Below are 230,686 nucleotides of genomic sequence, written 5' to 3'. Positions count from 1 at the left end.
TGTAGAATACTTTTGAGTCATTTGCTGAGCTTTCGAAATCGAAATTGATTTGTTGAGCTGCGCCAACTGAATTATTTGCAATTCTCATTAATTGTCTGTGATTTCTTGGTGCATAAAAATAGACAGGTGATAAAGTATCTGCTAAATGTTCAGCAGGAATTGCAGCATAAATTTTTGCATACTCAGCTGCTATGTTTGCGCTTGTGATTGTTGTTCCAGCTACTTTGATGTATTTACCAACTGCTGATTGGTCATAAAGAACTCTTGAAATTACGCCATCAATAGGTGTTGCAGTCATTGCGGCAACAGCAGTCTGTGTTGCGGCAGTCATTGACCCCTGACCTGCGCCAGCTGTTAATCCAGCAATTGCAGTTTTAGTAGCTGCAGAAATACCCGACCAGAACATATTTTCAGCATCTTGTGAAATAGCTGGACCAAATTGAGCTAAAACGGCAGATCCGAATTCTGAGCTTTCAATTTCCCAAGCACCACCCTTCATTGTGGTATTAAAGCGTGAATTTCTTAATGCTTCCTGTAAAAAAGTTTGTTTATACTCCAATTTAATTGGCGTAATCATTCTATCAGTAACATCGATAGAACCTTGACTTGTAAGTGCCTGCCCCGTGTAAAGTTGAGCTGTAACAGTAACACCAGCTTCTGTAAAAATAGTACCCGCTTTGATGTTATCATTAAAAGTTACATAGTCATTTTTAATTGTGTTGTTCGAAAAGTAGATTTGTTCCAAAATTGGTTCAACTGCTTTCCCTCTAATGTCTAATGCTGCATAGTTTAATGCCATTTTTTAATTAATAATTTTTATTGGTAAACTAATACCGAGTGTTTTTACAGATTTTTTTGGTATCTGTATTTTTCAAGTGGTGTCATTTTTTCAATGTCCTCCTTTGTAATTTTTGTTTGAATCGTTTTTGCTTTTGATTCTTTAGCAAGATTTACCGCTTCTTCTTTAACCGCATCTAAATCTGCTTTCAATTTTTCAATCTCAGCTTTTAGATTCTCATTTTCAGCCTTTAATTCATCATTTTCAGCTTTCAAATCCCCAGCTTCATCTGCCTGTTCAACTTCTTCTTGCTTAACTTCTTGAATGTCGATGATAACACCATTTTCATCTGTTGAATATGATTTTCCCTCATAGACGAACGTTGCAGAAACTAATGGTGCGTCGTTGGCATCAAAAACAACCTGATCCTTTTCTAATGAACCGGCTTTAACGCTCAGATCATCCGAAATTTTGAACTCCTTTAAATCAGATTCCAAAAGAATCTTCTTCATAATTTGCTCTTTTACAGAACTGTAATTCATTTTCTCTTTTTTATTTTTTGCGATTCCCAATTTTGAATCGATTGAAAAGCCTTTCACTTTTCCAGTTTTTATGTACTCATTCCAGGTGCTTTCTGATAGCTTGGCACTCATCATTAAAGTCCCTTTTGGCAGATTCTTGAATCCTAACGCAACAGCTTTATCGTTCTTTTCATCCGCTATCGTCCAACTTTCGAAAAAAGTAATATCTTCTATTTTTTTATCATCGTCATGTTCAATTGTTGAATTTGACTGATATTTATTTTTAAAGAAATGTATTTGTAAATTTTCAATAGTTTCTGCCGAAGCTCTTACATAACACCCTCCTTCAAAATTTCGATATATCAATTGATTTGGAATCAAAACGGGGGCAGTAATTATTCTCTTTTCCTTGTCATTTGTTGAAAAATTCATTTCTTCTGTTGACAGTCGCCAATAATTATTTGATGCATTTGCGGTTTGGCTAACTTTCGGGTCGAGAGGTGTTAATTTTGCCTTTTTTTGGTCTTCCTTATTTAGATTTCCAATCCTTTTCAAGGCTTCAAATGTTGTAACACCTTCCTTATTTCCCTTATTGAAGAATATCTGTCTTGTGAAAAAATGCTTGCAGTTCACACCTCCCTTGTAAAATAAGACGTTGTAACTGCTTGCTCCTTTTTTACCAAAGCCAGGGTTTGAATCTGACCAGACTAAATCATCATACTTAAACACCTTGTTAGAAGCAACCATTTTACGGCAGAATTCACGGGAATTGGATGATGTAGATGATGGCGAATATTTGTATCGCACTTTGAAAATCTCGTTATCTTCAACACTTCCGCCCTCAGAAGTTGGAACTGCATAAGCAAAATCAATGTTTAATACATCATCTTCATTTTCAACTTTTTTCTCATCCAAAAGTTCCCATTCATCGGTTATCTCTTCGCCAAGCTGAATTAATTGGTCAATTCGTTCACTTGAAAAATCTTCTTCTTCTTTTGAACAGTTGCATTCAATTATTTCCTTTGAAAATTTTACAAATTCAACGTTGTAATTCTCATCCGAAATAGCAGGATCAGCAACAAGTGAAACACCATACACACCTTCTGTTCGATTTTCTTCAAATATTAAATCATAGATTGGCAAGTTTTCATTCATATACTATATATAATTGTTTTTTTCTGAAATGATTTTTTTAGAATTTAGCATTTGTGTTTATCTGATTATCTAAGTTTTGACGATCTGTCATTTCTGAGCTTACCACGTAAGCTTTAATAGTATTTTGACGTGTTGCATTAGCATTGTTTATAGAATCGGCTAATTGCGTCTGTGGTGTATTTTGATATTCCACTTTGGGTGCAGCTGCAGCAATTGTAGTTCCGCCTGCACTTGCAGATCCGCCACCGCTTTCACCTCCTGCACCACCGCCTGAAAGTGTCTGTTTAGCCTTGGCAACATTTTTTGCAACCATTGTAATTGAACCTATTAATGAAGCAGCAGTAACAACAGGGCCAACAACAGCAGCAGCCGGTCCAGCTACTTTAGCACTTTCTTCACCTGCTTTTAAAGCCATCGGAATTGCAGTACTTATAGCGGAAGCAGAATCTGCTGCCAATTGAGCCAAAACAAGACCCTTTTGTATATTTCGGGCAGCTTTCGATTTGGCAATACCCGCAGTTTCAAGCGCACTCATAAAATCCTGGCTTTTTTGAGCTAGTCCACTTACAGCTTCATATTTTCTTTTGGTAAAATCAATTTCAGTATCTGCCTTTTCTTTTTCAATAACTTCTGCCTGATTTTTGTAATGCGTACTCATGTTATTTAACTGTTCTTCGGTAGCACCTGCCGCTTTTAATTTCGCTTCATCCGCAATTCTTTGTGCATCCAATTTTGCCAATGCTGCATTTTTTAATTGGTTCAGTTCTTCCAAATTTTTCGCTTCATCAAATTTTTTGGTAAAATCATAGCTGTCCATCATCTGCTTTATTAAATCTTCATTAGCTTTTTTTAACGCATCAGCTTTTTCCTTTTCGGCTTTTATCCTGTCATCATCTAGTTTTTGGTATTTTAAATTGATGTCATTTTTATCATTTAAATATTTTATATCAATTTCATTGGTGTCTTTTCCGTATTTCTCAAATAGTGCTTTCTGCTCGTCGTATTTTGATTTAAGAATTGACAGTTCCTGTTCTTTTTCAGTTTGCAACATTAGTTTATTAGCAATGGAAGCTTCTTCATTTGCTTTTCTGATAGCTTCTAAATCAGCTTTTCTTTTTGCTTTCAATTCATTTGCATTCTTTTCACTTTCTTTTTTTGCATCATCCTTTGCCTTATTCGCTGCCGCTGTATTTTCCTTTGTAATGGCAACTTCATTATCACGTCGAATCTGCGCACGTTCCTTATAACTTTTATCCAGATTTTGATTTTGTTCTTGAAATTCTTTCCAAGTGGCTTGTGTCAATTTTTCCTGTGCTTCAATCACTTCATCTGATGCATCCGCAGCTTTTAAAGTAGCTAATGTGTTTCTTTCTCTTAAAAAAGTGTCACGTGCGATGGTTGCCGATTTCTTGTTTAAAGCTATTTCTTCATTTATATGTCGAATTGCAAGCTGTCTTAATGCTTCTGAAGATGCACCTGCGGCTTCACGCATTTTATATTGATGATCGTTGTGAATCTGTAAAGCATTTTTTGCCCTCTCAGCAGCAATTGACTGATCTTGCAAAGCTTTTGTGTTTTTCTTTGCGGCTTCTGCAGCCTTTTCATTTGCTTCGGCTGAATCAATTAAATGCTTTGTAAATAAAACTATTGCTGTTACAGCTGCCGTAATTAATACAACCAAAGCAACCAAAGGATTTGCCATAATTGCCGTATTCCACAGCCATTGTGCAGCAGTTGCAACATAAGTAACTGCCGTTAATGCACCCGTTGCGATTGCATTACCAACCTTTGCAGCAGTATCTTTTATAACATTTAAAACTGCTGCCTGTCTTGAAGTAGATGAAGCCACGGTTGCGGTAGTGTTTGCGGTAGTTGAAACAGTATTTACATCTTCTGCAACAGTAAATAATTCCAACGCTTCAATGGAATCTTTAATTAACATAACGACAGGGCCAAAAACTTCACCCAAGACCCCGACAGCACCGCCATTCTCTAGAACTGCCAACGAATTGTTTTTCAGCTTTTTTGTATGGTCGTCAATTGCTGCACGTGTTCGGTCGTTTGCAGTGGTCTGCCTGTTAGTGCTGTTTGTCAATCCATCGACAGCACTATTTAAATTATTTATTTCATTTTCTGCTTGTTGAGCATTAGTGCTGATCTGTATTTCAGCCGTTTTCTTTATCATCTACAATTGGATACATTTTTCTTTTCAGTTGGCTAAATAATTCGCCAGCTGATTCAGGAAATTTATATTTCCCTTTTGCAATTTCGATTTCTTCGCTTTCACCATTGAAATCATTCAACTTCAGCATTTCATAAACTAGTTTGAACATATTTATATAATTGTGTTTACTTAATCAGATTGTTAATTTTGAGCTTTGATTTTCCAGTTAAAAGGTCAATTGATATCTCGCTTATTGAGAATATTTCATTGCCTATTATCAGCCTGTTATTTAATGATACCGTTGTAAAAATGTGTCTTGGCAGATAAGCTTCAATTTCAAATTCTCTCGCATAAGGCGATGAAACTGATATCATTAAATTTTGGTAATTATTGGTGTATAAATTTTTATCATACAAATAACCAAACATTGATTCATTGGAAAAGCATAATGAAGTTGTGTAATTAAACGCATCATCGATGTTGGAAAAAAGAGTGTAGGTATTTAAGGCAACATTAGTGGTATCATCTAAAACATATGCCGCTCTTTTATTATCTAAAATCTCAGCTTTTCCATTACAGAAAAATATTGTCGGCTTATTGGTTACAATTGAATTATCCGAGCCTGCTCCCGCACCAATTATGTAATGATTTTTAAAAGTGGTTTCGACGGTGTAATTCATGCCTTCGAGCTGTTTAAAAATCATTATTCCAAATTTGCTTTCAACTTTAAAACTGTCAATATCACCGTCAGTAAATTTTTGGGTAACAGATCCGAATTCCCTTATCGGATTTTGGTAGGATTTATAAAGCTTATTTTCGTTATATTCCGAATCTTCATGCTTAAAAACTATTTCTTTATAAGTCTTTACCCTGTTTATTTTTTTAGTCGGTGTGCAGTATTTTGTAATATCAATTTTCTTCCCATTCGCATAATAATTGGTATAAAAATCAATTACATAACTGTTATTTCCATTTGGAATAATCACAAGATTGAACATCTTAATAAGTGATGTCAAGAAATCCTGCAGTTTCAATTCAGGTAGATTTGCGGAAATTAATGCTTCATTTTTAACTATTTTTCCTGATGTTGGATTAAAAACACGTGTTCCAGGCAAACCACCACCCCCGCCTGCTTGAACCAAAATCCTGTAAGATGTTATCACAACTGTATTGCTGCCCTCAGTTTCGGCTATGAATCTGAATGATCTTTTATAGCCGATTGGTAGTGTTGGTGTGTTTTCATAGTTAATTATTAATTGAACACTTCGCCCGCCCGTCCCAAATTCAGCCGTGGAAACAATACCAAAATTTGGTTGTTCAGCAGTTAAAGTCTCATCGATTGTACCATCGGGTTTTAAAACAACTTCCTGAATTTTACCGCGGTATGGAACAGTATTATTGCTGACACCTGTAACTTCATAAGTAAGTGCTAATTTTTTATAGGTTGTAGGTTTCTTTAATGTTACGTAACCAAGATTTTTAACGGTTATGTTTGGATTTGGGTGATATTCAAACGTGTTCGCAATTACAGGCGGTGAATCAAACAAATCAACAATTACCCCACCGCTGTTGAATAAAGTTTCATTTTTATTGAGCCAGATGTATAAACGGTCTAGTAAATTTGATGCGACAAATGGCCCAGAAAAATTAACGCTAAATTTATTTTCAATTGCCTGAAAAATGGTTTTAAATTTTAAAGCGGGCCTTAATTCTGATCTTTTAAAACCGTTCGGATTTTTTACTGTTGATGAATATTTTATGGTATCATAATTTGCAATCGAACGGTTAATTGGAATCAATGGAATTTCAAGCGGTCTGTAAGCTGTCGTGTTATTTATTGAAGCAACAACGTTTATATCTTCAAAAGAGATTACATCACTTCCTACTATATTGGCAATTGGAAGATCAGATAACTGCAAATCGCCAAACTGTGTTTTTAAATTTGAAAGAGAGCCTGTAAAAGTTACTGAGTATGTTTTTGGCGAACCTGTTTCATCAGTTGAAAAAGTGATAATCTTTAAATTACCTAGAGAGAAAAAAGCACCGCCAATGTCAATGCGGGCAGGGATAGGTTCTGATGTTTTAAACTGGTTGTCGTTTTTAATATCGAACCAATATTTTAAAATGATATTATTTCTTGAAGATGCAGGAATAATGAAGTCTTTAGTAAAATTAGCGTAATTGCTGCCGATGTCCTGCAGATCTGTAACTTTCATGGTGTATGGGATTTGTTCAGTTTCAAACAAATCCAATGCATCGCCATTAATCAGCAGATTATTAATATTATTTTGGTCTTTCGCTACGTGTATTTTTACGGAATTCATTCATTATCTTATATTTTGGATAAAGTCATTGGCTTCAATGAATTTTATTGTATAATTCATTTTTGCCCGATCCTTTATTGCTGTCTTTTTCTCGAAATTATCATCTACCAAATGAATCGGGATAAAAGAATTTCTTTGATAGTCAACAAGCCAATGGCGGTCACTTGTAAAAAGCTGTTGGATAAGATTTACATTATATTCATCAAGATTATCGGTGTTGAAAGTCCATTCAATCTGACCATTCTTATTATATATTTTATTGTAAATTCCTGATGTCGAATAACTGCCTGCCGTGTTGGTTATGTTGTATTTTTCAGCAGTGTATTTTGCTTTTTTGGAAGAAACACGTGGAAAAGTGAAAGAATTTATCAGTCCATTTTTATCGAGAAACAAAACCTGCCTTGATGTATAATCTTTGGCGCATATTTTTCTGAAAATAGATGTGAATTCTCTATTTATTATTTCATCTGAATCGACAGAAGATTTCAAAACAACGTTATGATGTATAACTTCATCAGTTGATATTTTCTTTGTGTTATCAATTAGTTTTCCATCTTCCAATTTCAATTTGGGATGAACCAATTCATTAACATACCCATAGCCAAGACAGGCAAATAAATGCCCCGAATTATAAACCCGTACCAAGTCCATATTTCCGCTATCATCTAGAAAATACCCTTCAATAAAATATTCAACATTCACGAATTCGCCAAAACCGGACGGATTCAATGAAAAAAAAGTTGAATTTGGCTTTGGTTCCAGAAATGGTGTAATGTAATCTGATATTTCGATTGCGATTTTACTATTATCGGCATTTGCCTGAATTCCCGCAAGTTTAAAGGTCGAATCAACAGGTTTATCTTCAATTTTTCCGTTCCAGGCCCAAAGCTGGACATAGATGTAGTTGTAATCGGTGAAATCACCAACTATTGAAGCATAGATTGGCGAATTGGCTAATAAAATTTTATTTATGTCGATTGGAATCAATTAATTTATCTTATTTTTTGTACAAATTCATTCGATTCAATGAATTTGAAAGTATACTGCTGTTTTGCACGGTCTACAGCATCAGTTTTTGGCGAAAAGTCAGTATCCTGCAGATGCAATGGTATGAAAGTCTTATTTTCAGCATCAATCAGGAAATAGCAGTCTGAATAGAACAATTCGGTCAGCACTTCACCGCTGTACTCGTTAAGATTATCTGTATTTAGTGTATAAATCTTGTTTCCTGTCTTTGAAACGACTGAATTATGATCGGAAATATGGTAAGAATAGGGTGTTTTATTCAATCTTGGTGTTGTATTTTGGGTAAATTTCACCGATTCTGATGATGCCCTAGTGAATGAAAAAGTGTCAAAAAAGCCTGATTTATTGCGGAAAAGCACTTCTTTACCCTCATATTTTCGTGTACAGCTTAATTTAAAGTCATCTGTAAGCTGTCTTGTGAAGATTTCAGCCGTATTTCCAGATGTCAAGTCAATATACCCTGAAAAAACGTGCGTATTTGGCTTATGGTATTTGCTTTTTTGGTCAAAAAGAAGACCATCACCCACTTCATCAATGGTGAACAGGGTTGAATCTATAGAAATAAGGGTTGAATCTATAGAAATACCGCCACCATCAGCCAAAATCAAAACAGGATTGGCAAAATCCTGAAAATTGCCATAACCAAGCGAAGCCAGCATAACATCACTATTCATTTGGTCGACTATAAATTCTGAATTATGAGCAAAAAGTGTGTATTTTAAATTAATGAGTTCGCCAAAATCAGATGGTGCGTCATCAAAGTATGTTTCATTTGGCTTCGAGTCAAAAAAGTCCTGCAGATATTGGGAAATGTTTAAATAACTGACATCTGAAATCTTATCCACTTTAAAAGAATAATTTGGCATTAAAGGCGGGTCATCAAAATCGCCCTGCCACATGTAAAGAGAGATTGTAATATAATTATAGTCGATTTGCTTATCGTAAATGATAAACTGAGGTGATTTTGAAAGCAATATTTTTGTTGGCTTAACATTTGGCGTTACAGGCGGATAGTAAATATAGATTCCGCTGTAAATGGCGGGATTATCAAGTGACTGCAATTGAAAATAAGTCGTTTGTGTTAGTCCAGATATGCCGCAGTAAGGCGAAGAAACTGATGTATAATCTTCTGAAACAGAATCCAAGATTTTAATCTTAACGCCTTTTCTCACATCGCCCGATGTTGTGTAATACAGGCAGTTGCCATCAAAATTATCAATGGTTAAAACAATATCTGTGGGCGGAATCAATGTTTCTTCTTCGGTGCAGGCTTCAAATATTCCAGTTGTTGATATTATTTCTTCATAAATAATATATGTGCAGGTGAAAGGAAGATTTAATTTAAAAATGCTTCCACCCTCTGCCCTGTATGTAATTGAAGGCTGTTCCAGCGAAATACTTACGCCTTTAAATGATCTTCTGTATAGTGCCATTTTTATAATTAATTTTCATCATCGCCAAAACCATTTAGTATATTATCAGCTTGGATTTCCGCAATGTAATCTGTAAAATTTTCCATTTCCTTATCCAAAACTTCATTGAAAAATTTAATCGGCTTGATACCTCTTCTATATACCGAATTCTGAACTGCCCAAACTGAAATACCTTTTGAATTTGCCCAAGGTGCAAGCGCATCAACAGGCGGTTTCAATGCCCTAAACGAATATGGCGAACCCGTCACCACCGATCGGTTAGCTTTAAATCTTTTATCAAGTTTTCCCGATTTTGTCTTGTTGAATCCGACACCATTTACACCTTCATCTAAATAATCTTGGTAGTGTTCACCCAAAACTTCAATCGCTAAATCACCTTCAGAATCTTGAAAGATTTCCATGTCGATTGCTTCAAGCATTCTGCCTGTCCATATTCCTCTGCCCGCAGCTTTTAAACGCTGCTTGGCTTTTAATTTTACATTTCTAATTAAAAGCTCATAAGCCTGTCTTAATTCGCCATCTGTTAACATCTTGTATAGTTATTTGGAATATTCAATGTCAAATCAATCATCCACCCATCGAGAAGCTGGGTATCTTGAAAGATAATCGGCTGTGCATCTGTTACGCTTTCAAAAAAGATTTCATCCTGATTATAATCTGATCTTATAACTGATAAAGCATTGACCATAATCTGATTTGCCAAGTTTAGATTATCGATTAGATTGTCTTTATAAAACTCATCTTTGCCAAACTGGATACCCTTCTGGCGAATCTCTATAACAGCAATTTCAAATGAAAATGAGATGAAATTAAAGGTATCATCACCGCTGGAATAGCTTGTGTTTAAGGGCGTAATGTGAACAAGCGGATAAATATTATTACTTGCCAGATTTCTATCATCCAATGGGCCAAAAATGACTTCATTTACAAGTTTATCTGACTTGAATGTATCTCTAATATAATTTACAACTGATGCATAATTTGACATTTAAATATTATTATTTTTTTCTTTCTCTACCTGTAATTTATCTATAAGGTAGTTGGATGAACTTAGAAAAGATACCGCCTGCATTTCATATACTTTTGGAATATCTACCAATTGGGTAACCGACATGTGAACCAGATGCTGATAACCGTGATATCTCGATTGGAACTGCCCTTCTAGACTAAAATCATTAGCTTCTGAATTTCCTGATCTGTATATCTTTGGGTAAGCTGTGCGAGTTGATTTAACAAAGTCAAAAAAAAAGCTGCAACACCAATAAAATATGTAAATGGCAAATCCTTGAAATCAGTATGGCTTGACATATATGGCTCAATCTGATATTGGCCCTTTCTTTCAAATGTTATTGGTCGGTATAAAATTGACATCACTTCCAGCCATTTTTTATTTTCGGTGTATATATCCAAATCAATGAATTCACCTGTTTTTAAATCACGTGAGAAATTTGGAATCAGACCATACTTAATGCCTTTGTATTTAAAAGTTTTATTCAACTGAACAGATGGATTCAAAAGCGGTTTTAAATGATTTAGAATACTGTCTAGTTCACTCTGCTTTAAATGCTTAATATGGTCATATTGAATGCCTGTAAAAAGCTCAACCGTGCGGTATATTTTAAATGTATCATCAAAATTTTCGTCAGTAATTATCTGCTCATATTTAATATACTGCTGTAAAGTGATTTCTTCTGAATTTGATGGCAGGGTATATTTTAACTTCATTTATCCTTTCTCTTTTCTCTATATATTAAATTGATATTTCGAGAATAGATTTAATAAAAGTGCCTGCCTGCCCCTTTTGGGTGGGGCGGCGAAATGATCTTTAAATGGAATAAAATGTTTTATTACTTATAAAGGTAATTCAAGAATGTTCCGCGCGGAACAATTAAAGCAGGATATCTACTGCTAAATTTATTTACTCAATTAGCTAATAGATAACTATACATCAATCAATCAATCAATCAATCAATCAATCATATTTTATATTATTGAGTATATATAAGTCTTTAGTGTCGCTTTTTTTTACAAAACACCTCTTCACACCCCGCCAGCATTAGATTCACAAAATATTTCACCCCTGAATTTGTATAAAAAATCCATCTATCAAAAATCCATTTGAAAAAATAATATATAGAATACACAACAAATCATAACTATTATGATATAAGTGTAGAGGGTGCAGGGAAGTAATTAGCCCTGCTTCTGGACCTCTTTAAAATCCAGACTTAAAAATAAGCCAGAATAAAAATGAAAACCATTCAATTCAACAACAGAAAAGCGTTGTTTACCCAGCTATCCACCAAAGATTTAGACTTCATTAAAAAAGCATCATTATCTTACATTACAACAGAAAATTTGATGAGCCAACTTGAAATAGTTGATTTACCAATCAAGCGAGAAACCGCAATAAAACGAATCTTAACGTTCTTAGAATATCTAGACCAAAAAATAAAAGAAGTTGGAACTGAAATTGGAATTGATAAATCAATCTGGGTTATGTTTTTCACTTTAAATAATTACAAGCAATTTCAGGAAATACTTTCGCAATTAAATATCCTGACAACTGTAATGTACAAAAAAGGATCATACCAAGATAAAAATGGATTCACCCATATTAAAGAATGCGACTTCGCTTATGATAAAGAACTAGGGTTAAGTAAAATATTTCAAGTACATACGACCTATTTAAAGGACGAAAATTACGTGATGGTAATGTTTGACGATAAACAGAAAAAAGCAACTGTAAACGTTGATATTAGGCTAAATAAACTATCACCAAAGTTCATAAACTCTATTAAAAACGTGAAGATTGATGTTCCTGGTGCAATACAGGCTGAAATCAATGAATACCATAAGCAGAAAATATCTTTTATCCAGCTAAAACACAGAATTAGCCGAGTTTTTGCCGTTAGAAATTCCAGAAAAATAACAACAGGAAATAAAGTAAACAGGATATACCATTCATTTACAAATTTATCCAAAGTATCTAGACAGTTTTTCAACTATAAATTCTATGAAATAGATGTTGTAAACTGCCAACCGAGCCTTCTAATTGCATACCTGAACCAAAATAATCTTGGAATAGATGAAAACTATAAACGTGATTGCGAATCCGGCACATTTTATGAAAGATTCATCGACTTAATTGATGAAAAATACAGGTTTGGCGATGATATAATTGAATTCGAACAGGCAAGAAAAGAAACAAAAGTAAGCATATACAGGAACATATTTTTTGGATTCAAAAAAGCAGATAAAATCAACCAAAGATTCAAAGAGTTATACCCATTAACCTGGACCGAATTGGATAAAATAAAGAAAAGTGATGTGTCACTTGCATCTATTTTGCAGAACACAGAAGCAGAACTGTTCAACTCATTGTTTCCAAAAAAATCAAAGATGTATTTCACATTGTTTGATGCGGTATATTATACCAACAATGAAGATTCTGAAGAACTAAAAAATAAAATTGAACAATTCTTTAGTCAAAGAAACGTGAAAGTAAAAATTGATAAAAAATAAACAACGAAAATGAAACTAATTAAAAAATCAAACTGCTTCGGCTACGATTTAACAACAGGAAAAATTTACAATGTTACAAAAGGAATTGAAGTCAAAAAGATAATTGAAAATAAGGTGATAGTGATGGATAACAAGATCCTGAAAGAATTTGAAATCATTTATGATCCGCACAAACAGAAATACAAAGTGAAAAGTAAAACTGTAATTCTATGTAATGGGAATTTATATTAAATTCCAAGATGCACCGAACTTTGTATCATTGAAAATCTGTTCAGATGAAGTTGGTAAGGTAAATAATTTATATGGCTATAATTTTATTGACATGGTAGACCTGCCATCATCATATGATAGTTTGATTGTTGATTCATACGATTTTTTGGGATTGGATTTCCTTAAAAATAAGAGAATAGAAACGCTTCAACTCTACTCTTTCTTTGACCGAACAGATAAAAACTTTGAAGTGCTAAATGAATTGGATGAAGCTGGAACAGAAATTTTCTTTCACAAAGACACAGAAGAAAATAATAAATGGTTTTTGAAGATGAAAAGAATAACTACTATTAATAATATACTAGATTAAGGTAATAGTACTAGACATAGAAAAGAGAGAAATAGTAATAGAGAACCAATAAGAAAAAGTTTAAAATGTAGAAATAATAGCACTAGACATAGAAAAACTAGAAATAGAAAGAGAGATACAAAATGTAAAAGAAGTAGAAATTGTAATAAATGTGACAGTAATGTGTTTGATATTGATAGAAAATATGTAATTTTGTAACGTAAGAAAAAAAACACTGCCCACATAATGAGGACAGTGATAAAAGTTTTACTTTTTCTTACATGCCAAGACGAACTTTCTTAGTTCCTTGACAAGGGGTGGCAGCAAATATATCATCAGCGATATCACCAACATATTTTGTATTTCCATAGATAGAAATAAATATTGGGTTGTTAAACAATCCAGCTTAAAACCAAAAGGTACGAACTTTTGGTTTTTTTTTGGCCCAAATGAAATTTCATTTGCTCGTGCTACAAAGATAATTCATAGCTTTTGAATTTTCTAAAAAACTGTAAGAAATTTAAAAATCACGAAATAGACTGCAAAACGATATAGTCCAACTACACTTTCGCTACTTTTTCGACTTTTGGCCCTTCAAAAAGTTATTAACAATTCAAAGTTCAGAAGTAGAATTCCTAAATTTGATAGAATTCTAAACTTGAGCTATTATGCAGGAAAGTTACAGATCTTATAAGTGATTTGAAAAGAAATTATGACACTCACTTTAAACAAGTAGATAAATTGGTAGATGAACAGAATAAAAAAGAAGTCCTATATGTAAAAATTTTTAATGCTGACTTTGACGATGTGTTTGTCTCTCACAATAGAGAAGTAAATAAAAAAAATGACCATTTTTTAAATGCTGTAAACCCTGGAAGTCAATTAAGAAATGACTTGAAAAAAACACGCACAGACAGTTGCGACAAGTTTAAAGAAGAAGCAAATAAGAAATTAAATGCGGTATTCAATGATTTTAATGATAGAGGCAAGACACAATATTAAAATCTAATTGTACCTTTTATAAATGAGACGTTAGTAAAAATAATTAAGATTTTTTTTAAAAAGGTGTATTTTTACAATCCAAAAATAAACTTCAAAATATGTTTAAATGGTCAGAAATTGCAGAAAATGCTTCTTCGCAGGGGCATAAAGCCAACGTTGTAAAACCTCTCAGTGGAATGGCTATAATATTACTATTGGGGTCAGGTGGTTTATACTATGTCGGCAGTTATCTTTTCGCTAATATTATTGGTGGATTAGCAGTATTAATAATAATTGCATTTTTAGTTAGTTACTTTTTTTGCTTATTTAAAAATCCTGATCTGTTAAGATCAGAAAAATATAATCTAGAAAAAACAGCAATTGAAAAAATCGCATTAGTTGGTGATAGCAGAACTAGTACTTCGATTAATGCACCTGAAATGGACTATGTAACAGTTGAAACAACAATTGTTAGTAACAATGAACAAGAATAAAAAATGAACACATATATCATAATACTAGGCGAGATAACTAATAAAATTGGTGATGAAAAATTTGCAAATTTTGTCGATACTAATAATTTTGAATTTTGGCGACATACTCCTCTAAATTGGATTTTATTAACACCTAAAAACGTCAAGTTGGACACTATTAATAGGGAATTAAAAAAAGCTTATGGACAAGTTTTTATTTGCGTTTTAAAAGTAGCAATAGAGGGTTTTGCAGGTCATTATTTAGCGAAAAGAAGAGAGGACAATCCTTTTAATTGGTTTAAAGATATATATATTAAAGAAGGTTTTGTACCAAAATGGGAAAATGTCCAAGAGAATGAAATAGATTTGGATGATGACGGACAAATTGGTTTAACCTTAGAATAGATTGCCCAATGCAGAAATCTGACGAGGCGATAATGGTATAACAGTTTATTTATAAATTAATCGGTTTGATTTTAATGATTGTAAGATATTCATTGATGATATTTTCAAGATCATCCTGAATTCCCTGCCAGATTTTTTCACGCATTTTTAAAGCATCCTTTTCTTTTATTTCAAAATCTTTTACCCACCCTGCCTCAAAGACTGATTCCAAAATAAAGTTGTATAATATCTTTTTGCAATGCTCTAAATGGAAATCTAAAACATCAAATTCGTGATAAATTTCATGTGGGTAAAAGTATTGGTCTAATTCTGTTCTGCTAAACAAATCAACTCGAAAGAAATCTAAAAAAACTTTATCCGATAAACCTTTATAATCATCCATAGCATTCATTTTAAAAATATTAAATATAAGAAAAAAGCCAATCAATTTATGCGACCTTGCATCAGGGACAGGCTATTGAAAAATTTTAAAATTATTTTTCTTCTTTATCCTTATTCAATAAAATCTGCTGGGCCCAACCTATTCTGCCATTGTCATATGTGTCGGTTTTTCCGATGCTCATTTGTTTTTTTTCATAGACCGGCTGTATAAAAGGCTTAGCAATCATTTTATTGTCACGATATTGAACTTTTGAATCTTCACTTAGTCTTAAACCCATTGCGATGTGTTTAAATGGTAAGCCAATAAAAGTTAAGATTCTTGTAAGTCCTGACATATCTTTATCATCATTAATCTCATAAGTGACATCACCACCGTTTAAAAGTATATTCAAAGATTCTCTGTAAAATGATTTATCTTTTTCTAACTCAGACCATAGTGTAATGAATGCGGATTGCAATGAATTCCAGATGCGATTGTTAATTTGAGTTTCTTCTGCAGGTGTCATGATCATAAAATTTAGATAGACAAAATTAATACAGATTGTAACAACAACAATTACCTCACATGTTCTACGTTGTAACAATTTATAATGAATGGTATAAATTGTACTAATGGAATAATATTATTTTAAAAAAAGTAAAATTAATTTGCACTTATTTTTTACATTAAAATCACTTGCTACCAAAGGAATTACTGAGTTATTAAGCGTATTTGTTGATAAAGTAGACGTATAAATTATACATTTGTAAAGTTTTTATTTTACTTTTGTAAAAGCAAAACCCGCCTTATTAGACGGGTTTCTGAAAATGATTTTCACGATATTATTTTTTCATAGTTTGTACAATCAAGCATATTGTACTGATAACATTAAAAATAATTTGAGAAATCGAAAACCAATTTTCTGGATTCTGTATATCCATTTGAAAAAAGATTAAAAAAAGCTACAGCGGGAACTGTGGCTTTTTTGATTTATAGTACTACAAATTTCGACCTTTTAGGTTAAATTAAAAAGTCAAACTTATTCACAATCCATAGCAGTTTTTAACAAAGGCAAAAAAAAGACATATTTCACCTACATGCATTAAAAACCTGATTATCAGTTATTTAAATTCAGTTTTTATAGTATTAACCCCCGTAAAATATAGAACTATTTATATAAAAAACAAGGAATGTTTTGATATTTTAAAAAGTATTTTTAGACACAAAAATAGCCAATCATCTATTTTTGATTGGCTACTTAAAAAAAAACAATGTTACAATTAGATTAAATACTGTTTATAAAAAAAAGAAATATAACAATTCGATTTCTATAAAAGTATTGAGCTAACAATGTCCTACATGAATTGGCTAATATTTACAAAGCTTTTCCAAATCCATACATTTTTTTTAGAAGATTTTCTCTTAAAAAAATATTACGAAATTGACTATAACCAACTATAGTAGTTGCAAGTATACTAGTATTCCCATAAATGGTATAGCTATTTCTAACACTAAATTGTGTTAGTTTTCTACTAAAAGATGGCAACAACCTATTATTTACAATAGGATTAGGCGAGCATTGACCATCTATTAACAACTTTAAAACTACCGTATCTTCTAGCATACCAAAATTAAATCCCTTATATCTTAGGAAGTCTACAATTTTTGTTGCTTCTCTTATGTCCATATTTATAATAATTATTTGACAAATATAATTAAAGTTCCTCATCAAACTTTCAGCTACATTTTATAATCAGTTTTACAACAACCTGCTGACAGTTTTCAGATGGAACTTCCCGCCCCTGGCTGCCCTAAATCCATTATCATTTAACATTGCCGTTATCTGCGTCAGATTGTGACCTGACTTTGATAATGCGTTTGCGAATGCTTTGGCTTTAATATTATTTTCATTTGCTGATGCTTTAGTTTTAATTGCATCAACTGCAAGTTTTCTTTTATCCGCAGTAATATTATTATTACCCAATTTGCAGATCCTGTTACCTGCCTTTGAAATATGGAATCCATCACGCTCAATGTTGGCTTTAATAATATTCAATGCATCTTTGGTTCGATTCTTTATTTTGTCAGCTTCAAGTTCAGCGAATGCTGCGTACAGGTGTATGGTGAACTTGTCAACGATCGGGATGTCGCAAGCAACGAAATCAAGCTTTGATTCCATTAAAGCCGAAATAAAGGCAACATTTCTTGAAAGCCTGTCCAATTTAGCAATCAAAAGAACAGCATTGTTATCTTTACAATAATCGATTGCCTTATTCAATGCTACCCTGTTATTATTTCGCCCAGATTCTTTTTCAACAAAAGTTTCCAAAATAATATCCTTTTCATTAATATAATTATCGATGATCTTCTTTTGGGCATCCAATCCAATCGACTGTTTTGATGTCGACACCCTTAAATAAGCCACATAATTTTTCATAGTATTACAATGTTTAAAAGGCGGCAAAGCCGCCTGAATTATGTTTTGATTCTTTTGATTAATTTTGATTTTTTAGCAGTTTTCCATACAAATAAATGGTAGCACCTGCCTTCGAAATCTCTATATTTTCAATAAGAAATTTTTCATTTCCATCAAAATCTAATCTTACCGTCATACCCACTTGATAGTTCACATGCAGTGTTTCGGTGTTGGCAACTGTGTTATTACCCACTTTAAAAATGACGATTTTCTTAAATTCATCAATTATGATTTCTTCAATAATTCTAGCTAAAATCTTTCTCATGTCGCTGTTTTAATTCTTACAAATCAATATATGCAAATATAAGAATTTACTGGCTAATTTACAACGACCGTTGTTGATTTGTCATAAATTAAAATGATCTTATTTTTCTATATAAATCAATGCTTAAGAAGCCTTTATCTATATAAAAACGATTTGGATTTTGCAGGAAAATTTAGAAAATTACAAGACTAAAAGAGGACTTAAAATCTTACATAGTAATGGTCAATTTGGCTTCGCTTCGCTCAGCCAAATTATCTTGAAATATTCTCAATTATTCCAAGTTAGCTCGAATTATTCCTAAGGAATTTTAATAATACCAGCAATATGATAATATAACAAAATTGGATTTGCTTAAAGAAATGCAAGCACTCAAATTGATTTTTAATGGTTGGCCCGCGGAACGAAGTGTAGCGGTATTATGTTAAAGTTTTGTTAAACTTTAGAACTGTTTTATTGATAGAAAAAATCTATAGTGTAAATTTACAAAATAATCAAAAACTATACATTTATTATAAATTAACAAAATATTGCACTTTTTGTGCAAGTTATTTTCGTATTGTAAAATAACTTGTAAAAACCGAGGCATTTTTACTTATACTATTAAAAAGTATATAAAAAGGGTTGTTTTTACCATAGTGCTGATTTTCAGACAATTGAAGAAACAGTTCCTAAATCAGGTAACTTAGGTAGCTTTTTTGTTCGTGGAAATATTTTTATATTTGTATATGTTCTGTGAAAACAGAAAAAGGCTAAAGTCTTTGGTCGGAAATTTAGCCTTTTCTAGTGCGATATCAAAATTTACGTCGATTGGTAAATTTTGAATGTTTTTAAGTTCTTTTAGAATTCTGTTGTTCCTGATTAATTAGGAAAAAAGTGTTTAACTCATAATTTCATCTTGCCATGAAACATGAAAATGCACCAATTGGTTATAAATACGTATACCCACGTTACATTACTGTAAATGGGACTCGTAGATATCCTAAAAACGGTCGTTGCTTTAAATTCCTTGTAAAAATTTAAATTAGCTTCCGAAATAACAGGTATACAGATCTTCAAAGATGCTGTTTGATGGATAAAAAAGTTCTACTTAATCGGGTGGAACTTTTTTTTTTGCTTGTCAAATTCTAACTGTTGATAACTGCTTGAATTTTTAACATTTTTCCATATACAAAAATATAACAAATTAGTATACGCCGCAAGCGTACGCGCGAGGGATAAACAACCATGGCGGTTTCGTAGAGTTGCAAAAAAATCGAAATATAACGGAAAACCGTAATGTTTTCAATGCTTTAGCGACTATTGATTTTAGATTCATGTTATCAGAACACCGATGAAATACACAAAACTTTAAGAAAAAATGTTATAAAAATATTTTTTATACAGAGATTAGTGCACTCTAAAGATGGGATAATTCGATAAAAAGATGTTGAAAACTGTTGCCAAAACGTCGAGAAACGATACATTTTCACTATAAAATAATCCATTCAGAATTGCGATTTCGTAATTCGTTTAACACTACATAACGTATCGAATCTATCAAGTGATTGAATTTATCAATTGGTTTTTCACCATTTTCCGCCCAACTGTAGTTATTAAATTCTTTCATAATATCTTTACTTCGATAATCAATAATAATTTGATAGTTTTTCATCAACATTACACCCTCATTAATAGACCCTGCACCTTTTTTAACTGGAATTATATTAACACCGTTTAATTTCATTTCATCGATTAATCGAGCTTCTGCAGAATCACCAACAACAAGACTATTTCCACAAACTTTTTTAAATATTTCGCTTAATTGATTAGTATTTAAACCTCTTTGATAAAGATGCTGTTTTACATAAATTCTTTTATTCAATTCGTCTATATGAACAGCCACAAGGGTTGACGGGTCGATACTATAACCCCAGTCTGCTCCAAAAACCAATTCAACATCTTTCGGAAAAGTTCCAAATTCATAATTGGAAAAGATGACTCCCTCCGCTTTTTCAAGCCAAGCCCCTTGGACAATATGCTTATACTTTTCGGGATTTGTAAGCTTTAAAGCCTGGACATCATTGATGAATTCATCACTTAAATTCTTTTTATTATCCAAATATGTAGTGTGAATATAACAAGTATCACCAACTATACCGTTAAAACCGGCTTTGACTGATTTGGACAGAAAAAATTTGCTGTAAATCCAATGATTTTTAGTTGTTGGATTTAAGATTAAAATCACCCTATTCTGTGAATCAGATTTACGGATAGAAAGATTGACTTTATCAAATAAAGATTCATCAACAAGTTCTTCCGCTTCATCAAGTACCCATGTTGTAATTCCAGCAATCGATTTTAGTCTAGCAGTATTATCGCCCCGAGAGTGGCGAAGTCCCATAAACAAAATTTCAGATCCTGACTGCTTATTAATGATTTTAGTTTTTAAAATATCAAACTGATCTGCAAGCCCCATTGCCTGAATGACACCAACCATTTCAGGTATGATTGATATATGGGCAGATACCATTGTAAGACGGGTAAACAGTATCTTATGTCCAGTCTCAAAACTCAATAAAATAAGATATACAGCGATTGAAAATGATTTTCCACTTCCACGACCCCCAGTCGCCAGAAAATATTTTCCTGTATGTTCTACTAAATTTTTATACTTATGGTGTAATGTGATTGGCAATCATTGGCAATTATTTTTAAGATTCTACATCATCAGAATCATCTTCACTTTCAGGCTCAGAAAAAGTGATTATTTCACGCAAATCGATGCTTGTAACATTTGCCGTTACAGTTGAATTTGTTGTAGTTGTGGGATTTCCATTTAAATAAGCCAAATAAAGTTTTACCGCCTGGACATCTTTTTTACGACATAACTCTAAAAGCACTTCAATAACTTCATCCTGATATGGCGATAGTTTTGCTATTAAAGATTCTGTTTCTCTTTGGGTTCTTCTTCCTGCCCCAACTCGTTTACCACCACTGCCCGGCTTGCGAGGTTTTTTTATATTTTCTTCAAGCGGATTTTTATTCTCTTCTTCCATTATTTCTTTTTTATAATTTCAACAACATCATCAATCATCGATTTATAGGTTTGAATCACCATCCTCAATGTTATACTATCATTTAAAATAAAGTCATCAGAAGATTTCAGATAATTACCGAATGTTATAAAATGAAACACGTCAACATATAAATGAATCTCATTGTTCAATACTGACTTCCTGTAAAAGATGAATGCGCCTTTATAGTAAATGACCGATGTCGTTATATATTTAATTGGCTTAAATGTCATTGATTGTATTTCTTTTTTACAATTCGGGCGATGATGTCAAGAATCATTGAGATAATGACAGCAGTTAAAAAACTCACGGACCAGCTGAAGAAATATGAAGCGATTAGTATCATAGCCATTGCGGGAATTATTGCGATGGTATAATTGAATATTAAAATCGAAATAGCCAGAAATAGTTTCTGTTTGAATGTTCCGTTTTTTACTATGTTATTATACCACCTTTTAAATCTGTTCATTTGAATTCAATAGTTTTTCAATCATTGATGTCATTATATCTTGACAGAAGCAAGGCTTCACTTTTTCAGGAAAAACAAGGTTGTAAATCTGAAATAAATAATCGCGGTCAACACTTGATGTGATTAGCTTATTCTCAATTCTTTTCAGGAATAATTTATCATCATCAGTCAATTCATATTTGCCAAATGGAATTAATTTATTTAACTGATCCTGTCTTTTTATACACCCTTCACATTGCTCTATTCCTAGAGTATTGGTCACGACTTTAACCAAATCGCCCGCGCCTTTAATTTTTCTATTCTTTGTCATATCCTATATATTTATTTTTCAGATACACTTTTGTTTCTCTTATCGATTGTTGGATGGTTGAATAGCTTAAACCTGTTTCTTTCTGAATCTGCCTGATGCTTTTTCGGTCAACCATATTCATTTTGAAAAGTGTTTTTGGAAGAAATTCCAAAGAATCGACATCTGATAAGATCTGATTGTACAGCTTTTGGTTTTGATGATCCTTATCGCAGTCATACGATTCATCATTTGAATGCAGATCATCCTGCAGTTCTAAATGCTTCGATGAATTGGCTAAGAAAAGAAGATTGTAATTGTTTCTTAAAGCCTGATAAATGTAGGTGTAGTTAATTACAGGTTGCGGTGACATTTCCGAATAAAGAAGATAAAAGTGCTGCAGGACTTCATCACCTGCATTCTTTGAGCCTGTTATTTTGTACGCTAGTTTTCGCCAGCGTGAATCTTCATTGACGACTTCTTGTAAATTGTGGTATAGTTTAATTGTAAAAAAGTTTGTTTTTACTATATATAAAAAATAAATGATGTTATATTTGCAGTATAATGAAGCAAAAGCCTGCGGCTGAGGAGTGGGAATGTGTAAATAAATGTAAAATAATTTGCACAATGTAAAAATAGTTGTAGCTTTGCACTGTGTTTGATACTAATCAAAGTACGGAAAACCGTAATAGTATTAAAAAAAGAAACCCGATAGCGCCAACTATCGAGTCCTTTAAAAACTAAGTTCCTATCCAAAATATTTTTGATACAATTCTAGTAATTTGACAACTGTTAATGCCCAAGTTGCCCAGCTTACTGATTGTTTATTATTTTGAATTTGTTGCTGTTCTAGGTGAAGCATACCTTTCTTTGTTTTTTTTCTTTTCGCCATTTCTGTTGCGGTATTAAGAAGTTAATAATGATTGTTTTGCAAATCCGAAATTTGCGGTTTAAATAGTGTCTCATGACATTTAATTTAAATTGTTAATTGTTTTAAATATTAAATATAAAAAAATAGCCCGCTTACATCAGATAAAGCACGGGCTATGTGTATTTTTATTATTTCTGTGCAAATGTATGAATAAACCTTAACATTTGCAAGGTATTTTTTATATTTTATTTAGCATATTTGTAAATATTTTTTATTAAAGTTTTTACACATCTGATTATCAAAACAATACTACTTTTTTCCAGATAAAGATATTTCACAACAAAATTAAAAAACCGACATCAATTTGATATCGGTTTTATTTTTTGTTAGTGGATGATGAAGCTTATTATAGTCAAGATTGCAGCAATAAACTCGACAATCTCAACAAGCACACCAAACCAATTACAATGAGATTTTTTATTATCCATTACGTAACATGTTTAATCTATGTTATGTCTTAAAGACGACGGATAAGCTTTTCAGTTTTAAGTGACTTCTAAAACCCGCGCAGCCATTCGCTGCTTATCTTAATTCAATAATAATGACAGATTGAAAAAACTAAAGTCTATTCGTGTGTTTTTTTTCATTATTTTCATTATTTCCTTTTAGGACCAGATAATTTTCTCCTAAAACTTCCCATTTATACTTACCTATGCCTGTACCAAAATATTCATAAATATCCTTCTCGCTAGATTTTAAAACACCTTTTTCATCATATGATAATTGCAAGTCTTTACCAATTACCCTATAATTGTAATTGGGCTTTTTGTATTTCATAACATTCAAATCGAGCATCAATTTAAAACTTCCCTCACCATAATTCATATGAACATCAATTAAAATTTCCTTATCTATTGAAGTTTTGAAAATATAAATCTGTTTGATAAACTGTTTGAAAACTTTAGCAATATCACCTCGGTTCTGAGATAAATTTTTAATCAATCTATTAAGTTCATCTTTATTTCCAAGCTTTTCAAACAACACTTTTTGCTCAACAATTCTTCTATTCAACAAATTCAATTTAGAAGCAATAGTGGTCGACTCATTTTTAATTTCTCCTAAATGTAAATCATATTTATCAATAGATACACTTCCGTTTAAATATAAATCTAACAATCTGCTTTCTTTCTTATTTTGGTCTTTAAGATTCTTTTCTAATAATAAACGATCATTTTTTAACAGTTTTATGTCTGCAGAAATTTTTTCTTTCATTTCACCACTATCATCAATCATTGACATTAATTGGTCGCTTTGTTTTAACATATCAAAAAGAGAACTTTCTAGATAATCAATATTAACACCGACATTACCGCAGTTTCCCCCACGATTCAAACGGCTGGAACAGATATACACCTTATCTCCGCGCGGGACAGGCTTAAACTTTGCAAAATAATTTCGCCCGCAAATTGCGCATGTACACAAATCTTTCAGCAAGTAATCATATGTGGTCAGATAATTTCTATGTGTTTTCGTAGTTAAAAGATCATTACACTCATCAAATAACTCAGATGATATTATCGCAGGTGCATCGTATAAATTACCTTTGAATCTTCTCTTCCCTTTGTACAAAGGATTCTTAACAATATCCAATATTGTTTTATCCGACCATAAAATGTCTGAGCCATTTTTCTCAGTTTTAAATTTTATAATCTGATTACCAAACGCTTTATTTGCACGGGTCATTACTTTGCGTTCATTCAAAATAGTGGCAATTTTTTTAACACCATTACCTTCTTTGTACAATTGGAATATCTCTTTTATTATTTCGCTTTCCTCAAAATCGACAACCAATTTTTTAGATTCATCTTTAGTATAACCAAATGGAAGGTTTTTTGAACCACCCGCCCCTCCGTTTACAACACTTTGCAGAATTCCAGATTTTGAACGACGTTTCATTGTACGTGACTCAGAATCTGAAAACTCAATTAGAACCTGTAGAATTATATTCATGATGCTATCTCGCTCTAAATTATCATCTAGTGTAGAACGATTGATTGAAGTGATGAAAATTGGTATTTTCTTTTCAGTTAAATCATCGATTAAAAGCCTGGTCGATTTTGGGTCACGTCCTAAACGTGAAATCTCAGTAATATAAATCGAATCAAAATATTTAGGATCTGAATTAATTATATTTAGCAACCTTTGTAATTCAGGTCGTTTTTCGTTTTCCTTATAACCAGAAATCCTTTCAGCGAAAATTTCAATATCATTCTCATTATATTTACCACCAATTGCAGCTTTACAGTCAGAAATCTGGCGGGTATAATCCTGCTTATCTACTGTGCTAACACGCGCATATACACATACTTTTGCCATAAACTATTGTTTTACAGCACAAATATACACCGCATATTTTACTTATACAACATTAGAAATAGTATGATGCGGACTCCTAAAAGGTCTCTGATTCATCAATCCGACTTCTTTTAATTTTCCCGCAACGCTATGAATTTTGGTAGTTTCTAAAGCCTCGCGCAAAGTCATTGGCGGTAAAATACTCGGAACACGTTTGGCCAGCATTGTTTTTCCTGCTCCTGGCGGGCCAATCAAAATGATGTTATGTCCACCAGCCGCTGCAATTTCCATACAGCGTTTAATACTTTCTTGTCCGCGAACGTCTGAAAAATCATGTTCAGGAAAATCGAGTGTTTTATAAAATTCCGCTCTTGTATCGATAACTGTGGGTTCAAGTGTGCCTTTACCAGCAAAAAAATCAATTATTTCTTTTAGATTTTCAACACCATAAACATCTAAACCTGCTACAATAGCAGCTTCTTTAACATTCTGAATTGGAAGAAAAAATCCTTTATAACCTTCCTCTTTTGCTTTAATTGCAATGGGTAACGCTCCGCGAATAGGCTGTAAACTTCCGTCTAGAGAAAGTTCGCCCATAATAATATAGCGTTCTATTTCTGGCGCTTTTATCTGATCTGAGCCGACTAAAATTCCCATTGCCAATGTCAAATCGTATGAAGAACCTTCTTTTCGAAGGTCGGCAGGCGCCATATTGACTGTAATTTTCTTTCCCGGAAAACTAAATCCGTTATTCTTTAAAGCAGCGGCAATTCTAAAACTGCTTTCTTTTATAGCATTATCTGGAAGTCCAACTAAATGATAACCTATTCCTTTATCCATATGAACCTCAACTGTAATCGTTGTAGCCTCAACTCCAAAAACGGCACTTCCGTAAACTTTTACTAACATAAATAAATTCTTATAAAAAAGTAAAAGTATTTAATTAAATGCGAGTAAAAAATATAATTTGTAAATATTTTATTACTATTTTTAATGATAAAAAATTAAACTCTCAATTTTATATTCTTATTTTTGAATCAATAATTTTTTAAGTAATGAACGAAATAGAAAAATTAAAAAAAGCTTTATCAAAAAAGGCAACCACTTTCCAATCAGGTGGTTTTAAACCAACAAACTCCATTTCTGAAAGTTGGATTGGACGAGTTTATTTATATCTTGAAAATGAAGAAATTCCATTAGATAATAATGGAGAAGAAATGTTTCCTTTATTCCAGCTCTGTTTTGATCATTTACCTTTTGTCCCTGACATTTTAAAAGCCACCAAAATTATTACTATTTTTATTTCGAAGGATTTTCCAATGGATTTAACTTCTAATGGAAACAATTGGATTTTACGCGAATACAAGGACACAAGTGAAATTATAATTAAGGATTTAAAAAACGAAAAATCACATATAAAACCTTTTCCTTTATCTCAAAATCTACTTGAAGAAGATTATCCTGTTTGGGAAGATCCCGAAATACCAGATGACATATCAGACAAGATACTTGAACTCGAGGATTCTGGGATTATTGACTCTTATTATGAAATGGTTGAAAACAATACCTGTCACAAAATTGGAGGTTATGCAAACTACCGCCAATCAGGAATATACTTTGGAGAAGATTTTGAATTTGTTCTTCAAATTGCTTCCGATGAAAAAGCGCATTTAAATATCGTCGATAGTGGTAATTTTTATTTTGCAAAAAATAGAAAAACCGGTGAATGGATGTATTATATAGATTTTTACTGATTATGATTTATTCTTAACTTTCTCCACTATCTCGCTCAAATCCAAACTATTCTGATGCGACCAAAGTTTACTCTCAATTTCATTATTCAGAATGCAATTTTGACATTCAATAATCTCATGAGAATATCCTTTTCCTAAAGCTGGTAAAGTAAAGGTTGCTTCTTTTTCTTCATTTATATATAAAGAATAACCATCGGCAATAAACCACGGAGCATTTAATTCTATTCTCCCTTTTGTTCCCGAAATAATGGCTTTCATATCAGATTCAGAAACTATTGAAGCATGCAAAACCGATTGAGCTGTTTCATATTGCAGAATCATCGAAATCTGTAGATCAATATCACTTTTATTCTTGATTGCTTTTGCCACAATCTCTTTTGGTTTTCCCAATAGTATATAAGACAGGAATAAAGGATAAACACCAATATCAAATAACGCTCCTCCTCCCAGTTCTTTATCAAAAAGTCTTTTATTTTCTGTTTCACTTCCGTGAAAGGCAAAATCGGCTTTTATATAATTTATGTCTCCAATTATTCCGTTGTCTATTTTCTGAAGAACATCTTGAACGGAGGGAATAAATCTTGTCCAGAATGCTTCCATAAAAAACCTATTGTATTTTTTAGAAGCATCTATTATTCTTTGCGTGTCTTTAAAAGATAAAGACATTGGCTTTTCGCAAAGCACATGTTTACCACTTTCTAAAGCTTTAATAGATAATTCGGCGTGCGAATTATGAGGAGTTGCAATGTAGACAATATCGACTTCTGAATCTTCAAAAAGTAAATCATAAGAATTGTACATTCTTAAAGCATTAAATTTTCCTCCAAATTCCTCTGCTTTAGCTAAATCTCTTGAAGCAACTGCCGTAAGCTCAGCATTTTCAATCAATAAAAGATCCGACGCAAATTGGCTTGCAATGTTTCCTAATCCTACTATTCCCCATTTAATACTTCTATTTCCCATCCTTATATTATAATCATCAAAATTGTTAAAAAGATTAAAAAATATCCATTACAACATGCAAGAGACGTTTTTTAAACAACAAATATCTATTATCCTACAAAAAATAGCAATCAATTACCCCAAAAATTATCAAAAATGGTGGTAAGTGAAAAAAAAATGTTGCCAAATTGTAAATTTTAAGTTTGTTTTAAGAAATTCACGCAAAATCAAAGGGGTTAAATTTTAAATTTAACAAAAATAAAGCATAGTACCCTATTTTTTTATGGGGTATCAAATCATTTTATACTTTTATAAAAAATTTAAAACTAAATAACTATGCGAAAAATTATTTTAAGTGTGATTCTTATCACGATTTTGGTACTAACCTTTATTTCAAACTTTATTATTGCAGACAACCCAATTCCTGCAGAAGCTGTAAAATTTGATACTGGAGATACTGCCTGGATGATCGTTGCAACTGCTTTTGTATTGTTAATGACACCTGGATTAGGATTTTTCTACGGAGGTATGGTAGGTAAGAAAAACGTAATCAGTACTATGCTTCAAAGTTTTATGGCAATGGTAATTGTTACTATTCTATGGACAGTTGTTGCTTTTGGATTGGCTTTCGGACCAACAATTGGAGGAATTATCGGAAACCCGTCTGAGAATTTGTTCTTTGCTGGAGTTGGAACTAATACAGCATGGAGCCTTGCACCAACGATTCCATTTATATTATTCGCATTATTTCAGGCAAAATTCGCTATCATTACTCCTGCCTTAATTACAGGTGCTTTTGCAGAACGTGTACGTTTCTGGGCTTATTTGCTATTCATGGTTTTATTCATATTATTAATTTATACTCCACTTGCTCATATGACTTGGCATCCTGATGGAGTTTTCTTCAAAATGGGAGTTCTTGACTTCGCTGGAGGAACTGTAGTACACATGAGTGCTGGATGGGCTGCATTGGCTGGAGCTATGTTCTTAGGAAAAAGAAAAGTTCAAAAAGTTAATCCTGCTAGAATTACTTATGTACTATTAGGAACAGGGTTACTTTGGTTCGGATGGTTTGGTTTCAACGCTGGATCTGCTTTAGGAGCTAATGGTCTTGCTGCTCAAGCTCTAGGAACTACTACTGTTGCCGCTGCTGCCGCTGCAATGGCTTGGGTTTTCCTTGATAAAATTTTAGGACACAAATTATCGGCTCTTGGCGCTTGTATCGGAGCTGTTGTAGGTCTAGTTGCTATTACACCTGCTGCTGGATTTGTTAGCATCCCTCACGCAATCTTCATCGGATTATTCTCTGCAATTGTGAGTAACATTGTAGTAAGTAAATTCCCTAAAGGAAAAATCGACGATGCTTTAGATGTATTTGCTTGTCATGGTGTTGGTGGTATGGTAGGAATGCTTTTAACTGGTGTTTTCGCTTCAAAAACAATCAACCCTGCAGTTGGAGATAATCAAGGTTTAATCTTCGGAACTCCAACTTTATTCATCAATCAATTGACTGCTTTAGTTATTGTTTCAATCTTTGCTTTTGTAGCTTCTTATGCTTTATTCTTCATTGTAAATAAAATTACTCCTCTAAGAGTTACTGAAGAAAAAGAAGAATTAGGATTAGACATCTCTCAACACGGAGAATTTTTATAAGAATAAATTCCCTTCTCACATTACTTGATAAATAAAAAAGCACTCTAAATTTGACTTAGAGTGCTTTTTGTTTTTGAATTAAATACCTTTTATATTTTAGATTTTAGATTGCAGATTTTAGAATATAGATTATAGAATATAGATTATAGAATATAGATTATAGAATATAGATCATAGAATATAGATTTTTGATTTCTCTCAGTTCTAACCTCTATTCTCTATTCTCTATTCTCTATTCTCTCAAGATTTACTTAAAATTCGAAATCCCTTCTTTCAACCAATTTAAATATTCATCTGCATTTACATAACTTATTGTTGGTTTAGAAGTATTCATATTTTTTCCTTCCAAATCGGTAATAACATATAAAGGCTGTGTATTGGTTTTATACTTTGAGATCATAAAATCAGTCCACTTATCGCCAACTGTAATAATTTTATCTCCTGCAGCAGTTGTAAATTGCTCTTCTTTTGGCAATTCGCGCTTATCATCAACATAAAGAGAAATTAAAACCACATCATTTTTAAGAATTGGTAAAATCGCTGGTTCTGACCACACATTATTTTCCATTTTTCTGCAATTTACACAAGCATAACCTGTAAAATCAAGCATAATTGGCTTATTGATTTCTTTTGCGTAAGCTAAACCATCTTCATAATCATGGAAAACCATAATTCCGTGTGGCCCTAATTCAGCTCCCTCTGGAAGTCCTTTAATAGATTCTGAAGAAACAGCTCCGTTTCCTGAACCTCCAACTCCAAACGGACTTTCACTATATTGCGGCGGCGGCGGGAATGCGCTGATTAATTTTAAAGGTGCTCCCCAAAGTCCAGGAATTAAATACATGGTAAACACAAATGTCAGTAATCCTAAATACAATCTTCCAACAGAAATATGATTCGTAGGACTATCGTGAGGCAAGGTAATTTTTCCGAATAAATACAATGTCATCGCTCCGAAAATAGCAATCCAGATTGCAATAAACACTTCTCTCTCTAAGAAATGCAATTGTAAAACTAAATCGGCATTTGATAAAAATTTGAATGCCAAAGCCAGCTCTAAAAACCCTAAAACTACTTTTACAGTATTTAACCATCCTCCAGATTTAGGTAAAGAATTTAACCATCCTGGGAACATCGCAAACAACATAAACGGAAGCGCTAATGCTAAAGAGAATCCAAGCATTCCGACAATTGGCGCAATTCCTCCATTTGAAGCTGCTTCAACTAATAAAGTTCCAACAATTGGCCCTGTACAAGAAAATGATACAATCGCCAAAGCCAAAGCCATGAATAATATTCCGATTAAACCGCCTTTATCTGCTTGCTGATCTGCTTTATTTGCCCATGAATTTGGAAGCATGATTTCGAAAGCACCCAAAAACGAAGTAGCAAAAACAACTAAGATCACAAAGAAAATCAAGTTAAACCAAACATCTGTAGACAAAGCGTTTAAGGCATCAGCACCAAATATTTTAGTTACAATAAGACCTAAAATTACGTAAATAGCAATGATTGAAAATCCGTAGATAATTGCATTTCTAATTCCTTTTGCACGACTTTTACTTTGTTTGGTAAAGAAACTTACCGTCATCGGGATCATTGGAAAAACACATGGTGTTAACAATGCTGCAAATCCTGATAAAAAGGCAATAAAAAAGATCGACCACAAACTTCTTGAAGGCGCTGGTGCAGGAATTTCTTCTTTTTCAGCTTCAGCTGTTTTCTCTACTTTTGGCTGTGCCGCTTCTTCTTTTTTAACGGTATCAACCGCTAATCCTACTACTTTTGTTTCATCAGCTTTAGCTTCTGTTACAGCTGGAACTTCATCCATTTTAAAAGTTGAAGGAACAGCAATCGAGAATTTCTTGCTCGAATTGATACAAACTTCTTTACAAACCTGAAAATCAAAATCTACATCAACCGTTTTTAAATTCGGGTTTATTATTTTTATTTCTTGTTCAATGTGTGCTTTTCCCTCAAAAAAAGTTTCATCTACGCCAAAAACATCGTTAAAAGCTGTTCTAGTTTTACCTTCTTTTGCTTTTCCAACTAATTCGTAGTTTCCTTTTTGATTTTTAAAAGTTATTTCTAACGCCAAAGGTCCGCCGTCTGGAGTAAACTGCGAATACATATGCCAGTCTTTTTCGATTGTTCCATCAAAAATCAAAACGGCATTGTTTCCTTTTTTCTCAATTTTAGAAGTCCATTTTACCGGCTCTAATATTTGCGCATTCCCTTTTGCAAAAGCAAAGAAAAATACGAAAAGTAAAATGGTTTTAGTCCAAACATTTTTTGACAAATTTGTCTGAAGATTTCGAGTAAAGTTCATTATTGTAATTCTATTTTTAGTATTTGATTTGTGGTTTTCTCTATTTTAAAACGCTCGTCCTGTCTTATTCCAACAACCCAGACTATTTCATTTTCAGAACATAAAATCCAAGTTTTTTCTTTTTCGATCAATGATAACTTTTCATCTTTAAAAAGCTTGCTCACTTTTTTAGATTTTCCTCTCATTCCGAAAGGCTGAAAAACATCTCCTTCTTTCCATTTACGCAAAACTAATGGGAAACGGATTTTATTGGAATCGACAAATATAACCTTATTTGAACCGAATGTTGTGTGACCTACGTTACAAAGACTCATTTTTAAGGGAAAATTAACTTCTGTATCGTTTTCACCAATTTCATATTCTTCGCTTTCTGGCATTTCAGAAAACGGACTTAAAATAAGTGTTTCTCTGTTTTTTAGCAATCTAAATTCCTCCGAAAGAACTTGTTTCCCTGATTGTCCTTCAACCAAATCATAAATATCATTCCAAGCAGAAAAACCAAATTCATTTAGCCATTGATATAGATATGATTTATAATTGGGAAGTTTTTTTAACTGATTTAAATCAAAATGAATATCGTCGCCTGCTTCCTTTGCCACTTGCTGATAAATCATGATTGATGCATCTTCAACCATTTCTTTTGATTCTTGAAGAAAAGACTGCGTCTTCTGAAAAGCATCTAGAAAATTAGGATTGATTTCTTTTAAAACCGGAACTAAATTATGACGAATCTTATTTCTGAGATATTTTGTCGAAGCATTACTGCTGTCTTCACGCCATTCTATTTTATTCTCTTCTGCATACCTCAAAATTTCTTCTCTAGAAAAAGGCAAAAGCGGACGAATGATTTTATCGTTTTGTTCTGGAATTCCAGTTAAACCTTCTAAACCAGTTCCGCGAGTTAAGTTGATAATAAAAGTTTCAAGATTATCGTCGGCGTGATGTGCTGTCAGGATATAATCGAAGTTTTCTTCTTCCAAAAGTTCATAAAACCAGCTGTAACGAAGTTCTCTCGCTGCAACTTGTGTCGAAAGTTTATAATCTTTAGCGAAAGCTTCAGTGTCAAAATGAGTAGTAAAAATCGGAATATTGTTCTGATCGCAATAGTTCTGAATAAATTCCTGATCTCCAAAACTTTCCAATCCGCGAAGTTGAAAATTGCAATGCAAAACTGCAATTTTATAAGGAAGTCTGTGCAATAAATGAAGCAAAACCATACTGTCTAATCCGCCACTTACAGCCAGAAAAAGCTTTTTTTCGGCTAAAAAAGGAAATCTTGAAATGATATGATTTTGAAATTTTGAAAACATCTGATAAAAGTAAAGAATTAAATTTGATCTATTTTTAAACGAAATGTTAAGCGTTGTTTTTTTCTGCCACGACTCGAGCGACAGCGAACAGGCGAAGCAATTCACAAATTATTTTTGACACAGATTGAGCAGATATTTTTTTCCCACAGATTAAAAGATTTTCACAGATTTTATGTATCTAATTTTCAAAATTAAGTCTGCCTAAATCTGCAAAATCTGCGTGAAAGAAAAAATCATTTTTAATCCTTTAATCTGTGGCAAAAAAAATTACTGCAAAACTTCGTGCATTGCCTTGGCCTTCAGTAAACATTCTTCATATTCTTTTTCTGGAATTGAAAGCGATGTTATGGCGCTTCCAACCGAAAAAGAAACATATTTATTCTCTTGATTATACAAAATACTTCTGATTACGACATTAAAATCAAAATCGCCTTCAGGCGTAAAATAACCAACCGCACCGCTGTACAATCCTCTTTTGGTTTCTTCAAGATTTTCAATAATTTCCATGACCGAAATTTTTGGAGCGCCCGTCATACTTCCCATCGGGAAAGTCGTCTTCAAAACATCTACTGCCGAATACTGAGGATCTAATCTGGAAGTGATCGTAGAAATCATCTGATGCACTTGCAAAAACGAGTAAATACCGCAAAGCTCCTCAACTTCAACTGAACCTTTTTGCGAGGTATGCGACAAATCATTTCGCACTAAATCGGTTATCATGATATTTTCAGCTCGCTCTTTGGCGTCTGAAACTAAAACACTCTTTGATTTTTCGTCTTCAATTGGATCTGCAAAACGCTTAGATGTTCCTTTTATGGGTTGAGAAATGATCTTATCTCCTTCTTTTTTTAAGTAACGTTCTGGTGAAGCAGAAAGCAAATAGTGTTTGTAATTTTTAAAGAAAACTGAAAAAGGAGCTTGTGAAATCTCATTCAACTTCTTAAATTTTTCTAACGGATTTATAACAGCTTTTTCAGCATAAAATTCCATACAGAAATTGGCTTCGTACATATCACCAACATGAATATGTTCCAGCATTTTATTTACTTTCTGAACATATAATTCTTTAGAAATACGTTGCTTCACTTCAACTCCGCTCAGTGTGACAAATGTTTCGGTCTGAACTTTTATTATTTCCTCAAAATCCTCTTCTACCTCATCATCGCAAAGCATTAAATATTGAATTTCAAGTTCATTTCCTTTCAGAATATAAACTTTTTTAGGCTGAAAGAAAAACAAGTCGGAAAAGTTCAAACCATCAAAATTATTGGAATGAAGATTTTCAATGCCATTCTTTAAATCATAAGAAAGATATCCAAAAAGCCAGTCTTTTGTATTTTGCTGATATTGTTTTAGATCTTCAAAAGCATTGTAATAATCTGTTTTTAAAGAAGTAAAAGCATCTACTGCCAATATGCAGTCAAAATTAGAATACTGCTGCGGATAAGAATTGCTGTCTAAAAAAACGACTTCGCGAAATTGCTGCGCCCAACTTAAAATCTGTTCTTTAAACAGTTTCGGATTGGCAATATTTTTACGGATGGAAACTCTCAAAAATGGTAATTTTAAAGGTCAAAATTACGACAAAATTCTTTCATTAGCGGAAAGCAAAAAAAATAATGAAATGATTTGAATTACACTGTAAAACTGTTAAAAATACATTCTTTTTATAAGAAAAAATTCGTTATATTTGATATACAATTAGAATAATCCTAAAACAGCATTGATTTGATTGTAAAATCCTTAAAAAAGAACCTCAAAAAAAATAATTTGTGATTCTCATTTGAGCTTTTAGATTGCATCTTTTCCAATAACTTAATTATATTTTTTAACCTTAAAAAATCCTAAGTATTATGAAAATTGCCACTATTATTGTCCGCGTTTTAATTGGCCTTTTGCTACTTTTTGCCTCTATCAGTTATTTTTTCCATCTAATGCCAGAGCCTGAAACTACAGGAAACTTCAAAGCATTTAATGTCGGTTTAATGGCTTCGACGTATTTAATGCCACTAGCAAAATCTATCGAATTACTTTGTGGAATTGCATTTGTAACTGGACGTTACGTAACTTTAGCAAACATCTTGATCTTACCAATTACGGTAAATATTTTGTTTATCAATTATTTTTTAACTCCCGATGGTCTGCCAATTGCAGTGCTTCTATTTATAGGAAATTTATTTTTGATTTACAGATACTGGGATAATTATAAAAGTGTTTTTACTGCGTAAATCATTTTTCAACCTAAAACAAAAAGCCCGTCAAGTTTATACCTGACGGGCTTTTGTTTAATTCGCTTTATCCTGTTTTACCCAAACCAAATCGGTTACATTATATCCAATTTCCTGAGCTTTGATAAGATAATCTGCTTTTACACTTTCCGGAATTGTTTTTTCTCTAGAAAGTATCCACATGTATTTTAAACTTTCTCCAGCCACAAGTGCGTATTTATAATCTGGATCGATTGCTACGACGTTATAACCAGAATAAAAAGGACCAAAAAATGAGACTTTCAGCATACCAATATTGTCTTTTTTGACAAATCTAGCTTTCCCGACACTTTGTTCCCATTTGTCTTTTTTGACATTATAGCCCTTATTATCGACTTTTATAGTTTTATCTTCGTTTAAAGAATATTCGGCAGTTACGTTATCCAAATCCCTCTCCCATTTGTAATCTAATCTGGCAATTTCGTACCATTTTCCGAGATATTTATTGCTGTCAAAGTTTGTTACAGCCTGTGCATTTTTTGGAATTCCGCTTCCACAAGAGTACAATGCGATTCCAATTCCTGCTCCAATTAGAATCGGAGCGATATATTTACTTTTCATAATACTATCTTTTTAATAATCATAAAGATAACACCTGAAATACACATCTAATTTACAAAATTATTCTCCAAGTTTATATTTTTAGGCCACAAAAAATAAGAGATGTTTAAAATTTTGATAAAGATTTCACAACTTGGGTTACAAACCATTAAATTTGGCACACAATCAATAACTCAAAAATGAGAATTCATCTACTACTATTTTTTATTTTATTTTCTTTTACTAGCCAATCTCAAACGATACAAACAGTAGATTCTTTAAATAACGAAATATGCCAGTCATTGGCTGAAAACAAAATTTTAAATGATGAAATAAGACTGCATAGCATTAATAAATCTCATGTCATACCTTTTTTGGCAAAATTTAAAGATACGATCGCACAGCGAAAGGCTTTTGAAAAAATGATTTATCGTCTTCAAAAAAACTGTAACGAATTTAATGCGCTTTTCCCTAAAGATTCTATACACAATGACTGGGGAATGCAAAACGAAAAGCCTATAGGTCATGTATCTAAGGAGCAATGCAATACTTTTGACGAAAGCAAAAAATTTCACTACTGGGAAGAAAGAGGAAAAAAAGTCGAGGTAACTATAAATGGAAATCTTTGGATAGAAAAATTCGGTGATAATACTTTCTCAAAGTTGTTGTATAAAAAAAGAAGCAATTGCGAATTTGAACTTGAGTTTATTGAAAGTAATAATCTGTCACGAAAAAACCTAAGTGTGAAAGGTGACAAATATCGATACAAGATTTATGATGAAGAAGAAAACATTTATAGCGTTTATTCCAAAAACAAAGAAACCTATTATACTTTCAAATTAATAAAAGAATAAAAAAAACCGTCAGAATCCATTTGGAACTGACGGTTTTTCTTTTATGATTAACGTAAAAATTATACGTGTAACGCTCTATTTTCAGTAGCTGCCAAAGCTGCTTCTTTTACCGCTTCCGCGAAAGTCGGGTGTGCGTGGCTCATTCTAGAAATATCTTCAGCAGAAGCTTTGAATTCCATTGCAGTAACTGCTTCAGCAATTAAATCTGCTGTACGAGCACCAATCATGTGAACTCCTAAAACCTCATCTGTTTTCTCATCAGCAAGAATTTTTACGAATCCGTCTAAGTCAGCACTTGCTCTTGCACGTCCTAACGCTTTGAATGGGAAACTTCCCGATTTGTATTTTACTCCAGCAGCTTTCAATTGCTCTTCAGTTTGTCCAACCGCAGCAACTTCTGGCCAAGTGTAAACTACACCAGGAATTAAGTTATAATCGATATGTGGTTTTTGACCTGCTAAAATTTCAGCAACCATTACTCCTTCTTCTTCCGCTTTGTGCGCTAACATTGCTCCACGAACAACGTCACCAATTGCGTAGATATTTGGAACGCTAGTTTGCAAATGATCGTTTACTTCAACTTGTCCTCTGTCTGAAATTTTCACTCCAGCTTTGTCTGCGTTTAGTCCGTCTGTGTAAGGACGACGACCAACAGAAACTAATGAATAATCTCCTTCAAGAGTGATTGTTTCTCCTTTTGCATTTTCAGCTTGAACTACAACAGCATCGCCGTTTCTTTCTACTGATTTTACTTTGTGAGAAACGTAGAATTTCATTCCTTGTTTTTTCAATACTTTAGTCAATTCTTTAGATAAAGAACTATCCATTCCTGGAATGATTCTATCCATGAATTCTACTACAGAAACCTGAGCTCCTAAACGAAGGTAAACTTGTCCAAGCTCGATTCCGATAACTCCACCACCGATGATTACTAAGTGTTTTGGAACTTCTTTTAAAGCTAAAGCTTCAGTAGAAGTAATGATTCTTTCTTTATCAATTTTAATGAATGGTAAAGAAGATGGTTTTGATCCTGTAGCAATTACAGTATATTTTGCTTCGATAGTTTCTGAAGTTCCGTCAGCTTTTGCAACTGCAATATGCGTTGCATCTACAAAAGAACCTAAACCATTGAAAACAGTAATTTTATTTTTATCCATTAAGTAGTTAATACCACCTACAGTTTGATCTACAACGGCTTGTTTGCGCGCGATCATTTTCTCTAAATTGATTTTTACATCTCCAGAAACTTCGATTCCGTGATCTGCGAAATGAGCAATTTCAGCATAATGATGAGAAGAAGATAATAATGCTTTTGAAGGAATACAACCTACGTTAAGGCAAGTTCCGCCTAATGAATTATATTTTTCTACAATTGCAGTTTTAAAACCTAATTGTGCGCAACGAATTGCTGATACATATCCTCCAGGACCTGAACCTATAATGACTACGTCAAATGAACTCATAGTATTTTGTTTTTATTTTAGCGGTTACAAAATTAAGGAATAAAGTTCTGTTTGAGGTTTAATTTTCAATGTTTTTTGTGTGAAATTTTGGAGGAAGGTTTTACCGCAAAGGGCGCTAAGAATTACGCAAAGGTCGCTAAGTTTTTTGTTTTTTTAATCTCGCAAAGACGCAGAGTCGCAAAGTTTATGCCCATGCTTGTCATCCTGAGGAACGAAGGATCACACTAGAAGCTCCGCATGCAAAATCGCAAATCTTTGTAGAGTTTCGCGTGTGATCCTTCGTTCCTCAGGATGACAAACAGGACGTTAGACTCACTGCTGTGCGTCTCTACAGAAAACCTTTGAAACTTTGTCTCTCTGTAACTTTGTCCCTCTTTACTAAGGTTTTCTTTCTGGATTTCTTGAAGTATGAAATATTGAATAAATAATTATTTCACTTCCAATGATCTCATAAATAATAACAAATGGAAATTTAACCAAAGTCATTTCTCTATAACTTGGTTGCTTTCTAATTTCAAATAATTCTGGATTTGTTTTTAAAACTTTGAGATAAGATTTTAAATAAGTTAGAAATTGCTTTCCTAAACCTCTGCTTCTGCTTTCGTAAAATTCAATAGACTCTTCAATTTCTTTTTCTGCTAATGGTAAAATTGTAATTTTAAAAACCATATTTTGCATTCAAACGTTTCTCTGTTTCTTCCCACGAGCTTGCCTCTATTTCACCTGAAAGATATTTTTCTCTTTGTTCGGCAACTAAATTGTAATGCGAACCGGGAATAACTGACTCTTTCTCCTCATCACTTAAGGCATCAAAAACGCTCTCTAAAATTTCTAATTTTGAATCGTCGTCTATGAACTTTCCAAAATCTTTGATAAGCTTACGTCTTAATTCTTTCGTTTCCATTTCGTTTGTATTTAAACTCAAATTTAAGTTTTTTTAGCTTTGAATTTTGTTAATGTTTTACGTTTGTGCATTTAACGTAATGTTAGACGCACTGCAGTGCGTCTCTACGAAAAATCTTAGAATCTTAGTATCTCAAAAAGAAATTACCGTTGAGTTCTTCACTTCGCTAATCATAAACATACTTTGGGTGCTTCCAATATGCTGTAAACTTGTGAGTTTTGTAACCAAAAATTCCCTGTAGGCTTCCATATCCTTCACTAGAACTTTCAAAATATAATCGTAATCTCCGCTTACGTGATGGCATTCTAAAACTTCGTTGAGTTTAATTACTTCACTTTCAAATTTGGTTAGGAATTCTTTGGTATGCTGAATGAGTTTTAGATGGCAAAAAACCACAAACCCTTTCTCAATTTTGGATTTATCGACTAAGGCGACGTAGTTTTTAATTACCCCTTCGCGTTCTAATTTTTTAATTCTTTCATATACCGCTGTAACAGAAAGATCAAGTTTTAAGGATAATTCTTTGGTTGTTTTTTTACTGTCGGTTTGAAGCAAAACCAGAAGTTTTTTATCTGTAGCGTCTAAAGTCATTTTTGTTCGTTTTTAGAAGATGAAAGAAAATCTATTGATTGGGTTTTATTAATTCAAATTTAGATTAAAAATCATTAAAAAACACTTTTTATAGTTTTAAAATCTAATTATTCATTTTATGATTGATTAATTTTCTTATTAGATCTTATTTTGGATAGAATTTCTTTTGAAAACAAGAGTCCTAGCCCTGATAGAAGTGGAAATCCTTTTGTGCCGGGGTTCGGCACAAAAGATTGGAACGGATAGCAGGAAATAGCTTCTAAAAATCAACACAAGGCTCAAACAACCTGAAACTTGACCCGAGGCTGAAAGCCGAACGGGCGAAGCAAACAAATAAAAACTTGAAACTAACTAAAAATGAAAAACTTCAACCCAGCAGATAAAATTCAGGATTTGCAATATTTTGGCGAATTCGGCGGTGTAAATCCGTCGATTTCGGATTCTTCTACTTATACTTTTCTTTCGGCTAAAACTATGTTTGACACTTTTGAAGGAAATATGGAAGGCTGTTATTTGTATTCGCGCCATTCCTCGCCAAGTAATTTGTATTTGGATCAGGCTTTGGCAGCGATGGAAGGAACAGAAACAGCAAATGTTTCGGCTTCGGGAATGGGAGCGATTACGCCTACTCTTTTGCAATTGTGCGGGGCAGGTGACCATATTGTTTCGAGCCGAACTATTTATGGCGGAACTTACGCTTTCTTAAAAAACTTTACGCCAAGATTCGGGATAGAAACAAGCTTTGTTGATATTACAAAACTGGATGTTGTAGAAGCTACAATTACATCGAAAACGAAGGTTTTGTATTGCGAAACGGTTAGTAATCCACTTCTGGAAGTTGCTGATATTGCTGGATTGGCTAAAATTGCCAAAAAGCACAATTTGAAATTGGTTGTAGATAATACATTTTCGCCATTATCGGTTTCTCCTGCAAAATTGGGCGCTGATATTGTAATTCATAGTTTGACGAAATACATTAACGGAAGCAGTGATACCGTTGGCGGTGTTACTTGTGCGTCTAAAGAATTTATTAATTCGCTGAAGAATGTAAATTCTGGCGCAAGTATGCTTTTAGGTCCTACAATGGATAGTTTGCGTTCTGCAAGTGTGATGAAAAATTTGAGAACGCTTCATATTAGAATTAAACAGCATAGTCATAATGCACATTATTTGGCTGATCAGTTTGAAAAAGACGGCTTAAAAACGGTTTATCCTGGATTGAAAAGTCACCCGAGTCATGAATTGTATAAAACGATGATTAATCCTGAATATGGTTTTGGCGGAATGCTAACGATTGATGTTGGAACTTTGGAAAAAGCCAATGAATTAATGGAATTGATGCAAGAACGAAACCTTGGGTATTTGGCAGTAAGTTTAGGTTTTTATAAAACGTTATTCAGCGCACCGGGAACTTCAACTTCTAGTGAAATTCCGTTAGAAGAGCAAAAAGAAATGGGATTAACAGATGGTTTGATTCGCTTTTCTATTGGATTGGATAACGATATTGATCGTACTTACGAAATGATGAAACAATGTATGGTTGATGTTGGAGTTTTACATTCCGCAGAGATTCACAAAGAAGTTTTCACAGAGATTCGCTAAGCTTTTTCTCTCGCAGATTTGGCTGATTATGCCGATTTATTAATAGGGTTATAAAAAGGAGCTGTTAATCTGCAAAATCTGCGCGAGAAAATCACTCGCAATAAAGGCAAACATTACTCTATAAATAAATTTGCACATTTTTTATTAGATTGTTTGAATCCGCTGGAGATTTTCTCTAAGCGGATTTTTTTATCGAAAAAAAGCCGTTTTGAATAGTCTCAAAACGGCTTTTTGTACTTTATCTTGGCTCGTAATGTCTAAACGTTTGCCAGTATTTGTCTTTGTAGATTTCGTAACTTATTTCGAATGAACCAGCGTGTTTTTTAATTAATTCATCTGCCACTTTTGTTGGCTTTCTAAAGTCTTTGCAGGCAAAAAAGATTTCCCTCCTGTTTGCCAGTGTTTCCCTTCCTACATTTAAATAACCTTCCATGTCTTTAAGGTCTACTACAACTTCATCTTCTATTTCGTTTAATAACTCATAAGTTTCTTTATCTGGCATTCCGTTATTATTGCTTCCATCAAAAAGAATGGTAATAATAAATACCCACGGATGAGATGCTTTTTTATCCCATTGCAAAAGATCTGTGTTCATTAATCCGATGATGCCACTTCCATCTTTTGCAGTTGCTTCAAAACCTGAATAGTTATCATTTTCTGTATTATGTCTTGTCCCTTCGTATTTTTCGACGAATTCTTTTTCTCTCCAAATTAAATAATCTTTTAATTTTTCAATCGGAATTAATTCTTCTGAAATAGCATCTGGACCAACTACTTTCATATTATCAATTAAAGTAACCGAATGCAATTCGCCTAAATAATTATCTAAGAAAATATAAACTCCATTGGTTACCGCCGCTCTTTTTTCTTCTACAAAATCATCATAGACAATTATTAAATCTATTTCGTCTGGATAATCTTCATGAACATTCGGATAAAACTTTAAATTATCTTTATCGAAATTAAAGTTTTCATAATCGATACCAATATTTTGAATATCTGATGAAGGTTTTAATGCCGTAATTTTCCAGCCATCAATTTGTGGTGCTGCATTTACTAATTCTTCAATGGCGTAAATATTTCTGATTGCACCATCTGGTGTTAAGATTAATTCAACTGTATTGTCGTCAAACATGCCAGTTAAGAAATAAATTCCGAAGTGAATCTCGTCTAATTTTGGAGCTAATTTTTCAAAAAAACCTTGGTGAATATTTTCTCTGTTTTTAACGATTTTAAAAAACTCTTTTTCCTGTTTTAAAAACCAATTCCAGAAGTCATTATTAGATTGTATTGGAGCATCATTTTTGCCCAATATTTTATCAAGAAAACTCATTTATTACAAATTATATTTTAAAATTTTACTGAAACAAACTTAAGGAAAAGCCAATTTAAAACATAAGAATATTTCTATAAAACATCAAAAATAAAAAAAGCCGTTCTGAAGTATTTAGAACGGCTTTTTACATATCTCTTTTTACTTTTAACTGATAATTTCAGTATTCAATTTACTGTTTTTTCTACTATAAGTAAAGTAAATAAATAGCCCAATTAGTAACCAAACGGTAAAATAAATCCAGTTCCAAACGCTTAATTCGGCCATCATGTAAAGACAGCAGATTAATCCTAAAAGTGGAATTAAAGAAAGATTTTTTCTGAAAGCCCAAACCGCTAATCCAACCAAGACAAATAAGAAAATCCACATTGGAATTTTGTGTTTGAATAAACTGAAACCTGATTCGTATTTTGCTGAATCAGCAATTGGCAAACCTTTTACAACTTCGACATATTTTGCTTCGTCGTCTTGATATTGTCCTAATAAATGTTCTAAATCTGAAGTTTCGGCCGTTTTATTGTTTACTTCGATACTTTCTAAATATTTGAAAACTTTTTCAGATTCTGATTTGTCCAAAGAAGTTACAATTGAAGTTGCATCGTAAATTTGAGGTTCATTATTAATAAAAGCCATTGTCGCTTTATTGTTGAAAGCAAAAGCATAATACAATCCGGCAATCATTAAAACTGGCAGAATAAACTTCGAATTGATGTAAGGCGTTTTGAATTTTCCTCTTGGAATTTCAGGTTTGTTTTGTAAAACTAAAACTCCAGCACAAACTAATACAAAAGCAAATAAAGTTCCGATACTGCATAAATCGGTAACCATTGTTAAGTTTAAAAATAATGCTGGAACTGCAACTACAAAACCTGTTACAATAGTGGCAAAAGAAGGTGTTTTGAATTTTGGATGAACAGTTGAGAATTTCTTTGGTAATAACCCGTCACGGCTCATACTCATCCAGATACGAGGCTGTCCCATTTGGAACACCAATAAAACGCTCGCCATTGCCACAACTGCACTTACAGCAATAATTCCTGACATCCATTTTAAGTCTAATTTATCGAAAACAAATGCTAAAGGATCTCCAACATTTAATTCGTGATATTTTACCATTCCGGTTAAAACCAAAGCAATTGCAATATAAAGAATCGTACAAATAATAATTGCCCACATCATTCCGCGTGGTAAATCACGTTGCGGATTTTTACATTCTTCTGCCGTTGTCGAAATAGCATCAAAACCAATATAAGCGAAGAAAACTGCAGATACTCCTTTTAAAACCCCTCCAACCCCATTTGGTGCAAAAGGATCCCAGTTTGCAGTATCTACATAAAATACACCAACAGCAATCACTAAAAGAACTACACAAAGTTTTACAACCACCATTAAGTTACTTGCATTACGAGATTCTTTCATTCCTCTATAAACCAAAGCCGTAATCAAAATAATAATGAACAAAGCCGGAATATCGGTTACAAAATGAAATGACCCTAACGTAGGCGCCGTTGTCCAAGCGGTGTGCGCTTGCTGTAAAGCTGTGCTTAAATTTTCGAATGATTTTCCGCCACGCATTAAAGCTTCGGCATCATTATATCCGTTTGAAGCGGTTAAATAATCCATCTGAATCCATTGTGGTAAATGAATGCCGCCACTCTGGAGAAGCCCTGTAAAATAATCACTCCACGATATGGCCACGGTTATGTTTCCAACGGCATATTCCATGATTAAAGCCCATCCGATAATCCAGGCAATTAGTTCTCCAAAAGCCACATACGAATACGTGTAGGCACTTCCAGAAACAGGAACCATTGATGCAAATTCGGCATAAGCAAAAGCTGCAAAACTACAGGCAAGAGCAGTAAAAAGGAACAAAAATATTACGGCTGGTCCTCCATCTGCACTTGCTTTTCCGATAGTGCTGAAAATCCCCGCACCTACAATTGCAGCAATTCCGAAAGCAGTTAAATCTTTGGTTGTAAGGTGCTTTCCTAATGCTCCATGTCCATCTGCCTCATTTTTTGCAACCTGTTTCAGAATATCCTGCACTGTTTTTTTTCGGAATAAACTTGAAAATGCCATATATGTTTTTTGCTATTATTAATTGATTTAATTCAGTTGTTCTGGTTTTATTTTGCAAATAATGCAAAAAATATCCTGATTTCAAATATATAAAACCATTTTGTTTTTCTGGCGTTTTTTTTCGCCGCGAATTCACGAATTATTTTTTCAAATCTTTGTCTTATAAATTTTCTCACGCAGATTTCACAGATAATGCAGATTTTTGTTGTGATGAAAATATTTATGTAGATTTTAAAATCAAATCTGCGAGAGAAATAAAATCTTTGTGAACTTTGCGTAATCCTTTGCTCTCTTTGCGGTTAAATCTATTTTAAACACAAATGTAACATTTATCAAAATGAGCTTACTAATACAAGTAGTATTTAATTTTTAAAGAATCATTTTTATGGGAAAAATCACGAGACGTTCTTTTGTAAATAAATTTGGACTTGGTGTTGGCGCTTCGGTTGTGATGACTACACTTCCTTCTTTTATGACCGAAACAGAAAAGGTTCATAAACCTTACACCGGAAAAAAATTAAATATTGCTTTGTGCGGTTTAGGAAACTATGCGTCATTATTAGCTGAAGGTCTTCAGGTTTCTGAATACTGCCAGCTTACTGGAATTGTCACCGGAACCCCTTCTAAAGCTGAAGTATGGAAAAAGAAATATAACATTCCTGAAAAGAATATCTATAATTACGAAAATTTCGATTCAATCATAAAAAACAAAGACATTGATTTAGTTTATGTTGTGACTCCAAACGCACTTCATAAAGAATTTACCGTTCGCGCTGCAAAAGCTGGAAAACATGTTATTGTCGAAAAACCAATGGCTATTACTGCTGAAGATTGTGAAGAAATGATCAAAACCTGCAACGATAATAATGTGCAATTGGCAATGGGATATCGACTGCATTACGAACCAAATCATCTAGAAATAAAACGATTGGGACAAGAAAAAGTCTTGGGACAAGTTCGTTATATTGAAACTGGTCTGGGTTATAGTACTTATGATGTTCGTGACATAAATAAACCTGTTGATCTAAACGCCCGCAAAGAATGGAGACTGACTAAAAAATGGGCCGGCGGCGGTTGTTTGATTAATTTAGGAATTTATTGCATTCAGGTTTCGCGTTATGTTTTAGGCGAAGAACCAATTGCCGTTACTGCACAATTTGGACATGTCAATAACAAAAATATGTTTTCTCAAGTTGAAGAAAATATCACTTGGCAAATGGAATTTCCGAGTGGCGCTGTTGCCAATTGCAGCAGTTCGTGTGGTTTTGGAATTGATCGTTTTTACGCTGCCGCAGATGAAGGTTTCTTTGAAATGAGTCCTGCTGTCAGTTATGGTCCTTTTGTTGGTAAAAGGTCTGATGGAAAACCATTTAATTTTCCTGTTATAAACCAACAGCAAACCCAAATGGATGAGATTTCTAAAGTCATTCTAGCAAACCAAAAACTCCCAAATCATATTACAGGCGAAGAAGGAATTAAAGATGTAAAGATCATAAACGCCATTTATAAAGCCGCTGAAACTGGCAAAAAAGTTAGTTTGAAATAGTTATTTTGCCACAGATTAAAAGGATTAAAACGATTTTTCCAATCTTTATCTAAATAATTTTTCACGCAGATTTTACAGATTTAGGCAGATTTAATTTTAAACCAGAGATAACTAATAATCTGCGATTATCTGCTTAAATCTGTAAAATCTGCGTGAAATAAAAATTGTTTTAATCCTTTAATCTGTGGCAAAAAAATCTTAGCGCTCTTTGCGTAATTCTTTGCGAACTTTGTGGTTAAATTACTTCAAACAGCTTCTCAAAATACTCACTGGATGCTGCGCTTCACGTTTTGTTCCATCATAAATTTGATGGCGACAGCTTGTTCCTGCAGCGGCGATTTTTACATTTTCGGCAGTGTTACGCACTTTAGGAAATAAAGTATCCTCACCCATTTGCATACTCACTTGATAATGTTCTTTTTCATAACCAAAAGAACCCGCCATTCCGCAACAGCCAGAATTGTAAATCGTAACCGTATTATTTTTAGGCAGATTCAGCATTGCAAAAGTTGCTTCAACAGAACTTAACGATTTTTGGTGGCAATGTCCGTGAATCTTAATTTCTTTACTTTCTTCTGAAAAAGAATCGGCTGCGATTTTACCATCTATGATTTCTTTTTTGAAGAACTCTTCAATTGTAAAAGCATTTCTAGATAATTTCTCCGCAGCTTCTTTATCATCCGCTAAACGAAGATATTCATCTCTAAAAGTCAAAATCGCCGAAGGTTCAATTCCGATTAAAGGTGCGTTTCCTAAAACCAAATCCTTAAAAACACTTACATTATGATTGGCAATTTTCTTCGCTTCTTCCAAAAATCCTTTTGAAAGATAGGTTCTTCCGCTTTCTTCATGATCGACAACCAAAACCTGATAACCTAATTTTGTTAATAATTCGAAAGCATCGATTCCGATATTGACATCATAATAATTCGTGAATTCATCTACAAACAAATACAATCTTCCATTCGGAAAATCTCTTTGTGACGGTTTATTATTTGCGTACCATTTTCTAAAAGTCTTTTTCGCCAATAACGGAACTTGTCTTTCTGGCGCAATTCCCATTGTTTTTTTCACCAAAGACTGATTCGAAATAAAATTCGTAATCGACGGGAATTTACTTCCCATTTTGTTCAATTTGGCATTGTTGGCAAAAATCTTATTTCGAGTAGAAAATCCGTTTGCTTTTTGATATTGATATAAAAATTCCGCTTTCAAAGTTGCAACGTCCACATTACTTGGACATTCGCTTGCGCAGGCTTTACAGCTTACGCACAACTCAAAAACTTCATATAATTCTTTCTGGTCAAATTTGTTTTCTTTTTCAGAATACGTTAAATATTCTCGCAAAGCATTGGCTCTTGCGCGAGTCGTTTCTTTTTCATTTCGCGTTGCACGATAACTCGGACACATCGCTCCTCCGCCAGAGGGCAATTTTCGGCAATCTCCAGAACCGTTGCATTTTTCTGCTGCACGCAAGATTCCTAAACTATCTGAGAAATCTTGAAACGTTTTAATATCTGGTTCTACTCTTCCCGAAACTACACGATGATTCTCGTCCATTTTTAAGGCATTAACAATCTTCCCAATATTCAAAACCGAATTTGGATCGAATGCCAATTTGATTCTTTTCAAGAGTTCGTAATTCTTATCGCCAATCATAAACGGAATAAACTCACCGCGTACAATTCCGTCGCCGTGTTCACCACTTAACGAGCCTCTGTATTTTTTCACCAAATGCGCTACTTCAGTCGCAATGGTTCTGAACAATTTTAAATCAGATGTTTTCTTCAAATTCAAAACCGGACGAAGATGCAATTCTCCCGCACCCGCATGCGCGTAATAAATCGCTTCCTGTCCGTGTCTTAACATCATTGCCGAAAATTCAGCAATATATGCTGGCAAATCGCTCAATTCTACCGCTGTATCTTCAATCGAATCTGCTGCTTTATCATCGCCTACAATACTTCCTAAAAGTCCAAGACCTGCTTTTCTCAATTCATTGGCTTTATCAATATCATTTCCGTAGATTTTTACTCGAGCGTAACCAAAATTATTTTTCTCTAAATCGGCAATCAAAGCATCGGCTTGTTTTTCGGCATCTTCTAAAGTGTGCGATGCGACTTCAAACAACATAATTGCTTTTGGTTCTCCAACCAAAAAGAAACGGTTTTTAATGTGCTCACGATTGGTTTTAGTACAATCCAAAATCGTGTCGTCGATCATTTCGCAAGTGTACAAATGATGTTTCATCGCCACCACAACCGACTCTAGAGATTCTTGAATGGTATGATAATGCCCAACAACCATAATACTGTGAGGCGGTGGCAGATCGTCAACTTTCAGCGTCACTTCGGTTGTAAAAGCTAGCGTTCCTTCGCTTCCGCAAAGCAATTTTCCAAGATTTATTGTGGGTTCAGTTCCGCCAAATAATTCCGATTTCAGCAGAATATCAACGGCATAACCTGTATTTCTTCTATGAATTTCAGGTTTCGGAAACTCTTTTACAATTTCTTCCTGAGCTTCTTTTATACTAAGCTCGTCGTAAATCGTTTTGTATATTTTATTTTCTAAAGAATCACCTTTTGTTTTTTCGATAAATTCAGCCGAAGTCAGGTCTTTAAAAACCACTTCAGAACCGTCGCTTAAAAGTGCTTTTACCTCAGCAATTTTATCGCGTGTAACACCATATCGAATCGAAGTTGTTCCCGAAGAGTTATTCCCCACCATTCCGCCAATCATCGCGCGGTTTGACGTTGATGTAATCGGAGCAAAAAAAACGCCGTGAGGTTTTAAGAATAAATTCAGCTCATCGCGAATTACGCCTGGCTGAACCGTAACCGTTTTCTTTTCGGCATTGTATGAAATGATTTTTGTAAAATGCTTCGACACATCAACCACCAATCCGTCTCCTACTGCTTGTCCTGCTAGCGAAGTTCCCGCAGTTCTTGGCGTAATCGACAGCTTATGTTTTGCCGCAAATTGAATCAGTTTGGCAATATCTTCAGTCGTTTTAGGAATTGCCACCGCATTAGGCTTAATTCGGTACACCGAAGCATCTGTAGAATAAAGCGTTTTATGAAGCTCATCGAATAAAAGTGTGCCTTCGAGACTAGCGGCTAATTGCTCTAAATGAGATTGGGTCAACATGTAAATGTGCTTTTTATAAAAATATTTCCTGAAAAACTCAGACGACAAAGATAAAAATATCACAGGGCAAAACGATTCTATTTTATGAATTTATCTAACAACTCCATTATATTTTATAAAATTCTGAGAGAATCCTGTAAAGCTTTTGTTTTACTAAAAAGGTAATTTTAAAATTTTACTTTTTTACGCCTTATTAATATGGAAAATTTCTTTCAGGACGTCATCAGCCACCTCGAAGGTTACTACAATAGCATTGTTGATCTTACACCAAAATTTATTTTGGCCATTTTGGTCGTTCTCGTTTCATGGTTTATCGCGAGCCGTATTGGCATTTTTGCAGGAAACCGACTCAAAGCTAAAATGCACGATCGTCTTTTGGCGGTTTTTATTGCACGTTTAATTAAATCGGTTTTAATTATTATCGGAATCTTGTTTATGTTCCGAATTATTGGTCTCGAAGGCGTTGCACAAAGTATGCTTGCCGGAGCGGGAATCTCGGCTTTTGTAATTGGTTTTGCGCTTAAAGATATTGGAGAAAATTTTCTTGCTGGAATTCTGCTCGCTTTCAAACGTCCGTTTTCTATTGGCGATATTATCGAAAGCAACGGCGTAAAAGGCGAAGTCATCAACCTCAACCTTCGTGACACCGAAGTAAAAAGCGATTCTAAAATTATTTACATTCCAAACGCACTTCTTATAAAAAATACCTTAATTAACTACAACAGCGAAGGTTTTCTGCTCCAGACTTTCACCGTCGGACTCGAATATGGTTCTGATTATACCCGAGCCATCGAACTTGTAAAAGAAATTCTAGGAAACAGCGAAGAGGTAACCCAAAAAGACCACGAAAACGCCGCCGTAATTACCGATGTTATTCCTGGTGGTATTATTCAGCTTAATATTCGATATTGGGTTAAAACCGCCTCAACAACCGAAAATTCAGAATGTCGTTCTAAGATAATTGCTGTGGTTTTGAATAAACTGAAGGAGAATGAATTTGTGCTTAAATAAAAGGTTCTAAGATACTGAGGCACTAAGGTTCTTAGGTTTCCCAATTGTCACCCTGAGCGTAGTCGAAGGCTTATGAAACCTAATATTCCCACAACAAATCTCCCCAATCTTGTCATTTCGACGTAAGGAGAAATCTTCGCAAGTAGCTCGACAAAGATTGGCGATTCTCTTTGCGGAATCCCGCGTGTGATTTCTCGTTCCTCGAAATGACAAACTAGTTGGAAATTTACATCCGCTTATCTTTTCTCAAAATAACGTTTTATATTTACCTATATTTTTTTGTCAAATTTTAGATTAGAAAATCAATAAAAAACAAAACAAATGAGTTTAAAACAACCTCATAAATTAAGAATCGATCTTGATCAAATTCAATATGGTGGATGGGACGATGACGGATATCGTAAAATACTACATAATGGAGTTTTTTATACTGGATATTTAGTATTAGATAAATTTCCAAATGAAACAGTTCAAAATGAGATAGAATATAAAAATGGAAGTCATTTAGGTTGGGATAATGAATACAATGAAAATGGACAACTAATCAGAACTTCATTATCAGTTGGAGAAACTACATTATGCTTTTACGAGTATGACTCAGATAATAAAATAATTAATGGAGGAAAACTAACGGATGATGAATATTACCAAAAAATGGTAAAAAGATATGGATTAGATTAATTCTTCAAACAAAAAACGCTTCCTGAACAACTCTATAACATTTAAAAACACACCCAAAAGCTTTTCCTTCAATTCTTTCGAAAGTTAACCATTCTAAAATCCCTTTATTTATAAGTTGGTAAAGTTCATACTCGATATAATCTTCACTATAATTTAATTTCTGATATTCTGGATGAGTTCTTATAAGTTCAGTAAGATTCCATTGAGAAAATTCGATTATATCCTTTTCAAAAATTGAAATATCGTAAGCATAGATAACTCCATCTTTTTTTGCAGTGCATCCACTTCCGTGAAAATAATATTCAATTCCGTTAATTGAACCCACTCTTTCAAAAAAAGTAATTGAAAACAAACATGGATTTATATTTTTTTGATATTTATCTTTTAATAAAGCTTCGAAGCTTCTGATAAATGTAATGTAGTCTGTTAAGATTTTTTCGATCATAATTTGTAGTTCAAATCTAAATCTAATAATTCTATTTTCAAAAGAAATCCCTCAATCTTGTCATTTCGACCGAAGGGAGAAATCACACTCGTAACCACATAGATTGTCGATTATGTTTGCGGAATCCCGCGTGTGATTTCTCGTTCCTCAAAATGACAAACTGCCTGTAAATCTTACTGAACTTATCATTTCTCAAAATATCGTTTTATATTTAATCTATATTTGTAATGCTATTAATTAAATCATGGATATAATAAATCGATATGAAGTAAAATTCGTTAATACATTTGAAAAACAAATCCATAGTATTAATACTTGGCTATCCGCTTATATTAATGATCATTATACTATTGAAGAAACTGAAAGACTTTTAAACAAAAACATACATAAAGTTCTTAATGGCGAAATAGAAAAAGCCGGAGGACAAACTCAAAGTTTATATTTTGCTGATATAACTATTTTAGAAACTAAAATATACCAAGATATGGAAGCTTGGGAATTCGATAACACTATTAAGCCTGATTTTACTTTACCAACTTCACATTTTAAAATTATAGTAGAAGCTTGGAGAGATTATTTATCACAATAAAAAATATAGTCTTTTTCTTACTTTGAAAATATTTTTTGATATCTTTACAATCCTAAACACAAAGAAATATGATATCAAAAAAACTTTTGCCCGTGTGGTATGGTGGCGGTATTGGAAACAACTGCAACGCACTTTGTGGCGTAGGACACCTTAGCTACGCGGGTTCTTTTCCTAAACACAAAGATTATGAGTACCAACACAATTTCAAAACAAACCGAAATCAAGCTTTTGAATTTTTTCAACGACAGAATCGATCCTGTTGAAATGGCTAAAACTTTAAGACAAGTAAATTTCACACTCGCTTTATGCGTTTTGAGCGAACATGAAACATTTCAAAGCGAAATCATCAAATTAAGAGACAGCTTTTACTGGCTCAATGAATTGGCTGAAACTTTAAATCCTTATTTGGAGGTGGAATAGAGTTTTAAAAAAGAAAAACCTCGATTTTTTAATCGAGGTTTTTTATAACATAATTAGTTCATTGATTTTTACTATTAGACCTAAAATTACATTAAATCTTTAAATGAAATATTCAACAAATTTTCTTCTGACTTTAAAAGCAATTCGTCAATATTATCTTCAATAAGAGAAAAATCTTTCTTATCAACTAATATGCTAATCCATTTTGGCCTTGAAAACGAATAACCATCATCAAAAATAGCAACATTAATAAAATTCCAAATATTAGAATTTACACCATTAACTTCAAAATTAGGTTGAATTATAATAGCCTTCATTATGCCATTGTCTATCCAATCAATTCTTCTTTCTTCAAATGTTCTCAGATTTTGAGGATAATCGGGTCTATCTCTAGTCAATTGCGCATTAAGCTTATTTGCTAAGTCATCTAACTTCCAATCTATATTTTCAAATCTGCTCAAATTCTAAATTTTATATCTAACAAAATTTGTTTTTTACCCCTTCCCCCAAATCCTAGTATTCAAATCCAATTCATGAACAATATCCTGCATAAACTGAACAATCGAAAGATCATCAGTAAGTAAATCAGACGCTAAAAGTGAAGAATGAATTGGTGCTTCAAAGTAATTGTGAGATAGCGGAAAAGCGATATACATTTTAGAATGTATAAACGAGATCGAAATTGTTTCATCACATTTGTTATTTAAATCCAAAATTCTTTCCATCATGGCAGGCGTCAAAATATATCGCGCTTCGATTTGATTTTTAGAATAGGTAACAAATATTTCGTCAAAGACTGTATTTTCTAATTGTACTAACTCGGAGTTACCGAAACTGAAAACGTTTTTCGAAAACCATGAACCAATGGCATCTGCTATACCTTTTGGACGCACAACAGTCGAAACATTAAAATTTTTATTAAAATCAGCTACAAAAACAATTCCTTTAAAAATCGTATGCCAAGTTGTTTTTGTTCCGTTTTTAGTTCGAGTTTCCGTTTTATACTCGGCGTGGACTTCGGCAAACCAAAAAGAGGTTTTATCAACTATTCCGCTTATTAAATCCTGTGTTTTATAGCGATCTGGTCTTGTTGTAAAAAGTTCCGAACTTATAAATTCATATTCTGGAAGTCCGCTTTGCGGCGTTATAGTCAGCGTCTCGTTAATGTCTTTTAACGCCGCTCCAACAACGTTCATTTTATAAGTCAACTTGTATTTTACAGCATCGTCTTCTATTCTGAAATACATTACAATGGCAATAATTATAGGAACCAAACAGCCAATAATCCCCAAAGGAACAAATCGAATGATTAATCCAATAGCCAAAATCAACACTGCAAGTCCAATTAAAATGTAACAGGTTTGATAGGTTTCGGCTATTTTTTTTCGATCAACTTCTAAGCTATTCAGAATGTCTTGCAACTTTGCTTTCGAATTTATTTCTGAATCCATTAATTATTAAATAGTTCTTTTGCACTAATATTTTTACGTTCTTCTTCTGGTGTTTCTAAAACATCAATTTTAGTGTAACCCAACATTCCCGCAAACATATTACCAGGAAACATCATAATTGCGTTGTTATAATCTGTTACAGAAGCATTATAAGTCCTTCTTGCTGCTGCAATTTGCTCTTCGCTTTCTGTCCAAGTTGTTTGAAGATTTAAGAAATTGGTATTGGCTTTTAAATCAGGATAATTTTCAACTGTTACCATTAAACCTTTTACAGCCGAACTTAATTCAGTATCCAAACTTGCTTTTTCTTCATCTGTTAAATTCCCAGAAGTTGCTCTAGCACGAAGCTCAACAATTTTAGTTAATGTGCTTTGTTCGTAATTTGTGTATTGTTTTACAACTTCAACAAGATTCGGAATCAAATCGAAACGTTTTTTTAGCATTACATCAATCGCCGAAAACGCATTGGTAACTTGATTTCTTTTTCCGATAAGTGAATTGTAGATGACAATTCCAACAATAAGAAGGAATACGATAAGTCCTAGAATAACAATCATGGTGTATTTTTTTTGAATTGGTTATGGGCAAATATATAAAAAGAGATGTAAGTTTTATCTGCTAGTTATCATTTTGTTTAAACACATTTTTTTTAATATAGCCAGTGGTTTCAACCACTGGAACACAATATAATTTACGATACGTTTCCAGTGGTTGAAACCACTGGTTATGTTTGTTTAAACAAGCTAAACGCCTTTTACCGTAAAACAAACTATGTTTCTATGTGTTTAAAATAAAATTTCACAATTTTCTAAATTTATATCCGAAATAATCCCATTTTAGCGTTATCAATAAACTGACTACTATAAACCCTCATTTTAAATGAATAAAAATATAATCGCACTCTATACTATAGCTCAAAAAGAAACTAGAAAAATTCTTGGTCTAATGTCTGGAACTTCTCTCGACGGACTTGATATTGCTTTATGCGCTGTTTCTGGTTCTGGCGAAAATACGAATGTGAAAATCCTAGAATTTGAAACCATTTCTTATTCTGAAGACATTAAAAACGAAATCAGAAAAGTATTTGCAAAGAAAACAATCGATTTTCAGCATTTGGCTTTGTTAAACGAATGGATCGGAATATTGCATAGCGGCATGATTAACGATTGTCTTTCTAAATGGAATATTTCGTCAAGCGAAGTAGATTTAATCGCTTCTCACGGACAAACCGTTTTACACGCTCCGAAGTTTTTGCATCAGCAGGAAAAATTTCCAAACGCAACTTTGCAAATTGGAGACGGAGATCATATTGCGGTAAAAACGGGAATTATCACACTTTCAGATTTCAGACAAAAACACGTTGCAGCGGGTGGCGAAGGCGCTCCTTTGGCGGTTTATGGCGATTATTTATTATTTGGTAAAAAAGGCGAAAACCGAATCATGCTCAATATGGGCGGCATCGGGAATTATACTTATCTCCCAGCCTCTCTAAACGCCGAGGAAGTTTTTGTAACCGATACTGGAACTGCAAATACGTTAATCGACATTTTTACCAAACATTATTTCCCTGAAAAAAGTTACGATAAAGATGCTGAAATTGCGCAACAAGGAACTGTAAATCAAGAACTTTTAAACGAACTTAAAAAAGATGATTTCTTCCAAAAAAGTTTTCCAAAATCAATTGGTCAAGAGCTGTTTAATTTCGATTTTGTGCAGTCGGCTTTGGTAAAATGTGGCTTAGAAAATATTTCGGCATCAGATTTGCTGGCAACTTTAACACGTTTAAGTGCTGAAACTATTGCAGAAGCGATTTTTTTCACCATAAAAAACACTCCTATTTCAGCAGAAGATTTTCATATTTATATGTCTGGAGGCGGAACGAATAATCCGTTATTGGTAAAATGGCTAAAAGAATTATTGCCTTGCCAGTTTCATACTAGCGACGATTTGGGCATTTTAAGTGATGCCAAAGAAGCTGTTTTATTTGCGCTTTTGGCCAACGAAACCGTTTCTGGAGGAGATTACAATTTTGGAAACAGTAAAGGAATTCCATCGGTAACCATGGGGAAAATTTCGTTTCCTGATTAAAATTATAGCCACAAATTCACGAATTTAGCGCTAATCTATGCGAAATAAGCGCGATTAATTACACGGAATATGCCGATTGGATTATCTTCAATCATTAAAAATAATTCGTGAATTTGTGACGGAAAAATACACAATCCTAAAAAAACAATTCGTGGCGGAAAAACACACAATCATTAAAAAAAATAATTCGTGAATTCGTGGCGGAAAAAAAACTATTTTTGATTCCTGTTAAAAAACATTGAAATGCATAAAAATCAGCACTTAATATTCTTTCTTTTAATTTCATTTTTCATTACTTCGATTTCTAATGCACAGGAAAAAAACATGCATCCTAAAAATGAATTCAGAGGTGTCTGGATTGCAACGGTTGTAAACATTGACTGGCCGAAAACAAGTACAGATAATGTCGAAAAAGAAAAAGCTGATTATCTTGAAATTTTAGAGGCTTATAAAAAACTGAATTACAACGCTGTAATTGTTCAGGTTAGAAGTGTTGGAGATGCTATTTATCCATCAGAATTTGCGCCTTGGTCTCGATTTTTGACAGGGAAAGAAGGTTTGGCTCCAAATCCTTATTACGATACATTGGCTTGGATGATTGAACAGGCGCATAACAGAGGTTTTGAATTTCATGCGTGGCTGAATCCATATCGTGCGACTTTCGATTTGAATAAAAATCTTTTAAGTCCAAATCATGATCTTTTCAAACATCCAGAATGGATGATTGAATACGGTGGAAAATACTACTATGATCCTGCATTGCCAGAAGTGCAGGCGCATTTAACTAAAGTCGTAAAAGAAGTCGTTGATAACTATGATATTGATGCAGTTCATTTTGATGATTATTTCTATCCTTATGCTGTTCCAGGAAAAGTGTTTAACGACAATGCTTCTTACCAAAAATATGGTTCAGGTTTAAGCCGTGCTGACTGGCGCCGTGCCAATGTGAGCAACTTTGTACATTCTATTTCAAATACAATTAAAGAAAGTAAACCTTGGGTTCAATTCGGAATTAGTCCGTTTGGGGTTTGGAGAAATAAATCTCAAGATCCAAAAGGTTCTGAAACACAATCTACATCTAACTACGACGATTTGTATGCAGATCCGATGTTATGGATGGATCAAAAATGGATCGATTATATTTTACCTCAATTGTATTGGAGTATGAATAATCCGAGAGCTTCTTATTCTAAATTGGTAAAATGGTGGTCTGAAAACTCCAATAATACCGCTATTTATATCGGTCACGCGACATACAAAATTAGAGCTGACGGAGATAAAAACTGGAATTATATGACCGAAATTCCAACTCAAATTGATTTTTTAAGAACTTTCAAAAATGTATCAGGAAGTGCTTATTTCAGCTCAAAATGGTTCATGGGGAAAAACTTCGATGTGGTTCGCCATTTAGAAGAAAATCAATATAAATATCCTGCACTTCCAGCAGCAGTTCCAAATTTAAGACACGTCATTATCGATACGCCAAAAGTATTAGAATACAGTAAAGACAGCATTAAATACAACTTTACATTCAAAAGTCCGCTGAATACGAAAGTTCGTTACATGGTGGTTTATGGAGGCGAACATGTTTCAAAAATTGACATAAACGATGCCACAAAAATCATCGAAAAAGTAACAATTAAAGAAGTTGACGGAAAAATCAACTTCGCGATAGCAGCCGGAAAACTGAATCTTTACAAAGCCTGCGCAGTAACTTTTATTGATTATTATGCCAACGAAAGTTCGCCAACTGCAATAGATTTAAAAAAGCCTTTAAAAAACTATATACCAGCTCAACCAAATGAAAACAGATAATAAACCGTGGTTTTGGATTCCGCTTCTTAACTTCGCTTCTGGATTACCGTATGCCATAATTATCTCTGTTTCGGTAATTATGTACAAAAATCTAGGTATTACAAATGAAGATATTGGTGTTTACACCAGTTTACTTTATCTGCCTTGGGTTATTAAACCGCTTTGGAGTCCGCTTATCGAATTAATCGGAACCAAAAGAAAATGGTTTCTGCTGATGCAATTAATCATTTCGATTGCCTTTCTGCTGGTTGGTTTTACCATTCCGCTCAACGGATTTTTTATCATGACACTTTCCATATTCTGGGTTGCGGCTTTTGCATCGGCTTCTAATGATATTGCCAGCGATGGTTTTTATTTATTGGTTTTACCAGAAGACAAGCAATCTTTCTTTATTGGTATTAGAAGTACTTTTTACAGACTTTCAATGCTAGCAGGAAACGGATTAGTAGTGCTTTTTGCAGGTTATTTAGAACATAAATTTGGAGATAATACAAAGGCGTGGTCTTATACCATGATTTGTGTTGGTTTATTAATGGCTTTCATTACCGTTTATAATTTCATTTTCACACCAAAAAATGAAGTTAATGCAGTAAAAAATCACAAAGAAATACCAAATCAAAGTTTCGGAACCATATTTGTCAGTTTCTTCAAGAAAAAACAAATTGGCTTAATTCTAACTTTTATCTTGGTTTTCAGATTAGGAGAATCGCAATTGCTTAAAATGCTAAGTCCGTTTTTATTGGATCCAAAAGAATTAGGCGGAATGGGATTAGACACCGAAGCAGTTGGAATCATTTACGGTACTTGCGGAGTAGCAGCCTTAACAATCGGAGGTATTTTAGGCGGAATTGCAATCTCAAAACAAGGATTGACCAAATGGATGTTTCCTATGTTTTTGGCCATGCACCTTCCAATTTTAGGATTTATATTATTAGCTTTCTTTCATCCTACATCAATTTATTACATTTATGCCGTTGTAATTGTGGAGCAATTCGGTTACGGTTTTGGCTTTACTGCCTTCATGATGTATTTAATTCATGTTGCCGAAGGAGAATCAAAAACAGCACATTATGCACTGGCAACTGGTTTTATGGCATTAGGAATGATGCTTCCAGGAATGTTAAGCGGTTATATTCAGAAATTTTTAGGCTATCAAAACTTCTTTATTTGGGTTCTAATAGCTACAATTCCAGGTCTTATTTTATCACGTTTTTTAACTTTCCCAAAAGATTTTGGGAAGAAATCAGAAGAAGTTTAACCCCCAAATCAAACTTTACCTATGGAAATCAATGAGAATTTGCAGAACGAACGCAATCTAAAAGGAACTGAGTTCGAGAAAAATGGAAATCTAGAAAAAGCGATTGAGTTGTATGAAGAAAATGTTGCAGAAGGCTTTAAAGGAAATCACCCTTATGATCGATTGGCAACGATCTACAAAAACGAAAACGATCTGGAAAATGAAATCCGCGTTTTAGAAAAAGCAATTGTGGTGTACGAAATAATCACCATTGAAGACCGCTTAGAAGGACTACCAAAGCTTTTCCGTTTTAAAAACAGATTGGAAAAAGCGCTTGAAACCAAAAAACAATTGGCTAAACAAAAGAAGGCAAAACTGAAATAATTTTTACCATTAAGACATTAAGTAATTTAAGCTAAGCTTTATGAACTTTCTTATTGAAAAGAAGAGAATAAAGTAAAACTAAGGCGCTAAGCTTAATTTTTTTACCTCGAATAGATTAAGCAATTTAAGCCATAGCTTTATGAACTTAATGCCTTAATGGTAAAAACAAGATAACTAAATTTATTTGACATGGTTACTTTAAAACGTACGAATTCAGACGATATCGATTTTATAAATTTGGTCGCTTTATTAGATCAAGATTTAGCGATTAGAGATGGTGAAGATCATGCGTTTTACAATCAGTTCAACAAAACGGATAAGATAAAACATGTGCTCGTGTATTATGAAAACGGAATTCCTGTTGGTTGTGGCGCTTTTCGCGAAAAGGAACCAGGAACAACAGAAATCAAACGAATGTATGTTCATCCTGATTATAGGAAAAAAGGTATTGCATCGAAGATTTTAAACGAACTTGAAATCTGGGCAAAAGAAGTTGGTTATACGTATACCATTCTCGAAACTGGAAAAAATCAGCCCGAAGCCATCAACTTATATCAAAAATTAAATTATATCATAATTCCCAATTATCCACCTTACGAGAAAATGGATAATAGTGTTTGCATGAAAAAGACTTTATAATAATGAAAATCACAGCAGAAGCATTACGACAAAAAATAGGACAATTTTTCTTTCCAGCAGTATTCATCAACGATACCGAAGAAAATATTCAGGAAACGGAACGTTTAATCAAAGAATACAATATTGGCGGATTGACCTTTTTCCATAGCCGTGCTAGCGCTGCAACCAATTACGAGAGTAAGAAAAAAGTGGTTTTCAACGATGACAGTTACGAAAAAATCAAGGTACTTATTGCTCGTTATCAAAAAGCAGCTTCTACTCCACTTTTAATCAGTATTGATGCAGAATGGGGTTTAGCAATGCGTATCGAAAAAACACCACAATATCCGTACGCCATTACGCTTGGCGCCTTACCAGAAAATAAATCAAGTTTAATTTACGAAGTTGGAAAACAAATTGGTTTAGATTTAAAAGCCGCTGGAATTCAGTATAATTTATCGCCTTTGGCAGACATCAATAATAACCCGAACAATCCTGTAATTGGCTATCGTTCTTTTGGTGAAAACAAAGAAAAAGTAGCCGATTTTTCGATTGAATATTTAAAAGGAATGTCGGAAGTTGGTGTTTTAGGCTGTCTGAAACATTTTCCCGGACACGGAAATACCAATGTCGATTCGCATTTAGGTTTGCCGGTTTTAAAGGAAACGTTGGAAGAATTAATGGAAAACGAATTATATCCGTTCATTAAAGGAATTGAGAACAATGTCGACTCTATTATGATTGGACACTTAGCTGTTCCGAGTTTAAATGACGGAAAAGACACATCGGCAACTTTATCAAAAGCCGTTATTCAAGACCTCTTGCGTGATCAATTAGGTTACGATGGTTTGGTAATTTCGGATGCCTTAAACATGCACAGCGTTTCTAAATTGTACGAAACAAAAGGCCAATTAGAATGGGAAGCTTTCAATGCTGGAAATGATGTTTTATGTTTCGCAGAAAATGTTCCCGAAGGAATTGAAGCAATCTATAAAAATGCATCGCCAGATCGTATTTTCGAAAGCTATAACCGAATTATGAAAGCCAAAGAAAAAGCAGGAATCCTTTCTGGAAATACTGCAATTTCGGGCCAATTAAACTTCGAAAAAACATCCCAGTTAAATCTTGAAATCGCTCAAAATGCAATTACAAAAATCATTGATAATGGCATTTCAGATTTAGCATTTGAAGCGCAGAAAAACAACAAATTAGCCAAACTGAGTTTATATAAAAATACCGATAATACATTCTTTAAATCTTTAAATGCAAAATTACCTTCGCCAGAATTTGCTTTTGAAAGTTTAGAAATTTCAGATATCAATTTGATCAAAAGTGAATTAGAAAAATTCGAAACGATCATTATTTCGTTATTTGTTCCAAAAGCGAAACCATTAAATAATTTCGAAGTAAACGATGAAGTTTTAGAACTACTTTCTGATTTACTTCAAACCAAAAAATGCATTGTTTACGTTTTTGGAAACCCGTACGTTTTACCACTTATTCCGAATATAAAAAAGGCTTCGGGATTAATTCAGGCGTATCAGGATTTTGAAGAATTTCAAAAAACAGCAGGAATTCAATTTTTAGAAAAAAATAGTTTTAATGGTATTTTACCAGTAAATATTGATATTCAATAACTTAAAATACTAAATAGTCAAAATTTATCAACTTATAAATTTTTATAATCACATCTTATTGTAAGAACCTGTACTTATGCCCTACTTTTGCACCAAATAAATTTTTAACGTAAAACGAATATTATGTCTTTAGTAGGAAAAAAATTCCCAAGTATTGCAGTAGATGCTATCTCAGAAATGGGAGACAATTTAAAAATCAACATTTTTGAAGAAGCAGTAAACAACAATAAAAAAGTACTTTTATTTTGGTACCCAAAAGATTTTACTTTTGTATGTCCAACTGAATTACACGCCTTTCAAGCTGCATTACCAGAATTCGAAAAAAGAAATACTATCGTAATTGGTGCTTCTTGCGACACAAACGAGGTTCACTTTGCTTGGTTAAATACTCCAAAAAACAATGGTGGAATCGAAGGTGTTACTTACCCAATCTTAGCTGATACAAACCGTAATTTAGCTAACATTTTAGGTATTCTTGATATCGAATCTACAAGCTATAGCGAAGATACAGATTCTGTTATCATCGAAGGTTCAAACGTAACTTACAGAGCTACTTACCTTATTGACGAAACTGGAAAAATCTTCCACGAAAGTGTAAACGATATGCCATTAGGACGTAACGTAAACGAATACTTAAGAATGGTTGACGCTTACACTCACATCCAAACTAAAGGTGAAGTTTGTCCTGCAAACTGGGAAGCTGGTAAAGAAGCTATGTCTGCAGACAGAATCAGTACTGCTGAATACTTAAGCGCAAACTAATTTTTAATTAGTTTCTAAGATACTAAGATGCTAAGGTTCTAAGATTTTCTCTTAGACCTTAGTAACTTAGAAATCAAATCCTCTCTCAAAAAATCTCAAAAAAATTATAGTTGCTAAAATCCACAAAGGTTCAAAAAACTCAGAACCTTAGAATCTTAGCACCTTAGAATCTCAAAAAATAAAACTTATGTTAATCGACTTAAACGAAGATACGTTAGCAGATTTAGTTGCTAAAAACGAAAAAGTAGTAGTACAATATTCAGCTTCATGGTGTGGAAATTGCCGTATTATGAAACCAAAATTTAAAAAACTAGCAACAGAAAATGAAGCTATCACTTTTGTTTTGGTTGATGCAGAAAATTCTCCTGAGTCTAGAAAATTAGCTAATGTGAGCAACTTGCCAACATTTGCCACTTTCGTAAACGGACAATTGGTTGGCGAAACGCAAACTAACAAACAAGAAGTTTTAATTGACTTGGTAAACGCAATTGCTTAATTTTAGATCGTTAGACTTACTTAGATTTTAAGACAACCTAGATGTTGTAAAAAAATTATAGAAAGTCTAAGAAGTCTAAGCAAGTCTAAAAATCTAAGAAATCTAAACTATGAAATTACCAGTAATTAAACATTTAACGCAATTCATCGAAGAAAACGATCAGGATTACATCATTGAAACGATCGAAGTTCTAGAAGCGATGACTGAAATCCCTTCTCTTAAAGACGAAGAATTAGACGTAATTGGCGAATTGATTTCGAATATGTACGGCGCACTTGAAGTGCAAAAATTGGTTGCTCAAGGAACAGATAAAAAAGAAGCTTTAAATACGTTCATGAAACGTGTTTTAGGATCAATCGATAAGTAAATCGGCTTCCTCCCAAAGGATAAATAAAAAAACAAAGCTGAGAAAGCGTTTCTATCTGGAGACGCTTTTTTTAGTTTACAGTGTTCAGGTTTTAAGTATTCAGTTTTTTGTATTCAGTCGCAGTATTCAGTCGCAGTCTCTCGAAATCTTTGTCAGGCTGAGCGAAGTCGAAGCCCACGTAAACCAAATCGACAAAGATTATCAATTTAAATTGAAGAGTTACTTGTGTGGGCTTCGACTCCGCTCAGCCTGACAAGCGCAAAAAATCTAAAATCTACATTCTAAAATCTAAAATAATCAGGGCGAGACAGTATTTGAAAAAACGGGCAAACATACTTTATCTTTATTCGCCCGCTTTCCCAAATACTGTCGGGCTATCCGCGCTACTTCGGTAGCTTGCTCCTATCCCTCTCGCGGCTAAACGGTTTCAATAGACGCCTTATAATTATTGACCAAAATTGTCAGGCTGAGCGAAGTCGAAGCCTGCCCAAAGTGCTTCCATAAAGATTAGTGACTTAGTTTGCGGAGCCGCTTGCGTGGGCTTCGACTCCGCTCAGCCTGACAAGCCTAAACTAAAACTAAAATCTACCCTCTAAAATCTAAAATATTTAAAAAAATTCGTGAATTTGTAGCCACCCAAAAACCTATCTTAATCTCTCCTTAAACCCATAACAAATACTTTTAGATTCAAATATTAATCCTTACTTTTGAGCCTCATTAATTTTAAACAAAAATCATGGCATCTATCACATTAGGAGGAAATCCAGTTCATACATCAGGCGAATTGCCAGCAGTTGGATCGCAATTAGCTGACTTCAAATTAGTTCAAAACGATTTATCAGTTGCTACATTAAGCACTTTTGCTGGTAAAAAATTAGTTTTAAATATCTTCCCAAGTGTTGATACAGGAACTTGTGCTGCATCTGTTAGAAAATTCAACCAAAGCGCAAGCGGATTAGAAAACACAACTGTTTTATGTATTTCTAGAGATTTACCTTTTGCTCAAAAACGTTTTTGTGGTGCTGAAGGTTTAGAAAATGTAGTAAACTTATCAGATTTTCAAACTGGTGCTTTTGGAAAAGCAAACGGATTAGAAATCGTTGACGGACCTTTAGCAGGTTTACACTCAAGAGCAATCATTGTTGTCGATGCTGATGGAAAAATCGTTCACACAGAACAAGTTGCAGAAATTGCAAACGAACCAAATTACGAAGCAGCTTTAGCAGCACTATAATATTTTCCTTTAAATGGAGTTTCAAAAAGATAATACATTTGTTACAGGTCGGTTAAAAAGTATGACTTATGCTTTTAACGGAGCTGTAAAATTGATTAAGACAGAACACAGCATTATGGTTCAATTCTCTTTGGGAATTATCATGACGATTGCTGGATTCTATTTTCATATTTCTCAAACCGAATGGCTGTGTCAGACACTGGCCATTGGTTTGGTTTTAAGCATTGAAGGATTAAATACGGCAGTTGAAAAAATTGCCGATTTTATCCATCCTGATTACAGCAAACGAATCGGTTTTATTAAAGATATTGCTGCTGGAGCGGTATTTTTTGCCGCAATGACTGCAATTGCAATAGGCTTGATTATTTATATCCCAAAATTTATTTAGGCAAAGGAAAACGCAAGAATGGCAAAAAATAAAAAAGAAACTGTAGATAAAAAAAACGAAAAACAGGAAGGAGTTAAAAGATCATTTAAGATGTCTAAACAGCAAAGATTTGTTTTAGGATGTCTTTTGGTACTTTTTTCTATTGCACTACTGGTCGCATTTATTTCTTTTTATGTAAACGGACAATGGCAGAATGACCAAAGTGTCGTAAATCAGCTCGGTGATCGTGCCGAAGTTGCTGAAAACTGGCTCGGAAAATTTGGGGCTTATCTTGCCGATTTAATTATCTATAGAGGTTTCGGACTTGCCTCTTTCATTTTTGTACGTTTATTTTTCCTTACTGGAATGTTTTTAGCATTGGAGCTTTCGACCCAAAAACTAAAAAACACTTGGTTCTGGGACATTTTTGCTATTATCGTTGTTTCTGTACTATTTGGTTTCTTCGCTACTTCTGCACCAGAACTTGGAGGAACAATTGGTTATGAACTAAATTTATTCCTTCAAGATTATATTGGAAAAACAGGTACACTGCTTACACTACTTTTTGGTTTAATTATCTATTTGATCTTCAAAATCAAATTATCGCCAGAAAAAATCCAATCGTATTTTGATTCTACCAAAAAGGAATTCAAATCAGAATTAGACAAGTTAAAACCAGCTGTAAATCAGCCTGAAAGCGCGTATAATCTGGAAGAATTTGCTATCAAAGAAGAAGTTGAAAGTGACCCTGAAATAGATGATATTCACATCAAAACAGTTGACACGCAATTCGAGCTTAACAAAGAAGCTTTAAAACCAACTATTTCTCATTCGTCTGAAATTGAGTTGAATCCAGTTTTAAAGCCAATTACCCCAAAACAAGAATTACCATTAGTTTCTCCTGATGAAGCCTTTGTAATTGAAAAAGCAGAAGAAGAAGATATTATCGAAGAAAACTTAGCTTCTCGCTTAGTTGCCGATTTCGGATTATTTGACCCAACTCTGGATTTATCCAATTACAAATTCCCAACCATTGATTTATTAAAAGAATATTCGACTGGCGGAATTACAATCAATCAGGAAGAATTAGAAGAAAATAAAAACAGGATTGTAGATACACTTCGTAACTACAAAATTGAAATTGCACAAATCAAAGCAACCGTTGGACCATCGGTTACTTTATATGAAATTGTGCCAGAAGCAGGAATCAGAATTTCTAAAATTAAGAGCTTAGAAGATGATATTGCTTTATCATTATCAGCACTAGGAATTCGTATTATTGCGCCAATTCCAGGAAAAGGTACGATCGGTATTGAGGTTCCGAACAAAAACCCTACTATGGTTTCTATGAAAAGCGTTATTGGAGCTGCAAAATTCCAAGAGGCCGAAATGGAACTGCCAATTGCTTTAGGAAAAACCATCTCAAACGAAACTTTTGTTGTCGATCTTGCCAAAATGCCTCACTTATTGATGGCTGGAGCAACAGGACAAGGAAAATCGGTTGGATTAAATGCGGTTTTAACTTCGCTTTTATACAAAAAACATCCAGCCGAAGTAAAATTTGTTTTGGTCGATCCGAAAAAAGTAGAGCTTACGCTTTTTAACAAAATCGAAAGACATTATTTAGCTAAACTTCCTGACACTGAAGATGCTATTATTACTGACAATGCAAAAGTTGTCAATACTTTAAACTCACTTTGTACCGAAATGGACAATCGTTATTCTTTATTAAAAGATGCGATGGTGCGTAACATTAAAGAATACAACGATAAATTCAAGTCTAGAAAATTAAATCCAGAAGCTGGTCACCGATTTTTACCCTATATTGTTTTGGTTGTCGATGAGTTCGCCGACTTGATCATGACTGCAGGAAAAGAAGTTGAAGTTCCGATTGCTCGTTTGGCTCAATTAGCCCGTGCCATTGGTATTCACTTAATTATTGCAACACAAAGACCATCGGTAAACGTTATTACCGGTTTAATTAAAGCCAATTTCCCTGCCAGAATCGCATTTAGAGTAACTTCTAAAATTGACTCTAGAACGATTTTAGACACGCAAGGAGCCGACCAGTTAATTGGACGAGGAGATTTATTATACACAAACGGAAACGACGTAATTCGTGTGCAATGTGCTTTCATTGACACACCAGAAGTCGAAAAAATTACCGATTTTATTGGCGGACAAAAAGCATATGCCACAGCTTATTTGCTTCCAGAGTTCGTTGGAGAAGAAAGTGGCATTAATCTTGATATAGATATTTCCGAAAGAGATACTTTATTTAGAGAAGCGGCAGAGATTATTGTCAATGCTCAGCAAGGTTCTGCTTCTTTATTGCAACGAAAATTAAAATTAGGATACAACAGAGCTGGTCGTTTGATCGATCAACTTGAGGCAGCAGGAATTGTTGGTCCGTTTGAAGGCAGTAAAGCGCGCAGTGTAAACATCTTAGATTTAAATGCTCTTGATCAATTTTTTAATAATGAACAAAATTAATCCAATCATGAAAGCAAAAATTCAAGAAATCAACAACAATTCTATCACAAACATGACTAAAAAGTGTTTTCAAATGGCAGTTATTTTGCTTTTGAGCTTCACTTCTATTCAGGCGCAAGATAAAAAAGCGAAAGATTTATTGAACGAAGTGACTTCTAAAATAAAGAGCTACGACAATATTGTTATCGATTTTAAATATTCTTTGAATAATGCCAAAGAAAACATCAATCAAGACAGTAAAGGAAACGTAACGATGAAAGGAAATCAATATGTTTTGAATTTTATGGGCGTTACCAAAATTTTTGACGGTCAGAAAACCTACACTATTGTTCCTGAAGACGAAGAAGTTACTATTTCTAAAGTAAACGAGAAAGATGATAATGCTATCACTCCTTCAAAAATGCTTACTTTCTTCAATTCTGGCTACAAATACAACATGGACATTGTTCAGAATGTAAAAGGAAGAAAAATTCAATACATCAAATTAGTTCCTACAAGCGGAAAAGACCAAAGAAAAGAAATTTTGTTAGGTATTGACGTTCAGACAAAACACATCTACAATTTGATTGAAACTGGAAAAAACGGCACAAAAACAACTTTAACCGTTAATTCTTTTAAAACCAATCAGCCATTATCAAAAAATCAATTTACCTTTGTAGCGAGTAAATACCCGAAATACTACATCAATAAATTAGATTAATCAGAAGGTTGAAAATACTAGACAAATACTTATTAAAAACATTCTTATTTACATTTACTACGGTATTTGTAATCTTATTTTTCATATTCATACTTCAAACAGTATGGCTATTTATTTCAGAACTAGCAGGTAAAGATCTCGACTTAACATTGGTCGTGAAATTCCTGCTTTTTTCTATGCCACGAATTATTCCGTTGGTTTTACCCTTATCGGTTTTATTAGCCTCTATTATGACTTTCGGAAATCTTGCCGAAAATTATGAGTTCGCAGCAATGAAATCTTCAGGAATCTCACTGCAAAGAGCAATGAGAGTACTGATTATTTTTATTTTCGTTTTAAGTATTGTAGCATTTTGGTTTGCAAACAACGTCATTCCGTATGCCGAATATAAATTTGTCAATTTTAGAAAAAACATCGCACAAGCCAAACCTGCGATGGCTATTGCCGAAGGTCAGTTTAATGATGTCGGCACTTACAACATTAAAGTAAACAAAAAATCTGGAGAAAATGGTAATCATCTAACTGGTGTAACTATTCACGAGAAAGCGAATAATATGGGGGAAAACAAAACCGTAATTAAAGCTAAAACTGGTGAATTAGTCAGTAATGAAAAATCTAGTATTTTAAAGCTAGTTTTAAATGACGGGTACTACTACCAAGACGTTACTCCAAAAAAATATGAAGATCGTGCAAAAATGCCTTTTATAAAAGGTAAATTTAAAACACAGATCATCAACATCGATTTATCCGAACTTAATAAAGTTGACGACAGCAAAGAAAGCATTGCAGGGACAAATGCAATGTTGAATGTTAACGAATTGCGCTATACTCTAGACTCCTTGAGTAAAAATTTAGACAACGAAATTGTTTCTTTTTCTGAAAACATTAATCAACGAGTTGGCTTTAAAAAGTTTTTTACAGATTCGCAAAAAAACATCAAGAAGAAACCACTTCCAAATGATCTTTTATCTATTTATTCCAACAAAGAAAAAGTAGATGTTTTAAAAATGGCCGGAAGCAATGTTACGAGCAGTATCTATTCAATCGAAACTACTCAACGAGATTTAAAAGACAAACAGCGAGAAATCAACAAACATTTGACTGCATTGTACGAGAAATTTGTAATTGCCTTTGCTTGTTTCTTAATGTTTTTTATTGGAGCTCCGCTTGGCGCTATTATTAGAAAAGGGGGACTTGGACTTCCTATTGTATTTGCAGTTTTAATTTTTATTACTTTCCATTTTATTAATACTTTCGGAAAAAGAGTATCTCAGGAAGGCGGTATGACTCCATTTTTAGGATCATGGATGTCGTCTTTTATTCTATCGCCTCTTGCCATATTATTGACCTATCGCGCAACAAACGATAACGGGTTAATTAATTTTGATGCGATTACAACTCCTATTTCACAACTATTTCAGAAAATCTCTGAGCGGTTTTCACCTGCTCAAAAGCAAAAATAATTATGTCAACAACAAAAATACAACTGAATACCATTGAAGAAGCTATAGAAGATATTCGTCAAGGTAAAGTAATCATTGTAGTCGATGATGAGGATCGCGAAAATGAAGGTGATTTTTTGGCTGCTGCTGAAAAAGTGACTCCAGAAATGATCAACTTTATGGCTACTCACGGACGCGGTTTAATTTGTACACCGCTTACAGAAAGCCGATGCAAGGAGTTAGATCTTCGTGCCATGGTTACCAACAATACAGACCACATGGAAACTGCTTTTACGGTTTCTGTTGATTTAAAAGGTCAAGGAGTAACAACTGGAATATCTGCAGCAGATAGATCAAAAACAGTTCAATCTTTAGTTGATCCTAATACAAAACCACACGATTTAGCTCGTCCTGGTCATATTTTTCCTTTAATCGCTAAACAAGGCGGTGTATTAAGAAGAACTGGACATACTGAAGCAGCAATTGATTTTGCACGTTTGGCAGGATTTAAACCTGCTGGTGTAATCTGCGAAATTTTGAACGAAGACGGAACAATGTCTCGTTTGCCAGAATTGATTAAAGTGGCAAAAAAATTCGATTTAAAATTAGTTTCTATAGAAGATTTAGTTGCGTATAGAATGCAGCACGATAGTTTGATTGTTAAAAAAGAAGATTTTGATATCGAAACTCGTTTTGGAACTTTCCGTTTAAGAGCTTACGAACAAACCACAAACAAGCAAATCCATATTGCTTTAACTAAAGGAACTTGGAATCTTGGCGAACCTATTTTGACCAGAATTCACTCTTCTCAAGTAAACAACGATTTATTGGGCACATTGACTAATAATGCAGAACAGCAATTAGACGATATGTTTAAAGTGATTAATGAAAACGGAAAAGGTGCTGTTATCTTTATCAATCAAGATATGACCGCTGTAAACCTTTTGAACAGAATTTCTGAGCTTAAAACATTACAATCTAACGGAACTTTAAAAGCTCCAAAAGTGATTATTGACAGCAAAGATTACGGAATCGGAGCTCAAATTCTTCATGATATAGATATTTCTAAAATAAGATTAGTTTCGAATACAGAACAAACAAAACGAGTGGGTATGATTGGATACGGGCTTGAAATTACAGAATACGTTAATTATTAATATGGGAACAGTAGAAGAAAGAATTCAAAAATCGGAAACTCGTATATTTAAAGCCGTTTTCCCTAGTACAACGAATCATTACGATACTTTATTTGGAGGAACTGCACTTCATTTAATGGATGAAGTTGCTTTTATCTGCGCGACTCGATTCAGCCGTAAAAAAGTAGTTACGATTTCTACAGGGCAAATTGACTTTAAAAAAGCAATTCCTGCTGGTACATTAATCGAATTAGTAGCAAAAGTAGACAGCGTTGGAAGAACCAGCTGTAAAATTCACGTTGATATTTTCATGGAACAAATGTATTCTGAACTTCGTGAAACGGTAGTTTCAGGAACTTTTTCGTTTGTTGCTGTCGACGAAAACAAAAAACCAACGCCAATTTTAGACGATTTAGATTAATTTCTCAAAAAACATCACTTTCGGAAATACTGATAATTAGACACTTGAAAATTATCTTAAAAAACTTCAAAAAAAAGTCCGAAAAAAGTTTTTATAACCGAAAAACCGTCTTATATTTGCACCCGCAATCAGGCAATGATTGCGACATACTGGAGAAATGGCAGAGCGGTCGAATGCGGCAGTCTTGAAAACTGTTGACTGTAACAGGTCCGGGGGTTCGAATCCCTCTTTCTCCGCCAGTAGAAGTTTCAAAAGAAACTTTAAAAGTCAAAAGCCTTTAAACACTAGTGTTTAAAGGCTTTTTCATTTTTACACACTTTTCAAAAAGCACATGTTTTATCAAAAAGTAGTCACCCAATGAGTACCCACTTTTTTTTGGGGTCACTTTTTACAAAATTGGTGACCAAAATAAAAAGAATTCCCCGGGAATTCCCTGGTATCAATGGGCTCTCTTAAAATTTTTAATTCAATTTGATTATTAATTTTAAAACTAGATAACATGTTAAAAACAATTTTCTTGCTAAAATCCGAGAGGGTTAACCGAGACGGAGAATCCTCTATTATTCTAAGACTTTCCTATAAAAACAAAAGGATTACAATCGCCTCGGGAAAATTCATCTCGAAAGAAAGATGGATTCAGACAAACCATCTGAAAAATACACTGAAGGCAGAAAAAGAAAAGGTAATCAAAAGTTCTCTTGATCTCATGCAGCTTAATGCCGAAAAGAAGTTTACAGAACTCTTCAGAATTGACCCTGACGTTGATCTGGAATTGCTAAAAGCTGAACTTACAGGAAAAGTCAAAATCGGCCAGCCTCAAGGTCCTTCCATAATTGAAATTATGGAAACATACAATATATTCTTCACCAAAAGAGTTAATTCTGGAGAACGCGCAGCGGCTTCACTGCAGAAGTACAAAAGAGCGAAGGATTTACTTTTGGATTTCATCACCAGTATCTACAAAAAGGAAGATATGCCCGCATCTGAAATATCAAGCTCCTTTGTCTTTAAACTGGAGCAGTTCCTTAAATACGAGAGCAGTTTCAAAGACCAGACAGGCATCAAAAACAATTCGGTGGTAAAATATATGAAAATGTATAAAACTGCCTGCAATTATGCCATTAAAATGGATCTAATCATAAAAAACCCATTCAACGTTTATGACGGAAGGCTAAGCGTAAAAGATGCTGTTTTCCTAACTCAGCAGGAACTGAACACAATTGAGAATAAAATATTTTCAACACCTCGTCTGGAAAAAGTTAAAGACATATTTCTTTTCAGCTGCTACACAGGATATGCCCCTGTCGATGCCATGGATCTGACTGAAAGAAACTTATCTGAAGATTCAAATGGAAACTTATGGATTATGACCAGCAGAGCCAAAACTGCCATTAGGGCCAATGTTCCGGTGCTGCCTACTGTTGAGAAAATTATTTCTAAATATAAAAATCAGCAGAAAGGTCTTATCCCGAAAATATCCAATCAGAAAATGAATGCTTATCTTAAGGAAATAGCTGATGCCTGCAGCATAGACAAACATCTTACATGGTATGTTGCCAGGCATACCTTTGCTACCACTGTCACTTTAGGAAATGGAGTAAGACTTGAAAATGTATCAGCAATGATGGGGCATACCAATACCAAGCAGACACAGCATTATGCAAAGGTTTTAGATGTTAATATAATGGAAGATATGGAAAAACTTAAATCTAAGTTTAAGTAATATTTTATTAAAAACAGTCTTCTATTTCGAAACCTCTTTTCGTAGTTACCTTTAAAAATCTGATTATTTATTTTTCAAGTATGACAAAATTACGGTAAGTCACATCGAAAAAGAAAACTTAAGCAAAATCATGAGATCAAACTCTAGATTCGAATCACAGACATCCCTTATATTGCATATTGCGATATGCAATATGCGATATTAATAATCTATTTATCAACAAAATAGAATTGACTAACATCTCCAATTGCGTCCGCATTGCGGACGCAATTAAAATGAATACTAAAAATGTATATCCTTTTTAGTTTCTTTAACTGACCATGTTTACTAATTCTAACACAACCGAATATACTAATTTAAACACGTACATATTTACCAATTGAACGGCAGGGAAAAGAAAGAGCCAATTACGGTACTTACTTGATTAAATCTCTTGCAGAAGGAGATAAGCATCAATACGGAACTGGCTTTCATACTGCTAATTAACTGACATCTAAAATCTTACAGAATATTTCCAATTGTGTCGGCAGTGCGGACACAATTTAACTGGTACATTGAACTGAAGCAAAATTATTTACAACCAGATGGATTGATTTTTTGCATTATGATGAGCAATCCTATTCTTAGGATTTACAATTCAGGGTATCAAATTTTTAATTCAAATTCGATGGACAAAATTGACAAAAAAGATAAAATTTCAGTTGAATCCAACAATATAAATATCTTCGTAAAGAAAAAAATAAACAATGCAATAAGTATTAATATTTCAAAAAATATTAAACTGCAAAAGCGATTGTGATAAATTAACTATTGTTGATTAAAAATAAAACCTGTTTTGCAAATGAAAATCCAATACTGCTCAGACCTTCATCTAGAGTTCCCAGAGAACAAAAGACATATAGTTGACAACCCTATAAACCCAGAGGCAGATATTCTAATTTTAGCTGGAGATATAGTTCCATTCGCTATAATTGATAAACATCAAGATTTCTTCGATTATATTTCTAGTAATTTCAAAATGACTTTCTGGATACCAGGAAATCATGAATATTACTATTATGACATTGCTGAAAAAAGTGGTTCTTTAGATATCCAAATCCGAGAGAATATAATTTTAGTAAACAACTGTATGAAAGAAATTTTGGGTGTAAATATTATTTTTTCTACCCTTTGGTCAAATATTTCAGAAACAAGGCGCTGGCTAATTCAACAAAGCCTTTCCGATTTTAAAGTAATTAATTGTAATGATAGATTATTAAATGTTGATGATTATAATCTATTACACCAAAAAAGTGTAGAATTTTTACAAAACACATTAAATGAAAAATCAAATAAAAAAACAATTGTTGTAACCCATCATGCACCAACATTTATTAACTATCCTGAGAAATATGCCAATAGCAATATCAACGAAGCTTTTGCTTCGGAATTAGAAAAACTCATTGAAGATAGTAATATTGATTATTGGATTTACGGACACCATCACGTCAACCTTGCTGATTTTGAGATTGGAAATACAAAACTAATAACCAATCAATTAGGATATATTAAGTACAATGAAAATACAGGATTTAATGATAAAGCTATTATTTCTATATAAAACTGATTTCTTTTATACAATAATCACTGTATTTTATTCATTAATAAATTAATTTTCAACATAATAAACCTATATTTGCACAATAAACCTATGTGGTTTATTATTAATTTTATTAGTTTATTCTAATTTATTATGGAAAAATTAAAAGACTATATCCAACAAATACTTGGCGCACAACTCGAAATAAAAGAGTTGCAAAATGAACAATTGAATAGGTTGCCTTTTATATTCAAGAGCAATTTTAAATTCTATAGCACTACTTTAAGTAATCACGAATTAATTTTATTGGAACTTAATAAAGAGGATACTCTCAATGCAAGCCAATTGAGAAAGCAAATAGTAGAAATTCAAAAAAAGCTTGAAAAAAGAATAATTATAGTTACTGATACTATAAGCGCACTAAATCGTAAACGACTAATAGAGCATAAAATCAGTTTCATTATTCCTGGGAAGCAAATGTATCTAACAGAATTATTAATAGATATTCAAGATTACGAGAAAGAAAAGGAATTTAAAAAATCTTTCTTGTTACTGCCCTCAGCCCAGCTAATCTTACTATATCAAATTTTACACAAAGACGATAACTTAAGCCAATATACATTCAAAGAACTAGCAGAAAAGTTACAATACACCCAAATGGGAATAACTAAAGCAATAGAAAATCTGAGAAGATTAGCGATAGTGAAAGTTGAAGGAACAAAAGAAAAGAATATTATTTTCGAAAAAGACCTGCAAAAGCTTTGGGGGGATAGTGAACGATTATTAATTAACCCAGTTATGAAAACTGTTTATGTTGATGAAAAGCCAAAAGGATTATTAAAATCTAATACAACTGCACTAGAAGAATATACGGATATGAATCCAAGTGCATTAGAATATTTTGCTATAGAGAAAAAACAATTTTACGAGTTAGAGAAAAACAATAAGTTAGTTAATCTGAATAATGAAAGTGGAAATTTTGCATTAGAAGTTTGGAAATACAATCCGGAACTAATCACAAAAGGAATAACAAAGAAAAATAATGTAGATCCACTGTCTTTATATTTAAGTTTAAAAGACGGATTTATTGACGAACGAACAGATATGGCATTAGAGCAAATAATTGAAAAATACATATGGTAAGAGGTTTAGAAATTTTCAGAGAACACTTTAAAGAATTCACAGACAACTATATTATCATTGGCGGAACCGCTTGTGATATTGTTATTAATAATGTAGGACTGACACCAAGAGCAACAAAAGACATCGACATCATTTTAGTAATAGAAGCTTTAAGTCCTGAATTTGCAACTCACTTTTGGGAGTTTATTAAACAAGGAAACTATGAAGTAAAAGAAAAAAGCGAAGAAGACCGAAAATACTATCGTTTTCAAAAACCTCAAGTAGAAGAATTTCCATTTCAAATTGAATTGTTTTCAAGAATCCCAGATTTGTTAGATTTAGAAGAACAAGCACATCTAACGCCAATTCCAGTAGATACAGAAATTTCAAGTCTTTCAGCAATATTAATGGATGATGATTATTACAATTTTACAATCAAACATAGCCAATTAGATAACGGCATCCATTTAGCCAATACAGAGGCTTTAATAGGTTTAAAAGCAAAAGCATTTCTAGATTATAAAACCCGAAAAGAGAATGGAGAAAAGATTGATGAAAGACAGTTACGTAAGCACAAAATGGATGTATTCAGATTGTTATTATTATTAACACCTGAAGATAATTTCACAATTCCTACAAGTGTAAAAGCAGATATAGCAAATTTTACTGAAGCTGTAAAAACAGATTTACCAGATAAACAAATTTTTAAAGAAATGGGTGCTGGAAATGTAAACGTAAAAGAATTATTCGAGCAATTAATTAAGGTTTTTAATATTTAATAAAAATAAGCAAAGTATCTGTCAAAAATAAAAAACTTTAGAAATTTTAAAGGAGTATTATTTAATGTAAAACTCTCAACAGCGTTGAGAGAAATTCGCCCTAAGATAATCAATACATTAAAAGACAGCTTAATAAACATTATATGTTTAAAAATATAATTAACAATTATATTCACATTTTATATGTTTAAACATATAAATTATTATATTTGCTTAAATTCGTTGTAAAAGCATATAATTATGACACTTGCAGATTTTGTAAAAGAAAAAAGAAAAGAAGTAAACCTAACACAAGAGGCTTTTGCTGAGCGTGCTGGAGTAGCTCTAACTGTAATCCGAAAAATTGAACAAGGGAAAGAAAACCTCAATCTGGAAAAAGTAAACCAAGTACTCAAAATGTTTGGACATACCCTGGCACCAGTTAATGCAAGAGAATTATCCAAAACCAATAAATAGTAAGGATGAGAAAAGCGGCTATATACTATAAAGACCTCTTAGCAGGAATACTCACGGAAACTGACGAAGGTGAGTATGTTTTTCAATACGAAGAAAAACATATTAAAGAGCACCCAAAGCAGTTTCTCACGTTTACTATGCCGGTAACTCCAAAACCTTATAGCGACAAACGTCTATTTCCTTTTTTTGAAGGATTAATTCCTGAAGGATGGCTATTAGATATTGCTTCAAAAAACTGGAAAATCAATCAAAATGACCGCATGGGCTTGCTTTTAGCATGTTGCCATAACTGTATCGGAGCTGTAAGTGTCCAACCAATACCACAGGAAAATGAATAATAAAAAGTGCTTATATTGTTACAAAGTATTGGATGAAAATACAACCGGAGATTTTCACGAACAGTGCAGTCTGGATTTTTTCGGAACCAAACAGCAGCCATTATTTGAACATTCTCTGAAACAAATGGTTGAATTGGCAAAAAATGTAGTAGAAAGAAGCATAGCTGTTCCAGGAGTGCAACCTAAGCTTTCCTTATCATTAATAGATGACACTATTCAGGAAGGAAACAAAGGACGTCTTACCGTAGTGGGTGCTTTAGGAGGGAATTATATTTTCAAACCACCATCCGATCACTTTCCCGAAATGCCAGAAAACGAACACCTAACGATGCGTATTGCTGAAGCCTTCGGAATAAATGTCGTAAAATCAAGTTTAATCCGGTTGCAATCAGGAGAGCTTTCTTATATTACAAAACGTATTGACAGAACAGATTCAGGAGAAAAAATCCATATGCTAGATATGTTCCAAATTACCGAAGCTTTTGATAAATATAAAAGCTCAATGGAAAAAATAGGTAAAGCTCTTACCGAGTATTCAGATAATACTTTGTTGGATAAAGTTTACTTTCTGGAATTAGCTATTTTCAGCTTTTTGACTGGAAACAACGACATGCATCTTAAAAACTTCTCCATGATAAATATGGGAGATAAATGGACATTAGCCCCAGCATATGATCTCCTAAACGTAGCTATAGTCAATCCAGACGATACCGAAGAACTCGCTTTGACTCTTGAAGGAAAAAAGAAAAAGATCAAATGGGAAAATTTCGAACGATTGGGTAAAATGTTAGAGTTAAACGACAAACAAATTGGAAGTATAAAAAAACGTTTCTTAAAGAACAAAAACATAGCCATTCAATGGATCGATAAGTCATTCTTATCAGAAGAGTACAAAGAAAAATATAGAGTACTTTTGGAAGACAGATATATCATACTTCTTCAATAAAAATTATCAAATCAAACACTATTTTTTAAATTTTACCACAACTAAAACCTTTAGCAGGTTTAAAAAAAATCTAATAATTGAAAATGTAGGAAAGAGAGGGTTCCCAGCTTATGGTTCGAATCCTGCTCTCCCCATTTACCACAAGCGTTACCAACTTTATATTTCTAGTTATTTTACCAAGTTATTTTTATGTTGCGGAGTCTGAAGCTCCGCAATAGAATGTTTTTTCAACGCAACTGACAGTAGCCATAATTTTGATGGTAATGAGCATTTTAACTTTCCATTCCTTCAGCACCCTTGAAGTTTAATTGATCAATATCGGTAAATTTCGCAATTCGCACATAAAATTGCGTAAAATAAAGAAAGATTTACAAGTTTATCACTTGACTTTTCAGATAGCAAATTGTTAAATATAAATCTAATAAGTGCTATTTAATAAATATACTGTCACGATATTTTATATAAAGTATGATAGTAATGCAAATTACAAAAGCGGCCCAAACTTTATTTCCTAATTCATGAACATATTTGAGATCATTCAATTGGTGCGTATCAAATTTATATCTTTTAGGAAACAACCATACATACTCAAACATAAACCAAATTGGCGGGATTATTGTCCACGCACAGTATGCAAATACATCAAAAAAATTATAGTGAATATCTTTACATCCTTCTTTACAATGCAATTCAGTATGAATATTCTGCAAATTAAAAGAATTTGTTATTTTCCATAATGTAAAAAATAACGCAAGGATTGAAAGTAAAAAAAAGATTCTTCCTATGAGTGAAAACCAAAGTTTGTCATCTGATTCTGAAATGTTATCGTAATTTTCCATAAATTAATTATTTAAGTTTTCTACAATATTTTTATTTAAAATCACATCAAACCTATTTTATAATTTGATTTCTTTCAATTTCAAAATTATCATTTAACAAGTTCAAAGGCTTATATTTATTGGTAGCCATTTTATTAATTACACTTTCATGAATTAAAGTACCTTTTTTGAATTTTCTTAGAGGCCACAATCTAAAATCTAATACCATATCATGAAACCCGCTACCTTTTTTATATCGGGCTCGTGGTATGAAATCAAAGAGCTTAAATGCTATTGAAAGAGAGTTGTGTATTTCAAATGTATAATCAGGTTTTTGATAATTAGAATTTATACCATAAACATAGCGGTCGACTTTCTTTTTTGAAAGTTTTAAATCCTGATTAGAAGCTTCACCCAACATCCATTCTAATGCTAATTTAGATAAACCTTCAATAGGATAAGAACCTCCAACATCAGAATGCACGCCAGCAAATAGAACTTGCTTACAATTTTCATGTAATTCTGAAACTTCATAAAAATCATAATGTTTTCTTCTTTCATCTATAGAAATGGCATGTCTTACTATTTTAGCAATACCTAAACTTCTTGAATATGGAAAACTTTTGTAGTAGTTTATTAGTCCTCCTGCGGCAACAACAGTATCCCATATACCTATAAAATGAATATCGACTTTTCTAGAGAATCTGGAACGAAAAGCGTTAGCTATTTCAAACATTTTATCGCCTTTTACATAAATTTCGAGAGCATATCTTAAATGTCCATAGTTCCCTTTTTGCAACAAGCCAAACATTTCTATTAGTCCACTTAGCATTCTGACTGTATAGGCACCTCGGCTAAAACCAAAAAGGTAAATTTTGTCGCCATCCTCATAGTTTTCCATTAAAAAAAGATAAGCATCTTTCACATTTTCCTCAAGACTCGATGCAGACACAAGATCTTTTATGATATTCCATTTTCTAACTATCCAATTTTTGGCACCACTTGGTGCAATAGTTCCAACTCCAGGATGGTAATAGGTTACCTGTTTGTCGCTTTTTTCAAGACAACTATACAAATGCAGTACATTCGTATTTTCATTGATGGTCAGTTTATTGTCTGTTCCATCACAACAGACTACTAAGTTTTTTGGCATAAAATTGCTTTTTTAAAATTATAAAACTTAAATAAACAGAACAAAATCTATAGCATTATTGATTCGTCATCATCGATAATAAAATTATCTTCGTCGTTATTTGATTTAAACGTATCATATTGTTGCAATCCCTGAAAATCAATTTCTGTCGCATCACTTATACTCTTGATAGTGCATTGGTAATTTTTAAATGCTACCACTTGGTCAATATCAAGTGCTTCTAAATCCTCTCGCAAACTTTCATCAAAATCAATATTACTCACCAGTAGTTTCTGAGATAATCTGAAGGCTGTAGCTTTTAAATTTCCTTCGTCATCAAGCCACACAATTATTTTAAAAAAATCCATAGGCGTTCTTACACTTCTGAAAATTTTGTCTGTTTTTTTATCAAAAATCGGTCCGTTAAAAACCGTCATTTTGTTTTCCCCCTCGTCAGTTTGTTTTTTAACCCCTTTTTCCAAAACTGCTTTTTCAAGTTTTCCCCAAATACCACCTGCACGATTCAGTCCCGGAACCTGTGGACATGAGTTGGAATAAAAACAAGTATAAACGCCATTGCGCAACTCATTATCTTTTGAAACAGGAATATTCCATTTAGCATCCTGATAACGGCTCATATGTCCTTTGTCAAAATTCGAATGGGCATAAAACTTATCATCCAACTGACACGTTTTATCAATTCTCGCATCACGAAGCCAGTCATCGCTACGTTCACTATTGTCGACACGCAGGCATGGGTCACCCGACACATTTACTGCACTGATTAAAGGCATTCTTTTAACAGCATTAAAAATCAGACTGTAATTAAAATATTTGAGAATCATTGATCTATCTTTGAGTAAAGCCGTTTCTTTTTCAGTATCACTGCCGGATTTTGGTATAGGCATTGGAACATTTTTTCCTAAAAAGTTAGGTAGATAGCCAATACAGGCACTAAAATCAATCCCGTCTTCTTTGTTTGTTTTGGCAACTTCCAGAAGCAGTTCATTATTAGGACCTTTTTCTGGTTTTGATTCCGCGGCTACAATATTGGATATTTTTTTTGTTGACAAACTAATGTCTATGCTATTTTCGCTACTCAGAGCATCAACAGGGACGCTTATTGTTATATTCTTGCTATTATTTGTTTCCATAGCACTTTCTTTTTCTATATTTTTTATTGGTGCATCATTTGTTGGTTTACCATCTACTGAGAATGTTAAAATTTCCTTTCTGGGTAATTGCTCAATAGCTGTAATTATTGGATCATTTGGATTTTTATCCCTAACGTGCTTTAAAATCGTACTGATTCTGATTCCTTCATTTTTAAGCCAAACTACTTTAGTGATGTCAATTTTACCATCGTATTCAGGTATTATTTTTCCATCTTTATCAAGATAATGCTCACCATCTTCAGTCATCTTTGCTATACTTTTATGATGAAGACCTACCACTTGCCATTGGTCATTAAATACTGGACTTCCGCTACTTCCTTGAGCCGTATCTGTTTCATAATAAATTTTGATATCATCTATACCAACAAATTTATTTTCTCTGATAGACAACTGTTTGTAATCTCCTAAAGGATGATGAATAATATTTAGTTTTTCAACTCCTACTTCTCCAATTTTACCTGCAAGCTTATCCAGATACAAATAACTAATATCCTCGAGTGAATATTGATTATTTACATCCATGGGCGCTATTCCTACAAAGCAATAATCGAGTTCTTTGTCGTTATAGAATTTTGAAGCATCCATTTTAAAAATAACCGGATCAATAGGATGCCCTAAATTATCATATTCATAAAAAAAATGTGCCTCGCTTTCAGTTGCCATTCCCTTAGTCTGAAAAACGTGCCAATTGGTAAGCATTAAGTTTTTAGAGACCATAAAACCCGTGGCAAAACCAGTTCTTTTACCATTTTCCTTAATCACTATCCTTGCTACTTTTCTTTTAGTAAGCGCAATCAATTCAATAAAATTACTATACAAAGAATCATTATTTCCTATAGCTCTTTCGTAAGCAAAATCAACAGGTTCAGCCGTTTTGGAAGCAATCATATTCTTCCTGTTCTCTTTCCTTTTTTGATTTTCCTCTTCAGTAATATCGGGGATTAATTGGTCTAAAGTCTTAACTATGATTTTATGGTATACAGAGGTATCGATTTCAGGACTTAAATCAACACCTGCTTCATCAGAACTAATAGTCTCAAAACCTTCGTCTGGTGGTGGCAAGACAACCGTATCAGCAACATCTTGATTGGTTTCTTTCTGTAATTGTTCTTTAGAAACTTCTAACATAAAAGAGATTTTAAAATAGCTATACTTATATGATACATTTTAACACGTCGTGTGTAATTCAAAAAAGTTTTAATTAGGGATAAACCGCTTATTAAATATTGAATAATTGACTCCTAAAATTGAAAAAAGACTGTTACTAGTAATAAAAGCAGTGTCGAAATCTTTACCTATACTCAAATTAATACTTGTATCTTTGGCAATTGTATACGAACATTGGGCTGCTATCCTATAAGTAAAATCTTTTTCTAATCGTGTAATAGGTAGATTTGCCATATTCACATCTGGAATCTCAGAGCGATACCATCGTATCATTGCCTCAACTGAAACATTGAAATCTTTTTCTTGCCGGATGTAGCTTAATCCAAGATCTGTATTTACCGAAGTGCTGTCAGACGTATTTGTCATTAACCTTGTTGTTATCGTCCAGGCATCTTTTTCGGTAACATAATAATTGGCATTTATCCAAAACCCTGCTTTTTGAAGGGGATTACCAGAATTATTTGAGGTAACAAACTTCATCGCTCCAGCAGTTTCCAGACTAAATCCTGTTCGTTTGTTTTCCACTTCCCTGATTTTATTGGTTTGAGCGACAGCTTCTTCTGAATATTTATCTTGTAAGGTCTGCAACAATTTTGTTACATCATTGGCCAATTTAGGATATTGAAGTAGATCATTTGCGGTATTGATTACTTCTGTACTTTTTGAGTCTTTAACCTTTGCGATCGTAAGATTATTTTTCAGTTTTGTTATTGCATCATTAGTATCTGAAGGCGATTGCGTTTGGGTTAGTACAATTACATTATTTATTGATTCTAAATCTTTCATGTCTTTCTCTAAGGTTTCCATCTCTTTATTTAATGCTCCTTTGAAAATTTCAAATCTATATCCTACACCTAAATTGTCTTTGTTTGTAATCGTATCGCGAACTGTAGCAGCTGATAAAGTAAATGTTTGCAATATAGTTTGCAATGTTCCTGGATTTAGGTATTCTTCTCTAGTGAGATTGGGTCTATTTTTAAGCCAATATGGAGTGACTTCCATTCCTACATTCATTATTAATTTGCCATTTTCATCAAATGAACTCAATAAATCAGCAGAAAGTTTTTTTGACGAAGTAGGTTTCATTACCGAAGTGGGCTCAAATCCAAGTATACTGAAAGCTGGTGTATTAGGTATTCGCAAATCCTGACTAAAAACAGTAGCCGAAAATACTAACAAAATGATAGGTAATTTTTTCTTACAAAGATTTCTCATCTGATTATTTTTATGTTAATATAATAACACGCCATGTCTTTGTCGGCTGGTAATTCTTCTGCGTAATTATAAAAAGTATTTGCTTCTCCTTCTGAAATAATTACCATTACTGCTGTCCAATTGGTCTGAATCAGCTTATCTTGTATAGTGACAAGTGCTTGAATTGATTTCTCCTCCAGCTGTTTCGCCGTACCGACCAAAACCTTTTCATTGGCACCTACAAACTCTAAATCTTTTAGAATAAAATAGCTTCCACCTTGGCCATTTCCTGAAATAACAGAAACATAAATCTTACTATTAGCTGACTTTAGCTGATAACTTTCCTCTTTTTTATAATTATATACTGCCATAATTTTAAATTTTGTATTTACTATTTACTCCTTTTTTCAATTCCTAAAGATTTATTATGTTTTCTGATTATTCATGTATCTAATAATCTGCGTATCCGTCAGCCAGCCTGTCAATAGATTATTGTCATCAACAACAAACAAATCTTTGTAATTTTTCTCGTTCATTACTTTTCTGGCATCTTCAATTTTTTTGTCTTCATTTATGCTAGCAAATTCTTTTACGACAGAGTTCGCTGTAATAAATTCGTCAAGCGTTTTTGCTTTGGTTGTTTTAAGCATTTCACTAGTAAGTGTACTTTTATGAATGATGCATTTTACTTTTTCACCTTCTAAAATTGGCAATCTGCTTTTTTTAATATTATCCAGAAAATCAATAATAGCTTTAAGGTCAAACTTCGTAATTAAAGAATTTGTCGTTTCAATCGAAACCATTGTAAACTTGTCTATCATAACTTGTTTTACGAGAATATCATCCAAAATGTCGGGAGTCAGTCTATCTATAACCTGATTGAAACTTTTAGTCGCCGCGTCAAAATTAACTTTGCCAAAATAGAAGGCCAAAATTGTTCCTACCCATGTACTGATGACAGGTAGTATAATGACAAAGAGTTTTTCAGGATCATTTGAACAATAAATCCAAAAGCTTATCATTAATATTATAATAAAAAAAGAGACCCAAAGTATCATTATAGCAATGCGAGAATTTGTTTTATTTTCTTCCATTTTTTTTGTTTTATTAACTTACTCTATAAAATTTCTGTTTGAGAAAATTGCTTTTTTTAGAATTAAAATTATTTGGGAGCTTTTAAAAAAATATCTCCAGCAATGAAATTTTAATTTTCAACATATCATTCATTTGTAGGTATGTTTTTAGTACCGCGGTACCAAACTTCAATCGTATTATGTACAGTTGTATTATTAATTTTTATTAAGCTAAATATTAATCCTGTGATATCTTTAATTCTTTTAGCCATAAGCTCCGCAACTTCAATATCAGTAGTAGAATAATATCGTATTTCATTTTCACCTTCTTTATTACCAACAAAGTCTAAAGGAGGCACTATATAATAAGGTTTTAATTGATTGGCTAAAAATTGGGTACGATTCTTTCCTACCGCCCCAGTATATTGTATATAAACTTTTAATGAATTTCCTGCGACCTTATTTGTAGCTTCGATTATTTCTGGTGATCTGCTTAGAATAACAGCTTTACCATCATTAGTTGTTTGCGCAGACTCAATATTAGATTTTGACGTGACTGGAACTTTATCAAGAGCTTTGACCAAATCATTATTTTCATCGATTTTTGCAAAAGCTTTTTGAATATCTGAATTCATATTTGTTAGTATCATTATAGGTCGTTGTTTTTTTCCAATACCCAAATAAATACTATCATCCTCATAATACCCTGAATTAGCATTGAACATCCCGATCAGAAATTCTTTTGATCTCTTGTATTTTTTAGTGGTATCTGGACCATTCATATCTGCCCATACCATTTTTACCATATCGACTTCACTTTTATATCGATCTAGAGCCTTCGATTTCTCTGTACCTTTCCAGTTTATATAAAAGAATATTACAGTAATAAGCAACGTTAGGAAAGGAAGAAAAACAGGAATAATTCTCCGTTTCATAAATATTTCTATTGGAGACTGTCCTGCATCTGTAAGATTTTTGATTTCAAGAATTACTTTTTCTCTGTCTAGGGTAGTTTTGTCAAGAGATTCAAAATCGATACCGCCATTTTTTTTGTTGCTCATAATAACTTTTAGATTTATTTGAAAAATTTAAAAATTGAATTTTAGCATGCATGAAAAATTTACATCTGCGCTCCAATATCTGAATTTGTGGCGTATACTATTTTGTCGTGTATATAATGTTCTTTTAGATCTTCATCATCATACATCTATTAATGTCTTTAAAGATAGACAGATCAAATATAATTATATTAAAAATATGAAAATCAAGTATTTATACCTGATTTAAAACCTTAATGACTTAAAAAATTTTATAATAAACAATTTATAATTTTCGATTTGCTCACAATTTTTTTTCCAAAACTAATTCTTAATTTACATCTTCTTTTCATCTAATTATCATAATATATTATTGAAAAAACAGGTATTTATAACTGGTACAAAAAATCTTATTACTTATTAATAAAGAGAAGATATTTTCTACTTAATAGTTGTTGTTTTAGGTATATGGACAATTATTCCTCTTCTTGCGTTTTCATATTGGCCTTCAAATCTCTCAAAACTTAAGGTGAGATTATTTCTTAAATAGTATCAAAAAAATTTTCACAATCGAAAAAACATCCTATCTTTGCACCCGCAATGAGAAAATGATTGCGTCTTACTGGAGGAATGGCAGAGCGGTCGAATGCGGCAGTCTTGAAAACTGTTGACTGTAACAGGTCCGGGGGTTCGAATCCCTCTTCCTCCGCCAAATGAAGTTCGAAAAGTGACTTTAAAAAATTAAAAGCCTTTAAACATCAGTGTTTAAAGGCTTTTTCATTTAGAATGGTATTGAACCCTGATTGAAAAAATGGTTACTTTTTTAGTTACCTAATATATTTTGAGCCGTTTTTTTCTACATTGGGTAACTAAAAACTGGCAGATTATGATTGGTTGTTTTTAAGTATTCTATCGATTTTGCCGCTGTCATATAAAAAAATATCTCCCAGCTTAGTATATGGCAGAATTCCAGTCTGCCTGTATTTTATAATGGTGTTATTGGACAGCCCAAATATCTTTTTTAAATCCTCATTTCTGTAGTATTCAGGCCTCAAGACTTTCTCTCTGCTGATTTTTGAATCAATTGTTTCCAGTCTTAAAAGTACAGGTTCTATTAATTGTTCCACTCTCATAACAAAAGAGAGCTTTCTTTCTTTTTTTGTCATCGCTAAAAATTTAAATTTTACACTAAACTATTTATGCCAGGTCTTACCAGCTCTCAATTCTTCTTTTCCTATCCTGCATTATTCTTATAAGATCTTCTAAAAATGCAATCTGCTTTTCTTTATATGTGTAGCCCTTACATTCGGAAAACTGCCTGCTGATTGACTTGATTTTCGACTGCCGTCCCCCATCGCCGGCATATGTAAAATTATTTTCGAGAAAAAACTGGAACTTGCTTCTATTGCTTTTTTCGTCTGCACCATCAAAAAACAGCAAACCTTCATCCATCAAAATATAGAACAGCTGGGCAAAGTCAATTTTGTTATAACAGGACTTACATTTTTCATTTGAAAAAATGGACTGAATTTTGTTTTCCTGATCACTTACACTAATTAGATTTTCTACTAACCGGAGCCTTTCATCAAATTTTAATATAGCATTTAAGTCCTTTATCAGCTTACCACTTTTCATTGCCTCTAAAATTTAGTCATCATTATATAAATAAAAATATCTACCGACTCCTTATATTTTACTATTCGTTGTATGCACAAGATATTTCTACCTATTCAGCTTTCGTATACATTTAAGAAACAAATATATAAATGCATTTTGAAGCCATATAGACAATAGTAGCTGTTTACTTTCTTTGTCTCTCAATGGCATTACGTTTATACAAATTTGTTTTAAGTTAATACCTGAAGGCAGACTATCTATTGAAATAAAAAATGAACAGAGATTATAGATATATTAAAATACTGGATCATAGGAAATTTTACCAGACTTTTCTTTGAATACAGCTTATTCTTTGGTGAGCAGAAAACTCAAATTCATGTTACAATCTTCTGCGTTTAACCTTTCTTTTCATCCTTTTTTCAAATGCCTGTTCCTCGTAATCCTCTGCCTGCGACTGCGGCAATAAACCGCCCAATACGTCAAAACTGTTTTGTTCATAAACATAAGGCATATTTTCATTTCTTAAAAAGCCAAACATGTCAGGCGATTGGCCAGTCTCTGGTTTCATAACAACATCTTTTTCGGAAACACTGCTTTTATGTACTGGATTTTCAGGTTTCTTATTATTATTCCACCAGTCGTTAAATGAATTGGCCGAGAGGTTTTTAGCCAGCTCTGATCCGTTCCAAACAATGCGGGATTTATGGTCGATAAAAGAGATGCCGTAAATACGTCCTGCAGCATTTCGCCTTACAACAATATTGATCCCTTCCTGTATTAGTTTTCTACTAAATTCGGATTCGTTTGATGCTGTCCGCATTACTGATTCTATCCTCTCTTTAAGTGATTCCTTAACGGTACTATCTTTTAGTTTTATTCTGTTCTGGTCACATTGGGATTGCAGCTGTGCTAATCCTGCATTTTTTCCAAACAGCGAAGCCTTAAAGGGACTGCCTGCTTTTTCTCCCTGCTTGTTTAATGCAAAATATACCATTCCCTGTTTTGGAATTCCGTTATACTCGCCTTTGACTTCCTGGGCAGTAATATTAAAAAGGGAAAGCAAGGCATTATATGCCCCAAAAGTTTGGAACTGGTAGTATTTAGGCAGATGACGCAGTATCGAAGCCATCTGGCTTTTTATATCGCCTGCCTTATAGTCAACGGGTTTGAATGCTGGGTTGTGCGTTTCTTGCTTTTTATCTGCAGCTGATACAAGGCTGTACTGTTTTTCCAGCGTCCTGCAGACTTCCATCGAACGCCTCTTTTCAAATTTATCTGATATTTTCCTGCCAAGCTCGTCAACGCAGACTGATACGATATGTATATGGGCACGGCCAGTATCATTATGCTTGAATACGACAATGGGCTGATCTCCGTAGCCCATCTGCCTCATATAGACTTGTGCCATATTCTTAAAATCAGTATCACTTACATTGTCTTTCGGATCAGGATTCAGGGAAATATGAAGCACAGGTTTCTCCGTTTTACGATTAGCCATTAAGTGCAGCTCAAAAGAACGGGAAAGCTGTCCTGCTGTGTAACTGCCGTCAGGAGATTGGATTATCTTTTGGGTAAATAAAACCTGTGCGTTCCCTTTTTCAAGTTTGTTGTAATTATAAGCTATTGCTCCGTACAGACTAATGCCTCTTGCTATTTTTGCTATCATTTTTTCAGATATTTTTCTTCAAATTCTGTCGTAAGCTGAATTATCTTTTGAGCTAAAACGGCAAATTCCATTGTTTGATTTACCAATTTGTAGAGATACGCGGGAGCTCTCTTTTCGGAAAAATTGCGGTGCATAATCTTTACAACCTGGTTGTAATTAACCCCAGCAGCACGAAACTGCCCGAATAAGGCAGTCAGAAGTATGTAATAATCCATTGCTGCTTTATCGATCTTAACTGTCTTGATTCCTTTTTGAAAAATACACGCTGTAATGAAATGCGCCATTACATTCATACCTGATGCTTCAAAAAGAGTCAGAAACCTTGCATTTTCCTCAGCTGTAAGACTGATCGAATAGCGATGGACGGCAGGATCTGCTTTAGGATGCCTGCCTCCTTTGCGTGGATTGGCTGTGTTTTTGTTTTCCATAAGTATTGGCTCTTATAATTACTTAAAGAAACAATATATCCTATTATCAGCAGCGCTGCTTAGATTTGTAAATCTCTGGAAGCATTTGGCCTTAAATGTCCCTAAACAAATAACTGATAGTTTTTTACATGTACCTTTATATTTTAACCAAAGGAACGGTAAAAAAGAAAAACAAGGTAGGACGTGCTGGATCAGCCTGGCCAAAAGACTACGGCATAATGTTTTGCTCGTCCCTCACAAAACACCCTTCGGGGCTTATTCCGTTTCCTTTTGGTCTGGCTGCATCCCGTCCTTTTAAATTACTTTCTTTTTCTTTTTTCCTTTTCTGTTTCTTTTGGAAAAATATCTTTTTCTTATTGGAAATGCCGGACTGCCTGAGCATCTGCTTACCTGTGTGCTGGCTTGCAGGCGTGACTGCCTGACTGCGTGCAGGCAGGAATGCCCCCCGCATACATGCATACATGCACACTGGAATACATGATTGCATGATTACATGGATACCTGCACACTTGAATACTTGAATGAAAGAATACCTGAGGACTTGTCTGCCTTCATAGGCGGGTAATCACATATAAGTTAATTACAGCCATATCTCAGTCCGCTTTATTTAAAATCTTACTTGTACTCGTCAAGTATTGCATACTGTATTACTTTTACAACTCAAATAAATTACTTAAAGCCATAATATTAAAAAGGGCATGAAGTCCTTTCAACTAAAACTATTGCAATAATATTTTCGAGAGAAAATAGCAAGTTGTGTTTTGAGATGCTTAAAATGAATTCAGCATCTCAAAACGACTTGCCCTGCGGGGCTGGAAAACACCTCCGAAGTCGGGGTTTATCAGTTATCAACATAGTTTTCATCTTCCGGATTTCTTTTTTTATAAGTTTAATGTTCAAAATAGTTATAAAATCTGGACATACTTTCAGATTCTCAATATCTGATATTGAATAAAGCAATTTATGGACTTCTAAAATTATAAACAGACACTTTTTTTTCCGGCAGTTAGTCAGCAATCTGCCAGCCTTTTATTTAAGTTTTGATTTGAGAAAAGTGTAAAACTGATCGCTTTTGATAATTTTTTGGATTGTTTTTCATAATTAATTCATATCATTCTAGACCTATTAAAACTGATAAAATGAGGATCATTAAAGGGAAGATTTTATAGATTGTCGACTGTAATATGAATTTACTCCATTATTGACAAGTTGTATTCCAAAATCGACAACAGTTTAATCAATTAATTTACAGAATTTTACATTGTAAATTTTTAATTACATCGCCATGAAATTTAGCCCGCATCATAAGTATATTTTTATAGAAGCAGTTTGTTTTCTATATGTTCTGCTATTTGTGTATGCGGCAATAAGTAAACTGCTCGACTTTGAAAATTTTCAGGTGCAATTAGGACAGTCGCCGCTTGTTGGTTCCTTTGCAGGAATTGTATCATGGGCTGTGCCAATTATAGAACTGCTGATTGCTGGATTACTGCTGTTTTCTTCCACACGTTTCTTGGCGCTGTGGGCTGCATTCAGCTTAATGACCGTTTTTACGGCATACATTTTCATTATTTTAAATTACAGTCCATTTGTTCCATGTTCCTGTGGAGGAATTTTAGAAAAAATGGGATGGCAGGAGCATTTCATTTTTAATTTGCTTTTCATGATCCTGGCCGCAGCAGGTATTCTGATACTGGCCGGTATGATGCCAAAAGTGCATCCTATTTCAAAACCTGCTGCACTGGCCAGTGCCTTTACTGTGACGATGTTACTCAGCATCGGCATTGTCACTTTACTGTTTATAGCTTCAGAAGACATAATCCACCACCGCAATAATTTTGTACGCAGATTTCCCAAACACCCTACTGCCGGCAAAAAAACAATCCAGCTTCCACATGCAGCATATTATATTGCCGGTTATGATAAAGGACAGATTTACTTAGGCAATCGGACTGAACCTCTGGCCGTTACTATTTTTGATACGAGTCTTGTTGAAAGAAAGAAAATTCGTATCGATCTGCCAAAGTTTAATTTTTCTTATACCGTACCGCGTCTTGCTGTAAAGCCTCCCTATTTTTATTTTAGCGACGGGAATGTGCCCTGCATTTTTATTGGAGATACTGTCTCTTGGAAAGCAGAGCTTAAAATGAAGGAGAATGCATATTTTTCTATTCTAAAACCGATTGACAATAACAAAGCAGTTATCAGGGCCATAGATTCCAAAACAAAAAACAACACACTTGGGCTCTTTACTTTTAGCGGCAGTACAGCATTAAAGCTGAATGGAAGCCTGCTGCAGAAACAGGTTGACGGCGTATTTGACACTGACGGATCACTGCTTTACAATTCCCAGCTGGATAAGATAATTTATACGTATTCCTATCGAAATGAATTCCTGATAATTGATTCTAAGCTTGGCAGCCATGCTTCCGGGCATACCATTGACACAACCTCCCATGCACAGGTTTCGGTTGCCAGCATTAAATCAAAAAACATTAAGACTCTGGCCAAACAGCCTAAACTTGTGAATAAACTCACTGCATCTTTCGGCAGTTATCTTTTTGTCAATGCAGCTCTTATTGGAAAATACGAACCTGAAATTATGTGGAAACAGGCTTCGATAATAGACGTTTATAATCTAAAAGAAAACACCTACGCTTTTAGTTTTTATGTATACAATATAGAAGGACGGACAATGGATGAATTTGTGGTCTTAAACGACAGAATTGTTTCACTCAATGGAAGACATCTCACAGTTGAAAAATTAAAAACCAACTATTACAAGCCCTTTTACCCATCAAGATAAGATCAGCATTTATGCTTTTAAAATACACTGTACAGTCCAGGGGAAGGTCGAAAACCTGAAAAAGAGTAGACCGTTAACATTAAATTTTAATATTATGAATACTAAAGTTTTAAGACCGGCGCTTTCAATATCAGCAATAGCATTTGCTGTATTTGCGGCCTTTGCATTTTCATCTGTCCCTGAAAAGGGAAAGCTGATAGATGTCTATGGGCATAACCCTTTAGAGGATTGTGATGTTACTACAGTAGAATGTAGCACCATACAAAATCCTAATGTTTGTAGAGTTAGTTCTGGAGGACAGCAGTTGTTCAATATGAGCAGTCCGACTGAATGTAACGTCGAATTATACAGAAAAATCAATTAATCTAATTTAAAAAAAGCAGGAGATTCTTAGTCTCCTGCTTTGCTAATTAATGATTTAAGGGATGCCGTTTGTAAGCGCCTTCTTTTGTTCTTTCAAATAATAGTCAAACCAGTTCTTGGTTTTTATTGTCAGGTCTTTTTGAAGTTCAGGTGTAGCAATAATATGCGCCTCATTTTCATAAAGAATAAAAATATTCTTTTTTCCAAGTCTTCGAAGTGCCATATGAAATTCGGCAGACTGTGTCCAAAAAATAGTCGGGTCTTTTTTTCCGGCCCAGCTCAGAAGCGGTGCTCTGCAATTCGCTGCATTTGGAAACGGTGCGTCTCGTTCATAAGCTTTCCAATTCTCAAAAGGTGAAAACGGCATGCGTCCCTGCTGCGATTCAAACCGCCATGCATTGGAACGCGGTATGCCTGCTGAATGCACAAAATAACTGCTTATTGTGTTCATAAGTCCCGAACCGCAGACGGCTGCGGCAAAAGCATCGGTCTGGGTAATTATAAACGAAGTCTCATAACCTCCAAAGGAATGCCCGATAATTCCTATATGATTTTCCTCGACAATTCCCTTCTGTTTTACAATGTCCACTACCCTGAGCACGCAGTTAAGGGCTGACCTTCCGGGCTCTCCCAATTTATAATGTATATCCGGCAACAGCACCAGATAGCCATCCAGAAAATAGACAGATGGTATGAAACCCATCGGACCATATTCTGTCGGTATATAGTAATTATTAATTTCCTGTGACTGCCTTTCATATACATGAACAACCATCGGATATTTCTTTCCCTTTATATACCCTGCAGGTTTGTATAGAATCCCCTGAAGATTATTGCCGTTTTGATCATCGTAAGAGATCATCTCAGCCGTTCCCCATTTGAATTTAGAGGCATGAGGATTGGATTGGAAGAGCAGTTTACTTTTCCGTTTTCCTGAAACAGCCTTTAATTTTGGAGCATTGGAAGCTGACTGCTGGATGTAGATGTACTGTTCTGCATTTTTTGCTTTTTGAATCCTGCTGTTTCCCGAACGTCCAAACACCAGTTTTTCTAAACTGCCGTCGTTATTCCATTTATAATAACCGCTGGATCCATCTCTGCCACGAGCCTGCAAAACCAAACCCGCATAAAGATCAAATTTTCTGATCAGAAATTCATCCTGGCTAGGCTTTTTGACAACGGGATATAGATCCAGACAAATTCTGTAGGTAATCTTATGCTTTCTTCCATCGGTAATCCTTCTAGCTTGTCTTGACCTAATATCAATCATCCAGATATCATATTGGTCATACACTATGAAATATTTCTCATCGGAGGACCAGCCTGGGCTGCCGTATGGCGCAGACGGACCCGCATCGTTTTGAATGCTGTCAATCATAGAGACTGGAATATCTGCTGTTAGATTGAAGCGCCGTCTTTCAGCAATATTGTAAGCATGCCAGTTTCCATCACGGAAATAATGTATAAAATTTCCTTTGGGAGAACCTCCAAGCATTCCCACTGCTGTTGACTGCTTCTCTAAAATCAGATTGCTAGTACCCGTTTCATTATCTTTCACATACATATCAGATGGAGCGTAATACTCGTACTGCGGTTCATATTTCAATAGATTGTAACACAATGCATGTTTTCGATCGGCGGTAAGAATTGTTTTTGGATTTTCGACTGTTCCGATTTTTAGAATTTCGCCAGTTGACGGCGTCCATACAGCCGTTTTTGGCAGTCGATTTGGATCTCCAAACATTTTATTCTGGGTATATTCCAGTACTGTAGCGGAATCCCAAATTTCATAAGCTGTCGTTTTTGGCTCCTGCTCAGGGTTGATATAATTGAAAAATACGCTTTTCCCGTCTTCTGAAAACCTCAGCGCAGAACTTGCTCCGTGCAGGGTTATATTTTCCCTCGTTAAAATCTCAGTTGTCCTGCTGTCAAGAACAGCATTTGTCCCTGATGATGTATCATGATAGAATATCCTGTAATTTTTAGCTGTTTCCTCTGGCTTCTTAATCTCCTGAAGAAAAGAAAGAAATTCACCGCTCTTGCTCCAGAATAGTTTTTTAAATCCTGCATCTTCATTCTGTGCAATAGTTTTTTGGATAAATCCAAGTTTTGGATTTAAAAGTCGCACTTCATAACCGGTGCTTACAGCTAACGTGCCGGATTTTCTGATATTGAATTCTGCAATATCATTGAATATATATTTTTTACAGTTGGACAACGCAATTATCATCAAATAATCTGATGAATCATTTTTACATAATACAGCCAGGAAATTTTCTTCACTATTGAATTCGTGGCGAATTGCGTTCTTGAAATACTCTGTATTACCAGTTGTTAGGTCATTCAAAGCTAATCCTTTTTCCGGATCGGAAAATGTGAGCCACCTCCCATCACTGCTGAAATGCATATCAGAGCATTTAGGAAATGACAGCCGCTTGGAAGATTTTATATTCTGAACAAATAATGTATCTAAGCCGTAATCATAATGCAGATTATAAGAAAACCACCTGCCGTCCGGAGATATTGTCTCTGACTGCAATGAGCTCCACTTTGCATAGTCTGCAGTCTTTATATCCCGCTTTTGTGCATACAATGTTACCGCCATAAATAACAGCGGTAACCAATATGCGATTTTGAAGAAAAACGCCCGCACTTTAGTAGCCTGGATTTTGCGGGAGAAGATTCTGATTTAACAGCAGTTCTGACTGCGGAAGAGGCAGCATTATCTGAGTATCTTCCCATCCCGTTTTTATTGACCCCAGTACAGTGGCTGCTTTTCCAGTACGTTTCAGATCGAACCAGCGGTGTCCCTGTTCTGTAAAAAGTTCAAAGCGCCGTTCCTCTGCAATTGCTTCCAATAGTTCTGTTTCTGTATCAGCGGCTGTATCTGCAAGACCCGCGCGACGGCGAACTTTGTTTAAGTCAGATTTGGCCTCAGATATACGTGACAAATGAGCATTCGCTTCTGCGCGAATCAGGAATTGTTCGGCTAATCGGAACAAAATAGTGTATTCCTGTGAAGAGGCCGTTCCTAAAGGCTGTTTGTATTTGTATGATGAATACCAAGAGCCACTTGTATTTGAAACGGTGCGGACCCACTGAATGCGGCGTAGATCACCCGATTCAAAACCCGCTGTAAATGAAGCAGACAGTGACGGCTTGGAAGGCGGACCGCTTGAAAAGATAAAGGTACGTGCATCTTTAGTGTTAAGCCCGGCTGTTCCGGGATGAAGTGCCCAGATTGTCGCAGTGGACTGGCGAAGAAATTCCTTTGAAAGATCATCAACCCATATGTACTTTGGATTATTAATTACAGCTGCCGCCTTGGTCGCTGCATTTACCCAGTCTTCACGATAAAGGTATATTCTTGCTAGAAAAGCGGAGGCAGCTGCTTTGTTCACTCTGACTCTTTCTTGGGAAGGATATTCAACAGTTAATAATTTTTCAGCTTCAATTACGTCATCTATAATATTGAGCCACACTTGTTCCTGGGGTGTTTTTGATACTGCCTTATTCGCACTGTAATCCGTAGTTTTAATGTAGGGAACATCACCAAAAAGGTTGACCAGATAAAAATGAAGATACCCGCGGATAAACAATGCTTCCCCTGATAACCGCGTCTTCTCATTTTCTGTTAATGACTTTGAATTCTGCAGCCCTTCAAGCATCAGGTTCACAGCATAGATTTCACTGTAGGTGCTGTTCCATAATCCTGTTATTAAACTGTTCGAAGGCGTAATTGTATGGTTATTGAACTGCATAATTTCGATACTTGCCCCTGTATACTGCATCTCATCAGAGTAGTTTGATAACAGGCTCGACAAGCCGTTCAGCGTGCCCGCGATCATTCCTTCCTCACGAAGACGGGCATAAATGTCAGCCATAGCCGCATCAGCGGTTTTAACATTTTCAAATACAGCAGGGGTCGTCAGCTGTGACTGCGGAGTATCTACTTCGGTAAAACCTTCGCAGGCTGTAAGACTGATAAATGCAGCTCCAATGATTATTCTTATGGTATAAGATCTTGTTTTCATGTGATAGTGATTAAATTAAAAGCCAAGCTGAATGCCCATTGTAAACTGTCGCAATGGTGGAAGCGCTGAAGCAGACTGGTTTTCAGGATCAGCTCCGCGAAAATCAGTGATGGTTAATAAATTTTGCCCCTGAAGGTATACCTTTCCTGTAAAGGTTTTTGACCATGCTGATGGTATTGCATAAACGAGAGTCAGACTCTTTAGTCTCACAAAAGATGCATCACTGTATGCTGCATTGCTGTCAATTAGATTGTAATGTCCTTCGAGTAATGTGCCATTCTGCCCGGTAGTGTACTGCTGCGATACTGCAGTGGTTCCGTCCTGCGGGAAATGGTTTGCCATAGCAGCAGGCTGATTTACAAATGAGCCGGGTAAGGCTGAAGTATACAGATAATTCCTGCCTGTCTGCTTTACAAACTGGAATAAAAAATCGAGAGACCAATTTTTATATGCCAGCTGATTATTCAGCCCTCCATAGTATTTTGGAGAAGTATCGACAATTGTCTGGCGGTCATCTTGATAGGTTATCTGGCCGTCACCGTTAAAATCCTGAAAAGTGTAGGCTCCAGTTTGAGGATCAATTCCTGTATAATTAAAAACTTTCTTGATAAAAAGTGATTCACCTACTACAAGCTGGTTAGCATACGTAGAACTTTGAAGCCCTGGAAAAGAAACGAGTTTATTTTTTGGTACAGTAAGGTTTACTGTACTTGTCCATGAGAAATCCCTGCCTTTCAAATTGTTCGTGCGAAGTTCCAGTTCCACACCGGTATTTTCCACAGTTGCGTCAAAATTTGACTGGATGGAAGAAAACCCTGTTGTTCCGGGAAGCGGAACCCCGACCAATTGATTGGATGAGCGGTTGCGGAACCAAGCAGCAGAAAGGAAAATATTATCCTTTAAGAATCCTAGTTCCAATGCGACTTCAAGTTTTTTGTTTGTCTCCCAGCCAAAATCAGGATTGTAAAGACGCGACGGTAAAAGTCCTACCATCCCGTCATACAGATAAGGAGAAACTTTATAGGTATCCAAATACTGGTAATCTCCAATCTGGTCATTGCCTGTAATGCCATAACTCCCGCGCAGCTTGCCAAAACTGAGTATGGAATTGTGCTGTTTGATAATGTCTTCATTAGAGAACAGCCAGGCTGCGCCAACAGCGCCAAAATTAGCGAAACGATTATCGGAACCAAAACGGCTTGAACCATCACGGCGGCCCGTAAGGTTCACGATGTATTTTTTGTGCCAGTTGATGTTAAGTCTGCCAAATAATGCATTGTAATTGTACTGCGTTACCTCATGATTCAGAACAGTTACCGTATTGGCTGCAGCTAAACTATTAATAAGGGCATCACTTGCAAATCCAAAGGCAGATTGTGCCAGTTTTGTCGTTTTTTGGCTTTGGAATGTTGTACCCACTAAGAAGTTGAGATCTATGTCTCCCAATTCTTTTTGATAGCTTAACTGCGGTTCGAAAATATAAGATCTTCCAGTGCCTGTAGACACAAATAGAGTTGATTCATGTTCACTTGTATCATATGGGCTGTAAATACTCAGCGGACTGGTGACGTTTTGCGATAACCTATTATCGTTATATCCGATGCTGGCTTTAGCCTCAAGGCCCGGAAACAGATTATAAGACACTATTGCATTTGCAATAAGGTTCTGGCTTGTGGTAAGGTATGTGCCATTAAGAAATGACAAAGGATTGATGAATGTGCCGTTTTCCCAGTTAAGACTGCCGTCACTGTTATAAAGCTCCGGTGCGTTTGGAGCAAGAGTATAAGCACGTGAGGTTAGATCCCTGCCCGGCAGTGTATTTTTATCCCCTGAATAAGCGGCAGAAAAATTAAGGCTGAAACGTTTATCATCGGACTGGTGAGAAATACTGCTGTTTATAGAGCCCTTTCCATAATGAAAATCACCAGGAAATACAGTTGTTTCTTTGTGATAAGTTCCGCTTAACAAGAATTGCGTATTTTTATTGCCGCCTGAAATGGATGCTTGAATATTTTGAATGTAAGATGTGCCTCCGATTAATTCCTTCTGCCAGTCCGTATTGCGGTTTTGATCCCAAGTTCCGTTAATATCGTAAGCTCCTTCAGGATATTTAGTGATGCCATCATTAGCAAAAGCTTCTGCGCGCATCGACAAATACTGGCTGGTCTGCATTAAATCCATTTTTCTTGCCACTTTGCCGATAGTCGTAAATGCATTTAAATTAAAACGTGTTTCTCCTGACCTGCCTTTTTTTGTTGTTATCAGTACCACGCCGTTTGCCCCGCGGGAACCGTAAATTGCCGTCGCATCGGCATCTTTCAAGACCTCAATACTTTCTATGTCTGATACATTTAAATTGTTCAAGGGATTTGTAAGGCCTGAGATAGCAGATGCAGAAACAGTCGGATCTCCTAACGACTGTGATGAATATGGAACTCCGTTAACAATATACAATGGATCATTGCCGTCTCCGCGAATACTGCTAAGACCGCGGATCTGAATATTAAAGCCACCGCCCGGCACTCCCGTATTTTGAGTGATGTTTACCCCTGCCATACGTCCCTGCATTGCCGCTAATGGATTGTTGACAGGCTGTTTTTCAATATCCGCCGCTTTAATTTTGGCAATGCTCCCTGTGCGTTCTTTTTCTTTAACGGAATAATAGCCTGTATTGACACGAACTTCCTGAAGAGTTGTAGAATCATATTGGAGCGAAATGTCTACTTTTTTCCTTTCCGCAAGTGGAACTAAAGCCGTTTTAAATCCTATGAATGAAACAACTAAAGTATCATAAGGAGCAGCAGAAATGGAAAACTGTCCGCTGTAATCAGATATTACAGTATTATTGGATTTGTTTTTTACCGTAATTGTAACACCCGGCAAAGGAGAACTTCCATCAGTTACAGTGCCCTCTATCTTATGTTGTTGCAATATATTATAGAAATGCCGTTTTGAGTTTGCAGCAAAAGAGGATAAGAAAGATGTAGACAGCCAAATAAAAATTAGGCAATAAAGAGCTTTCCTATCCTTGTAAAATGAAAAATTATTCATAATATTGGATTGGTTAGTTAAACGTTGGTTTGATTGACTATGGTCCTCTATACTAGTTTAGTCGCTGTGGTAGAGGGCCATTTTTTATTTTATTATAGCTCTAATTGAGCTGTCAATTTAGATTTGAAGTTTATTATTTCATAGGCATAAATTGTTTTATGGATTGAATAACTATATATAGATTAAAAGAAATTGTATAATTTTCAATACTGAAATCTTGCCGAAGTAATAGAAAATTAAAGGTATAATAACCCAACCCTTACTTCTACTAATTCAAGAATAATACCGCAAAGGCCGGGTATTACAAATACTAAATAAAATCTACACCATATTCAAACCGTTAAAGGTTAAACAAAAGGTTGCGATTCTCTAATATAAAAGTAAGCTGCTTTGAAAAGTTGGGTTATGAGCAAAAAAAAGACGCGGAACTCAGCTTATCGAACAGAGGTACTGGCGGCACCAACCACAATAAGTGAGCCCACGTCAATGACGTGAGCATCTTACTTATCCTCTCGTGGTTTAAAAAACGCCAGTTTTCTGTTCGAGATTCAAAGCGAATGCTTCAAATATTTTAATTGAAGAGTCGCAAAATTAATAAAATCCTATTTAAAATTTCTTTAAATATTTTTTTTAGAGTTCAAATATATGTAAAAAATCACAAAATTGTCAAATTTGACAATTTTTTTTATTCTAATTATCTCAATTTCACTTTATGAAGGAGATTAGAAAAAAATATTATATAGCGTTTGGTCAGAATTTACAAAAGGTAATGGATAAAAATAAAAAAGATGTTATGACTGTTGCTTCTGTAGGTAAGATTGAACTCAAACAGGTATATAGAGTCCTAAATGGTGAACATGGCGCATCTTTAGGTACGATAATTTCAATAGCCAAGGGTCTAGATATTGAGCCTAAAGAATTATTTGATTTCAACTTTGACTTAGAAAAGGAATAAACAAGAAGATATTTATCATATTTAATTTAATTGTAAAATATGACAGATGTAGAGATTAATGCTTTAGCTATTGAGATATATAGTTTAACTAATAATGAAAATATAAGGAATTATATTAGGCAATGTATACGTGCAGGTAAAATAACAAAAGAGGAGATAAAAGATTGTGTTTTATTTAAAATAGCTCAAGAATTAAAAAAATAATTGATTTTAAATAAATTATAAAGATGCTTCGGCATCTTTTTTTATGCTCAAAGAAATTTAAAATAGGTGTTTATACGGTAGGTTTTTCAGCATTAAAAGAACTATTTTGCCGATTATTTATTTGTTCAATTATGGAAAACTGTAAAGAAAAAATATAATGGTTTTATTAGTTTACAAAAGTATAATTTAATTGTAGCAAGCTAACAAAACAGTTTAAACAAAAGAAACGAAGAATTCTAAAATTAATTTAGAAAATTTTAATAGTAAAAAATTAGTTTGTCTAAATTCTATTCGAATATTTTAAAATCAAAAAACTAAATAATGTACTTAATATTATATGCACTTATTGTCTCAAAAGCTTGCTTTTTCGTAAGTTTGTCAGCTACGTGAGAATACTGCATATTCAACCATATACCAAGTAATATGAACAAAAAATTACTATCTGAATCCGATATAAAAGAAAAGTATATTACTCCTGCAATAATTAATGCAGGTTGGAATGAACATACTCAGATTATTAGAGAATATGCAATTACAGCGGGTAGAATTTGGGTTAAAGGCAAATTAACCGCAAGAGGGAAAAAACTTTTTGCTGACTATGTGCTTTATATTTCTGGAATACCTGTTGCTATAATTGAAGCAAAAGACAATAATCATTCTTTAAATTCAGGAATACAACAAGCTTTGAAATATTCCGACCTGATGGATATCCCTTTTGTCTTCAGTAGTAATGGAGATGGCTTTTATTTTCATGACAAAACAATTACATCTGGAAATATCGAAATCAATCTAGCTTTAGAAGATTTTCCCACTGCCGATTTTCTTTGGAAAAAATATAAAAAATTCAAAGAAATAGAAACCGAAATTGAAGAGAAAATTATTCTACAGGATTATTTTTCAGACAGTAATAGAAAGCCAAGATACTATCAACAAATTGCTATAAATAGAACAGTTGAAGCTGTAGCTAAAGGTCAAGATAGAATTCTTTTAGTCATGGCTACTGGAACAGGTAAAACCTACACCGCATTTCAAATTGCGTATCGTTTATTTAAAAGCAAAAGCAAACGTAAAATATTGTTTTTAGCAGATAGAACGGCGTTAGTTGATCAAACATTAAGAGGGGATTTCCGCCATTTCAAAGATGCTATGACTATCATTAAAAAGAAAGTAATAAATGTTGATGGTAAAGATGTATTAGTCGCAAACAATAAAAGAGGGATTGACAATGCAGATAAAGCATTCGATATTTTTTTAGGATTATATCAAGGGCTAAGTAATTCCAATCCAGAAATACCAGATGCATTTAAAGATTTCTCACGTAACTATTTTGATCTAATTATAGTTGATGAGTGCCATAGAGGTAGTGCAAAAGAAGATAGTAAGTGGCGAGAAATATTAGAATACTTTAATACAGCTACACACATTGGTTTAACAGCTACTCCTAAAGAAACTAAAGAAATATCTAATATTCATTATTTTGGAGAACCTCTTTATACATACTCATTAAAGCAAGGCATTGATGATGGTTTTTTAGCTCCTTATAAAGTGGTTAAAGTAACTTTAGATATTGATGCAGATGGTTGGAGACCCCCACAAGGATTCACTGATAAAGATGGTAACCCTGTTGAAGATCGAATTTACAACACAAAAGACTTTGACAAAAATATCGTTGTCGAAAATCGAAGAAAATTAGTCGCCAATAAAATTACAGAGTTCTTAAAGCTAAATAATCGGTTTGATAAAACTATTGTTTTTTGCGTTGATATTGAACATGCAGAAGGTATGCGATCTGCTTTAGCAAATGTAAATACCGACTTGGTGAAGGAAAATAGTAAATATGTAATGCAAATTACAGGCGATAATGAAGAAGGAAAACGCGAATTAGATAACTTCATAAATCCAAGTGAGAAATACCCAGTTATAGCAGTAACATCAAAATTAATGACCACTGGTGTTGATGCGCAAACTTGCAAGTTAATTGTATTAGACAGTAATATTGGGTCAATAACTGAATTCAAGCAAATTATCGGTCGTGGTACGCGAATTAATGAAGAATATGGAAAAACCTATTTTACAATTATGGATTTCAGAAATGTAACCAATCATTTTGCTGACCCTGACTTTGATGGCAATCCAGTCTCTATAATTGAAATTGAAGGTGATGATACAATTGTTATAACTGATCCACCTACAACAGGACCAATTGATGACCCAGATTTTCCTGAACCTGACTATCCAGAGATTACTGATCCAGAAGGTGGTGAAGGGCCAAAACCTAAGCCCATTAAAAAGATAATTCAAGGGGTTGATGTAAAAATCATTAATGAAAGAATTCAGTATTTAGGTCCTGATGGTAAAATAATTACAGAAAGTTTAATTGATTACACGAAAAAAAATATTGGTAAACAATATAAAACATTGGACAGTTTTCTACAAGCTTGGAACAATGCCGATAAAAAGAAAATAATTATTGAAGAATTAGAAGAAAAAGGAATTTTCTTTGAAGCACTAAAAGAAGAAGTAGGACTTGAATTTGACCCTTTTGATTTAGTGTGTCACGTTGCTTTTGATATGCCTGCTTTATCGAGAAAAGACCGAGCTAATAATGTGAAAAAAAGAAATTATTTTACTAGATATTCGGAAAAGGCACAAACAATTTTATCTAATCTATTAGATAAATATGCTGATGATGGAGTATTGACCATTGAAAGTTTGGAAGTTTTAAAACTAAAACCAATAAATGAACTAGGTACACCTGTAGAGCTAATAAAAGCTTTTGGTGGAAAACCTCAGTATGAATTAGCAATTAAAGAACTTGAAGAAGAATTATATAAAGAAGCTTAAAAATGGATAAATGCGTAATTGATTTACTAAGTGCTGTGACGCAAGTGAATTCAAGATATTTTAATGCAATTGGCACAAGAGAAGATCAAACACAGTATAATCAAGTAACTGAAAATCCTTTCACAGCTGAACTCTATCATAGATTTAAAAATATAATTGAAGTCCCTGTGAATGCAAATTATTACGATAATCTTATCTTACATTTTGATATAACAAAACTATCAGTTGGAATCAGGCCTGATTTAGTCTTGCATCAAGCCCAGGAAAACAGGAACGATCAAAGAATGTTTATTGAAGTAAAAACAGACGCTACTATTAATTTATCAGCCGATTTCAATAAGCTTATTGAAGCAACTGCTTCTTATTTAAATTTTAAAAATGTCGTGATGATAACTGTTAATAGAAGATTTAAAGATATACTAAATTTAATAAGACTACATCGTAGTTTTTTTGAAATAGAACCAGAAAGAAGAAGAAGAATTTATTTTATAAATGTTGATACAAGTAATCCAGAACCAGAGTACAACATTTATTCACTAAAATATAATAGAAATATACTATAATGGCAAACGTAGGTGCGGTAATAAGCAGTATTAGAAATATAATGCGTCAAGACAGAGGAATCTCGGGAGACGCTCAACGATTAGAACAACTTGGATGGATGTTGTTTTTAAAAATTATTGATGATAAAGATATTGAGTTAGAATTAACAAAAGATGATTATATTACAGTAATACCTTCAAAGTTTCAATGGCGTAATTGGGCTGCCGATTCTGAAGGAATAACAGGAGAAGAATTGTTAGAATTTATTGATAGTAATGCTGAAAATAATAAAGGACTTTTCGCAACACTGAAAGAGTTGTCCAGCAATACAAATCCAGAACGTGCAGCAATTGTAAGAGAAGTTTTTGACGGCTCAAATAACTACATGAAGTCAGGTTATGAAATGCGTAAAGTAATCAATAAACTAAACGAAATTGATTTTAATAAATCCGAAGACAAACATATTTTTGGAAACATTTACGAAAGCATTTTACAAGAATTACGAGATGCAGGCAATAAAGGAGAATATTATACACCAAGAGCGGTCACGCAGTTAATGACCCAAATGACTAACCCTCAATTAGGTGAAAAAGTATTAGATCCGTCGGCAGGAACAGGAGGATTCTTAACAGCAGCTATTGACCATATTAGGGAAAACTATGTAAAAACGGTTGACGATGAGCATATACTTCAAAAAAGCATAACGGGTTGGGAACTAAAACCAGTTGCTTATGTATTAGGATTAACCAACTTGATATTGCATGAAATGGAAGTGCCAGACTATCATTACATCGATAGTTTGAAAAAAGAATATAATGGGATTAGCAATAAAGACCGTGTGGATGTCATCCTAGCTAATCCACCATTTGGTGCAAGTATTGCTGATGGTGTCGAAACCAACTTTCCTGCCTCTTACCGCTGTAAAGAAAGCGCCGATTTGTTTGTCATTCTGATGCTTCAATTATTAAAAGATAACGGTCGTGCTGCCATTGTGTTGCCTGATGGTTCAATCACAGGTGAAGGCGTTAAAGCTCGTATTCGTGAAAAATTATTAACCGATTGCAATTTACATACTATCATCCGTTTACCTCAAAGTACATTCTTTCCTGCTACCGTTGCTACTAATTTATTATTTTTTGAAAAAGGAAGCCCTACTAAAGATATTTGGTATTACAGACATGAGTTACCAGTTGGACAAAAAAGTTATTCTAAAAAGAAAGTAATACAGTTTGGAGAATTTCAACCAATTATAAATTGGTGGAACGACAGAAAAGAAAGTGAAGTTTCTTGGAAAGTAAATTTAAAAGACCTTAACAATTGGGATTTAGACATAAAAAATCCTAATAAAGTTGAAGAAATTATAGAATACAACAGAGCCGAAATAATTGAAAAGATGAACAAAAGCCAAGATAGAATTAATCAACTTTTAAAAGAATTAAGTCTATGAGCTTATCATTTAAATTTATTCCTTTAACTTTTTTGAGTGATGAAGAAGAGATTAAAAAACAAATTCGAAACACGATCATCTTAAAGTATTTTTTTGAAAGGAACTCTGAAACCGTTCACTTAGAAGATTTAATTACAGGTACTCAATATGGCTACAATGCCTCTGCATTAGTGCAAGGGAGAAACAAGTTTTTAAGAATAAGCGATATAACAGATGGTAAGGTAAATTGGGAAACAGTACCTTATTGCAACTGTACTGATGAAGCAACCTATTTGTTATTTCCAAATGATATTTTAATAGCCAGAACAGGAGGAACAACAGGAAAAAGCTTTTTGATTTCAGAACCACCAGCTTTGTCCATTTATGCGGGCTACCTCATTCGTATTAGAGCAAACGAAGATACTAGCCCAGATTATTTGAATCTTTTTCTAAATAGCTATGTATATTGGTCACAAATTGTATCACTTAACGAAGATAATTTTAGACCAAGTGTAAATGCTAATAAACTTAAAAAATTAATACTCCCTAAATGTGATGAAACGGCACAGAATGATGCGGTTAAAATTGCTGATGGCAAATTAATTAATGGCTATAATGATTTGTATCAATTGATTGATGAAACATTAATAAAATACGATAAGTTAATAAAAATTCAAATTGAAAAAAGAAATCAACTTGTATTACAAAAGGCATTAAAACAATCAATTCTTTCAGAAGCTATTCAAGGGAAATTAACAAGTAAATGGAGGATTGAGAATCCTGATATTGAAATAGCTTCAAAACTTTTGGAGCATATAAAGAAAGAAAAAATACAACTTATAAAAGAAAAAAAACTCAAAAAGGAAAAAGAATTACCAACAATCACCAACGATAGCATTCCTTTTGAATTACCTGAAAGTTGGACTTGGTGTAGGTTAGGTGATATTATAGTAAATACTGATAATCTGAATATTCATAATGAGTTAAAAGCAAATGAACTTATTAATTATGTTGATATTGATGCAATAGACAATAAAAAGCAGGTAATAAACAGCCCAAAATTATTACCTGTAAACCAATTATCTTCAAGAGCACGAAGAGTATTAAAAAAAGGTAATATTTTATATTCACTAGTTAGACCTTATCTACATAATTTGGCAATTATAGAAGATGAAAAGCCTAATTATATTGGTTCAACTGGTTTTGCTGTGTTTGATTGTTTAATCGTTGAAAATAAATATATTTTTTGGCTTTTACTCTCAAAATACATCGAAGATACTTATATGGGTTTTATGGATGGTTTTAATTCTCCAAGTATTACCCATGATCAATTCAGAAGTACAATTATTCCTATTGCGCCCATTGAGGAACAAAAAATTATTATAAAAAGAATTGAAGCTTTATTGGATAATTGCCAAATATTAGATGAGGAAATTACTACTAGCGAGAAACATGCTAAAATACTGATACATGTAGTTCTAAAAGAAGTCTTTGAAGTTAAAAACCCGAGTTTAAGTTTAGATTCATTGTTTGAAGATATAAACTACAATCTATATGTCGCAATGATTCATAAGCAAATGGAAAATCGTTTAAAAATTAATTACGGTGAGGTTGCAACACAAAAAACAGTTTTTAACATTAATGCTTTTACGGACCAAAAAATACCCTATAATTTCATTAATTCCAACCACGGTACTTTTTCACCACAACTGAAAGAAGACATAAGTAAAAATGATTATTTAACTAAAGACCGGAAAGGTAACGGTGAAGTATTCATAATAAAACCATCAAAAGAAAAAGAAGTTTTAGATGCGTTGTCTAATCCTAAAAATAAAGACTTTGTAAGAGGAATTAATAAAGTTTTAGACATTTATGAAATGTCATTTATTAATAAAGAAACAGATAAGATAGAATTACTGAACACCGTTGCAAAATTAATTATAGATACTAAATCAACTGATTTAGAAATCATTTATAATGGTATGCAAAAATGGCAAATAAAACAAAATGGTTTTAAAACTAAAGCGGAGAAATTCTCTAAAACAGATACAAAAAAGATGATTAGTTTAATTGAAAACTTAGAGCTAGTTGAAAAACTAAAAAAGTTTGCATAACATTAAATACAAAATACTTTGAATTTAAAAATATTTGTTGACTATTATAATGCTGGAGAAGAAAAGTTATTTGAGTGCTATCCAAATTATCAAGAGCTTAAAACACTAGTTGGCAAAGAAATTACTATTTCCAAAGATGAATTTCTTTCTTATATGATGTTTACGGAACAAGCAGACGAAGACGGCTGGAGAACCTTCCTAGAACTAAAGAAAAAAGTCCAGCACAGATTAGGTGATATTCAAGATATTTTAGATTTTTCAAATGGTTCAATTCAATCAAAGCAATCTTCAGAAAGAATGTTTGCTTCTAAAATGACTGAAAGAATAGGAGTTTCGATAGGAATTAATGTGATCAATAAATTTCACAGTTTAACAGAAGCAGATTGGGCTATTACACCTAATACTTATATAGATGGTAAAAGAGTAAAAGATTTTGACTATGAAATAGAAATGGCATCAGATGGCGTCAAATTTATACAAGTTGAAAACAAAGGAACTGTAAGTGATGACAATAATTTAAAATCTACCTCTGTAAGTAAACATTATGGAAGTATTAAAGCAAAGAAAAGCAATATAATTACTAGAAACAAAGACAATGAAATATGCGAAAATGAGAATATATATTATGGTACTATTGCAGTTTTAGATAATACCAATACCGCAAAATTATGGCTTGTTGATCCAGAAGCATTTCAAGTAGAATGGTCTCCTAGAAAATTCAAACTCATATCAAGACTATTATACTATTCAGATATTTTTTCTATCATTGGTGTCCATAAAGCTATTCAAAAATCATTGAAAGACAGGATAAGTCAGTTAATTGAATCTGAAAATATTGAAGATTTTAATAAAAATCCATTAAAATCAAATGCACGCTTTCCAATGACTTTTTTAGAGACTAGTAATTTTGTGAATATCAATAATTCTCTCGCATTTGGTGCCTTCTTTTTTATAGAAAATGATAATGGAGGAGATGTTTTTATTATGGCATTAACTAAGACTATCATAAAGCTTGTCATAGCACAAGATTTTGATAATATTTTAGAATATGAATTTGTAGATGCAGAATTTTTAGAAAAAGTTAGCATAGAACTTTCAGTAAGATCAAGCAAGATTTCAAGTGATTTTGAAAAAACAAAAACAGATTTTGTCTTTGATAAAAAACGTAAAAGATATTTTTATCAAAAATATCAAAAAATTAGCTCTATTTCAAGTGGGCGTATTTTTGGTTTAATTGATAGTACAAAAATAAAATAACAAATTTTAAATTTAAAGTAGATGAGTCTTTGGAAATTAGGTTGTAGATGGGGTAGCAACACACCTTTATTCTATGATTTTATAAAAGAAAATAATATTGTAATTGGCTGGGGTGGCAAAACTTATAATATTGGTGATTGGCTATTAATTACTGATGGTTTTTCAGTATTGGCTTTTGCAAATGTAATGACAGAACCAAAAACATGTTTAAATTATCCGCAATATCAAAATGAATTTTTAAAATTGAAAATTCCTTTTCAACATGAACTTTTCGTATATAAAGCAGAATGGATAGTTCTAAAGCGTGAAGACCAATTCAATTATGATCTTCAGCAAGGAATCGCAAGAGTACAGAACTATGAGATAAAAATTAAATTTAAGTCACTATTAAATAAGTACAAAAAGGCTATGGATCTAGAAAAAAAAATAGAGATTCTAAAAAACAAGAAACAAATAATTTTGCAGGGACCTCCAGGAACAGGAAAAACATATACTGCAAAGAAATTGGCTGAACGCTTAACCGAAAATTATAGTACAAGTTTATCAGAAAAAGAATTTGTTGATTTATTGAAAGTTGGTGCAAAAATACCAAATGCTAGCGGTACTACAGATTATTACACAATTAAGGACGTGTCTTTAGATAAAGTAACTTTGGGGTCAGAAAAAGCTCAGCAAGATTGGTCACCAAAATTCAATCAAATTAAAATAAAATTTGATCAACTTCTTATTAATGAAGTACCCTCAAATAAAAATGCACTAGAGCCGTACGAGCTTGCCGTAGCAAAATATTTATTTAACAAATTAAATTCAAAAGGTGCTAAAAATGATTTTTATCAACTAATACAATTTCATCCATCATATACTTATGAAGACTTTGTGAGAGGTATTACTGCAAAGAGCAATGATGGCATAATAGAATACAAAACGGAAGATAAAATATTTGCTCAATTTGCAAAGGAAGCTTTAAAAAATTACAATGATAGTAAAAAAGAACAAGTTGAAATTTCAAAAGAAAAGTGGGTTAATGAACAATTTGAAAAATTTGTTGATTTTATTTCCGATGATTTAGAGAAAAATGGAAAAATAGTTATTACTGATTCGGTAAATATTGTCAAATTAGATTTTGATGCATTTAGATATAAAGGTATTGAAGGATGGACAAAAAATGGAAATAGAATGCTTTTTAATGACATTAAGCAGGCCTATTTAGATGAAAACAATGAACGCCAAGATGTTAAACACAATCAAAATTTATCTGGATTAGCTAACTGGCATGCAAGCTATTATATTAGAATTCTTGATTTATTTAAAAAATTCTTACTAGATAATAGTCTAAATTTTGTTCCAAGTACGTCTGAAAAAGAAGAATTAAAAAACTTTGTTTTAATTATAGATGAAATTAATCGTGCTAATCTTCCATCTGTTTTAGGAGAATTAATATATGCTTTGGAGTATCGAGGAAAAAAAGTAGAAAGTATGTATGATATAGATGGAGATAACAGCCTAATTATTCCTCCAAATTTACTAATTATCGGCACTATGAATACGGCCGACAGAAGTGTTGGACATATTGATTACGCAATAAGAAGACGTTTTGCTTTTGTCGATATTTTACCCGATCCTTCAGTTATTGAAAACGAAACTGCTAAAGCTTTGTTTAAAGAAATTAGTGAACTATTCAACAGCAGAGATACATTAGCATCTGATTTTAAACCAGAGCAAGTTAAATTAGGACATAGCTATTTTATTGTCAATAACGATGCAGAATTACAACTAAAAGTCAAGTACGAAATTATTCCTATTTTAGAAGAATACCTAAAAGATGGTATTTTATTAGAAAAAGCAGAAGAAATAATATTAGACTTAAAAGCAAGATTTGAAAACTAATCTATTAACATATTGGGAGCATTATGAAGATGTTTTAAAAATAGAGCATCAGAATATTTTATTGGAGGAAAAATACAGTTATGATTTTTCTAAACCAAGAGGAGCAGTATCTTGTTTTTCTATTTATAAAAAAGATGAAAATTTCCATTTATGCAGCTCTTATTGTATAGGAGTAGATTGGCTAGATAACGAAAATGCGATCTATATTGAACCGAAATTAAATACTAAAAATAAGGAAGAAACGGCTGAAATAGTAGAGATTAATTATCTGGAAATGCTTTTCGCTTCACTACCAAATATCAAATCTCAAAAGGATTTAGATGAACTTTTTGAAATTAGATGGGACAAAAAAGAGATTGAAATTCACCAAACCAAAGACTTGCTAACTCCTTTATTAGTAATTCAGTATTTAAGCTTATTGAAAGTAATTGTAAAAAAAGGCTTAAAAAAAAGCTACTATAAAGTTGAACATAATTTAAACAGCAAAGTCAAAGGAAAGGTTTTAGTAGATCAAACAATTAAACAAAATATACTAAAAAACAAACAATTATATACTTATTGTAGATACGATGAGTTTGGTGAAAATGGTTTAGAAAACAGATTACTAAAAAAAGCATTAGTATTTATAAAGCGTTATTTGCCTGCATTCAAAAATATAAATTCCAACGATTTCACTTATGAACTATTCAACTTCATAACACCAGCATTTGAAAACGTATCAGAAGAAATTAATTTGAATGATATAAAACATACAAAATCAAATGCCTTTTATAAAGAATACTTTGAAGCCACACGATTAGCAAAATTAATTATCAAACGATTTGGATATAATATAGCTAACGTCGGAAGAGAAACAATATCAACACCTCCTTTTTGGATAGATATGAGTAAATTATTTGAATATTATGTACTAGGATTATTAAAAAGACAGTATCCAAAGAATGGAGAGGTAAAATTTCAGGTAAACTGTCATAATTCCCATGAAATTGATTTTTTATTAAATTCAGGAGAATTAAAACTTGTGATCGATGCGAAATATAAACCTAAATATAAATATAAAAAAGGACTTGATAAAGAAGACTTTCGCCAAATAAGCGGTTATGCAAGATTGAAAAAGGTTTACGATGAGCTTAAGCAAAATGACTACAATAAGAATATAGATTGTCTAGTCATTTATCCTGATTTAGAAATTCAAAAGAATGATTTGAGTAATTTATTAATTGATATGAGGAAGATTAATAAATATATTGGATTTTATAAAATAGGTGTGAATCTTCCGATTATAAGATAAGATTTAAAAGGTTAATCTGGATACAATATTTATATTTTTTTTTTACACAGTTACTGATTTTAGTATTGATATCAATAGCTCAGAATGTATCTAAAATAAAGTTCAAAATTATAAACTCAGTTAAAAGAATTAAAAAGGGTGAATCATTTCTTAGATTTATGACTGATTAAAAATTTATTATTAATAACATTTTATCTTTTCAGCATTCCTTATTTTTTAGACCCCTATAAATATATCCCACAGATCTAGAAAACATTTACCCCTCAGTTTTTAGTGACAGGTCTACTATATGATTAATATTCCATTTAGGAGGATAGAATAATCTTATTTCGGTAGTCTTAGGTTTATAAATTTGTTTTATTCTTTTTCTATTAGAAATTCCAGATATCTCTGGATGTGCTACTCTTGAATATTTATCTGTTTCACAAAATAAATTCTGACAATCAATCAACTGCAATCTTCTACCCCATAAATTTTTAAAATTTAGTTCTAATCTAATAAATTCATCTTCTTGGATGTCAGTAACATATTTAATAATATCCGTCTCATTAAAATCTCCTAAATCAGTAAAACACTTCCTTATTCCATCCTTTGCTCCTGGTCCTGGCACTACAAAATCCATTTCGCTAAAATTCACTAACTCACTATAGTTAATATCAATTGCAAATTGATACGCTAAAAAAGAGCCAACGGTAGGTAAATCTAAAAGTATTCTAAATAATTCCTCCATTGAATTAGAGGATTTAACTTTTTCAATCAATCTTTCGTTAATTATTTTTTCTTCTAATAACTTTAGATGATTTTCATGTTTTCTTTCAAAGCCAAAAATGCTTTTCCCTGAAGCCATGATGTAAGCACCTGAGTAAATTGATTCCTTCAATTTCATTGCTTCTAATAAAACTGAATTAATTTCATTAAAATTAAAAGATGAAGAAGATATATCTCCAAATTCAGATATTAATAATTCCCAGGTTTCAATTTTATTGAATATTTTAAATAATAATATCTTTAAAAGTAAATCGCTTTCATTTTGATCTTTTTGACGATAAATCACATTCCTAATTAGATATTGACTAACTCTATCAGATGCTCGAAAAGCATTTGTGAATTTATGCTTTTTTAATATTTCGTCATTTGTTAATATTTGATGATTATTAATCATTTTATTAAAAAATACATTTTGTCTTTCACATGCAAACTTCCAATAGGTATCTAATACAATACTCTTTTTAGGTTTATTCTTCTTTACTAATATTTCCATTACTTTTTTAAATAAAAAAGCTGGAATCTCCAGCTTTTTCTAATAATACTTTTAATCTATTTTCTCGTAAATAATTTTTTTATCTTCTACATTGAAGCTAATTATACCTCCTTTATTCGTTCGCAATAAACGAAATAATTCATAACTTTTTAATATGGCTTTCTCCCAATCAGTTTTACTCTTATGACGAACTTCGAAAGGCTCAACCATATTTTTTATAATTGTTAAAAAAACATCATCTATCTTATTACACTTGTAAAAGTAATCATTATCAACTGCATTGTTAAAAATCATTAAAGAAATAGCTTCTTCTGTAATTGCAGCTCGGGCACCATCTTCGATTCGATCAATATCTTCAATACTTTTTCTTTTTCTTTTTAACATTGACCTTGAGCAAGGTGACCAGTCTAATAATGTCGCAAAAGTATAATGAAACACATCATGGTATCTATAACCGTCATTAATAAATGAATTATCATCTACAATATCTCCAACTTGCTGTCCGTCTAAAGTTACTTTAACTTGATGATATTTACCATTAAAAATCTCTTCAAATTTTACTACAAATTCTTTAGGTAATTGCTCTTCAGCATCCAAATTTGAGTATAATGAAATAAGATTATTCTTTGGCTGTAACATTATTTTTTATATTTTTTTTATCTATTACATTATGAGTATTTTGCAAAGGTATTATTTTTGATTTAATAGAATCTATTTGTTTTTGCATTTGATTAATTTTTTTATTTTCAAAAATATGCTTTTGAACATTTAATTGAGTAATACTAAGATCAATCATGTATTTAGTTCCAATTGCAACACATATACCTATTACTAATTTAATAAAAAATTCATTATTTAAAACTTTTCTGTTTTTTTCTTTAATATCATTCTCTAATGAGTTTTTTAAAGTTCTAATTTCACTATCAAAATAGTCTTTTTGTTCTCCAATTTTTAATAAAATTGCGGAAGGTGAAGCCATATCATTTCTTTTAAGTGCATCTAAATAATCTGGATCTATAGTTTTTTGACCTTGATGATGATTATTATTTTTACTATAAAGATCTTTCTGACCAGTAGAACTATTCAAATTTGCAAACCAAATTAAAAAGTAAGCCTTTTTAGTTTCCAAAGTAATTATAGATGGACCAGCATTGTAAACAGAAAACAATAGCTTTCCTTTAAAACCTGGATCTACATGAAAACCTGAAACATTTACAAGTCCTTTCAACTTAAGCTTAGCCTTAATTGAAATGAAAGCCAACTTATCATCAGGAATATTAACAAATTCATCTGTCATCAGTAAAGTAAACTGACCAGGATTTATATCAATATTCCTATTATTTTCACTTAATATTTCTACCTTTCTGTCCTTGTTGTCTGTACGATATACCTGTGTTCCTAATGAAAGTTCATATGCTGCTTGTTTTATCCTGTTTTCATTAAATGCATTATTATTATCATCGTCTGTGATAATTTTATTGAATTTTAAAAGTTTTCTTAATTCTGAAGCTCCTAAAAACGGCATAATAATTTGATTTGGTTTTTAAAATAGATTCAATTGATTATGCTCTATCCAATTTATGGGATCACCATGTATTCCATTATGGAAATTTTCCTTTAACCAGCCTATAAGTTTATCTTGCTTTGGAGATTTAATTATCTTTTCACCAACACCTGAATGACAAACATCAAATAAATCTTTAGGTAAAAGTGGAGCACTATCACCAAAATAATAAAAATCCTTACTAATTAAAACATTTTTACCGCTTGTATCTTTTCTTAAATGTTCTTCATTAGTAACTCCATCAGCTAAAGAATGTGCTGAATCTTCTTGTATCCAATTACCATTATTATCTTTATGATAGATATTGTCACCGTATACTGTTACTAATGATCCGTTCAAAATTGGTTTCTTATAAGCAAATCTTATATCTGACCAGTATTTTTCATAGGACAAAATCTCTTCGACTTTCATCGCATAAATTATATGGTGAACGAAATCTCTTCCTGAGATATTCTCTAGAGCCCTAGAGCCGGTTCCAATAACCCAATCACCTATTTCAAGGTTACGACTTCCACGTATCTTTGGTTTACAAACCCCTAACGTACAATATTTTCCAAATGGATTTGGAGCAAGTCCATAGTCATGTTCTAATAAATAAGAGTATGTTTTCATATAACTTGTTTAACATTTTATACGTTTAGATTTATGCAAATCATTTGATTTAGATCCATCAGGATTTTCAAATGGAATATTTCCACCCGAAATAATCTCTCCTAATTTCTCTATTGAATTCCATCCTAAAGTTGAACTTCCATATTTTTTGAATGCTTCTGGCAACTCTACATTATCTTTATTGCCATGGGAATAAATTCCAATAATTTTTTTCCCTTCAAGATGTGCCTTCCTTATCTCATAATTCACCCACTTTCGGGTATGCGTATCAGGTCCTATAAGACAAATAAAAGTGCTTGATGCTTTAATTCTTATGTCAAGTAACCTTTTAATTACCGCATCTGAAGGTCTCCTACCATCCTTATGTTTTGTACTATCAACGGAAAAATTTTTAACATCATACCCATCCCTTATTAATCTTTTCTTTAAAGATTGAACATGAACATCATCTTTTTCATAGTGGCTAATGAAAATATTTTTTTGCTTGCTCATAATACAGTTATAATAAAATTACTAAATCTTTTTTACTTCACAGCTCAACAGCTTTTCTAAACGTATTAATATAGAAATTTTAAGTCTCTAAGTTAAAACCAACGCATACCGTTCTAATGAAAACATTCTAAATTTAACAAGATATCAAATCTTAGTTTTATTAAAAAATCACTCATTTTGTAAAACATCAAGAGTCATTAGCGTATATTTTACAATATCTTCCGGAGTAATTTTTTCTTTGCCTAATTCTATAATTGCATTGTAAAGCACTTCGTTATTTGGATAAAATTTATCAAAAGCATTTATTACTTTTTGCCACAAAACTTTTGAAATAGACCCAGTTGCACCAATAGGAATTGGAATTACAGAATGTTTAAGACAAATCTCAAACTCTTCTTCCATTCCATCTGAATTTACAATTTGTCCATCAGATAATTTATTGCCAAAAATAAAAATTGCAATACCTGCTTTGGAAATTATTTCATTTCTGTAAGTAGTCTCTATCTCAGAAATACTTTTACTTCCTGATTCTAATTGAGGAAAAGGCCTTAATATAAGTAAATCATCTAAATTTCTGTATTTTGAATTTAATTTAAAATCTAAAGCACCATTAATTACTGCACTACCAATACCTAATCCATAACCAGAAACAATTTTGAATTCATTTTCCGCTATTTTATAACTTAAATGATGAATAAGATTTTTAGCCTCAATTTCAGTGTACGGCAAATATTCATGAGCTGCACCTGAAATGAAAATATTTCTCCTCTTTAATTTCTTTTCAATTTCAGCAAGAATTAAAGTTATTTCGGGATAATCCTTAATCATTATTGCATTTATACCATACCTTAGTAAATCATTAATTTTTAATTCCTGTTTAATCTTCGCATACAAATAATTTTCTTTATTTTGCTCATCTGATTTTAATGGATTATTAAAATCACTTTCTAAAACTTCTTTAAAAAAACAGAAATGAGAAGGTGTATTGTCTTTCAACAAAATTTTAATTCTACCTAAAATGTATTCTAAATTTGGATCATCAAAACTAAAACCTAAAAATAAAAATGTTTTAGATAATAAATCGCCTCTTAAAACTGTTGAGAAAAGTTCTTTTTTATCATTATAAGTTTCATAATCATCTTTTGTCAAAATAGCCTCGTTTGGGAAATCTTTATCCCCATGCATCTTGTAAACAATAGCATCTTTTTTCTTTATATTACTGGCAAAATCTTCATTACTCAATTTTCTTTCGACAGTTTTTCCTTGTAACTCAAGAGTTCTTTCTATAATTTGATCATAATTGGTGGTCCAAAATGTATCTATTCCAATTCTAGATAAAATTTTATGATTTTCACTTCCTTCTTTTAAAGTAGTAAATTCATTTTTAATTAAATCATTAATCTTCCCTCTTTTAAATTTGTTTAGATGGTATTGGGCAATCGATATTAAATCTTGTTCTTTTTCAATATCCAAATCAAGTTCACTAGCCAAACCTTTTAATAAACCTTTCCAGTTAACAAAACCTAAACTAGAAGAAAGTCCTGCTCCTGCAAATATTGCAGCATCCCCGTTCCTAATCTCTTTAACAAATGAATTAATAAATGCCTTTTGCTCTTTAGTAAATTCCATATTATTTTCTTAACCATGTTAAAATTGACTCTATACTTCCATCAGGATAAATCACATTATAACTATTACTGTAAATTGAACTTTTTTCTATTCTTGGATAAATTTGCAAATATTCATTCCCATTCCAGGTTCCATTATTTTCAGCTAGTGGTAAAATTGCCATCTTTTTGTTTGGCAATTTAAATGGGTCTGCTATTCCAACTTCCCAATTACACCATTTTGAAGCAACAGCATTATTAGTTGCTAATAAAACAAACTTATCATTAATTGATATTATTTGATTTTTAATTTTTTGAGCTGTTATTCCATTTGTCCTTTCGGGCATTGTTTGGTCTGCCCAATCTACATAAATGCTGATACCTAAATTCTCAAAGAAAATTTTTGCCTGTTCAACTATAGCTTTGTCATGATGAGAGTGTGAAAGAAATATACTTGTCACTGAAGCTGACTTGGTATAAGCCCTGTTTTCACTTACAATTCCTCGAAGTCCTCTGAATCCTGCTTTACTTCGTGCATTTGATTCGAACTCTTGTTTATTTAAAATAGCCATAGTACTTAAATGAAATACAGTTGATTAAATATTTTTTCTAATTTCATAAAGATTTTTATTATCTCTTATTTCAATAGCTTTATTCAAATAGAAATTTGGATTATTCTTAAAAATGTTCCATTTTACTGTTTTAATAAATGAAAATTCCCCATGATGAATTACAATTCCACCACAAGATGAGTTCACCGGATTTTTCATATTAAACATATTCTTACTTAAAATATTAAATATCTTATCTGTATGATGTGTTGTACAATTACATTCAACATTTTGAGTATAATACCACTCATAAGAATTATTTTCATCCGGAAGTACGATACCTAATATTGCATTCATTCTACTTGTTCTATCATTTCTCACAACTTCTTTAAGTGAATATGAAATCTCCCAAGGTATCCATTGATCTTTTTCATCTGAAAAAAACTCGACCATTCCTTTAGATATCATTACAATTGTAATACTACTTCTATATATTTTATTTTTTAAACTAGATTCTATATAACCTTCTGAGAAATTTTTTAGACTTTCACCATCTTTTTCACCTAAATTAATATGATCTTCATCATCTAGTATAACTTGTAGCTCATCAACATAATCTCTTACTCTTGTTGATCGTGGGAATGACAGCCAATTTCCTCCTATAAATACAGAATCACTTTTATTTAGATTGTTAACAAATGTATCTGCATACTTATAAGACACAAAAATATTTTTTCCCATATCATTGGTTTTGGTTTCTTACTGTGATAGCTTTTTCTAATAAACTACTTATATTATTTTTATATCATCATACACATAACTACCAAAATAATATTCTGAGTCAAAAACAGGGATATAACTAGCCAATGGATTCTTTCTCTTACTTTTTACTTCTTCCCATTATTTCCGATTACAGGCTTATCATCTTCTACAGAACCTATACTCCTAATTTGTCATGCTATGCAATTATCATTATCAAAGTGAAAACTATAAAATAACTTTCGAGATATAATTTTAAATTTTATCTATCAATAGGTGTTGGAATAAACTCATATAGCCATAATCTTTTATTAATCTTTCATTTTTGAATTCTTCTGGTAAATAATTATCATATATAATTTTTGCGGCGGCACCAGTGCTTTCAACAACAATAACTAATGCATTTGGATGAATTTCTCTAAACAATAGATATTCTTCTTCAACACCTTCCATTCCTCCAATAAATACCCCAGCACTAAAATCACAGGAATTAAGCATAGTTTTACGCATTAAAAGCAAACTGCTTTCTCTCTCCCCCAAGTCATCTGTCTGCCAAATATTTTTAAATTGATTATTGTCTTCAGGATAAAATCTCTCGAAAAATTTTGATTGATATATCCCCACTCGTTCCTGAATATTTAAACCTAATTTTTGCAAAACATAATTTATAAGGGGTGTTATTGACGGATGTCCTCCCCAGACCAATCTATGATTTGGAATAACACTCGATGCCAAAGCAATTACTGAATCTCTTATTGCAATAATATCAGAGGTAGAATAATATTTTGGATTTCTTTCCTCAAGTGGAGTGCTAGCAGAAAGAAATATGTTTTTTAATTCTGTTGAAGCCATTTATTAAAATTTTGTTTTTTTAATGTTTTAATATCCAAATAATCATTTAACCAATCTAAGTGTTTTAGCCATTTTTCTCTTATTCTTACATCATCATAAATTAAATAAATGCTTTCAATATTAAATTCATTTATTTCTCTTCGTAACTCGTCATGCTGATTACAATCAATAGATTGAGGAATACCTATTATTGGTATAAAAATTCGTCTTTTATTTTCTCCTAGTTCTTCTGTGAGAAATCTTTCAGGCTGAAGAGTTACATTTTTACCATTACTGAATGCAAAATTTGTAAATTCTGTAATTAAACTATCTTGTCTGGAAGCTAAATTTCTAGCTCTGATTGATTCAGTATTCATTACTAATTCATCAACAAATTCCTGTTTAAGTTTAGATCTATTCTTATCATTAAAAACTTCCATCTCAAAATGAGAAGCATACAATTGAGTAGGAAAACAAAATTCAGAGGTGCTATCAAGCTTATGTTCTGGCCATATAAGTTGAATTATACCTATTTTTTTAGCACTTGCTTCTGCAATTTCTTCTTTGCACCACCTGCTTGTTAAAAATTCAGGTGTATTAAGTAAAATGATTACATCACAATCAGACATACGATGCCAAAGTTCATCTTGGAATGGTTCTCCCTGTTTTATGGAATGTGTATCTAAAAACACATCAAAGTTGTTTTTTTCCAGGGCTTCATATAGTTGAATTGCAACCGATGTAGATTCATCCCTTTTATAACTTATAAATATCTTTCTCGTCTGTCTTAATTTCCCAAAAGATTCAAGAGCTAAATTAATAATTTTATCTTTTTTTGTTGGATCGTACAATAGCCCATTTTGATTCTCTAATTTTTTTGGAATTTCGGTACCAAAAAACTCCTTATTATAATATATTGGAAGTATTAAAGTTCCATCTTTTATCAACCTATCAACTAAATCAACATTTTTAAAATTGCCTTCTTTATCACCGAAATAAAAGACAAAAGAAGGTTGCTTTCCCAAATATTTACTTTGAAAATTTTTATCATCAATAACCACAAATGAATCAATAGGAAGCTTTAATTCTTTAACCTTTTCAAAGAAGAGAGTCCTAATTTCCTCTGATAAATCTCCGAGCGATCCAAGAAAAATAATTTGGTATTTATATTTCATAATTATAATTTATTTATAAAAAATAAGAACTTTATGGTTTTATATAATTAACGCTGATAAAAAAAGCAATCCGTTTACTAAGTGATCGAAAAATTTTCAGTAATAATAAGTATATTATACTGAAATAATATACGGTTTTCCGTAATAAGCCTTTATTAAAACGTAAAGAAACTTATTTATTTAAATTTAAAGACACGTATTAATACCTGTTTTAATTTTAAGCTTTTTCTCTCGGCATCATTATTAAAAATTTAATCATGCTTAGCAAAGATTAATTGGTTAGAGTAAACATATAAACTTGGAGCCTTATATTATGAATTAGATGAATCTAAAATAAAATCGAGATCAACCAAAAACTACATCCCAACAGTTTATGTTGTTATAAAATTTATTTAAAAAGTAAAAAATATAAATCTATCACCTTTCAACAAAAGTTTTTTTTATTTAAATAAAATAGGCATTCAAACATTAGCAGTTGAAAATCATATCCAACCACTTCTTACTTACAAAAAAAGCTTTATTTTAATTGGATATATAGGTCTTTTTTCTCACCTTTACAAGAATTTTAAAAAACTAGATTTTTAAGAGTACCCTATTAGTGCCCTTCTATTTTTGACATAACATGACCCCAGTGTTTGCTGGTGCTTACAATACAGGTGGGGGAGCCTCTTTCTCCGCCAGATGAAGTTTCAGAAGAAACTAAAAAAGTAAAAGCCTTTGAACATAAATGTTTTAAGGCTTTTTTATTGTGTTTAATTTAAGAATATTATCAGACGACATAACTTGTTTTAAAAAAAACAAAAAACGGATGAGTCCAATGTACATCCGTTTTTATTTTAATCGCAAAGAAAACTGACTGCTCCGAGCAAGGCTGCAATTTCATTATCATTTGAAATGGAAACCTCAACTTTTAAATCCGATTCTCGAATTGTGCTATTAAATGAAGACAAGAACAAATCGCTTGCGTTGGCAATTTTTCCGCCAATAATAATATGATCTGCTGTAAAGTTAGCAATCCACGGAATTGCAACTGTCGCTAAATCCTCTCCCATTCTTTCAAATACCTGAATTGCTGATTGATCTCCGCCTTTAGCCAAATCGTACAATTCTAAACCATTATTAAGCGCAATGTCGCTTAGCAATTTATAATGGGATAAAAGTCCTCTGACAGAAACATAATCTTCTGCAATGCTGTCTTTATACGGCAGATTGTAAATTTCGCCATCAGCGGGAACAGAATCTCCTGAACTGATTGATGCTCCTTTATCTATAAAACAAGCTCCTAACCCAGTACCAAGCGTTACGGCCATTACTTTTTTAGAAAGATTTTCCTGATGTTTAAAAACTTCTCCTTTTCCAAAACAAACAGCATCATTTTCAAAAAGAACTGGAAAATCTGCAGGAAAACATAGAGTTTCCAGAAGCAATTCTCGAATGTTTAATCCGTAAAAATGTTCGTATTTCGACTGATCTTTAATCCAGCAAATTCCGTTTTTATAATCAAAAGGTCCAGGCATGCAAATTGCAATTCCTGTAATATCTTTAATCTTAGAATTTTCTATTGCGGTGCTGATTACTTTTTTCCAGATACTCATAACCTGATCTGCTGGCATATTTGAATCGAAAGATTCTTTACAAAGCGAAAAGTCAAGAACTTTCATTTCTGCTTTATCAATAACCGCAGCGGTAATATGCGTTCCTCCTATATCCAGCCCAATGGCATGTGATGTATTCATTTTTAATTATTTACCTTTAGTACTAGATATTTTTGTCTTTTAAAATTTGAGGATAATGAATACTGGTGTGTACAATCATTTCGCCAAATAATGTATTCGCCCAAGCAAACCATTTACGAGTAAATTTATTCACATCGTCTTTGTGGAACGATTCATGCATAAATCCTGTATCAGCATTTGTTTTAATTAAATTACTGATACAAGCCTTTATTTCTTTTTCGTCTACACTTGTAATCGCTCTCAAAACAATACTCATAGGCCAGATCGTATCAACTCCCGTGTGTGGACCGCCAATACCTTCGCCTGCTTTTCCTTTATAGAAAAACGGATTATTCTCAGACAGCACCACTTTTCTTGTATTAAGATATAAAGGATCATTTGGAGCAATTGCACCTAAATACGGCAATGACAATAAAGACGGTACATTGGCGTCGTCCATCATGTGGAAACTGCCGTATCCGTTTACTTCAAAAGCTATAATTTTTCCGAATTTCGGGTGATTGATAATTCCGTGTTCATTAAGTCCTTTTTGAACCTCATCTCTTAATTTTGTGGCTTTCGCAACCAAATCATTATCCTTTAAAGCTGGAAGAGAGAAAATTTCAATCAGATAACCTAATATCTCAATAGCAAACATATTGCTCGGAATCAGATAACCAAACAAAGTAGAATCGTCGCTTGGCCTGAAAGTCGAAACAATTAATCCGCAAGGTTTTACAGGATAGCCATAACCGCCTAACGGAACTCCATCTGTAGCCCAAGCCGTCTGACGCTGAAAACTATACGGTCCGCCTTTGCCATCCATTCGCTGCTGTTCTTTAAAAGTCTGCAGAATTAAAAGCATGGCTTCTTTCCATTTGGCATCAAATAAACTGATGTCTCCTGTTTCCTTCCAATATCCGTGTGCTAATCGAACCGGATAACACAAACTGTCAATTTCCCATTTTCTTTCATGGATTCCAGGTTGCATCTTGGTAAGGTCATTTTTCCATTCGCTTTCCTTCGTAAAATCTTTATAAAAAGCATTCGCATACGGATCTAACAGAATACATTTCGCTTGACGATTGATTACTCCTTTTACCAGTTCTGCCAGTTTTGGATCTTCTTTTACAAACGGAATATAAGGCCAAATCTGCGCCGTACTGTCTCTAAGCCACATGGCATCAATATCTCCTGTAATTACATACGTATCTGGTTTGCCATCAATAATTTCAAAATCGACTGTAGTATCTAATGTGTTAGGGAAACAGTTTTCGAATATCCATGCCAATTCAGGATTGCCAATTTGTTTTTTAATGCGTACGATAGCGGCTTCAATTGCTTTACTCGTAAATTTTCTTTCGGCAACAGGAGGCCTTTTAGAAGCAAAATCTTTTATTGGAAACTGAAAAGTATCTGAATTAAATCCGAAAGCTTCTGTTTGAAGTGCCAGTAATCCTGCCGAAAAAATGCCTGCATTTCTTATAAATTTTCTACGTGACTGCATATATTTTTATTTTGAAGTTGAATAAGAATATGGGAATGCTTCTTTGGTTGTGCCTCTTTTAAAATTAGGAGAACTTGCCATATCAAAATTTAATTCGCCTCCTTTTAATACATCAAAATGGTTGATGTAATTTTTAGTATGAAGAGCATTATTCCATTTTAATTCGTTTACATATTTATTGGTTTCTGAATTATTTGGTGCATTGATAATAAGCTGTTTTCCGTTTTCTAACTGTAAAGTTGTTTTCTCAAACAAAGGCGCTCCCAAAACATATTCTTCAGTTCCTGGACAAACTGGATAGAATCCCATGGCTGAGAAAATATACCATGCAGATGTCTGTCCGTTATCTTCATCTCCGCAATAACCGTCTGGAGTCGGTTTGTATAAACGGTTCATAACTTCTCTTGACCAGTATTGTGTTTTCCAAGGTTCTCCTGCGTAATTGTACAAGTAAATCATGTGCTGAATTGGCTGGTTTCCGTGAGCGTATTGTCCCATATTCATAATCTGCATTTCGCGGATTTCGTGAATAACAGCTCCATAATAACTATCATCAAAAATTGGAGGCATTGTAAATACAGCATCCAATTTTGCTGTGAAATTTTTCTCTCCTCCCATTAAATCAATCAAACCTTGAATGTCGTGAAAAACACTCCAGCTATAATGCCAGCTGTTTCCCTCGGTAAAAGCATCGCCCCACTTAAACGGATTAAAATTGGCGGGAAAACTGCCGTCTTTATTTCGTCCGCTCATTAATCCTACTGACGGATTGTAGAGCTTTTTGTAATTCAACATTCGTTTCTCATACAAACTGATTTCTTTTTTCGGACGATTTAATGCTTTTGCCAATTTCCAAATCGCAAAATCATCATAAGCATATTCTAGTGTTCGCGCTGCATTTTCGTTGATCTTTACATCATACGGAACATATCCTAAAGTATTGTAATATTGAACACCTTTTCTACCAACCGCTTCTAGCGGTCCTTCATTATTGGCGCCATGCAATAAAGCTTCATATAAAGTATTGATATCATAACCGCGTAATCCTTTCATATAAGCATCAGAAACTACAGAAGCCGAATTATTTCCGACCATTACATTTCTAAAACCTGGACTTGACCATTCTGGCAGGAATCCGCCTTCTTTATAATCATTTATTAATCCTTCCTGCATTTCTTTATTTATAGAAGGATAGACCAAATTTAGCAATGGATATAAGGCGCGGAAAGTATCCCAAAATCCAGTTCCTGCGTACATGTATCCTGGAAGAATTTTTCCGTTGTATGGACTGTAGTGCACAATTTTTCCATCTTTATCAATTTCATATTGTTTCTGAGGAAAACAGACTGTACGGTATAAACAAGAATAAAAAGTCTTTAACTGATCTGCATTATTATCTTCTACAGTAATTTTCCCTAGAACTTTATTCCATTCTGCTTTAGATTGCAAAACCGTTTCTTCGAAAATCGATGCGCCTAATTCGTTTTTCAGATTCAATTCGGCCTGCTCCTGACTTATAAAAGAAGACGCCACTCTAACATTTACTTTTTCTCCTTTTTTGGTTTGAAACCCAACAACTGCTCCTACATGATTTCCTTCTGCTTCCAATTTATCAGCAATCAAAACTTTATCAATCCAAGTTGAATTGGTTAAGAACTTTTTGTCAAAAACCAGCACAAAATAGTTCTTGAAATTCTGAGGAACTCCGCCGCTGTTGCGCGTTGTATAGCCGATTATTTTATTTTCTGAAGGAATTATTTTGATATAAGAACCTTTATCAAAAGCATCGATCACAATAGAAGATTTTTCGTTTTCTGGAAATGTAATCTGAAAATGCGCCGCTCTTTCTGTTGTGGTAATTTCGGTCGTAACATCATAATCAGCCAGATAAACGCTGTAATAATACGGTTTTGAAACCTCAGCTTTATGGCTGATCCAGCTCGCACGCTCGTCTTCGGCGAAAGCCAATTTACCAGTAACCGGCATAATCGAAAACTGACCGTAATCGTTCATCCAAGGTGACGGCTGATGTGTTTGTTTAAATCCTCTGATTTTTTCTGCGGTATAAGTGTATGCCCATCCGTCGCCCATTTTTCCGGTTTGTGGCGTCCAGAAATTCATTCCCCATGGTCTGCAGATTGCTGGATACGTATTTCCGTTAGAAAGATTGTGCAAAGACTGCGTTCCCATTAATGGATTTACATATTCTACTGGCTCTTTAACTTGTGCATTTATAGAAATGCAGCAGTGTATTAATCCAAAAAAAATTAAACTTTTTATTTTCATACTATGTGTTGTTATCCTAACAGGTTTTTTAAACCTGTTAGGTATTTTTATTCTTTATAAAATGCCAATCTCGTTTGCCTAAAGCTTTGTCAAAGTTTAAAACTTTGACAAAGCTGCCGTAAATCTAAACCTTAAATTATACCTAACAGGTTTTAAAAACCTTGTTAGGAAACTGCTCACTAAAAACTGAACACTGAACACTACTTACAACGGTCTATCTTCTTTCTTAACTCCAAATGTCATTGACGGTTTGCTTCCCATATATAATTTCAGCTCCCCTCCTTTTACAATCATATCTTGTGTGATGTATGATTTTGCGTATGGCTTTCCGTTATATTCTGCTTTTTGAATATAGATATTTGAAGCGCTATTATTAACCGCATTTATCGTAAATGAAATACCTTTTTTATGATGAATTACAGCTGTATTCACCAACGGGCTTCCCAGAACATAGATTCCATTTGCAGGATTTACTGAATAGAATCCCATAGAAGACAAAATGTACCAAGCCGACATTTGCCCCAAATCTTCATTACCGCATAACCCGTCTGGTTTTGTTGAGTAGAATTTATCATCGATTTCTCGAATTAATTTTGCTGTTTTCCAAGGTTGCCCTACATAGGCATATAAATACGGAATATGATGATTGGGTTCGTTTCCGTGAGCGTATTGCCCTATTAAACCGCTAATATCTGGCGAAACATCTTCTCCTTCTACTTTGTCAGTCAGCAGGAAAAGCGAATCCAGTTTTGTAATAAATTTCTCTTCGCTTCCAAACAAATCAATTAAACCGTAGGGATCTTGAGGAACCAGCCAAGTGTACTGCCACGCATTTCCCTCAACATAATCGTCTTTACGATGCGCTGAAGAAAGCGGATTAAATGGCGTTCTCCAATTTCCATTTGTTAATTTACCACGCATAAAAGTGGTTTCTTTATCAAAATACAATTTGTATAAATTGGCTCTTTTGGTGAAATAATTATAATCGTCTGTTTTGTTTAAAGATTTCGCCATCAAAGCAATACAGTAATCATCAATTGCATATTCTAAAGCATTTCCAACAGATTCTAATAGTTTATCAGCAGGAATATATTCTAGTCTCTGAACATAATCCATTCCGTCTCGCGTTTGCATGGCCGTTTTTTTAATGGCTTCGTACGCTAAATTGACATCATAATCACGGTATCCTTTTAAATAAGCATCAACGATAACGGCTATAGAATGATTTCCATTCATGGTATTGGTTTCGTTACCCATTAAATGCCAAACCGGCAATCTGCCCTGCTGCTGATAAATCGCTAAAAACGATTTTACAATATCATTGATTTTTTCTGGTTGCGTAATGGTGTATAATGGATGCAGTCCGCGGTACGTATCCCAAAGTGAAAAAGTAGTGTAATTGGTAAAATTGGCCTTTTCGTAGACTTTTTTATCTGTTCCAAGATAATCTCCGTTCGCATCATTAAAAATAGAAGGTGCAAACATGGTGTGATACAATGAAGTATAGAAAACTTTCATTGTTTTTTCGTCTGCTTTTATCTGAACTTTATTAAGCTCTTTGTTCCATTTTGAATCAGCCGATTTTACAACAGCTTCAAAATCCCAATTCGGAATTTCTGCTTTTATATTGGCTGATGCATTTTCTGTACTAACTGGAGAAATCCCAACTTTTACCAGAATCTGTTTGTTTTTTAAGGTTTTGAAATCTAAAACAGCTTTTATTTTTAAGCCTTCGCCTTGAGTTCCTTTAACCACCTCTGTACTATCATAAACCTTTATATTGGCAATTGGCTCAGAGAATTCCATTGCAAAATAAATGCGCTGATCTGCTGCCCAACCTGTCGAATAACGATAGCCTTCAATTTTGGTTTCGCTGATTTTTTTAATGAACGTTTTTACCGGTCTGTCCCAACCAATTCCGTCAGCTAGATCAATTAAAATGTGTGAATCGTCTGTGTTCTCAAAAGTATATTTATGAAAACCAACTCTTTCACTGGCCGTTAATTCGGCTTTGATTTTATATTTATCCAATAAAACGCTGTAATATCCTGGCTTTACCACTTCGTTTTTATGAGAGAAATACGAACCGTAACCGTTTACCATATCTTCTTTTGTTCCTTTGGTCAAACCGACTTTTCCGCTGACAGGAAGCACCAAAATATCATTTAAATCTCCGATTCCAGTTCCGCTTAGATGCGTGTGCGTGAAACCTAAAATGGTATTACTGGCATAGTTGTAGCCGCTGCACCAATCCCATCCTTCAAAAATATTTACAGGCCCCAACTGCAGCGCTCCAAAGGGAACATTTGCGCCTACAAATACGTGGCCATGCCCTGCCGAACCAATAAGCGGATCTACATATTGCGTATAATTTGTATCGGTTTGTTTTGTTTTTTTTTGCTGTGAAATTGTTGGATTGGCAAAAAGTAAACCTAAAGCCAAGAAACCGCTAAATAGTATTCTCATATATTTTTATTTTTGATTGCGCATTGTTTAAAATGATTGACGCAAATATTTTTTAAATTCTGTGTGTTAGACGCACTGCGGTGCGTCTCTACGGTCATTTATAGAACATTATGATAAAGAATGAAACCTAATTTTCATAAGCAGACGCACTGCGGTGCGTCTCTACAAAAAACCTTTGTACCTTAGAACCTTAGAATCTTAGTACCTTTTAAGAACCTCAAACAAAGAATAAATCTTAATCGCTGGTTTTGCTATTTTCCCTTCAAACGAAATTGTTTTTTCTTCTCCTTCTTTTAAATCAAAATAATTATCGCTCCACTTTCCATTATACCCTTTCATGGAAATGCAAACGTATTTTGCCATTTTCTGAGCTTTTATAATTACGCTATTCCCTTTTATCTTCCAGCTGATTTTTGGGTCTTCTAATGCCAAATCTTTTGGATGCGTAAAATCGGTTTCTGGTTTTATATCGTCTCTGTATGCTTCTTTTATGGCGTACCAAGCTGCTTTTGGCTGTCGGTTATTATAATCGGTAATACTCCAACTTGCGACAGGCCAGCAGTCGTTTAATTGCCAGACTAGAGTTCCCATATTATAAGGCGCTTTCGAACGATGAATCCCAACAATATTTTTGATTGCATAATAATGCAGACATTGGCTCAAATAGGCATAATCTTCCAAGTTCATCTTTTTAATTTTAGAGGCATCGATGAAATATTTACCTAAATAGGCATCTAATTTATCAAAACCTTTGCCTGCTTTTAAATGTACTTTTAGTATATCTGAATATAAGTGGCGGTCTTCTGGAGCAGTAAAACTTTCAACTGTAGAATAATTTGGTAAAGACAGCATTCCGTATTCGCTCACAAAACGTCCTGTTTTTTTCTGAACGGCTTCAATATCTTCCAATCCCCACCAAATTCCCCAATAGTGGCTGTCTCCTTCGGTAATGCTTTTTGCTTTCGACCAATGGTGTAAAGGCGAAGAACTTAGATACGGACGTTTATCATCCACTTCTTTTACCCATTTCGGAATACTATCATGAAATAAACGCGTATAATCTTTCCACAAACGAATTGAATCTTGTTTTGAAATTTTGAAACTTTTCATCCAGCCCCAATTTTTAAATGCTTCATCAGATTCGTTATTTCCACACCATAAAACGATACTTGGATGATGACGCAGTCTTTTTACCTGATACTGAACTTCTTTTTTTACATTGTCAAAAAAAGCATCGTCTCCAGGAACCATTGTACCAGCGAACATAAAATCCTGCCAGACATTTATGCCGTATTTATCACATAAAGCGTAGAAATAATCATCTTCATAAATTCCTCCGCCCCAAACGCGAAGCATATTCATATTGGCTTCTTTGGCAGATAAAACTATTTTTTCATATTCTTTTTTATCTACTCTAGAAAGAAAAGCATCTGATGGAATATAATTGGCTCCTTTCATGTAAACTGGTTTTCCATCAATTTTAAAATAGAAAGATCTGCCTAAACTATCTGGCTCTTGTATTAATTCAATCTTTCGATTTAAAACATAAGGTTTCTCGGGATTTTTTTCGTCATAAGATTCTAATCTTGGTGTTTTCCATATTCCGCAGGTTGTAAATTTTGGCCCCCAATCCCAACCAAAATGGTATTGTGCTTTACGCACATAGGCACGCGGATTGTCTGGAATTACAAATGGATAATCTTTTTTTGCCAGCGAGTCAACCACATTTTGTGCCGATTGAAATACAATTCTCAAATCATTATTTCCTGATTTCAAGACTTTTTTAACCTCAACACGCCATTGACGAAACATATTATCGGCTTTTAAAACCAACTGATTGTTTACATAAACAGATGCATAAGTATCTAACCCGTCAAAAACTAAATCTGTGTTTTTCTTTTTCAGCATATTTGCTGTAACCTGAAAAGTGGTTTTGTATTCCCAATTCCTGCGTTCTATCCATTGCAGTTTTTCTTCATTATCTCTGTAAAACGGATCTGGTATTAATTTACTGTTTAGCAAATCGGTGTGAATTTCTCCAGGAACAGTCGCTGGGTACCATTTTTGTGTTTTCTCTTCACGGTATTTCCAATTGTTTTTTAAATCAATTTGCTGTGCAAAAGCAATTGATGTAAAACCTACCCAAAATAGGTACATGAAACAGTGAAGTTTTTTTTGATAATTCATTTTATGGAATACTATATTAATACCTTCTAAAATTAGTAAAAAGGTACCTAATTTGGCAGTTTAGAGAAGGAAAGAAATGACCAAGTTTATTCCTTCTCTTTAGAATCTATTCTTTGTTAGTAACTCTAAAATACAACTAGAAATATCTTCTTTACCACTGCCTTATACTTTTGTTTTTTGATATGGATCGTTTTAAATTCAAATAATTGAATAAAATTTTAAGTATAGCTTTTTGAAATATTTAAAATGCAGAAAGTTAAACCCATCTTTTTCAGCAGAATCTCTCTTAGTTTGCTGCGAAAAAAAAGGTATTTGAATCTGTAAAGTAATTTTTCAAACTGCTTATTTTTTAAATCAATTCATTATATGATTTTAAAAATAAGCCGGGTATGCTCATTACCCGACTTATCTTAACTAACCAACCATTTTAAAAATTATTTATCCCACCAGATTCTTGTGGTCATTAAATCTAAACCTTGGCGTTGAATGGCTTCTTTATAATTAGCCTCATTTGTAATAAGTTCTGACTGATCATAAATTAATCTTCTCGGAATTGTTCCTTGAGTTTCACCAGTTGGATCATTAACAGGAACTAAAACTGGGTAACCTGTTCTTCTGTATTCTGAGAATGCTTCAAAACCGTTAAATAGCAAAACAATCCATTTTTGAGTAATAATCTGCTCGATTTTTTCTGCTTGTGTCCCTCCAGATTTAAACGGATAAGTGGCAATGTAAGTGTTATATTCTGCTAATGAAACGGCAGGTACCTTATCTCCAAAAATCGTTAAAATATTCATCGCAGCTCTTACTCCGTTTTCATAGTAAGTCTGAGCAGATCCGCCAACGTTCCATCCTTTTACTGCTGCTTCTGCCAATAAAAACTGAACCTCAGCATAAGACATAATTAATGTTGGAGCATCGTAACGCAGTACTGTAGAAGTATTTGGATCTGAGAAAAGCTTTTTGTCTCCTCCCGGAAATTCTTTTGCATCGTTTGCTAAACCTTGCTGACTTGCCGGATTATTATCTCCTGTTGCTTCTAATTTTGCATAAATTCTTAAACGAGGATCGTTTGTATTTTTCAATAAATCGATAAATGTTTTACTGAATTTGATATTCGCTTCACCCCCATTTAAATCATTTCTAACCCATGCAGAAGTAATCGGATTTGTTTTAACTCCTGGAGGCCCTGCATCATGCTGTAAAACCAAACTGTCTTCATTTGATGTAAACACACCTTTAGCATATGCTTTTTCTACAAATTCTTGTGCTTTTGCAGGATTTACTTTAGACAAACGCATTGCCACTCTTAACATTAAAGAATTTGCCAATTTCTTCCATCTTGCAACATCACTTTGGTAATACAAATCGGCACTTCCTACAAAAGGTTTTCCTGCATCTAGAGCTGTTCCAGCTTCATCCAATTCTTTTAAAAGATCATTGTAAATAGCTTCTTGTGTATCGTATTTTGGAGAATAAACACCTCCGTTGTAACCTTTTCCTGCTTCAAAATAAGGAACTTCACCATAAGTATCTGTCAGTTTTTGAAACAAAAATACTTTCATGATTTTACAAGCCTGAATCATATTTGAATTCTCTGGCGTATCCTCAACAACAGATAACAATTGAAAAATCTGATTTAATCCTTTTCCGTATGTTTCTCCAAAAAGTGCAGCTGAATATTCAGAAGAATAAGCATATTTTGAACCAGCTCCTGAAGGTGACGAAAATTGCTGTACAATCTGCGCCGCGTATATGTTGTTTCCTCTTGTATTAGAAAAATCTTGCCCATCTACATAAATCTCTGCAAGTGTAAACATTGATTTTACAGCTGGATCTGTTAAGGCGTTCGGATTCTTATTCATTTCTTCGAATCCTTTGTCGCATGAAGTTAATGTCAAAGCACCAACAATTGCGACACAAAATATTTTAATATATCTATTTTTCATCTTTTTTAGAATTAGAATTTGACATTAAGTGCAAAACCATAGTTTCTTGTCAAAGGCATAGAAGCTCTTTCCATACCTTGCGCATTACTGTTTGAGTAATTTGACTCCGGATCGATGTTTGGAACTTTGTCATAAATAGTCCATAAATTGTGCGCTGAAAATGCTAAACTAACAGACTGAAATGGCGTTCTTTTTAAATATTCTTTTGGAAAATTGTAAGCAAATGAAATTGCTCTAAGCTTAACAAAATCAGCATCGTAAACAAAATTTGAGGTTACATCACTGTAGCTTCTCCAGTAATCGTAAGCCGAAACTGTTGTGTTTACAGGATTTCCATTAACATCTGTTCCACTTACTGCCACACCACCTTCACGACCTGGAAGCGTAATTTCAGATAATCCGTAACGTGTTCCTAACTGATTTGTAGCCGAATAGATTTCTCCTCCAAATTTAGCATCAACAAAAACAGAAAGAGTGAAATTTTTATAAGAGAAATCATTTGAAAGCCCCATAGATGTTGGCGCAACACCTTGTCCTGCAATGATTAAATTTCCTCTTAAGAACCTTCCATTTGTATCAAGAACGATATTTCCCTGAGCATCTCTTAAATAATCGTATGCTTTAATAACTCCAAAAGGTTGCCCTTTTTCTAAAACTACATTAGCTCTTCCGTCTCTGTTTCCTTCTAATGTTTTTGTTGTGATTTTATCAGAAAGATTTAAAACTTCACTATCGTTGTAAGCAAAATTATAACCTACGTTCCAAGAGAAATTTTCTGTCTTAACTGCTTTTACATTAATAGCAAACTCCACCCCTTTGTTTAAGATTTCTCCAACATTGATTTTTGTTGTTCTGTATCCTGAAGCTTGAGAAACATCGGCATCTGTAATATCATTTGTTGTTTTTTTGCTATAGAAAGTCAAATCTGTACTCACTCTATTGTTGAAAAATGTATTCTCAAAACCAAACTCAATTGTACTTACGTTATAAGGTTTTAAAGTTCTATTTGGAATTGTTTCTCCATTTACTCCCAAAATTGGCTGTCCTAAAGAATCTGTTTGTCCATCTGGTGCTGTATAAGTTAAAGCTAAAGCATACGCTTCTGGCAATGCTCCTCCAACGTTACCCCAACCCGCTCTAATTTTACCATAAGAAATCCATTCGGGAAGACCGATAACTTCTGAGTAAATAAAACTTGAACTTACAGAAGGGTAAAAAGTGCTATTATTTGACGGATCTAAAGTCGAAAACCAATCTTCACGGCCTGTTAAACTAAGAAACAAATAATCTTTGTATCCCAAATCTGCTGAATAGAAAAGAGAGTTTACTTCACTTTCAGAGAATAATTTTTCAGTTTTATCTGGCTGCGTATTTGCATAGAAATATTTGAATGGAACAATAAAGTTATTCCCTTTCATCTTAATACCGCTGTATCTGTTATGCTGACGGTTTGCACCAATAAAAGCATCCAATGAAAGGTCTTTAGCAATATCTCCTTTGTAGCCTAAAAAACCAGAAGCATTTACTTCAGAACGAGTTTCAATTCTGTTTTCGATAGATCCACCTGGGCTATAATTTATTCCAGTAGGCTCAACTTCAGTATATTCATAATTAATATCATCAATACCAATAACAGCTTTAGCATAAATTTTATCTGTAATGTTATAATTTACTTTTGCAGATCCGATAAAACGTTTTCTAAGATCGTCGTTTAAAGGAGATTTGGTAGCAAAATAAGGATTTGTATGATATACGTTTGCTCCCAAAAAGTCTTCTTCTCCACCGTTTGCGTCATAAGGATTGCTTAACCATCTAATATCTGTTCCCGGAGTCATGAAAGTAGTTGGGAAAGATGGATTTCTTGGTGAATCATTTAAATATGGACGGTTATGGCTTTTCTCAGAAATATACTGAGCATTACTTTCTATACTGATTTTTTTATTTGGAGCAGAATTTAAACTCAAAGCCACGTTGTTTCTACCAAAAGTAGTTTCTGGCAAAATAGATTCGTCTTTTGTATTTCCAAAAGATAATCTAAAGTTTGTTGATTCATTTCCGCCAGAGATCGCTAAAGTATTGCTGAAAGAATATCCAGTTCTGTAGAAATTCTCCACATTATCTTTTCCATAAGCTTGATAAGGTCTCGTTTTACCATCAAGTGACAATGAAGGTGTTCCGTCATATTTATCTCCCCATGCAAAATAGTACGAATCTCTAAGTTCCTGTAAATTGTTAAACCTAGTTGGCACACCACTCGCATTTGGGGCACCTGCACCATATTGATCTTGCCATTTTAAAAGACTTGCAGGTGTATTAAAAGAAGAATTGGTGCTAAAATCTACTCCTATTCCCGTTCCGTTTTTACCTTTTTTAGTTGTAATTAAGATAACACCATTTGATCCTCTGTACCCGTAAAGAGCAGAAGCGGCACTACCTTTAAGCACAGACAGCGAAGCAATATCATCTGGATTGAAAGAAGACATACCATCTCCTTTATCAGCTCCACCCCACATTCCTGCATTTCCTTGCTGTGTATTGTCAATCGGGATTCCGTCTACCACATACAACGGCTGGTTCAATCCTGAGGCAGAAGTTGCACCACGAATAACCACTCGGCTTGAACCTGATGGCCCTGTAACTGGAGCCGAAACGTTTACACCGGCAATTTTACCTTGCAAAGCATTTCCTAAATTGATTTCTTTATTTTTTGTCAGATCATCGCCTTTTAGTTCTCCTACAGCGTAACCTAAACTTTTCTTCTGTTTTTTAACTCCAAATGAAGTTACCACAACATCCTTTAATTCCTGAGTATTCTCGGCAAGTGTAACAGCAACTCTAGTTTCTTTTTCTTGTAATACAACTTGTTTTGACTGAAACCCTATAGAAGAAATATTAAGGGTAATTTTACCTTCTGGAACATTCATTTTAAATCGCCCTTCAGCATCTGTAACAGCGCTAAATGGTTTTCCTTGAACTTCGATTGATGCAGCCACAACTCCCTTGTTTTCTGCATCTGTAACTATGCCGGTTATTAATCGATTTTGCGCGGCAGCACTTAAACTGCTAAGCAATATCACTCCTAACACTGCTAATATTCGTCTCATAAGCTTTTTTGTTTGGTTATTGGTTTTGATTTCGTTTGTGTTTTGTTGTTACGTGTTTGTTTTAAATAATTAATAAAAATTGGTACTCTACTTTCAATTATAGCAACAAGAAGCCTTTGCAAGTCTTGCTGTTTTTGGTTTTTACTAAATCGTTTTAGTGAAATGGTTAAAAAATTTTTAAACTGATTCTCTTATTATTAAAGAGCCTTTTTTGAGAATTTTTTCAATTTTATAGTCTTCAAAGTTGGTCATCTGGCTCATTAGCAATTGTATCGACTTGACCGCTATATCTTCTATGGGCTGAGCAATTACAGATATGGTGGGCGTATGCAGTTTGAAACTGTCGTGATCATCAAAACTAATCACCGAAATATCTTCTGGAATTTTATATTTTAAATATCTAAAAGCTTGTAATCCCGCAAGTCCGAGGTAATTTGCTAAAAAAAGAACGGCATCTATATCCTTATTTTTTTCAAAGAAATTTATAATGGCTTCTACTCTGCTTTGCTCGCTTGCATGATAATCTAAATGAAGCGTATAATTTTCGTTATAGATTCCTTCTTCTTTTAACGCTTCCACATATCCTTTTTCTCGCAATTTCATCTGAATCATTCCAGACTCATTATTTACAACCGCAATATTCTTTCTTCCTTTATCAATCAAAAATTTAGTAGCCGAGTAAGCTCCCTCGTGATTGTCCATTACCACGTGACTTACTTTTTGATTGGCAAAATATCTGTCGATTAACACAACCGGTTTTTGCAATTTTAAAAGTTGGCTGATTGTTTTTTCGAGATTTCGAGTCGGTGTTATAATGAAGCCTTCAACATTCGCCTGTAAAAGACTCTGCACCAATTCTTCAGAACGATTGTTATCGTCTCCTGTGCTGCAATAAAAAACTCTATAGTTGATATTTTTTGCTTCATCTTCGATCACTCTTGCCAAATCAGCAAAGAACTGATTGGATATATCTTCTACAATAAGTCCGATTGATCTTGTTTTTCCTGTTCGCAGACTGCTCGCAATCATGCTTGGTTTGTACTGCAGTTTTTGTGCTACATCCTGAACTTTTTTAATCACCGACGGACTAATAGCCATTTTTTCGCCTTTTCCATTGATAACAAAAGACACAGTAGAAATAGAAACTTCTGCCTGTTTAGCAATATCTCTAATTGTAATCTTTTTCATCTAGTAAAAAATTTATTGTTGAATATTTTAGTACATCACAAATATATGTAAGCAAAACTTACAAAAACGTTTTAGTAAAATTTTTTTTCAATAAATCTCTTTTTTAACAACAAAATAAAGCGAAATATTCAGCAAATAAAGCATTTTGATTAGTTATTGTCATTTTGACTTTTAATATTGATTTTGTAATTTTTATAAAGATTAAATTCCGTTTTGAGGTATTTATTAATCATTTTTCAGTGTTATTTTTCAAAAAAAAAATTGAAAAAAATCTAAAATTCTGTAAAAAGACTTTTTGAGAAAAAACAAGAACAAAACCTCAGCCAACTAAAACCAAGATGTCCTACGTAAGAAAAAAATCACTATTTTTAACTAACTTCATTTTTGCATTATGACCGATAAATCACAACTCTTAAGTTCCATCTTCAGGCATCTTGACGGCTTGGTTACTGCTCCTGTAGCGGTCGCACTTAAAAATAAGTCTGTATTAGAATTTATATTAGATAAAAAACAGACCTCGATAGCTGAACTTACTGCTGTTTTTAATGCCAACGAAGGATATCTGAATGTGGGTTTGCGAGTTTTGGCTTCTCAAGGATTTTTAGAATATGAAATTGATAATAAAACGCAAGTGATTAAAATTTCTGTAAATGAGAAAACCGAAACTGCTTTTTCGCTGTTTTATCTCTACGAAGACGTTGTCGAATTGCTTCAATTATCTATACATTTTCATCCCCGTTTGTTTGAAGATACGCCGTTTGAAAAGCTCAATACTATTTTTGAAAAATATAAAAAAAGATACGGAATTGAGTCTTCCATTGACCCTCTAACCAAGAGCATTCAAGAACAGATTTTAAAACATATTGAAGGTTACCTCATCGGACCAACTATTGTTCGATTGGCGATGAACGGAATGTTTCACAAGTATTTTATGGAAACTTCTTTTAGACCTGAAGAGTTTCATAAATCACCCGAAAATTTTAAAAAGATATTAGACTTTTTTGTGCATTTGGGCTGGTTTCTGGAGAAAAAAGGAAATTATCAATTTACCGAAGCCGGTTTGTTTTTTGCTAAAAGAGCCAGCGCCTATGGCGTTACGGTTTCTTATCTTCCGACATTTGCCAAAATTGAAGAATTGATTTTTGGCAATCCAGATGCTTTAAGAACTGCAGAAGGCAAAAACGAAATTCATGTCGATCGCGAAATGAATGTTTGGGGAAGCGGAGGCGCGCATGATACTTATTTTAAAGTGGTTGATGAAATTCTTATTAAACTTTTTAATCTTCCGATCGAAGAACAGCCTAAAGGAATTCTAGATATGGGATGCGGAAATGGCGCTTTTCTACAGCATATTTTTGAAGTAATCGATAGACAAACTTTACGCGGAAAAATGCTCGATGAATATCCGTTATTTTTAGTCGGTGCCGATTACAATCAGACCGCTTTGAAAGTAACAAGAGCCAATCTTATCAATGCAGACATTTGGGCCAAAGTAATTTGGGGCGATATCGGACGTCCTGATTTACTGGCAGATGATTTGAAAGAAAACTATAATATTGATTTGAAAGATCTTCTAAATGTGAGGACTTTTCTCGATCATAATAGAATTTGGCAAGATCCGAAGCATAGTAACGAAAATAGAGTCAGTACTTCAACAGGAGCATTTGCTTACAGAGGAAAAAGAATTAGCAATAATCTGGTTGAAGATAATCTTTTGGAACATTTGCAAAAATGGTCTCCTTATGTACGTAAATTTGGTCTGCTACTCATTGAACTTCATACTATAAACCCGAAACTTACTGCCAATAATTTAGGTCGAACTCCAGCAACAGCTTATGACGCCACTCATGGTTTTTCGGATCAATATATTGTTGAAATTGACGTTTTTAATGCAATTGCCGCAGAAGCCGGATTATTTCCAGATCAATCTATTTTTAAGAGATTTCCTGATGCCGATACAGCAACGGTTAGCATTAATTTGTTGAAAGGAAAATAAATAAAATGTGAAATGTAGAATGTGAAATGCAGAATGTGAAATGTGGAAAGTAGATAAACTATATTTTTTACCCCGCTGGGATTTTTGCAGAAACATTTTCAAGCTCTGGAAGAGCGAAATATTTATAGATAAAATTCAAGACACCGATCAAAAAGCTTCAGCAGAGCGATATATTTTAGATAAAACCAAAAAGGAGCTCCCTTTTAGGAAGCTCCTTTAATTTGAATTTATTTAAGAAATTATTTCTTTCCAATCAATTCCATAATCTTGTCATAAATTGCTGTATTCTGGTAAACTCCCATGAATTTTTCAGATCCTGGTCCATAAGCAAAAACAGGAACTGGAATTGCGGTATGATCATTTGTGCTGAAACTTCCGTGAACGTACCCTTTTTCAATACTTCCATCAATTAATGATAATCCTCCTGTTTCGTGGTCTGCGGTTACAATTAATAATGTTTCTGGATTTTTATCTACAAATTCCATTGCCTGACCAACCAATTTGTCAAAATCAAGCATTTCTCTCACAACATATTCCACATTATTCTGGTGTCCGCCGTAATCAATTTGAGCGCCTTCAGCCATAATAAAAAACGGATTCTTTGTTTTTGAAAAAGTGTTGGTTGCTTTCGCTAAAGATTTCGTTAGAAAATCTCCTCTTCCATTTTTTATAGAAACTACTGCCGCATCTTCTAAAACAACAAATTTGCTGTTTTTAATCGTGTCTAAACTCGAGAATTTATCTGAAAAAGTGTATCCTTTTTCGATTAAAGCTTTAGACAAATCTTTGCCATCTTTTCTAGAAATAAATTCTTTCTGTCCCCCTCCAATTAAAATATCTGACGGATTCGAAAGAAAATCGTTTGCAATTGGTTCGCTTAAACTTCTTTCTGGCTGATGCGCATAAAATGCAGCCGGAGTTGCATCTGTAATATTTCCAGCAGAAATAATTGCCGTTTTATAGTTTCTCTTTGCCAATTGTTCTGCAATCGTCTGAAGCGGTTTTCCTTGTTCATCAACGCTTATAAAACGGTTATTGGTTTTATGTCCTGTTGCCATTGCCGTTGCTCCTGCGGCAGAATCTGTAATATAACTATCTGAAGCTTTTGTGATTGAGAATCCTTGAGTTGGAATATTGAATAAACTCAATTGCCCTTTATTGGCTGTATAACCAGAATAGATTTGCGTTAATCCCATTCCGTCTCCAATTAAAAGAATAACATTTTTTGGACGTTTATTCTTGAAAACATTTTTAGGAACATAAGCTTGATGAAATTCTGTATTCTGATAAAATGTCGTTTTGATACTATTAATAAATTGCGTCAGTTCGGCTACTTTATCCGTTCCGATGAAATCAACTTTTAAATTCATCAAAGTCATATACGTGTTCACGTTGTCTTGCGTAGCCCAGAATCTTACTTTTTTCTTTTGATCATGGACTTTTTTAATAATTGCCTGAATTTTTTCGGCATCTGGTTGCGTCAAAACACCTTTTCCGTTCCAAACTGTGATTTCATGCAAATCTTCGCTAATCATTTCAACTCTCGCCAATTGATCTGAAGTATAATTTTCATTCAATCTTCCATCAAAATAAATAAAATCTGGATACGTTGCCCAAAGCGATGGCAAAGGTCTGTTTCCAGAAATAACCACTTTTATATTTTTGTTCGAAATGATATCTGGAAAAGTCTTTAGCTGCTGTGTAATTGCTTTTAGAGTCGAATCGGCATCTGACTTAATATCAATCATTAAAATCAATGGTTTATTGCTCGGATAAGCTTTTCCTTCCAATGTTTTTAATTTATTAGAAAGCGGTTCCAAATACATGCTTTTAAGTGTATTGTGAGAAGCAATTTCTTTAGAAGTATGCGCCACAAATAATTCGTTATTCACTAAAAAAACATCGGCTTCTATAACGCCAGTTTCGTTAGAATAAGCTCCATAAAATGGCAACTTACTTTCGTAATCGTTATGCGAATGAATGTTGGTAGAACTGTATTCCTGCGCTTGCGCGAAGAGGCAAAATTGAAGGCAAAAAAGGGTGATTATTTTTTTCATCGAAAATGATTTATATTCTTTTAAAGCTGTAGGTAACTTTATTAGAAACGGGTTTATGCTGTTTATTTTTTAACACATAGAAACATAGCTTTTCTTTATGTATAAAGGCGTTTCACTTGTTTAAATGCACATAGTAAAAAGTAATCTTGTCATTTCGACGAAGGAGACTCGAGCGATAGCGAATAGGCGAAGCAAATCTTCGTAAGTAACTCGGCAAAGATTGGGGTTTTAGATTGCGGAGCTTCTTGTGAGGATTTCTCCTTCGTCGAAATGACAAGATTGTGTGAATGCGTACGACTTGTCATTCCTCGAAATGACAAACTTTACTCTGTTTTTTTTACAACTGCAGTCTCCTGACTAAGACTGCAGTATAAAAAACTAAAAAAACACAATGAAATTAACGTATTACCAGCCTTGGTTTTGAGTCAAAGCTCCTTTACTTACTGCGATTTCATCTGGTGGAATTGGCCAAACGTGATGAATCGCTGGATTGAAATTACGAGCAGGATAAATTACGCTTCCATTGTAATGGTGCAATGGTTTTGCGTACGTTTCTTTTGCATCTCCCCAACGCACTAAATCGAAATGGCGATCTGTCCATTCTCCTGCCAACTCGCATCTTCTTTCTCTTTTTAAATCGACCATTGTCGCACCAGCAATATCTGTAAGACCTGCGCGGTGGCGAATCATATTGATTTCTGTATCTGCGTTTTGCCCTTTCATTAATTTCGCTTCCGCTAACATCAAAATGACATCTGCATAACGCAAAAGAGGCACATTTAAAGCTGTTGAAGGTTTGTCTCCGTTTGCATTTACGTAACGAATATCTACTCCGCCTGAAGTTGTTTTTGGATAACTGAACGGCTCCATATATTTTTTAAACTGATAACCTGTTCTGTTACTTGAACTTACTACGTGATTCCCTTCGTTAAAAGTTACTGTTTCCCCGAAATAAACAAATTTGTCTCCTTTTTGTAAAATTGTAGCGCTGCGTCTTTTATCGTTGGCTGCGTAAGTATCGAATAATTCTTTTGTTGGATAAAAATTTCCCCATCCGTTGTAAACTCCCCAACCTTTATCTTCTAAACAAACTCCAGGAAAAATAGAACCCAAAGAAGTATTTTCTGCGCTTGAAGTTACCGACCAAATATATTCTGAAGACCAGTTATTACTGATTTTAAATACATCTTCAAAATTGTCTAATAATTTGTGCTTTCCGCTAGCCACGATCATGTTTGCATATTTGATGGCGTTGTCCCAATCTTTTGCATACAAATACGTACGAACCAAATAAGCCCAAGCTGCAGTTTTGTGCGCGCGTCCGTAATTGTCTGGCGTAAGCTGATCAAAATAAGGCAGCAAATCTGCCGCTTTGATTAAATCTGCTTCAATATAAGCGTAATTTTCGGCCACATTTTTAGCACGAGGCACAAAAACATTTGTTGGATCTTCTCTATCTTGAATCGGAATTCCGGCACGATCGTCTCCATAGTGGTAAGCCAATTCTAAATGCATTACAGCATGGTTAAAATAAGCTTCTCCCAACATTCCGTTTTTTGTACTTTCATCCAATGCAATCTTTGGAATATTGCGAATCACGTCATTGCAACGTTTCATAATTTCGTAGTGAATTCTCCAAATATCCTTAGTATCCGATTCTGATCCGTCTACAATAAAATTTTTGATTCTTTCTGCATTCTGTCTTGGTTTTGTTCCTATATCATCGCTGGCATTATTCAACCAGAAGAAACCACGACCGTACATATTATCATCAGAATATAAAGCATAAATTGCATTTACTCCCGCTTTTGCATCTGCTGGCGTTTTCCAGAAATTTCCGCTTGACGGAGCTCCTTGTGGCACAACATCAAGTTCGCTTTCGCAAGCCGAAGTGCTTACCAAAAGCACGAAACTCAATAATAAAAGACTTATTTTTTTCATTTTAATTGTTTTTTATTTTTTAAAAAGTTGCGTTAACACCTGTCATGTAAATACGAGAAAGCGGATAACGTCCTAAATCCATTCCGAAGTTTTTAAGACCAACTTCAGGATCCATTCCAGAATATTTCGTGATTGTAAATAAGTTTTGTCCAGAAATAAAGAATCTCAATTTTGCTTTTCCGTTCAGCCAGCTTTCTTTAATTGTATACCCAATCGAAACGTTTTTCAGTCTTAAGAAAGAAGCGTCTTCAATGTATAAATCAGAAATACGTCCAAAGTTGTTATTGTTATCTGTTGAAGAAAGAACCGGAACATTGGTATTCGTATTTGTTGGCGACCAAGCTTCTTTTGATTCAGACAATAAATTGTAACCTGGGAAAGAAGCATTTAAACCGGTATGTTTTACTGCATTGAAAACGCTATTTCCTGCAGCTCCGCTGAAAAAGACATTCATATCGAATCCTTTATATCTGAAATTGGCATTCAAACTATACGTTGTCTTTGGGAAAGGGCTTCCTAAAACTACTCTATCGCTATTGTTGATTACACCATCTCCGTTTTCATCTTTAAATTTAATATCTCCAGCAACGGCATTTGGCTGATACATTACGCCATCTTTGTTTACAAAAGCTTTCACCTCATCATTGCTTTGGAATAATCCATCGGTAGCATATCCGTAGAAAGCTCCAACTGGGCTACCAACTTGGTAAATATTCGCTAACGGCAAACTACGAACTCTGCTTAAACCAAGTGGTTCTAATGAATTCAAATCGTCTTTGATCGAAACAATTCTATTGCTTAAGAATCCAGCATTTGCCGTTACATCAAATTTAAATTCTCCGCGAGTTTTTTGATAGGTTAAACTTACCTCGATACCTTTGTTTTCAACATCTCCCGAGTTAACGATTCTTCCTTGTGGCGTTCCCGAAACTCCTGGCAATTGGTCACGAACCAACATGTCTTTGTTTTTCTTTACATAAGCATCAACAGATCCTACTAAACTATTATTTAGCATAGTGAAGTCTAAACCAATATTAGTCTGCTCAGAGCTTTCCCATTTTAAATTCGGGTTTGATAATTCGCTTTCAGCATAACCATAATTAATTGATGGCACTGCTCCAATTAAAGCTTGAGTTTGTACCAAAGGCACACTAAATTGATATGGTCCAAGGTTTCCTAAGTTTCCAATTTGTCCCCAACTTGCACGAAGTTTTAAATTACTGATGATTGGCTCGATACCTTTCATGAAATTTTCTTCAGAAATTAACCAACCTGCAGAAACAGAAGGATACACTTTCCAACGGTTATTTTCTAATAATTTTGAAGTTCCGTCGCGACGAACAATTCCAGAGATTAAATATTTCTGATTGAAATCGTAATTAATTCTTCCTACATAAGAAGAAATAATTTCATCTGATCTTCCTGCTGCTGTCTGCTGAATCAATTTTGCATTCAATAAATAACGTTGCGATGGATCTTCGTTATCAAAACCAGTTCCTTCAACAGTATAAAAATCTCTTTTAGTTTCTTGATATGTATAACCAGCTAAAGCTTTCAAATTGTGTTTTCCAAATGATTTCTCATAAGAAATAGTCTGCTCGCTCAATAAATCTGTAGTTGTTATATTTTTCAGCGTCAATCTGTTAAAATCAAAGATTTTTCCTGGTTCTGTAACTTTTACTGTAAAGTCTGATGCATTATCTTGAATTCTAGTATAACCCCAGTTCGATTTTACTTTTAACCCTGGAACAATTTCCCATTCTGCATACGGATTGATCAAAATGGTAGAAATTGGGTTTTTATTGTCTAATCTTTTCAAATACGCTACCGGATTGATAACGTCTCCGTAAGAACCAATATATTTTTCTGGAACACCGCCAAATTGCCCCGAACCATCTTCTCTATAAATCGTTGCGTTTGGCGGATACAAAATCGCTGCTTGAATTGCTCCTGTATACGAACTTGACGTATTAGCAGTCTGACCATCAGTTAAGGAGTACGAAATATTTTCTCCAATTGTGAAATTGTCAGCCAATTTAAAAGAAGAATTTGCTCTTACCGTATAACGTTCTCCATACGTATTTAGCAAAATACCTTCGTTTTTTCTATAACTTCCAGAAAGAAAGAAATTAGATTTTTCTGTTTTTCCGTTTACCGAAAGCGATAGATCTTGAATTTCTCCTGTACGGAAAATTTCATCCATCCAGTTTGTTTTTGTTGTTCTTGCAGTTGGTTCAAATGCAGGATCGAAAGCAGGAATTCTAGGCAAACCTGCGTTATCTCTTGCAAGATTCATAGCATCAGCATATTCTGCAGCGTTTAAAACCTCTAGTTTTTTGGCTACATTCTGAAAACCTCCTTGGTAGTTTACATTTACATTAATTTTATCTGAAACACCTTTTTTAGAAGTAATTAAAATTACCCCGCCAGAAGCTCTCGCACCGTAGATTGCTGCAGAAGCCGCATCTTTTAAAACGTTTATCGATGCAATATCATTTGGATTTATAGTATTTAAAGAACCGCTGTAAATAATTCCGTCCAAAACAATTAGAGGCGTTTCAGCATTCAAAGATCCAATACCACGAATGTTGATTGTTGGCGAAGCAGTAGGATCTCCACCATCATTGATTACGGTAACTCCGGCAACAGTTCCTTGCAATAGTTCGGCAGCATTGTTGTACGTTCTGCTTGAAGTTTCCTTCATAGAAACAGAACCAACAGCTCCTAAAACTTCATTTTTTTTCACGCTTCCGTAACCCATTACCACAACTTCCTGAAGCTGTTTTACATCGGCAGCCAATTTTACATTAATGGTTTGCGTACCTGTAACTTTTACTTCTTGCGTTACATACCCAACGTAAGAAAAAATAAGCGTTGCTTCAGAAGCGTTTACTTCCAATTTAAAAGTTCCGTCAAAATCTGTTGCTGTTGCGGCATCCGAACCTTTGTCTTTAATCCCGACACCTGGCAAAGGCATATTATCGTCTCCTGCTATAACAGTTCCTGAAACAATAATTTTATTTTGGTCTGCAGAAGCAACTTTCTGATTTTTCTTAATCACGACATTGTTGCTAACGATCTCATATCTAAGTACATTACCGCAAATTTTATCCAACGCTTGTTCTAGCGTTACATTATTCAGTTTTAAACTTAATTTCTGATTGGCATTTACTTGGCTGCTTTCGTACATAAAATGCACATCAACCTGATTTTCAATTTTTTGAAATATATTTTTTATACTCTCATTGTCAACTTTTAAAGTCACTCTTTTGTTAATGTCAACATTCCCGGCTTTTACTGTTAGTGCAGCAAAAAACAAAGTCATAAACAGGAATAATTTTGCTCCTATTGTCCTTATGCTCTGCCATTTTGCGGCATACCGCATTTGTTTTTCATTCATAGTTTTTAGATTTAGTGTAATTGTTTTGTTTATTAGTTTGCTACGTAGTTTTATTTTTATTGTTTAAAGAATTACTCAATTTTGTAAACCCCTGAGTCCATTTTATATTGGGCATTGATGATATTGCACACCAACCCAATTACCTGATCGGCAGGCAGTTCTTTAAAATAGGCGCTAATCTTTAAAGCGTTTAAGTTTTTATTTTTGACTTCTATTGAAACATTGTAATTGCGATTAATTGTGGCCACAACTTCTGGCAAAGGCGTTTCTTCAAAAACCATAATATTTTTTCGCCATAACGAAATGGCATTTACCGGAATATCTTTAAAAGACTGAAGCTTATTATCTTGAGATTTAAAAACCACTTTCTGCCCTGGAGTTACATACACATTTTCTTCTGTAACAGTCGATTTCACATTTACTCTCCCGGTTGCAACCGAAACTTCTTGTGTCGTTTGATCTGGATACGCTTGAACATTAAAACTGGTTCCGAGAACTTTGGTATCCATTTTATTAGTATGAATGATAAACGGATGCTTTTTATCTTTGGCTACATCAAAAAAAGCTTCTCCGCTTAAATACACTTCTCTTGTATCTCCTTTAAATGCTGTAGGATATTTAAGAACACTTCCTGCATTTAGCCAGATTTTTGTTCCATCACTTAATTCTATTTTGGCATGCTCTCCTAGTTTTACGGCAAATTGTTTGCTTTCAATGGCATTTGATGTTTGATAAAAAAACACCGATAATCCGATTAAGAAAACCAAAGAAGCCGCAATAGCCCAGTTTTTGTATGAAAGAGAAATAACTTTATTAGTATTCTTTATTTGTCTTAATTCTTTTTTAAGTTTAGAACGGTCTGATTGAACCATTTCCATATTATCAAAAAAATCATCTGTACGATCGTACCATTTATTCCACATTTCTTGTCCTTTCGGAGAATACTTTCCTTCTAAAAAATTTTTGATTTCGTTATTTGAATTTTCAGGCATTATAATTTCTTTATGTCTTTAATAGTATGTCTTGGGAATTGTAATTTTAGGTAGGCGCAAAAGGTTACGCTTCTGTTAAGAAAAAAGCTGAGTTCTTAATCTGAAGTTTACTTTTAATTGAATTCGCCCAAATAAGTTCGCATGAATTTCAGCGAATATGTAATATGGTATTTTACGGTTTCGATTGAAACATTCAATTCTTCGGCGATTTCTTTATTGGTGTAATGTTTTACACGGCTAAGAATAAAAACCTCTTTTGATTTTTTAGGAAGTAACGATGCCGCCTCGTCAACCGCTTTTTTCAACTCGTCATAATAAATAGAATCCTCGATCGCATTATAACTGGTTTGCGAAACGGTATTCTTATCTAAAACTTCCTGAATGTATTGGTCGGTAACTTCGTGCGATTTGATGTAATCTAAAGTCATGTAGCGAACCGAAGTGTAGATGTAGGCCGCAAAACTTTTCTGGATCACAATTGTTTTTCGTCTTTCCCAAATAGTGGTAAAAACTTCCTGCACAATTTCTTCAGAAATGGCAATCGATTTCATTCGTAGATATACAAATCGAACTAACAGATCTCGATATCTAAAATAAAGTTCATCAAAAGCTTTATCCTTGCCCGATTTTAATAATTCGACAAGTTCTTCGTCTGTAAACTTCTTATACATGATTCATTATTTTATGATTAATCAAATGAAAAGCGTGAGCCAAAACACTTTTTCTGATTTTGTTTTGATAATGATCCTGCTGTTTAAAAATTGGCATATACAAAGTATTGGGTTCTTCTTATATGTCTCCAAAATTAAACCTAGGGGTAGGTTGATTAGGTTACGTTTACATTAATAAAACCCCTCCAAAACGAAACATATTATTAACATTTGAAGTCGAAAGAAAGTTGTAAAATAAGACTTTGTAGTATTTGGAGTAAAAAATGAAAAATGCAGTTTCATATAACAATCTTTATCTTATAAAAAGCAGCATTAAGCCGAAAAACCACTTAACAAATAATTAATGGGAATGCTTTAAAAGCATATTTCAAACTCTAAAAAAATTTCATTTTGCAGCAATAAAAAGAAAAAATGAAGAATTCCAGAAATGAGAAAAAACACTTTTATGAGAATATTATAATTTAAACCTTTCCATATAAAACTGAATTCTGCAAAAAAAGAACTATTTCCGATTTCAGCTTAAAATAGATTTGTTTGCAAAAAACGCGAAAAAGCTTTAGCCAAACTTAAAAGTTTGGCTAAAGCTTTTTTATTTTGATATGGTATACCTAGTATATCACATTATATTTATCTAAAACACAAGGGCTTGTATGTAAGCATCTGGAAAGTTTTCTTTTCCTATGCAGATATATCATACGCTGTATTCATTAGCGGTCTAAGGTCAAGATACATTTGTCTTGTATCATCTCCTTCATCACTATCCGTAAGAAACTTGAAGCCTAGTTTTGTGTAAAAATCTAGCGATTGACTATAAGCATCAACAGTTATTAGTTGACATGCGCAATTGTTGTTTTGTTCTAATGCTAAATCAATAACAAAATTCACTAACGCTCTGCCAATTCCTTTTCTTTCTTTTTTTGTTGATTCACATACTGCCAATCTTCCAATTTTAATTGCGGGGAATTGTCGTAAATGCCTTTTAGGGTGAGAAAGCATTTCTTTTAATAATCTCTTGAAAGCGCCTTTTGAAGCAAAATCTTTTTCCTGGACAGCCAAAGCATCATTGTAAATACTTAAATAAGCAATAGTTTTATCCTGACTTTCAAGTAATATGTGGTAGCCAAAAGTTCTTTTTTATAAGGAATAGCTTTATTGCTAAGAAAGCTATTCAAATCGTCGTCTCCACATTCAAAAGGAAGAATGTTTGTTGTAGAATTTAATTTAGAAAATGAGAAACCAGTTAAAGGCATTAATTTACCTTTAGAATTTCTTTTAATTTACTCGCGTCAGTTCTAATTGAATTCAAAGTATCAACACTAACTTTTTTATCTCTATTAGAATCAATAGATTTATAAAAGTTAATGGCTTCTTTACCTCTTAAAACAGGAGTATTTTTGATTGGTTTTGCCATTGTGATGGATATTTGATTAATAAATTGTTTGTACGGAAAACCACATTTTAAAATGCGCTGACTTCAATATCTTCTTTTTTATAAGAAAAATATGTGGTTTTACTTGACAAACATACAAAATGTACATGTATAAAACATACATTTATCAAGACATTTTTTCCATTTTTTATTTACTATTAAAAAATGAAGTGTAAAACAAAACAATAAAAAGTGGTAAAGTATTGTTTTTAAAGGAATTGATTGATTAATAAACAAAATAATAAACCATATGAAATTTAATATTTGAATAGTATCTACAAAATAAAAAAAAAAACAAGTTATAACTTATAAAAAAGCATTATCGACATTAAATAGTAATTGTTAAACAAGAAAAATTATTTGTAAAAAATAATCTAAAACTCCGCAAGAAAACAAATATATAACAATAATAAAAGTTTGCAAATTTCTTGTTAAGTCTTCGGAATTTTAGAATATTTCAACTTTGTTTAATCCCTTTAAAATAGCATAGTGCGTATACCCTAATCTTAATTTTTTTTCAATTAAAAAAATTACATCATCGTATTAATACGTATGCTTGCTTTTATTAATGCCAAAGCTGATATTTTTGAAATATGAATGTCTTTTGGCTGATGATGGGAATTCTGACTTACCAATTTTACATACTCCTGCCCTTGTTCGGACTTTTGAACATATTTTACGGTAATGTATTCTTCCCAATCATTTAGTTTTACACTTAAAAGGTACATTTCGCCAAAAAAGATATTTTCAAATTCTGTTTCCTTATACAATATAATATCTCCCGATTTCAATAACGGATACATGCTGTCTCCTGTTACAGAAATTGCTCCATCACATTTTGGCAGGTTCGGAATTTTTATTGTATCCAGAATTCTCTGCGGTTCTCCGCTGCTAAAAAGTTCTCTTAAACCTGCAACCGCTTCTAAATCATACAACGGTATTTCTTGATTTGCATGAAGCGAATCGACTGTTTTTCTATCACTATTCATAACCACAACGCTAGTATTTTCTTCTTTAATCATAGGCCCATTTCCTGTCAAAAGCCACTCTGAATTGAGGTCTGGATAGTAGTGTAATATTTTACACGCCTTATCTGTTCCCATATTGCTACTATTATCTAAAAACTTATTAGAAAATCCTAAATCATTACAAAACTTATACTTACTAATCCCTTTATAATCAAGATATTCCCGCACTCTTTCCGTTGACCCCATAAAAAGATGTATTATTTTACGTTAAAAATTTGTTTTCATGTATTATTTTACATTATATTTGCAAAGTAAAGAAAAATAAAATTGAAAAACAATAGGTTAAAACACATTTTATTGGTAAAACATAAATTCAAACTATTCAAAACACATCACAAACAACTGATTTACAATAATAAAAATAATCTTATCCTAAAATAGAAAAATACTACCCTAAAACCTAAAAAGAATGGAAAATACTACGAGTTCAAAAATAATCATTCATAAAAATTCTAAAAACAATAAATACCATCAAAACTTTAATCCGAATTAAAAATGGGAGCAATTCAAATCAAAGAGAAAATTCAGGAACTGGAAAATTGGCTGATAGAAAATCCAAATAGCCCAGAAAGAAATTTAATCGAATCTGACATTAAAAAATTAAAAAATCAATTAAAAGAAAATCATGAGTAACACACAAATTCAACAACGCATTGCACTACTTTATTTAGCTCTACAGTTTTGTTCTGAAAAAATTAAAACTTTTACAGCTGGAGAAAGAATCTGCATTAATCAGGAACGTTTTCAGTGGATGCACATTTTAGAAAATGAAAACGCGATCCCAAGACCTGTTTCATCGGTTATCGAAAACAAAATTACAGAAGTTTCGAAACTGGCTCTGAAATACAATTTTAAGCCTTATCATGAAGATCCGCTTAAAGAAGAGATTATTACCACATCCTAAAAACTTAAAAACCAATTAACTATGAACACTTCAATGATCAGCAACCAAACAATCGACTTGTCTCAATTTTCAGCTAAACAGCTAAAAGAAGCTTTAATTAGAGTCGAAAGCAAAAAAAACCAAGAAAGAGATGCTTATAAAAAATTAGTCGCAGAAACGATTCCTAAAGCACTTTTAAAACTAAAAAAAACCTCAGAAATGATTCAGAATGTAAAGACAGAAACATTTCAGCTTTTTGAAACAATTTTAGATTTAAAAAACCAAGTTTATGGCTTTAAAGAAAAACAAATGTCTCATACATTTTCTAATGAAAAAGAAGAAATTACAATAGGATATCGAATTAATGAAGGCTGGGACGACACTGTAACGATCGGAATTGAAAAAGTGCAAAATTACATCGCATCACTTTCTACAAGTAAAGAGACTGCCTCGCTAGTGAAAATTGTTTTCAATCTTTTGAAAAAAGACGCTAAAGGAAACTTAAAAGGCTCAAGAGTTCTTGAATTACAAAAACTTACTAAAGAATTTAATGATGAAGAATTTACAGATGGCGTCGAAATTATTGCTTCAGCATTTAAACCCATTCGTTCAAGCTGGTTTATTGAAGCAAGCACAATAAACGAAAACGGAACAAGAACAAATATTCCGCTATCTATGTCTTCAGTTGATTTTATTCACGGATATGTTTTCAATTTTTTTAACCAACAAACCGAACACATAAATGCAGCCTAATAACGACATCTACGCATCAGTACTTTTAGCAATTTTATTAATTGCAACCAATCTGAAATCTATTCTTATGTTTCATGAATGGTTAAATTTTAAAATAAGCACGATGTACAAACAATATAAAAATGAACTCAAAAACAAAGTTAAAAACAGATCTCAAAATTCTTTTTTAGGTAATTAATTTCAACCAAACACCACAAATTACTACACTTCATTATTTCATCATTTTAATCATTTTACCATGTCAGTATCAAGTCAAAGAAGTCTCGGAATTCAAAAAAACAAATTACTTAGATATAAACTTATAAAAGATTTATATCAGAAACACAAAACGGAAGATATCCCAACTACAGTTGTTTGGCGTAAATATATCTATCCCGTTTATCCTATCTCAAGAACCACATTGTACGAAGTTCTGTGTACTCCTATTACAATCGAATTGAAAAAAATCGAAGAATTGAGCCAAAAAATGGCTTCCTAATTACATCTCATAAATTGGCTATTAAAATTGCTTTCTGTACAAGTCTGTAAAAACTTCGAACATTGGTGTTCACACACCTTGCATTGACTTTTTTTAAGCATTTAAAGCTCGCATCTTTGCTCTCTCAACTAGATTCATTTATAAAAAATGGAATCAAAAAATCATCTAAATAGATTTAAAAATCATTGTATTGAAAATACGTTCTTTTGACATTTTAATCAAAGAAAAAGCCTGTAACAATTTATTTTTACAGGCTTTTTCTTCTAAACAAAACTCGATTTCGATCTTAAAACGTTTTTCTTAAACGTACTGGTTTATTTTATCTTTATTTATAAAAAAGCTTCTAATTAACTTCTTCCAACGTGAATCAAGAAAGTTTCATTTTTTCTGATTTCACGATTTGAAACAACCTTCTCCATCTGCAAAAATTTAAGACAATTCATTTACAAAAAACAACATCCAAATATCCTAAATCTTAAACTCATTTATGCAAAAAAGTCTCTTCATCTTAAATCCTAAATTAAAATGACTATTTCTCAAATTATAGAAAAAATACAGGAACTAGAATCTTGGCTGGTTAAAAATCCTAACAGCGCTGAAAGATGCCTAATTGAATACGATCTAAAAAAATTACGAACTATTTTACAATTGCGAAAACATGAATAGACAACAAATTAAGGCACGTATTGCACAACTTTATGTTGCACTTCAGTTTTGCTCGGAGAAAATCAAAACGTTTACTGCTGGAGAACGAATCTGCATTAATCAAGAGCGTTTTCAATGGATGCACATTTTAGACAATCCGGAAGCAGAACCTCGCCCTATTTCGTTAGATCTTGAAAATAAAGTAAAAAACGTTACAAATCTTGTAACGAAATTTCATTTTACGCCCTATTATGAAGATCCTTTTATGGAAGAAGAGAAATCATAACCAAAGAAAAAGACCAATTAAAATTTCCCAAAAGCAACCTATAAACACTAAATCAATGCTGCCAAACCATGAAATTTACGCTTCTCTCCTTTTAGGAGCCCTTTTAATTGCAACGAATTTAAAACCGATATTGGATTTTCGCGAATGGATCAATTTCAAAATAAATTCAACTTTTAAGCCAAACAAAAAGGAGCGTAAAAACAAGACCAATCACAGATCATAAAAGCGATCAAATTCTAAATTGACTTTGTTAAAATCTACTATTTCTTATTGAAACAGATAATGTTTCATACGATTCTCATTTCACTTAGAACCCAACAGTTTTTAAAACCACATTTCAAACTGGAGTAAATAAAAAAGGTTCCTGTTTTCTTAACTTATTTTAAGAAAATCAGGAACCGAAAAGCGGGCGTTTTCTGCCCTAATCAAATAACTCAAAACCATTCTTTTTCCCAGGATGTTCCATGTTTATAACTCAGGAACAAAATTGTCGTGCGGACTCTGCTGACTTAAATTATTAAGTGCTTATGCAAGAATGACTTCAGGACGAAGCTCCAGACGATTTTCGGCATTAGGAGAGAGTCGCCATTGATATATTAGGATCAAATGGTTTTGGTTATCTGTAATGCATTTATAATTATTCTTAAGCCTCAAATGGCTGTATTTCTTTAATCTAAAACAATTCTTTCAAATCATTTTATTTCTTTCATTATGGCAATATCTATTAACAGAAGTCTGGGCATCCAAAAAAATAAACTTTTACGCTATAAGCTTATCAAAGAATTGTATCAAAAACACAAAACAGAAGATATTCCTACTACTGTAGTTTGGCGTAAATATATTTATCCTGTCTACCCTATTTCTCGTACCACTTTGTATGAGATTCTTTGTACTCCGATAACATCTGAACTCAAAAAAATAGAAGAACTGATCTCGAATCAGACAAAGAATTTATAAGTAGCAAAACCAAATTGACTACTGCTATTTTATCTGAATCGCTCTGCAAAGATGCGGTGTTTTCCTCAGTAAAAACAGCTCTTGTTCGTTGACTGAACAACTCTGTAAAGCACCAGAATACAAGTGTTTAAGCGCCTTTCATTCGTTTTTTTTACCGATTTTTTAAGGCAATCTTTGTACCCACAAAAGGAAACAGCTACAGCAATTACTACAGAAAATTAAGGCCAGATTTCTTCCACAAAACAATACTTCAAGCTGTTTCTCAAAACAAATTTTAATCCTAACACCTATTTTTCAAAACACTAATGGAACAGTTTCTATACCCCACTCTAACCGCATTTTTTGCCGCATTTATTACTTGGTTTTTCTCAATGAGGAAATCATTAGCCGAAGACCGAGCTGCCGAACTTGACAATGCCGTGAGCGCCGTAAAATATTATCGTGACTTACTCGATGACCTTACCGCTCGATTGACCTCCGCAACCGAAACCATCAAAAAAATGGAAATACAACACAAAGAGCTCATGCTCATAAACCAGCAATTGGTGGATGAGCTTCAAAAATTTAAACAACTAAACGGAAAGCAACAATGACATTAGCCCAAAAAACCTTAGAAACTGCAATTGCTCAGGTTGGCGTTGAAGAAATGCCACGAAACAGCAATGCTGGTCCAGAAGTCGAGATTTATTTAAGAAGTGTCGGACTCGCAAAAGGATATCCTTGGTGCATGGCTTTTGTTTACTGGTGTACTCAAAAAGCGGCATTGCAATTGGGAGTCAAAAATCCTTTAAAGAAAACTGGAGGCGTATTAGACCAGTACAACTCAAGCAAAACTTTAGTCAAAAAAGAACCTCAGCCCGGTGATGTTTTTATCATCGACTTTAAAAACGGGACAGGTCATGCCGGAATTGTCGATAAAGTTGCCGGAAGTCTTATCTACACCATTGAAGGCAATACAAACGATATGGGAGGCCGAGAAGGCTATAAAGTAGCCCGCAGAAAAAGGGAAATTAAAAGCATTAAGGGCTTTTTAAGACTCTAAAACACACTTAGTAAACAAATATAATTTATGATGAATAATTTAAAACGTCTTGTTTTTTTGTTTTTTTCAGTCTTAGTTCTGGTTTCGTGCAAAAGCCCGAAGCCGGTTCTAAGCGAAGAAAAAACCAAAACGATCACAATCAAAGAAACAGTGCATGATACTGTTTTTAAAATTCAGAAAGACAGCAGTTCTTTCAAAGCATTACTCGAATGCCAAAACGGAAAAGTAGTTGTTAAGAATGTTATTCAAGCCGAACCAGGGCGTACATTAAAAAGCCCAAAGGTTCGTCTTGATAACAACAAACTTAATGTAGACTGCGAACTCAAAGAGCAGGAACTCTACGCCCGCTGGAAATCGCAACAGGTAAAAGAAACCGAAGTAAAAACCATCAACACCACAAAATTTGTCAATTATTTAACTTTCTGGCAAAAGGTACAGATTTGGTTGGGGAGGATTTTTCTGTTGGTGTTGGTTTACTATGTCTTAAGATTTATCAGGAGATTTTATCATTTATTTTAACAAGTGTATAATGATATAAATTGGTTAGATTTTTGATTATTGTTATTAAATTAGCTTTGATGAGCTTCAATGCTAAACTAGAACGCTTTAAACAGAATTTGCCTCAAATCAATTTAACAATATCACACTACTATGAAACAGCTCTTTACATTCGTTTTCTCTTTCTTATCATTGTTTATCTCTGCGCAGCAAAAAGAGACTCACCAAATAAAAATCTATCTTGAAGATGCTGAAACAGGAAAGAACATTGATGATGCAAAAGTAACTCTTGAAGGTTTTGAAATTCCTCCAATCATTGGTCTGTACGACAAGAAGGGTAAGTTTTATTATTTTGATGAAATACCTACTGGGTATAGTACGATAATGGCTTACCACAAAAAATATAATGAGAAGGGATATCAAAATATTGAAGGACTACCTGAAGAGTTGAAGTTGAGGCTTTATGATCCTTTGAATGTTTCTTATGATTTTGAATCTGATACTTATAAAAATTCTATTCAGGATATCTATATTGAAGATCCATATAAAATAGCAATATTCTCAACTGATCAAATCGATTATAATGTTTTTAAAGATTTTATCACTAACGAACTTAGTAAGTTAAATCTAAAAATAGAAATTGTTAATCCATACTTTGAATTGGAAAAAAATAAGAATATTCCATTCATATTTAGAAATGAGGCTTCATCTCAAAAAGAAGCTTATCCTTTTATTAAAAATTTCAATATACTGCGAGCTACAGAATTCATTCTTCCATTAATCAAAGGATACAGTACATCTGAATTCTATGATGCCGATGATAGAGATTATAAAATTACAGCAAAGCAAATAGCATTTTATATTAGAAAAACAAACTCACAAAAATTTAAAAGATTTAATGATCCAATTATAAAAGAACTTAAAACCATTAAAGGAATAAATGTTACCTCTGTAATATACTATAAATATTCCTTTAACGATAAAAACAAAGTATACAGAAATCGATATACTAAACATTTAGACCGACAGAATTATTTCACAAACATTGATTCTTCAAAAGTTTTCTTCTATTATAATTTTCAAAATGTTGAAATAATGAAACAACCAAATCGAGATCAATTTGGAATGTCAATTCGAAAACACTACACCTATCCTAATCAATTTTTAGTGTTTCCTTGGTTAAATATTTTCAATAAATATGAAGAAAACATAAAAACTGATCAAACTAAAAATTCAAAGAATCAACAACAAATACTTGATTTCGATAAAGGTTTAGGATTAGGTATTCTCGATCAATATGAAAAAATCAGTGAAGCTATAAAACAGAAATTCTCGATGTCTAATATGGTAAATAACTATGAAATAAATTAATGAAAAAATTATGAGAAATTGGCATACGAGAATAATAAAACTTGACAAAGCCAGGGATGTTATTATTCAAAAAAAAATAGAAAACTTAGAAAGTCCAAATACTAGCGAATCCGCAAATTATGAAATCTATGAACTTGGCGATCCCGATCTTTATGTTGGAGTAATGGAAGGATCTATTGAATATGCGCCCATTGAAAGTTCATCTCCGATTGAAGAAAACAACAACTACACCTGCCCAAATAATCATCTACGTAATGAATTTGGAGACAAGAAAATAATTTTTAGAAAAAGAATTGATTCTTCCTATTATGACGAAAATTTAACAACTGATGAAAATAGCAAAATACCATTAACCCATACAACTAGTGTTGCAGGCGTTATTGCAGGAAATGAAATATATAATGACAATGTATCTGGAATTTGCCCCGATATTAAAATTATTAATGCCTTAGGTAAGTTTGAGAATTCTTTGATTTTATCTGGAATCAATGAATATACAGGACTAAATATTAAATCCTTATATTATCAAAATGAAGTAATAAGAGATGCAAAAGGCAAATTAATTAGTGGCTCAGGTTATTTTGACCTTCTTGAAAAAAAAATACCAAATAGTCCAAGAGATCCAAATAATGCCTACAGTTCTAAAAAAAGTTCTATCATAAGCTGTAGTTTTTCTTGGCCGAGTAATCCTATGAATGGCACAAAAATCACTTATATGTCGCCAGGAATAACAGATTTTTTATTGAAAGAATTATTTGCGTATGGAAGAAACGGAAGAGGTGTGTTAACAGTATTTGCAGCCGGAAATGAAAAAGAAAGCAATCCTGATCGTCCCTTTATGCTAAGCAACAAAACATTAATCGTTGCTGCTTCTAAAGTAACTTTAGATCAAAATAAACTAGATCAATACTTAGCGACAACTAATCCACTTCCATATGATGAAGATCATCCCACTTATTCCAATAGAGGTGATCGAATCGACATTTGCGCCCCAAGTTGTCCTGTAGGAAAATCAGCTAAAGAAGATCTCGAAATTTATTCTTCAACAATGATGAATTCGGGAGAAATAGCACAAGAAGATCAAGCTTTTACAAGTTCTGTACTACAGAAAAAATCATCCACAGAGTTAGTTTTAAAAGATAATTTTAACGGAATTTTTCCTGGCCAGTCAATTGAAATTGGGGATCCAAAAACTTTTTTCCATGAAACCAGATTTATTACTAATGTTTCTACTGTTCAAATACCTTTAGACAGCTCGAATGTCAATCAAAATCTCCGTACTCTGGTAACTTTAGATTCCCCAATCTTATATACGGATGAATTAAAGACTTCGACAACTAATTTTACAATTGTTAATGCTCCTGTGAAAATTTGTGTTTTCAAAAAAGCCGCAACATTTATTCATCAAACTCAATTAAGACTTGATGACATGAAAGGCATTGGAGAATTTCAATCTCCAAAACAAAAGGCTTACATTTATTCTGGTTCAGATATTACTAATGGCATAATTATTAATATCTATAGTGCAGATTATAAAAATAACACAATTTCATTAGTCAATCCAATAACTTTATCATCAACGACGGACTTAACCTTAATCCCAGGCCAAATATTTGCAAAAATCAAGAAAATGGGTCAGCAATTTTATCCCGTTACAGACTCTAGTTTTGGAGGTTTTTTTGGAGGACAACAAGTAAGAATTAATATCGATAGCAATAAGTTCAAAAGGCATTTAGAGTTTGTTGAAGGCACTGGAGCGATGGCACATTTGAAATTCAGTCAATTCAGCGCTGCAGGTCAAACCGAAGATGATCTTACTTTAAATGAATACACAATGAATTCATTAGCTTACGGAAATTTAACCAATTCTTTTGGAGGTACTTCTGCGGCTGCGCCTATAGTTTCAGGTGTATCTGCATTATTACTCTCAGTGAATCCAAATTTAAATGCTGCAGAAATAAAACATATTTTAAAAATTACTGCTGATAAAATTACAGGTCCCTCTAATTACAAAACAATTTCAGACATTAAAAAATATAATTTTAACTACAATGCAAATGATTATTTTGGCACAGGTAGAGTTAATGCGGAAGCGGCGGTTCGATTAGCCTTAGATTGGCATAAATCCCCCCAACCCGCTAATATCTTAAAACCAAAATTGGAAATCGGAGATAAATTAACAAATTTAGGCATTTGGGTAAAATTGTCAACTGATACTACAAGCCAACCAACATTAGCTAAACCTCTTCATCAAATAGACACCTCAAAAGATTATAAAATTTGCGTAAAAGTAAAAAACACAGGCAATTTAGACAGTTTTAAAGAATGTGATTTAAGAATTTTGGTCGCTTTTACGGATGTTCCAGATCCTACTTTTTCTTTTCCAGATAATTGGTATGACCAAAATTCTGTAAAGCTTTTATCAGTCAAAGAAATTCCAGTAATTCCAGCAGGCGGTGAAGCAACAATAGAATTTGAATGGAATAAAATCACCCCTTTTTGGGAAACTTTTAATCCTAAATTAAATGGCTCAAGAAAAAATGCTTACATATTAGCTCACATTGCTCCATTTGATGGATTAGATAATGAAGTAATGACAGATAACATTACAAATAACAAACAATTATCTTGTAAAAAACTTTTAGTAATTCATAATGGGATGACAGATGGTTCGGCGTACATACCAAACAAGTCTCTTAATATTACAGTTGGCTCCGATATCACTGAAAAAAATTTTGATTTAAGCATGGAGAATGTCTTAGCTTCAGATTTAGAAACTTTAAAAATCAAAGCAACTAGAAAAAACAGAACTGATCAGACCACTGAAGAAATAACACTTCAAAAATTGGAAACTAATTGGATTGTTGATAACACTAACTACGACTGGATCACTTTTCAAACGCCAAAAGAAACAGCATCTCTAGATGACGGTTATAAAAATATAATCTTTCCACATAAGTTAACAATAAACGAAGACGAAGACGAAATCAAATTAGAAATCATAAACACAACTGTTTAAGCATGTCAACAATATACGATTTTACATATACATTAAATACAGGAGAAACTCAAAATGAGATTTTTTACAATAGTACAACAACAACTGCTAAAACAGAGTATGGGCCAACTTCCCACTTTTTTGTAGATGAAAACTTGTTGTCAAATATCCTTGCAACAAATTACGCCTCTGATGCATTTGGTCCTTGTGGTACAGAAACAAATAATGTAACTACAAAATTCAGAACGACATCAAAAGTTCGAGCATCAACCATGACACCCGTCAAAGTTTTTGCCATTGCCAATGGACAAGTATTAATACAACCTCAAACAGACGATGACACAAAAGTAAATTTAATTTTAAAACCATCTGATACTTATGCACCACTTAAAATTAAATATTTTATTTACAGAGGAATTAACAAAGCTGATTTAATTGGCAATAATATTCTCAAACCAGTCGTCAATAATGACGAAAAACAACCTATTTTTTTACAAAAATTATGGAATCAATATATTTCATTTAATACATCATTAAAAGATCCAAGCACTGGAGAAAATTTCCCTCCACCTACTGAATTTCCTTGCTCTTTAATTGGTTATGATGAAACACAATCTGGCAACATCTTCATTGAAAATTATTTTACAAAAAAGGAAGCTACTATTTCTTACCAGATTCCATTGTGTAAAGCAGGAGAGCATTTAGGTAATTTTACTGGAGAGATTGGACTAGATATTGTGCTTGATTATGGTGATTATCAATTACAAAATCAAGAAGAACTTTTTAAGTTAGACCTGAAATTTGCTAGAGAGAAAGAACACATCTTTGATATAGCAAATATTCCTTCCCCTATTAACAATACAAAAATTAAGAGATACAAAGAATACATTCACCAATTCATGGATGCAGCTGCATTTTGGGGATCTCATATTGATTGTGGAATTATTAAAACAAGTAGTAACTCGACAGGATTAAAAACAAACAACGAAATTTTTAATAAAATTGTTAGTAAGTACCAAACATTGAATAATATATACGTTTATGTGCAAGGAGAAAATAATAGAAGCTATAATTATTATGATGCTACTAGAATGATATACGGATTATCTCCCTCTGGACAGTTAAATGAAACCAAAGGATGGCCAATAATTATTAATCAATTAACTGCAACTTCTAGTAATCCTCATGATAAAACAATAGCTTTAAATCTAGATTATAACATCCACTTTTGTGATGGAACGTATAATACGGATACTTCTGTTTCTCCTAACAAGCATTTTGCCAATATTGTAATTCCGGAATATGATAGACATGTTTCCATAGATATTATATCACCAAAAAATAAAACTTCAATCTATCCATTTATAGAAAAACCAATCATCAAAGATGGCTTTGTTAATGAGAATATGTTAATTAAAATTCCGGATAATGCATCCATCTCAGGAACCTTGCCAGCTGGTTTACGCCATCAATTAATTCCAGGATATATTGCTGGAATTCCAACCGCAACAGGACAATCAAGCATTAAACTAACATCAGGTTCCACAGTACAAAATATTCATTTTGTTATAAATTCAACTTCAGCACCAATATTTGAATATCTTACTAATAAAACCAAGCAAATTGACATAAAGTTCCCCATAAATGGAGCAAAATCATGCGCTTCATTCCTGATGATATATTGTAATTTAAAACAGGAATTCCCACTAAAGAATTATTACAATGATTTATTTCCTGTAAATCTCAATACTACATTTTCATTACCAACTACAGGAATAGAAAACTTAAACTCATGGGCAACTTATGACAAAAGTAGAATGGTAAATCTGGATGATTCACTTGATGTTGCTGCTTCTATTCAAAATAAGATTGTTTTTGATAATGGAAAGGGAACAGCAATCTCAGGAATAGCTCCACGAAAAAAACGAATATTATATATGGCAATATTAAAGCGTAACAGTAATAATACTGATGAATATAATCATTTAAATATTGATACCATTACCTCTGGCATTGCAACAACAACGACTCAAGAACAATATGCTTTAAATGTTTATAATGATGTAAATTTCTCAGTTTATAAAGGAACATTTGATGATGGTGGAGTAACAGTAAAATCATTGTCACTAATTCATAACGAAAGTTTAAGTAAAAAAAACAGTTACTTTCATTTAGGTATTACCACTGAGGAATATAACAAATTAATATATGGACAAACAACAGTACCATTGGCAGTACCTCCTGCAACTGCTCCTCCTCAATTTTTACCTTCTGATGCAGATAATGTATATTTTCATCTACAAGAGGTCTCATCGCCAAATCTCTCTACTCAAAATGTTCAAAAATTTAAAGTGGGAATTCGTTATGAAGATAATTTAGGATTGATTGTAACTAATTTTCCTTCATCTGCAAATGATGTTTACGTTTATACTATTGATGGAAACTATTTTTTTTCCAATGATTACTCTGAATTTCAAGAATTTTTTGAAGAATATCCACAGGCCAAGGCTGATTTTAGAATTAATCAACCATACGTGGGTGAATTTGGTTTTGACTGGATGAGGCTTGGAGATACTACATTATTAAATGGCAATCCGGTTCCAGGAGATATAAATTACAAGAATCTCTTAGGGAAATTATATAGAGATACAGCACACACAATAATTGAGACTAATACTAATACAGACACAGGTAATTTTAAACCATTACCTAAAATGTTTAATAAATTAGAAAAAGAATATAAATCATTTCCTATTCAGTGGAATACAAATAAAAGTATTGAAAAATATTACGTTCCTTTATTAAACATTTATCCTCCTTATATTTCTAATTCTAGCTCTAGTATTGATTTAGATAGACAACCTATTTTTGGGCCTATATTTGATGACGATATAAATAGAGTTGCAAACTTAAAATTAGTAATAAACGTTTTTTCTGTTGAGCCTACAAAAATAGAACTATTGTATGATAAAACAATTCTTGAAATTAAGTCTGCTACTTCAACGGGAGCTTTTACAATACCCAAAGCCATTGGTAACAATAATTTAGACATTACTGTAAAATGTTTACAAGAATTTGGAGTAGAGCAAGAAGTGAAAGTTATAGCATTTTATGGGAATTCTGGAAAAGGTAGAACAATTGGCATCCTTAGAGTTAAACCTAACCTTAAAACGAATAGATTCTCTAAGAAAGTATTACTAGTAGATGTTGTTACTAATTTAACGGGAACAATTAAACCTTTAACTTTTTCTATAAAGCAACATGCTGAAAATTTAAAAATGTTTTTAAGACAAATATCCATAACTCCGATATTAGACATAGAAAAAATCGATTTAGTTGCAACACCAGATACCTTCTTTAACTCAAATTTTGTCCACACAAATTCAACAGGAAGCGTTATTAAAGGATATGACGAGAGGACTCCAGCACTTGATGTAGTTAATTATTTGTATACTAAATTGACAACCCAAACTATATCTGGTAGCTCCAATTTAATAGGTACAAAATATGACGATTATTTTAAAATATTCTTCTTTCACGATAAGGGGGGCTATTTAGATAGTTCAGGCAATTTCGGTTCATTATCGGGCTATTCATATACAAAAGATAAATTAGTAGATTTTCCCAATATCTACCCTTCTACTTCAACACATGAGTTTTTACACACTGCAAAAGTTCCACATTCATTTACTGCGTATGAAGCTTCACAATTTGCAAAATTCACTTATAAACCTTGGGTTACTGATAATATCATGGACTATTCAGATCTCCATTCGACTAATAACAGTAACTTAGCTGTCGGATTACCAACTATCTCTATTTATGACTGGCAAGGTAATATTGCTCAACAATATAGTGATCCAGAACCATAAAAATGAAATTAATTATGAGAATTATAATTATTCTGTTATTACTTATAACAATTGAGTCTTGTAATAGTCAAAAAACAAAATATAACTATACAACTATTAAAATGAAAATATCACAATTAAATTCAGAACATAAAAAAGTTGATTTAACTTTATACGATCAGTACAAGCTTAAGCTAAAAAAATCTGATGAAAATATTTTAACTACCTCTAACAAATTAAAGAGTAGTTCAAAAAAAAACTTTTATAAATCATATGATTCTTATCATTTAGATGAATATGACAATAATACTAAAATTAAAGAAACAAAAGTAAATTTTGACAATACTGTAGATGTTATTGAGAACATAGATGAGTATTTTGATTACTATGAGAGTTATTATATTAATGGAAATATTAAATCTAAATTGATTTCTTCATGGCTAGGATTTAATGTTGGTAAATCATATAAATATGATGAAAATGGAGATCTTTTAGAAATTAAAGATTGGGATGAAGGCTACCTGTTTACTTTTAAAAATGTTTTAAATTTTCTCAGCAAAATACCACTCGAAATACAAAAACCAACTACAATTCAAATTAGCAAAAACACTATTAAAAACACAAGAACATGGATAATATCATTTCCAGATACTCGTATTAAAAAAAATGTAATCTATGTTTTAAATGGTCTGGACGGATCTATTTTAAATAAATATGAGGAAAATTTGCCCTCATTTAAACGTAGGGATTATTAAAAAAAATATACATTATTAGACTCGTCCATTACAGGTTCTTAATCTAGCATTTTGTTGTTAACTTATTGAAAACAAAATTTTAATTGCTAGAACAATAAATAAACCTGCTACTAAATCATTTTTCCTATATATCTTTTTATTTACCTCTAAGGAAATACACCACAAAATGGAGAACTTTGTTCTATTCGTAACAGAAATTTAATCTGAAGATCATATTAAATCTCAAAGATTAAAACTGTAATATCTAAGTAGTAAAATAAAAATCCATTCACAACCTAGTTTACAATTCCAAAATAATTCTGTGTTTATAGACTGTACAACTTTGTACAGTCTGCAAACACAAGAGTTCAGCATCCTTGCACTTAATTTCTAAAGCAAAAATTCCACCGCATATTTGCCTTGTGAAGTTAAAACAACAACAAAAATCCATCAAAGTATAGATTAAAAAAACTGAAAACTTATACACACTAAGTGTGTTGGGATCAAATAATTATCTGTGCTATTAATGATGCCATTCTATAAATCCAAAGCATCAATAAATTGAAATAAAAAGATGCAAGGATTATAGGCAACTGCCAAAAGCTCCGTCAAGTAAGCTACAAAACGGTAACTCAAAAATACAAATAACAACACAAATAGTATTAAAACTATGTCAACAACGCCAACAGAATATAAATACTACCCATCCCTATCGGACTTAATGAAGCCTGAAGATCTTCCCGATTTCTTAAGTTTTATTAAAGATGGATTACAAAGTGTCTTTGATAAAATGTATTACAAAGACTATCAAACTTCTAAAAGTACTTCAGGAAGTAGCGCTTTTTATAGTTTGGATATTATCAGTCGAAAAAAATTAGCTTTAGAACTACCTGGAACTGGAGTTTTCTTCGTTTTAAATCCTGATTATGAAGACTCAAAAATCTCTTCGTTTCCAGTCACTGTTTTTTGGGAATGGGAAGTAATGCGCTATCTCAAATATTTCAACAATAATAGCTTTTCCTTTTCAGTAGAAGATTTTTATGATCTTGCCCTTACCGTTCTGAACATCTCTGAAGAACAAATTATTCAGTTAGCTATTAACACTTTTGTAGTTCAAAGCAGTCCAGCACTTTCAAAATTTGGACAGCTTGTACAGGATATAAACAGATTATACAATACTGCGATTGCAATTGATGAATCTTCAGAAAATAAATTACAAGAGTTAATTGTACAGATTAATCTTTTAGATAAAAAAGTTGCTCCTGCTATCTTCTCTTTGTATTTACTATCAACAGATTTATCTGAAACTAAAGCTAAAATCAAGACCTTTTTCTCTTCTTTCATCCCTAATGATATTGAAGAATACATTAAAAAAATTATTACTCCAAAGTCAAGAGTAACTCTTGAATTAGCGGCGGCAATTGAATTTCCAAGAAAAATGTTAGTGCCTTGGAAAAATGATGGTAAAGAAAGAGATGAAGATGAAACGCATATCGCCCGATTTCAATTTGCAAAAGCTCTGCTATATGCTGATACAGAGGCTGGAATGGGGTACAATCTGGAACTAGCAGGAACTTTATCTCCTAAATATTGCGAGATTGGGAAAACGGGTATGCTTATTCAAATTGAAAATTTAAAACTCGATTTAAGCAAAAAAACAAATATTCCAGAAGCCACTGCAGATGGCAGACCAAATGACTTTGTGGGAGTTTATGCCCGAGCTGTATCTGTGACTTTACCTTCAAAATGGTTTCATGATTATAAGAAAGAAGGACAAGGAAATACAGCCACAACATTAAGAATTGGAGCATCTGATTTACTAATTGGAACAGGTGGAATTTCTGGAGATATTTACCTCGAGACAGTTCCTGTAAGTACTGGTGTTTTTAGCTATTTCGGTGATAAATTCGATTTTCAATACCCTCTTTCAATGTTGCAAAGGAACGAAGAAACAGACGTTGTTGAAATCACACAAATTGCCGATTACAATGAATTGCTTGATTATTTACAAGAATTTAGTGCTTCGAGCACTTTGCCATATCCTTTCAGTTATCCTTTAACGTTAAGCACTAAATCTACATTAGTATCTTCAGAAGTTCGCCCTTCAACTATTTATACTTTTAAGAGTGCTAAAGAATACCAAGCTTTTTTATCAAAACTTGCACCAGATAATACACTTTGGAAGAAAATTGGTAATCCTAATCGTGGGTTTGAAATTGGTTTCAACAAATTTGACATTTCCTTTAAGCAAAACAAGGTTATTGGATCCAATATCAAAGGACAGTTAATTATCAATAAACTAAAAAATGAAGATGGAGATCCTTTCCATGCAACGCTTGAAGGCCATTTATACGACGACGGAGACTTTAATCTTACCGCTTCTTTTGATAAAGAAAATGAACCAAAAGCCAATTTATTTGGTCAAGTAGATTTCGATTTTCACAGCTTTGAGCTTGGAAAACAAGATGACGATTATTATGTAGGAACTTCTTGTTATGTGTCTTTCCCTAAAGATACATTAATGAACAAATTGGCAAAAGGACAAGGTTTTGATGTTGAAAAACTTCGCATTTATAGCGATGGAAATATTGAAGTCGAAGGAGGTTCTATTCCAATTCCGATTAATTTATCTGTGAACCTTGGACCAGTTCAGATGGCGGTGAGTAATATCAACTTTGGTTCAACGCAACTTAATGGACGTAAATATAATTTCTGGGGATTTGATGGTGCCATCAGTGTCAATCCGCTTGGATTAGATGCTCGTGGAGAAGGTATTAAATACTATTATTCTACAGATAATGTAGATGGCGACCCAAAAAAAAGACCAGACTCTTTCATTAGAATCCAAACTATCGAAGTCGATTTGATGATTCCTGGAACAGCTTCAGAAGAATCTGCGATGGCTATTATTCATGGTATGATTTCGTTACCTCAGCCTGGAGAATCACAAGAATTCATGGGTGAAGTTTCATTAAAGTTACCCAAAGCAAAAATTACAGGAAGCGTAGGAATGCGTTTTGCGCCTAAATACCCTGCTTTCTTAGTTGACGCAGGTATTGAATTGCCTACAGGTATTCCGTTAGGATTTCTTTCAATCACAGGTTTCAGAGGTTTATTAGGATTTAGATATGTGGCTACCAAAAAAGCGGCTGGATTAACAACCGAAAATTCTTGGTACGAATTCTATAAGCATCCAAAAGCCGGAATCAATATTAGAAAATTCAGTGGGCCGCCAGATTCTATGCAATACAAATCACCTTTTTCTATTGGAGCTGGTGCAACATTTGAATCAACAGGCGGAACTATTTTAAACATGCGAGCCATGTTATTGCTTTCTCTGCCTACTCTATTTTATATTGAAGCAGGATTGAATGTTCTTGGCGATAGATTAGGGCCAATTGAGAAAGATCAAAGCACTCCTCCATTCTTTGCAATGGTTGCCTTCGGAGATAATTCGCTGGAACTTGCTGCTGGAGCAGATTTCCAAATGCCAAAAGATGGTGGACAAATCATTCAGCTACATGCTTTATTAGAAGCTGGATTTTTCTTTAAAAACCAAAAGCCTTGGTACATCAATCTTGGTTCTAAAAAAGATCCGATTACGGCTAGAATCTTGACTTTATTTACAGCTAAAGCATTTCTTATGCTTTCGGCACAAGGAATTGAAGCTGGAGCAAGATTAGACTTTAAACTGGAGAAAAGCTTCGGACCTGCAAAGGTCAAATTATGGGCTTATTTGGAAATGGGCGGAAAAATCTCATTCAAACGTCCTCAAATGGGTGGTTATATTGCCGCTGGTGGAGGAATTCAGATTAAAATCTGGATCATTAATGTTGAAATTGTTTTAGACACCATTTTCTCTGTAGAATCGTTTAAACCGTTCTTAATTTATGCAAAATTAGAATTAAGTGTACGTGTTAAGCTTGGCTTCGTTAGAGTGCGTAAAAATTTCAAAATAGAACTGCAATGGGATATCAATAGAATTGTAGATAGAACACCATACAGTCCACTTCCTAAAGGCACATATGGAGACGCTAATGACAATAGAACTGCCGATTCTGTCAAAGGAGTACATATGCTTACAAATGAAGCTTTCTTGCTTGATTATTTTAATCAGATGCCTAGTCCTAGTGCCATCTCTAAAGTAATTCCGTTAGATACTTACATTGATATTAAAATGACCAAGGGAGTATTGCCTAACACTAGTCTTTCCAAAATAATTGGTGGATACACCGCTGATGCGAAAAATTACACTGATTTAATGCCTCCTGAAGCAACATCAAAAGCAGGAAGAAAGCTTCGTCAGGTAAAGCACCAATATTCAATTGAATCGATTGAATTACTTTCTGCAAATGGAAATTCTTGGGAGGCTTATCATCCTTTTAAAGCGGTTGTGGATTCAACATCCAGAGATCTTGTAAAAGATTTGCCTTGGGCACAATGGCAAAAAGTAATCGATCAGTATGATAGTATTCGTGTTCTAGCAACTAATCCATTTTCATACTTAAGTGCAGGAGAACCTGGCTGGCATGTTCCCGAACAATTCGGAATTACACCTTCTAAGTTATTCTGTGTCTCTAATAGCATTGAAGCAGAATATGTCAACTTTAAAAATAAAAAAATAGGAAAACGTTATTATGTACCTACTCAATATGAAGCAGATAGAATCAATGGTCTGTTCTTTAAACTCGTTGGTGAAACTCCTGAAATTGTGGATGGCAAGCTTTCTGAGGGAGATTTTATGAGCATTTCTGCAGAAAGTAATCCTTTTGGTTTTAGAAGATCGCTTTCATTCAAAAATTATGATAAACTGGAAATTATTTTCCCCGAGTCTGCCATTGAACCAACTTTAAAACTTACCACTCAGGCAAAAACAGTTAATATTCGTGCTTATACTTCAGTTTTTGAAGAAGGGGATAAGTTGTCTAAATATAAAGAAGTTAAAATATGTAAGGCTAAAAATTCGCCAGCTTTATATGAGATCGCTTATACTAAAGCTGAACTGAGATCGCTAATAACTTTATTTGATGAAAACGGTGATGTTTTATTGAAAAATAAAATTGATAGAATTGTCATCAGCCCTGTGGCTGCAAATGCTGACGCTATTTTAGATGTTAGAAATAAAATTGCTGCGTTGTTTAATGATACCTACGCCTCAGCTGATGGAGAATTTATTGTATCAGAACCAAGCGATATAACCGAATACAATCGTTTAATGACCTTATTGGCTGAATTAAAAGCTGAAGCAGGTAACGATAATCCAACTGGAACTTCTGAACCGTTGACATTTACTCGTTTTTATGGATATAACGGAAGAGCTCTTTTTGCCTTTGATAAAGTTTTCAAATACAATGACACTTATTTGATTTCATTTCATCCAACGCCTAAAACTACTGTTATCGCACAAATTGATGCTAAAGGAAATCTGTTGAGAGAGCGTTTATTGAATGGCTTGGTAACGTCGATGCAAGTTGTAAATAATAATTTATTAATTACTCAAGCTTTAGATGCAACTCAGTGCAAAGGAATTGGAGAAGCTATTGTTAATGACACTTTTATAGTAGGCTGCGTAGCTCCTGCCGCTACAACTGCCATTGTCGAACTTGATTCTGAATTAAACAGAAACTCCGGAATGCAGTATATGAATACATATTCTGAAGGTTTCAACAAACTTATTTCATTGCCAAATAATGAGTTGCTTTGGATTAATACTTTAGAAGACGGAACTCAAATTAACTGGGTTAACGGCACAGATCGTTCTCTTTTACGTCGTGTAAAAGTAGATGAAGTGGCCATCAAAGTTCTTCAGCACAATAGTACTGATTTCAGTTTGATTACTAAAAACAAAAAAGTCATTCGTTTCAGCATCAATGCAAGTACTAAGACAATTCTAGCTGGTGATTCAAAATTAGTTGCAGAATCCTCAATCTCTGAAATTACAGATGCAGTAATTGCTAATGATAAAGTTTTGCTTACGGTTAAATTGACAAACGGAAAATTCGGATTAGCTCAAATTAGCGGAACTGCTATTACAGTTGTCAAAAACGATACAATTTTTGATTCTGCAATTTATTTGTCAAACAAGACTTTGGCCGACAATTCTGTTATTGCTTATAATGAAAAATACTTATTTGTGTTTAATACTTCATTAAACCTTGCAAGATTAATTGAAAGAGGAAACCCAGCTGATAAAGCATCTATTATTAACATTCAAAATGAGCCTTCGACGAATGAAATTCTAATGCTTTCTTCGAAACAAAATGAAAAGGGAATCTATTTCTCTTTATTTAATGATCAATTTGATAACTGTTCTTTATATCCAAAAGAAACTGTCTCGGTTGTTTCGTCTGCATCTGCTTTAACAGATTCGACTGCGACTCATACAGAATTAGGCAGCACCGTTAAATTGGAATATACAAGAGGTACAAAATCTTCAAATTTATTGACAATCAACGCTCTTATTTGTTCTTCTGGAGGAGATTCTGATGATGATAATGAAGTAAACTACTCTACTTCTGTTCAAGAAATTGGATGGTTAACCAGGGAAAGTGCGGTGCACAATCTAACTATTCCAGGTTCTGATGCTGTAATCGCAGATAATAAAGCAATGGAAGCAGCGATTCAAAATACAGTTCAACCTATTTGGAGGCCAAATTCAACTTATTGCTTAAAATTTACTCTTGCTGATAGAGTGGATGATAAAGACACTACTAAATTTGATTACTATTATGGTTTCAAAACATTAGGTCCTGTAGGACACTACCCTGTTCCAGATCCTGTGGTTCCCCCTGGACAAGATGCTCCTGCTAAAAATGAATTGACTGATTTATCTAAATCACCATTAACGTCATTAAGACAGTATTTAGATTACAACCGTTCTTATCCAAATGCGGATGGAAGTTTATTATTATCTAAACCTTCATTCTACGGAAATGAGCAATGTAAGATAACAATGTTCTTCAAGAATCCTTATGTGTATCATATGCTTAAAGAATGGAATGCTTATGACAGCAGGGCAAAAATTGATGGCGCTTTAAATCTTATCATTAAAGATCCTTTGAATGATATTCTTATTGAATATCCATTACCAGTACAAACAGTGGAAAATCCTACAATGTATCCGCGTGCAGAAAAAGACAATACAAAATGGGTTAATGATAACGATCCTAGAATTCCTTTGAATATCCAGATGCTACAAAATATGATTAAAGGAAGTACTGGCAAAATAAAATGTGACATTAAAATTGGAGATGCTTTAAAACCGAAATCGTATGGATATGAGGTCAAATTAACCGATTTAAAACCTTCGAAATTGTATACAGTATTAGCTAAAAACTATTTCAATAAAAATCAAAACAATCAAATCGAAGATTCAGAAAATGTATTGGTGCATCAATTTGGTTTCCAAACCTCTAGATACAGAGATTTTGCAGAGCAAGTAAACAGTTATGAGCTTGACCAAGCCGAATCAAGGAAAGCTTTATTTGATGTTCCACTACGCTTAAGCGAAGATCAGATTACATCTTTAAACAATGTTGTTTTGGGACTTGATGATACTTTAAGCAATTCATTAGCATTAAAATATCAGCATTTATTTGATCGTGCTTTTGAAGGAATTTTAAAAATGTCTCCTCTAGATCCTGCTCAATCTACAGAAGTTAACCGAATTATCAATACCAATACTGGTGAAGTGGTAGCGCTTTTAGTTCGTAATCCGGAGCCATTCAATATTCCTAAAATTCCATTAGAAGAAATTCAAAATACAATTTCAGTAGTTGACGATGCCGGTGTAGCCAAAGCAAACTATAAAGCACTGCATTCTAAAGATTATGCTCAGGTATTAATTATGAATGACAGCAAAAAAATTACTGATTCAAGTTTAAATATCAAGTTCGAATACAGAATGTGGAATAATAACGGGTCTGTTGCCCAGTATTCAACGCCATTAACAGTTCGTGCTGCTGAGCCGGTAACTTTAACTATTGAAAATATAAATCTTTAAAAAACAATAAAAATGAGTTCTATAAATCTTCAAGAAAGCCAATCCTCAGGTTGCGAAACGTACATCGCTATCGTTGTCGATGAGTCGGGTTCGATAAATGGCAATGAAGCGCAGCAAATACGAGATGGGCTGACTTCATTTATCAATTCTCAAGCTCAAAGCAAAATTACACTTTCGTTAATCGGAATGTCTGGTAGCGACAACAACTCAAGATCAGAACATGTTATTCAAAAAAGAATTTCGGGAAATACTTCGAGTTTTTTAAGTTGGATTAATGGTTTTGGTTCAAGATCGGCCAATCCTCAATCTGATCATTGGGCTTCTGGTTTAGAAGTTGTAAACAATTTGACTGTAATTCCAGACGTTGTCGTGGTTGTTACAGACGGTTTGCAGGTCAATGATACCGATTTGCTGAAAAATTTATATCAAAATCTGGATGATAAATCACATATTTTTGTTTACGGTGTCACAAGCACCGTAAACAATGCTACCGAGTTAGTTACGCCAATTACTAACTTCTTAGGAAAAACACCTGTACTAAAAAACAGCGGTCTTTCTATGCTAAATACAGACTATATCAGAGTTCCTGATTTTAGCACTTTAGGAGCAGAATTAAATCAGTTAAGCCGTGATTTATCAGGTGCGCAAATTGGGTGTTTACCTAATGTGAGCATCATTCAAAATAAATTGGTTTATCCTGTTTTAAAGAAAGGTCTTGCCGTACGCGAAAGTGCTGGAACTTTGGTTCTAAGAAACAAAAGCCGTGTGCCTCTTACTTTGCCAGCGGGAATGCGAATTCACAATGCAAGCAATCTAGGCGGATTAGTTTTCAGACTTGAAGAAACTGTTGTTATTCCTGGTCTAGGTAGCGTAGAAGCAAAAATTCGAATTGACGGAACTCCTGCTGTAATGGCCACCTACAATGCCTTAATTGTTTTACCAAGCGTTTCAAATCCTAGTAATTTTAAAATCAATTTTGCTGTAACCAAAGAGGTCTACATAGTTGATCTTAATTCAAGTAAGACTGCTTTGCAATCTACAAGTTTACAGATCGCTGCAGCGGGTTCTAAAGGTATTGATAGTACAAAAGGAATTCATCTTCGTTGGCTTTTGGCTGGAGAATTGGGAGCAAACCATCTTCCGAAAGGTGATTTATATACTGGCGGTAATCTTAATTTTAACAAACCTGATGATTTCGTAAAACTGTACAGAGCACCTTATAGTAAAGTTGTCCATAAATTGGATTTAACTGAAAAACCTCAGAATGTAGATAACAATAAAGCATTATGGGTTTATAAAACTGCTCCGCAAAGATCAATCTATGTTTATTTTAAAAACAAAGGAAAATATCTTTTAACAAGAGCTAGTATTAATCCGATGATAGATCCTTCTGGTTTTATTCAAGCTTATGGAAACGAAATCATTGAGATTGAAAACAAAACCGAATTGTTTTTTGCTGCCGAACTTAAATTTAATGCCGCAGATATCTCAGGCACTGTTAAGTTAGAAACATTGTCTGTAGCTGAAAACAGTATCGCTGCATCAAAAAGAGTTACAAATCGTAAATCCTATTCTTCGGCACAAGTCAATCCAATTCGTGTTGTAGCTGAAAACGGAAGAAGCATTCGTTTTAAAGCAAATAAATGTTTGTTAAGCGAAATCAATTTTGAATTTTATGGTGATTTTATCCAAAAAGCAAATACAAGCGGCAATTGGGATTTAAAAGGAAAATATGCTTTAACGACCACTGATTCTAAAGCTTTTGAACAATTAGAGCCAAAACTGAATGCTGTTCACGGAAAGTGGTTAAAATTTAATGATGGAGAATATGTAAACGTAAATAACTACAAGGACAAATGGAAACGTACAACAGATGACGATGATAAAAACATCAAAGAAGTTATTGAAAGTTACATCGAACTAAGTCGTGATGGTACAAATCCGACTGCAAAAGAAACGGTCAAATTTCAAGAGAATATTCCTGCCAACGAACCTGAGCCAGGAGAAGAAGCAAAATTTGAAGAAAATTCAACTGAAATTTCTAATCTTGACTTATTGAACATTGCTGCAAATGATTATCATATTGCGAGAATGTTAGGTTTAGGATGCATCGATATTGATGAAACAGTTCTTTCAGGCGAATTTATTTATCTAACAGAGTACGTTACATTTAAGAATTTAGAAGGCGGTGCGACTCCAAAAGAAGTGCAGCATCTTTCTATGAGTATCCCAACTTCTGTAAACACAGAGCGTTTGCCTCTTCCGGTACAATTGAGTAAATTTTTACCAGGCCTTAATGCTGGTTCTGATGAAGACGATCAATCAGCAAAAATTACAGATCCTAATGGATATAGTTTTGATGGAAAGAAAAGATATGTGAGTTTGTTTATGAATGACATCGCAGATTACAGTGTAAATACTGCTTTCTTTGATTCTACAGACGAATTTGACGGAAGTTCTTTTACATTCCCTATCTATGCCGGAGTTGATTATAAATTTAAAGGTGAATTAAGTTGGCAAAAACCAGAATTAGCTTCTGACACCGCTTATTCTAACGTTACCAAAGACTTAGCCACTGCTTCTTTCGAGCCTGCTCCGATCATTATTCCTGAGTCTGGAAAATCATTTCTGAATGTTCGTCAAGAAAAAACAGGTTTACAAACATATGTATATCAAGGGTATGGGATTAATATTTTCTCGAGAGCAACATCTGGAAGACAATTAGAAATTACTTCTCACATTAAACCGAATAATACGTTAATGCCTCCTACTGGAATTAATTCTTTACTAATTACAGAAGAAAATCCGTTAATGTTTACGTCGATGAGTGAGCAAGTTAAACTGAAAACACTTTTAGACAATGAGTCAATAATTGATAAAACTTACATCCGACTTCTTTTTGAATATTATTCTGCTCAGGAATTATTAAGTTATAGTATTCCAGATGGAATGACTAAAGAAGATGCTTTACTTTCTGATAAAATTTATCCGGATAATGAAGAGCTCTTTGCCGATTATTTTAAACTTTATTTCAGAGATAGTCTTCCTCAAATTGAACATGGAAAAATTACAAACATTGCAGATAGTTTATCAAATGAACTTACCTCAATTATTACAATTAACGAATACAAAATTCTAAGCAGTGGCGAAGACATTAAAATTAACTTAACCGATGCCAATAAAAATAGATTTATCGGAGGTATTTTAACCGTTGGAGAAGAAAACTATATCATTCAGAATATTAATGTTGCTTTAAAAGATGGAAAATTTGACTCTGTTGATGTTGAAGTCCTTAAAAAAGAAGTAGGTCAAAGCCTTTCTGACGGCAATGCAACAATCGATTCTGAACAGATTAAGTCAATCAAAAAACCAGTTAACGACTTATGTTCTTTAGTTGAAAATATGCTAACGCCTGCAAACTGGAGACAGCCGAGTCCAATTGGTTTTCAGGTTCAAGTGCCGCAAGCTTTAAAATCTGTACATCGAGAAATTGTTTCACAAAAAGACAGTCAAGGAAATAACACTTTGCAGGTAGAAAAAACTCGAGGAATTTGGAATGATAAAGTAGAAATTAAAAAAGTTTTGGAGCAAGCTTTTCAGGTAGATCAAAAAGGAGAATATGTATTAGATAAAGATGAGAATCCGATTCCGCTTCCTGAAGAAGAGAAAAAGCATTTTGGTTTATATGAACTTACTTTCAAAGGATTAAAATTAGCTCAGCACCCACAATACAATGCAAACAATGGACATTCAGTTGAATGGACGAATGGAACTGTTCGTTTGTTTACTGCAAGCTGTTTTGAAGGCTCTAATCCTATTCCGGTAAAATCTAGAAAAGAATTTAAAGTTGTACGTGTAGACAATATTGGTACAGACAAAGATTTAGTATTAACTATTAATGATCCTAATTTTAAAATTAAAAAAGACGGAACCCAAGAAATGGATCCGACTTATGATCATATTATTCTTGAAGAGGATGCGAACCACAACCCAAAAGAGCAAAAAGTAAATTATTATCCAAGTTATAAAGTATATCTTTTTGCTGATTCTTCAAACGGAATTACAAAAGAAAGCATTCAGCCAAGAGAAGGAGAAAATACGCATTATTCAATTTTCGGAATTAGCAGCCATTCGAATGGTTACAACTATGATTCTAAAATTAGTGCGCCAACTCCAATGTATGCCGTTAGAATTGAAAAACCTGTAAAACCTGAGGATGTAAAAGGAGCTTTGTATGCCACAAGACCTGATTTTTTCAACAGATCAACATACACATTCACAACTAGATATACACACAAACCTTACGGAATGCTGCATTACAGGGCAAATGATCAGGCTTTATTAAACGCTTTATACAAGACAGCAACAATTGCTAGAATTCGTGAAGAGCTCAGTAAACTTGGTGGAAACAATGAAGCATATTTCACTAATAGATGGCAAAATTTCTTAGACTTTAACGGATTGCAGAATAAGGCTAATTATGAAACTTATCCTCCAGAAAGTGCTTCTGAAGAAAATTATCATTTCCCAGTTCCTGATAGTGAATTATTAAGAGACGAGATTAACGAATTCATCAAATGGCATAATACTTCCCAAAAACAAAATGTTCCTGAGATAGTTGCTTTAACCGCTCTTAACCAAGTCATTATTCCTAAGACAGCGGGAATTGAGGAAGATTTATTAGCAATACATTTTATAGAGCAAGTCATTCATGCCGCTTTTGTGCCACTTACCGAAGTCCCTGTTATTTACGAATATATTAAGGACAACGATTACGTTCCAGTTAATAAAAAGCAAACCATTAAGGATAAGAATGGAAATATTTTAAAATATCCGCATCCTGATTTAGATATTGCGCCAATGATGAAAATCACAGATGCAGCACTATTCAAAACGCAGTTTACAGATTTTAATCTAGACGGAAATTCACAAAACATTTATTTCTACGGTGTACGTGAAATGGATATTAAAATGAATTTCAGTGAGTTCAGTACTTTCTTGGGACCTGTGAAACTAGTTCCTTCTAGCCCACCGCAAACGCCAGAGATTAAGAGAATTATGCCTATTTTAGAAAATCAGGTTTTAGGAATCAAGCCATCTATACAGATTGAATTAAATGCTTACAAACCAGAATATAACATTAGAAAAATAAATATCTATCGTGCAAAAAACATGCTGGATGCACAATCAATTAGAACGATGACTCCTGTCAAAGAAATTTTGATTAATGAAGATACTTTATCTACTGATTTTAATAGTGTTTGGACGGTTTATGATGAATTTGAAGATTTAGAAAGTGTTCCTTTTGGTGATGGCCTTTTTTATAGAATTACGGTTTCAAGAGAAATTGAATATGCTGATCCGAGTTCAACAGATGAAAATAAGATTATCAATATTGATTATACACCATCTCAGCCATCAAAAATTACAGCTACAATAATTGCTGATAATACCGTTCCAGAATCTCCAGAATTAACAGCTACTGGCGTTCCAACTGGGGAAAATGAATCTGTATTAAAACCAGTTGTATTCAGTTGGGAGAAAACAGTCCATAATGGTAAATATCATCTGTACAAAATGAATAATCAAGGAAACTGGGATAAAATTCAAGAGAAAATTTCTAATGAAAACACAGTAACATTGGCTTTACTGGAAACCAAATTAGAAACCGACGAAGTAACTATTAAAAATGCTGATGATGAAAGAATCTACCATCATTTCAAAGTACTTGCCGAAAACTCTTCAGGCATGTTTAGTAGTGAAGAAAAAATTCTAACCCTATAAATTTAAAAAATGAATCCCAATGAAATTGTTTGTTGGGATTCAAAATCAAGCTAATCAAAAATAATATTTACAGAAAGAAAATAAATTTCAAACAACATGGCAACAGACAGAACTCAAATTGGCTACAAATTCGAAAACGGCGATATTCCGTCGCAGGGAGACTTTCAGGAAGTTTTTAACAGTTTTATCCATAAAGACGAAGACAAGGCCGACTTTCAGATGGTCGAAGACGGAAGGGATAACCAGCATTATGTAACTCCTGCTCTTTTATATACAGGTTTAAAGAATATTGGTATCATTACTGGAAATAGCTACATGCCACGTAAAGAGCATTTTGACTCTTTTGTTGGCGATACCATTGCTTTGCAATATGCACCAGTTAATTACAGCGTCAAAGTATTTAAAAACGGACAATTATTACTAGAGAAAGAAGGTCAAGGAAATGATGGAGATTACATCATCAATTATGAAATGGCCAAAATCACTTTTTCGGGAAATATTGACAATAGAAACATTGAAGTCGATTATTGGTATAAAAATTTAGCTCCAAATACAAATCCAGGAGGTGGATCTAGTGAACCAATCGACTTTACAAGTTTTTTACATACTTCAGGAAATGAAACCAAAAACGGAATCTTAACTTTCAACAACACTACTCCAACCTCAACTAGCGGAATTGTATTGACAAACAGCGGTGCAGATACTGGTGCAAAAGTACTAGACGTAACAGTTACTGGTGCTGGAAGCGGTATTGCGGTTCAAAATACGGCAACAGGAACTGGCATTAAAGTATCTAACACTGGAGCTGGAACGGGTTTACAAGTAAATTCTTCTTCAACAGCAACAGGAGATCCTTTGCAAATCGCGAAAGACAATATTGTAAAAGCTAAAATTGATGCTGAGGGAATTGTAACAGCTAAAAAATTTGTTAGCGAAGGCGGAACAGCTGAAAAATTTGTAAAAGGAGATGGTTCTCTTGATCCTAAAACATATGCTGAAGACAATAACGTAATTCATACCACAGGAAATGAATCTAAAGATGGAGCATTAAATTTAACGCACAACACCTCTGTAGATGATGTTTTAACCATTACTAAAAACAATAGTGCAAACTGCCTAAAATTAGTTCAAAACTCTAGTTCTAGTGCTACTACTTCAACTTTTGACACGAATACTGAAAATGTTAACAGAAAAGCGATCAGCGTTCAAAAAATACAGGTAGAAAAAGCCTTCATCACACATGATGGAAACGTATCGGGAACTTCATTTACAACTTTAAACGAAAAAGCAGATATTACCGATGGCTTTTTAACATTAGCAGCTTCAACTGCTGCAACTGCAATGGCTGGTCACGCAAAATTATACGCCAAAACTGATGGTACTACTGATTTGTATGTAATGGGTAGTGATGGGGTTGAAAAGAAGATTGGTGCAAGTGGTGGTACTACAATTACTGGAACTGCAAATAAACTAACCAAGTTTAATAGTACAGGTAATAATGTAACGGACTCAAATATTACTGATAATGGCAGCTTGGTTACCGTTAGCAAACCAACTACAATTGATAGTGGTACTAGCAATAATAGCGGGTTAACTTTAGCAAAATTAACAGCAACTCCCGATTCCTATGAAATTTTTGCTTCTGGATCATGGACAATGTATTGTGTTATTGATGGAAAAGATGGATATTTTTATGCTGCAGACCATTACAATGGAAAAATTATAAAGTTTGATAAAATCACTAAAGTAGTTAGCGATGTAACCACCAACTCGATATCTAACATTAGAAATATTGTTTTGGGACCAGATGGATATATTTATACAACTCAAGATAGTTCATCATACCACAGCGTATTAAAAGTTAATAAAAGCACTGGAGCTATTACAACCTTTTGTAACACCTCTTCCATTGGAAATACTGTTTTATACAATTTAGTTTACAATAATGGATATTTCTACGTTACTAACTCTAATGGGGCTGGAATTATTAAAATAGATTCGACCACGGCTACAGCTTCAGTTATTGGCACTTACTCATCAAACTATCCTTACGGAATAACATTCTTTAATCAAAAAATATACGTAGCTGAATATCATGGACTGGGAAGAATATTCGAAATTGATCCTGTTACTGGGGCTTTCTCTGTTTGGCTAACAACGAATCTTCCTTTTACTTCGATTATGGTAGGCGCCGATGGATATTTTTATTGTAGTTCGCTAACTAACTATATAACAAAAATTAACCCTGTTACAAAAGAAATAAGCGAATATTGCACAACTCCTTTACTCGGCGGTAACAATTTAGGAATTTTTCAATCTACAGAAGGTGACTTTTATACTGCAAATAGCTCCAAAATAACTAAACTAATTCCAACACCAGATAAAGTACTAACTACTACTTCTACTGGATTAGTTGTGAGAACAAAATATCTTGAAGATATTCCTTATGTAAAAGCTGACGAAAATGGAAACCCAATTAATCAAGTTCCAACTTCTTTAGATTCGCCTAATTTTACAGGAATTCCTACAGCACCTACTGCTGCCATTGGAACAAATACAAATCAGTTGGCAACTACAGCTTTTGTTATGGCTAACAGCGGAGGGGCAACATCGGGAAATTATACTCCAGTTATATCAAGTGCTTCAGGTATTATTGGAACAAATGTACTAAGATCTGTTTACACAAAAATAGGCAACCTTATCACAGTAACTTGCATGATGTCTGCAACAAGTGATTCAACCGGTGATTTTATTACCCCTACAACAAAAGCATTCTATATATCACTTCCTTTTACTGCTCAAGGTGATTCCACTAGTGTTATTGTTATTGGTTCGAATAATGATACTGGAAATAACTCATTTACTTCAGTTATAGGTAGTGGTGACGGTAACAATGGAACCAAAGCGGTAGTTAATTATAAAGCAACTAAGTCTAGTGTAAATTATCTTCAATTTACAATCACTTACAATATTTCTTAGCAATTAAAATAATACGATGCAAAACGCACTTACTATTAAAAAAAAAAAAAAATGGAAAACACAAAAATCAATAAAGAAGAAGCAAAAACAATCAACGCAGAACAATTAAAGAAATTACAAGATTTTAATGTCTTTATGGATAAGGCGAGATTATCGTTGGGAGAATTGTCTATTCAATACGAGTTTCAAAAAGCAGATATTTTAAGTCAGATTGCCGTTCAGCAGCAAAATTTTAATGAATTGGAAAAAGCCATTAAAGAAGAATACGGAAATATTCGTGTGAACATTGAAACTGGCGAAATTGTAAAGCAAGAACAAGAATAATTCTTGATCATAATTTTTAGATAGTTATTTAGGAACCACAAATTTACAGCCTGTCTGGCGTGGTTCCTTTTAACTTTTATTAGAGCTTTTAAAGCCATTATTTGTACAAATTAAGCACAAACTTCCATCATACTCTTCGTCTATTTACTTCAAAGACAATCTGCTTCATTTCAATTATTGCTTCCGATAAAAATTCAAGTTTACAGCAATAAAATATGGCACTTCAAAAAAGGTAAAATTAAAAGCATATAAAAATAGCTTTTCACCTCATCAAACTTAGTTTTTGCTCAACGCAATTCTTCTCTAAGTTGAGACAAATCATAATCAATTATAAACAAAGTATGGAATATTACAATATAGCCAAGTCATTGACTGCGGCAAAAAATGATTGCGCTGCCGGAGTCATGGGAACTTCCGTTACACTAACTGCAAATGCAAATCAGTTTGTATCGACAATAAGTGTTGAAGATGCCAATGCAAAAGCAGATGCATGGTTGGCAGCAAATGTTCAAGCTTATGCCAATAACACGGGTTCATGCAGAATTACAGCCTGGAGAGGAGTAAATCCGTCTTGTGTTGTAGAACCAAATGTAATCTTATCTCCTTTTAACTACATGGTTATTAGATATAAATGGGCATTAGGAGCAGGAGAAGATTTTGACACTTATACCGGAATTATTAATTCAGGAACTCCCTTAGATAATAAATGGATGGGATGGGGTCATGGTTTTAATAACGAAATTCCAACAAATGCCCTAGCTGCAGATTCTTACATTATGTGGGCTGGTGATAATACACAAGCAAATGGTGTTGAAGCCTGCCTTGTGAATTTCAGCAAAATAACAACAGACTACCCTACTTTGAATACCGTTCAAGTAAGAATGGCGGGATCATGGTATAGAAAATTAGGCACTGGAAATATAGATGTAGAGGTAGTTACCTATCTCGGCGGAACAATGCAAAAATCTGGCTATGACATCATAAATGTTGGCGGAACTCTGGTTGATCGAAAGAACTTTTCTAAAAAAGTACCAATTCAAGGAACAAACTTGGCTAAAAACATTGAAGCCGTTACCAATCTAGGATTCATTACCTACATCAAAGACTCGTCTACAGGTCAAATCGTAATTAAATATTAAAAAAAACATACGTATGGGAAATACAGGATACAAATCTTTTGGGGCACTCGAATTATATTATGTTGATGACGGAAGCCCAACAGGACAACCAACGAAACCAAATGTAGTTACAGATCCTGATTATATTGCACCCGTCTTAGATACTGCGACATGTACACCTAGTACAAGATATTATAGTGTAGAAAAAAGATTAAGCGCAAAAAAAAACAACTGCGGAACAGGATATAGCGGAAGTACTGTTACACTTACTGCTTTTCCAAATCAATTTGTTTCTACAATAAGTCTTGCAGATGCCAATGCACAAGCAGATGCATGGTTAGCGGCAAATGTACAGGCTCATGCAAATATGGCAGGAACATGTGAAGTCACTCCAACGCCTGGCGGAGGAGGTGGCAGTGGCGGATGTTTTGTCGAAGGCACGCTAATCACTCTACCTGACGGAACAAGAAAAGCAATTGAAAAACTTACTCTTGACGAACTTTTGCTTTCTGCAGAAATTGAAACGCTTAACGATACTAACATCCCAGATGAATTGTATAAATGGTCATGTGAATATTTATCTGAAAACAGAATCGTATCGCCTATCACAAAAATTACAAAACAAATTGCCGACAAAACCATTATCGTTAATGATGGGTTATTGGAAGCTACTCCTACTCACCTACAATTAATTGAGCGCAATGGTTTTTGGAGATTTATTCCTTTAGGAGATATCATCGTTGGAGATAATTTATACTCGATAGACAAAGAAATTATTCCTGTTACTACTGTAACTGTGAATTTAGAAAAACGAAACATCTATCCGATGACCTTAAATCCATTTCACACGTATTTTGCTAATGGAATTTTAACTCATAACTATAAAGAAGCAAATCATAATGATAATTAATATCGAATGTCAATTTAATTAATAAAAATAACTTCTTCTTTTAAAACTCCAAAAGTATTTAATCCAAATTCTACAAAAAATTCTTTTTGAAATTGACCTTGAAATAATCTTTAGTCAAAAAAGAATGTAGAATTTGGATTTACGTGTATATCATTTCCAAATAAAGTTTTTAAATGCATAACAATTATCAATAAACAAAAAATGGATACAAATCATAACAGAATAAAAGTCTCCGACTTAGAGAAAAACGAGCAAAACAAAATTTTAAAGACCAACAACAATGGTGAATTAGAATTCAGCGACATAAATGACCTCAGTTACAACTCCCTTGATTATACTGTTTCAGGCAAAGCTTTGGATGCAAGACAAGGAAAAGTCTTAAAAGATTTAATAGATACCAATAATGCAAACTTACTGCACAAAACTGGTAACGAAAGTTGGTCTGGCATAAAAAGTACAAGCAATTCAGGCGGTTTTACAAACGCCTTACAACTTGAAAATAACAGCACATTTGCGACTGTTTTAGCAATTACCAATAATTCGACGGGGTTTGGCACTAAACTCACTAATTACGCAACAGGTTATGGTGCATACGTTGATAATAGAGGAGGTGGAGTAGGCCTATATGTTAATAATGCAAATACAACCACAGCTTATGCTGTTAGAATTGATAATCAAGGAACTGGTAATGGCATTGGTCTTTTTAACTCTTTTACTGGTAGAGCTATTGATGTTTCAAATTCAAATGGAGGAACAGCAATTCGTCTGGATTCTGTCTCATCTTCAACTGGAGACCTCTTAAGCATTACTAAAAACTCAGCACAAGTTACTCGAGTTGATAGCAATGGAATTATAACAACTCCAACTCCTCCTAGCAGTGACAATAGCACAAGAGTTGCAACAACTGCTTTTGTAACCGCTTCTTTAAATTCTCTGGCTGATGCTAATGCATTGCATAAAACAGGAAACGAAAATTTTAGCGGTGCAAAAACTGGTACCAATTCAGATACAGTAATAGGCAAACTACGTTTACTTAATAATGCAACTTTAACAGGTAATGGAGCAGCATTAGAAGTTTTTAACTCTAATACCGCTGACGCTATAGCTATCGAAAATGTAGGAGCAGGAAATGGTTTATATGTAAACAACAATACACCAGGAAATGGAAACGCAATTGTAGCTGAGAATTCATCAATATCAAGTACTGGATTTAGTTTTGTAGGAAAGAACTCAGGAACAAATACATTTACCGTTAATAGAAATGGTGGCGGATATTTTGCAAGTAATGTTGGTATTGGAGTAATAAATCCAATTGGAAAATTACATATAGCCCAAAATGATAATAATTCTGCCTTACTAGTTCAAAATGCTATAAACCAATTTTATGTAGGCAATGATTCCAATGGTTCTTATATTGGATCCTATAAAAATGATCAAACAGGTTTTGCCAGTCTGCATTTACAAAAGCTTGGTGGTCTAGTTAGTATCGGAGACATATCACCAACAGCCAGACTAACATTAAGCGGATTTAATGCAGGAGCTGCTTTAGATATTTTTAATACGTCTGCTGCTTTAAATTATAGAATCGGTACAGGAAATGCTGGAGGTTCATTGTTTTTTCAGAATAATGCAGGAACTCAAACTTTTGCAGTTCAACAAAATGGTAACGTTCTTATAGGAGTATCTACAGATGATGGCACCAATAAACTCCAAGTAAATGGAGGTTTAAAAGCAACTACCATACAAAGTCAAAGCAATATAGAAATTGGAGGTTCTGACCTTAATTCTCTAAATAGAACAGGTTTTTATCGAGGTTCATCTTTGACTAATGCACCTGACACTGGAAATTGGTTTGTCACTAACGAATTTAGCGATGCAAATAACATAAAACAAACGCTTACAGCTTATGGGGAAACATCGGGTAATTCTGTTCCTTCTGGAACGACTTACATTAGAACAAAAGCATCTGGAATTTGGGGCGCTTGGCAACAATTATCAACTAGTAACGGAGTAACAAGCGGGGCATACACACCTGTTTTAACAGCTGGAGGTAATGTTTCAGGACTTAATCTTCAAAGTGCAACTTATATTAGAGTTGGTAACATTGTGAGTGTTACAGCTTCTGTAAGTTTTACAACAACAGCAGCAAATACTCAATCAAATTTTACGGTTAATACACCTTTTACCAGAGCAGGCATTATAACTACTTATCCAGTAGGTAGTGGAAATGTGGCTTTAAGTTTTGCCTGGCGAGTTCCTGCAAGAGTTTATTTCTTAGGAAATTCAAACGGAGCTGTTACAGTTGATTTCATTTCAGGTAATGGTACAGGAACGCCAACAAACGCATCAATAACATTTCAATACGATGTAAGACAGTAATAAAATCAAATTTAATAGGGTAAGCGTTTACGTTTGCCCTTATTAAATCTATGATAACCATAAACAAAAATAGCGAGTATAGAACAACTAGCATTAACTGTTCATTATTTTAAAGTATATCTCTATTCACTGAAGCAATAAAAGAACAGAAACTTCGGTAGCTTATTATTTACTGCCCACAATTCATAGAGAACACTATCAATAACTTTCCATTTTGATTTTAATACGATAGTTTCATCTTATTCCATTCTTTAAAATCAGTAAAAACTAAATAATTATTTCATTCATATGAATACAAATCATAATAGGATAAAAGTATCAGACCTAGAAACAAACAGTCCTGATCAAATTTTAATTACAAACAACAAAGGCGAACTAGAATTTACTACACTTGCCTCAGCTCTAGATTTCAAAACAATCAATGGAGAGTCCATTTTTGGCAATGGAAATATCGATTTGTCGAACAAACAGGATATTTCGAACCAATTAGAAGTAAGTTCAAGTCAAACTATCTCACCCAATTGGCACGGAAAAACTGTATTCTTTACAGCTAACTGCACAATTACAGTCCCTGCTTCATTGCTTCAAAATTTTATTTTTAACGGGATAACATTACCAGGAGTAAGCATAACTTGGGCAATTACTGCACCACATACTTGGTTATTTGGAACTCCATCAGTAACAGCCGAAAAGCAGATTTTTACTTTTACAAAAAGAGGAGCTACAAATAGTATTTTATTATTAGGTGTGTAATTATGGGAAGCTTATTACTAAACACAGTTTTTGGAAGATCGAATTACAAAGTAAACACTTACATAGGTGGTATTGGTCCCACTATAAATACCCCAGCATTACTTGCTACTAAATTAGGAATTGCAGTTAACAGAATTAAGCTTTTCCGAGTTGTAGGTAATGATATTGAATGTGCCATAATTGGAGGAATGTACGAGGTTAAAGGTTTTAATCACTCGGATATAAGTCAAGTTACTTATTACCGAGATCCAACTGGAATTGTTTCAGGAATTGGCCCTCAAGGTTTTTACAACACTGGATTGATAGAAGGTTATTTTCCAAATGCTACCTACATTTCGGTAGCCGCTTTTGATCAAAATCTTTATCCTAGCGGAAGACCTAAAAATCTTTTAAAGAAACTATATATTCCATCAGTAACTAGAATTGGTAATACAGCAATAAATGAAAATGTTTTTAGATCTGGAAATCTAAATTCAGGCAAAATATGGGCAAATCCTATATTACAAACAATAAATTCAGGAGGAGTTGAAGGGGATCTGGCATTTTTGGCAACAGGAAATACTGTCGTATATGTTAATGATTTTACAAAGCCAAATACCATTACAAATTTATCTGCAACGTCCATTTATAATACAGGAATCCAACTCAGTTTCACACCTCCAAATTCAATTAACGGGATCGATTTTTATGAAGTATATGTAAATGGCATTTATAAGCAGGATATAAAAAATAGTGGAGATATAATTTCGGGTTTAACTAAAAACACCAATTACAATATCAATTTAATTACAGTTGATAATTTTCATAATAAATCTGTTTTAAGCGCTACCATAAATTTTACAACTGGTAATATAAATTTAGATGTAGATGCAGAAAATTTCATAATAGCCTCTCAAAATTACAATTACGTCGATATAATAAACAATTTAGTTGTTTCATTAAAAGTAAATAATCTTTGGAATAAAATACAGGCTGCTTATCCATTTATAGGTAGTACGCAAATTAATCACAAATTTAACCTAAAGAATCCATTAGATACTAATACGGCTTTTCGACTAGTGTTTAATGGTGGAGGCACTCACTCCACTAACGGATACCAAACTAATGGCAGTAATGCTTACGCAAATACTTTTCTAAATGTAAACACTTATCATACATTTTCAAATGCAGGTTTAACAATTGTTTGCGGAACAAATAATGTACCAGCTACAACAAATTCGTATGATTTTGGTGCACAAAAATCAAGCTCTCCATGGGAATGTTACCAAATACATTTGAATCATGGAGCATCAAAAAATAACAACGTATTTGTTCTTGGAACAATCGGTTTGTCAAAAACTGCAATAAATAATGCAAAAGGGATCCATACTATAAGTAAAACCACAAATACAGAGGCAAGTTATTCTAAAAATGGAAATTTTGATACCAGTATAGCAGGTACACAAACTGGAATAGTACCGGCGTTACCATATTTTATTGGTTGCTTAAATAACGGAGGATCTCCTTATGGTTATTCAAATCAAAGAATACAGTTTACAATAATCCATGAAGGATTAACCAATGAAGAAGTTAAAACTTTACACAATATTATTGATGCGTTCGAAAATAACTTGGGTCGAAAAACTTGGTAAATATGTAAAATATATTATAAGAAATTATATATAAAGTAAAATAATATTAGACAAAATATAAAATGAGCACAAATCATAATAGAATAAAAGTAGCTGATCTAGAAATAAATGAGCCTTATAAAATTTTAACTACAAACTCCAATGGCGAATTGGAGTTTACTAACTTAACCTCAGCTCTAGATTTCAAAACAATTAATGGAGAGTCCATTGTTGGCAATGGAGATATCGATTTGTCGAACAAACAAGACATTTCAAATCAGATTAATGTACCATTACCAGCAACCGTTCAAGATTCATGGCATGGGAAAACAGTAAAATTTACTGGTACAGGAACTTTATCAATTCCTAATTCATTTGCTAATTCAGGAATGTGTTTTGAAGGAATCACAAAAGTGGGCACATCATTAAACTGGTCTATTACTGCTCCAAAAACATTTGAATTTGGAACTCCTCCTACAGTAACTGAAAAACAGATTTTTACATTTATGCAAAATGATGGTCAGCATTCAATAATGATTTTAGGTCTTTAGTTATGGGATTAAGAAAAACAATTTTTGGAAGATCAAAGCAAAAACAAGAGGCCATTTTTGAATTTAATGCTAATAACCCTCTATGCTATTCTCCAGGAAATAACTATTTTACAGATTTAGCAACAGGCATTGTATCGACTATATATGGAGGAACATATTATCAAGATAAAGGACTTCGTTTTGATGGCATTGATGATTATAGTAGGGGTCTGGGATATTATTTTTACGATTATAAAAATAGTATGACAATTGAAATTTATTTTAAAATGCCAACAATTGGGAATGGATATAGAGAAATACTTTCTTACCAAAGTAATAACTTTGGTTCTACTGGTTTTCGCATTCAAAGAAATGGTAATTTATTACAATTCACTGTTGGTGCTAAAGCAGATTATTCTACATCAATAAGACTTACTGCTGATACTTATTATTTTATTTCATTTACAATTACTGCTTTTACTGAAACAAATTGTCTTTTGAAATTGTATCTAAATGGAATATACCAACGAGAATTTATTATCACCATGCAATTTCCGAATGGACTTGATCGGTTCTTATTAGCTAATAGCCAAAATAATAGATATTGTGATTTAATTATGCGATATGCTAGAGTGACCTATAATAAATCCTTTAGCGCTAGCGAAATTTTGAATAATTATAATACTGTTATTTCACAATTCTAAAACCAATAAGATTTACAATTACTTCTTAAATACAATGCATATAACTAAATTTTTTTCTACAGCTTCTAAAAAAATATTAATCAGTTATGCATACCAATCATAACCAAATTATAATCAAAATAAATATTAAATTGGTAAATCCAAATATTTATTACTTATGAAGAGACGGAAATATATAAAAACATAAAAACCATTTTCTTTTCTAAAAAAACCTTCACGTTGTTGAAGGTTTTTTTGCTCCATAATACATGATAATGGCTTACAAAAGCAACTAATTTTATGTATTTGCATCATCAACAATCCAATATTTCAATAATGAATAGCAAAACTTCAAAAATTAGAAGTTTCAACCGATTCTATACTCACTTAGACATTTTAAAACCAATATTATCTAGATAGCGAATATTCTTTAATTGAGATACTAATCTTATATGAAAAAAGGACTCTAGATTGGGATTTGAACTCTCTATCTGAAGAAATTCATGAGTGGAAACAAACATTTGATGAAGAACGATACGATTTGAAACTCGCTTAAAAAACAAACACCTCCAAAATCAAATTGACTTTGGAGGTGTTTTTATTTACTTCTTAAAGCTCTTAATTCCGCTTTGAAGCCAATTGAAATATTCTTCAATATTCGGATTATAAGCTGATGGCTCTGTCAAGTTGGAACTATCATGATCTACAATTACATAAAACGGTTGCGCATTTGCTTTGTAGGTTTTAATCTGTAAATCGCTCCATTTGTTTCCAATGGTTTTAATTTTTTTTCCTGTGGTTTCAGAAACATATTGTTCGTTTTCTGGAAGTTCCTTTTTATCATCAACATAAAGGGAAATCAAAACCACATCGTTGTTTAAAACTCCTAAAACTTTAGGATCTGACCAAACCAATTCCTCCATTTTTCTACAGTTTACACAAGCATATCCTGTAAAGTCTAATAAAACTGGTTTCCCAACTTTTTTCGCATATTCCATTCCTTTATTATAATCATGGAAAGTAATAATATTCTGCGGACCGTGTTCTGCTCCTTCTGGTAATGAGCCAGTAATTTCCAATTCAGAATTCCCCGAAACTCCAAGTCCGTTTGGAGATTCGCTGTATTGCATTGGTGGTGGGAATCCGCTAATTAATTTCAAGGGCGCTCCCCAAAGTCCAGGAATGAGATAAATCGTAAAACTTAAAACGATTAATCCGAAACCTAATCGTCCAACAGAAATATGGTTCAACGGAGAATCATGCGGCAACGTAATTTTTCCGAATAAATAAAAAGCCAGCATTCCGAAAACGCCAATCCAGATCGCTAGGAAAACTTCTCTTTCAAGCCAATGCAATTGCAGAACCAAATCGGCATTTGATAAAAATTTAAAAGCCAAAGCCAATTCCAGAAATCCTAAAACAACTTTTACGGTATTCAGCCATCCGCCCGATTTTGGCAATGCGTTTAACCAGCCTGGAAAAGCAGCAAATAAGGAGAACGGCAATGCAATTGCAATCGAAAATCCTAACATACCCACAATTGGCGCGATTCCGCCTTTTGAAGCCGCTTCAACCAATAAAGTTCCTACGATTGGTCCCGTGCACGAAAATGAAACAATGGCTAAAGCCAAAGCCATGAAGAAAATCCCAATCAGTCCTCCTCTATCAGCTTGCGAATCTACTTTGTTGGCCAATGAACTTGGCAATACAATTTCGAAAGCACCCAAAAATGAACAGGCAAAAACGACCAATAAAATAAAAAATATCAAATTGAACCAAACGTTTGTTGAAAGTGCATTTAGCGAATCGGCACCAAAAACTGCGGTTACTATTGATCCCAACAAAACATAAATAATTATGATTGAAATTCCGTAAATCATCGCATTCCTAATTCCAGCCGCTTTAGTTTTACTTTGTTTCGTAAAATAACTCACCGTCATCGGAATCATTGGAAAAACGCAAGGCGTTAGCAAAGCTGCAAATCCAGATAAAAAAGCTAAAATAAAAATAGTCAGCAATCCTCTCGATTCCGTTTTCTTTGGTGAACTGGTAATTTCTTGTTTTGATTTTTTTTCTTCTGTCTGAGAAACCGATTTTTCTTCTTCAATTACAGAATCTTTTTTTACGATTGAAGTTTCTTCGGCAGAAGCCAATTTCTTTTCACTCGGAATTTTAAAAGTTAATTCTTCTGTAGACGGCGGCAAACAGTTACTGTCATCGCAAACCATAAAATCGACTTCGGCAGTAATATTCGCAACATCGTCTGAAATGAATTTGATTTTTTGAGTAAAAAGCGCTTTATCTTCAAAATATTTAATTTTCATGTCGAAGATTTTATCAACTGTTTCATGTCCTTTATCCTCAGTTGTCTTTCCGATTAATTCGAATTTCTTCAACTGATTTTTAAAGGTGAAAGCCGTTGGCGAAGGTCCACCTTCTTCAATATATTGTCCGTATAAATGCCAGCCTGATTGTATTTTCGCCTGTGCTTTTAAAAGGAACTCTTTATCTGAAATTTTTTCTACAGTTGTCGTCCATTTTACCGGATTGTACATTTGTCCGAACATGGAAACTGAGAGCAATAACAGCAATGTAATTATGGTATTTTTCATGGTTTTTTGATTAGATTTTGGAAAAAAAAGAGCTGTTGGCAAACAGCTCTTTTGGTCTTTCACAGAAAATGGCTTACTAATTCAGATTCTAAAATGAAATAATGAAAGACGAAGTTTTTAGTGGTCAGTCGCAGTGTTCAGTGTTCAGATTTTTAGTGTTCAGTTGCAGTCTGAAACTTTGTCAAAGTTTAAAACTTTGACAAAGTTGAACTATCGCCACTGTAAACTGAGACTGAACACTAAAAAACTGAACACTGAACACTAAAGAAAACTACTTCAACGGATTCCCGTCTTTATCCAGAGAGCCCGATTTAATGATGATCATTTTATCTAATTTAACATATTTTTTAATCACATCGTTTACTTGTTGTAAAGTGGCTTTATCAATATCTTTTGGATACTGATCGATGTAATTTGGCTCTAAACCTCTTTCGATAAAACTTAAAATAGTTCTCGCCATTCCGCTTGTGGTTGACATTCCTACTTTAAAACTTCCGATTAAGTTGGTTTTCTTATTTTCTAATTCTTCAGCTGTGATTCCGTTTTTCACCCATTTATCAACCTGAACCATTGTCGCATCCAAACCTTTTTGAAATAAATTTGGGTTGAACGAAGCGTTTACAAACCAGTAACCTCCTGTTTCGATATTTCCGCTTAAACCAGAAGAAATATTATAGGTTAAACCGTCATTATCACGAACAGTCTGCATTAAACGTCCAGCAAAACCAGCGCCTAAAGTATAGTTTCCAATAAAAAACGGAATATAATCGGCATCGGCTCTTTTTAAACCTGTAAACTGTCCGACGAATAATTCTGCACTTGGTTTTTCAGGAATTGTAACCACTTCTGTTTTGGATGGAGTTTTTGCAGCTTCTTCAAATTTTAATTTTTCAGTAACTCCCCCATTCCAATTTTTAAATGATTTTTTTAATGATGCATTTAAGTTTGCTCCATCGGTATCACCCACAATTACCAAACGCATAGATGCCGTTCCGAAATATTTTTTGTGGAAAGCTTTTACTTCGTCCAAAGTTGCATTTTTGATATTTGCAATATTGTCTTCTACGCTCAAACTGTAATTTGGATTTCCTTTTGGATAAATCGCCTGAGATAAAGCAATGCTTCCTCTTTCGCCTGGATCATTCAAATCTTGTTGTGTATTTCCAATAAATTGCTGTTTTAAATTTTCGAATTCTTTAGCATCAAACAACGGATTTCTTAATTCTTCTGCCAATAAAGCAATTACCTGATCTAAGTCTTTTTTCAAACATTTAAATCCGATATTAATTTTGAAACTTGAAGCATTTACATTTAATGAAACTCCTAGTTTTTGAAGTTTTTCAGAAAATTTAAACTTGTCATTCAAAGTTGTTCCTTTTGATAACATTGAAGCTGTTAATGCTGGAATTACATCATTTTTAGTTTCACTTGCATAATTCCCTAACGAAATGCTAGCCGCAACGGTTACAAAATCTTTTGCTGATGTTTTTACCGAAACCACATCAATTCCAGATACTTTTTCTCTTTTAAAAGCTGAAGCTGATTTTTCGATTAAAGTTTCTGCAGAAATTAATTCTTCTGTTGCGTTCTTTGTTGAAGTTGGAACAGATGAAGCTTCTTCGTGACTATGTCCTTCTTCTGAATGTCTGTAATAAAACGGACCATTTTCTGGCATATAATTGCTAGCTTTTGCCGTATCATTATTTTGAGCGCCAGCTTGTTTCGGAATAAAATATCCTGTTGTACTTTGATCATCAACTAGATATTTTTGAGCCACACGCAAAACATCTGCTGGAGTTACTTTTTTCAATCGATCAACTCCTGTAATATAATCTGTCCAGTCGCCAGAAGCGATTGCTTCGTTTAATGCCGATGCGATAACTCCAGAACCATCGCGTGCTAAAATAGTTTGTGCACTGATTTTTGCTACAACTCTATTTACTTCATCCTGAGTCACGCCTTCCTTCTGAATTTTAGCTACAACTTCACTGATTTTTGCATCAATATCTTCATGTTTTGAAGTCGTCGGAAAACCAACGCCAATTGTAAAAAGTCCGACTTCTTTAAAGTCTGTTGCACTTGCGTAAGAATAAATTCCTAAACGGGTATCAACAAATGTTTTGTTTAAAATCGCTGACGGCCCAACGCCAATAATCTGAGCCAAAATACTCAGGGCTGGAAGATCTTCGTGTAAAGCTCCCGGAATTTTATACGCTTTGTTTACAACGCCCAATTCTCCAGGTTTTTTAACTGTAATTTTGCGTGCGCCATATTGCTGAGGTTCTTGTGTGTATGGCTGTGGCATTGCGTTTGGTGCTTTTGTAATTTTACCGAAATACTTTTCGATCAATTCAAAAACATTCTCTTTTTTAAAATCTCCTATAATAGTTAAAGTTGCATTATCTGGCCAATAATACGTATTATAGAAATTTCTCAATACTTCAATTGGAGCGTTTTCAATATCCGATTTCCATCCAATTGTCGAATGATGATACGGATGTGCAATATAAGCCGCTGCCCAGATTTCTTTATCTAATAAACTATTCGGATTGTTTTCTCCACGCTCAAATTCGTTGCGCACAACCGTCATTTCTGCTTCTTTATCTTCTTTTAACAATAAAGAATTACGCATTCTGTCGGCTTCGATTTGAAGCGCCAATTCGATTTTATCACTTGGCAGCGTTTCAAAATAATTCGTACGATCGTACCAAGTTGTAGCATTTAACTGTGCTCCTGTATTTTGCAGAACATCAGTAATCGTGTTTCCGTTTTTCTTATTGAAAGTTGGAGTTCCTTTAAACATTAAATGTTCTAAAAGGTGAGTCGATCCTGTATTTCCTAAAACTTCATGTTTAGAACCTACGCGATATACAATTTGTACAGTTGCAACTGGAGAAGCATTGTCCTGCAAAAGCAAAACATTCATTCCGTTGGGCTGGTATAAATATTCTTCGATTCCGCCTAATTCTTTTATTTTCTTGAAGTTAACCGATTTACCCTGCGCTGACATTAGAGCACAGAAAGCTAATGAGCAATAGCCCAGAAAGATGTATTTTTTCATTTTTTTTGATGATATTATTTTAAGCAGTGTTCAGTTTTCAGTCGCAGTTTTCAGCGTACAGTCACAGTCGCAGTCTGAAACTTTGTAAAAGTTTAAAACTTTGACAAAGTCGAGTTATCGCGACTGAATACTGAGACTGAACACTAAAAAACTGAACACTGATCACTAAAGATTTACGATTTACTAAAAATTTCTTTCAATTTAGATTGCAATTCAGCTTCTCTAAGATTTTTAGCCACGATTTTTCCGTCAGGTCCAATTAAGTAGTTGGTTGGAACCATTTTTACTCCGTACAAAACAGCAGCTTCATTTTGCCATCCTTTTAAATCAGAAACATGCGTCCAAGTTAGACCGTCTTTTTCAATTGCTTTTTCCCAAAGTTTCTTTTTATCGTCCAATGAAACTCCCAAAACATCAAACCCTTTATCGTGATAGGTTTTGTAAGCCACAACTACATTTGGATTTTCTTTTCGGCATGGACCGCACCAGCTTGCCCAGAAATCTACTAAAACATATTTCCCTTTGTAGTCTGATAATTTTACCACTTTTCCGTTGATATCCGTTTGAGAAAATTCTGGAGCTGCAACACCAATAGCCGTTTTTTCGTTAAGATCAATTGAAGCTTTTAATTTTTTTCCGTAGAATGATTTCTGAACTTCTGGAGATAAAACGCCATAATATTCTTTTACTTTTTCTGGAGTTCCATAAGACACAATTCGGTCTTCAATTACTAATGCTCCTCCTAAATTGTCTTTATTTTTTCTGATGAATTTATCTGTCAAATCATCCGCGAAAGCGCCAAGATCTTTCCATTTTTTATCCATCATTGTTTGTTGTTCAGGCGTCAATTTTACTTTTCCGCTTTGAGTTAACGAATCAGATAATTTGTAAATAGGACCTGCAATTTCTTGTATTTTTTTGAATTCGTTATCGTAGTAGGATTTGTAGAATCCGTTTTGTGTAGCTCCAGTTACTTTAGCCTTAAAAACCGAATCTTTTTTTGCTTCAATCGTAATATCTTCATTATCTAAAAGAAAATACGCTCCGTACTCTTGCCCTTTAATTTTAATGGTATGAAATAATGGTTCTACCGTTTTTCCAGTAAAAGTAAATGCACCTTCTTTTACCTCAGCAGAATCGATTATTTTTTTATCTCCTTTTTCGTCTGCATATTCTAGATAAACCATTCCTTTATCTAATCCTGCAATTTTTCCGTTGATTTTATATCCTTCTTTCTTTTCACAAGAAGTAAATGCTGTCGCAATTGCTAATGCGAATAGGCTAGATTTTAATACTGTGCTTTTCATGTTATATTTTTTGTTTGTTAGATTGCGATGTTTTTTTGGGGTTTCAGTCGGAGTTGCAGTTTACCGTTTTCACTGAGACTGAGACTGAATACTGAGACTAAAAATTTAAGATTTCAAAAGCTCTTTTAATTTCGCTTCCAATTCTGCACCTCTTAAATTGTCACCGATAATTACCCCTTTACTGTCCACTAAATAAGTTGCCGGAATTGCTTTTACATTAAATGCTTTACTCACTTTATCATCATCTAGAAGATTGTGCCATTGCATGTTTTCTTGTCCAAGTGCTTTCTGCCAAGCTTTTTCGTCTTTATCAATTGAAACACTTAAAATTTCAAATCCTTTAGGTCCATATTCTGCGTAAGCTGTTTTTAAGTTCGGAATTTCTTTTCGGCATGGACCACACCATGAAGCCCAAAAATCGACCAAAATGTATTTTTTTCCAGCTACAATGTCTTTTGCGCTATATGGTTTTCCATCTTTATCTTTTAAACTGAAATTGGCAATGCTTGTTCCGATTAAAGATTTCGGATTCAAATCTTTATCTAAAATCTGTCCGTAGTAGCTTTTCTTTGCTGCTTCAGAAAACTGATCGAACAAAGGTTTTTGTTCTGGTGTGAAATAACTAAAGTTGGTCATCATGAAAAATGGTCCCCACCAAGTAGCTTTATGTTTTGAGATAACCTCTAATGTTGTTTTTTCTACTTTCGTAAAAAATGCTTTTTCATCAGCTTCAAATTTTTTCCAAACTGGAAGATTTTGAAGTGAGTCTGCCGCTTTTACGTTTTTATCACGTCTTGCAGCACCGATTAATTTACTTAATTCGTCTGAATCTTTGGTATGATAAGCTGCATAGTCTTTTTCGAGTTCCTCTCTAAATGCAGTTTCTTTTTTATAATAATCATGTGATTTAGAACCTGTAACGACTAAATCTTTAAAAGAAATTCTCTCTCCTTCTTGATCTGAAACTTTACCAGCTGCTGTAATTTTTATTTTTGAATTTTCGACCATTACAGAAATATTTCCTTTGTTTTTACCAAAGACAACATAGAAAAAACGAGGTTCATTTAATTTTCCTGCGAAAGTAAATTTCCCGTCTTTTAAAGTTGTTTCAGCAACTGGCAGTTCAGAAGAATGTGTAGCGCCGGGAATCAATTTTACCTCAGTTCCGTCTGCTAAACCTGTTATTGTTCCTTCAATTGTATAAGAAGAAACTGGTGTTGAGGTTGCTTTTTTCTTTTGTGCTTGAATGTTGATGGAAACCATAAACAGGCACAGACAGAATCCTATTATTTTATTTTGAATTGCTTTCATTTTTTGATTGATATTTTAGAAAAAGCTTCCCTTTCGGGAAAATCTAATCGGGAAGCTTTTATATTATTATTTATCTACATTTTGTGTAATGGTTCCGTTTCCTGGATTTTGCGTTGCTCCTTGTGGGAAAGGTGATGTCCATAAATGAGAATCAGATTTTAATGTGTACGTAATTCCATTTACGACTTTAGTAAAACTAACTTTGTAAATTCCTTCTGCATTTAAACGGCGTGCATCTGCATAAGGAGTAAGCGTTTGCAGCAATTCATTACTTTTTGTTTTGTAAATAGCGTTTAAAGCAGTTGCTTTATCTGTAGTTGAAATATCCTGATAAGATGCTGGAAGAATACGAGTTTTACGAACCGTATTTAAAATAGCCAATGCTTCGGTAATTTTATTATCACGTGCTAAACACTCCGCTTTTATCAAATAAACCTCAACACTTGTAATTCCGCCAAAATTGTACATTCCTGACAATATCGAATAGTAATACGTATCTGCTCCTACGGTTCTTACTTTCCAACGAGATTTTAATCGTGCATCTCCCGTTTCAAAACGCGCTGCTCTTTCTACTGGTATGCTTGGCTCTCTCCCTAATGAACGGCTTGAACCGTGTCTAAAAACATAGTTTTCAACATTGTTATACCCCATTGGCGAAACTGCTGTTGTATAAGAATTTGGCACATCTATAATGGCTTTATTTGCTTCGTAGAAAGCTACCCAGTCAAAGAGTTTATTATTTTCTGCTAATGCCAAATCAGCATATTTTAAAGCTTCTGTATAATTATTCATCTGCAGATAAACTCTTGAATAAAAAGCATAACCTGCCCCTAAATTAGGATGTAAAGCGGTTTGAGCAACCTTAGGCAAATAAGGCAATGCTTCTTTAATATCATTTAGAATAAAATCATACATTTCCTGAATGGTTACTTGTTTACTTGGCGCATTAATATTGGCACTCGTAATTAACGGAACCGATAATTTTGTTGCCGCCGTAGAAGCTACATAAGTGTCTGCATAAAAATTAGTCACATAAAAAAAGTTCATAGCACGCATTATTTTTGCTTGTGCCCAAACCGTTCTCTGTTCTTGCTCAGTCGCTTTTGTTGTCGAAAGTGCATTTTCAATAATTAAATTAAAAGCCGAAATTCCGCTATAAGTGGTATAATATGTAGATTCATCTGAGACTTTCAATGCAATACGATCTGCATTTTCGTCCCACATATAATTGGCATTATACAACCTATTACTTGTAAGCGTAGCAGCCGTTACAAATTGATCATTTAGCAAATGTGTAGCTCCCAAGATATCTAATCTTGTATTGTATTCGTCACGCAAAAAAGCTTCATAATCTGCTAATGTTTCAGGCGATTTTGCTCCTTTTGGCACATCGTTCAAGTAATCATCGCAAGATGCCAAAGTCAATCCTAAAGCCAATAAGCACGCTACTTTTTTATATATATTTTTCATCGTCTAGTCTTTATAAATTAGAAATTAACATTTACACCCATAACAAAGCTTGGAGATATGAAACCGCCTAACATGTATTTGGCATCTCTGCTTTTGGCAAAAGTGTATACGTTTTCTGCGTTCAAATTGAATCGTACTCCGTCTAGTTTTACTCTTTTAATTAGGTCTTTTGGCATTTGATACGCTAGAGAAATGTTGCTTAATCTTAAATTTGATGCATCCAAAATATTAATATCTGCATAAGAATAAATCGTACGAGATTCTGAATTAAAATCTGCTTCATATTCATAAACCGCTCTCGGAACATTAGTAAAAGCCTCATCACCTGGTTGCATCCAACGATTTGCAATATTGTTGTTTACCACTGTAACATCTGTTACATAACCTCCAAGTGCACCATTGTAATTGTTACTCAACATTGGTAAGAATGTATTTCTTACTTTATGTCCTAACTCATAAATGAAAAGAGCCGAAAGTGAGAAGTTTTTATAATTTGCTGAGGTATGGAAAGAACCGCTGTGTATAGGAACTGTCGAACCATAATCTTTGATCGCATCTATCTGACCTGGATTGTATTTTACTGCAGTTCCTGAAGCATCATAAACTTGCGGAATTCCTGTATTGCTTAAACCAGCCCATTGGTAACCATAAATGCTGTTAAAACTTGTTCCAACTCTAGGATAAGCCTGTGGATAATCTAACTGTAAATAGTAAACAGGAGCTTTTACATTTACATAATCTACAGTATTTTTATTATAGGCATACAAAATGGCCGCATCCCAAGAGAAAGAAGGCGTTTTTACAATCGTTCCTCTTAAAGTAGCTTCCACACCTCTGTTAGTCATTTCTCCATTATTAAGTGTGTAAGAAGAATATCCGAATCCTTCTGTTGGAATTCCTTGGCTAGTAGCTAACAAATCTTGACCTTTTTTGTTGTATAAATCTAACGTTCCGCTTAATCTACTTTTAAACAAAGAGAAATCAAAACCAATATTGGTTGTTGTTGTTTTTTCCCAAGACAATTCAGGATTTGGACGTTGCCCCACACTTCCATAAGTTCCTCCAACATTAGCATTAGCATAATAATAAGCTGTTAAATAAGGCGCAGAATCTTTGGCAATGTTTCCGGCAATACCATAAGAACCACGAAGTTTAAGAGCATCAACCCATACAACATCAAAAAATGATTCATTGTTGATATTCCAGCCCGCACCTACAGACCAAATTGGCTTGTTTTGGTATTTACTGTCTGTTCCCCAAAGGTTAGAACGATCCCAACGAATACTTCCTGATAATGTATATCTTTTGTCATACGTATAACCTCCAGTTGAGTAAACCGAAACGTAACGGTTTTGCAATTCTTTTTCTAATCCAAAGTCGTTTTGTGACATATAACCGCCAAAAACAGATCCATATACTTTTAATAAATCGGCTTGATTTATTGCTGTAAATGTTAAAGCTTGTGAATCGTAACCATAACGAGTGTTATCATTATATTCTTGTTTAGAATGACGGATTTCCATACCTGCAATCGCAGAGAAATCATGCTTTTCTGCGAAAGTCTGATTGAAATTTAATTGCTGACGGAAATTATAAGCATTAGAAAACTGATTGGTTTCTTTGACAATATCTCCGTAAGGCAAATTATAAACCGCTTTATTATTCACAACTGTTACCAAACTATTTACTTTATTTCTCACATAGTACGACTCTCTATCAAACAATTGGCTCGCACGATCTGAAGCAAATTCATATTGGAACATCGCATTATAAGTAAACGCATGGCTGAATTTTACATTGAACTTAGCGAATGTTCTGTTTAAGAAGTTTTTGTTTTCAATTAAGTTTCTTCCTAATTCATCCATTGGCGTAATATCCATGTTGTAAAGACCATAAGTCTGCATAGAATTAAGCGTGAAATTATTGTAGCGAGAAGCAGCAGTAGAAATAAAATTAGTTCCGTCGTTATTTACCAATTGATTATATGGTTGCCATTTATAACCTGGATTATCTGAAACAGCAGCAGAATTGATTGGCTTGTAATACTGAGTATCTCCTATTCCGTAATTCAAATACGTTCCTAAATCTAAAGAAAGCCAGCTGTTAATTTGTGTTGAGTTTTTCAAATTAATTCCAACCGTTTGGTTTTCAGAATATCTATCTTCTAGTTGATTGTCTCTGTAAGTAATCGACGCATTAAAAGTATTGTTTTGGCTAGCTTTACCCAAACTAAGGTTGTGCTGCATAAAATATTGATCGCGTTTGGCATATTTTGCTACATCATCGTAGTATTTATAACCTTGAGAACCGAGTTGATTCAAACGATTATTCATATCTGCTTGCGAAATATTTCCTTCATATCCATTTAAAATAGTCTGCATTCCTAAACTTTGAAATACGGCATTATTCAATAAAGACTGCGCATAAGTAGCTGAATTAGCAGTTTTCAAGTTAGGATTTCCTTCTGCCCATCCTCTTTCTAAACCGATAATATCAGCAGAACTAGTAAGATTACCCGTATAATTTCGGTAAGGTGTTACAGTTAAATTACTTGAAAACGAAATATTTGTTTTTCCTTCTTTTGCTTTTTTTGTGGTAATTACGACAACTCCATTTGCAGCGCGAGCACCATAAATAGAAGAAGCTGCGGCATCTTTTAAAACTGTAATCGTTTCAATATCTTCTAAGTTCAAACTAGGAAGATTTTCTTCTATAGATGCATAAGGAGTTAATCTTGTATTTTCGACAGGAAAACCGTCAATAACATATAATGGTGCCGTTACCCCTCTCATTGAAGTTGTTCCACGAATCCTTCCATCCTGATATCCAACAACACGTCCTTCTAAAATTTTATCTAAACTGCTTAAACGTTGTTCTTGAAACTCTTTTGCTTTTAAACTTGAGAAAGATCCCGTTGCTTTTTCTGCCGATATATCCTGATAACCAGTCTTCAAAACCAGTCCTTCAAGTTCAAAAATATCTTCTTTCAAAACAACGTTGATAACACTTCTTCCTTCAACTTTTATTTCTTGCCTAACATATCCTAAATAAGCAAAAGCCAAAGTCGTTTCACTGCTTACTGCAATAATCTGATATTCACCATTAAAATCGGTTTCTACACCTCTTCCTGAACCGTTATCAGAAATCGCCGCACCTACCAAAGGCATTCCTTTTTCATCTGTAACTTTACCTTTTACAATAAAATCTGCTACAGGTTTTTTCTCTTCCGTTTTTTCTGTAGAGACTTTTCTAGGCATCAGAATAATGTGGTTTCCTGATACTTTAAAATCGGTACTCGTATTAGTAAAGATTTTATTTAAAATAACTTCTATTGAAGCTTCATATGCATTTACGTCTATTACTCTGTTCAAATCTACAGATCTTACATTATAAACAAATCTGTAATCTGTAGTGTATTCAAGTCTTTCAATCACTTTTGCAACAGTCATATTGCTGGCATTAAAAGAAATCTTATTTTTTTGAGAATAAGTGGTTCCGGCGTGCATTACTGTTAAGGCAGTTAGCAGAAATAATGTGGTCAATTTCATTTTCAAATCAAATTTCAAAAAAGGCTTATCAAACCTGATTCTGTTCAAGAGTTTTTTCATACTTTTAAATGTTTTTTTTAATGTTGGTTGGTTAATTAACTGACCGCATATACTCCACCGGGAAATGTTGGCGCATTTTCCGGTTTTTTTATAACGATCCTTTTCTTTTTGGATTTCTGTTACATAGGCTTGTTGATTTTAGATTTTAGATTTCTGATTGTTGATTTTAGATTTCTCAATCTTGTTTCTTCCCTCTTTATTCTTTATTCTTTATTCTATATTCTTTATTCTTTATTCTATATTCTTTATGCGTCTTTACTTAATCGTTATTCTATCTTGGTCAATATTGTAATCAATCGCATAACTGTCGCTAAAATATTTCAAGACCACTTCAATGGGTTCATTATCAAAACGGGCGTTGAAAATTTCTTTTCCGAGTGTTTTATTTCTGTTAATGAAAGTCACATTGTATTGGCGTTCTAGTTTTTTGATAATATCATCAAAAGAAGCATTTTTAAAAACCAGACTTCCTTTTACCCAATCGGTATAATAATCGGTATTGACCTGTTCGATTTTAATTTCGCTCTGTCCCTGTTGAGCCGAACCTTTAAAACCTGGTGTTAAATAAACTTGATTTTGGGTTTTCTGATCTTTATAAAGCGAAACTTTACCTTCGACCAACACAACATCTGTACTGCTATTATTACTATACGAATCGACATTGAACTTAGTTCCTAAAACCTCAACATTAATTTGTTGTGCGTTTACCGTAAACGGATGGCTTTTATCTTTACTAACTTCAAAATAAGCTTCACCGGTTAAATACACTTCTCTATTTTGTTTTTTGACAAACTGAACTGGATATTTAAATGACGTTCCAGAATTCAAATACACTAAAGTTCCGTCTGATAGCTGCACCTCAAATTTTTTGCCGTACGGAATTTTCAATGTGCTATAAACCAATTCTCCTTCAGCAAAAGCTTTATTGTAAACCAATCTGTTTTTCTCTTGTTTTCCGATAATATTTCCGTCTTTGTCCGTAACATTTTTTTCTCCAGAAATATCAATAGTTTCAGATGCACCGTTGCCTAATTGTAAAACAATCTCATCAACTCTAGGAACAATAACATTTTGCTTAACTTGTTCTGCACTAGAATTTTTATAGAAATAAAAACCTCCCAAAGCCACAATCAAAACCGCAGCATATTTATAATAAGATGAAAATCTTCGTTTATAAAAAACATTATTTTCCTTATTGATTCGTTCCGAAAGCTGTTTTCTAACTTCGGTCGAATCAAAAGTGTTCAAAGCAGCATCAATTGCATAATTGGTTTGCACAAAATCCTTAAATACAATTTGATTCTCTTCTTCTTTTAACCACTCGGTAAGCTGCTCAATCTCTTCTTGAGAAGCCTGATTTGTGATAAATTTAACAATTAGTCTCTCTGACTTTTTTACTGTCATTTTAGTTGTTTTTAATATTATTACGAAGCCAAAAAACAAAACCCTAACAATTTGATAAAGTTTTTTTCATTTTACTGATTTTTTTATTTTTCACAAGTGTTTTCTCTCAATAAAACTCTACTAATTTGGTAGACATTATAAACTAAAAGATTTATATTTGCATTTTTCCTCCTTTTTTATTTGTAATAATTTTCAAATAGAAAGGCTAAAAAAAGGTCGATTTGAGCAAATTCAGTTTACTTTTTAACCTCAAAACCTATTAATTTATATATTTGTTTTTATGAAGATTGATGATTACAGCGATAATACCATTCTAATTGAGTCTCTACAAAATGGAGATGAAAGTGCATACACGTACCTTATCGACACCTATCATCATAAACTTTGTGTGTATGCCAACAGCTTGGTAAAGAATGTTTATAGTGCCGAAGATATCGTGCAAAATGTTTTTATTAAAGTTTGGGAACAGCGTACAAGACTAAAAGTAGATCATTCGCTCAAAAGCTTTCTTTACAAACTGGTTTATAATGAGTTTATCGATTTGTACCGAAAAAACCAGTCTTTATTTTCTCTAGAAAAATCGTATTACGATGCCTTAAACGGAATTGTTCAAGAAGAAGACTCTGAATCTTTTCAAAGGGTTTTAAATGCGGTAAACAAAGAAATTCAGAACTTACCGCCAAAATGCAAAGAGGTTTTTATTTTAAGTAAAAAAGAAGGTTTAACTAATATTGAAATAGCCGAACATTTGGATGTTTCTATCAAAACCGTTGAAGCGCAGATTACCAAAGCGTTCTCGATTTTACGAACTTCTTTGGAAGAAAAAGTAAAGAGTGTTTTGTTTCTTATGTTTTCAAGAAAAAAAATGCAAACTAAAACTAATCAAGCTATATTGTAATAAAAATCTCTCTTAAAAACAACTAAAACACTAATAAACAAAGACTTACAACACTACTCAAAATTTGTAGTTTTCAAAATAATAATTACCTTTGCATTATTATGAAAACACAACCGTTACATATTACAAAACCATCTAAAGAAACATTAGAGTTTTTTAGAAATCTTCGTACTTCAAAAGAAGAAAACAAAGCAAAATTAATTGCTAAAAAAGACATTTATTTCCCTAAGTCTAAATAATATATACAAATCTTGGAGTTAGATAAGGAAATTCCTTTTATTACTGAAGAAGGGCATCAATATCTTGTAAGTTTTGTCAAATTTTCTGCAAACGGAATAGACTACGGCATTCCAATAATTGATGTTTCAATCACATTGATGAATAATAAAATTGAGTATAATTCAATTAAAACTTTAAACATTTTTGTTGATATAATACATAATTATTTAGATCAGCATAATGTTGTTCTTTATTATTATTGCGATACGGCAGCAATTAACATGAGAATTAATAGAAAAGAAAAACTTTTACCACAGGAGTATAGAAGTAAATTGTTTTCGTCAATGTTTAATAAAAAAAGATTAACGATTATCTATTAGCAGAAATTAGAATAAGTGATCCAGAAAAAGGTGATCACTTTACTTCTTTAATTTCAAACGTAAATAATGTTGATAAAATTAAGCTTATTGAAGATGACTTAAAAAAATTCAATAAGTAAATAAGTAATTATCTATTTTACTTACTTTTCAAAGCATAAATGTATCCGCTTCCTTTTTCTCCGTTTTCCAGCTCATATTCGGTTTGAATTCGTGTATAGCCATCACCTTCAAATTCATCAAGATAATCCCAATGCGAAGTCAAATCTTCTGAAAATAAAACATGCGCCTTTATTGTTTCTGCTTCTTCATTATTAACGGGAATAAAACCATTATACCCTAAAGAAGAGCCCCAACCCCCTTCCTCAAGTTTCCCTTTTATAATTGCTTTTTTCCATTCTCCCTTAATAGGATCCATAACCGAATGATTGGATTCTCCAGGAGCCAATGATCCGTAAATAATTAAAGCCGGAATTGTTTCTATGTTTTTCATCTATAATCTATAATCTCTCAATATCTTTCGTCTTACTTCTATATTCTATATTCTTGCTTCTATATTCTATATTCTATATTCTATATTCTATATTCTATATTCTATATTCTATATTCTATATTCTATATTCTATATTCTATATTCTATATTCTTGCTTCTTGTTTACACAGCATCTTTCATCTCACTTCTTTCTTTAGCAAAATCTAAAACAGGTGTCTTCATATCATGATACAAAAGCACTTTCCAGTTTTCGTCTTTTGCCTGCTGTTCCCATTTCTTACGAGATTCCATAGCACGTTTTCCTTCGAAATCTGTCTTGTAGGCAACAGGAAATTTTAAATATCTTTTTTGAGGCAAATCATCGGCTCCATAAAAAACAATTTCGTTATCGGCTTTAATCCAAAATACTTGTTGAAATTTGGTATGTCCTGCTGTAACTTCAAAGAAAATTTCGTCCGTAATTTGTCCGCTGTCTTCATTTAATAATTCAACATTTGGCAATTCTTTCAACTCATTTAATAGTTCAGGAACGTACGACGGATTTTGCAATTGTTCTAAAGCAAAATCTATTTCTCGTTCTTGAATGTAAATCCTCGCATCTGGAAAGTTTTGAACAAATTGATTATTTTCAAAATAACCGATTCCTTCTATATGATCTTTATGTAAATGTGAAACCAGAACTTTAGTAATCTGTTGAGGTTCGATATCATTTTTTCTCAGCATTTCGTAAATAAACGGAACGCCATTATTGACAAATCCTAAACCGAAATCTATTAAAATAACATCATGATCTGTAATAACAACAAAAGGCTGAATCGCCATTTTTAAACCAGAATCGATTGTATGCTCTGTTAAAAGCTGAAATTCTTTTTGAGAATTGACAATATAATTTCCTTCTTGTAATGCTATAATTTTCATAATGTTTTGTTTCTAATTGTATAACAAAGCAAAGTTCTTAAGAATTTCTATATTTGTAAAACCTTATTTTTCGATATAATCAATCGATAAAACCGATTTAGAAATGGAACTTCGTCAGCTTAAATATTTTCTGAAAGCAAAAGAATTACTGAATTTTACCGAAGCAGCTTCTGCGCTTTATATCAGTCAAAGTACTTTATCGCAACAAATTAAACAATTGGAAGACGAGCTTCAAGTTCCGCTTTTTAACCGAATTGGAAAACGAATTACATTGACAGAAGCTGGAGAATTATTTTCGGTTTACGCGCAACAATCGGTCAATAAAGCTTCTGATGGACTGCAATTATTAAAAGATTTAAATAAACTCGAAACTGGAAAAATTGCCATTGGCGTTACCTACGCTTTGCGACATGTAGTTACAAAAGCTTTGATTTTGTTTAGTTCGGAATATCCTAAAATTCAGTTCGAAATTATCTTTGGAACTTCTCAGGAACTCATTCAAAAACTAAATCATTTTCAGCTTGATGTTATTCTAACTTTTGAAGAAATTGCTTCTGAAGCGCATTTTAAATATTTAGAATTGTTTACTTCGCCAATGGCTTTAGTTACGTCTTCTGAAACTTCTTTAAAAAATAAAAAGACCATTTCTCTAGAAGAAATTAGTACGTTGCCTCTTGCCATGCCTGCTGGCGGTTTTAGCACCACTCAATTTATTAGCAAGGCATTTGAAAAAAACAATTTACATCCGAATGTTACGATTGAAATAAATGATATTCCAACTTTGCTTGAACTCATTAAAACAGGAAAATGGCACACGATCTTAACGAAAACTACAATTGAAGACGAAAAAGATTTGTACGCCATTCCTATAAAAGGAGAAAATATGACGAGAACTGCAATGCTGATTTCTTTGAAAGAAGTGTATGAGAAAAAGGCCGTTAAGGCGTTTTTGAAAATGCTGATGGAGAATTTGAAATAGTTTTTTACATCATTATTTTTGAAATTTGTTATCGGTAAAATTTTCTGCATTAATAAAAAAAAAGCCCTTTTCATTGCGAAAAGAGCTCAGGTGCGTGTTGTATTTAGAGTTTAAAGATTCATTTTTTTAGCATCCTCAACAAATTGTTTCAAGCCAATATCTGTTAAAGGATGTTTTAGAAGACCTTTTATCGCAGAAAGCGGTCCAGTCATTACATCTGATCCAATTTTAGCACAATTTATAATATGCATGGTATGTCGCACAGAAGCCGACAAGATTTGAGTTTGATAATTATAGTTATCATATATTTCTCTGATTTCAGCAATCAAATGCATTCCATCAGTAGAAACATCGTCTAATCTTCCTAAAAATGGCGAAACATACGTTGCTCCTGCTTTAGCGGCAAGCAAAGCCTGACCTGCCGAAAATACTAAAGTTACATTGGTACGAATTCCTTTTGAAGAAAAATATTTACAGGCTTTTACACCATCGCCAATCATAGGCAATTTCACTACAATCTGAGGATGTAAAGCGGCCAGCTCTTCTCCTTCTTTTACCATTCCTTCAAATTCAGTCGAGATTACCTCAGCCGAAACATCGCCGTCGACAATGTTACAAATATCAAGATAATGTTTCAGGATATTTTCTTTTCCTGTAATGCCTTCTTTTGCCATTAAAGACGGATTGGTGGTTACACCGTCTAAAACGCCTAAAGCCTGCGCTTCTTCAATGTCTTGAAGATTGGCAGTGTCAATAAAAAATTTCATAAGTTTTTTGGTTTGTGGTTAATTGTAGTCTGATTTCTAGTAAAAAAAACTTTGTCAAAGTTTAAAACTTTGACAAAGTTCTCAGCATATTGTAGTAAGTGAAAAATGCGCATTTTGATTGATTTTACTCTTCAAAAAACCTTCAATAAAAAATACTCACTATTATTTTATCAAACTGACTTTCTATTTCTTTCGATTTTAAAAAAATAGTAACTAAACCTTCAACCTATTTTTCTTAAATCTCAATGTAAAAAAGCCATAATCTTAATGCACATTTTTGAAGTCTCTATCTAAAAAAACTTTTAACTTTTTACGACTATCATGTTTAAAGTTAAATTCTTTTCAGATATTTTTTCTCTCACTAAATATTTTATAGAAACCTAACAGGTTTTTAAAACCTGTTAGGTTGAATTAAAGTCTAAACCAATTAAATATATTGGTTAATGATATTTTCAAACAATTCTTGTTTACCGCTTTGAAGATTTAATTCTCCATTTTCGTGAGCGATAGTATAAAGATCTTTAAGGTTTAATTTTCCGTCAGCAAAATCTTTTCCTTTTCCAGAATCGAAAGAACTGTATCTTTCTGTTCTTAATTTTTCGTAAGGAGAAGAAGTAATAATTTTGTCAGCAGTCAATAACGCTCTTGCAAAAGTATCAGCACCGCCAATGTGAGCTAAGAAAACATCTTCTAAATCAGTAGAGTTTCTTCTGATTTTAGCATCAAAGTTAACTCCACCACCTTGTAAGCCACCAGCTTTTAAGAAAACCAACATCGCTTCTGTTGTCTCTTGAATGTTGTTTGGGAACTGGTCTGTATCCCATCCGTTTTGGTAATCACCTCTATTCGCATCAATGCTTCCTAACATTCCCGCTTTTGCCGCAACTTCCAATTCGTGTTGAAAAGTGTGCTGTGCCAATGTAGCGTGGTTTACCTCGATATTGATTTTGAAATCTTTATCTAAACCATAATTTTTCAAGAATCCGATTGCTGTAGCCGAGTCAAAATCGTATTGGTGTTTAGATGGCTCCATTGGTTTTGGCTCGATAAAGAAAGTTCCTTTAAAACCTTGAGATCTTGCGTAGTCTCTAGACATTGCTAAGAATTGCGCCATGTGGTCTAATTCTCTTCCCATATCTGTATTTAGTAAAGACATATAACCTTCTCTACCACCCCAGAACACGTAGTTTTCTCCTCCTAAAGCGATTGTTGCATCCAAAGCCAATTTTACTTGACCACCAGCTCTTGCCACAACATTAAAGTCAGGATTTGTAGCGGCTCCGTTCATGAATCTTGGGTTCGAGAAACAGTTTGAAGTTCCCCAAAGCAATTTAATTCCAGAATCTGCTTTTTTCTGTTTTAAGTAATCTGTAATGAAAGCCAAACGTTTTTCTGATTCTGCGAAAGTTGCTCCTTCAGCAATCAAATCGTAATCGTGAAAACAGAAATAATCGAATCCCATTTTGCTGATGAATTCAAAAGCAGCATCTGCTTTATCTTTTGCAGCCTGATACGGATCTGATGAAGCATCCCAAGCGAATTGCTGTGTTCCTGGCCCAAATGGATCGCTACCTTGTCCGCAGAAAGTATGCCAGTAAGCGATAGCAAATTTAAAGTGCTCACGCATTGTTTTCCCAGCTACAACTTGGTCTGGATTGTAATATTTAAATGCCAACGGATTATCAGATTCTTTTCCTTCAAATTTAATTTGGCCAATACCTTTGTAGTATTCTTTATCTCCTAAAACTATCATTTGATTTTTTTATTTATTTGTTAATATTAATTCTAATTCTTGTTTCCATTTTTTATAAGCCGTTTCGTATTCCTCTTTATTTTTTAGAGGCAAAAAGGTCATTACGTGGTCGTTTGTTGTAATTCCCGAACCAAATTTTTCAAAGTCACCATCTGTCAAGCCAACTGCTCTCGCCGCTCCTACTGCTCCGGTTGTATTGTAAATTTCGATTTCATGTCCAATTAATGTTGCAACTGTATTAGAGAAAATTTCGGAACGGAATAAATTATCATTTCCAGCTCTAATCACATTAATTGTGGCATTATCATCTTTCAAGCATTCCATTCCATACACAAAAGAAAACGCAATTGCTTCCAAAGATGCTCTGAATAAATGTGCATTGGTATGAATATTAAAATTCAGGTTTAAAATATGAGATCCAATATTTTTATTATTGAACATTCTCTCAGCACCATTTCCAAACGGAATGACAACCAATCCTTGCGAACCTACATTTATCTGAGATGCTTTTTCATTCATTTCTTCATAGGATTCATTTCCAATATTATTTCGCATCCATCGGTATTGGATTCCTGCTCCGTTTATGTTCAGTAATTTTCCAACTCTCGGATTTGATTCAGCATAATTTACATGAACGAAGTTGTTTACACGAGTGCTTTTTCCTGAATTTGTTTCTGTCACAGCATAGAAAACCCCTGACGTACCACCTGTTGCTGCAACCTCTCCCGGACGAAGCACATTTAATGACAAAGCATTATTTGGCTGATCTCCCGCTCTATACACAATCGGAATTCCTGCTGGAAGACCAGATTCAACAGAAGCTTTTTCTGTAACAATACCTTGATTTGTAAAGTTTTCTACAATTTTTGGAGTTAATCCAGTATCAATTCCATAGTAATCCAAAAGCCAATTGGCTACTTTATTTTCTTTATAATCCCAAAGCATTCCTTCAGACAAACCGTTTTTGGTTGTCGTTACTTCGCCTGTTAATTTCAAAGCGATATAATCTCCAGGAAGCATGTACTTAGAGATTTTATTGTAAACTTCAGGTTCATTTTCTTTTACCCATTTTAGTTTCGAAGCGGTAAAATTTCCTGGCGAATTCAATAAATGCGACATGCATTTTTCTTCTCCAATTTCGGCGAAAGCCTTATTACCAATCTCAACCGCACGGCTGTCGCACCAAATAATTGAATTTCTAAGGGCATTTCCAGCTTCATCCACAATCACCAATCCATGCATTTGGTACGAAATACCAATTCCTTGAATTTTCGATGCATCAATATTAGCTTCTTTGATGGCTCTTTTAGTCGCTGTACAAATGTGCTGCCACCAGATTTCTGGATCCTGTTCTGCCCAATCTGGGTGAATCGAAAGGATTTCCATTTCGTTCTGCGGTTCATTCAAAACGATTACTTTTTTACCCGTTTCTGCTTCTACCAAGGCTGCCTTGACAGAAGAGCTTCCAATATCATATCCGATATAATACATACTTACAATGATTCTCTTATTATTAATTTTGTCGGCACATAACACTGAGTATCTTCGTCATGCGTAATAAATGCCGCTGCTTTGGTTCCCATTTCTTTAAAATCAGTTGAAACAACCGAAATTCCTTTATATATAAATTTCTTCATCGGGGTTTCGTTGTATGACAAAAATCCAACGTCTTTCCCTGGCTCAAAATCCTTCTCTTTGCATTGTTCCAAAAAGTGACCTAAAATCCTATCGCTTACGCTGATATAAGCAATCCCTTTTTCGATGCTGAATTTCTTTGGATCTGTAATTACCTCATATTCAAAACCAAAATCGGCACAGAATTTCTTAAAAAACTCTACCGTTTCCCACGGATGATTTGTAAAATCTGGATACACAAATTGTATCTTTTTGTATTTTTTAAACAAATCAGCTGCCTCTGTTAATGACTCATAAAAGGCGCCTCCAAAATCCTGAAAAACATAATTACTCGTTTTATCAGCTCTAATATTCCAGTCAATCAAAAGCAGTTTATCTTTTGAAATCGCTGATAATGCTGGAGCTATATCTTTGTGATCAAAATTCATCACAACATATTTGTAATATTTTCCAATTCCGTTATTAATGATTGTTTTAAAAACATCAATATTATAATGATGAAACTGTACATCAATAATCACATTATCGGCCAGATTATTCACAACCGAATGATATAAAACCTCCTTATAAGCCTTAAATGTATCTAAAACTAAAAGTACTTTTCTCGTTTCTCCTGCCACATAATATCCTTTATTAGGCACAGAATCAATCACTTTTTGGTCTTTCAAAATCGAATACGCCTTAAAAACGGTATCTCTTGAAAGCTGATAGGTTTTGCAGATCACATTAACAGACGGAAGCAAATCTCCTTTTTGCAAAATATTTTCTGCAATTGCATTCGTAATTCCGTCAACCAACTGCTGGTACTTCGGAATATCACTTTCGTGATTCATTATAAACTCAAATTTTTCTTCTTCTTTTAGCATACCGTTCTGTTCCGTTCTGTTATGCTAAAGTAGCTAAAAAACTTTTACAAAAAATTATTTTTCGTATTAAATATATTATTTTCTTCAAGCTCTTTTTTTATTCTAATAATTTGGGCGTGTCCCGCCGAAAAAGGCGGGTCGGGCTATCCGTTGCAAGTCCTCGCCTGTTCGTCCCTCACGGCTGTGGGCTTTCCACTTCTATCCCTCACGCAAAACGGTTTCAAAAGAGCATTTCACTAATCTTTGCCATCCGAATCCAGCTCTGGAAAATCGAAATATTTATAGAAAACCGAATACACACAAATTAAAAGCTCCAGAGAGCGACACATTTACCACAAATAATATATCGCCCCGCTGGGGCTTTTCTTTACAACTTTTAATCCGATCTACATTTTCTCTGTAATCAAAGTACTAAAAAGAAAAACAATCAATACACAACCGATTGTAATTTTTATGAAATTTTTTTATATGTAAAAAATCTTAATCAATTAATCTTCTTATTCCATAAGGATCAATCGTAATAATCGAACCGTCTTCTAAATAATCAATTTTGGTTACTTTCATGCTTCGCAAATGCGTCACACCTTTTGACAAACTCGAATCATGATAAAACAAATACCACTCGCCTTCTACCTCACAAATTGAATGATGCGATGTCCAACCCACAACAGGATTCAAAATTCTTCCCTGATACGTAAACGGGCCATAAGGATTATCTCCAATAGCATAACAGATAAAATGAGTATCGCCTGTAGAATACGAGAAATAATATTTTCCGTTGTATTTATGCACCCAAGAAGCTTCAAAAAAACGACGACAATTATCTCCTGCGAGAATCTCATTTCCATTTTCATCCAAAATTTTAATCTCTTTTGGTTCTTCTGCAAATTCTAACATATCATCTCTTAACAAAGCTACGATTGGTCCAAGAGCTTTTTCTTCTGCCAAAGGTTCTTCGTTAATTTGACTGTACTGGTTATTACGGTACTTCTGAAGCTGTCCCCCCCAAATTCCTCCAAAATAAATATAATGCTTGCCATCTCCATCTTCAAAAACGGCTGGATCAATGCTGTAACTTCCTTTTATTGCTTCTTTTTCGGGAATAAAAGGTCCAACTGGCGAATCTGAAATAGCAACACCAATCTGGAAAATTCCGTTGGCACGTTTAGCAGGGAAATACAAATAATACTTTCCGTTTTTATGCGCTGCATCTGGCGCCCACATTTGCTTTTCGGCCCAAGCCACATCATTTACATGCAATGCAACACCATTATCAACTACTTCTGATGAAATGTCTTCCATAGAAAAAACATGATAATCTTCCATCCCAAAATGATCGCCGTTATCGTTAAACGGAATTCCGGCATCAATATCATGCGATGGGTAAATGTAAATTTTTCCGTTGAATACATGTGCCGAAGGATCGGCCGTGTATATATGGGATACTAAAGGCTTTGAAATCGCCAAGTTATTAATTTCCTCAAAATTAATGTGTTCAATGCTATCTTCAGGCATACTCCTATTTTGTTTAAATAATTAAGCTCTTCTTTCTTTTAATTCTGTTTCAATCTGCACTTCCATTTCTTTATTAATTTTATAGAAAAACAACAATCCGGCTCCAATTAAAAAAGGGATTGCAGGGAAAATACTCACTAGTAATTTTATTCCATTTATGGCTGTTTGAGACTGTTCTGGCGCATTTGGAACGTAGTGGAAATAACCTAAAAATAAAGTGGTTAAAGCACCTCCCACGCTCAGTCCTGTTTTCAAACCAACCATCATTGCAGAGAATATAATCGCAGTTGCACGGCGGTTATTTAACCATTCAGAATAATCGGCCACATCGGCAATCATTGCCCAAAGAATTGGTATGGTAATTCCGTAGAAAAATCCGTGTAGGATCTGAGAGAAAAACATCAGACTAATTGATGTTGGAGGATAAAAATAGAATGCAATAATGAACAAAGTCGAGATGAATAAAAACACACCAAAAACATTTCGCTTTCCGTATTTATCTGCAAGATTTTTGGACAAGGTAATTCCAACAATCATAAAAATAATTCCACCCGCATTAAATAAACCGAAACCTGCTGAAACAGGATCATTCCCAAAATGATTCAATCCGATATTCGATAAAGTACCTAGAATAGGCTGAATAAAAATAGCTAATTGCTCCTTATCAACATAATTCTCAAAATAATACACATACGAACCGCCTTTCATTGCTAAAGTCACAAAAACTAAAGTCGTCAGCGAAAGCATAATTACCCAAGGTCTGTTTTTGATTAAATCGCTTAAATCTTCTTTTATGCTTGACTTTTGTTCTGGTTTAGGAATGATCCTTTCTTTGGTGGTTAAAAACGTAATTAAAAGCATAATCGTTCCAATAATTGCTAGTGCGGTCATCACTTTTTCGATTCCCACTGCCTTATCTCCGTTTCCAGCACTTTTGATAATGCCAAGCATAAAAACCTGAACAAAAAACTGGGCAAACATAACCGCCACAAAGCGATAGGATGACATACTGTTTCGTTCTTTCATATCACCCGTTATAACACCGCTTAGAGCAGAATAAGGCAGATTGTTTCCTGCATAAAAAAGCAACAATAAAGTATAGGTTATAACGGCATAAATTACTTTTCCTTTATAGGAGAAATCAGGAGTTGAAAAGGCTAATAGTGCCACTACTCCAAGCGGAATTGCCGTTATCAAAATCCAGGGTCTAAATTTTCCCCATTTGGTACTGGTTCTGTCTGCCAAAACCCCAATAATCGGATTAAAAATAAAAGCAGCGATTAATCCAACAATCAGCATGATTATGGAAGAATCTGTTGGTGATAATCCGTAAATGTCGGTGTAGAAATACGCCAAATACGTCATCAAAGTTTGAAAAACCAAATTAGCCGCTAAGTCTCCTAAGCTGTATCCAATTTTTTCTTTGATGGATAGTTTTTGTGAAATGTTAGTCATTCGTGGGTTTTGTGGTTAGTTAGTTCTTTTCCTGCAAGGTTTCCAAAACCTTACAGGTTTCCCTTAATTCAAATTGCTTTTCAAGCATACCTACAAGGTTTTGGAAACCTTGCAGGATAACGAATAATAATTTAAACAATCGGTTGTGTAAAATTAAACAAAAAAACATATTATGCAAATTTAGATTGCTTTATTTAAGTTATTTCTCATATCACAACCGATTGTTGATTATTTTATCAAAACTTTCTTTCTTTTAGCATTTATTCTCTAGTTTCTTTCAACTTCAAGATACTTTCATAAGCGGGTTTGTGTTTTAAATCTTTGTCAAACGGAAGCGGATAATTGGTTCTTCCTTTAATCGGCCAATCGTTTAACCACGATTGCCCATCATGAACGCCCCAAAACGTAACTCTACTGATTTTATCTTTATGTTTTAAAAATAGTTTAAAAATCGATGCGTAACGCTCTGCTAATTGTGTTTGGACAGAATCTGGCAATGCTTTAGGATAGGGATTCATTTTGGCGCTTCCTTCGAAATTCTGATTTACATCAGCTCCTTTTAAATCCCACGGATTTGGTAAAACGGTAATATCCAACTCTGTAAAAGCAACTTTGATCCCTAAAGCCGAATATTCCAAAATACTTTTCTCAATTTCTTCAATGGATGGACTTTGCAATCTCCAGTGCCCTTGAATACCTACTCCATCAACTTTTCCGCCTTCAGCTTTTATTTTTTTTATTAAAGCGATTGCTCCAGCTCTTTTTGCGGGTTCTTCAATATTATAATCGTTGTAATATAAATCTACTTTTGGATCTGCTTTTTCTGCGAGTTTGAAAGCATTAACTAAATATTTTTCGCCAAGCGTATTCAAAAAAACAGATTTCCTTAAAGTTCCGTCCTCGTTCAATGCTTCGTTTACAACGTCCCAAGAATTGATTCTTCCTTTATATTTCGAAACAATCGTAGTAATATGATCTTTCATAAAAGCTTTCATTTCTGTACTGTCAGCAATCTTTTCCATCCAAGGCGCCAATTGACTGTGCCAAATCAAAGTATGTCCATGAATAAACATTTTATTCTTCTCACCATATGCCACAAATTTATCTGACAAAGTAAAATCGTATTTATCTTTCTGCGGATGGGTGTACATCGATTTCATGATGTTTTCTGCTGTAATTGCATTAAATTCTGTTCGGATTAATGAATCAACTTTTGCGTCTTTTTCTTCAATTTGATCTGCACTTAAAGCAGTTCCAATATAAAAATCGTTTTTATAAGAATCTTTTAAGGTTAGTGTTTCCTTGTTAGAAGAACAATTTACAAAAAATACGGTGCTGATTGCGAGCAAATAAGGGTTAATAAATTTCATATATTTTGGTTAATAGTTAATACTTATTTTTTTCTCTGAATGATAAATTTCCCATATTATTTCAAAGAATAATTACAAACCCAATTTATAACCAATTCCCATTTCCAGACCTCTCAACTCAGCCAAACCTTTTAGTCTCCCCGTCAAGGAATAACCAGGATAAGTTTCTGTTGCTTCATCAACTCTGTGAAGGAAACCATGATCAGGACGCATTGGCAGACTTATTTTGGTTTTGTTCATCAATAACAGCAATTTCTCAACGATGAGTTCCATTTTAACATCGCCGTCTAAATGTTCCGATTCTCTAAAAATAGTTTCGCTTTCGCGGATGGTGTTTCTAAGATGCAAAAAGTGAATTCTATCTCCAAAATCGTCTATAATTTTCTCTAAATTATTTTTTGGATCAGCGCTTAATGATCCTGTGCAATAACACAATCCGTTTGCTATTGACGGAACGGCGCTGAAAATAGCTTTTAAATCGGCTTCTGTTGAAACAATTCTTGGAAGACCTAAAACCGAAAATGGCGGATCATCTGGATGAATCGCTAACTTTTGTTCGTTTTTCTCTGCAATCGGAGTTACTTCTGATAGAAAATAAATCAGGTTTTCTCTTAATTTTCGATTATCGATTTCAGCATAATTCTCTAAAAGAGATAAAATCTGCTCTGCCGTAAAATGGATTTTACTTCCTGGCAATCCTAATAAGACATTTTTAAACAACAGTGCTTTTTCATCTTCAGACAATTGATTTCCGAACTGCAAAGCTTTTTCTTTTTGAGTCTCTGAATAATCGTTTTCTGAATTTGGTCTTTTTAAAAGAAACACATCAAAATAGGTAAATGCCTCCTGATTGTACAGTAAAGCTCTGCTTCTGTCTTGGTTTATAAAATTATGATTGGTTCTTACCCAATCCAGAATCGGCATAAAATTGTAGGTAATGACTTTAATTCCACATTCAGCCAGATTTTGTAAACTGATTTTATAGTTTTCAATGTATTGCAAATAATTTCCCGAAGCTCGTTTAATTTCTTCATGAACAGGAAGACTTTCAACCACAGTCCATTCCAACCCGTAATTACGAATAATTTCTTGTCTTTCTTTTATTGCTTGAGTCGTCCAGACATCTCCAACCGGAATTTGATGCAATGCGGTTACAATCCCCGTTGCGCCAGCTTGCCGAATATCAATCAGCTTGACGTTATCATTTGGACCGAACCATCGCATCGTTTGCTGCATTTTTATCATACTTCTTTTTTTTATGCCACGAAGGCACAAAGTCGCAAAGTTTTATTTAAAAAATACTTTGAAGACAAAAACTTTGTGACTTTGTGGCATTTTCACAATTAAAACCCAATACTATTCCCGCCATCAACAGGCAACACTGTACCAGTAGTATATTTTGATTCGCTTAAAGCGAAATAATAAACCGCGTCTGCAATGTCTGATGGTTCTCCTAAATATCCCATTGGCGTTCTTCCCAACACTTTATTTTTTCTTTCAGGGTCATTATCAAGTGCTGCTGACGACATTTTGGTTTTGATAAATCCTGGAGCAATACAATTTACGCGAATTCCTGTAGGTGCCAATTCTGTTGCCATCGCACGTGTCATTGACTCAATTGCGCCTTTACTAGCCGAATATGCAATTACTTTTGGAATTCCGTACTGCGATGCCATCGAACTAATATTGATAATGCTTCCGCCTCCGTTTTCTTTCATGTTTTTTACCACTTCTCTACTCACTGCAAAAACGCTTAAAAGATTGGTATGGATAATCGATAAAAAGTCTTCGTCTGACACCTCTGGAATTTCTTTTTTCATATTGATTCCTGCATTATTGATCAAAATATCGATTGGGCTGTTTTTTGTAATACTTTCAATCATCGCAGGAATAGCTTTCAAATCGTTCAAATCGAAAATCACTGGAATAGCATTTTCTCCAATTTCTTTGCAGGCATCTTCTGTTTTTTCTTTTGATCTTCCAATGATGTAGGTTATGATACCGTTATCACATAATTTCTTTGCTGTTGCAAATCCTAAACCTGAATTTCCTCCGGTTACTATTGCTGTCTTTTTGCTCATAATTTTTTTTTAATATATTTTCTGTACGCTGATAAAACGGGTTCACTACCGTGAAATCGCTGATTTACACAGATTTTTATTCTCATTTTCATTAAAAAAACCCGTCCTTTTTCCGTGTCTTCGCGATAGCGAATCCGTATTATCCGTGTTCTAATTTTATCCATTTCCAGGTGCAAAAGGAAATTTTAATGATTCAAAATATTCCAAAGTCTGTGTTGGTTTTTCAACTCCTTCAGGAAGTTCTTTTCCCGAAAACCGCTGAAAATATAGCAAACATGCATCACGCCACCATTGTGCTTCTTTATGTTGAATTTCTAATAACATTTTTACTTCGTTAAAACGTTCGTTGTCAACATACTTTTCTACCTGATTCCAAACATTCTGCATTGTTGTCACCTGATTTACGCCTTCCTGATATTTTAATGCCAAACCATTCCAAAGTGTTTGTCCATTTTTCAGTTTATAATCCCATGAAACATGATGAAACCACAAAAGATCTTTTTCGGGACAAGTTTCTAAATTATCAAAAAGATTTTCGACTTCTGTTGCGTATTGCGAAACAGCATTCGTACCCGATTTTGATCGATCGAAACCAACTCCGTTTTTATCTGCTTTATGATAGTAAGTCGGATTCCATTCTGGTCTTGACAAATTCGAAACCCAAGGTCCTGGACCGTAATGATGCCCAGTATCCATAATATGATGCAAACCAAGCGGTGTCATATAATTAACAACCGCTTCACGCGATTCCATCATGATATTTTTTACAGGTTTAATGAAATTTTCATCGTTTGAAAAAGTACTTCTTAGCCATTCATCAGCAATGGTTTCAGAATCTAAATACGGATTCCAAGCCAGTCTGCCGAAGCCATACCAATTCGCCTGTGCAAAAGGATGTCCTGTCCAGTTTAAATCGTTCCCTATATTGGCAACGCCAGCAATTCCTGTCAATTTATTTGGGTATAAAGTGCCGTCAACAACTTTAGCAACAGTTGAACCTTTTCCTTTTTGATAGGTATCGGACTCTAAAACTTCTTGAAATAATTTTGGCAGAAAAACCAAATGCGTGCTGAAGCCTAAATATTCCTGCGTGATTTGAAACTCCATCATTAAAGGTGTTTTGGGCATTGCTCCAAATAACGGATGAAAAGGTTCTCTCGGCTGAAAATCGATTGCTCCGTTTTTAACCTGAACAATTACATTCTCTTTGAATTTTCCATCATACGGCTGAAATTCGGCGTAAGCTTGTTTCGCACGATCATTTGCATCATGTTCTGAATATACAAAAGCTCTCCACATAATTATTCCGCCAAAAGGAGCAACAGCATCAGCCAACATATTTGCACCATCAACATGGTCTCGTCCGTAATTTTGCGGCCCAGGCTGACCTTCTGAATTGGCTTTTACCAAAAATCCTCCAAAATCTGGAATTCGTTTATAGATTTCAGCTGACTTATTTTTCCACCAATTAATAACCTCAGGATCTTTTGGATCGGCAGTTTTTAAGTTTCCAATTTCGATTGGTGCTGAAAATCTTGCAGTCAAATAGACTTTTATACCGTAAGGTCTAAAAACATTGGCTAAAGCTTCTACTTTTTCTAAATACTGCGGAGTTAAGATTAAAGCGTTTGCATTCACATTGGTCAAAACTGTTCCGTTAATTCCGATTGAGGCATTAGCTCTAGCGTAATCAATATAGCGCTGATCGATAAAATCTGGAAGTTTCTGCCAGTTCCAAAGCGAAAATCCAGCGTAACCTCTTTCAACTGTTCGGTCTAAATTATCCCAATGATTCAGGATTCTGATATTGGTTTTAGGAGAATCGACAATATTTAAATTTTTAACCGATGTATTAGTTTGTAAAATTCTTAAGAAATTAAAAACTCCGTATAAAACCGAAATGTCATTTTTTCCTGTAATAATGATTTGCTTTTTGTTTTTAAAAGAAATGGATTTGATGATAAAACCTTCTTCATTTATTTTATCAAAATCAGATTTCAATTGATTTTTTAGTTCAATATTCAAATTCGATTCTGAACTAACGATAAGATTATTTTCTCCTTTTACATCTGATTTGACTTCAAGAATATTGCCCAACATATCTGAAAATCCTGTTTTAATTTCTTTCTCAGCAATTTTAATAGTTTCGGAATTTCCTAAAACAACAATGCCTCTAAGATTGCTTTTGTATTCTGAAGCCATTATAGAATTGCTAACGGCATTATACTGAAGCCACAATTTATAATCCTTTTGTGCCAAAGCCGAAAAGGAAATCAGAAGAAACAGGAAAAGAAATCGTAGTAAAGCCATGGTTTTAATTTATTCTTTATAATCTCATTTTTACAACATCACTATTTTATATCCAATTAAAAGTATTTGACAAAATTTTAATTTAAAAAATACATTATCTTAAATAAAACAACAAATGCAATCGGTTGCGTAAAAATATAAGATTGTTGTTTAAGAAAAAAATTTTAAGTTGCTTTTTTTCAAAAAATATATTTCTATAACAAATAAAAGCAGGATAATTATAAAAACTATCCTGCTTTAACGGGGTTTAAAACCTTCTCTTTTATCGCTTGTAATAGGCCACAATACTCGCTTTGGCCAAAGTCTGGTTCCAGAGATTAAATCCAACAACAGCTGGATTTGTGTTTTCATCTGTTCCCAGTTTATCTGTTTTTAATGCATAAACTGTAATAATATATTGGTGATAACCGTGACCAACCGGCGGGCATGGGCCTCCAAATCCTTTTATTCCATAATCAGTCACACTTTGGATAGCGCCTTTTGGAACAAGATTTTTAGTTCCAGCATTGGCTACCAATTCATTTACATTTGCCGGAATATCTACTACAACCCAGTGCCAGAATCCGCTTCCTGTAGGTGCATCGGGATCATACATGGTTACGGCAAAACTTTTGGTTCCGTCGGGAGCATTTTTCCATGATAACTCTGGAGACTGATTTTCGCCCGAACATCCAAATCCATTAAATTCCTGAATTTTAGTTGTTTCTCCTCCTAAATCTTTACTGCTTAAGGTAAATGTTTTTTGTGCAAAAATCGATGTTGAAAAAATGGCTGACATTCCCAAAATTAAACTTAACTTTTTCATTTTATCTGTTTTAAAATTTTAAGCAAAGTTAGATTTGGAACAGCTGAATAATTTTAGTCAAAAAGTCAAAAATTGTTGCTAAAAGCTCAAATCGTTTTGTGGTGTTTTGGCGTAACTCCATATTTGGTTTTGTAGGCCTGACTAAAACTGGAAAGGTTTTCATAGCCCGCTTCGAAATAAACCTCAGAAGGGCTTTTTTCCTGACTCAGTAAGTAATGTGCATGTTCGAGTCTTTTGTTCTGAAACCATTTTATAGGCGACTCTGCATAGTATTTTTCGAATTCTCTTTTAAAAGTTGAAACGCTCATGTTGCATAAAAAGGCTAATTCTTTTAGTGTCAATTTGCTTAAATGGCTGTTTTCAATTGTTCTAATAAATTTTTGCGCATTATCATCGCTGTTTATAGTCAACGAATAAATAAAATCAGTTCCATACTGAGCTACTAAATAAAGCATTATTTCTTCAAACTTAACTTCTAGCAGTTTGGTCTGAACAGTTTTTGAAAGTTTGGAAATATCGGTTAAACTGTCTACAAAACGTTTCAGAAAATCATCATAATCAAACGCATAAACTGATTTTGGTTCAATTGCTTCAGATCTTTCAGATTCCATTTTTCTAATGAAATTATGAAGCATTTCATTAGAAAAAAACAAAAGAACACTTTTATAAAGAGACGTTTCAGAAATTCTTTTTTCTGTCATTAAACAATTTCCAGATCTCATTACAATAAATTTCGAAGGCGTTATAGACAATGCTTCATTATCAAAAATAACTTCTTTGGTTCCTTCAATTAAAAAACTGATTATGTTCTGATTTAAAATAATCTGCTGTTTCGAGACATCTTTAGAACTGCTGTAATCGACAACTTGTACGTGTTGTGATTTTTCAAAATTTATTTCGTCAGGAAGTGTAATTGTTTTCATAAAAGCTAGTGATCTATCAAACAAATGATAGGCCTTACCTATTTACAATGTTCTTGTTTTTATTTTTGAGAAGATTCTCTTGCCAATACTTCCGTATTTAAGAATGTAATTTCTTTGGCATCATCATCATTTTTAGATGATTTCAAATTTTTTATTATAATATCAGCCGCTGCTTTTCCCATCTTTTCGGCAGGATGGGTAATAGTAGATAAATTCGGATCTATAATCTGCGAAATCGGGTCATTGTTAAAACCAATTACTTTGAATTCTTCTGGAACTTTAATTCCTCGTTTTTTTGCGGTTTGAACTGCACTTACTGCCAAAATATCTCCAGGTGCAAATAAACCGTCTGGAATTGGATTTAAATCAAATAAAGCATTACTGGCTTTTACTCCATCTTCATAAGTAACAGAATTTAGATTGATAATCAATTCTTCTTCTACTTCTATATTATGGTCTTTTAAGGCCTCTATGTAACCTCTTTTTCTTTCGTTATATAAGTTTCCTAATTCTGAACCAGCCGTTAAATGTGCAATACGAATACATCCTTGTTCAATAAGATGTTTGGTAGCTTTGTAACCAGCTGTATAATTATCAATTACAACTCTAAAAGTATTATAATTTTTCGGAACCCTATCGACAAAAACTAATGGGATATTATTGTTCGAGAACTGATGAAAATGTGTTGTATCTCTGGTTTCCATTGCCAGCGAACAAATTACACCACTCACACGATTGGAATACAAAGATTTAGCCATATTTACTTCTTCTTCATACGAGTCATGCGACTGCATAATGATTACAGTATAATCTGATTTTTGAGCTGTAATTTCGATTCCGCTGATTAGAGAAGACAGAAAGGGCTGTGTAACAGTGGGAATCAAAACACCAATGGTTCTGGTTTTATTTCCACGCAAACCTGCTGCTAAAGTATTGGGAACAAATCCCATTTCTTCAGCGGTTTTTTTCACTTTCTTTATCGTCTTGTCACTTATGGTATGATGATCTTTTAAAGCTCGTGAAATAGTCGACGTAGCCAGATTAAGTCTCTCGGCTATATCGTAGATCGTTACATGTTTATTTTCTTCCATGAAATAAAAAATAAAGATGTAAATATAAACTATTTTCGCTCAAGATGTTCTATTGTAAGATTTAACATAAAATAAAATTTTCCTGTCTATCTCCATTAAAATTGCAGAGTAATCAGGAAAATTTATCCGTGCTATGACTTGTTATTTTTTAACATCGTTCTTTTTGTCTTTTAAAATTTTACCATCTTTGGTAAATTCTAGATCAATTTTGTTTGTTAAATCCACATCAAGATCTTTGTGCCCATAGTCGATGTGCGTTATTTTTTCATTCGGATGATTTTTGGCTACATAAGCTTTAATGTTATCTGGAATAAAATCAGTAGGAATTGGCTTGTCTCCGCCGTCAACTTCACGGTACGAACCGTCTTTCCAAAATTCCACTTCTGTCCCATCTTTGAGTTTTACTTCATAACCTTTTTCTCCATGTTCAGGATCTTTCTGTGCTTTTTCTACCAAAGTATGACTAAAATGTTTCTTTAAAAATTCCTGCGCTGGTTTTGGTAATTCGGTTACTTCAATTTTCTTCTGTGCACTGGCCGAGATTGTTACAATTAACAATGCTATAGCCAAAAATAGCTTCATTTTCATAATTCATTTATTTAAGTATAGTATTACTAATTTACTACTTCAAAAAATGAATTCAAATGGTTTTAAGAAATTTTTAGTTTTTAAAAAAATCACAATAACCTCACTTACAATTACTTTTAATTGTGATTTTCAGAAAAAATATATCACAACTTTGCCTAAAAAATTTATTTTAAGAAATAGCTGTTTGATGCTTTTGTAGTATTTTTACCTTTCGGATTCCACAAAGTCCGATATAATTAACCTTAAGGATACAATACTTTAAAATTTATTCATACCAATTAGAGTTCAAACCAAAACGTATGGCAATCTGGTTAGAAAGGCTTTTTTTATTCCTTCTTGTCTTTTTATCTTTCAGTCTCCATGCACAGATTGAAAATAAAAAGCAGGTCTTTGCCACTAAAAAATCTTCATCACTTCAACCTGACCATAAAATATTGACTCTTTATGACTTGTATAATAAAGGAAACGAGAAAAAGGCATACCAAAACGCACATTTGCTATTAAAATCAAAAGCAGACAACCAATCTCTTGCAAGCACAAATCTTCTTCTTTCGTATTATTTTAACAAGAGAGCCATAATTGATTCTTCCATTTACTACACAAATCAGGCTTTTAAATATAATACCGCAACCAATGATTCTTTAAAAAACCGTCTTTTCGCTTTGGGTTATAATTTACTAGCGATTAATTACAATAAGCGAGGTTTGTTTAATGAAAGTAAAAAATGGCACCTTAAAGGAATAGAAGCTTCTCAAAAATACGATGAAAAAAATCTTTTCTATACTCATACACACGGCTTAGCACAGACTTATACAGAACTAAGAGATTATCAAAATGCTTTAAAATTATTTAAAGAATGCTTGGAATATAAAGAAGATACCGAAATAATTCTGGGAAGCTACATCAATATTGCGGACATTTATTCGAGACTGAAAGATTATGATAATGCCAATATTTATTATAAAAAAGGAAAAGCGATCTGTGATAAAAACAATAATTTTCAAGGAAAAGTCATCGTCTTACTTGGTTTAGGTGAAAATTATCAACACGAAAACAAATATCAAGAAGCATTAAAAATGTTTCAAGAAGCGCTTGTTATTGCTGACGAAAACGAACTAAACCAATTGTCTATTATTTCAAGAAGTACCATTGGAAACTGTTACATCTCTCAGAAAAAATACAATGATGCAAAACTGATTTTTACCGAGGCACTCCAAAAATCTATACATTTTGGACTGCTTCAAACTCAAATAGAGATCTATGATGAATTGAGAAAAATTTCCATCAAACAAGAAGATTTTAAAAATGCTTATTTGTTTTATGAAAAATCAATTCACCTAAAAGATTCTATATCAAAACTGGAAAGGATAAAAGAAATTAATGAACTTGAAATTAAATACCAAACTACCCAAAAACAAAAAGAAATTGAATCTTTGAGATTTGAAAATGAAGTTAAAAAACTAGCCTTGGCTAGTCAAGAAGATGCGATCAAAAATATAATTCTAAAAGAAGAAATCTTTAAGAAAAACAATGAAAATACGCTACTTGCTTACCAAAATTCATCCAACAAAAAAAGAAACGAAATAGCGCTCCTAAAAAAAAATCAACAATTAAAAAATTTAGAAATTAATCAACAAAAAAAAATCAAACTACTTATAATTAGTGCTTTTCTTATTTTATTGATTCCAATTATTGCACTGCTATTCCAGTTTTACAAACGATTCAAAGTGCAACATTTACTAAATATTAAGCAATCGGAAATTAGTTCTCAGAAAATAAACAGCATTTTAAAAGAACAAGAATTGGATCTAATCAAAGCATCAATCAGGGGGCAGGATAAAGAAAGACAACGTATCTCTCAAGAACTTCATGATAGTATTGGAGGCAATTTAGCTGCAATTAAACTGCAAATAAACAATTTAAACTCTTCTAACTTTTCGAATATACAGCAAATAAGCCATCAATTGGACGACACCTATCAGCAGGTTCGAAATTTATCGCACACTTTACTGCCTAAGAAATTTAGTCAAAATAAATTTCTAGAAGTTTTAGAATCCTATTTGAATAATATCGGTGAGGCAAGCAAAATCAAGATTTCTTTTATTTCATATCCGAAGGAAGAAATTAATAAATTGGATGAAAATATTCAAGTTGAAATTTTTAAAATCATACAGGAGCTCTTAACTAATACAATTAAACATGCCCAAGCTACTGAAATTGAAGTTCAATTGAATTGTGTCGAAGATATGTTCAATCTTTTATTTGAAGATAATGGAATAGGTTTTGAAGCCAAAAATACTCCAAAAGGAATTGGCCTAATTAATCTTGAAAATCGAATTAATAAACTAAACAGTTCATTTATAATCGATTCAAAATTAAAACGAGGTACTATCATTAACATAGAAATCCCAATTTTCCCGTCAAAACCAAATGCTTTAATAAAAAAGTATTGATTTAAAGAATCAATTTCACGAATTAAAAAGCAAATAAAATATTTATTATATGACTAAAATTAAGCTACTTATTGTTGATGATCACACCATGTTCCTGCAAGGAATGATATCCTTATTAGAACAGGAACCAAATATCAATATTGTCGATAAAGCCATAAATGGAATTGAGGCTTTGGAGATCATTAAAAAAAGTACAATTGATTTAATTATTCTCGATATAAGTATGCCTGCAATGGATGGAATCGAATTGAGTAAAATTCTTAAAAAACAGCATCCACATATCAAAATTCTCATTGTTAGCACACACAGCAATGCAATGATTGTCTCTAGATTAATTAGAATTGGCGTAAATGGCTATTTATTAAAAAATGCCGAAAAAGAAGAATTACTTAAAGCTATTAGCACAATTGCTTCAGGTGAAAATTATTTTGCAGAAGAATTGGAGGAAAAATATTTTACCAATAGTTCAAGAATTGAAAAACAGTCTTCTCATGTAACAGAATTAAGTTCTAGAGAAAAAGAAATTTTAGTCTTAATAGCTCAAGAATACAATACAGCCGAAATCGCAGAAAAGACTTTTATTAGTTTAAATACTGTAAATACGCATCGCCGTAATTTATTATCAAAATTAAATGCAAAAAACACAGCGGGTTTGGTAAAATATGCTGTAGAGAATGGTTTTGTAGATTAATTTTAGTTCAATACTCAAATTATATTACTAAGCCCGAATAATATAGTAAAGCTCCCCAATGCTATACTAGCTATTCGAGCAAGTAATAAAAATCTGATTTTAATCAAATTAAAATTGCATGCTTATATCAAATTTAATTCTCCAAAAATAGTTTGATACACCTCGTTTACATTGCAACTTTAACACAAAGCTACTACTTAACTTCATTTTTCACATCACTATAAATAGTGATTTTTCATTCAAAATTTATTTTTTTCATGTTCAAAAATTCCAAAAAATCGGAACATCCAAAAATCAAAAATCCCTGCCGAGGGATCGGGAGGGATTCTTAAAGAAAAGGCGGCGGCTCCCGATAAGCATGGGAGTCCCGCACAGTTTGCATATTTTCCAAAAAACAGAAAACCCCATCCGATTTGGATAGGGTTTTCAAAAGAAAGGCGACGACATACTCTCCCACATAACTGCAGTACCATCTGCGCAGGCGGGCTTAACTTCTCTGTTCGGAATGGGAAGAGGTGAGCCCCGCCGCAATAACCACCTTAAGAAGTTACAATTGCTTTGGGCAATCTTTTCAATTAATAATCGCCAATTTGCAATTAATAATTAAAATAATATCTTAACATACTGAGATAAAGAAACAAATATGGTTTTTTAGAAAGTTCTCTCCCCGCCGAGGCGGGGAAAAGTTTGTGCATAAGCTTACGGATTATTAGTACTACTCGACTATGACATTACTGCCTTTACATCTGTAGCCTATCAACGTGGTCATCTTCC

At 33.4% G+C, this 230,686-nt stretch carries 181 protein-coding genes, 2 tRNA genes, 2 rRNA genes and 1 pseudogene (1 of these 186 cut by a window edge); 83 read left to right on the top strand and 103 right to left on the bottom strand.

Translation table 11 applies throughout. The features are described from left to right. The 10 genes from ACFO3N_RS10145 to ACFO3N_RS10100 form a co-directional block, all read right to left on the bottom strand. A protein-coding gene (locus ACFO3N_RS10145; RefSeq protein ID WP_379797414.1) for a hypothetical protein crosses the window boundary here: on the bottom strand, nt 1-799 show its 5' portion. 215 nt of this gene lie to the left of the window's left edge; 799 of the gene's 1,014 nt are visible here — the first part of the coding sequence; the start codon lies at nt 797-799; the stop codon falls past the left edge of the window. A 44-nt stretch (nt 800-843) separates the two neighbouring features. Continuing rightward, complete coding sequence (locus ACFO3N_RS10140; protein ID WP_379797412.1) at nt 844-2,454, bottom strand: septum formation initiator family protein; 1,611 nt, start codon at nt 2,452-2,454, stop codon at nt 844-846. A 37-nt stretch (nt 2,455-2,491) separates the two neighbouring features. Further along, on the bottom strand, nt 2,492-4,639 hold the full coding sequence (locus ACFO3N_RS10135; RefSeq protein ID WP_379797410.1) for a hypothetical protein: 2,148 nt from the start codon (nt 4,637-4,639) through the stop codon (nt 2,492-2,494). Beyond that, on the bottom strand, nt 4,620-4,787 hold the full coding sequence (locus ACFO3N_RS10130; RefSeq protein ID WP_379797408.1) for a hypothetical protein: 168 nt from the start codon (nt 4,785-4,787) through the stop codon (nt 4,620-4,622). The genes ACFO3N_RS10135 and ACFO3N_RS10130 overlap by 20 nt, the downstream gene beginning before the upstream one ends. Before the next feature lie 16 nt (nt 4,788-4,803). Next, the gene (locus ACFO3N_RS10125) at nt 4,804-6,942 is read right to left on the bottom strand and encodes a hypothetical protein (protein ID WP_379797406.1); all 2,139 of its coding nucleotides are present in this window, start codon (nt 6,940-6,942) and stop codon (nt 4,804-4,806) included. Nucleotides 6,943-6,945: 3 nt separating this feature from the next. Further along, nucleotides 6,946-7,929 carry a hypothetical protein gene (locus ACFO3N_RS10120; protein WP_379797404.1) on the bottom strand — a complete coding sequence of 328 codons (984 nt, stop codon included), beginning with the start codon at nt 7,927-7,929 and terminating at the stop codon, nt 6,946-6,948. Between the two features lie 5 nt (nt 7,930-7,934). Next, on the bottom strand, nt 7,935-9,401 hold the full coding sequence (locus tag ACFO3N_RS10115) for a hypothetical protein (protein WP_379797402.1): 1,467 nt from the start codon (nt 9,399-9,401) through the stop codon (nt 7,935-7,937). Nucleotides 9,402-9,409: 8 nt separating this feature from the next. Beyond that, nucleotides 9,410-9,931, bottom strand: coding sequence for a hypothetical protein (locus ACFO3N_RS10110; RefSeq protein WP_379797400.1), 522 nt, complete (start codon nt 9,929-9,931; stop codon nt 9,410-9,412). Further along, nucleotides 9,925-10,389: a hypothetical protein gene (locus ACFO3N_RS10105; RefSeq protein ID WP_379797398.1), complete on the bottom strand. Its 465-nt coding sequence runs from the start codon at nt 10,387-10,389 to the stop codon at nt 9,925-9,927. Before ACFO3N_RS10105 ends, ACFO3N_RS10110 begins: the two co-directional genes overlap by 7 nt. A 173-nt stretch (nt 10,390-10,562) precedes the next feature. Continuing rightward, nucleotides 10,563-11,126: a hypothetical protein gene (locus tag ACFO3N_RS10100; protein WP_379797396.1), complete on the bottom strand. Its 564-nt coding sequence runs from the start codon at nt 11,124-11,126 to the stop codon at nt 10,563-10,565. Between the two features lie 525 nt (nt 11,127-11,651). On the opposite strand from ACFO3N_RS10100, the gene ACFO3N_RS10095 reads away from it, so the two are divergent. The 6 genes from ACFO3N_RS10095 to ACFO3N_RS10070 all read left to right on the top strand — a co-directional run bounded on the left by ACFO3N_RS10095 (nt 11,652) and on the right by ACFO3N_RS10070 (nt 15,344). Further along, nucleotides 11,652-12,926, top strand: a complete 1,275-nt coding sequence (locus tag ACFO3N_RS10095) for a hypothetical protein (protein WP_379797394.1) — start codon at nt 11,652-11,654, stop codon at nt 12,924-12,926. Between the two features lie 9 nt (nt 12,927-12,935). Then, nucleotides 12,936-13,157, top strand: a complete 222-nt coding sequence (locus tag ACFO3N_RS10090; RefSeq protein WP_379797392.1) for a hypothetical protein — start codon at nt 12,936-12,938, stop codon at nt 13,155-13,157. Continuing rightward, nucleotides 13,141-13,506: a hypothetical protein gene (locus ACFO3N_RS10085; protein ID WP_379797390.1), complete on the top strand. Its 366-nt coding sequence runs from the start codon at nt 13,141-13,143 to the stop codon at nt 13,504-13,506. Before ACFO3N_RS10090 ends, ACFO3N_RS10085 begins: the two co-directional genes overlap by 17 nt. Nucleotides 13,507-14,184: 678 nt before the next feature. Further along, the gene (locus tag ACFO3N_RS10080) at nt 14,185-14,487 is read left to right on the top strand and encodes a hypothetical protein (RefSeq protein ID WP_379797388.1); all 303 of its coding nucleotides are present in this window, start codon (nt 14,185-14,187) and stop codon (nt 14,485-14,487) included. A 98-nt stretch (nt 14,488-14,585) separates the two neighbouring features. Continuing rightward, nucleotides 14,586-14,960, top strand: a complete 375-nt coding sequence (locus ACFO3N_RS10075) for a hypothetical protein (protein WP_379797386.1) — start codon at nt 14,586-14,588, stop codon at nt 14,958-14,960. Nucleotides 14,961-14,963: 3 nt separating this feature from the next. After that, nucleotides 14,964-15,344, top strand: a complete 381-nt coding sequence (locus ACFO3N_RS10070; RefSeq protein ID WP_379797384.1) for a hypothetical protein — start codon at nt 14,964-14,966, stop codon at nt 15,342-15,344. Between the two features lie 49 nt (nt 15,345-15,393). On the opposite strand, the gene ACFO3N_RS10065 is transcribed toward ACFO3N_RS10070, so the two are convergent. The 13 genes and pseudogenes from ACFO3N_RS10065 to ACFO3N_RS10005 form a co-directional block, all read right to left on the bottom strand. Further along, nucleotides 15,394-15,726, bottom strand: a complete 333-nt coding sequence (locus ACFO3N_RS10065; RefSeq protein WP_379797382.1) for a hypothetical protein — start codon at nt 15,724-15,726, stop codon at nt 15,394-15,396. 91 nt (nt 15,727-15,817) lie between these two features. Continuing rightward, on the bottom strand, nt 15,818-16,231 hold the full coding sequence (locus tag ACFO3N_RS10060) for a hypothetical protein (protein ID WP_379797380.1): 414 nt from the start codon (nt 16,229-16,231) through the stop codon (nt 15,818-15,820). Nucleotides 16,232-17,080: 849 nt separating this feature from the next. Further along, nucleotides 17,081-17,392, bottom strand: coding sequence for a hypothetical protein (locus tag ACFO3N_RS10055; RefSeq protein ID WP_379797378.1), 312 nt, complete (start codon nt 17,390-17,392; stop codon nt 17,081-17,083). 72 nt (nt 17,393-17,464) lie between these two features. Then, on the bottom strand, nt 17,465-18,142 hold the full coding sequence (locus ACFO3N_RS10050; protein WP_379797376.1) for a recombinase family protein: 678 nt from the start codon (nt 18,140-18,142) through the stop codon (nt 17,465-17,467). Nucleotides 18,143-18,200: 58 nt separating this feature from the next. Beyond that, nucleotides 18,201-18,446, bottom strand: a complete 246-nt coding sequence (locus ACFO3N_RS10045; protein ID WP_379797374.1) for a hypothetical protein — start codon at nt 18,444-18,446, stop codon at nt 18,201-18,203. A 1,468-nt stretch (nt 18,447-19,914) separates the two neighbouring features. Beyond that, a complete protein-coding gene (locus ACFO3N_RS10040; RefSeq protein WP_379797372.1) occupies nt 19,915-21,120 on the bottom strand; it encodes a PBSX family phage terminase large subunit in 1,206 nt (401 codons plus the stop codon). Nucleotides 21,121-21,136: 16 nt separating this feature from the next. After that, nucleotides 21,137-21,481 (bottom strand): hypothetical protein, encoded by a 345-nt coding sequence (locus tag ACFO3N_RS10035; RefSeq protein ID WP_379797370.1) that lies wholly within the window; start codon nt 21,479-21,481, stop codon nt 21,137-21,139. Between the two features lie 247 nt (nt 21,482-21,728). Next, nucleotides 21,729-21,968, bottom strand: a complete 240-nt coding sequence (locus tag ACFO3N_RS10030) for a hypothetical protein (RefSeq protein ID WP_379797368.1) — start codon at nt 21,966-21,968, stop codon at nt 21,729-21,731. Next, nucleotides 21,955-22,278 (bottom strand): hypothetical protein, encoded by a 324-nt coding sequence (locus tag ACFO3N_RS10025; RefSeq protein ID WP_379797366.1) that lies wholly within the window; start codon nt 22,276-22,278, stop codon nt 21,955-21,957. The genes ACFO3N_RS10030 and ACFO3N_RS10025 overlap by 14 nt, the downstream gene beginning before the upstream one ends. Next, complete coding sequence (locus ACFO3N_RS10020; protein WP_379797364.1) at nt 22,265-22,627, bottom strand: sigma-70 RNA polymerase sigma factor region 4 domain-containing protein; 363 nt, start codon at nt 22,625-22,627, stop codon at nt 22,265-22,267. Before ACFO3N_RS10020 ends, ACFO3N_RS10025 begins: the two co-directional genes overlap by 14 nt. Before the next feature lie 375 nt (nt 22,628-23,002). Then, complete coding sequence (locus ACFO3N_RS10015; RefSeq protein ID WP_379797362.1) at nt 23,003-23,146, bottom strand: hypothetical protein; 144 nt, start codon at nt 23,144-23,146, stop codon at nt 23,003-23,005. Nucleotides 23,147-23,743: 597 nt separating this feature from the next. After that, nucleotides 23,744-25,501 (bottom strand): recombinase family protein, encoded by a 1,758-nt coding sequence (locus tag ACFO3N_RS10010; protein WP_379797360.1) that lies wholly within the window; start codon nt 25,499-25,501, stop codon nt 23,744-23,746. Nucleotides 25,502-25,549: 48 nt separating this feature from the next. Beyond that, nucleotides 25,550-26,389, bottom strand: a pseudogene (locus ACFO3N_RS10005) (YifB family Mg chelatase-like AAA ATPase); the annotation flags it as partial. A 146-nt stretch (nt 26,390-26,535) separates the two neighbouring features. Here ACFO3N_RS10005 and ACFO3N_RS10000 point away from each other — a divergent pair. Further along, the gene (locus tag ACFO3N_RS10000) at nt 26,536-27,234 is read left to right on the top strand and encodes a DUF1963 domain-containing protein (RefSeq protein WP_379797358.1); all 699 of its coding nucleotides are present in this window, start codon (nt 26,536-26,538) and stop codon (nt 27,232-27,234) included. On the opposite strand, the gene ACFO3N_RS09995 is transcribed toward ACFO3N_RS10000, so the two are convergent. Beyond that, nucleotides 27,235-28,197, bottom strand: a complete 963-nt coding sequence (locus tag ACFO3N_RS09995; RefSeq protein WP_379797356.1) for a Gfo/Idh/MocA family protein — start codon at nt 28,195-28,197, stop codon at nt 27,235-27,237. Between the two features lie 315 nt (nt 28,198-28,512). Between ACFO3N_RS09995 and ACFO3N_RS09990 the strand changes: the two genes are divergently transcribed. Beyond that, nucleotides 28,513-29,829, top strand: coding sequence for an ammonium transporter (locus ACFO3N_RS09990; RefSeq protein WP_379797354.1), 1,317 nt, complete (start codon nt 28,513-28,515; stop codon nt 29,827-29,829). Between the two features lie 247 nt (nt 29,830-30,076). Here ACFO3N_RS09990 and ACFO3N_RS09985 read toward each other — a convergent pair whose 3' ends face one another. The 3 genes from ACFO3N_RS09985 to ACFO3N_RS09975 all read right to left on the bottom strand — a co-directional run bounded on the left by ACFO3N_RS09985 (nt 30,077) and on the right by ACFO3N_RS09975 (nt 35,022). Next, the gene (locus ACFO3N_RS09985; RefSeq protein WP_379797352.1) at nt 30,077-32,158 is read right to left on the bottom strand and encodes a protein-disulfide reductase DsbD family protein; all 2,082 of its coding nucleotides are present in this window, start codon (nt 32,156-32,158) and stop codon (nt 30,077-30,079) included. Then, the gene (gene tilS / locus ACFO3N_RS09980; RefSeq protein WP_379797350.1) at nt 32,158-33,468 is read right to left on the bottom strand and encodes a tRNA lysidine(34) synthetase TilS; all 1,311 of its coding nucleotides are present in this window, start codon (nt 33,466-33,468) and stop codon (nt 32,158-32,160) included. The genes ACFO3N_RS09985 and tilS overlap by 1 nt, the downstream gene beginning before the upstream one ends. Nucleotides 33,469-33,735: 267 nt before the next feature. After that, nucleotides 33,736-35,022 (bottom strand): anthranilate synthase component I family protein, encoded by a 1,287-nt coding sequence (locus ACFO3N_RS09975; protein ID WP_379797348.1) that lies wholly within the window; start codon nt 35,020-35,022, stop codon nt 33,736-33,738. Nucleotides 35,023-35,321: 299 nt separating this feature from the next. Between ACFO3N_RS09975 and ACFO3N_RS09970 the strand changes: the two genes are divergently transcribed. After that, the gene (locus ACFO3N_RS09970) at nt 35,322-35,696 is read left to right on the top strand and encodes a DoxX family membrane protein (protein WP_095931855.1); all 375 of its coding nucleotides are present in this window, start codon (nt 35,322-35,324) and stop codon (nt 35,694-35,696) included. Nucleotides 35,697-35,753: 57 nt separating this feature from the next. On the opposite strand, the gene ACFO3N_RS09965 is transcribed toward ACFO3N_RS09970, so the two are convergent. Further along, nucleotides 35,754-36,296, bottom strand: a complete 543-nt coding sequence (locus ACFO3N_RS09965; RefSeq protein WP_379797346.1) for a lipocalin family protein — start codon at nt 36,294-36,296, stop codon at nt 35,754-35,756. A 179-nt stretch (nt 36,297-36,475) separates the two neighbouring features. Between ACFO3N_RS09965 and ACFO3N_RS09960 the strand changes: the two genes are divergently transcribed. After that, complete coding sequence (locus tag ACFO3N_RS09960; RefSeq protein ID WP_379797344.1) at nt 36,476-37,129, top strand: hypothetical protein; 654 nt, start codon at nt 36,476-36,478, stop codon at nt 37,127-37,129. A gap of 59 nt (nt 37,130-37,188) precedes the next feature. On the opposite strand, the gene lpdA is transcribed toward ACFO3N_RS09960, so the two are convergent. From lpdA to ACFO3N_RS09940, 4 genes are all read right to left on the bottom strand, one after another. Continuing rightward, nucleotides 37,189-38,592 (bottom strand): dihydrolipoyl dehydrogenase, encoded by a 1,404-nt coding sequence (gene lpdA / locus ACFO3N_RS09955; protein ID WP_320493890.1) that lies wholly within the window; start codon nt 38,590-38,592, stop codon nt 37,189-37,191. Between the two features lie 378 nt (nt 38,593-38,970). Next, entirely contained in the window at nt 38,971-39,261 is a 291-nt protein-coding gene (locus ACFO3N_RS09950; protein ID WP_379797342.1) for a type II toxin-antitoxin system RelE/ParE family toxin, read from the bottom strand. Beyond that, nucleotides 39,251-39,496: a hypothetical protein gene (locus ACFO3N_RS09945; protein ID WP_379797340.1), complete on the bottom strand. Its 246-nt coding sequence runs from the start codon at nt 39,494-39,496 to the stop codon at nt 39,251-39,253. The genes ACFO3N_RS09950 and ACFO3N_RS09945 overlap by 11 nt, the downstream gene beginning before the upstream one ends. Nucleotides 39,497-39,628: 132 nt before the next feature. Continuing rightward, nucleotides 39,629-40,087 carry an Lrp/AsnC family transcriptional regulator gene (locus ACFO3N_RS09940; RefSeq protein WP_095931859.1) on the bottom strand — a complete coding sequence of 153 codons (459 nt, stop codon included), beginning with the start codon at nt 40,085-40,087 and terminating at the stop codon, nt 39,629-39,631. Nucleotides 40,088-40,444: 357 nt separating this feature from the next. Here ACFO3N_RS09940 and ACFO3N_RS09935 point away from each other — a divergent pair, with 357 nt between their 5' ends. After that, nucleotides 40,445-41,689: an aminotransferase class I/II-fold pyridoxal phosphate-dependent enzyme gene (locus tag ACFO3N_RS09935; protein WP_379797338.1), complete on the top strand. Its 1,245-nt coding sequence runs from the start codon at nt 40,445-40,447 to the stop codon at nt 41,687-41,689. A gap of 238 nt (nt 41,690-41,927) precedes the next feature. Here ACFO3N_RS09935 and ACFO3N_RS09930 read toward each other — a convergent pair whose 3' ends face one another. Both ACFO3N_RS09930 and ACFO3N_RS09925 read right to left on the bottom strand, forming a co-directional pair. Then, nucleotides 41,928-43,022, bottom strand: a complete 1,095-nt coding sequence (locus ACFO3N_RS09930) for a DUF695 domain-containing protein (RefSeq protein ID WP_379797336.1) — start codon at nt 43,020-43,022, stop codon at nt 41,928-41,930. A 147-nt stretch (nt 43,023-43,169) separates the two neighbouring features. Then, entirely contained in the window at nt 43,170-45,104 is a 1,935-nt protein-coding gene (locus tag ACFO3N_RS09925; RefSeq protein WP_379797334.1) for an amino acid permease, read from the bottom strand. Between the two features lie 385 nt (nt 45,105-45,489). Between ACFO3N_RS09925 and ACFO3N_RS09920 the strand changes: the two genes are divergently transcribed. Continuing rightward, the gene (locus tag ACFO3N_RS09920; RefSeq protein WP_379797332.1) at nt 45,490-46,650 is read left to right on the top strand and encodes a Gfo/Idh/MocA family protein; all 1,161 of its coding nucleotides are present in this window, start codon (nt 45,490-45,492) and stop codon (nt 46,648-46,650) included. A 240-nt stretch (nt 46,651-46,890) separates the two neighbouring features. Here the strand turns inward: ACFO3N_RS09920 and ACFO3N_RS09915 are convergent, their stop codons facing one another. After that, the gene (locus ACFO3N_RS09915; protein WP_379797330.1) at nt 46,891-49,797 is read right to left on the bottom strand and encodes an FAD-binding and (Fe-S)-binding domain-containing protein; all 2,907 of its coding nucleotides are present in this window, start codon (nt 49,795-49,797) and stop codon (nt 46,891-46,893) included. Nucleotides 49,798-49,995: 198 nt separating this feature from the next. Between ACFO3N_RS09915 and ACFO3N_RS09910 the strand changes: the two genes are divergently transcribed. After that, nucleotides 49,996-50,808: a mechanosensitive ion channel family protein gene (locus ACFO3N_RS09910; protein WP_379797328.1), complete on the top strand. Its 813-nt coding sequence runs from the start codon at nt 49,996-49,998 to the stop codon at nt 50,806-50,808. Nucleotides 50,809-51,129: 321 nt separating this feature from the next. Further along, the gene (locus tag ACFO3N_RS09905; protein ID WP_379797326.1) at nt 51,130-51,489 is read left to right on the top strand and encodes a hypothetical protein; all 360 of its coding nucleotides are present in this window, start codon (nt 51,130-51,132) and stop codon (nt 51,487-51,489) included. 4 nt (nt 51,490-51,493) lie between these two features. Here the strand turns inward: ACFO3N_RS09905 and ACFO3N_RS09900 are convergent, their stop codons facing one another. Continuing rightward, entirely contained in the window at nt 51,494-51,934 is a 441-nt protein-coding gene (locus ACFO3N_RS09900; RefSeq protein WP_379797324.1) for a DUF6896 domain-containing protein, read from the bottom strand. Nucleotides 51,935-52,178: 244 nt separating this feature from the next. Between ACFO3N_RS09900 and ACFO3N_RS09895 the strand changes: the two genes are divergently transcribed. Further along, on the top strand, nt 52,179-52,523 hold the full coding sequence (locus ACFO3N_RS09895) for a hypothetical protein (RefSeq protein ID WP_379797321.1): 345 nt from the start codon (nt 52,179-52,181) through the stop codon (nt 52,521-52,523). 186 nt (nt 52,524-52,709) lie between these two features. After that, nucleotides 52,710-52,943 (top strand): hypothetical protein, encoded by a 234-nt coding sequence (locus tag ACFO3N_RS09890; protein WP_066035086.1) that lies wholly within the window; start codon nt 52,710-52,712, stop codon nt 52,941-52,943. A gap of 86 nt (nt 52,944-53,029) precedes the next feature. Here ACFO3N_RS09890 and ACFO3N_RS09885 read toward each other — a convergent pair whose 3' ends face one another. Genes ACFO3N_RS09885 through ACFO3N_RS09875 form a run of 3 tightly spaced genes read right to left on the bottom strand, consistent with a single transcriptional unit; the run spans nt 53,030 to nt 54,951 of the window. Next, on the bottom strand, nt 53,030-53,404 hold the full coding sequence (locus ACFO3N_RS09885) for a hypothetical protein (RefSeq protein ID WP_379797318.1): 375 nt from the start codon (nt 53,402-53,404) through the stop codon (nt 53,030-53,032). 33 nt (nt 53,405-53,437) lie between these two features. Beyond that, complete coding sequence (locus ACFO3N_RS09880) at nt 53,438-54,394, bottom strand: DUF3137 domain-containing protein (protein WP_379797316.1); 957 nt, start codon at nt 54,392-54,394, stop codon at nt 53,438-53,440. Then, nucleotides 54,394-54,951, bottom strand: coding sequence for a LemA family protein (locus ACFO3N_RS09875; protein ID WP_379797314.1), 558 nt, complete (start codon nt 54,949-54,951; stop codon nt 54,394-54,396). The genes ACFO3N_RS09880 and ACFO3N_RS09875 overlap by 1 nt, the downstream gene beginning before the upstream one ends. A 322-nt stretch (nt 54,952-55,273) precedes the next feature. Between ACFO3N_RS09875 and ACFO3N_RS09870 the strand changes: the two genes are divergently transcribed. The 24 genes from ACFO3N_RS09870 to ACFO3N_RS09755 all read left to right on the top strand — a co-directional run bounded on the left by ACFO3N_RS09870 (nt 55,274) and on the right by ACFO3N_RS09755 (nt 78,534). Continuing rightward, the gene (locus ACFO3N_RS09870) at nt 55,274-56,482 is read left to right on the top strand and encodes an anhydro-N-acetylmuramic acid kinase (RefSeq protein WP_379797312.1); all 1,209 of its coding nucleotides are present in this window, start codon (nt 55,274-55,276) and stop codon (nt 56,480-56,482) included. A 243-nt stretch (nt 56,483-56,725) separates the two neighbouring features. After that, nucleotides 56,726-58,297 (top strand): glycoside hydrolase family 10-like protein, encoded by a 1,572-nt coding sequence (locus tag ACFO3N_RS09865; RefSeq protein WP_250835146.1) that lies wholly within the window; start codon nt 56,726-56,728, stop codon nt 58,295-58,297. Beyond that, on the top strand, nt 58,284-59,555 hold the full coding sequence (locus ACFO3N_RS09860; protein ID WP_379797310.1) for an MFS transporter: 1,272 nt from the start codon (nt 58,284-58,286) through the stop codon (nt 59,553-59,555). Before ACFO3N_RS09865 ends, ACFO3N_RS09860 begins: the two co-directional genes overlap by 14 nt. A 21-nt stretch (nt 59,556-59,576) precedes the next feature. Next, nucleotides 59,577-59,918, top strand: coding sequence for a hypothetical protein (locus ACFO3N_RS09855; protein WP_379797308.1), 342 nt, complete (start codon nt 59,577-59,579; stop codon nt 59,916-59,918). A 189-nt stretch (nt 59,919-60,107) separates the two neighbouring features. Continuing rightward, nucleotides 60,108-60,557, top strand: a complete 450-nt coding sequence (locus ACFO3N_RS09850; RefSeq protein ID WP_379797306.1) for a GNAT family N-acetyltransferase — start codon at nt 60,108-60,110, stop codon at nt 60,555-60,557. A gap of 2 nt (nt 60,558-60,559) precedes the next feature. Next, nucleotides 60,560-62,173 carry a glycoside hydrolase family 3 protein gene (locus tag ACFO3N_RS09845; protein ID WP_379797304.1) on the top strand — a complete coding sequence of 538 codons (1,614 nt, stop codon included), beginning with the start codon at nt 60,560-60,562 and terminating at the stop codon, nt 62,171-62,173. A gap of 123 nt (nt 62,174-62,296) precedes the next feature. Further along, complete coding sequence (locus tag ACFO3N_RS09840; RefSeq protein ID WP_012024184.1) at nt 62,297-62,935, top strand: peroxiredoxin; 639 nt, start codon at nt 62,297-62,299, stop codon at nt 62,933-62,935. Nucleotides 62,936-63,122: 187 nt separating this feature from the next. Next, nucleotides 63,123-63,431: a thioredoxin family protein gene (locus ACFO3N_RS09835; protein WP_007805605.1), complete on the top strand. Its 309-nt coding sequence runs from the start codon at nt 63,123-63,125 to the stop codon at nt 63,429-63,431. 109 nt (nt 63,432-63,540) lie between these two features. After that, nucleotides 63,541-63,798: a DUF6952 family protein gene (locus tag ACFO3N_RS09830; protein ID WP_008462029.1), complete on the top strand. Its 258-nt coding sequence runs from the start codon at nt 63,541-63,543 to the stop codon at nt 63,796-63,798. A 736-nt stretch (nt 63,799-64,534) separates the two neighbouring features. Further along, nucleotides 64,535-65,032 (top strand): thiol peroxidase, encoded by a 498-nt coding sequence (gene tpx / locus ACFO3N_RS09825; RefSeq protein WP_095931755.1) that lies wholly within the window; start codon nt 64,535-64,537, stop codon nt 65,030-65,032. Nucleotides 65,033-65,045: 13 nt separating this feature from the next. Then, on the top strand, nt 65,046-65,420 hold the full coding sequence (locus ACFO3N_RS09820) for a diacylglycerol kinase family protein (protein ID WP_095931756.1): 375 nt from the start codon (nt 65,046-65,048) through the stop codon (nt 65,418-65,420). An 18-nt stretch (nt 65,421-65,438) separates the two neighbouring features. After that, nucleotides 65,439-67,892, top strand: coding sequence for a DNA translocase FtsK (locus ACFO3N_RS09815; protein WP_250835141.1), 2,454 nt, complete (start codon nt 65,439-65,441; stop codon nt 67,890-67,892). 73 nt (nt 67,893-67,965) lie between these two features. Beyond that, nucleotides 67,966-68,592, top strand: a complete 627-nt coding sequence (lolA1, locus tag ACFO3N_RS09810; protein WP_465254288.1) for an outer membrane lipoprotein periplasmic chaperone LolA1 — start codon at nt 67,966-67,968, stop codon at nt 68,590-68,592. An 8-nt stretch (nt 68,593-68,600) separates the two neighbouring features. Beyond that, nucleotides 68,601-70,055 carry an LptF/LptG family permease gene (locus ACFO3N_RS09805; RefSeq protein WP_250835139.1) on the top strand — a complete coding sequence of 485 codons (1,455 nt, stop codon included), beginning with the start codon at nt 68,601-68,603 and terminating at the stop codon, nt 70,053-70,055. Between the two features lie 2 nt (nt 70,056-70,057). Continuing rightward, on the top strand, nt 70,058-71,191 hold the full coding sequence (gene ribB / locus ACFO3N_RS09800) for a 3,4-dihydroxy-2-butanone-4-phosphate synthase (protein WP_172426962.1): 1,134 nt from the start codon (nt 70,058-70,060) through the stop codon (nt 71,189-71,191). Nucleotide 71,192: 1 nt separating this feature from the next. After that, the gene (locus ACFO3N_RS09795; protein ID WP_125721663.1) at nt 71,193-71,591 is read left to right on the top strand and encodes an acyl-CoA thioesterase; all 399 of its coding nucleotides are present in this window, start codon (nt 71,193-71,195) and stop codon (nt 71,589-71,591) included. A 151-nt stretch (nt 71,592-71,742) separates the two neighbouring features. Next, nucleotides 71,743-71,830: transfer RNA gene (locus ACFO3N_RS09790), tRNA-Ser, on the top strand. A gap of 278 nt (nt 71,831-72,108) precedes the next feature. Continuing rightward, nucleotides 72,109-73,314, top strand: a complete 1,206-nt coding sequence (locus ACFO3N_RS09785; protein ID WP_379797300.1) for a site-specific integrase — start codon at nt 72,109-72,111, stop codon at nt 73,312-73,314. Between the two features lie 841 nt (nt 73,315-74,155). Further along, nucleotides 74,156-74,914, top strand: coding sequence for a metallophosphoesterase (locus tag ACFO3N_RS09780; RefSeq protein ID WP_379797298.1), 759 nt, complete (start codon nt 74,156-74,158; stop codon nt 74,912-74,914). Between the two features lie 132 nt (nt 74,915-75,046). After that, the gene (locus ACFO3N_RS09775; protein ID WP_379797296.1) at nt 75,047-76,036 is read left to right on the top strand and encodes a MarR family transcriptional regulator; all 990 of its coding nucleotides are present in this window, start codon (nt 75,047-75,049) and stop codon (nt 76,034-76,036) included. Beyond that, nucleotides 76,030-76,794, top strand: coding sequence for a nucleotidyl transferase AbiEii/AbiGii toxin family protein (locus ACFO3N_RS09770; RefSeq protein WP_379797294.1), 765 nt, complete (start codon nt 76,030-76,032; stop codon nt 76,792-76,794). The genes ACFO3N_RS09775 and ACFO3N_RS09770 overlap by 7 nt, the downstream gene beginning before the upstream one ends. Nucleotides 76,795-77,031: 237 nt before the next feature. Next, on the top strand, nt 77,032-77,250 hold the full coding sequence (locus ACFO3N_RS09765) for a type II toxin-antitoxin system Y4mF family antitoxin (protein WP_083558753.1): 219 nt from the start codon (nt 77,032-77,034) through the stop codon (nt 77,248-77,250). 5 nt (nt 77,251-77,255) lie between these two features. Beyond that, nucleotides 77,256-77,588, top strand: coding sequence for a HipA N-terminal domain-containing protein (locus tag ACFO3N_RS09760; RefSeq protein ID WP_041519127.1), 333 nt, complete (start codon nt 77,256-77,258; stop codon nt 77,586-77,588). After that, nucleotides 77,581-78,534 carry a HipA domain-containing protein gene (locus tag ACFO3N_RS09755; RefSeq protein WP_379797292.1) on the top strand — a complete coding sequence of 318 codons (954 nt, stop codon included), beginning with the start codon at nt 77,581-77,583 and terminating at the stop codon, nt 78,532-78,534. Before ACFO3N_RS09760 ends, ACFO3N_RS09755 begins: the two co-directional genes overlap by 8 nt. A gap of 891 nt (nt 78,535-79,425) precedes the next feature. On the opposite strand, the gene ACFO3N_RS09750 is transcribed toward ACFO3N_RS09755, so the two are convergent. The 6 genes from ACFO3N_RS09750 to ACFO3N_RS09725 form a co-directional block, all read right to left on the bottom strand. After that, nucleotides 79,426-80,505: a DUF2235 domain-containing protein gene (locus ACFO3N_RS09750; RefSeq protein WP_379797290.1), complete on the bottom strand. Its 1,080-nt coding sequence runs from the start codon at nt 80,503-80,505 to the stop codon at nt 79,426-79,428. 47 nt (nt 80,506-80,552) lie between these two features. Further along, the gene (locus ACFO3N_RS09745; RefSeq protein ID WP_379797288.1) at nt 80,553-82,787 is read right to left on the bottom strand and encodes a DNA/RNA non-specific endonuclease; all 2,235 of its coding nucleotides are present in this window, start codon (nt 82,785-82,787) and stop codon (nt 80,553-80,555) included. Nucleotides 82,788-82,856: 69 nt separating this feature from the next. Further along, entirely contained in the window at nt 82,857-84,041 is a 1,185-nt protein-coding gene (locus tag ACFO3N_RS09740) for a hypothetical protein (protein WP_379797286.1), read from the bottom strand. After that, complete coding sequence (locus tag ACFO3N_RS09735) at nt 84,038-84,391, bottom strand: hypothetical protein (RefSeq protein WP_379797284.1); 354 nt, start codon at nt 84,389-84,391, stop codon at nt 84,038-84,040. The genes ACFO3N_RS09740 and ACFO3N_RS09735 overlap by 4 nt, the downstream gene beginning before the upstream one ends. Before the next feature lie 54 nt (nt 84,392-84,445). Further along, nucleotides 84,446-85,114, bottom strand: a complete 669-nt coding sequence (locus ACFO3N_RS09730) for a CBS domain-containing protein (RefSeq protein WP_379797282.1) — start codon at nt 85,112-85,114, stop codon at nt 84,446-84,448. A gap of 125 nt (nt 85,115-85,239) precedes the next feature. After that, nucleotides 85,240-86,154 (bottom strand): hypothetical protein, encoded by a 915-nt coding sequence (locus ACFO3N_RS09725; RefSeq protein WP_379797280.1) that lies wholly within the window; start codon nt 86,152-86,154, stop codon nt 85,240-85,242. A 600-nt stretch (nt 86,155-86,754) separates the two neighbouring features. On the opposite strand from ACFO3N_RS09725, the gene ACFO3N_RS09720 reads away from it, so the two are divergent. Further along, a tRNA-Ser gene (locus ACFO3N_RS09720) sits at nt 86,755-86,842 on the top strand. A gap of 172 nt (nt 86,843-87,014) precedes the next feature. Here ACFO3N_RS09720 and ACFO3N_RS09715 read toward each other — a convergent pair. The 4 genes from ACFO3N_RS09715 to mobA form a co-directional block, all read right to left on the bottom strand. Beyond that, nucleotides 87,015-87,296 (bottom strand): DNA-binding protein, encoded by a 282-nt coding sequence (locus tag ACFO3N_RS09715; RefSeq protein ID WP_379797278.1) that lies wholly within the window; start codon nt 87,294-87,296, stop codon nt 87,015-87,017. Between the two features lie 43 nt (nt 87,297-87,339). Then, entirely contained in the window at nt 87,340-87,765 is a 426-nt protein-coding gene (locus tag ACFO3N_RS09710) for a hypothetical protein (protein ID WP_379797276.1), read from the bottom strand. Between the two features lie 361 nt (nt 87,766-88,126). Further along, nucleotides 88,127-89,413, bottom strand: coding sequence for a conjugal transfer protein MobB (mobB, locus tag ACFO3N_RS09705; RefSeq protein ID WP_379797274.1), 1,287 nt, complete (start codon nt 89,411-89,413; stop codon nt 88,127-88,129). After that, entirely contained in the window at nt 89,410-89,841 is a 432-nt protein-coding gene (mobA, locus tag ACFO3N_RS09700; RefSeq protein ID WP_379797272.1) for a conjugal transfer protein MobA, read from the bottom strand. The genes mobB and mobA overlap by 4 nt, the downstream gene beginning before the upstream one ends. A 1,285-nt stretch (nt 89,842-91,126) precedes the next feature. Here mobA and ACFO3N_RS09695 point away from each other — a divergent pair. Both ACFO3N_RS09695 and ACFO3N_RS09690 read left to right on the top strand, forming a co-directional pair. Next, entirely contained in the window at nt 91,127-92,647 is a 1,521-nt protein-coding gene (locus ACFO3N_RS09695; protein ID WP_379797270.1) for a MauE/DoxX family redox-associated membrane protein, read from the top strand. 94 nt (nt 92,648-92,741) lie between these two features. Beyond that, on the top strand, nt 92,742-93,011 hold the full coding sequence (locus tag ACFO3N_RS09690; RefSeq protein WP_276174685.1) for a hypothetical protein: 270 nt from the start codon (nt 92,742-92,744) through the stop codon (nt 93,009-93,011). A gap of 54 nt (nt 93,012-93,065) precedes the next feature. Here the strand turns inward: ACFO3N_RS09690 and ACFO3N_RS09685 are convergent, their stop codons facing one another. The 3 genes from ACFO3N_RS09685 to ACFO3N_RS09675 are packed head-to-tail and all read right to left on the bottom strand — an operon-like array spanning nt 93,066 to nt 100,095. Beyond that, nucleotides 93,066-95,615, bottom strand: coding sequence for a S9 family peptidase (locus ACFO3N_RS09685; protein WP_379797267.1), 2,550 nt, complete (start codon nt 95,613-95,615; stop codon nt 93,066-93,068). A gap of 49 nt (nt 95,616-95,664) precedes the next feature. Further along, nucleotides 95,665-97,044, bottom strand: coding sequence for a RagB/SusD family nutrient uptake outer membrane protein (locus tag ACFO3N_RS09680; RefSeq protein ID WP_379797265.1), 1,380 nt, complete (start codon nt 97,042-97,044; stop codon nt 95,665-95,667). Nucleotides 97,045-97,059: 15 nt separating this feature from the next. After that, entirely contained in the window at nt 97,060-100,095 is a 3,036-nt protein-coding gene (locus ACFO3N_RS09675) for a SusC/RagA family TonB-linked outer membrane protein (protein WP_379797263.1), read from the bottom strand. A 712-nt stretch (nt 100,096-100,807) separates the two neighbouring features. Between ACFO3N_RS09675 and ACFO3N_RS09670 the strand changes: the two genes are divergently transcribed. The 9 genes from ACFO3N_RS09670 (at nt 100,808) to ACFO3N_RS09630 (ending at nt 112,616) form a co-directional block, all read left to right on the top strand. Continuing rightward, on the top strand, nt 100,808-101,050 hold the full coding sequence (locus ACFO3N_RS09670; RefSeq protein WP_379797261.1) for a helix-turn-helix domain-containing protein: 243 nt from the start codon (nt 100,808-100,810) through the stop codon (nt 101,048-101,050). Nucleotides 101,051-101,089: 39 nt separating this feature from the next. Further along, complete coding sequence (locus ACFO3N_RS09665) at nt 101,090-101,254, top strand: hypothetical protein (protein ID WP_379797259.1); 165 nt, start codon at nt 101,090-101,092, stop codon at nt 101,252-101,254. A 423-nt stretch (nt 101,255-101,677) separates the two neighbouring features. Next, the gene (gene hsdR, locus ACFO3N_RS09660) at nt 101,678-104,098 is read left to right on the top strand and encodes an EcoAI/FtnUII family type I restriction enzme subunit R (protein ID WP_379797257.1); all 2,421 of its coding nucleotides are present in this window, start codon (nt 101,678-101,680) and stop codon (nt 104,096-104,098) included. Nucleotides 104,099-104,100: 2 nt separating this feature from the next. After that, nucleotides 104,101-104,661: a hypothetical protein gene (locus ACFO3N_RS09655; protein WP_379797255.1), complete on the top strand. Its 561-nt coding sequence runs from the start codon at nt 104,101-104,103 to the stop codon at nt 104,659-104,661. After that, nucleotides 104,661-106,088, top strand: coding sequence for a class I SAM-dependent DNA methyltransferase (locus tag ACFO3N_RS09650; RefSeq protein WP_379797253.1), 1,428 nt, complete (start codon nt 104,661-104,663; stop codon nt 106,086-106,088). The genes ACFO3N_RS09655 and ACFO3N_RS09650 overlap by 1 nt, the downstream gene beginning before the upstream one ends. Further along, nucleotides 106,085-108,181, top strand: coding sequence for a restriction endonuclease subunit S (locus ACFO3N_RS09645; protein ID WP_379797251.1), 2,097 nt, complete (start codon nt 106,085-106,087; stop codon nt 108,179-108,181). Before ACFO3N_RS09650 ends, ACFO3N_RS09645 begins: the two co-directional genes overlap by 4 nt. Nucleotides 108,182-108,199: 18 nt before the next feature. Next, nucleotides 108,200-109,438, top strand: a complete 1,239-nt coding sequence (locus ACFO3N_RS09640) for a hypothetical protein (protein ID WP_379797249.1) — start codon at nt 108,200-108,202, stop codon at nt 109,436-109,438. Between the two features lie 21 nt (nt 109,439-109,459). After that, the gene (locus tag ACFO3N_RS09635; protein ID WP_379797247.1) at nt 109,460-111,325 is read left to right on the top strand and encodes an AAA family ATPase; all 1,866 of its coding nucleotides are present in this window, start codon (nt 109,460-109,462) and stop codon (nt 111,323-111,325) included. Then, nucleotides 111,315-112,616 carry a 5-methylcytosine restriction system specificity protein McrC gene (locus ACFO3N_RS09630; RefSeq protein WP_379797245.1) on the top strand — a complete coding sequence of 434 codons (1,302 nt, stop codon included), beginning with the start codon at nt 111,315-111,317 and terminating at the stop codon, nt 112,614-112,616. Before ACFO3N_RS09635 ends, ACFO3N_RS09630 begins: the two co-directional genes overlap by 11 nt. A 256-nt stretch (nt 112,617-112,872) precedes the next feature. Here ACFO3N_RS09630 and ACFO3N_RS09625 read toward each other — a convergent pair whose 3' ends face one another. From ACFO3N_RS09625 to ACFO3N_RS09540, 18 genes are all read right to left on the bottom strand, one after another. Continuing rightward, the gene (locus ACFO3N_RS09625) at nt 112,873-113,877 is read right to left on the bottom strand and encodes a nucleotide kinase domain-containing protein (protein ID WP_379797243.1); all 1,005 of its coding nucleotides are present in this window, start codon (nt 113,875-113,877) and stop codon (nt 112,873-112,875) included. A 51-nt stretch (nt 113,878-113,928) separates the two neighbouring features. Then, nucleotides 113,929-114,516 (bottom strand): nucleotide pyrophosphohydrolase, encoded by a 588-nt coding sequence (locus tag ACFO3N_RS09620; RefSeq protein WP_379797241.1) that lies wholly within the window; start codon nt 114,514-114,516, stop codon nt 113,929-113,931. Next, nucleotides 114,497-115,402: a dCTP deaminase domain-containing protein gene (locus ACFO3N_RS09615; RefSeq protein ID WP_379797239.1), complete on the bottom strand. Its 906-nt coding sequence runs from the start codon at nt 115,400-115,402 to the stop codon at nt 114,497-114,499. Before ACFO3N_RS09615 ends, ACFO3N_RS09620 begins: the two co-directional genes overlap by 20 nt. An 18-nt stretch (nt 115,403-115,420) precedes the next feature. After that, nucleotides 115,421-116,053, bottom strand: a complete 633-nt coding sequence (locus ACFO3N_RS09610; RefSeq protein WP_379797237.1) for an Nmad2 family putative nucleotide modification protein — start codon at nt 116,051-116,053, stop codon at nt 115,421-115,423. A gap of 9 nt (nt 116,054-116,062) precedes the next feature. Further along, on the bottom strand, nt 116,063-116,545 hold the full coding sequence (locus ACFO3N_RS09605) for a TIR domain-containing protein (RefSeq protein ID WP_379797235.1): 483 nt from the start codon (nt 116,543-116,545) through the stop codon (nt 116,063-116,065). 168 nt (nt 116,546-116,713) lie between these two features. Further along, the gene (locus tag ACFO3N_RS09600) at nt 116,714-118,174 is read right to left on the bottom strand and encodes an SIR2 family protein (protein ID WP_379797233.1); all 1,461 of its coding nucleotides are present in this window, start codon (nt 118,172-118,174) and stop codon (nt 116,714-116,716) included. Nucleotide 118,175: 1 nt separating this feature from the next. Beyond that, on the bottom strand, nt 118,176-118,724 hold the full coding sequence (locus ACFO3N_RS09595) for a toll/interleukin-1 receptor domain-containing protein (RefSeq protein WP_379797231.1): 549 nt from the start codon (nt 118,722-118,724) through the stop codon (nt 118,176-118,178). 24 nt (nt 118,725-118,748) lie between these two features. Next, nucleotides 118,749-119,444 carry a TIR domain-containing protein gene (locus ACFO3N_RS09590; RefSeq protein ID WP_379797229.1) on the bottom strand — a complete coding sequence of 232 codons (696 nt, stop codon included), beginning with the start codon at nt 119,442-119,444 and terminating at the stop codon, nt 118,749-118,751. 273 nt (nt 119,445-119,717) lie between these two features. Further along, complete coding sequence (locus tag ACFO3N_RS09585; RefSeq protein WP_379797227.1) at nt 119,718-120,314, bottom strand: SLOG domain-containing protein; 597 nt, start codon at nt 120,312-120,314, stop codon at nt 119,718-119,720. After that, nucleotides 120,296-121,468 carry a toll/interleukin-1 receptor domain-containing protein gene (locus ACFO3N_RS09580; protein WP_379797225.1) on the bottom strand — a complete coding sequence of 391 codons (1,173 nt, stop codon included), beginning with the start codon at nt 121,466-121,468 and terminating at the stop codon, nt 120,296-120,298. The genes ACFO3N_RS09585 and ACFO3N_RS09580 overlap by 19 nt, the downstream gene beginning before the upstream one ends. Nucleotides 121,469-122,304: 836 nt before the next feature. Then, nucleotides 122,305-123,204 (bottom strand): ROK family protein, encoded by a 900-nt coding sequence (locus tag ACFO3N_RS09575; protein WP_379797223.1) that lies wholly within the window; start codon nt 123,202-123,204, stop codon nt 122,305-122,307. A 22-nt stretch (nt 123,205-123,226) separates the two neighbouring features. Continuing rightward, complete coding sequence (locus ACFO3N_RS09570) at nt 123,227-124,690, bottom strand: glycoside hydrolase family 125 protein (protein WP_379797221.1); 1,464 nt, start codon at nt 124,688-124,690, stop codon at nt 123,227-123,229. 6 nt (nt 124,691-124,696) lie between these two features. Next, nucleotides 124,697-126,976: a GH92 family glycosyl hydrolase gene (locus ACFO3N_RS09565; RefSeq protein WP_379797219.1), complete on the bottom strand. Its 2,280-nt coding sequence runs from the start codon at nt 126,974-126,976 to the stop codon at nt 124,697-124,699. Nucleotides 126,977-127,180: 204 nt separating this feature from the next. After that, the gene (locus tag ACFO3N_RS09560; protein WP_379797217.1) at nt 127,181-129,442 is read right to left on the bottom strand and encodes a GH92 family glycosyl hydrolase; all 2,262 of its coding nucleotides are present in this window, start codon (nt 129,440-129,442) and stop codon (nt 127,181-127,183) included. Nucleotides 129,443-129,640: 198 nt separating this feature from the next. Further along, nucleotides 129,641-131,599, bottom strand: coding sequence for a beta-mannosidase (locus ACFO3N_RS09555; RefSeq protein ID WP_379797215.1), 1,959 nt, complete (start codon nt 131,597-131,599; stop codon nt 129,641-129,643). Between the two features lie 464 nt (nt 131,600-132,063). Beyond that, on the bottom strand, nt 132,064-133,578 hold the full coding sequence (locus tag ACFO3N_RS09550; protein WP_379797213.1) for a SusD/RagB family nutrient-binding outer membrane lipoprotein: 1,515 nt from the start codon (nt 133,576-133,578) through the stop codon (nt 132,064-132,066). A gap of 11 nt (nt 133,579-133,589) precedes the next feature. Further along, entirely contained in the window at nt 133,590-136,682 is a 3,093-nt protein-coding gene (locus ACFO3N_RS09545; RefSeq protein ID WP_379797211.1) for a SusC/RagA family TonB-linked outer membrane protein, read from the bottom strand. Between the two features lie 177 nt (nt 136,683-136,859). After that, on the bottom strand, nt 136,860-137,870 hold the full coding sequence (locus ACFO3N_RS09540; protein WP_379797209.1) for a LacI family DNA-binding transcriptional regulator: 1,011 nt from the start codon (nt 137,868-137,870) through the stop codon (nt 136,860-136,862). A 391-nt stretch (nt 137,871-138,261) separates the two neighbouring features. Between ACFO3N_RS09540 and ACFO3N_RS09535 the strand changes: the two genes are divergently transcribed. After that, nucleotides 138,262-139,866, top strand: a complete 1,605-nt coding sequence (locus tag ACFO3N_RS09535) for a class I SAM-dependent methyltransferase (protein ID WP_379797207.1) — start codon at nt 138,262-138,264, stop codon at nt 139,864-139,866. Between the two features lie 239 nt (nt 139,867-140,105). On the opposite strand, the gene ACFO3N_RS09530 is transcribed toward ACFO3N_RS09535, so the two are convergent. The 8 genes from ACFO3N_RS09530 to ACFO3N_RS09495 all read right to left on the bottom strand — a co-directional run bounded on the left by ACFO3N_RS09530 (nt 140,106) and on the right by ACFO3N_RS09495 (nt 151,570). Further along, on the bottom strand, nt 140,106-141,923 hold the full coding sequence (locus ACFO3N_RS09530) for an alkaline phosphatase (protein WP_379797205.1): 1,818 nt from the start codon (nt 141,921-141,923) through the stop codon (nt 140,106-140,108). A 405-nt stretch (nt 141,924-142,328) separates the two neighbouring features. Further along, nucleotides 142,329-143,864, bottom strand: coding sequence for a RagB/SusD family nutrient uptake outer membrane protein (locus ACFO3N_RS09525; protein WP_379797203.1), 1,536 nt, complete (start codon nt 143,862-143,864; stop codon nt 142,329-142,331). 19 nt (nt 143,865-143,883) lie between these two features. Beyond that, a complete protein-coding gene (locus ACFO3N_RS09520) occupies nt 143,884-147,264 on the bottom strand; it encodes a TonB-dependent receptor (protein ID WP_379797201.1) in 3,381 nt (1,126 codons plus the stop codon). Nucleotides 147,265-147,335: 71 nt separating this feature from the next. Continuing rightward, nucleotides 147,336-148,256 (bottom strand): FecR family protein, encoded by a 921-nt coding sequence (locus ACFO3N_RS09515; RefSeq protein ID WP_379797199.1) that lies wholly within the window; start codon nt 148,254-148,256, stop codon nt 147,336-147,338. Between the two features lie 113 nt (nt 148,257-148,369). Next, nucleotides 148,370-148,927 carry an RNA polymerase sigma-70 factor gene (locus ACFO3N_RS09510; protein ID WP_095931264.1) on the bottom strand — a complete coding sequence of 186 codons (558 nt, stop codon included), beginning with the start codon at nt 148,925-148,927 and terminating at the stop codon, nt 148,370-148,372. A 678-nt stretch (nt 148,928-149,605) separates the two neighbouring features. Next, complete coding sequence (locus tag ACFO3N_RS09505; RefSeq protein WP_379797197.1) at nt 149,606-149,983, bottom strand: GNAT family N-acetyltransferase; 378 nt, start codon at nt 149,981-149,983, stop codon at nt 149,606-149,608. Nucleotides 149,984-150,176: 193 nt separating this feature from the next. Further along, on the bottom strand, nt 150,177-150,338 hold the full coding sequence (locus ACFO3N_RS09500; protein WP_379797195.1) for a hypothetical protein: 162 nt from the start codon (nt 150,336-150,338) through the stop codon (nt 150,177-150,179). A 548-nt stretch (nt 150,339-150,886) separates the two neighbouring features. Then, complete coding sequence (locus ACFO3N_RS09495; protein WP_379797193.1) at nt 150,887-151,570, bottom strand: S24 family peptidase; 684 nt, start codon at nt 151,568-151,570, stop codon at nt 150,887-150,889. A gap of 309 nt (nt 151,571-151,879) precedes the next feature. On the opposite strand from ACFO3N_RS09495, the gene ACFO3N_RS09490 reads away from it, so the two are divergent. From ACFO3N_RS09490 to ACFO3N_RS09375, 24 genes are all read left to right on the top strand, one after another. Then, nucleotides 151,880-152,017 carry a hypothetical protein gene (locus ACFO3N_RS09490; protein ID WP_379797190.1) on the top strand — a complete coding sequence of 46 codons (138 nt, stop codon included), beginning with the start codon at nt 151,880-151,882 and terminating at the stop codon, nt 152,015-152,017. Continuing rightward, nucleotides 152,010-152,288: a hypothetical protein gene (locus tag ACFO3N_RS09485; protein WP_379797188.1), complete on the top strand. Its 279-nt coding sequence runs from the start codon at nt 152,010-152,012 to the stop codon at nt 152,286-152,288. Before ACFO3N_RS09490 ends, ACFO3N_RS09485 begins: the two co-directional genes overlap by 8 nt. Before the next feature lie 21 nt (nt 152,289-152,309). Then, on the top strand, nt 152,310-153,020 hold the full coding sequence (locus ACFO3N_RS09480) for a DUF3164 family protein (RefSeq protein WP_379797186.1): 711 nt from the start codon (nt 152,310-152,312) through the stop codon (nt 153,018-153,020). A 238-nt stretch (nt 153,021-153,258) separates the two neighbouring features. Further along, complete coding sequence (locus tag ACFO3N_RS09475) at nt 153,259-153,498, top strand: hypothetical protein (protein WP_379797184.1); 240 nt, start codon at nt 153,259-153,261, stop codon at nt 153,496-153,498. Nucleotides 153,499-154,156: 658 nt separating this feature from the next. After that, nucleotides 154,157-154,429 carry a hypothetical protein gene (locus tag ACFO3N_RS09470; protein ID WP_379797182.1) on the top strand — a complete coding sequence of 91 codons (273 nt, stop codon included), beginning with the start codon at nt 154,157-154,159 and terminating at the stop codon, nt 154,427-154,429. Between the two features lie 711 nt (nt 154,430-155,140). Continuing rightward, on the top strand, nt 155,141-155,386 hold the full coding sequence (locus ACFO3N_RS09465) for a hypothetical protein (RefSeq protein ID WP_379797180.1): 246 nt from the start codon (nt 155,141-155,143) through the stop codon (nt 155,384-155,386). Between the two features lie 305 nt (nt 155,387-155,691). Beyond that, nucleotides 155,692-155,979 (top strand): methyl-accepting chemotaxis protein, encoded by a 288-nt coding sequence (locus ACFO3N_RS09460; protein ID WP_083219804.1) that lies wholly within the window; start codon nt 155,692-155,694, stop codon nt 155,977-155,979. Beyond that, nucleotides 155,976-156,428, top strand: a complete 453-nt coding sequence (locus ACFO3N_RS09455) for a CHAP domain-containing protein (RefSeq protein WP_379797178.1) — start codon at nt 155,976-155,978, stop codon at nt 156,426-156,428. Before ACFO3N_RS09460 ends, ACFO3N_RS09455 begins: the two co-directional genes overlap by 4 nt. Before the next feature lie 27 nt (nt 156,429-156,455). After that, entirely contained in the window at nt 156,456-156,947 is a 492-nt protein-coding gene (locus tag ACFO3N_RS09450) for a hypothetical protein (RefSeq protein WP_379797176.1), read from the top strand. A 132-nt stretch (nt 156,948-157,079) separates the two neighbouring features. After that, nucleotides 157,080-158,297 carry a hypothetical protein gene (locus ACFO3N_RS09445; RefSeq protein ID WP_379797174.1) on the top strand — a complete coding sequence of 406 codons (1,218 nt, stop codon included), beginning with the start codon at nt 157,080-157,082 and terminating at the stop codon, nt 158,295-158,297. 10 nt (nt 158,298-158,307) lie between these two features. Beyond that, on the top strand, nt 158,308-161,316 hold the full coding sequence (locus ACFO3N_RS09440) for a S8 family serine peptidase (RefSeq protein ID WP_379797172.1): 3,009 nt from the start codon (nt 158,308-158,310) through the stop codon (nt 161,314-161,316). Nucleotides 161,317-161,318: 2 nt separating this feature from the next. Continuing rightward, a complete protein-coding gene (locus ACFO3N_RS09435; RefSeq protein WP_379797170.1) occupies nt 161,319-165,167 on the top strand; it encodes a hypothetical protein in 3,849 nt (1,282 codons plus the stop codon). Between the two features lie 101 nt (nt 165,168-165,268). Further along, nucleotides 165,269-165,901, top strand: a complete 633-nt coding sequence (locus ACFO3N_RS09430) for a hypothetical protein (RefSeq protein WP_379797168.1) — start codon at nt 165,269-165,271, stop codon at nt 165,899-165,901. Nucleotides 165,902-166,550: 649 nt separating this feature from the next. Next, complete coding sequence (locus ACFO3N_RS09425) at nt 166,551-173,882, top strand: hypothetical protein (protein WP_379797166.1); 7,332 nt, start codon at nt 166,551-166,553, stop codon at nt 173,880-173,882. A gap of 12 nt (nt 173,883-173,894) precedes the next feature. Continuing rightward, nucleotides 173,895-179,666 carry a VWA domain-containing protein gene (locus tag ACFO3N_RS09420; RefSeq protein ID WP_379797164.1) on the top strand — a complete coding sequence of 1,924 codons (5,772 nt, stop codon included), beginning with the start codon at nt 173,895-173,897 and terminating at the stop codon, nt 179,664-179,666. A 96-nt stretch (nt 179,667-179,762) separates the two neighbouring features. After that, on the top strand, nt 179,763-182,645 hold the full coding sequence (locus ACFO3N_RS09415) for a hypothetical protein (RefSeq protein WP_379797162.1): 2,883 nt from the start codon (nt 179,763-179,765) through the stop codon (nt 182,643-182,645). A gap of 51 nt (nt 182,646-182,696) precedes the next feature. After that, entirely contained in the window at nt 182,697-182,969 is a 273-nt protein-coding gene (locus ACFO3N_RS09410) for a hypothetical protein (RefSeq protein WP_379797160.1), read from the top strand. A gap of 341 nt (nt 182,970-183,310) precedes the next feature. Further along, nucleotides 183,311-184,108: a DUF5977 domain-containing protein gene (locus ACFO3N_RS09405; RefSeq protein WP_379797158.1), complete on the top strand. Its 798-nt coding sequence runs from the start codon at nt 183,311-183,313 to the stop codon at nt 184,106-184,108. A gap of 13 nt (nt 184,109-184,121) precedes the next feature. After that, the gene (locus ACFO3N_RS09400) at nt 184,122-184,997 is read left to right on the top strand and encodes a DUF5977 domain-containing protein (RefSeq protein WP_379797156.1); all 876 of its coding nucleotides are present in this window, start codon (nt 184,122-184,124) and stop codon (nt 184,995-184,997) included. A gap of 201 nt (nt 184,998-185,198) precedes the next feature. Further along, on the top strand, nt 185,199-187,376 hold the full coding sequence (locus ACFO3N_RS09395) for a beta strand repeat-containing protein (protein ID WP_379797154.1): 2,178 nt from the start codon (nt 185,199-185,201) through the stop codon (nt 187,374-187,376). Between the two features lie 288 nt (nt 187,377-187,664). After that, complete coding sequence (locus ACFO3N_RS09390; protein WP_379797152.1) at nt 187,665-188,129, top strand: hypothetical protein; 465 nt, start codon at nt 187,665-187,667, stop codon at nt 188,127-188,129. 2 nt (nt 188,130-188,131) lie between these two features. Continuing rightward, nucleotides 188,132-189,760: a hypothetical protein gene (locus tag ACFO3N_RS09385; RefSeq protein WP_379797150.1), complete on the top strand. Its 1,629-nt coding sequence runs from the start codon at nt 188,132-188,134 to the stop codon at nt 189,758-189,760. Between the two features lie 62 nt (nt 189,761-189,822). Next, nucleotides 189,823-190,290, top strand: a complete 468-nt coding sequence (locus ACFO3N_RS09380) for a hypothetical protein (protein ID WP_379797148.1) — start codon at nt 189,823-189,825, stop codon at nt 190,288-190,290. A 2-nt stretch (nt 190,291-190,292) separates the two neighbouring features. After that, nucleotides 190,293-190,973, top strand: coding sequence for a LamG-like jellyroll fold domain-containing protein (locus tag ACFO3N_RS09375; RefSeq protein WP_379797146.1), 681 nt, complete (start codon nt 190,293-190,295; stop codon nt 190,971-190,973). A gap of 581 nt (nt 190,974-191,554) precedes the next feature. On the opposite strand, the gene ACFO3N_RS09370 is transcribed toward ACFO3N_RS09375, so the two are convergent. The 7 genes from ACFO3N_RS09370 to ACFO3N_RS09340 form a co-directional block, all read right to left on the bottom strand. Beyond that, a complete protein-coding gene (locus ACFO3N_RS09370; RefSeq protein WP_379797144.1) occupies nt 191,555-193,564 on the bottom strand; it encodes a protein-disulfide reductase DsbD family protein in 2,010 nt (669 codons plus the stop codon). Between the two features lie 271 nt (nt 193,565-193,835). Next, nucleotides 193,836-196,625, bottom strand: a complete 2,790-nt coding sequence (locus tag ACFO3N_RS09365) for a M16 family metallopeptidase (RefSeq protein WP_379797142.1) — start codon at nt 196,623-196,625, stop codon at nt 193,836-193,838. Between the two features lie 173 nt (nt 196,626-196,798). Next, complete coding sequence (locus ACFO3N_RS09360) at nt 196,799-197,932, bottom strand: redoxin domain-containing protein (RefSeq protein WP_379797140.1); 1,134 nt, start codon at nt 197,930-197,932, stop codon at nt 196,799-196,801. A gap of 105 nt (nt 197,933-198,037) precedes the next feature. Beyond that, nucleotides 198,038-199,243, bottom strand: coding sequence for a redoxin domain-containing protein (locus ACFO3N_RS09355; protein ID WP_379797138.1), 1,206 nt, complete (start codon nt 199,241-199,243; stop codon nt 198,038-198,040). 66 nt (nt 199,244-199,309) lie between these two features. Next, entirely contained in the window at nt 199,310-200,713 is a 1,404-nt protein-coding gene (locus ACFO3N_RS09350) for a RagB/SusD family nutrient uptake outer membrane protein (protein ID WP_379797136.1), read from the bottom strand. A gap of 17 nt (nt 200,714-200,730) precedes the next feature. Then, complete coding sequence (locus tag ACFO3N_RS09345; protein ID WP_379797134.1) at nt 200,731-204,321, bottom strand: SusC/RagA family TonB-linked outer membrane protein; 3,591 nt, start codon at nt 204,319-204,321, stop codon at nt 200,731-200,733. A 255-nt stretch (nt 204,322-204,576) separates the two neighbouring features. Continuing rightward, on the bottom strand, nt 204,577-205,725 hold the full coding sequence (locus tag ACFO3N_RS09340) for a FecR family protein (protein WP_379797132.1): 1,149 nt from the start codon (nt 205,723-205,725) through the stop codon (nt 204,577-204,579). Nucleotides 205,726-206,005: 280 nt separating this feature from the next. On the opposite strand from ACFO3N_RS09340, the gene ACFO3N_RS09335 reads away from it, so the two are divergent. From ACFO3N_RS09335 to ACFO3N_RS09325, 3 genes are all read left to right on the top strand, one after another. Continuing rightward, nucleotides 206,006-206,623 (top strand): RNA polymerase sigma factor, encoded by a 618-nt coding sequence (locus ACFO3N_RS09335; RefSeq protein WP_379797130.1) that lies wholly within the window; start codon nt 206,006-206,008, stop codon nt 206,621-206,623. A gap of 101 nt (nt 206,624-206,724) precedes the next feature. Next, a complete protein-coding gene (locus ACFO3N_RS09330) occupies nt 206,725-206,862 on the top strand; it encodes a hypothetical protein (protein WP_379797128.1) in 138 nt (45 codons plus the stop codon). A 12-nt stretch (nt 206,863-206,874) separates the two neighbouring features. Then, complete coding sequence (locus ACFO3N_RS09325; protein ID WP_379797126.1) at nt 206,875-207,222, top strand: hypothetical protein; 348 nt, start codon at nt 206,875-206,877, stop codon at nt 207,220-207,222. 136 nt (nt 207,223-207,358) lie between these two features. Here the strand turns inward: ACFO3N_RS09325 and ACFO3N_RS09320 are convergent, their stop codons facing one another. Next, a complete protein-coding gene (locus ACFO3N_RS09320; RefSeq protein ID WP_379797124.1) occupies nt 207,359-207,712 on the bottom strand; it encodes a gamma-glutamylcyclotransferase family protein in 354 nt (117 codons plus the stop codon). A 162-nt stretch (nt 207,713-207,874) separates the two neighbouring features. Beyond that, nucleotides 207,875-208,630: an MBL fold metallo-hydrolase gene (locus tag ACFO3N_RS09315; RefSeq protein ID WP_379797122.1), complete on the bottom strand. Its 756-nt coding sequence runs from the start codon at nt 208,628-208,630 to the stop codon at nt 207,875-207,877. A gap of 103 nt (nt 208,631-208,733) precedes the next feature. Between ACFO3N_RS09315 and ACFO3N_RS09310 the strand changes: the two genes are divergently transcribed. Then, nucleotides 208,734-209,609, top strand: a complete 876-nt coding sequence (locus tag ACFO3N_RS09310; RefSeq protein WP_379797120.1) for a LysR substrate-binding domain-containing protein — start codon at nt 208,734-208,736, stop codon at nt 209,607-209,609. Nucleotides 209,610-209,719: 110 nt separating this feature from the next. On the opposite strand, the gene fsa is transcribed toward ACFO3N_RS09310, so the two are convergent. The 14 genes from fsa to ACFO3N_RS09240 all read right to left on the bottom strand — a co-directional run bounded on the left by fsa (nt 209,720) and on the right by ACFO3N_RS09240 (nt 226,768). After that, nucleotides 209,720-210,376 carry a fructose-6-phosphate aldolase gene (gene fsa, locus ACFO3N_RS09305; RefSeq protein WP_250835081.1) on the bottom strand — a complete coding sequence of 219 codons (657 nt, stop codon included), beginning with the start codon at nt 210,374-210,376 and terminating at the stop codon, nt 209,720-209,722. Between the two features lie 427 nt (nt 210,377-210,803). After that, complete coding sequence (gene xylA / locus ACFO3N_RS09300) at nt 210,804-212,129, bottom strand: xylose isomerase (protein ID WP_095931314.1); 1,326 nt, start codon at nt 212,127-212,129, stop codon at nt 210,804-210,806. Between the two features lie 9 nt (nt 212,130-212,138). Further along, the gene (locus ACFO3N_RS09295) at nt 212,139-213,620 is read right to left on the bottom strand and encodes a xylulokinase (protein WP_379797118.1); all 1,482 of its coding nucleotides are present in this window, start codon (nt 213,618-213,620) and stop codon (nt 212,139-212,141) included. A gap of 2 nt (nt 213,621-213,622) precedes the next feature. After that, nucleotides 213,623-214,630, bottom strand: coding sequence for a GntR family transcriptional regulator (locus ACFO3N_RS09290; protein WP_379797116.1), 1,008 nt, complete (start codon nt 214,628-214,630; stop codon nt 213,623-213,625). Between the two features lie 480 nt (nt 214,631-215,110). Beyond that, nucleotides 215,111-216,145 (bottom strand): glycoside hydrolase family 43 protein, encoded by a 1,035-nt coding sequence (locus ACFO3N_RS09285; RefSeq protein WP_379797114.1) that lies wholly within the window; start codon nt 216,143-216,145, stop codon nt 215,111-215,113. Between the two features lie 21 nt (nt 216,146-216,166). Beyond that, the gene (locus tag ACFO3N_RS09280; RefSeq protein ID WP_379797112.1) at nt 216,167-217,600 is read right to left on the bottom strand and encodes an MFS transporter; all 1,434 of its coding nucleotides are present in this window, start codon (nt 217,598-217,600) and stop codon (nt 216,167-216,169) included. A 260-nt stretch (nt 217,601-217,860) separates the two neighbouring features. Further along, nucleotides 217,861-218,970, bottom strand: coding sequence for an endo-1,4-beta-xylanase (locus tag ACFO3N_RS09275; RefSeq protein WP_379797110.1), 1,110 nt, complete (start codon nt 218,968-218,970; stop codon nt 217,861-217,863). 72 nt (nt 218,971-219,042) lie between these two features. Further along, a complete protein-coding gene (gene uxuA, locus ACFO3N_RS09270; RefSeq protein WP_379797643.1) occupies nt 219,043-220,206 on the bottom strand; it encodes a mannonate dehydratase in 1,164 nt (387 codons plus the stop codon). A gap of 107 nt (nt 220,207-220,313) precedes the next feature. Next, nucleotides 220,314-221,051: an SDR family NAD(P)-dependent oxidoreductase gene (locus tag ACFO3N_RS09265; RefSeq protein ID WP_379797108.1), complete on the bottom strand. Its 738-nt coding sequence runs from the start codon at nt 221,049-221,051 to the stop codon at nt 220,314-220,316. Nucleotides 221,052-221,207: 156 nt separating this feature from the next. Next, entirely contained in the window at nt 221,208-223,361 is a 2,154-nt protein-coding gene (locus ACFO3N_RS09260) for an alpha-glucuronidase family glycosyl hydrolase (protein WP_379797106.1), read from the bottom strand. A gap of 262 nt (nt 223,362-223,623) precedes the next feature. Beyond that, nucleotides 223,624-224,166 carry a YbhB/YbcL family Raf kinase inhibitor-like protein gene (locus tag ACFO3N_RS09255; protein WP_379797104.1) on the bottom strand — a complete coding sequence of 181 codons (543 nt, stop codon included), beginning with the start codon at nt 224,164-224,166 and terminating at the stop codon, nt 223,624-223,626. 86 nt (nt 224,167-224,252) lie between these two features. Further along, nucleotides 224,253-225,089, bottom strand: coding sequence for a helix-turn-helix domain-containing protein (locus ACFO3N_RS09250; protein WP_379797102.1), 837 nt, complete (start codon nt 225,087-225,089; stop codon nt 224,253-224,255). Nucleotides 225,090-225,148: 59 nt separating this feature from the next. Next, nucleotides 225,149-226,180: a LacI family DNA-binding transcriptional regulator gene (locus tag ACFO3N_RS09245; protein WP_379797100.1), complete on the bottom strand. Its 1,032-nt coding sequence runs from the start codon at nt 226,178-226,180 to the stop codon at nt 225,149-225,151. A 141-nt stretch (nt 226,181-226,321) separates the two neighbouring features. Next, nucleotides 226,322-226,768 carry a PepSY-like domain-containing protein gene (locus tag ACFO3N_RS09240; RefSeq protein ID WP_379797098.1) on the bottom strand — a complete coding sequence of 149 codons (447 nt, stop codon included), beginning with the start codon at nt 226,766-226,768 and terminating at the stop codon, nt 226,322-226,324. A gap of 299 nt (nt 226,769-227,067) precedes the next feature. On the opposite strand from ACFO3N_RS09240, the gene ACFO3N_RS09235 reads away from it, so the two are divergent. Beyond that, nucleotides 227,068-229,221 (top strand): tetratricopeptide repeat-containing sensor histidine kinase, encoded by a 2,154-nt coding sequence (locus tag ACFO3N_RS09235; RefSeq protein ID WP_379797096.1) that lies wholly within the window; start codon nt 227,068-227,070, stop codon nt 229,219-229,221. A gap of 49 nt (nt 229,222-229,270) precedes the next feature. Next, on the top strand, nt 229,271-229,912 hold the full coding sequence (locus ACFO3N_RS09230) for a response regulator transcription factor (protein WP_379797094.1): 642 nt from the start codon (nt 229,271-229,273) through the stop codon (nt 229,910-229,912). Between the two features lie 432 nt (nt 229,913-230,344). Here the strand turns inward: ACFO3N_RS09230 and rrf are convergent. Together rrf and ACFO3N_RS09220 are read right to left on the bottom strand one after the other, a co-directional pair. Beyond that, nucleotides 230,345-230,454, bottom strand: a 5S ribosomal RNA gene (gene rrf / locus ACFO3N_RS09225). A gap of 147 nt (nt 230,455-230,601) precedes the next feature. Continuing rightward, nucleotides 230,602-230,686, bottom strand: a 23S ribosomal RNA gene (locus ACFO3N_RS09220); the annotation flags it as partial.

Origin of the sequence: Flavobacterium chungangensis (genome assembly GCF_042654045.1) — a bacterium.
Classification (GTDB): domain Bacteria; phylum Bacteroidota; class Bacteroidia; order Flavobacteriales; family Flavobacteriaceae; genus Flavobacterium; species Flavobacterium chungangensis.
Note: the sequence above shows the minus strand (reverse complement) of the source record. Positions and strands in the feature narration are given on the sequence as shown.

Excerpts from the sequence above, each read along its gene's own strand:
- ACFO3N_RS09880 (WP_379797316.1), bottom strand. The coding sequence starts at position 54,394 with ATGGATTCAGAAATAAATTCGAAAGCAAAGTTGCAAGACATTCTGAAT.
- ACFO3N_RS09970 (WP_095931855.1), top strand. The coding sequence starts at position 35,322 with ATGAAAATTGCCACTATTATTGTCCGCGTTTTAATTGGCCTTTTGCTA.
- ACFO3N_RS09255 (WP_379797104.1), bottom strand. The coding sequence starts at position 224,166 with ATGAAAAAGTTAAGTTTAATTTTGGGAATGTCAGCCATTTTTTCAACA.
- ACFO3N_RS10115 (WP_379797402.1), bottom strand. The coding sequence starts at position 9,401 with ATGGCACTATACAGAAGATCATTTAAAGGCGTAAGTATTTCGCTGGAA.
- ACFO3N_RS09855 (WP_379797308.1), top strand. The coding sequence starts at position 59,577 with ATGGAAATCAATGAGAATTTGCAGAACGAACGCAATCTAAAAGGAACT.
- ACFO3N_RS09840 (WP_012024184.1), top strand. The coding sequence starts at position 62,297 with ATGTCTTTAGTAGGAAAAAAATTCCCAAGTATTGCAGTAGATGCTATC.
- ACFO3N_RS10140 (WP_379797412.1), bottom strand. The coding sequence starts at position 2,454 with ATGAATGAAAACTTGCCAATCTATGATTTAATATTTGAAGAAAATCGA.
- ACFO3N_RS09475 (WP_379797184.1), top strand. The coding sequence starts at position 153,259 with ATGTCAGTATCAAGTCAAAGAAGTCTCGGAATTCAAAAAAACAAATTA.
- ACFO3N_RS09250 (WP_379797102.1), bottom strand. The coding sequence starts at position 225,089 with ATGAAAACAATTACACTTCCTGACGAAATAAATTTTGAAAAATCACAA.
- ACFO3N_RS09375 (WP_379797146.1), top strand. The coding sequence starts at position 190,293 with ATGGGATTAAGAAAAACAATTTTTGGAAGATCAAAGCAAAAACAAGAG.
- ACFO3N_RS09620 (WP_379797241.1), bottom strand. The coding sequence starts at position 114,516 with ATGTTACAGCCAAAGAATAATCTTATTTCATTATACTCAAATTTGGAT.
- ACFO3N_RS10135 (WP_379797410.1), bottom strand. The coding sequence starts at position 4,639 with ATGATAAAGAAAACGGCTGAAATACAGATCAGCACTAATGCTCAACAA.
- ACFO3N_RS09820 (WP_095931756.1), top strand. The coding sequence starts at position 65,046 with ATGGAGTTTCAAAAAGATAATACATTTGTTACAGGTCGGTTAAAAAGT.
- ACFO3N_RS09575 (WP_379797223.1), bottom strand. The coding sequence starts at position 123,204 with ATGAATACATCACATGCCATTGGGCTGGATATAGGAGGAACGCATATT.
- ACFO3N_RS09480 (WP_379797186.1), top strand. The coding sequence starts at position 152,310 with ATGAACACTTCAATGATCAGCAACCAAACAATCGACTTGTCTCAATTT.
- ACFO3N_RS09775 (WP_379797296.1), top strand. The coding sequence starts at position 75,047 with ATGGAAAAATTAAAAGACTATATCCAACAAATACTTGGCGCACAACTC.
- ACFO3N_RS09695 (WP_379797270.1), top strand. The coding sequence starts at position 91,127 with ATGAAATTTAGCCCGCATCATAAGTATATTTTTATAGAAGCAGTTTGT.
- ACFO3N_RS10035 (WP_379797370.1), bottom strand. The coding sequence starts at position 21,481 with ATGGAAGAAGAGAATAAAAATCCGCTTGAAGAAAATATAAAAAAACCT.
- ACFO3N_RS09535 (WP_379797207.1), top strand. The coding sequence starts at position 138,262 with ATGACCGATAAATCACAACTCTTAAGTTCCATCTTCAGGCATCTTGAC.
- ACFO3N_RS09235 (WP_379797096.1), top strand. The coding sequence starts at position 227,068 with ATGGCAATCTGGTTAGAAAGGCTTTTTTTATTCCTTCTTGTCTTTTTA.
- ACFO3N_RS09935 (WP_379797338.1), top strand. The coding sequence starts at position 40,445 with ATGAAAAACTTCAACCCAGCAGATAAAATTCAGGATTTGCAATATTTT.
- ACFO3N_RS09925 (WP_379797334.1), bottom strand. The coding sequence starts at position 45,104 with ATGGCATTTTCAAGTTTATTCCGAAAAAAAACAGTGCAGGATATTCTG.
- ACFO3N_RS09860 (WP_379797310.1), top strand. The coding sequence starts at position 58,284 with ATGAAAACAGATAATAAACCGTGGTTTTGGATTCCGCTTCTTAACTTC.
- lpdA (WP_320493890.1), bottom strand. The coding sequence starts at position 38,592 with ATGAGTTCATTTGACGTAGTCATTATAGGTTCAGGTCCTGGAGGATAT.
- ACFO3N_RS09370 (WP_379797144.1), bottom strand. The coding sequence starts at position 193,564 with ATGAAAAATACCATAATTACATTGCTGTTATTGCTCTCAGTTTCCATG.
- xylA (WP_095931314.1), bottom strand. The coding sequence starts at position 212,129 with ATGATAGTTTTAGGAGATAAAGAATACTACAAAGGTATTGGCCAAATT.
- ACFO3N_RS09385 (WP_379797150.1), top strand. The coding sequence starts at position 188,132 with ATGGGAAGCTTATTACTAAACACAGTTTTTGGAAGATCGAATTACAAA.
- ACFO3N_RS09560 (WP_379797217.1), bottom strand. The coding sequence starts at position 129,442 with ATGAGAATACTATTTAGCGGTTTCTTGGCTTTAGGTTTACTTTTTGCC.
- ACFO3N_RS09520 (WP_379797201.1), bottom strand. The coding sequence starts at position 147,264 with ATGAATGAAAAACAAATGCGGTATGCCGCAAAATGGCAGAGCATAAGG.
- ACFO3N_RS09675 (WP_379797263.1), bottom strand. The coding sequence starts at position 100,095 with ATGAATAATTTTTCATTTTACAAGGATAGGAAAGCTCTTTATTGCCTA.
- ACFO3N_RS09410 (WP_379797160.1), top strand. The coding sequence starts at position 182,697 with ATGGAAAACACAAAAATCAATAAAGAAGAAGCAAAAACAATCAACGCA.
- ACFO3N_RS09590 (WP_379797229.1), bottom strand. The coding sequence starts at position 119,444 with ATGGGAAAAAATATTTTTGTGTCTTATAAGTATGCAGATACATTTGTT.
- ACFO3N_RS09945 (WP_379797340.1), bottom strand. The coding sequence starts at position 39,496 with ATGGAAACGAAAGAATTAAGACGTAAGCTTATCAAAGATTTTGGAAAG.
- ACFO3N_RS10100 (WP_379797396.1), bottom strand. The coding sequence starts at position 11,126 with ATGAAGTTAAAATATACCCTGCCATCAAATTCAGAAGAAATCACTTTA.
- ACFO3N_RS09995 (WP_379797356.1), bottom strand. The coding sequence starts at position 28,197 with ATGGGAAATAGAAGTATTAAATGGGGAATAGTAGGATTAGGAAACATT.
- ACFO3N_RS09830 (WP_008462029.1), top strand. The coding sequence starts at position 63,541 with ATGAAATTACCAGTAATTAAACATTTAACGCAATTCATCGAAGAAAAC.
- ACFO3N_RS09890 (WP_066035086.1), top strand. The coding sequence starts at position 52,710 with ATGAGTACCAACACAATTTCAAAACAAACCGAAATCAAGCTTTTGAAT.
- ACFO3N_RS09795 (WP_125721663.1), top strand. The coding sequence starts at position 71,193 with ATGGGAACAGTAGAAGAAAGAATTCAAAAATCGGAAACTCGTATATTT.
- ACFO3N_RS09290 (WP_379797116.1), bottom strand. The coding sequence starts at position 214,630 with ATGCTAAAAGAAGAAGAAAAATTTGAGTTTATAATGAATCACGAAAGT.
- ACFO3N_RS09870 (WP_379797312.1), top strand. The coding sequence starts at position 55,274 with ATGAATAAAAATATAATCGCACTCTATACTATAGCTCAAAAAGAAACT.
- tpx (WP_095931755.1), top strand. The coding sequence starts at position 64,535 with ATGGCATCTATCACATTAGGAGGAAATCCAGTTCATACATCAGGCGAA.
- ACFO3N_RS09465 (WP_379797180.1), top strand. The coding sequence starts at position 155,141 with ATGGCAATATCTATTAACAGAAGTCTGGGCATCCAAAAAAATAAACTT.
- fsa (WP_250835081.1), bottom strand. The coding sequence starts at position 210,376 with ATGAAATTTTTTATTGACACTGCCAATCTTCAAGACATTGAAGAAGCG.
- ACFO3N_RS10030 (WP_379797368.1), bottom strand. The coding sequence starts at position 21,968 with ATGAACAGATTTAAAAGGTGGTATAATAACATAGTAAAAAACGGAACA.
- ACFO3N_RS09260 (WP_379797106.1), bottom strand. The coding sequence starts at position 223,361 with ATGGCTTTACTACGATTTCTTTTCCTGTTTCTTCTGATTTCCTTTTCG.
- ACFO3N_RS09635 (WP_379797247.1), top strand. The coding sequence starts at position 109,460 with ATGAGTCTTTGGAAATTAGGTTGTAGATGGGGTAGCAACACACCTTTA.
- ACFO3N_RS09450 (WP_379797176.1), top strand. The coding sequence starts at position 156,456 with ATGATGAATAATTTAAAACGTCTTGTTTTTTTGTTTTTTTCAGTCTTA.
- ACFO3N_RS09555 (WP_379797215.1), bottom strand. The coding sequence starts at position 131,599 with ATGTACCTATTTTGGGTAGGTTTTACATCAATTGCTTTTGCACAGCAA.
- ACFO3N_RS09950 (WP_379797342.1), bottom strand. The coding sequence starts at position 39,261 with ATGGTTTTTAAAATTACAATTTTACCATTAGCAGAAAAAGAAATTGAA.
- ACFO3N_RS09265 (WP_379797108.1), bottom strand. The coding sequence starts at position 221,051 with ATGAGCAAAAAGACAGCAATAGTAACCGGAGGAAATTCAGGTTTAGGA.
- ACFO3N_RS09295 (WP_379797118.1), bottom strand. The coding sequence starts at position 213,620 with ATGTATTATATCGGATATGATATTGGAAGCTCTTCTGTCAAGGCAGCC.
- ACFO3N_RS09280 (WP_379797112.1), bottom strand. The coding sequence starts at position 217,600 with ATGACTAACATTTCACAAAAACTATCCATCAAAGAAAAAATTGGATAC.
- ACFO3N_RS10050 (WP_379797376.1), bottom strand. The coding sequence starts at position 18,142 with ATGAAAAATTATGTGGCTTATTTAAGGGTGTCGACATCAAAACAGTCG.
- ACFO3N_RS09965 (WP_379797346.1), bottom strand. The coding sequence starts at position 36,296 with ATGAAAAGTAAATATATCGCTCCGATTCTAATTGGAGCAGGAATTGGA.
- ACFO3N_RS09355 (WP_379797138.1), bottom strand. The coding sequence starts at position 199,243 with ATGAAAGCAATTCAAAATAAAATAATAGGATTCTGTCTGTGCCTGTTT.
- ACFO3N_RS09415 (WP_379797162.1), top strand. The coding sequence starts at position 179,763 with ATGGCAACAGACAGAACTCAAATTGGCTACAAATTCGAAAACGGCGAT.
- ACFO3N_RS09725 (WP_379797280.1), bottom strand. The coding sequence starts at position 86,154 with ATGAGCAACAAAAAAAATGGCGGTATCGATTTTGAATCTCTTGACAAA.
- ACFO3N_RS09340 (WP_379797132.1), bottom strand. The coding sequence starts at position 205,725 with ATGACAGTAAAAAAGTCAGAGAGACTAATTGTTAAATTTATCACAAAT.
- ACFO3N_RS09345 (WP_379797134.1), bottom strand. The coding sequence starts at position 204,321 with ATGAAAAAACTCTTGAACAGAATCAGGTTTGATAAGCCTTTTTTGAAA.
- ACFO3N_RS09275 (WP_379797110.1), bottom strand. The coding sequence starts at position 218,970 with ATGAAATTTATTAACCCTTATTTGCTCGCAATCAGCACCGTATTTTTT.
- ACFO3N_RS09735 (WP_379797284.1), bottom strand. The coding sequence starts at position 84,391 with ATGGCAGTATATAATTATAAAAAAGAGGAAAGTTATCAGCTAAAGTCA.
- ACFO3N_RS09605 (WP_379797235.1), bottom strand. The coding sequence starts at position 116,545 with ATGAGCAAGCAAAAAAATATTTTCATTAGCCACTATGAAAAAGATGAT.
- ACFO3N_RS09930 (WP_379797336.1), bottom strand. The coding sequence starts at position 43,022 with ATGAGTTTTCTTGATAAAATATTGGGCAAAAATGATGCTCCAATACAA.
- uxuA (WP_379797643.1), bottom strand. The coding sequence starts at position 220,206 with ATGCAGCAAACGATGCGATGGTTCGGTCCAAATGATAACGTCAAGCTG.
- ACFO3N_RS09920 (WP_379797332.1), top strand. The coding sequence starts at position 45,490 with ATGGGAAAAATCACGAGACGTTCTTTTGTAAATAAATTTGGACTTGGT.
- ACFO3N_RS09655 (WP_379797255.1), top strand. The coding sequence starts at position 104,101 with ATGGATAAATGCGTAATTGATTTACTAAGTGCTGTGACGCAAGTGAAT.
- ACFO3N_RS10130 (WP_379797408.1), bottom strand. The coding sequence starts at position 4,787 with ATGTTCAAACTAGTTTATGAAATGCTGAAGTTGAATGATTTCAATGGT.
- ACFO3N_RS09900 (WP_379797324.1), bottom strand. The coding sequence starts at position 51,934 with ATGATCGAAAAAATCTTAACAGACTACATTACATTTATCAGAAGCTTC.
- ACFO3N_RS09740 (WP_379797286.1), bottom strand. The coding sequence starts at position 84,041 with ATGAGAAATCTTTGTAAGAAAAAATTACCTATCATTTTGTTAGTATTT.
- ACFO3N_RS10060 (WP_379797380.1), bottom strand. The coding sequence starts at position 16,231 with ATGACACCTGCAGAAGAAACTCAAATTAACAATCGCATCTGGAATTCA.
- ACFO3N_RS09615 (WP_379797239.1), bottom strand. The coding sequence starts at position 115,402 with ATGCCGTTTTTAGGAGCTTCAGAATTAAGAAAACTTTTAAAATTCAAT.
- ACFO3N_RS09715 (WP_379797278.1), bottom strand. The coding sequence starts at position 87,296 with ATGACAAAAAAAGAAAGAAAGCTCTCTTTTGTTATGAGAGTGGAACAA.
- ACFO3N_RS10110 (WP_379797400.1), bottom strand. The coding sequence starts at position 9,931 with ATGTTAACAGATGGCGAATTAAGACAGGCTTATGAGCTTTTAATTAGA.
- ACFO3N_RS09960 (WP_379797344.1), top strand. The coding sequence starts at position 36,476 with ATGAGAATTCATCTACTACTATTTTTTATTTTATTTTCTTTTACTAGC.
- ACFO3N_RS09745 (WP_379797288.1), bottom strand. The coding sequence starts at position 82,787 with ATGTTAGAAGTTTCTAAAGAACAATTACAGAAAGAAACCAATCAAGAT.
- ACFO3N_RS09545 (WP_379797211.1), bottom strand. The coding sequence starts at position 136,682 with ATGAGACGAATATTAGCAGTGTTAGGAGTGATATTGCTTAGCAGTTTA.
- ACFO3N_RS10010 (WP_379797360.1), bottom strand. The coding sequence starts at position 25,501 with ATGGCAAAAGTATGTGTATATGCGCGTGTTAGCACAGTAGATAAGCAG.
- ACFO3N_RS09915 (WP_379797330.1), bottom strand. The coding sequence starts at position 49,797 with ATGTTGACCCAATCTCATTTAGAGCAATTAGCCGCTAGTCTCGAAGGC.
- ACFO3N_RS09600 (WP_379797233.1), bottom strand. The coding sequence starts at position 118,174 with ATGGAATTTACTAAAGAGCAAAAGGCATTTATTAATTCATTTGTTAAA.
- ACFO3N_RS09315 (WP_379797122.1), bottom strand. The coding sequence starts at position 208,630 with ATGAAAATTATAGCATTACAAGAAGGAAATTATATTGTCAATTCTCAA.
- ACFO3N_RS09405 (WP_379797158.1), top strand. The coding sequence starts at position 183,311 with ATGGAATATTACAATATAGCCAAGTCATTGACTGCGGCAAAAAATGAT.
- ACFO3N_RS09440 (WP_379797172.1), top strand. The coding sequence starts at position 158,308 with ATGAGAAATTGGCATACGAGAATAATAAAACTTGACAAAGCCAGGGAT.
- ACFO3N_RS10085 (WP_379797390.1), top strand. The coding sequence starts at position 13,141 with ATGGGAATTTATATTAAATTCCAAGATGCACCGAACTTTGTATCATTG.
- ACFO3N_RS10015 (WP_379797362.1), bottom strand. The coding sequence starts at position 23,146 with ATGGCGAAAAGAAAAAAAACAAAGAAAGGTATGCTTCACCTAGAACAG.
- mobA (WP_379797272.1), bottom strand. The coding sequence starts at position 89,841 with ATGGAAAACAAAAACACAGCCAATCCACGCAAAGGAGGCAGGCATCCT.
- ACFO3N_RS09580 (WP_379797225.1), bottom strand. The coding sequence starts at position 121,468 with ATGAAATATAAATACCAAATTATTTTTCTTGGATCGCTCGGAGATTTA.
- ACFO3N_RS09285 (WP_379797114.1), bottom strand. The coding sequence starts at position 216,145 with ATGCCTGAAGATAGCATTGAACACATTAATTTTGAGGAAATTAATAAC.
- ACFO3N_RS09380 (WP_379797148.1), top strand. The coding sequence starts at position 189,823 with ATGAGCACAAATCATAATAGAATAAAAGTAGCTGATCTAGAAATAAAT.
- ACFO3N_RS09320 (WP_379797124.1), bottom strand. The coding sequence starts at position 207,712 with ATGAAAAACATAGAAACAATTCCGGCTTTAATTATTTACGGATCATTG.
- ACFO3N_RS09835 (WP_007805605.1), top strand. The coding sequence starts at position 63,123 with ATGTTAATCGACTTAAACGAAGATACGTTAGCAGATTTAGTTGCTAAA.
- ACFO3N_RS09650 (WP_379797253.1), top strand. The coding sequence starts at position 104,661 with ATGGCAAACGTAGGTGCGGTAATAAGCAGTATTAGAAATATAATGCGT.
- ACFO3N_RS09435 (WP_379797170.1), top strand. The coding sequence starts at position 161,319 with ATGTCAACAATATACGATTTTACATATACATTAAATACAGGAGAAACT.
- ACFO3N_RS09645 (WP_379797251.1), top strand. The coding sequence starts at position 106,085 with ATGAGCTTATCATTTAAATTTATTCCTTTAACTTTTTTGAGTGATGAA.
- ACFO3N_RS09570 (WP_379797221.1), bottom strand. The coding sequence starts at position 124,690 with ATGCAGTCACGTAGAAAATTTATAAGAAATGCAGGCATTTTTTCGGCA.
- ACFO3N_RS09850 (WP_379797306.1), top strand. The coding sequence starts at position 60,108 with ATGGTTACTTTAAAACGTACGAATTCAGACGATATCGATTTTATAAAT.
- ACFO3N_RS09230 (WP_379797094.1), top strand. The coding sequence starts at position 229,271 with ATGACTAAAATTAAGCTACTTATTGTTGATGATCACACCATGTTCCTG.
- ACFO3N_RS09490 (WP_379797190.1), top strand. The coding sequence starts at position 151,880 with ATGGGAGCAATTCAAATCAAAGAGAAAATTCAGGAACTGGAAAATTGG.
- ACFO3N_RS09360 (WP_379797140.1), bottom strand. The coding sequence starts at position 197,932 with ATGAAAAGCACAGTATTAAAATCTAGCCTATTCGCATTAGCAATTGCG.
- ACFO3N_RS09460 (WP_083219804.1), top strand. The coding sequence starts at position 155,692 with ATGGAACAGTTTCTATACCCCACTCTAACCGCATTTTTTGCCGCATTT.
- ribB (WP_172426962.1), top strand. The coding sequence starts at position 70,058 with ATGTCAACAACAAAAATACAACTGAATACCATTGAAGAAGCTATAGAA.
- ACFO3N_RS09690 (WP_276174685.1), top strand. The coding sequence starts at position 92,742 with ATGAATACTAAAGTTTTAAGACCGGCGCTTTCAATATCAGCAATAGCA.
- ACFO3N_RS09330 (WP_379797128.1), top strand. The coding sequence starts at position 206,725 with ATGAAAACACAACCGTTACATATTACAAAACCATCTAAAGAAACATTA.
- ACFO3N_RS09495 (WP_379797193.1), bottom strand. The coding sequence starts at position 151,570 with ATGGGGTCAACGGAAAGAGTGCGGGAATATCTTGATTATAAAGGGATT.
- ACFO3N_RS09245 (WP_379797100.1), bottom strand. The coding sequence starts at position 226,180 with ATGGAAGAAAATAAACATGTAACGATCTACGATATAGCCGAGAGACTT.
- ACFO3N_RS09680 (WP_379797265.1), bottom strand. The coding sequence starts at position 97,044 with ATGAAAACAAGATCTTATACCATAAGAATAATCATTGGAGCTGCATTT.
- ACFO3N_RS09430 (WP_379797168.1), top strand. The coding sequence starts at position 165,269 with ATGAAAATATCACAATTAAATTCAGAACATAAAAAAGTTGATTTAACT.
- ACFO3N_RS10095 (WP_379797394.1), top strand. The coding sequence starts at position 11,652 with ATGAAAACCATTCAATTCAACAACAGAAAAGCGTTGTTTACCCAGCTA.
- ACFO3N_RS09875 (WP_379797314.1), bottom strand. The coding sequence starts at position 54,951 with ATGATTGTTATTCTAGGACTTATCGTATTCCTTCTTATTGTTGGAATT.
- ACFO3N_RS09550 (WP_379797213.1), bottom strand. The coding sequence starts at position 133,578 with ATGAAAAATAGATATATTAAAATATTTTGTGTCGCAATTGTTGGTGCT.
- ACFO3N_RS09400 (WP_379797156.1), top strand. The coding sequence starts at position 184,122 with ATGGGAAATACAGGATACAAATCTTTTGGGGCACTCGAATTATATTAT.
- ACFO3N_RS09845 (WP_379797304.1), top strand. The coding sequence starts at position 60,560 with ATGAAAATCACAGCAGAAGCATTACGACAAAAAATAGGACAATTTTTC.
- ACFO3N_RS09770 (WP_379797294.1), top strand. The coding sequence starts at position 76,030 with ATGGTAAGAGGTTTAGAAATTTTCAGAGAACACTTTAAAGAATTCACA.
- ACFO3N_RS09760 (WP_041519127.1), top strand. The coding sequence starts at position 77,256 with ATGAGAAAAGCGGCTATATACTATAAAGACCTCTTAGCAGGAATACTC.
- hsdR (WP_379797257.1), top strand. The coding sequence starts at position 101,678 with ATGAACAAAAAATTACTATCTGAATCCGATATAAAAGAAAAGTATATT.
- ACFO3N_RS09485 (WP_379797188.1), top strand. The coding sequence starts at position 152,010 with ATGAGTAACACACAAATTCAACAACGCATTGCACTACTTTATTTAGCT.
- ACFO3N_RS09985 (WP_379797352.1), bottom strand. The coding sequence starts at position 32,158 with ATGAACTTTACTCGAAATCTTCAGACAAATTTGTCAAAAAATGTTTGG.
- ACFO3N_RS10065 (WP_379797382.1), bottom strand. The coding sequence starts at position 15,726 with ATGGATGATTATAAAGGTTTATCGGATAAAGTTTTTTTAGATTTCTTT.
- ACFO3N_RS09895 (WP_379797321.1), top strand. The coding sequence starts at position 52,179 with ATGGATATAATAAATCGATATGAAGTAAAATTCGTTAATACATTTGAA.
- ACFO3N_RS09910 (WP_379797328.1), top strand. The coding sequence starts at position 49,996 with ATGGAAAATTTCTTTCAGGACGTCATCAGCCACCTCGAAGGTTACTAC.
- ACFO3N_RS09425 (WP_379797166.1), top strand. The coding sequence starts at position 166,551 with ATGTCAACAACGCCAACAGAATATAAATACTACCCATCCCTATCGGAC.
- ACFO3N_RS09670 (WP_379797261.1), top strand. The coding sequence starts at position 100,808 with ATGAAGGAGATTAGAAAAAAATATTATATAGCGTTTGGTCAGAATTTA.
- ACFO3N_RS10075 (WP_379797386.1), top strand. The coding sequence starts at position 14,586 with ATGTTTAAATGGTCAGAAATTGCAGAAAATGCTTCTTCGCAGGGGCAT.
- ACFO3N_RS09310 (WP_379797120.1), top strand. The coding sequence starts at position 208,734 with ATGGAACTTCGTCAGCTTAAATATTTTCTGAAAGCAAAAGAATTACTG.
- ACFO3N_RS09565 (WP_379797219.1), bottom strand. The coding sequence starts at position 126,976 with ATGAAAATAAAAAGTTTAATTTTTTTTGGATTAATACACTGCTGCATT.
- ACFO3N_RS09530 (WP_379797205.1), bottom strand. The coding sequence starts at position 141,923 with ATGAAAAAAATAATCACCCTTTTTTGCCTTCAATTTTGCCTCTTCGCG.
- ACFO3N_RS09445 (WP_379797174.1), top strand. The coding sequence starts at position 157,080 with ATGAAACAGCTCTTTACATTCGTTTTCTCTTTCTTATCATTGTTTATC.
- ACFO3N_RS09990 (WP_379797354.1), top strand. The coding sequence starts at position 28,513 with ATGCGAAAAATTATTTTAAGTGTGATTCTTATCACGATTTTGGTACTA.
- ACFO3N_RS10000 (WP_379797358.1), top strand. The coding sequence starts at position 26,536 with ATGAACGAAATAGAAAAATTAAAAAAAGCTTTATCAAAAAAGGCAACC.
- ACFO3N_RS09390 (WP_379797152.1), top strand. The coding sequence starts at position 187,665 with ATGAATACAAATCATAATAGGATAAAAGTATCAGACCTAGAAACAAAC.
- ACFO3N_RS10020 (WP_379797364.1), bottom strand. The coding sequence starts at position 22,627 with ATGTCACCGCAACCTGTAATTAACTACACCTACATTTATCAGGCTTTA.
- ACFO3N_RS10025 (WP_379797366.1), bottom strand. The coding sequence starts at position 22,278 with ATGACAAAGAATAGAAAAATTAAAGGCGCGGGCGATTTGGTTAAAGTC.
- ACFO3N_RS09750 (WP_379797290.1), bottom strand. The coding sequence starts at position 80,505 with ATGCCAAAAAACTTAGTAGTCTGTTGTGATGGAACAGACAATAAACTG.
- ACFO3N_RS09500 (WP_379797195.1), bottom strand. The coding sequence starts at position 150,338 with ATGGCAAAACCAATCAAAAATACTCCTGTTTTAAGAGGTAAAGAAGCC.
- tilS (WP_379797350.1), bottom strand. The coding sequence starts at position 33,468 with ATGTTTTCAAAATTTCAAAATCATATCATTTCAAGATTTCCTTTTTTA.
- ACFO3N_RS09595 (WP_379797231.1), bottom strand. The coding sequence starts at position 118,724 with ATGGCTATTTTAAATAAACAAGAGTTCGAATCAAATGCACGAAGTAAA.
- ACFO3N_RS09540 (WP_379797209.1), bottom strand. The coding sequence starts at position 137,870 with ATGAAAAAGATTACAATTAGAGATATTGCTAAACAGGCAGAAGTTTCT.
- ACFO3N_RS10090 (WP_379797392.1), top strand. The coding sequence starts at position 12,936 with ATGAAACTAATTAAAAAATCAAACTGCTTCGGCTACGATTTAACAACA.
- ACFO3N_RS10045 (WP_379797374.1), bottom strand. The coding sequence starts at position 18,446 with ATGAGAAAGATTTTAGCTAGAATTATTGAAGAAATCATAATTGATGAA.
- ACFO3N_RS09780 (WP_379797298.1), top strand. The coding sequence starts at position 74,156 with ATGAAAATCCAATACTGCTCAGACCTTCATCTAGAGTTCCCAGAGAAC.
- ACFO3N_RS09865 (WP_250835146.1), top strand. The coding sequence starts at position 56,726 with ATGCATAAAAATCAGCACTTAATATTCTTTCTTTTAATTTCATTTTTC.
- ACFO3N_RS09240 (WP_379797098.1), bottom strand. The coding sequence starts at position 226,768 with ATGAAAATGAAGCTATTTTTGGCTATAGCATTGTTAATTGTAACAATC.
- ACFO3N_RS09610 (WP_379797237.1), bottom strand. The coding sequence starts at position 116,053 with ATGAAAACATACTCTTATTTATTAGAACATGACTATGGACTTGCTCCA.
- ACFO3N_RS09455 (WP_379797178.1), top strand. The coding sequence starts at position 155,976 with ATGACATTAGCCCAAAAAACCTTAGAAACTGCAATTGCTCAGGTTGGC.
- lolA1 (WP_465254288.1), top strand. The coding sequence starts at position 67,966 with ATGGCAGTTATTTTGCTTTTGAGCTTCACTTCTATTCAGGCGCAAGAT.
- ACFO3N_RS09665 (WP_379797259.1), top strand. The coding sequence starts at position 101,090 with ATGACAGATGTAGAGATTAATGCTTTAGCTATTGAGATATATAGTTTA.
- ACFO3N_RS09515 (WP_379797199.1), bottom strand. The coding sequence starts at position 148,256 with ATGCCTGAAAATTCAAATAACGAAATCAAAAATTTTTTAGAAGGAAAG.
- ACFO3N_RS09940 (WP_095931859.1), bottom strand. The coding sequence starts at position 40,087 with ATGACTTTAGACGCTACAGATAAAAAACTTCTGGTTTTGCTTCAAACC.
- ACFO3N_RS09710 (WP_379797276.1), bottom strand. The coding sequence starts at position 87,765 with ATGAAAAGTGGTAAGCTGATAAAGGACTTAAATGCTATATTAAAATTT.
- ACFO3N_RS09470 (WP_379797182.1), top strand. The coding sequence starts at position 154,157 with ATGAATAGACAACAAATTAAGGCACGTATTGCACAACTTTATGTTGCA.
- ACFO3N_RS09625 (WP_379797243.1), bottom strand. The coding sequence starts at position 113,877 with ATGGAAATATTAGTAAAGAAGAATAAACCTAAAAAGAGTATTGTATTA.
- ACFO3N_RS10055 (WP_379797378.1), bottom strand. The coding sequence starts at position 17,392 with ATGGACATAAGAGAAGCAACAAAAATTGTAGACTTCCTAAGATATAAG.
- ACFO3N_RS09755 (WP_379797292.1), top strand. The coding sequence starts at position 77,581 with ATGAATAATAAAAAGTGCTTATATTGTTACAAAGTATTGGATGAAAAT.
- ACFO3N_RS09420 (WP_379797164.1), top strand. The coding sequence starts at position 173,895 with ATGAGTTCTATAAATCTTCAAGAAAGCCAATCCTCAGGTTGCGAAACG.
- ACFO3N_RS09510 (WP_095931264.1), bottom strand. The coding sequence starts at position 148,927 with ATGTATAAGAAGTTTACAGACGAAGAACTTGTCGAATTATTAAAATCG.
- ACFO3N_RS09730 (WP_379797282.1), bottom strand. The coding sequence starts at position 85,114 with ATGGAAGAAAATAAAACAAATTCTCGCATTGCTATAATGATACTTTGG.
- ACFO3N_RS09525 (WP_379797203.1), bottom strand. The coding sequence starts at position 143,864 with ATGAAAAAAATAAGTCTTTTATTATTGAGTTTCGTGCTTTTGGTAAGC.
- ACFO3N_RS09585 (WP_379797227.1), bottom strand. The coding sequence starts at position 120,314 with ATGGCTTCAACAGAATTAAAAAACATATTTCTTTCTGCTAGCACTCCA.
- ACFO3N_RS10125 (WP_379797406.1), bottom strand. The coding sequence starts at position 6,942 with ATGAATTCCGTAAAAATACACGTAGCGAAAGACCAAAATAATATTAAT.
- ACFO3N_RS09685 (WP_379797267.1), bottom strand. The coding sequence starts at position 95,615 with ATGGCGGTAACATTGTATGCACAAAAGCGGGATATAAAGACTGCAGAC.
- ACFO3N_RS09815 (WP_250835141.1), top strand. The coding sequence starts at position 65,439 with ATGGCAAAAAATAAAAAAGAAACTGTAGATAAAAAAAACGAAAAACAG.
- ACFO3N_RS10105 (WP_379797398.1), bottom strand. The coding sequence starts at position 10,389 with ATGTCAAATTATGCATCAGTTGTAAATTATATTAGAGATACATTCAAG.
- ACFO3N_RS09350 (WP_379797136.1), bottom strand. The coding sequence starts at position 200,713 with ATGAAAAATATATATAAAAAAGTAGCGTGCTTATTGGCTTTAGGATTG.
- ACFO3N_RS10070 (WP_379797384.1), top strand. The coding sequence starts at position 14,964 with ATGAACACATATATCATAATACTAGGCGAGATAACTAATAAAATTGGT.
- ACFO3N_RS09905 (WP_379797326.1), top strand. The coding sequence starts at position 51,130 with ATGAGTTTAAAACAACCTCATAAATTAAGAATCGATCTTGATCAAATT.
- ACFO3N_RS09395 (WP_379797154.1), top strand. The coding sequence starts at position 185,199 with ATGGATACAAATCATAACAGAATAAAAGTCTCCGACTTAGAGAAAAAC.
- ACFO3N_RS09365 (WP_379797142.1), bottom strand. The coding sequence starts at position 196,625 with ATGAAAAAATACATCTTTCTGGGCTATTGCTCATTAGCTTTCTGTGCT.
- mobB (WP_379797274.1), bottom strand. The coding sequence starts at position 89,413 with ATGATAGCAAAAATAGCAAGAGGCATTAGTCTGTACGGAGCAATAGCT.
- ACFO3N_RS09335 (WP_379797130.1), top strand. The coding sequence starts at position 206,006 with ATGAAGATTGATGATTACAGCGATAATACCATTCTAATTGAGTCTCTA.